This is a genomic window from Paeniglutamicibacter sp. ZC-3, from assembly GCF_025847175.2.
In the GTDB taxonomy this organism is placed as follows: Bacteria; Actinomycetota; Actinomycetes; order Actinomycetales; family Micrococcaceae; genus Paeniglutamicibacter; species Paeniglutamicibacter sulfureus.
Map to the genome: position 1 here is coordinate 115344 of NZ_JAOYTG010000001.1, position 230686 is coordinate 346029.

The window sequence follows — 230686 nt, forward strand, 5'->3', positions numbered from 1 at the left end:
CGGCCTTTTCGGCACCGACACCGGTCAGCGAGCGTACTTCCATTTCCGCAGACTTGACGACATCCTCGGAATTCTTATCCAGCACCGAGCCCAACCAACCCAGGAAGAAGGCCAGCGGGATCGAGACGATGCCGGGGTTGGCCAGCGGGAAGATCGCAAAGTCGGCACCCGGGATCATGGAGGTCGGCAGACCCGACATCACCGGGGAGAAGACGATCAGCAGGATCGCGGAGCCGAGGCCGCCGACCATGGACCAGACCGCGCCCTGGGTGGTGAACTTCTTCCAGAACAGCGAGTACAGGATGGTGGGCAGGTTGGCCGAGGCCGCCACCGCGAAGGCCAGGGCCACCAGGAAGGCGACGTTCTGCCCCTGGGCGCCGATGCCGCCGAGGATCGCGAAGACACCGATGACGATGACGGTGCGGCGTGCCACCTTCATTTCCTTCTCCGGGGTGCTCTTGCCCTTGGCGATGACCGAGGCGTAGACGTCGTGGGCGAAGGATGCCGCCGCGGTGATGGTCAGGCCCGCCACCACCGCAAGGATGGTGGCGAAGGCGACAGCGGAGATCAGGCCCAGCAGCAGCGGGCCGCCGAGTTCGAAGGCCAGCAGCGGGGCCGCGGAGTTCACGCCGCCCGGGGCGGCCTTGATCTTGTCGGCACCGATCATGGCGCCGGCACCGTAGCCCAGCACCAGGGTGAAGAGGTAGAAGCCGCCGATGAGCCAGATGGCCCAGACCACCGACTTGCGGGCCTCCTTGGCGGTGGGAACCGTGTAGAAGCGCATGAGCACGTGCGGCAGGCCGGCGGTGCCGAGCACCAGGGCCAGGGCCAGGGAGATGAAGTCCAGCTTGGAGGTCTCCGACTTGCCGTATTGCAGGCCCGGGTTCAGGATCTCCGGGGTTCCGGCGCTTTCCACCGCTGCCCCCAGCAGGGCTGAGAAGTTGAAGCCATAGTTGGCCAGGACCATGATGGTCATGATAAACGCGCCGGCAATCAGCAGGCAGGCCTTGATGATCTGCACCCAGGTGGTGCCCTTCATGCCGCCGATCAGCACGTACACGATCATCAGCGCGCCGACGACGACGATGACCAGTGACTGGCCCATCTTGTCATCGATGCCCAGCAGCAGGGAGACCAGCGCGCCGGCGCCGGCCATCTGGGCCAGCAGGTAGAACACGCAGACCGCGAGGGTGGAGATGGCCGCGGCGATGCGCACCGGGCGCTGCTTGAGGCGGAAGGAGAGCACGTCCGCCATGGTGAACTTGCCGGTGTTGCGCAGCAGCTCGGCGACCAGCAGCAGGGCCACCAGCCAGGCGACCAGGAATCCGATGGAGTAGAGGAAGCCGTCATAGCCGTTGATGGCGATGGCCCCGACGATGCCCAGGAACGATGCGGCCGAGAGGTAGTCCCCGGCGATCGCGGTGCCGTTCTGCGTCCCGGTGAAGGAACGCCCGCCGGCGTAGTAGTCGGCGGCGGTCTTGTTGTTGCTCGAGGCCTTGAGCACCACGATCAGGGTGATGCCCACGAAGATGCCGAAGATCCCGATGTTGACCCACGGGTTGCCGACCTTGGTCGATTCGGCGGCCGCGGCGAGGACCGATGAAGTAAGGACGTTCATGGCCTACTCCCCTTCCTGTGCTTCGAGGCGCTTGCGGATCGCGGTGGCCTTCGGATCAAGCTTCTTGTTGCTGTAGGAGACGTAGGCGGCGGTGATGCCGAAGGTGGAAACAAATTGCAGCAGGCCCAGCAGGAGGCCTACGTTGAAGTTGCCCCATACCTTGATGGACATGAATTCGTGCGCGTAGTCGGCCAACAGGACGTAGGCGAAGTACCACAGCAGGAAAATGACTGCCATGGGGAAAACAAAGCTGCGGTGCGTCTTGCGCAGCTCGCGGAACTCTTCCGAGTCCTGCTCTTTCTCAAAATCAATGCCGGTTCCAAGGTCCGACTCTTCGGTGGTGCTCATGACTCCTCCTTCACAAGGGGCTCAAGGCGCCAGGAGCGGTACCTTGCCCGAGCCGTCCGATCAGGCCGGCCTTGTGGGGTACGCCACCTGGCAGGGTGACTAAGATCACCCTGCGCCATGGACCCTCCACGCGGGAAGGGGGCCGGGTGCGGCATCCGGCAAACGGTCCCCCGGATGCGCCAAGCGGCACCTGACGACGACGAACGGCATGCCCGTCCGGGCGCCGCGTAGGCTTGGGAACATGCTCTCCACCGCGCTGCAGATGACCCTGATTGTCGCCACCGTCGTGGTCGGCGGCACCCTGGTGGGCTATCTGGCGTTCAAGATCGCGCGCTCCAGCCGGGACCTGGGGACCGACGCCGAGAAGGCGACCTTTGAGACCCTTCACCGGGTCTCGGTGGCGGCCCCGCACCTGGCCCAGGGCCTCACCCCGGAAGGTGCCGCCACGGCAGGGAAGCACCTGCGCGCGCTGCTGGCTGCCCAGGGATTGGTCATCACCGACACCTCGGCGGTGCTCGCGGTGGACGGCACGATCCCGGACACCGGGGACCGGGGCACCGCCGCGGCGCTGGAACTTGCGGCCGCTGCGCTCTCCGCCACCCGCACCCAGGTCAAGCGCTCGGATACCGGGGACATGGTCTGCGCCCCGATCATGGTCGGGGACGTCCCGGTGGGCACCGTCTGCGCGTACATCCCGCGCGCCGGTGCCGGGTTCGTGCGCGCGGTGGCCGAGGTCGCCGCCTGGGTCGCGGCGCAGGTGGGGCTGGCCGAGCTTGATGCCTCCCGTGCATTGCTCATGGAGGCGGAGGTCCGCGCGCTGCGCGCCCAGATCAGCCCGCACTTCATCTACAACTCGCTGAACGCGATCGCCTCGTTCATCATCACCGACCCGGCCCGGGCACGCGAACTGGTGGTGGAGTTCGCCGACTTCACCCGCTATTCCTTCCGCCGCCACGGGGACTTCACCACGCTCGCCGAGGAACTCACCGCCATCGACAGGTACCTGCTGCTGGAAAAGGCGCGCTTCGGCGACCGCATCAAGGTCTCCCTGGCCATAGCCCCCGAGGTGCTGGCCACCGCCATCCCGTTCCTGAGCCTGCAGCCGCTGGTGGAAAACGCCGTGCGCCACGGCCTGGAATCCAAGCCCGGCGGCGGACTGATCACCATCAGCGCCTCGGATTCGGGCGAATACGCGTTGATCACCGTGGAGGACGACGGGGTGGGCATCGACCCGGTGGCCCTGGCGGCGGTGCTGGCGGGGACCACCGAGTCCATCCATGTGGGCCTGCGCAATGTCGATGTGCGACTGCGCCAGGTCTACGGGGACGCCCACGGGCTGGTCATCGACACCGCCCCGGGTGCCGGCACGCTGATCACCATGCGCATCCCCAAGTTCCGCCCCGGGGTCGAGCCCACCGCGCCGGGCATCGCCGCCCGATAGCGCGCCGGGTCCGCCTTCCCCCGCGGGGTGCGGGTAAAATGACGTGCATGATTAACGTGGTCGTTGCCGACGATGAACTGCCTGCCGTTGCGGAACTGGCGTATTTGTTGTCGCTCGATTCACGGGTGGGCACCATCCACCGGGCCAATTCCGGGGCCGAGGCCTTGAAGGCCCTGGAGGAGTTCGAGGTCGACGCCCTCTTCTTGGACATCCACATGCCGGCGCTCTCCGGGCTGGACATCGCCCGGGTCATCTCCCGCTTCACCCGTCCCCCGGCTGTGGTCTTCGTGACCGCCGACGAGGACCAGGCGCTGGAGGCCTTTGAGCTGGCCGCGGTGGACTACGTGCTCAAGCCGGTGCGCCCCGAGCGCCTGGCCGAGTCGGTCCGCCGCATCTGCGAGCTGGCCGAGGAGGACACCGTGAAGCCGGACATGGTCACGGTGGAAAAGGGCGGCATCACCAAGATGATCCGCCGCGACGAGATCCTCTACGTGCAGGCGCAGGGCGACTACGCGCGGCTGCACACCAAGGATGCCAGCTACCTGATCCGGGTCCCGCTCAACGACCTGGAGCAGCAGTGGGGGGCGGCAGGCTACGTCCGCATCCACCGCTCCTACCTGGTGTCCATGGACAAGATCGACACCGTCAAGCTGGCCACCGGCAAGGCCGTGGTTCTCATCGGCGGCACCGAGCTCCCCGTCTCGCGCCGCGCCCTGCCCTACCTGCGCGAGAAGCTGGCCGCGAATCGAGTCCGGCCGCTGTGAGCGAATCCGGCGCCGCCGCCGAGCCGCCGCGCGAATCCCCCGGTCCGCACCCGGTCCAGGCTCCCGATGACGGGCTCCCGGCACCCACCGGAGCCCGCGTGCGGGTCAGCGCACCCGCCGGCACCATGCTGAACATCGTCCGCCGTTCCGCCCCGGATGCCGCCGACACCTTCTACGTCCACTCGCTGATCCGCTCGCAGCTGCGCCTGGCCGCGTCGGTGGCCCTGGGCTTCCTGTTGGTGCTGGTGGGCCTCGCCGTCATGGTGTTCACCTGGCCGCAGATCAACGACATCCGCCTGGCGACCATCCCCTTGCCGTGGTGGTTGCTGGGCGTGGGCGTCTACCCGCTGATCATGCTCTGTGCCTTCCTCTTCAACCGGGCGGCGGCGCGCAACGAGGCCAAGTACCGGAGCATCGCCAAATGATCAATCCGGCCGTTGCCCTGCTCTCGGTGTTGCTGGTTTCCCTGGCGACGGTGCTCATTGCCGTCAACGGGCTGCGGCTCTCGCGCACCACCGGGGACTTCTACGTGGCATCGCGTACCGTCAAGCCCTGGTGGAACGCCAGCGCCATCGGCGGGGAATACCTTTCGGCCGCATCGTTTCTGGGCATTGCCGGGCTCATCGTGGTCTCCGGGCAGGACGGGTTGTGGTTCCCCATCGGGTACACCGCCGGCTACTTGATGCTGCTGCTCTTTGTGGCGGCGCCGCTGCGCCGCTCCCGCGCGTACACCATCCCCGACTTTGCGCAAATCCGGCTGGGCTCGATGAGGCTGCGCAGGCTCACCAGCTTCCTGGTGGTGGTCATCTGTTGGCTGTACATCGTCCCGCAACTGCACGGAGCCTCGCTGACGCTGGGCATCAGCACCGGGCTGCCGGGTTGGATGGGCTCGGTGCTGGTCATGGGGATCGTGTGCCTCACCGTGCTGGCCGGCGGCATGCGCTCGATCACCTTCGTCCAGGCGTTTCAGTACTGGCTCAAGCTCGCGGCCCTGGCGATCCCCGCCGTCTTCCTGCTGCTGCATCTGGGCCTGGCCGGGGAATCGGCGACCCTGGACGGTGCCGTCTTCGATCACGCCAGCGACCCGGCGGCGGACCAGGGCCTGTACTACAACATCTCGCTGCTGGTGGCGCTGCTCTTTGGCACGCTGGGACTGCCCCACGTGCTGGTGCGTTTCTACACCAACCCGGATGGTCCCTCGGCCCGAAAGACCACCGCGATCGTGCTGGGATTGCTGGCGTTGTTCTACCTCTTCCCCACGGTGCTGGGCATCCTGGGCAGGGCCTTCACCCCGGAACTTGCCACCAGCGGGAACGCCGATGCCACGGTGTTGCTGCTGCCAGGGCGCATCGTGGGGGGAACCGCCGGGGATGCGCTGACGGCGATCATCATCGGCGGTGCCTTCGCCGCGTTCCTCTCCACCTCCTCGGGCCTGGTGGTGTCCCTGGCCGGGACCATCTCGCAGGACCTGTTCCGCGGCACGGTGCGCGGATTCAGGATCTCCACGCTCATCGCCACCGCCGTCCCGCTGCTGCTGGCCATGGGAACCTCCAGCCTGGCGCTGGCCGGGGCCATCGGCTCGGTCTTTGCCTTCACCGCGGCAACCATCTGCCCGCTGCTGTTGCTGGGGATCTGGTGGCGCGGGCTCACCGTTGCCGGGGCGATTTCCGGCATGGTCACCGGCGCCGTGTGCTGCGGCGCGTCCCTGGTGCTGGCGGCAGCGGTGCCCAACGAGCCGCAGTCGTTCCATGCCCTGCTGGCCCAGCCGGCCGCCTGGTGCGTGCCGCTGGCATTCCTCGTGATGATCTTCGTGTCCCTGGCAACCAGGCGCCGTCCGCCCGGACGCATCGACGAGGTCATGGCCCGACTGCATGTTCCCGAGGCGCAGGCCGGAACGCTGCCCTGACGCTTGGGACCGTCACGGCCCCTGATTCGGGCATAAAGAATGCGGTTGGCCTGGTGACAGACACCAGACCAACCGCATTGAAAACCTCGACGGAGCCGAAAGGCTAGTCGATCGAGGCCATGAGCTCCACGACGCGATCCAGGAACGCGTCGACCTGCGACTCCTCGTAGCCGTGCTCGCCCTCGGCACGGCGGAACTCGGCCCGTCGCACGGCGTCAACGCTCATCGGGACGTCCTTCTCGAAGTAGTCAATGAGCTGGGAGCAGAGCTTGTCCACGTCCTGGACGTTGTAGCTCGACGCGCTGGAGCGCGAAGGCCTGCGGAAGCGCTCGCCCGGGGACCGGTGCAGGCGTCCACGCAGGATCGCCGAGAGCCGGCCGACCTGCTGCAGCCAGGCGTCCTCGCCATCGGCGTGAATCAGTGCATCGCGTTCCCGCTGGGCAAAGACATCCTCGAGCCTGTCCAGCGCACCGTCGACCTCGCGGGCGCTGTAGCCGCCGCGCTGGGCAGGGAAAACCGTGCGGCGGACCATGTGGCTGGTGACAATCGAATCATCGTCGCCGTCGCCATTGAACGTGGCTCGGGCGCGGGCGAGGAACACATCCACCTGTTTGGTGTTGTAGCCGAATTCCTTTTCCCCCACGCGCTCAAAGGGGCTGGGTGCCGGCTGTGCCTTGTCCTGACTCACAATTCTTTCCTTGGTGTTGGTATTGCGTACCGGAAGACCGGCACCTTGTTGCTGCGGGTGGTGCGATTGCCCGGGTTCAACCGGGGCGCGGCGGCACCAACCCGCATGTCCATCTTAGGGATGCTTTGGCACCCGCGGCCTACAGCGCGCCGGGCATCAGCAAAATGGTGAGGATATACGTCACCGGGATGGCGAAGAGCACCGAATCGAGCCGGTCCATGACCCCGCCGTGGCCCGGCAGGATGTTGCTCATGTCCTTGATGCCCAGTTCCCGCTTGACCATCGACTCGGCCAGATCCCCGGCCGTTGCGGCGACAACCGTCGCAACCGCCAGCGGGATGCCCACCCACCAAGGGGCATCCAGCAGGAACACCGCCGCAGCGATGCCCACCACCGTGGCCCCGGCAACCGACCCGGCAAAGCCCTCCCAGGACTTTTTGGGGCTGATCTTCGGAGCCATCGGGCGCTTTCCGAACAGCACGCCCACCAGATACCCGAACGTATCGTTGGAGACCACCAGCAACAACATCGTTGTCACCAGCAAGTGCCCGTCCGGTTCGTTCAGCAGCAGCACGGCAAAGCTCAGCAGCAGCGGCACCCACGTCAAGACGAAGATGCTTGCAACGATCGAGGGCACGGATTTGGCCGGCCCCTCGATGATGCGCCACAGGAAGACCAGCAGGGCGCTGGCGGTAAACGCCATGCCCAAGGCCTCGAGACCGCCGTAGTAGGCGGAGAACGGCAGAGCCACCCCGGCCACGGCCAGGGGAACCAGCGGGGTGTCGATTCCCCCGCCAATCAGTGCCCGTGAAACTTCCCAGCTGCCCACGACTCCGAAGATCGCCACCGTGGCGACGAACGCCAGCGGCAACCAAAACAGTCCGGTCAGCACCACGGCCAACAGCACCAGCCCCACGACGATTGCCGCGGGGAGGTCGCGTCCTGCCCGCGAGGGCTGGGTGCGCGTCGACTTGCGGCTTCGCCGGGTCATGGCATCAAGCCCTCCGGGATCCGGCGTCGGCTCCGGAGGGGAACCTGCGGCTCCTTCGCTCGGCTCGGTGGGATTGGCCATTAGACTTCCAGCAGCTCGGCTTCCTTGCGCTTGAGCAAGTCGTCGATGCTTTCGGCGTGCGACTTGGTCAGTGCGTCAAGTTCCTTTTCGGCGCGGGCGCCTTCGTCCTCGCCGACTTCGCCGTCCTTGACCAGCTTGTCAATGCCGTCCTTGGCCTTCCGGCGCAGGTTGCGCAGGGCCACCTTGGCGTCTTCGCCCTTGCCGCGAACGACCTTGACGTATTCCTTGCGGCGTTCCTGGGTCAACACCGGCATGATCACGCGGATGGTCTTGCCGTCGTTGGACGGGTTCGCGCCAACCTCGGAGTCGCCGAGCGCTTTTTCGATTTCACGCAGGGCGGTCACGTCGTAGGGGCTGATCAGGATGGTGCGGGCATCCGGGGTGGCAAAGGATGCCAGCTGCTGCAGCGGGGTCGGGGAACCGTAGTAGTCCACCATGACCTTGGCGTACATTCCCGGGTGCGCACGGCCGGTGCGGATCGCGGAGAAGTCTTCCTTCGCGTTCTCGATGGTGCTGTCCATCTTGTCGGATACCTCGAAGAGGATTTCCTCAATCACGGTCTACTCCTTTGAATCGGCTCCCAATCGATGGGTGGCCGGGTAATTTTGGGCTTGTGAACAATCCTATGCCACGGGAGGGCATGGCGCGGGGCACCTAGATGGTGACGCGGGTGCCGATCTTTTCGCCGAGGATGGCGCGGGTGACGTTTCCGTCGCCTTCCATGCCGAAGACCATCATCTCCAGCTTGTTGTCCTTGCACATGGTCATGGCGGTCTGGTCCATGACGCGGATGTCCTTGATGAGGGCCTCTTCGTAGGTGAGGTGCTCAAGCTTGGTGGCGGTCGGGTCCTTCTTCGGGTCCGCGGTGTACACGCCGTCGACACCGCTCTTGGCCATCAAGACCACGTCGGCGTCGACCTCGAGGGCGCGCTGGGCTGCCACGGTGTCGGTGGAGAAGTACGGCAGGCCTGCCCCGGCGCCGAAGATTACGACGCGGTCCTTTTCCATATGGCGGATGGCGCGGCGCGGAATATAGGTCTCGGCGACCTGGGCCATGGAGATCGCGGACTGGACGCGGGTGTCAACGCCGGCCTGTTCCAGGAAATCCTGCAGGGCCAGGCAGTTCATGACGGTGCCGAGCATGCCCATGTAGTCGGCGCGCGAGCGGTCCATGCCCGAGGCCGAAAGTTCGGCGCCGCGGAAGAAGTTGCCGCCGCCAACCACGATGGCGACCTCCACCTTGCCCACGGTTGCGGCGATCTGCTCGGCAATGCCACGCACGGTGACCGGGTCGACGCCCAGCTTGCCGCCGCCGAAGACCTCTCCGGAAAGCTTCAGCAAGACCCTGCGGCGACGCGGGGCCTGGGTGTGTTCATGCGATTCGGGGGTTGCGTCCATGGGTGTCATTCCTCCTGCGTGCGGGTCGGTGCGGGCCCACGTTGTAGCTGTTGGGGGTGTGGCCGGCCCTCGGTCCTCGATGGCCCGGGAGCTGGCAGGAAAAAGGGGCGGCCACGTTGAAGTGGCCACCCCCTCTACCTTGGTGTGAAGCAAATGGTTACCGGTGCCGGGGCGCCGAGAACCAATTTACCTGCTGTTGAAGCTAATTAGGCTCCGACGCGGAAACGTGCGAAGGCGGTGGCGTTGACGCCGGCTTCTTCCAGCACCTTGCCCACGGTCTTCTTGGCGTCCTTGGCGAATGCCTGGTCGACCAGCACCTGCTCCTTGAAGAAGCCGGTCAGGCGGCCTTCAACGATCTTGGTCATGGCGGCTTCCGGCTTGCCCTCGGCGACAGCGGTCTCCTGGGCAATGCGGCGCTCGGACTCGACGATCTCGGCGTCGATGTCATCGCGGGAAAGCACGGTCGGTGCCATTGCAGCGGTGTGCACTGCAACGTCGTGTGCAACGGTGGCTGCGGCTTCGCCGGCGCCGTCCACTGCAACGAGAACGCCAACCTGGGCCGGGAGGTCCTTGGAGGTCTTGTGCAGGTAGGCATCAACCGATGCACCCTCGATACGGGACAGGCGGCGAACGATGACCTTCTCGCCCAAGACTGCGCCCTCTTCGGTGACGACGTCGGCAAGGGTCTTGCCCTCGACGTCGACTGCCAGCAGAGTCTCCAGGTCGGCTGCGCCGGAGGACACGGCAATGTCCAGGACCTTGGCGGCCAGGGCGATGAACTTGTCGTTCTTGGCGACGAAGTCGGTCTCGCAGGAAAGCTCGATCATGACGCCGACGGTGCCCTCGACAACCTTGGCGGCAACGAGGCCTTCCGAGGTCGAGCGGCCTTCGCGCTTGGTCGCGCCCTTCAGGCCCTTGATGCGGATGAGCTCCATGGCCTTCTCGGCGTCGCCGTTGGCCTCGTCGAGCGCCTTCTTGACGTCCATCATGCCAGCGCCGGTGCGCTCGCGCAGTGCCTTAATGTCAGCAGCGGTGTAGTTTGCCACGTGCAACCCCATTCATAAGTGGTTTTGAGCTTTTTCGCCGAAGGACGGGCCGAATGTGGCCCGTCCCGCGGTTTGTCTCCGGTTGCCGGCGCTCCCCCGCAAAAGGGGAGCGCCGACAACAAGCGACCTTGGTTTTGTGACTACTCGGCCGAAGCGGCCGGTGCTTCCTCGGCTGCCGGAGCAGCTTCAGCGGCGGGTGCTTCCTCGGCTGCCGGAGCAGCTTCGGCGGCGGGTGCTTCAGCAGCGGGTGCCTCGGCCTTGCCGGCCTCGAGCAGTTCGCGCTCCCACTCGGCCAACGGCTCGGCCGGAGCTTCGGTGTTGCCTGCAGCCTTGTTGTTGCGGGCGATCAGGCCAGCGGCAACGGCGTCGGCAACGACGCGGGTGAGCAGGTTGACGGAGCGGATGGCGTCGTCGTTGCCCGGGATCGGGTACTGGACTTCGTCCGGGTCGCAGTTGGTGTCGAGGATGGCAACAACCGGGATGCCCAGCTTGCGTGCCTCATCGATGGCCAGGTGCTCCTTCTTGGTGTCGACAACCCAGAGGACCGAAGGGGTCTTCGTCAGGTTGCGGATACCGCCAAGGTTGGTCTGAAGCTTGGTCAGCTCGCGCTTGAGCAGCAGCAGCTCCTTCTTGGTGTGGCCCGAACCGGCAACATCCTCGAAGTTGATCTCTTCCAGTTCCTTCATGCGCGAGATGCGCTTGGAAACGGTCTGGAAGTTGGTGAGCATGCCACCGAGCCAGCGCTGGTTGACGAAGGGCTGGCCAACGCGGGTAGCCTGCTCCGAAATTGCTTCCTGAGCCTGCTTCTTGGTGCCAACGAACAGAACGGTGCCGCCGTGGGCAACGGTCTGCTTGACGAACTCGTAGGCGCGGTCGATGTACGACAGCGACTGCTGCAAGTCAATGATGTAGATGCCGTTGCGCTCCGTGAAGATGAAACGCTTCATCTTCGGGTTCCAACGACGGGTCTGGTGTCCAAAGTGAACGCCGCTGTCGAGCAGCTGGCGCATGGTTACGACTGGCATGTCGCAACTCCTTCCGGCAGTAGCTGGCCGGCCCATCACTGGGCCGCGGTAACTGCCATTGTTATCGGTTGATGGTGCGCATCCGGTATTGGACGCGACCCCTGGCATGAGCAGAACGGCAAACCGTTCCTGGCCTGGCCCCTCCCGAATGTATTCGGACCGCGGGCCTGCCAGTCGCACACGCAACAGATCGCCACGGAAGTGGGATTTTCAGGTGTGGATGACTCATACGCGAAGTCGGTTTCTTGTAGTCCCTCAATCAGCGCATGCTTCAAGAGGGCACAGGGAACCGCATGCTCAAGTGTACTACAGGCAGGTGGCGCCAAAATTGACACATCCGCACAAGGACAAGGGACGTGCATCACACGCCGGAAACCTCCACAAAGCGGTGGAGATCGGGCCGGGGGCCATCCGCACGGACCCATGCTTGGGGTCATGAAAATGGTTTCGTCCCTGGCAGGCTTAATGATTGGCACCGCCGTGCTGTTGGCCCCGGCCAGTGCTTCCCCGCCCGCCCCTCGCCCTGCAAGCCAAGGCCTGGTCCCGGCCGGCGCATGGAGTTGGCCATTGCCCCCGGTGCCGCGACTCGTGCGCGGATTCGACCCTCCGGCCCAACGCTGGCTCAGCGGCCACCGGGGCGCCGACCTTCAGGCAGCCCCCGGTGACACCGTCCGCGCACCTTCCGGAGGCATAGTCTCCTTCGCGGGGCACATCGTGGACCGGCCGGTCATTGTCATCAACCACGGTTCCGGTTTGCTCTCCAGCTTCGAGCCGGTGCGTAGCACCTTGGAGGTCGGCGCCATCGTCTCGGAGGGCGACGAGATCGGCATGGTCGGGGCCGGTGCGCACTGTGACGCGCTCTGCCTGCACTGGGGATTGCGGCTGGACGGTGAATACATCGACCCGCTGCTCACCATCATCGACACCCGCCCCTCGATTCTCTTGCCGCTGGACTAGCCGCTCGGCAGGCTTCGGGACCTGAATTCGCGATCCGCGTCCTCGTAGACCTTGATCATGAGTTGGGTCTGCCGGCTTTGCAGGAATGATGCAGGGTCGAAGGACGATGTCAACGGACCGTGGCCGGCCTTGATCTGGTCGACACAATCTTCCAGGGCCGTGGCGAGCGCGGCAACCGTATCGTCCTCGGTGAGCCAGTAGACGCCCTTGGGCAAGTCCTCGGCAATATTCCGGTCACTGAGCAGCGAAGGTGTGCCCAGGGCGGCCGCCTCGTAGACCGTCATGCCCTGGGTCTCGAATCCCTGGGACGTCTGGACCAGTGCATCGGCCCGCCGGAGCTCCGTGAGCATTTGCCCGTAGGGGACCTTGCCGCGGATAACCACGGTTGGCCTATCCATGGCCTGGGCCTTGGCTTCGGCCTTGGCCCGGTCCGCTCCGTCGCCAAAAACGTGGATCTCCGCGTCGATATTGGAGAGTGCCACGGCGTCGAGGAAGGGAAGCAGTCGCTTCTCCGCACTAAACCTCCCCACCCAGGCCAGCCTCGGCCGCGTGTTGGGTTTGGCGGATGGCTGGGCCAGCAAATCCGACGCGAGGCCATCGTCCATTCCGTTGGGAACGACCTCGACGCGCGCAAAAACGCGTTCGTCCTCCAACAGGCGGGCGAAATGGCTGGAGGGCGCGGTCACGCGTTGGGCGTGATCGGTGAACCGCTGCAGATATGTCCAGGCATCGGCAGCCACCGGCTTGCCCGTGCCCAGGAATGCCTTCTGGGCAAGGCCGAACCCGCGCTGGACCAGACCCGGCAGCGGCATAGTCGCGGCAATCCCCACATCGAGGCGGTTATGCATGGTGTGGACGACGGGAAGGTTGTTGTCCTTGGCGAACCGATAGCCAATGATGGCCTGCCAGAAGTCTGCCTGGACGTGCACCACGTCGACTGGTCCGCGCTCGGTCATTGCCTTGGCCAACAACTTGTCGCTGACCTTGCCGGGGATGGATATGGAGTACTCCCCCGGTCCCAGGGGCAAGGAAGGCAGCTCGATGACGGCCTGGTCGGGGATGTGCTTGCCGCGGTACTTGGGTGAAACGATCGTCACCCGGTGTCCTGCCAGCTCAAGAAACCGCCGCTGCAGCCGGACGGAGGTCTGCATGCCACCCAGGGTGTCGGGGTGCTGGTCGACAAACATAACGCAATGCATTGACCGGGCTCGTCCTTTCTGTAGTCGGGCGTGAAGCTGAAGGTGCGGCAGGCAGAGCATGCCCACGCGAGAGGCGCCAGGTTCCCTGACGATCAGGTAATTCGAGCCTAATAGAGAAGGAACGGCCATCGCCCAAAGACGTGGCGGGGCGTCTCGCGGGAATCTGGTTGTATGCTGACTTCTCCCGCAACTACCACCCCGAATGCGAAAAACGGCCTAGCCAGAATTCCTGCAAGGATTTTCTGACTAGGCCGTTGACGTGTAGGGCGGGTGGGGCTTGAACCCACGACCAAGGGATTATGAGTCCCCTGCTCTGACCAACTGAGCTACCGCCCCAACATGGATGTTCGATCGAATCACCGCCAACTGCGGCAATTGGCCAAACATCCCCAGCTATCCTAATGGATTCCTTCGCAGGTTTTCATCTTCCCTTGCCGGGAAACTCTGACTGGCGTCAGTATCAGGGAAGAAAATCCTCCGCGACGGCACCGCGATAGATCGCCTCGAAGGTGTCCATGGTCTTGCTGTGGCTGTGCAGGGCTGCCTTGGCATGGCCTGCTTTGCCCATCACCGCCTGCTCCGCAGCTGTCATGCCCAGGATCGAATCCAGCTTGCCAGCCAGTCCAGCCAGGTCCCCCGGCTCGAATAGGTAACCGTTGACTCCGTCATCAACAAGGTGCGGCAAGGCCATCGCATTGGCCAACACCACGGGCTTGGACGCCGAGAGCGCCTCCAGGGTCACCAGGGACTGGAGCTCAGCGGTTCCGGGCTGGCAGAACACATCGCAGCGCAGGTACGCTCTGCGCAGTTCTTCGTCGTCGACATGGCCCAGGAAGTGCACGCGGCTCGCAACCCCCTTTTCACGGGCAAGCTTTTCCAACGGCGCGCGCTGCTCGCCACCGCCGATGACCTCAAGGTGGGCATCGGGGACCGTCTTCATCAAAGTCAGCGCCTCAATGAGTTCGTTGACGTTCTTCTCAACCGCCAGCCTGCCCACGAATAGGATCGTGGGATATGGATTCCGGTCGATCGACTCCGCTGCGCCAAGCTCATAGTTGCTGGAGTCGATCCCGTTGGACAGCGGCAAGACCTTGTCCAAGCGCGCATACTGGGTCATCGCACGGGCAGCCAGCGGCGTCGGCGTGGTGACAACATTCGCCTTGCCCATGATCTTGCCCATGTCGCGCCAAGAGTTCCGCGCCACGATCTTCTTGAACCACTGGGGAAAAGGCAGGAACGGGTCCAGGTTTTCCGGCATGAAGTGGTTCGTTGCCACGGTTCGGCTACCGCGTTTATTGGCAAAGGCCAGGGCGCCTTGGCCGATCATGTAGTGGCATTGAGCGTGGACCACGTCCGGCTTGATCTCGTCGAGCAGCTGCTTGATCTCCGGGTTGACTTCCCAGGGGAAGCAAATACGGAAGTAGTCATGCGTCGGCACGGCATGCGACCGCAGCCGGTGAACGGTGGCTTCGGGCAGGACCTCGGTGACAGTGGGCCCCTTGTCCGGCCGGGTGGCCATGACGTGCACCTCGTGCCCGCGCTCTGTCATGGCGGTGGCCAGTCGATAGCAAAAGACTGCTGCGCCGTTGACGTCCGGATGATAGGTATCCGCCGCAATCACGATTTTCAATGGTTTCTCGCCCGTCACGTGGTGCGTTCACTCCTTGACATGACCGCTATCGAGGCCACGGTTGTCGTTTCATTGTCTTGTTGGGCAATTGCAGGACTACGGCAAGCTCTATTTGCCATCGGTGACCTTGGTCCGCCGTCTGGCTTCGGCCTTGCGTTCAAGCACGTCCGGGTGATGTCGCGACAAGGCGATCACCCCTACGATAGCAATGCAACCGGCACCGACCATGCTTAGCGCGATGGCGGGTTGGACATTGGGATCCAGCTCACCCAGGATCGCGATGCCGATGGAGATCCCGACGATGGGGTCGATCACCGTCAGTCCGGCAATGACCAGGTCCGGCGGGCCCTTCGAATATGCGTTTTGCACGAAGTAGGAACCGAGCAGGCCGGCAACCACCACCGCCAGGATCGAGTACCACGAAACGTTGGCCAGGAACCGCCCGTTTGGATCGAGCAGCGACACGGAAATGGTGCGCACCAGCACCGCCACGAACCCGAAGAGGACCCCGGCACCCAGTATGTAGAAGAACGCGCCGAGTCTATGTGGGAAGACCACAACGGCCCCGCCGAAAACGGCAACGGCGATCGCCAGGATCAGGATGGTCAGCAGTTCCTGCCCGCTCGTGATCTTGTGCTCCTCGGCACTGACCTCGATGGCCAGGAAGACGAAGGCCGCACTTCCCACCATGCAGGCAATGATCGCCAGGATCGTGGGCCGATTCATCTTGATGTGGTGCTCGCGGGCATTGACCACCGTGGTGATGACCAGCGCAATTGCACCGATGGGCTGGACCACGGTCAATGGAGCGCTCGCCAAGGCATAGACATTCAGGCTCATCCCCATGGCGAGCAGGACCAAGCCCAGGACCCAGCGGGGAGTCCTAAAAAGACGAAGCATCCCCCATCCGGTCACATCCAGTCCGCCGGCGCTGGCGCGCACCGCACTGGATTGTCGCTGCGTGCCAAAGGCCAGAAAGAATGCCCCGGCAATCGCCGCCGTGACCGCTAGCCAGACCATTCAGTTCCCGACCTCAGTGCCCTGGCCTTGCTCCGCGCCTGTACAAAATACTGCATCGCAGCAATCACGTGAAGTACGCAGGCCAGCGCCAGTGCCCAAGTCGCGATGTCCCCCAGAATGCTTCCCTTGCCCCAATCCGTGTTTCCCAGCAGCAGCAACGGAGTCCCGACCAAAAGCAACGCGGTACGGAACTTTCCGAGGTTGCTCACCGGCAGATTGGGATTGCCCCGAAAGAGCACCCATGCGTTGATGATCAAGACGGCATCGGGAACCACGATGGAAAAAACCAGCCATGCCGGGGCTATTCCTGTCGACACAAAGGTCGTGGCGACAACAATCAGCGCCAGCCTGTCAGCCACGGGATCCAGCCACTTGCCAACGGTTGAGATCTGATCGAGGCGGCGGGCCGCAAATCCATCGATCCAGTCGGAGGAACCCAGGATTGCCAACGTGAGCGTAGCCCAGCCGTAATGCATGGTGAGCGTCTGCCAGACGAACACCGGCACCAGAAGGAACCTGAGAACAGTTATCAGGTTCGGCACCGTCCAGAAGGTGGCGAGCTCGCGGTATTCAAAGTTGTCGCGTGTCCCCGCTCCAAAAATGCGCATGCCCTCCTCTTTCATGGTCTGTTCCGTGCTCATGGACTGGTGGGACTATTCACGTGGCATGTGGTTCGCGCTTCCCCGTCCCCTGATCGGGTTGATCGACGGGAGTCGTGACCGGTGGTGCGGCGGTTCAGGGTTTTCAGCCTGGCCGCACCGGGTTATTGATTACTTGCTCAGTAGCTTGCGCAGGAAGATAAAGAACATCGTCACCGAGCCGGCCATGATCGCCAAGGGTTGCCACCGCTCGCGCAGGGCCTCCTTGGTGTTTTCGCCTTCAAAACCGCTGAGGGATCCCACCTTTTCGGTTGCCCGCTCCATGCCTTCGGAAAACTTCCCCGATGCGGTGTCCGCCAGGTGCCTGGCCTGGCCGGCGGCCTTGGACACCGCGTCGCCGGCGGCTTGTCCCGCGCCGGAGAATTTTTCTCCAAGGTGGAGTGGCACCTCGAGTTTTTGTCCCAGGCCGTCGCGGTGCAAGGCAATCTTTTCGCGACGTTCCCGGGTGCGGATGATCAGTTCGTTGTGCGTAAGCTTCTCGGCTTTTGCCTCGTGATCGTCCTTCTTGGCTTCCTTCTCGTCCTGCTCGTCCTTCTTCTTGGACGGTTTCGGCTCGTCAAGCGTCGAAACATCGAAGGCGCTGCCGTCCTTGACCACGCCAAGGTCGTGCCGGATCCCGCGAATCGCTTCGTCAGGCAGCAGCGGCATGGTCTTCTTGAACTTGAAGAAGGCGAATGCGGCAAGGATCAGTGCCAGAACGAGGAATCCGGCAGCGACAAGCAGTGCTGCCAGCCAAGGTTCAATGACCGTTCCGATTCCCATGATCAGGGCCACGACCAAGGCAATTATCATGAAGGCCAGCAAGGCCAGGGCCACGATACCGGCACCTGCAGCAATGCCAACGCCAATGCCCTTTGACTTCAGGACGATGGCGGCGATGCGTGCTTCGTCAGCCACCTGGTTCGGGATCAGGTGGCTAAGTCCGCTTACCTGTCCCTTGATGGTTAGTGGCGTTGACTGGTATTGGTTTCCAGTCGATTCCGATCCAGACATGGTCTCTCCGTTTCATGCGGCCTAGGCCCGGGCCGCTCAACCCAAAACTATCACCCGGACGTGCCTAAACGGCTCAACCTGCAGGGGTACACCCAGGGTATGAGATCGACTTGAGACAAGAAATCCCCGCCCTCCAATGGAGAACGGGGTTTCCTATGTGCGCTCCTCCGACTGGACTTGAACCAGTAACCCTTCGATTAACAGTCGAATGCTCTGCCAATTGAGCTACGGAGGAATGAAGCAGGTAAAACACTACCAGAGCGCCGATTGGAACCCCAAATCGAAAGCTGGTTGATCAGCCCGCACGCCCGGAGCAGGTCCCCACTACCGCTGGCGCTGTACCCGCTTCTCGTCCCAGACCGGTTCCGCTGACTCGTAGACCTTTCCATCGGAACCGAAGACCAGGAACCGGTCGAATGACCTGGCAAACCAGCGGTCGTGGGTCACCGCCAGCACGGTACCGACGAACGATTCGATGGCCCTCTCCAGCGCCTCCCCCGAATGCAGGTCAAGGTTGTCGGTCGGCTCGTCAAGCAGCAGCAAGGTTGCCCCGGAAAGCTGCAACAGAAGGATCTGGAATCGTGCCTGCTGTCCGCCGGAGAGGGAATCGTATTTCTGCTCCGCTTGGCCGGCCAGGCCGTAACCGTCAAGCGCTCCGGAGGCCGCTTCCCTGGCCATGCCCGAGCGGTGTTCGTCGCCTCGATGCAGGATGTCCAGCAACGTCCTGCCCAGGAGGTCGGGTCGGCTGTGGGTCTGGGCAAAGAACCCGGGACGGATGCGTGCCCCAAGCTTCACCGTTCCGTTGTGCGGGACCTCGGCAATCTCGACCTCCGAGACCGGCAGGTGTTCGCGTTCCGGGTCGGTTCCGCCCGAGGCCAACAGCCGCAGGAAGTGGGACTTGCCCGAACCGTTCGAGCCCAGGATCGCCACGCGGTCCCCGAACCAGATCTCGTTGCTGAAGGGTTTCATCAGCCCGGTGAGCTCAAGCTTCTCAGCGACAATGGCGCGCTTGGCCGTTCGCCCGCCCTTGAGCCGCATGTTGACGTTTTGTTCAAGAGGGATGGCCTGGGGCGGACCGGCCTCGAGAAACTTGGCAAGGCGCGTTTGGGCGGCGTGGTACCGGTTGGCCATGTCCGAGCGGAAGGCGGCCTTGTTCTTGTACATGTTCACCAGCTCCTTGAGCTTGGCGTGCTCCTCGTCCCACCGCTTGCGCAGTTCCTCGAAGCGTTCGTTGCGTTCGCGCCGTGCGTCGACGTAGGAACCGAACGCGCCGCCGTGGATCCAGGCCGTGGCGCCGGAGTGGCCGGGTTCGAGGGTGACGATGCGGTTGGCTGCGTTGTTCAACAGTTCGCGGTCGTGACTGATGAACAGGACGGTCTTCGGCGAGGCGTTGAGCATGGCTTCGAGCCAGCGCTTGCCCGGGACGTCGAGGTAGTTGTCGGGCTCGTCAAGCAGCAACAGCTCGTCGGGGCCTTCGAAGAGGGCCTCAAGGACCAGCCGCTTTTGCTCGCCGCCGGAAAGTGTTGATGCCAGGCGGTGGGCGGCGCGGTCGAAGGGCACGCCGAGCGCCGCCATGCAGACCTTGTCCCACGCGGTTTCCAGTTCGTAGCCGCCGGCATCTCCCCAGTCGATGATGGCCTGGGCATAGCGCATCTGGATTTTCTCGTCGTCGGATTCCATCATGAGCAGCTCGGTTTCATCCACGGCCTTCGCGGCTGCCGCCAGGTCCGCCGAAGCCGTGGAAACCAGCAAGTCGCGCACGGTGGACTCGTCGCGCACCTGGCCAACAAACTGCCGCATGATGCCCATGCCCCCGGATCGACTGACAGCGCCCTCATCCGATTTCAGGTCCCCGGCAATGATCTTGAAGAGCGTCGTCTTTCCCGCGCCGTTGGGGCCGATCAGAGCGGTCTTTGATCCCGAGGTGACCTTGAAGGTCACGCCGCCCAGGAGTTGGGTTCCGTCGGAGAGGAAGTAATGGATGTCGGATACGTCGATATGAGCCACCTTCCCATCCTACTGATGTCCCGGCCTGGAGCCCCACCGGGGTCACCCCGAGACCCCGGCAAAGTCCCCCGGTGTAGTCCAGCGTGTTCCCCGTAGTCGTGCACCGGGCGGATGCCGGCCACTTGTACCCGGTGTCGCGCACCGAACTTTGTCGGATCCGTGGCGCGAGTTGTCAGTGAAGTCGCGAACCGGTTGCGGCCGGTTATTGAAGTTCGAGCGGACCGAACTCCAGCTGCCGCCTATCGCGCACCCAATGGGCTCCGGTGTCCCTGCGCTGGGCATCGGTGGCGAAACGATAGCGATAGGTCAGTATTCGGATGAAGCGCGGCTTCCTGCCGGAAAACGGGTCATGGCCCAACAGTGCCAGTGTCCGGGCATCGGCCTCCAGCAACCTGACCAAGAGCGCATGGAACCAGCGCTGGTTCAAGGATCCCAGCGGCAGGAACCACATCATCCAGTCCAAGCGCAGATGATAGGGCGCGAATTGGCGCGGCCTCTTGGAAACGTCCCCCGGTTTCCCCTTGAACCCGTACTCTAGCCAGGTGGCCTCGACAGGTGATTCGTCCTCGGTGCCCTCGATGACGACTTCGATCCGCTCCCTGGTGACCGAGCCGAAGGCACCGTAGGCGTTGCCCAATTGCCATCGGTTGAAGGCCGCATTCATGCGCTGATCGGATGAGAACAGGTTGCGCAGCGCCGGAACGGAGAGCACGGCCAACAACAGCGTGCCGATCAGCACGGTCACGGTCCACCAGACGGGTGCCTCCGCTCGCGCGCTGCTTTCGGGTGGCAGCCAGGGGATGAGCCGTCGCAGCACCGGGTCGCTGACCCGGCAGAAAGCCAGCACGATGGTGATCCAGTTCAGCCACGCGAAGTTGCCGGTGGCCACCAGCCACAGCTGGGTGGCAATGATGATGCCCGCCGCGATGGAGGCCAGTGGCTGGGGCGCAAACAGCAGGAACGGGATCGCCAGTTGGGCGCCGTGGTTGCCCGCCGCCTCGCAGCGGTGCCACCATTTTGGGGCCAGGTGGGCCCGGCGGCTGAACGGCCCGGGCATCGGCTGTGTTTGGTGGTGGTAGTACATGGCCGTGAGGTTTCTCCAGGCCGGGTCCCCACGCCACTTGATCATGCCCGCTCCAAACTCCAGCCGGAACACCAGCCAGGCGATCAGCAACAGAATGGTCAGCGGTGGCGGGACCTGCCGGGAACCGAGCAGGCCCACCGTGAACCCGGCCTCCAACAGCAGCATTTCCCAGCCAAAACCGTAGAAAATCTGCCCCACGTTTACGATCGACATGTACAAGCCCCAGAGGGCAAGGAAGGCGAAGAGCGGCAGCCACGGAGGTCCAGCCTGGGGAAGCCCGACGACCAGTACCCCGGAAATGGCACACCCTGCGGCGCACACCGCCACCAGTTTCCGGTCCGAGTACCCGATCCTGCTAAATATCGTAGGACGGCGGGCGCCGGGTCCGCCAAGTAGCCGGGGCGCGGGCAGCAGGCCGCGTTCGCCGGCAAGGGCCCGGAACTGGTTCAGGGTGGAAATGAAGGCAATCAGGTAGATCAGCGCAACCCCGCGTTGCAGGATTTCGCGGGCCATGCCGTAGTCGTACGCCGCCAGCCATTCCATGGCATCAGCTTAGATTCATCGGGACACGGCGGCCATGCCCTGCCAACGGGGCCATAGGCGAGAAGCGCCTGCCTGTCTGCTTGCCAGACTGAGCCGGGCCAAATCCGGTGCAACGCACTGGGTCGTTATCCTCGCCAACGCCGCCTTGGAGCGCTCCTCAATGGCACCCTCCCGGCCATGGTGGGTTAACGCAAAAGAATCCGCATTTTCTGTGAAGAAAATGCGGATTCTTTTGTTTTGGCTCCTCCGACTGGACTTGAACCAGTAACCCTTCGATTAACAGTCGAATGCTCTGCCAATTGAGCTACGGAGGAATGCAACGAGAAATACTCTACACAAGGTTTCGGGAAAACAAAAATCGTCGCCCACACCCGGCTGCAACTAGTCCTGGCGCAGTGCCCTGCGGCGCAATTCCAGCTCCAACAGCTCGCGATTGATGCGCTGGAAGCCCTCCGGATCCCCCGCGGGATCCATGCGTTGCAGCTCACCCATCTTCTCCGCCTTCAAGTGTGTGATTTGCAGCTCAAAGAGACGATTGATGATGTCATTGCAATAGCGCAGCAATGCCTCGCTGGTGCTTGCGGGCAACGGAGTCACTGCCAGTTCGGAGACAAAAGATCGCAAGGGTTCCGGGACTTCCTGCCGGATGGCCTCGACCCATTGCGACGGGGTGGCACCTGCCATTCCGGCAGCGCGCACGGCATCGTGCACCGCGGCATGGGCAGGGGCCATGAAGCGGGCGTCATAGAACGCCTGCCATTGCTCCGGTGTCAGCTGCGCCGGCTGCTGCAGCACGACTTCCAGTGCCTCGCGTTCCATCCGGGATACCGGATCGCGCGGATCGGGTCGGGAGTAGACCGGGGCGGCAGGTTGCTCCGGTGCCGCATGGCCGGCGCCTCCGCGGACCGGTTCCTCCGCCTTGGGCATCCGGTTGCGTCGCACCGAGGCCCCCACGGCCCGGTTGACGTCCTCCATGTCCATGCCGAGCCAACCGGCAAGTTCACGTGCGTAGGCCGGGCGAATGGCCGAATCACGGATCTCGGCAACAATCGGGGCACTGACGCGCAGCGCCTGCACCCGGCCCTCGACGGTATTCAGGTTGTAGTTCTTCAATCCCGCCTTGATGGCGAATTCGAAGAGCGGGCGCTTGGAATCGATGAGTTCGCGCACCGCCTCCGGGCCGCGCTTCTGCCGCAGGTCGCACGGGTCCGCTCCGGTCGGCTCGACGGCGACGTAGGTCTGGGCGATGAATTTCTGGTCTTCCTCGAAGGCGCGCAGGGCGGCCTTCTGGCCGGCGGCGTCGCCGTCGAAGGTGAAGACCACTTCGCCGCCGGATCCGTCGTCACGCAAGAGCCGCCGGGCAATCTTGATGTGGTCGGTGCCAAAGGCGGTGCCGCAGGTGGCAACCGCGGTGCCGATGCCCGAAAGATGGCAGGCCATCACGTCGGTGTAGCCCTCGACCACGACCAATTGGCGGGTCTTGGTGATTTCCTTCTTGGCCAAGTCGACACCGTAGAGGACCTGGGACTTCTTGTAGAGCTGGGTTTCGGGGGTGTTGAGGTACTTGGGCCCCTGGTCGTCCTCGTAGAGCTTGCGCGCTCCGAAGCCGATGGTGGCTCCGGTGAGATCGCGGATGGGCCAGATCAGGCGGCCGCGGAACCTGTCGTAGATGCCACGGTTGCCCTCGGAAAAGATGCCGGTGAGCTTGAGTTCCTCGTCCTGGAAGCCACGCCCACGCAGGTGCTTGAGCAGCGCGTCCCAGCCCTGGGGCGCGTAGCCGACGCCAAAGTGCGCTGCGGCCTCCGCGTCGAAGTCGCGTTCGGACAGGAATTTCTGCCCGGCCGCGGCTCCGGGGGTGGTGAGTTGTTCGCGGAAGAACTCCTCGGAGATCTTGTGGGCGTCGAGCAGTCGCTGGCGGCGGCCGGTTTCCTCGCGGCGCGGGCCGGTGCCCCCGTCCTCGTAGTGCAGTTCGATGCCGACGCGGCCGGCCAACTGCTCCACGGTCTCGGAGAAGGTGCCGTGGTTCATCTTCTGCAGGAAGGCGATCACGTCGCCGGACTCGCCGCAGCCAAAGCAGTGGAAGGAACCGACCTGCGGGCGCACGTGGAAAGACGGGGAACGTTCGTCGTGGAAGGGGCACAGGCCCTTCCAGGAGCCGACACCGGCGGACTTCAGCGTCACATATCCGTCGATGACTTCCTTGATGTCCGTGCGGTTGCGGACTTCGTCGATATCTTCACGCTTAATCAGGCCTGCCATACACCCAGTCTAGTGACGATTCGAGGATGGAATGCGCCGTTCCGCTGCGGGCTGTGGATCGGGCCTGCCGGCCTAGAAGAGCCGTTCGTTGAAGCTCTTGCCCAACACCAGGGTGGCGTGCCATTCGATGGCCGAGGCGTCGGTGAGCGAGGCCACCTGGTCGATGACTACGCGCAGCCGGCCCGCGTCGTCGGCGGCGTCGCGCCAGTCGGCCGCGAAGAGCGGCTCGAGGTACTTGTCCCCGGTCTCGGCCAGGAGGGCCACCAGCTCGGTGAGGATTTCGCTTTGCCGCGCATAGATGGGCTTGCGTTCGTCGCTGGTCATCACATAGGCGGTGGCCAGGCCCTTCATCGCGGCGATCTCGTGTTCGGTGGATTCGGGGACGATGAGCGCGGCGTTGAAGCGGGTCAGCTCCCCCGGCCCGAACTGCTCGCGGGTGGCGTCGATGGCCGACTGGCAGAAGCGCCCGATGAACTGGCTGGTCATGTCCTTCAGTGCGGCCATGGAACGGCGCGAGCCATCGGCGTGCGGCACCCATTCGTTGGTGGCCTCGAGCCGGGCGAAGGCGGCATCGATGACGCCGTCCTCAACGTGCGGCAAATACCATTGCCGGGTGAAGGTGATCGCCCGGGCCCGCTGGTCCTTGTCCTTGATCCAGCGCAACTGGAAGCGTCCGGCGTTGATGGCGTCCTCGACGTCGTGCACCGAGTAGGAGATGTCATCGGCCAGGTCCATGACCTGTGCCTCGATGCAGGTTTGCCGAGGTTGGGCGCCGGAGCCGGAGCGCAGCCAGTCGAAGACCGGGGCATCGTCGACGTACGCCCCGAACTTGGAGGTCTTCTTGCCGTTCTTCTCCGGGGCGTCTTCGCGCAGCCACGGGTACTTGCACGCGGCATCCAGCGAGGCGCGGGTCAGGTTCAGCCCGGCGGAGGCACCGGTGTGCCTGAAGGTCTTGGTCTCGATCCGGGTGAGCAGTCGCAGGGTCTGCGCGTTGCCCTCAAAGCCGCCGATGTCGCCGGCCAGCTCGTTCAGCGCCTTTTCCCCGTTGTGGCCAAAGGGCGGGTGGCCCAGGTCGTGGGCCAGACAGGCGGTGTCCACCACGTCCGGGTCGCAGCCGAGGGTGGCGCCGAGCTCGCGGCCCACCTGGGCCACTTCGAGGGAGTGGGTCAGCCGGGTGCGGACAAAGTCGTCGGAGGAAGGCGCCACGACCTGGGTCTTGGCCCCCAGCCGGCGCAGCGCCGAGGAGTGCAGCACCCGGGCGCGGTCGCGCTCAAACGCCGTCCGGTACGCCTTCTTGGGCGGTTCGGGTACCCATCGATCCTCGTCCGCCTCGGTGTAGCCGGGAATCTGCAACATTGGGCTCCTTAGCCGCCGGAAACGTCTAGTTCGGCCGCGGAAATCATGGCCTTGTGCTTCTCGTCCATCTCGCGCGTGGCAAGCCAGCCGTCGGGCAGGTGGGTCTTCTTCGGGGATCCGGCGCGTCCGCGCTGGCCCTCGGCGTCCTTGCCGGGGTACGGCATGGACAGATCCAGCTGGTCCAGCAGTTCGCGCAGCACCTCGAGGGTGGGCACCTGGGCCAGGGCGGAGCGGATGTCCCCGCCGACCGGGTAGCCCTTGAAGTACCAGGCCATGTGCTTGCGGATGTCGCGCAGGCCCTTGAACTCGTCCTCGAAGTACTCGGTGAGCAGTTCCGCGTGGCGGTAGACGGTCTCGGCGACCTTGGCCAGGCCCGGGGTGTAGCGCTTGTCGGTGCCCTCGAAGGCTGCCTGCAGGTCCCCGAAGAGCCAGGGGCGGCCCATGCAGCCGCGGCCCACGACGATGCCGTCGATGCCGGTCTGCTTGACCATGGCCACCGCGTCCTCGGCGCTCCAGATGTCGCCGTTGCCCAGCACCGGCATGTCCGGGAGGGATTCGCGCAGGCGCGCGATGGCGTCCCAGTCGGCCTTGCCGGAGTAGTACTGGCTGGCGGTGCGCCCGTGCAGGGCGACCGCGGCAACGCCGTGGTCTCGGGCGATCTTGCCCGATTCGATGTAGGTGAGGTGGTCCTCGTTGATGCCCTTGCGCATCTTGATGGTCAAGGGCACGTCCCCGCGGGCGGCCTCGGTGGTGGCCGCCTTGATGATGGAGGTGAACAGGTCGCTCTTCCACGGAAGGGCCGCTCCCCCGCCCTTGCGGGTGACCTTGGGAACCGGGCAGCCAAAGTTCAGGTCGATGTGGTCGGCGCGGTCTTCCTCCACGATCAGGCGCACGGCGGCGCCGACGGTCTTGGGATCCACGCCGTAGAGCTGCACCGAGCGCAGTTCCTCGTCCGGGTCGTGGGAGATGATGCGCATGGACTCGGCATTGCGTTCCACCAGCGCGCGGGAGGTGACCATTTCGGTGACGTACACGCCACCACCGTATTCACGGCAAAGCCGGCGGAAGGCCTTGTTGGTGATGCCGGCCATGGGGGCCAGGATCACCGGAGTGTCAATGGTGTGTTTTCCCAGCTGGAGCGGGGGCAGCTCAAGTTTCGCCGTCGGGGGCGCGCCGGTCTGGGTTACGTCGGAAATTGCAGTCACTAACCCATTCTCTCAAATAGATCCAAATCCGTGGGCGCCGGGCGCCAACTTGTGCATCACACCGGGAATAATGGGTGGCCTCGCAAGGCTGTACCCAAAGTACATACGTTTGCATGCAAAGGACGAGGCGTGAAAAAGATTGGTTTCCTGACCTTCGGCCACTCGGGAGGTTCCAGCAACTCCCCGGTGCCCACCGGGGCCGATGCCGTGCGCCAGATGATCGACTTGGCGGTCGCGGCCGAGGAATCCGGGTTCGACGGGGCCTGGATGCGGGTGCACCACTTCGGCAATTCGCTCTCCACCCCGTTCCCGCTGCTGGCGGCCATGGCGGCGAAGACCACCACGCTCGAGGTCGGCACCGGGGTGATCGACATGCGCTACGAGAACCCGCTCTACATGGCCGAAATGGCCGGGGCCACCGACGCAATCAGCAATGGGCGCCTGCAGCTGGGCATCAGCCGTGGTTCGCCCGAATCCGCCCGTGACGGGCAGCACCAGTTCGGCTACGACCTGGAACCGGGGAACAGCTGGGCGAATGAAACGCGCCGACGGGCGGCTCGCTTTCGTGCAGCCATCGCCGGGGAAGGCATGGCCCACCCGATGCCCGAACGCCACCACGACCAGGACCAATTGCTCCCGATCAACCCGGTCTCCCCGGGCCTGGAAAACCGGATCTGGTGGGGTGCCGCGACCATCGAATCGGGGCTATGGACCGGCGAAGTCGGCATGAACCTGCTCTCTTCCACGCTGCTGCTTCAGGACGACGGGCGGCCCTTCCACGTGCTGCAGGCCGACCAGCTGCGCCAATACAAGGACGCCTATGCAGCCAGCGGACACAGCACCGGCGGGCTGACCGCGGTGACCCGCAGCGCGTTCCCCATCACCACCGACACGGACGAGATCTACTTCGGGCGCCGCGAGCGCGGGGATTCCGTGGGCGTGCTGGACGGATCGGTGGCCCGCTCGGGCCCCACCTATGCCGGCTCCCCCGAGGAGGTCGCGCAGCAGTTCTTGGACGACGACGCGATCACCGAGGCCGACTACGTGCTCTTCGCCCTGCCGAACCAGCTCGGCGTTGACTACAACGCGCACGTGATGACCGAGATCGCGAACATCGCGCGCGAGCTGGGCTGGAAGAAGTAGTCGACCTGTCCCATGCCGTTGGCGTCCCGCCCCCCCAATAGCCGGGGACCGGAACGCCAAGCGCACTTGCTGCTCGAAGGCCTATCGGAATTCCGGACCCGAGCCCTGTTTTTCCTCGTCCAGGGCAAGTGCCACGGCCAGTTTTCGCGCAGCGACCAGCTCAACGGCCGCCCCAACAGCCAGCACCAGCATCAGGATGGCCAGGGCAGTGAACAGCAGTCCGGCGACGTAGCTGTAGGCGCCGCTGAGCATGGTGTCGTGGTAAAAGAATTCGACGTTCTCCCCGACCGCGCGCACGTCGCCGGCCACGGTGAGCATGGCACCACCGGTGTGGACTGCCACCGGGGCAAGCGCCGCGAGCATTCCCGCACCTGCCACACCGGCAACGAATTTTGCCTTCAGCTTCCGGGCCAGGTCATCGACCCCGAACAGGCTCGGATCCCTGGGCCGCGGGGCCTGGGCCAACGAACGCAGCAACAGCACGGCAATCACCAGCAGAATTAGCGCCGCGGCAATCACGGGAACCCCGAAAAACCAGCCGTGGATATCGACCGATTGCGGCCCGGGAGTCAGCGGCAGGGCATAACCGACCTCGGGGTCGTCTGTGGCAGTGTTTCGCTGGACGACAAGTCTGGTGAAGCGACCGTAGGCATCCTTGCTCGAGGCCAGCCCCGTGGCCACCAGCCATCCGCAGAGCAACAATGCGGCGGCCGCGGGAATTGCCATGGCCCAGCGCGGCCCGAAGCTCAGGAATCCACGGGGCTGCACGTGCGCCGATGCCGCCGTGGCGCCCGCAGCCTCGGGGTTCTTCCTCCGGGCGGCCAGCAGGGCCAGCAATCCCAGGGTCACCATCACCGCAACCAACGGCACCAGCAACCCCAGCAAGAGCGGCCACGCGTCATTGGCCTGCGGCGGAGCGAGGGGCGCTTCACCCAACGCGTCGTAGCATCTTTCCACGTCCGCCTCGGTGGCCCCCGGACTCGACTCCGGCAAACGTTGACATGCCATGAATCCCTGGAAGTGTTCTTCGGTTTCCTCGAAATACGGCGCATGCGCTGCCGTTGCCACCCCGCGGGCCCACACTTCCATCGCCACGCGGAGCACCAGATAGACGGCAATGCCGGCCGCCAGCGCCCAGCCGGCGGCGGTGCCCCATCCGGCCAGGAGCGTTGCCGCCACTCGCCGGGAAGGAACATCGAGCCGAGAGGTTTCCGCCCGCAGCTTCCCGCGGGTGCGCGGCACCGCGCAGATCAGGACCCAGAGGAGGGCCACCAACAGGATTGTTGCCGCAACCAGAATAAGAACCGTCGTCGTTGAGAGTTCCATCGTTCATCCGACCTTCCGCAGGGACCCTCAGGGGTCCGTCATCCGCAGCCTTCGACGCTGTGTCGATGTCCCGACACCTGGCGTGCGGACGCCGGCAGGTGGTGGCGGAGATGATGCGAAATCCTCAATTGGCCGTGCGATCCCACCCCACGGCCAGCAATCCCTGGGCCTGCTCGAGGCTCAGGCCCGCGGTGCGGGCAGCCCGGGCAAAGACCTGTGCCTCGGCGAGTGCCGGTTCGGCCAGGCCCCGGCCCGGATTGACCCGGGTTCCGGCGGCCCGGCCGGTGCGGACCAACCCCGCTGATTCCAATTCCTTGTAGGCCTTGGCCACCGTGCCGGCGGCCAAACGCAGGTCCCCCGCGAGCTGGCGCACGGTGGGCAGCTTCGCGTTGGCAGGCAGCACACCACTTTGAATCAACGCGGTGAGTTGGCTGCGGACTTGTTCGGCCGGCCCCGTGGGGCTGGCCGGGTCAACGGCAACTGTGCCGATACCCAGTTGACCAGCCGACGGCGAAATCGCGGGTTCGAGGGAACCACGGCCTTCATGTGCAATCGCCATGTCTGTTCCCCACCTTTCACCCCAAGCATCCGGGACGGGCAACCCCCCGTCCACTTGTACCACTGGGACAATACAACAGGGGGGCTGCGTCTTGTGTCAAGGTCCTGACACAAGATGCAACCAAACTTCTCCCGAACGTGACAATGGCGCCGGATGCTCCCCCCCTCAAGGGGACGCATCCGACGCCATCGACGTTGCTGCGGTGGAGCTACGCGGTCGCCACGATGTGCGTGGTTGCGGTGACCGTTGCATGGTCGGCTCGGACCAGCGCGTCAACCAGCGAGGAGAGCACCACCATCGAACCGTCGACCTCCAGCTTCACCGGGTACTGGTGCGCCAGCATGGCGAGCATCCCGCGGATCGGCTCCGCGGACTCGTCCAGGCCCAGCTCCGGGTTCCAGCCCAGCAACACGTCCGCGGGCGCATCGGCGCGCGCCGGGGTGTAGCTGATGGCAAAGGTGAGGATTTTCCCGCCCTTGGCCTTGGGCTTGTCGCGGAACACGATCACGCCCTGGGCGCCGGTCGCGTCGTCCAGCAGCATCTTCTGCGCACTGCCCAGCGTCATGTTTGCCGGGTCCCAGTGATGGGTCGCGTTGTAGAACTTGACGACGAGCTGGGTCAGCTCGACGCTGCCGGTGGCGATGTCGTCCAGGGTCAGCCCGTCGTCCTCGAACAACGGCAACTTCAACCCGCCGGGCTCGACGACCACGTCGCGGGCGACCTGGATTTCCTTCATGCCCAGCGACGCGCAGAACCCGGCCGCAGCCACGGCGTCGGTCCCGGCGGTCCGGGTGTAGCGGGCTTTGAGCTCGGCCGGGTGCCCCGGCGGCAGCAGGGCGCGCAAGCGCGCCACCAGCTCGGTGCCCACCCCGGTGCGCCGGTGTTCGCGCGCCACCTCGACGTAGAGCCACAGGCGCGTCGGGTGCAGCGTCGAGGCGAAGACCACGCCCGCCGCGACCGCGATCCCTTCGTCGGTGGCCACCAGCGCCCGGCTGAAGGGCGCGTCGGAATCGGCCCGGAACATGGTCCGGTCCTGGTGGGCATGCGGGGATGCCGGGTCGCCGAAGATCTCCAGCAGCGCCAGGTCGTCCCCGTCACGCCAAGGCCGGAATTGGAGTGTCGACATGGTCCTAGGCTCCGTTGAGGCGCTCGGACAGGTAGGTGCGCACCTTGTCCAGGGCGACGCGTTCCTGGGTCATGGTGTCGCGGTCGCGGATGGTCACGGCCTGGTCCTCGAGGGTGTCGAAGTCCACCGTGATGCAGAACGGGGTGCCGATCTCATCCTGGCGGCGGTAGCGGCGGCCAATGGCACCCGCGTCGTCGAAGTCGATGTTCCAGGTCTTGCGCAGCTCGGCGGCCAGCGCCTTGGCCTTCGGGGACAGGTCCTCGTTGCGCGAGAGCGGCAGCACGGCGGCCTTGACCGGGGCCAGGCGCGGGTCGAGCTTGAGCACGGTGCGCTTGTCCACCCCGCCCTTGGCGTTCGGGGCCTCGTCCTCGACGTAGGCGTCGACCAGGAAGGCCATCATCGAACGGGTCAGGCCGAAGGACGGCTCGATCACGTACGGGGTGTAGCGTTCGCCGGTGGCCTGGTTGAAGTAGCTCAGCTCGGTGCCCGAGCCCTTGGAATGGCTGGTCAGGTCGTAGTCGGTGCGGTTGGCGACACCCATGAGCTCGCCCCATTCCGAACCCTGGAAGCCGAAGCGGTACTCGAAGTCGATGGTGCCGGCCGAGTAGTGGGCGCGCTCGTCCTCGGGAACGTCGAAGCGGCGCAGGTTCTCCTCGTTGATGCCCAAATCCAGGAACCAGGCCCAGCAGTCCTCGACCCACTTGTCGAAGAAGGCCGGGGCGTCCTCGGGTGCGGTGAAGAACTCGATTTCCATCTGCTCGAACTCGCGGGTGCGGAAGATGAAGTTTCCGGGCGTGATCTCGTTGCGGAAGGCCTTGCCGATCTGGCCGATGCCGAACGGCGGCTTCTTGCGGCTGGCGGTGAGCACGTTGTTGAAGTTCACGAAGATGCCCTGCGCGGTTTCCGGGCGCATAAAGTGCATGCCGGCGGCCGAGTCGACCGGGCCCAGGAACGTCTTGACCAGGCCGGAGAAGAGCTGGGGTTCGGTGAACTGGCCCTTGGTGCCGCAATCGGGGCAGGCGATTTCGCTCATGCCGTCGACCGGCTGGCGCTTCTTCTTGGCCACGAAGGCCTCGATGAGGTGGTCCTCGCGGTGGCGCTTGTGGCAGGAGGTGCACTCGACCAGCGGGTCGGTGAAGGTGGCGACGTGGCCGGAGGCTTCCCACACGGCCTTGGGCAGGATGATGGAGGAATCCAGGCCCACCATGTCCTCGCGCCCGCGCACAAAGGTCTGCCACCATTCGCGCTTGATGTTTTCCTTCAGTTCGGTGCCCAGGGGTCCGTAGTCCCATGCGGAGCGGGATCCGCCGTAGATTTCACCGGCCTGGAAGACGAAGCCGCGCCGTTTGGCGAGGGAGATGACTTGATCGAGCTTGGACTGAGGCGCCATAACAACTCCAATGGTTCACGAGGCCGCTGGTTGCGGTCCGTTGGGCGAAAACATACTCGCCCAGCCTAACGTGTTTGGGTTGCGAAGTTCGAGCGTCCCGGTGGCCGACGGCCCATGATGCGGGCCACCCCCGCACTCCCGCACCGGATGAGGTCCGGGACCCTTTCGGCCGCGGGGTGCACATAGCGAATCACCGCCGCGGCTTCCCCGACATCGAGGTCCCCGTCGGGGGGAAGAATCAGTCGGCAACAGGCAGTCGGGTATCCAGCGGGTCCAGCAGGGCGCCGCGCATTTCCTTGCTGAGTGTCGGCGGCACGTCGACGTCCACGTCCAGGGCCTGCAGGATCCGGCTGAGGTAGTTCCGGGCCGCCGCCGCCAGCGTGATGTCAACGATTTCCCGGTCGGAGAAGCCGAGATCGCGCAGTCGCCGGCTGTCGGCTTCCCCCATGGCGGCCGAATCGGTACTCAGCTTCACGGCGAAGTCCATCATGGCGACCTCGGCGTCCTCCAGGCCGGCGGTGCGGTAGTCCCTGGAGATGCGCAGCAGTTCCTGCTCATCGAAGTACTTCAGTGACTTGTTTCCGTGGGCCAGCCGGCAATGCCGGGATCCGATGCCCAGCGCCGCGGCCAGGGTCACCAGTTCGTAGCGGCGCATGCCCATGGATTTCGCGATCGACCCCTGCAGGGCTTTCCATGCCTCGAAGGCCTCGGGATTAATGGCCAGGACCTTGGTGTGGCTGGGGACGTACCCCAGGGCGGAGCGATCGGCGGCATACGCAGCGGCGACGGCGCCCTGCGCCTCGTCCTCGCCGGCGGTGTGAAGAATACTCATGGCGTGGCGCCTCCCGGTTCCCGTCGACGGGGATTCGGCCGCGCTTCCATGCCCGTTCCGTTTTCCCTGTTGGCGCGATCCTAGAACAGTCCGGCCCGCAGGCACATGGGGCCGATGCCCCAAGTTTCCGGGCATCCCCTGTCGGGTCCCTCGCCGCCAGGGTGACGGCGGGTGCGGTTATTTCCGCGCCCGGAGCATTCTGCCAAAGGGGATCGAGGCCAGCGCGACGGCTGCAAGCGTCAACAGCGTCCCGGCGATCGTCGCGCCGTTGATCACGGCTCCGGGCGCGGGAACGAGAACGTCGATGAGCAGCGATCCCACGAGTTGACCGCAGATCATGCCCAGTCCGGTCAGCAGCACGCCCAGGTGCTTGACCAGGAACGCGGAAAGCCCGATGAACACGCATCCCAGCGGGCCGCCGAGGTAGTACCACCACTGGGTGGGCAGGGACTCCGGGAGCCCGACCAGCGGCAGGCGCACCAGCAGCAGGAGCGCCAGCATGAGCCCGCCGACGAAGAAGTTCACCAGCGTTGCCGCCACCGGTGTGCCGTAGGCCTGCGCCTGGACGCCGTTGGCCGCGGACTGGAACCCCATAAGGAAGCCGACCACCAGCGGTATGGCCATCGGCAGCAGCAGGGCGGCGATGGACGCGGCAGACCCCATCCGGGGGCTCACGGCCCAGATGACTCCGGCAATGGTCAATCCGGCACCGAGCGCGCGGAGCGTGCTGATGCGCCGCCGCCCGCCGGGCCCGAAGCCAATGCCGTCAACCAGCAGGGATCCCAGGGTCTGGCCCGTGACGATGGAGACGGTGAACAGGGCGACGCCCAGCAGCGGCACCGTCAGCGTCTGGGAGATCACCACGAACGCGCCGACACAGCCGGCGGCCAGGTACCAGAGGGGGAAGCGTTTCTCCCGCAGCGCGCGCGGGATCGCCATGGCCCCGGCGCGCGCACCGGGCAACAGCAGCGAGGCGATGGCCAGCACGATGAGTCCGGTGGTGAAGCTGACCAGCGAGGCGGCCACCGGATCCCCCAGCCGGAGTCCCAGGGCGCCGTTGATGCGGCTCTGGATTGGCATCGCCAACCCGGCCACCACGGCGGTCGCCACATAGAGCGGCGCCAGGGAGCGTTCCTTGCGCGGTGCGTGAGCCGGGGATGAAATCATGATGACTTCCGTGCCTTCCAGCGTGGTCGCCCGTTGGGTTGCCACGAGGCCACCAGGACCGCCAGCAGCGTGACCAGGGTTCCGACGATTTCGTTGGCGCCAACCAATTCGGGCGATATGACCAGGTCCATGACGAGGGAACCGACCAATTGCCCCGTCACCAGCCCCATGCCCAAAAGCAGGGCACCGAGCCGGGGAACCAGGGTGACACCCGTGACAACGAAGAGGATGCCCAGCGGCCCGGCAAAGTACATCCACCACAGCGGCGCGTGGGAGAATCCGAAGGATTCAATCCGCAGCACGGCCGCGAGTGCCATGGCCACCAGCAACCCGGCAGCGGCTGCCAAGTAGTTGACTGCCGTCGCGGTGGTGGTGGAGCCATAGGCCTTCCCGGCACGGCCGTTCATGGATTGCTGGAAGCTGACCAAGAGTCCTGCCCCCGCAGCTACGGCCAGGGCAATAAGAGCCTGGGGCGATTCGGCCGCCTGCGCTCCCGTACCCCAGGCGGCAATCACCGCGCCAATGACCAAGAGCCCCGCGCCAAGGAGTCGGATGCGGGTCACCGGCTGCTTCCCGGCCGGGCTGAACCCGATCATGTCGATGACGATGCTCGACAGTGTCCTGGCTCCGACAACCGCGACGGCGAAGAGGGCCAAGCCGATGCTGCCCACGCTCATGGCCTGGGCAACCATGTAATACGAGCCGACCAGTCCGGCCAGCAGGAACCACCTCGGGATGGTGCGGTCGCGCCACACGGAACCGAATTTCCTCCACCCCGCACGGGCCCCGGGAATCGCCACGCTCGCCACCAAGAGGCAGGCCAGGGATGTGAGCGCGCTGAGAAGAGCCGCTGAAAGGTACCCGCCGAGGAACCCTGCGCCCTCGGAAGTGATCAAGGCCTGCAGGGGCATCAGCATCCCGGCCGACGCGGCCAGCGCCAAGGGGACTGCATGTGCTTGCGATTCGGGGCGTGCCACTGATCTCCTTGGGGACGGGTTTCCTACTAGTGCAACCTACTGCGAAGCCCCCAAGACAGCGCCATTATGTCGCCAACACCACAAAACCCGCCTGCCACCCTCTCCTCGTGCATATGCGGTCGAACGATGCGCCATGATGGATACATGGCAAATTCCGAAACATTCCCCATCCAAATCCGCGACGAGTCGATTCGACTGGGTCAACTGCTGAAACTGGCATCGTTGGCCGACGACGGATTACACGCCAAGCAGCTGATCGAGGATGGCTTGGTGAAGGTCAACGGCGAAATCGAGACGCGCCGCGGCGCCCAGATCCGCAATGGCGACACCGTAACCGTCAACGGCGAGTCCGTCCGCGTGGAGTCCGCCTAGCAATAGTCCACCGGAATCATGCGTTCCAGGTAACCGCCACGATTCCCAGCACATCATCCAAACTCATGCCCGCATTGCGCGCGGCTGCCACAAGACGCCGAACTTCCCTCAAGGCCGGTGCATCGAGCAGCTGGCCGGGATTCACGCGAGTACCGTTGGCGCGTCCAGTGCGCACCAGTCCTGCAGCCTCCAGTTCCTTATAGGCCTTGGCCACGGTTCCGGCGGCAACCCGCAGGTCGCCGGCCAACTGGCGCACCGACGGCAACCGTTCGTCCGCATCCAGCTCCCCCGACTGGATCAGCGCCGCTATTTGCGCACGGACCTGTTCGGCGGGTCCGCTGGGATGCGATGCGTCCAGAGTGATCATGCAATGGCCCCGGCCGTCGCGGGGAACCGCAGCGGGCGCACAGTAGCCCCCACCCACCCCAGCAACCGCACCAGCAGGACGGCGCCAACAATCAGCAGCAACAACGCGACCACAGCCATGGCCAGCGCCAGCGCGCTCAGCAATGGATCCGCAGTCATGCCGGGCACGCGGCCTTCGTCGAGGACCTGGCCCACGACGTAGGGCGCGTTCATTCCGGATCCGTGCAGGGCCGAGGCCGCGAACAGCAGCAAGGGCGCGACCTGGAAGCAGAGCATCGCGCTGAAGCCCGTGCTGATGACGTAGCCGACATTGGTCCACACCGCATCGTCGAAGGCACGCAGTCGCAGCCCGCGCATCCGCGGGCGACGGGCATTGGAACTCAGTGCCCACAGGCCCAGCCCGGCTCCCAACAGCAGCAGCGCCAGCACCGGGAGTCCGTAGTACCACCCCGGAAAGGGCCCAATCGATCCGGCTCCCAGCTGGACTTGGGTCTCGACCATGTTTTGGTCAAGTTCCACGCCGCCGGCCGATACATACGGGAGGTTGCGGAAGCGCCCCCGCTCGTCCGGTCCCGACAGGATCCCTGCAAGGATGAGACCCGCGGCCGATGCCCCGAGCAGCACAGCCGGCATCACGATCCCCCATGCCGGGCCGAACATTTCCAGTCGAGCGCGGCGTCAGTTCGGCGCTGGTGTGCAGCGACGATTCCGGGGAGATGTCCGAGAACTCGTGCGGGAGGCGCCAGGCCACGAAGACCAAGGAGGCCAGGATCCACATGCATGCGGGGGCGGCGGCAAGGGGCAGCCCGGCCGCACCAGGGTATTCCGCGTGAAGGACCAACGCCACGGCGCCGCCCAAGGCCATCACCGCCAGTGCCGCGGCGGTGCGTGCCCGCAGGCTCCGCAGCACCCTGCCTGCGTTGGCCCGTTCGACGAAGGTGCCGGAGGCAGCAAGTGACAGCAAGTCGGAGCGTTTCTGGGTGACGATGTTTCGTCTGACCAGCAGGACGATGCCGACCGAGAAGCCAAGGAGCAGCAGTAGGGCGAATCCGTTGACCATGGTGGCTCCCGTTGTTGGACCGGGAGCCAAACAGCCACCCGCTTGTATCAATAAATTAATACAAACAGGTGGCCGCTTCTTGTGTCAATGGGAAGGTACAAAAAACCTAGATTTTTGCACCCTTAAGCACGACATGGCTCAGGAACTCGTGCACATGGGACATTTCCTGCGCGTTCACCGAGTGGAACATGTTGGTATAAAGCACCTTGGTGACGTGGACGTCACTAGTCGCCCAGGCATGGGTGTATTCGATCTTGTCCTGCGTGATGACTGGATCGGCCTGGTCCCTTCCCCAGAACACCGGCTTCCGCATTTCCTTGAGCTTCTCGTCCTGGAAGAAACCCGACCCCTCTTCCGGCACCGCAAAACCGGAAAGGCCGATGACCGTGGAGATCGCATCGGGTTGGTGCCGTAGCAGGGACGTGGCCACGGCCATGCCCATGGAGAATCCCAGTAGGCTCACCGATGAATGCTGCTTGCTGACCGGATCAAGCCAGGACCACAGGTCGGCAATGGAGTTCTTGACGGCATCAAACGAATAATCCAGGTCCTGCATCAGCGGGAACCAGGTGTATCCAGGACCCAAGGACTGCGGGGCCCGAACCGAGACAATGGTGAATTCCTCGGGCAACATGGGGGCCAACCCCATGAGGTCCTCTTCATTGGAGAGGTAGCCGTGCAAAAGCACCAGCAGCGGGGTGCCGGCGCGTTCGGATTCCGGACGGGACCAAATGACAGTGGGGTTCCAACTTGTTTCGCTCACCAGACCAGTCAAGCAGAAGAAAGCAGCATTCGGCGATCCACCAAGAAAGCTACGCTTAGGTAACTTACGTATTCTTTGATAAGAAGATCTTCGTGAACAACGTGATTGAAACACCTTCCGCAGCTTCGACCCCACCGAGCACCGGAAGGCATCCGTGGAGTCGCTATGTCGCCCTGGGGGATTCCTTCACGGAAGGCGTTGGAGATGACGACCCCCGCAGCCCCGGGAACTACCGCGGCTGGGCCGACCGGGTTGCCGAACAGCTCAGCGAGGGTGTCAATGATTTTGCCTATGCCAACCTGGCCATTCGGGGACGACTCATCACCCAGATCTTTGACGAGCAGGCGGGGCCCGCACTGGAGCTGAAGCCGGACCTCATCAGCCTGTGCGCCGGCGGCAACGACGTGATTCGCCCGGGCGGCGACCCTGATGCCATCGCCGACAAGCTCGACGCGCTCATGCGCGTATTGGCCACCTCTAATGCCACGATCCTGCTTTTCACCGGACCCGATATCCGAGACACCCCCGTATTGGGCGGAATCCGGGGCAAGGTCGCCATCTACAACGAAAACGTACGCACGATCGCGGCCCGCTACGATGCGGTGGTGGCGGACATGTGGTCGCTGCGCGAGTTGCACCAACCGCGCATGTGGGCGGATGACCGATTGCATTTCTCGCCTCTGGGCCACCACACCATCGCGGCAATGGCCTTGGATGCACTGAACGTCCCGCACCAACTGAAACAGCTCGAACCGTCCGAGGCCGAGATCAAGAACTGGCGCGATGCCCGCCGCGACGACCTGATTTGGGCGCGCACGCACCTGGCGCCATGGGTACTGCGCCGCCTCCGCCACCAGTCCTCCGGTGACGGCGTCCTGCCGAAACGACCGCTCGCCACTCCCTTTACCGAGCAGCCGCCCAACTCGTCCCTCGGCAACGGTCCCGCGATCTGAGCCCCTCGGCGACAGGGTCCGCGTGTTGCCACGGCCATACCCTGCGAGATGAAAATTCGCAGGCGCGCCTGAAGTCCCTTACCGACCAGGATCCGCGCACAGCCTGACTTGCATCTCCCAACCGGACCATGCCCCTTGAGCTACCCGGCGTCGGCCTGAATGTCGGGTTCCCGGACGAAAACGCGCTCGCCCAGGGCATCGCCAAGTTGCTCGATGTCGGTGAGGAAGCCATCGTGGCCAATCGGCGAGGTGATGTACTGGACCTTGCAGGGATTCGGCAGCAACGCGGCAAGTCGCTCAGACTGCTCGGGCCAATACAGGCGGTCCGAATCCACGGCAGCCACCAGGACATTTACCTCTGCCAGTCGCGCAAGGGCGGCCTCGATGGACTCGTGGCCCCTGGCAATGTCATGGCTCATGAGGGCCTCGGTCAGCACCAAATAGCTGTTGGCGTCGAAGCGGCCCACCAACTTGCTTGCCTGGTGGTCCAGGTAGCTTTCCACCTGGTATCGACCGCGGTCAAGACCGGGACTTGAGACAGGCAGTTCGTCGCCCTGCGGCATCCGCCCGAACCGAACGTCGAGTTCCGTCGCTGTCCGGTAGGTGATGTGGGCAATCCGCCGGGCAATCCCCAACCCGGCCGACGGAATGAGCTCGTTGGCGTAGTAATCGCCGCCGGCGAACTCCGGGTCCAACTTGATGGCGGCGGTCTGCGCCTGTGCGAAGGCGATCTGCTCGGCCGAGGACTCGGCCGAAGCCGCCACCACCACGCAGTTCCTGACGCGTTCGGGGAATTCGACGGCCCACTCCAGGGCACGGGCACCGCCCATGGATCCACCCAGCACCGTGTGCCACGCAGCGATACCCAGCTCGTCGGCCAGGCGTGCCTCCAGCCGCACCGAATCCTTGATGGTCGTGAAGGGGAACCGTGATCCCCAGGGGACCCCGTCCGGGTCAAGGCTGGCCGGGCCGGTGCTGCCGGAGCAACCGCCGACCATGTTGGCTGCAACCACGAAATATTTATCGGTGTCCACCGTCTTGCCCGGTCCCACAAATCCGTCCCACCAGCCGGGTTCCGTCGAGGCTCCACGGGCGACATGGCTATCGCCTGTCAGTGCATGGGCGATGAGGACGGCGTTGGAGGCATCTGCATTCAACGTGCCCCAGGTCTCGTATCCCAGTACGATTTCCGGCAGCGTCGCACCGGTCTCGAACGTATAGGAACCGGTTTTCAGGTGCTGCAGGATGCCGTCGGGGGCGTAGTCCAACGCCGCTGCCGTTTCTGCGTCATAAAGGACCACGTTTGTCTCCACACTCACCGGGTACCCTGAAATTCAACATCGGCAGAGGTGGCCACTGATTCGAAGCCAACCTTCAGGTCGCCGATGATGTCGGCAATATTCTCAATGCCGACGCTCAAGCGGACAAGTCCCGGGGACACGCCTGCGGCAACCTGCTCCTCCTCGGTGAGTTGCGCGTGGGTCGTCGACGCCGGGTGGATAACCAGCGAACGCACGTCGCCCAGGTTGGCGACATGGGAGTGCAGCGTCAGCGCATCGCCAAAGCCCTGGCCCGCTTCGCTCCCGCCGGAAATCTCGAACGAAACAATGGCGCCAATGCCCTTGGGTCCATACTTGCGCCCGCGCTCGAACCACGCGCTGGATTCGATCCCCGCGTAGTGGACGCGCTGCACCTGTGGTTGTGTCTCCAGCCATTGTGCAACTTCCACGGCATTGGAGACGTGGCGCTCCATGCGCAGCGACAGCGTTTCCAGCCCCTGGGCAATCAGGAATGCATTGAACGGGGAAACTGCCGACCCGAGGTCGCGCAACAGTTGCACGCGTGCCTTGAGGACGTAGGCAAGGTTGGCGCCTAGTGCACCGTTGACGCCGAGGTCCCGGGCGAAGACCAGGCCGTTGTACGACTCGTCGGGGGTGTTGAAGCCGGGGAATTTCTGCGGGTCGGCGGCAAAGTCGAAATTGCCCGAGTCAACAATGACACCGGCGATTGCCGTTCCGTGTCCACCGAGGTACTTGGTGGCGGAATGGACCACGATGTCGGCTCCCCACTCGATCGGGCGGATCAGGAACGGCGTGGCCAAGGTGTTGTCAACGATCAGCGGCACACCTGCCTCATGCGCAATGGCGGAAACGGCTTCGATGTCCAGCACGTCCTGGCGCGGGTTGGAAACCACTTCGCCGAAGAACGCCTTGGTGTTGGGTTGGACGGCTGATCGCCAGCCTTCCAGGTCATCCGGGTCCGAAACAAAGGTGACTTCGATGCCCAGCTTGCGCAGCGAGTGCTTGAACAGGTTTTGGGTTCCGCCGTAGAGGCTCGGGCTGGCCACGATGTGGTCTCCGGCCTCGGCAAGGTTCAGGATCGAATAGGTGGTGGCAGCTTGTCCTGAGGCCAACAGCAGTGCGCCAACTCCACCTTCGAGGCTGGCAATCCGCTGCTCAACGGCGTCCTGCGTGGGATTTCCGATACGCGTGTAGATCGGCTCGAGCTCGGCCAGGGCAAAACGTGCAGCGGCGCTTTCGGCGCTCGGAAACACGAATGACGACGTCTGGTAGATGGGCAGTGCTCGTGCACCGGTTGCGGAGTCGGGCTCCTGTCCCACGTGGATCTGGCGGGTTTCAAAGGACCAGTTGTTAGACATATCTTCCCCTTCAAGGATTCTAGGGGGTATGCCCGAAGCCGACTCCGGCGGTGGCCGTGTCTTGGCTGGGGGCATTCCCGCGCTTGTCCCACGTCGTTTTGACGTGGGGCCTGGTCTTCACCCGGGGCACCCCACCGCGGCGGAGGGTTGCCGTTCAGCAAGCCGGGGCTTTCTGCTGAAACTCATGACCTTGTCAATAAGTCTGGCCCAGGGCTTCACATGTTCGCAACCACATCTCAAATTGTGACAAGTTGGCGGCAATCGCACTAGCCGCAGACGTTTAAAACGACCAACTGAAACGCAAGTTAGGTCAACCTAAGTCGAGAGCCAGATCACAAAGTGCCATGATGGGCACATGATGAGGCTCGACCATGTAACTTACGCTTGTGGACCCGACGGTCTAGCGGCAACTGCCGCTAGGATCGGCGCGGTTCTTGGACTCGAATCAGTAAAGGGCGGTGTGCATCCACGTTTTGGTACGCGCAATGTCATCTTCCCGCTGAAGAACAACCAGTACCTGGAAGTTGTCGAAGTACTCAACCACCCGTCGTCTGACAAGGCACCGTTTGGCCAGGCCGTTCGCGCCCGCTCCGAACTCGGAGGTGGCTGGATGGGGTGGTGCGTCGCTGTTGACGACTTGGCTCCTGCCGAGGCACGCCTGGGCCGCGGCTCGGTGCCGGGAAACCGGAAATTCCCCGATGGACGGGAACTGACCTGGCGCCAGATCGGCATCAACGGCCTGATTGCGGACCCGCAGGTTCCCTACATGCTTCGCTGGGATGAGGGCACCGAGGATCTGCACCCCTCGAAGGCACTGGATCCTGTGGGGAAAATTTCCTCAATCTGCATCGCCGGCTCCAGCGAACGGGTCGCCGACTGGCTCGGACAACCCGAGCAGTTGCCCGTTGGCGACGTTGTTGTCGATTGGCAAGCGCCGAACGGGACGCCGGGAATCCTTTCGGTAACGTTTGAAACTCCCACGGGTCCCATCACGCTGTAACAAAGCAGTCATGGGAAGCACTAGCAACGTGGGGGTGTCCGGAGGTGATCCGGACACCCCCACATTGATTAATTCCTTGTCTGCTCCGCCGACGGTTACGGCGCCACGCCAAGCGAGGCGCGAGGGATGCCGGTGGGCCCGATTTCCTCGAGACTATCGATCCGGCCGGAAACCGGCAGTCATCGGCGAAAAGTGATCAAACCGTGCTTTAGGATCCCAACCCGATTGCTGTACCCACCAGCGCATAACCGACGAATCCCGCAACGTCCAGGAACGCGTGGGCGATAACCAGCGGCATGACCCTGCCTTTCCTGGAATACACGTAGCCGAACACCACACCCATGGCGACGTTCCCGATGAACGGGCCAACGCCTTGGTACAGGTGGTAGCTGCCCCGAAGCACGGCACTGACGCAAATGATGTGCCATTTGCCCCAGCCCAGTCGCCCGAGGCGCTCAAAGAGGTACCCGACGACGATCACTTCTTCCAGGATGCCGTGGCGGATCGCGGAGAAGACCAGAATCGGGACAGTCCACCAATAATCGTCCAATGCTGCCGGCACGATGATCGTGGTCAAGCCGAGCGCACGGCCCACCGCATAGACGCCAAGGGTTCCGATGCCCATGACCAGGAACAACCCGATTCCCCACCCCAGGTCGCGTACCGGCCGCACCAGGTCAAAGCCAAGCCTGCCAAACGGATTTCCTCCGGGAATCCGCCAGAGCAGGTAGAACACCAGCATCACCGGCACCAGGGCAAAAAAGATGTCCAGCAGCTGGTAAGTCAGGTCGAAGTACTGGCGTTGGTTCAATGAGTTGTTCAGCGACGTCGTCTGTGAGCCCAGGGGCGCCCGAGTCATCTTGTCGATGAGGTTCACGATGGCGTAGATACCCGATCGGCCGAGGGACAAACCCAGAACAATAAGCAGCTCGATCTTCAGTCCACGGCGCGTAACGGCGTCAGTCATCGATCTCCCCAACACTTCGCCGAACCGGGTGTTTCCCGACGCTTCCAAACCCATGCGTTCGATCCTACGTGTTGATCCTGTGTACCCACACACCTGTTGACCTGCAAGGATGGTTGGTGTGACCCGAGAAGCGCTGCCCCACGAATACGAACTGGCCAACGCCCTTTTCCCGGGCCCGGATTGGAAGGCAGCACGAGTCGATGAGGGCGGACAATTCCACCTCGTGCTGGTGGCCCGCGACCAGGCGGTCATGCGTATGAGTCGCACCGCCGGGGCCGCCGCGGACATGCAACGACGGATGGACCTGGTTCAGGCGCTGTCGGGCACGTTCAGTTTCCAGTTGCCCACCGCCTTAAGCCAGGTGTGGCACGAAAAGGATTTCTCCGCCGTCATCCAGCGCTACGTCCCGGGTGCCGCGTACCCGCCACACACGGGTGATGTCGTGCGCCTGCGCTCGGTTCTCGAGGAACTCGCTGCCGTCGATGTGCGCCCGTTGGCCAACCTGCTGGCACCGCCGTTTTCCTATCGGGGGCCATGGACCGCGCAGAAGATCGACGCTACCTTGAAGGCCTTGCCCCCGGACCTCGTCGATGCCGCGCGGCGGGTGCTGGACACCATCCCTGCCTTTGAAACGGTTCCGGCGTCCCTGGTGCACGGGGACCTCGCCGGGCACAACATGCGCTGGCACGACGGCGAACTTCTCGGCGTCCTGGACTGGGACTTGGCCGCCGCCTGGGACCCTACATTGAACGCCGCATATCTGGCCTCATGGCACGGCGCGGACGTCCTTGATGCCATTGCCCCGAACCAGGAAGAGGCATGGCGGGCCCGCCTGTGGCTCGGAGCCATGGCTCTGGAGAGCGTCTTCGATGCGTCGCTGAATCCGAACCGGGACATCGGTGCGTTGATTGACAAGATCGGGCCGCGCCTCGTCGCAGCGGCAGCGGCAGCCGGCCACGGTTAGACGGCGTTCGGCCTCAGGTCACTGACATAGTCAGGGGCCATTCGCGGGAATGCGGCCCGATCAGGGATGCCGTCCATGTGGGCGTGCGGCCACGGGAAACGGGTCAGGGGTCTACTCGGCGGTGGGCCGTCGCCGCTGCCGTTTCGTTTCCGAGCGCTGGCCCTTCGCCGCCAGACGCCGCTGCTTCGAACCGCGGGTGGGCTTGGTCGCTCGTCGGCGGGCCGGTTCGGGGGCCAGGCCGGAGGCCACCAGTTCTGCGAGTTTGCGCAGGGCGGTATCACGATTGCGAAGCTGGGAGCGCTGCTCCGAGGCCGACACGGTGATCACCCCGTCAATGAGGCGACGCTCCAGGCGGGTGGCCAGCAACATCCGCTGGGTTTCGGTGAGCACCAACGAATCGGTGACGTTCCAGAAGAGTTCGACGCGGCTGTCGGAGGTGTTGACGTGTTGGCCGCCGGGCCCCGAGGAACGTGAGAACCGCCAGCCCAATTCCGCTGCGGGAATCGTGAGCGCGGGCGACACCAACAGATCCATGACTTAAGTGTTGCACGGTGTGACAACGGCCGATGCAACCAGCTCGGTGCCGCCCTCCGGTTCCTGCCACCGTGTCGCGCGTCCGGACACGAAAAAGGAGGCCGGGCTCCGAACCCAGGAATTCCTGGGTTCGCGCCCGGCCTCCCCGGCCTACGCGTTAGTTGGACAGTGCCGCGACGGCTGCGTCGTAGTTCGGCTCGGTGGTGATCTCGGGAACGACCTCGGTGTGCAGGACAGCGCCCTTCTCGTCCAGGACGACGATCGCGCGGGCCAGCAGGCCCTGCATCGGGCCGTCGCCCAGGGTGAGGCCGAATTCGGCGCCGAAATCGGAGCGGAAGGTCGAGGTCGGAACAACGTTTTCGATGCCCTCGGCACCGCAGAAGCGGCCCAGCGCGAACGGCAGGTCGGCCGAGGCGCAAACCACGGCGGTGTTCTCGAGTCCTGCGGCCAGTTCGTTGAACTTGCGGACCGAGGAAGCGCAGACGCCGGTGTCGATGGACGGGAAGATGTTCAGCACGACGCGCTTGCCGCGCAGCTCGGAGCTGGTCACGTTGCCGAGGTCGGCACCGGTGAGCGTGAAGTCAGGAGCGGTTTCGCCAACGGCGGGCAGTTCGCCAACGGTCTGGACAGGGGTACCTTTGAGTGCAGTAATAGCCATGCTCCTTGTTTATCACGAAGGTGCCTCCCATCACGAAGCGTTTCGCTAGAGGCGTCCCGCCGCCAACGTGCCCGCACGGAACACCGGACCGGTGAGGTTCATGCCCGGGCGGTAGGCCAGGTGCGCCACCGAGGGCGCGTTGAGCAACTGGATGTCCGCCCGCTTGCCCACCTCGAGGGAGCCCACCAGATCCTGTACACCCAGGGCCAGTGCTCCCCCGTAGGTTGCCGCGACAATGGCCTCTTCGATACCCAGGTGCATCTGCAATACCGCGGTGGCCACGCAAAACGCCATCGACGAGGTGTAGGAGGTCCCGGGGTTGCAGTTCGACGCCAGGGCGATCTGCACCCCGGCATCGAGCAGTTCGCGGCCCGGTGCCAGGGGCTGGCGGGTCGAGAGGTCGCAGGCCGGCAGGCAGGTCGCCACGGTTCCGGCCGTGCCGCTCCGGGAGCCGGCATCCCAATTTTTCCAGGATCCGGCGAGCGCCGTCACATCCGCTTCATCTAGGTAGTTCACGTGGTCCACGCTGGCGGCTCCGAACTCCACCGCCAGCTGCACCCCGGGGCCGGGGCCCAGCTGGTTGCCGTGGACGCGCAGCCCCAGGCCTGCATCCCGGGACGCTGTGAGGACCTGGCGTGACTGGGCCTCGTTGAAGGCCCCGCGCTCGCAAAAGACATCGGCGAACTGCACGTAGGGCCGCACCCGCTCCAGCATCTCGCCGCAGACCAGGTCCGTGTAGTCCTGCGCGTCCATGTCGGCGGGCACCAGGTGGGCGCCCAGGAACGTCACCTGGTCCACCACGGTGGAGGCGATCCGGGCGTGCCGGGCTTCCTCCTCGACGCCGAGTCCGTAGCCGGTCTTGGTCTCCAGGTAGGTGGTGCCCCCGGCCAGCGCCTCTGCCGCCCGGCCCAGCAGCAGCCGGGTGAGGTCATAGTCGCTGGCGGCCCGGGTGGCGGCGGTGGTCACGGCGATGCCGCCGGCCGCGTAGTCCTGCCCGGCCATGCGGGCGACGAACTCCTGGCTGCGGTCCCCCGCGAAGACCAGGTGCGTGTGCGAGTCGACCCAGCCCGGCAACGCGGCTCGGTGGCCGGCGTCGATGGTTTCGTCGGCCTCGGGTGCTTCGGCGGCTTCCCCGATCCAGGCGATCCTTTCGTCTTCAATGAGGATTGCAGCGTCCTTGATGACGGTCTGGGTGGCGTCCGCGGTGAAGATCTCGGACAGGTTGGTGATCAGCGTGGTGCTCATGAAAACTCCGGGTAGGTCTCGAAGAAGGCGGCGTAGAGTTCGGCGGGGTCGCCGAGTCGGGTGTGGATGCCGTTGCCGGCGACCAGTTCCCCGTTGATGTGTACCTCGGCGACGTCGGCGGCCGTGGCGGTGAGCGGAAGCTGGCCGGTGCGCGATCCGGCGGTGCGGACCGAGTCGGTGGCCACGACCAGGTGGTCGTCGTTCTCCGGAAGGCCCAGCGAACGCAATCCTCCTTCCCGTGCGGCGGCGGCAATCTCCGCGGGAGAGAACCTCCCGCGCTCTCCACTGCGCAGCCGCTCCCCGTGTTCGAGGGCGCGCTGTTCCAGGTAGGGATCGAGCACCGCGTGCTGGTCGCTGCCCAGGGCGATGTGGGCGCCCGCATCGGCGAGCTCGCGGGCAGGGCCGATGCCGTCCCCCAGATCCGCCTCGGTGGTGGGGCACATGACGATGTTTGCCATTCCCCAACCGAGCGCCTCGATGTCCGCCTCGCCCAAGTGGGTTGCGTGCACTGCGGAGAGCCGTGGCTTGATCAGCCCTGTTTTTTCAAGCAACCCGGTGGGGCTGAGCCCGTAGGCGGCCTGGCAGGCTTGGTTCTCCGCGGGCTGTTCGGACAGGTGGATGTGCAGTGGTTCTTCGCGGTCCAGATGGTGGCGAATGTATTCGAGGTCATCCGGTGCCACTGCCCGCACCGAGTGGATCGCCGCACCCAGGGTGAGCAGCCCGGTGCCCGCATCAAGGTCCTTCAATGCGGTGCCCAGGCGCCCGTGGCGTTCGAGCCACCCGGCGGCGGTCCCGTCGCTGAAGCGCTGCTGGGTCTCATCGAGTTCCAGTACGGATCCGTCGGGCCCCAGGCCCCCTTGCAGGTAGCAGGTGTCGAGCAGCACCAGGCGGATGCCCGCGGCCAGGGCTGCCCTCCCCAGTGCGAGTTCCATGGCGTGCGGCTCGGAGTCCGGGCCGGCCGCACCGTAGGGTGTCCCGTCGTTGCGGTGGTGCAGGTAGTGGAATTCCCCCACGGCGCTGTACCCGGCGCATGCCATCTCCGCGAAGACGGCGGTGGCAAGCTGCTGGTAGGCGGCCGGGGTCAGCGAGTGCGCGGAGGCGTACATGTGCTCGCGCCAGGTCCAGAAGGTACCCGCTCCCCCGTGTTCGCCCTCGTGCGTGCGGCCTCGCAGGATCCGGTGGAAGGCGTGGGAGTGCGCGTTCACCGGTGCCGGCACGCGCACGGTGTTCGATGGCAGGCTCACAGCAGGTCCTCCAGCACGTCGGCGAGCGCCGCGACGCCGGCAGCCGCGTCGTCGTGCTCCACGTATTCCTCCGGCGAGTGGCTGATGCCCGAGGGGTTGCGCACGTAGATCATTCCGGAGGGAACCTCGGCGGCGAGAACGCCGGCATCGTGTCCGGCCCCGGTGGGCAGCAGGGGCGCGTTGGGGATGAGCCGGTGCACGGATTTTTCCAGCGCACGGGTCAGCGCCGGGTCGAAGTTCACTGTCCCGGAGAGGGATTCCTCGGTGAGCGCCACCGAGCAGCCCTCGAAGGCGGCGATCTTCTGGGCCTGGCCGTGGATCTTTTCCACCAGCATCGCGGTGACCGCGTCATCGGGGTGGCGCACATCGAGCCAGAGGTCCACCCGCGAGGCAATCACGTTGGTGCCCCCGGGGACAGGTTCGAGCCGGCCCACGGTGGCCCGGGCATCGGCCTGGGCGCGCGCGAACTCGCGGACCTTCACCACCAGCTGCGCGGCGGCGACCATGGGGTCGGCGCGGTCCACCATCAGCGTGGTGCCGGCGTGGTTTCCCTGACCGGAGAAGCTCAACCGCCAGCGCCCGTGCCCCAGGATGGAGCTGCCGATGGCCACCGCCGGTCCGCGTCCGGCGGCGTCGGTGTGTTCCTCGGTGTTCAGCCCGCGCCCCTGCTCCACGTGCAGCTCGATGAAGTCACCGATGCTAGCCAGCGCCGCCTCGTCCCTGCCCATGCGTGCAGGGTCAAGGCCGTTGGAGGAGGCAACGTCGGCGAAGGTGTTCCCGTCGGCGTCGCGCAGGTTCAACGCCTTGGAGGGGTCGATGGCCCCGGTGAGCAGCCTCGAGCCCAGGCAGGCCACGCCGAAGCGCGAGCCCTCCTCTTCCGGGAAGACGGTCAGGGCCAGGGCCCGGTTCCGCTGCAGCGAGCCTTCGGACTCGCGCGCCGCCAGCACGTCGAAGGCGGCCAAGGCGCTGGCCACCCCGAGCGGGCCGTCAAACGCCCCGCCCCCGGGCACCGAGTCCAGGTGGGAGCCGGTGACCAGGGCGCCGCGGCGAGAGGCCTCGTCCTTGGGCGAGCCGGGCGTATCCCACCAGGCCCAGATGATGCCGTTGGCGTCGGTGGAAACCTCCAGGGACCGAGCTTTGGCCTCGGCCATGAACCATTCGCGCAGCGTGGTTTCCGCCGATGAATACACGGGGCGCGAGTAGCCCCCGCGGGTGTTGTCGCGACCGATGTCGTTGATGGCCGCCAGCAGCGAGTTGACGGTGTGGGTTTGCACGTTCATGATTCCTATCTGCCGACCATGAGGAAGGCAACGGGGCTGGCGATGAGCAGGGTCAGGGCGACGCGCTGGGCCCAGATGACGACCAGGTGCCAGACCTTCAGCGGGATCCGGGTGGCGAGGATGCACGGCACCACGGCCGAGAAGAAGATGATGGCAGAGACACACACTACCCCGATGACCAGGCGCAGGTGCTCGGATTCGTGGCCCGCCACCACGGTGGCCGGCAGGAACATCTCGGCGATGCCCACGGCGGAGGCCTTGGCTGCCAGCACCGGATCGGGCAGGCCCACGGCCCAGGTGATCGGCACGAAGATGTAGCCCAGCCAGTCGAAGATCGGGGTGAAGCGGGCCAGCAGCAACCCGATCAGCCCCACCGAGAGGATCGAGGGCAGGATCGCCATGGCCATGAGCAGCCCGTCGCGGAAGTTCACCCAGATGTTGCGCCCCAGCGAGGGAGCGTCAGCGAGCGTGCCCATGGCCTCGTTCCACGCGGTGGCCAGGCGGCGGGTGGTGACCTTCTCCTCCGGGGAGGCGACGGCCTGCGGGTAGTAGTCGTCCTTGATGCGGCTGAGCGGGGGAAGCCGCACGCAGATGGCGGTGACCAGGAAGGTGACGCCGAAGGAGAGGAAGAAGTAGGGCAGCCACAGGTGCATGATGTCCAGCGTCTTGGCCACGATCACCATGAAGGTGACCGAGACGGTGGAGAACCCGGTGGCGATGATGGCCGACTCCCGGGCGGTGTAGCGCCCGGACTGGTACATCCGGTCGGTGATCAGCAGGCCCAGCGAGTAGCTGCCCACGAAGGAGGCGACGGCGTCGACGGCCGAGCGGCCCGGGGTGCGCCAGATCGGGCGCATGACCCGCTGGACCAGCACGCCGACGAATTCCATCAGCCCGTAGCCCACCAGCAGCGCCAGGAAGATGGCCCCCACCGGAACGATCATGCCCACGGGGATCACGAGCTTGTCGAAGAGGAAGGGTCCCAGGTCCGGTTCAAAAAGCAGCGCCGGGCCGGCCTTGAACACCAGCATGGTGCCGACCACCAGGCCGATGATGTTCAGGAACGCGAACACCTTCTTGATGCCCGACTCGCGCCACCGCCCGGAGGCGAAGGGGTAGATCGTCCCGGCAAGGATGAGCGCCAGGGCCACGAAGCGCACCGCGTCGCCGAGGCCCGCGATGATCCAGCCGACCAGATGGTCCAGCGGGATCGTCTCCTTGCCGCCGATGGTGATCGGGATGAAGAACATGAACACGCCGATGAGGCTGTACACGAAGAATCGCCACTTGCCCCGCGGCTGCGCGGAGGTGCGTTGGACATCGAGCTCGGTGTTGTTCGTTCCAGACATGGGAGTTGTCCTTTTCGAGTGGGAGTGGGGGGCTTATTGGGCCATCGGGATGCGTACGCCGCGCTCCTGCGCGACCTCGATGGCGCGTTCGTAGCCGGCATCCACGTGGCGGATCACGCCCATGCCGGGGTCGTTGGTCAGCAGCGCCTCCAGCTTGGCCGCGGCCAGCTCGGAGCCGTCGGCGAGCGAGACCTGTCCGGCGTGGATGGAGCGGCCGATGCCGACCCCGCCGCCGTGGTGGATCGAGACCCAGGTGGCACCGGAGGACGTGGCGGTCAGGGCGTTGAGCAGCGGCCAGTCGGCGATGGCGTCCGAGCCGTCCAACATGCTCTCGGTTTCGCGGTACGGGGATGCCACGGAACCGGAGTCGAGGTGGTCGCGGCCGATCACGATCGGCGCGGAGACCTTGCCCTCGGCGACCAGCCTGTTGAACAGCACCCCGGCCTTCGCGCGGTCGCCGTAGCCCAGCCAGCAGATGCGCGCCGGCAGGCCCTCGAATTCGACATGTTCCTGGGCCGCATTGAGCCAGCGGTGCAGGTGCTCGTTTTCCGGGAAGAGCTCCTTGAGCGCCTCGTCGGTCACGCGGATGTCCTCCGGATCCCCGGAGAGCGCCACCCAGCGGAACGGGCCAAGGCCCTCGCAGAAGAGCGGACGGATATAGGCCGGGACGAAGCCCGGGAACTCGAACGCCCGGTCGTAGCCGCCTTGGCGAGCCTCGTCGCGGATGGAGTTGCCGTAGTCGAAGACCTCGGCTCCGAGGTCCTGGAAGCCGACCATCGCCTCCACGTGGCGGGCCATGGAGGCCTGGGCCTTCTTGGTGAAGCCCTCCGGATCGGCCGTGGCCTCGGCGTCCCACTGTTCAAGCGTGTATTCCACCGGCAGGTAGGACAGCGGGTCGTGCGCGCTGGTCTGGTCGGTGACGATGTCGAAGGAGACCTCGCCGGCCTGCTGGCGGCGCAGCAGCTCCGGGAAGACCTGCGCGGCGTTGCCGACGTAGCCCACCGAGAGGCCCCGGCCCTCGCTCTTCGCGGCGGTGACCTTGGCGATGGCCGCGTCCAGGTCCAGCTCGACGTCGTCAAGGTAGCGCTTGCCCAGACGGCGGCGCAGGCGCTCCTCGGACACGTCGACGATCAGCACTGCTCCGCCGTTCAGCGTGACGGCCAGCGGCTGGGCCCCGCCCATGCCGCCGCAGCCTCCGGTCAGGGTCAGCGTGTTGGCCAGCGTGCCGCCGAAGCGCTTGGCACCGATGGCCGCAAAGGTCTCATAGGTTCCCTGCAGGATGCCCTGGGTGCCGATGTAGATCCAGGACCCGGCGGTCATCTGCCCGTACATCATCAGGCCCTCGGCCTCCAGCTTGCGGAATTCGGGCCAGGTGGCCCAGTCCCCGACCAGGTTGGAGTTGGCGATCAGCACCCGCGGCGCCCACTTGTTGGTGCGGAAGACCCCGACCGGCTTGCCGGACTGGATCAGCAGTGTTTCGTCCTCTTCCAGGTCCGTCAGCGTCTTGATGATCGCGTCGTAGGCTTCCCAGGAACGGGCGGCGCGTCCGGTGCCGCCGTAGACGACCAGGTCCTCGGGGCGCTCGGCGACCTCCGGGTCCAGGTTGTTCATCAGCATGCGCAGCGGGGCCTCGGTGGCCCAGGACTTGGCGGTCAGCATGGTGCCGCGCGGGGCGCGAATCACGCGCGAGGGATCGTGTTGGGTGAAGCTCATGGAATGGTTCTCCTTGTCGGTGGTGCCAAATCTGGTGGTGCCCTGTGGGTTGTCGCGGGGTCGCTCGAAGGGCAGGGTGGGGTTGGTGCTCCGGCTAACTGCCGACTGCGGTGCCCAGCAGCGCATGGGCCTCGGCGGCAACCAGCTGCCCGATGCGTTGAATCTCCTCCGGGTTCATCCGGTAGCTGGGTGCCACCACGGATATCGCGGCAACGGGTCCGCCGTCCACGGCCGCTCCCGGTGCCCCGAGCTGCCGCAGCGGAGCGGCGATGGCCGTGACGTCTGCCTCGACACCCTTGTCGGAAACCACGTACCCGGCATCCGGGGTGTTTCCGGCGAACACGACTCCCAGGCTTGAGCCGGCCAGCGGGACGCTGCGGCCCACCCAGGAAGCATGGCGCACCGAGTGGGTGCCCTCGGCGATGGCCAGGTACACGGCGTGGTCGCTTCCCGTGCCCTGGTGTCCGCGCACCGAAAGGTAGGCGGATTCGCCGGTCGCGTCGACCAGTCGCTGCAGCGCCGGCGCTGCCAGGTGGATCAGCGATTCGTGGCTCAGCGCCTGGGCGCCAAGCTGCACGAGGCGCAGGCCGGGCCGGTATTCGCCGTCCGCGTCCTTGCGCACGAAACCGCTGTTCTCCAGGGTGCGCAGCAGGCGCAGGGCCGTGGAGGCCGAGAGTTCGGTGCCGCGGGAGACCTCGGCCAGCGATACGGCCCCGGCATCGCAAACCGCCCCCAGAAGTTGCAGGGCTCGTTCCACTGTTCGGGTTGCCGGTTCTGCCACGGTTTTCCTCCATGTTGGTGATTCGGTGTGTGGAACCGCTCTCAGGAGGGTGCCGTTGGGCGCTCCCGGGCAAAATTCCCGTCCCCAGGGCTTGCCCCGGGACCACGTGATGCGTTTCACTTATTGAAACGCTAATTTCATCCCTTGGCAAGTGTTTGCGAGAGCCGGATCACACGGCATCTCAAAAGCCCCGCCTGTCAGAAGGAAAAATCCATGAATCCCAACGCCACCATTTCCACGGGCGCCGTCACCGTCTCCACCGGGGCATTGCTCCCGCACGATGTCGTCAAGGTCGCCCGCCATCTGGCCCCGGTCGAGCTTTCCTCCGAGTCGCTCGACGCCATGGCTGAATCCCGCACCGTCATCGACGCGCTGGTCACCGACACGGTCCCGCACTACGGCGTTTCCACCGGGTTCGGCGCACTGGCCACCAAGCAGATCCCGATCGAGCTGCGCGCCCAGCTGCAGCGCTCGCTCATCCGCTCGCACGCCGCCTCCTCCGGCGCGGAGGTGCCCCGCGAGGTCATCCGCGGGCTCATGCTCAACCGCCTCTCCACCATGGCCACCGGCCGCACCGGCGTGCGCCCGGTCGTCGCCCGGACCTACGCGGCGCTGTTGAACGCACAGATCACCCCGGTCATTGGCGAATACGGCTCGCTGGGCTGCTCCGGGGACCTGGCCCCGCTCTCGCACTGCGCCCTGGCCGTCATGGGCGAGGGCAAGGTCCGCAATGCCGCCGGCGAACTCGTCGATGCCTCCGCGGCCCTGGCAGCGGCCGGCATCGAGCCGGTCGTGCTGGCCGAGAAGGAAGGCCTGGCGCTGATCAACGGCACCGACGGCATGCTCGGCATGCTGCTCATGGCCGCCGCCGACCTGCGCGACCTGGTGACCATCGCGGACCTTTCCGCCGCCATGAGCGTCGAGGGCCTGTTGGGCACCGACGATGTCTTCGCCGCCGACCTGCATGCGCTGCGCCCGCACCCGGGACAGATCGACTCCGCCGCCAACATGCGCGCAGTGCTCGCCGGCTCCGCGCTGCTGGCCGAACAGAAGGCCGGGGCGCACAAGTTCACCCGCGTGCAGGACGCCTACTCGCTGCGTTGCGCCCCGCAGGTCCACGGCGCGGTGCGCGCCACCCTGGCCCACGCCGAATCCGTCGCGTCCATCGAGTTGGCCTCGGCCATCGACAACCCGGTGGTCACCATGGACGGCCGCGTCGAGTCCAACGGAAACTTCCACGGCGCACCGATGGGCTACGTGCTGGACTTCCTGGCCATCGCCGTTGCGGACCTGGCCTCGATCTCCGAGCGCCGCACCGACCGCTTCCTGGACACCGCCCGCAGCCACGGCCTGAACGCCTTCTTGGCCGACGACCCGGGGGTCGACTCCGGGCACATGATCGCCCAGTACACCGCGGCCGGCATCGTCTCCGAGCTCAAGCGCCTGGCCGTTCCCGCCTCGGTGGACTCCATCCCGTCCTCCGCCATGCAGGAGGACCATGTCTCCATGGGCTGGCACGCCGGGCTCAAGCTGCGCAAGGGCATCGACGGGCTCGCACGCGTGCTGGCCATCGAATTGCTCACCAGCTCCCGCGCCCTGGACATGCGTGACGGAGGCCTGGCCACCACCAAGTCCTCTCCCGTCATCACCGCGGTGCGCGAGGCGATCCGCACCAAGGTCGAGGGCCCGGGCACGGACCGCTTCATCTCCCCGGAAATCGAGTCCGTATTCCAGCTGATCACCGACGGCTCGTTGCTGGCCGCCGCGAACTCGGCCGCCGGCAGCCCACTGGTCTAGCTAGCTCCCCCGCCGCCGAACAAATGGATCATTTGATGGAAAAGGAACGGAACCGGGCATTGCTCCCCGGCAGCGTCGTGGCCTACTCCAGACTGCGTCCGGCGCCTTGGCGCAACGGCGGCGGGGTGACCCGACTGTCATTTTTCGAAGGCGACTGCGCTGGTGTCCGAAGTTCTCTGCACTGAGCTGGTGCGCCCGCCGAGGGAACCTGTACCGGGACGGTTCCCCCGGCGTGGGTAGTGATTACTTCTCAGAGCTGCCCAACATCGATCTCTCCACGACCAATTGTTGAGGATACCCCCCGTATGGCGGTGTCGGCGATCAACTGTGGTGCGGCGCTATGGTTGAGTCGCGTTGCGTTCAAGATGCAAACGGAGACTTTCGGCTTTTTCTTCGAGACCGTCGCGCCACGTTCCAAGCCAATGACTGACCTGCATGTGAAGTATTGCGTGGCAGCCAGACTCCCCGATATCAAGCAGCTCGGCGAGGCGAGTTAGCGCCGTTGATTCGTCCGGTGCCTCATCAATGATTTGGAAGACCTCCTCTCGACGTTCCAAGGCTTCCCGGATCGCGTTGAGGAGGTCCAGCTGTTCATGGGCTTGCCCGTTGTCATTCATGGGCCGAGTCTTCCAGATTTCATGGCAAGTGATTGCCGCCTGGACTCCGCCTAGGCCGTCCCATCTGAGGAACACTGAGCGGGTCAGTGGATTATGTGCACAGGCAGACTCCTCGGCGGCAGAATCAGCCATCCAGGGCTTGTGCGGCACCGGCCTTCAGGAGTCCCATGTCCGTATCGGTGGCCACCCAGTCGTAGCCGAGTGCTTCGAAGGCGCTGGCCCTGACTGACGAGCCGGCGAAAGCCCCAACTTCAATATGGCGGTCATGGCACGCTTTTGCGATGTATCCAAGGGGGGACTCCTTGGCGGCGAGCAACGAATCGACGTCTGTTTCGAGGCTCATTGCCAAGTCGACGGGGCCCACGAATATGGAGTTGATGCCCGGGGTGCCAAGGATTGCGTCCAGGTTTTCCAGTCCTTCGGCGGATTCAATCATCGCCGACAGGTGAATTCGAGAGTTCGCTTCCTGCGGGTTAAGCACGGGTGCCCCGAACAGCGCACTCATCGGTCCCCAGCTTCTCCCGCCCGGTGGAGCGTACCTTGCCGCGTGGGCCACCCCTTGGGCTTCTTCAGCCGTATTGACCATGGGAACCATGATGTGGGTGGCACCTGCATCGAGGGCGAACCCAATATCTGCGTAGCTTCCGCTTCGCAGCCGCACGGCGATGTTGCCACGTGGCGCGGCAGCAAGAGCGGAAACTATTTGGGGTTCACTCCACAGGCCATGCTGCATGTCCAACCCGTGCCAACCGAAACCCATCTTTGAGGTTGTTGCCAGAATTGCCGGTGAGTCAAGAAAATGCCACAGTCCACGGCCTGCATACCTTGCCAAGTTGTCCTCCTAGAATCCTGCCTGCGAACAGCAGGCAGTCCATGGAAAATTTACAGCTTTTCCGTGCGCAAGACGATTCAGTATGGGTTGTGACCTTCATCCTTTCGGCATTTATGCTGTTCATTTTCAAGCTCGCCGGTTTTGGTTTCCGGTCCACGGCGCCAGCAACCCGGATTCCAATAACCCTCATGGATTCGGCGAATCCGGTTTCACGCCGGGGCAGGCCAAGCCAGATAATGGTGTCCATGCTGTCTTCTTCTCTCCTTGGCTTCGCAGGGGTCGCGCTTGTCGTGGTGTTGGCCCCGGGCCCAGACACCTTCCTGGCCCTGCGCTATGCCCTGAATCGCCCCCGCAATGGAATCGCCGCCGCGCTGGGCATGATGACATCCATCATGGGTTGGGCGGCCCTGGCCGGTCTGGGTGTTGCGGCGCTGCTGCAGACCTACCCGGCCATCCACCAGGGAATCGCCCTCGTCGGCGGCGCATACCTGCTCTACCTCGGGATAGGTTCGCTGATCAAGGCCCAGTTCCTGGCCCGCGCGGCGGCAGCCACCGCCCGCACCACCACCCGGTCGGCCACCGCCTCCGCTACCGAATACACCTTCTTCCAGTCGGTTCGGGCGGGGATGATTTCCGCGGCCTTGAACCCGAAGCTGGGATTGCTTTTCCTTGCGCTGATGCCGCAGTTCATTCCCGTCGGATCCAACATGCTGGGTTCGGCGATGCTCCTCGGCGGGATATTCGCACTCATGGGATTTGCCTACCTGTCGTTGCTGACCGCCATCGCGGCCCGGGCCATGGCCTGGTTCAAGAGCCCCACCGTGGGCATCTGGCTGGAAGGCGTTTCATCTGCGGCGTTGGCCATCATGGGCGCGGTGGTGTTCATCGGGGCATTCCGCTAGTTCCCACTAGACTTCATGTCATGACGACGACGAACCGGTCCTTGGCAACCGGCACAATTCTGCATTTGGCCGACTCCACCAAGCGGAAATGGGCCCAGGGGGAAGTCCGGGAAATCGCCGCCGGAAAACTGGGACCCGACTCGAACCTGTTGCCGGCAGAGGGCAAGGAATGGGATTGGCGCCTGAGTGTGGCTTCCATCGAGGCCGCCGGGGACTTCACCCCCTATGGGGGATTCGACCGGACGCTGACGGTCATTGCCGGTGAACTGCTCGAATTGACCATCGACGGCACAGCGCATGCGATGGAGGCTCTTCGCCCCTTGAAGTTCGCCGGCGGCAGCACCGCGGCCGCGGCACTGCCCACGGGAGACGTTCTGGCACTGAACCTGATCACGCGCACCGGTGCGGTGCGCGGCAACGTGCGCATCGTGGAATTGTCGAAGAAGCGCGAACAGCATCTCTTCGGTGCCCAGTTCGGCGTTCTGTTGCAGGGAAAGGCAACCGTGCTGCGCGGGGAATCGGAGGATCCACTCGAGCTGCGCGACACCGTGATCGGCGGGGAGGAGGGCTCCCCGCGCATCAGCGGTCGGGGCTTCATGGCCGTGGTGTCCCTCGACCTGCCGTGATGACACGGACCGAGGGCCGTTGAAGCCCTCGGCTAGGTGTTCAGGCCGGGCTTGACCGGAACGAATCCGACGGCGTTCTTGCGGTGGATGGCCTTCGGCGAGCGCTTGAAGCCCTTGGCATCCATCTTGTTCTGCAACCGGAATTCGGCCAGGGCCGCGTCATAGATCTCGTTCATCCGGCGCCCGCTGACCTCTTCCTGCGTCCCGTCAGCGAAGGTGACGCAGATCGTGAGGCTCTCCGGATAGTGCCGGCTCATCCGGACGTTTCCGTCCGAATCCTGCTTGAGATTGATCATTTGCTGCCTTCTTTCGTGAATGGATTCCCCCAGTCTCCACCAGGCACACCCACTTTGGGCACTCGCCACCGCCTGCGGCAGCAATTTTCTCGCCAAGTTCCCGCAAATTCCTGCGATTTAGGAGCGTGGCGCTTGGGCAATGAAGAGCGCCCCAAGGACCGGATCCACGTCCAGGAAGCGAATGCCCTCCAGGCCCATGGCCGAGAGTGCCGTGCGAATGCGTTGCTGGTAAACCGGCTGGTGCATCCCCAGTCCACCGCCGATGATCACCGGGCCCCGGATCCCGAGGACGGTCGAGACATCCCCGAGGTTCCCGGCCACGTAGGCGACAGCATCGTCGATGATCCGGGCGGCAGCAGGGTCCCCCGACTCGAGCGCCCTGAAGACCACGTCGGACTGCTGAGCCCAATAGCGCCTGTCGGTATCTCCATGGAACAGCCCAATGAGCTCGTCGGGCGATGCCACACCGTTGGCCTGGAGCACGAGGCGGGCCAACATGCCTGGCTGCTGGTTCCGGTTGAACTCTCGAAGGGTGTGCCGCACCGCTTCGCGGCCCATCCAATAACCACTTGCCTCATCCCCCAGCAGATAGCCCCACCCGCCGGCGCGCGCTTCCCGGGCCTCGGCGTTGATCCCCCAGAATGCCGAGCCCGTGCCCAGGATGACTGCCATGCCAGTGGCCGTCTCGCCGGCTGCAAGAATGAGCCGTGAATCGTGCACCACCTGGATGGCGGCCCCTGGCGCATGCACCTCGATCATCGCCCTCAGCCGCCGTGCATCCTCGGCGGTGTCTACGCCTCCGGCCCCGGCCACGACTCGATCGATGCGCCCCGACCCAAGCTCCTCAAATATCCGCCCAATGTTCCTGGTGGCCACTTCCACGCTGACGTTCTGGACATTGCCGCTGCCTGCCATAGCCTCGGCGACGATGTGTCCATTGAACCAACGCACGCCATGGGTCTTGGTGCCCCCGATGTCCAAGCCCACCAATGCCAGATTCTCGGCGTTCGCGGGTGTCATGTTTTCCTTCCGACTGGCACGGTTCCGCCCGGGTTGCGGTTGCTCGTCCTGCCTTCATTACATCACCGACCAGCAAGCCGCAGTCGAGTTGACCCATGAGTCGGAGCCTTCGGTCGATGGCCAGGCTTTAGCCCACGGCATCAAGGATTGGCTACTCCTTGGCAATCGAGTCGCAGGTCCCCAGACGGCCAAGCCGATAGACTGGCTGCTTCATTGCCAATAGAGGGCGGGCATTTGCCCCATGGACTACAACGACTACGACTACGACCTCATCGGCTTCTGGGTGCTGACGTCCGCTGCAGCACTGGTGTCGATCACAGTTGGCAGCCTCGTGCACATGCGCGGAGGCAGCAGGGCTCCGGGACTGTACCTGGTGCTGGGAGTCGCTGCCTCGATCGTTTACGGGATCTTCGCCGGGATCGTTGTCGGCGCGATCTTCGAGCCGCCGTATGTCCCGGGACTCTCAGAGGGCCGTGGGCTGGATTTGCGTGGGATCGGCTTGATAATCGGTTCCTGGGTTGGCGGCGCGCTCGGAGTGCTGGCGACCGTCCTAATGTGGACAATTTCGACTTTCATTCGCTGGCGTCTGAAGCGGAGAACCACGGAGCCCGTGGTTGGTCCGGATCGGCAGGTCCTTCCGGATTAGTGCCCCGCCCGCATCAAAATCGACGCCCGCCTCGTGCGAGTTCCGCGATCTTGCAGCCGACTGCGCGGCCATGGGATACCGTTTTTACGGTCTCTCCAACCGGGATTCCGACTACCAGCCCGAGGCCGTCGAGCGTTTGCACTTGGCCTACCCGCTACTATCGGATCCCGACTTTTCCGCGGCCACCGAACTGGTGCGCAGCACCCTGATCGTGGTTGCGGGAAATATCGCCCATGCCAATCTTGGCATCACCGACACGGACGCCCACCCGCGTCGTCTTCTCGCGCAACTTCGGGATCCCTAGCCGACTAAAGTTTCATATCACCGCTGACGCCCGATCTTTGCTCTTTGCGCGTGTTTTCAGGATGCCTGCAACATTCGCTCGATCGAGGCCGGATGATGCATGACCCGTTCGACCAATGGCGCTTGGCACCGTCGTTCCAAGCGGTGGATTGAGGGACTCCCGCCGAGCCGCGGTGCCCGAGAACCGGGTGAACTTCTATCGATGCCTGATCGACTGTTGTCGCGCTGGAGGGGGTTGAACCACCCGTCTGAAATATCGATCGATTTGCCTCTGGTTCCCTGCGCATTCGGGCCATCACCGGAAGGCCAAGTGACTTCAAATCATACGTCATAGGTAACATTCGGAAATCTTTCAGCCGCCACTAAAACCTCAATCAACGGCCCCTATTGCATGCCTTGGATTCCATTCAAATATCTCGGTGAAGCCGAAAATGCGCCAAAAAATAAACTCATCGGTAACCTACATCACAGCATGTCGATTCAGGATCCGGAAATCCCAATCCCTTACGCGGGGTTTCATTATTTTCTGTTTCGTTCTGCCCCCCGGGAACGACCCGGAAACCGCTCCTCTACGGCGGATTCATGGCGATGCCCCCGGCCCGGCGTGCCTTTCAACACCTGCCGTTTAGGCAGTGTTCACTTCTCCCAACTACGTTTACTGGACTAGCAGATGGAAATGAAGAATCCCCATGGGTCGGTCTACCGCACCTGCGGTTGTCCGACCATGGGGAGGCGGCGAACACTCATGTTGCAGGGACCCAGTGCACACCGTGTTCACACGAAATGCGCGGCCCCGACGGCCAGAGTCAACTACCTCCCCAGGATTCGGCTATCTCCCCGATGAAAGGAGTTGGACAATGACCGCACACGCGAACAAGACCGGTAAGAAGATCGGCCAGCCGAGTCAGCTCAACAAGGTGGTGGCCAAACCGACGACAGACAAAAAATCGGTTGATGAAAAGGCTGCACCCGTGAAGAACGCTGCACCCGCAAAAACCACAGCGAGCTCAAATTCGTCGACTGCAACCGCTGCGAAAACCGCCTCTCGACAGCCTGCCGCTTCAAAGTCCGTACCGGTAAAGACCACGGCTGCTCCGTCTGCTCGAGAGACCGCCGTGATCCCGGCCAAGATTGCGAGTGAAAAGCCCTCAGCCGCAGCTTCCAAAACCACTCCGACGACTGACGCGTCGCCGGCGGCAAAGCCTGCAACCGCGGTGAAGACCCCCGCAACCAAGTCCGCAGCAGCGGCAAAGGCCTCGGTGTCAAAGCCCGCCACCGCCGCAAAATCCACGTCTGCCACTCCGGCCCAGACCGCCGCCGCAAAATCCACGTCTGCCACTCCGGCCCAGGCCACCGCAGCCAAGTCGGCCGCGAAGAAGCCCGAGACAGCTGCTACCCGGAGCGTTGCGCCCGCGGCAGCCACATCTTCCGCCGCTGCCACCTCGATCGCGGCAAAGCCGGCCACCGCCACCCAGACCACTGCCGCGAAGACGAATGACGCCGCGCCCAAGTCCCTCGGAACGGCGACGACACCGTCCCCGATCGCCAAGTCCTCCGCCGCCACCTCCAAGACCGCCCCTGCAGCAGTCAAGGCCGGCGTCGAGGCGAAGTCCACGGCCACGAAGCCAGCGGCTGCCGTTGCCACGGCAAGCCCTTCTGTTGCCCCGGTTGCGCCCCCGAAGTCCGCCGCACCCAAGACCACCGCCGATCCAAAGCCCGTCAAGTCCTCTGACAAGCCAGCAGCCGTGACCGCTCCGTCCACCCAGCCGGCCGACACGAAGTCATCCGCCAACGCAACGGGCACCACCGAAGCCAAGCTGGCAACCAAGGCTGAGCCCGCCGTTGCAACCTCGATTGCAGCCGCCAAGACCCCCGTCACGGACAAGCCTGACTCCAAGGCCACAGCCTCGACCGTTGCGACTCCGGCAGCCGACCCGATGCCGCGCGCCACCCCGTCCGGCCCCGAGGCACCCGAGGCAACCGTCGGAACCGACGCCGCCTTCGCCTCCACCGTGCCGGCCGAGACGGTCCTGCACACGGTGCGCAACATCTCCGAGGTCCGCCACTTCTTCCGCACCAACGACGTGCCGATCTTCTTCATCGGCGCCACCCCTTTCAACCTGCTGGGCCTTGACCGCTGGGTGCGTAACTTCACCTACATCAGCTACTACGATGCCTGGGACGGCGCCCACCCGCGGATCTTCACCCCCGTGCACAAGCCGTACCGCGAATTCGGCTCCGGCGAGGAGATCAACAACTGGCTGTTGCTCAACGCCGAGGTCCGCGCCCGCATGACCAAGGACCTGCGTCCCGGCACGCGGCCCAAGGTCGCCATGGTCTTCTTCGACGAGGAAACCGAGCAGATCTGCGACGAGTTGGGCTACGACCTGATCCTGCCGTCGGCCGAGCTGCGCTCCCGCTTGGATTCCAAGATCGTGACCACCGAGTTGGGCAACGAGGCAGGGGTCGCTTCGGTCCCGAACGTCCTGACCACGGGTTCGGACTGGAAGGCCCTGCGCAAGGCCGCCGACGAGGCCGGACTCGGGGACGAATTGGTCGTCCAGACTCCATACGGCGACTCGGGCAAGACCACCTTCTTCATCAACAACGAGGCTGACTGGAACAAGCACAGCGCCGAGATCGTCGACGAGGAAATCAAGATCATGCGCCGGATCAACAACCTGCCGGTAGCTGTCGAGGCAGTGCTCACGCGCTCGGGCACCCTGGTCGGGCCGTTCCTCACCGAACTGGCCGGCCACAACGACCTGACCCCGTACAAGGGCGGCTGGTGCGGCAACGAAATGCACCCGGACGTGCTCTCCGACAACCAGCGGGCGCAGGCCACCGACCTGGTCAAGCGCATGGGCGACAGGCTTTCCAAAGAAGGCTACCGCGGCTTCTTCGAGGTCGACGTGCTCGTGGACACCGACACCGACAAGGTCTACCTGGGCGAATTGAACCCGCGTATTTCCGGGGCATCGGCCATCACCAACGTGACCGCCGGCGCTTACGCGGACGTCCCATTGTTCCTATTCCACCTGCTCGAATACATGGACGTGGAATTCGACCTGGACATCGACGAGATCAACGCGCGCTGGGAAGCACTCTCGGGTGCCGACGTGTGGAGCCAGATGATCATCAAGGAGACTTCCGAGACGGTCGAGCTGCTCACCGCCACCCCGGCAACGGGCCAGTACTACCTTGACGCCAACGGCGCGCTGGTCTTCAGCCGCCCCGCCATGGACTGGCACATGCTGCAAAACGAGTCCGAGGCATTCTTCCTGCGCATCTACGGTCCCGGCGACTACCGCTGGAAGGGTGCCGACCTGGGCATCCTGGTCACCAAGGGACGACTTCAGCTTGAGCGCAACGGCTCGCCCAAGCTGACCATCCGGGCCAAGCACTTCATCGACTCCATCAGGGCAGGCTTTGCCGGCATACCGGTGGGTGGGGAATCGGCAGTGGATGCGACGGCCGGCATCGGAGTCAAAACACAGTGGTAGCACGGCAATAGAACCAGGGCGCAAGCCCTGGCCGCTACCAAAAGCTGCACCGATGCAGCAATGACAACGCCGCATTATGCGGCAACGGAACGCTGCAATGGTGCAGCCATGGAAGGAACCAGCGTTGGACGGCACGAACCTTGATCACCACCCATCCAGGGTGGACATGCAAAATTGGCAACTGCCGCAAAACCTGCGCTGGTCCTTCCAGCACATGGCCGAGTTCCTGCCCACCGCGGTGATCTCGCGGGGGCTGGAACCGGCCTCCAAACTGCCGGCCGCCCACCGCGACCTGGACTCGATCATGCTGGCCCCGGCCGGTCCCGAGGAAGCGCCGATGAGCGTGGGCTCGGTCATGGGCATGAGCGACACCGACGGGTGGATGCTTCTGCACCGCGGCTCGGTGCTTACCGAACAGTACTTCGGGGAGATGACCGCCGACACCGAGCACCTGCTGATGTCGGTGAGCAAGTCGCTGGTCGGCGCCGTCGCCGGGGCGCTGTATGACGCGGGGATGCTGGATCCCGAGGCGCTGTTGACCGACTATGTGCCCACCCTGGCCGATTCCGGCTACGCAGGGGCCACGGTCCGCCAACTGCTGGACATGCGCTCGGGCATCGAGTTCTCCGAGGACTACCTGGATGCCGACGCCGAGGTGCGGAAGCTGGAGGAGGCGATCGGCTGGGCTCCCCCGGCGGTTCCCGGTCCCACCGGCATGTACCCGTACCTGTCGACTCTTCGACAGAAGACCGCGCACGGCGGGGTCTTCGAATACCGCTCCTGCGAAACCGACATGCTCGGCTGGATCTGCGAGGCGGTCTCCGGCTCGACCATGCCCACGCTGATGTCCCACCTCTTGTGGGGCAAGATCGGCGCCGAGGCGGACGCCGTGATCGGGATCGACCAGTACGGCACCGGCATGTTCGACGGCGGGATCAACGCCACGCTGCGCGACATGGCACGCTTCGGCTCGCTCTTCCTGAACGACGGGCTCTCGGTGGGCGGAAAGCGCGTGCTGTCGGCCGACTGGATCGCGCAGACACTGGCCGGGGCGCCAGACTCCCGCGAGGCCTTTGCCAACAGCCCCGGCGACAACCGGATGCCCGGAGGCATGTACCGGAACCAGATGTGGTTCCCCTACGAGGGCAACGATGTGTTGCTCTGCCTGGGCATCCACGGGCAAATGGTCTACATCAACCGCCCCGCCCAAGTGGTGGGTGTGAAGCTTTCCAGCTGGCCGCTCCCGCAGGACGCCTCCAAGCTCTTCCCCACGCTGCGCGCCTTTGACGCGATTGCCGCGGAGCTGGGCTCCCAGCCGCCGGTGCCGCTCCAGGAATTCCTTCCCCTGTTCATCCGGCCGGCACGCACCCACCCCGTGGCCGAGGACGCCTAATTTCCCCCCTGATTTGTGACGCCCCGCAAGGGCAGTTGCCCCCTATGAATGGACCAGAAGTGAAAGCGGTACTGTCGAAGGTCGACACCGAACAATACGCGACACCTTCCAACGTGTGGAGACTTCGCACCGACGCCTGGGAATATCTGGGCTATGCGGCCAAGCAGCTTCCGGGCATGGCCGATGCCGCCAACGGCGCACGCACCGTGGAGAAGGGCCTGAAAGAGGAAGTCGGCCGACAGTTGCGCTTCCTCGAGGCCGTGGAGACCTACTGGGCAGTGCCCGGCAAGGCGCACGTGCTCGAGCTTCGCACCCGCCTGCGGGAAGGCGACTACGCTGCGGCGCTGACGATGATCGAGACCGTGACGCGCGGGTTCGCGCGCTTCCGCCACGAGCTCGATGACAAGCTCGTCGAGCCGGACCCCCACGCCGAGGCGCTCGACGCGGCGGGCTTGGCCATCGCCGACCGCCGCCCGCGCTTCGAGGTGCTGGTCGTCGACGACGTCTCGGCGACTGTGCGTGAGGAGTTCATCGCCGAGATGACCGGCCAGCGCAGGGAAACCGACGCCTTCATCTACCAGGTCAACGTCGTGCCTTCGCTGGAGGACGCGCTGATCGCGGTGCTGCTGAACCCCACCATCCAGGCCTGCATCGTGCGCCCGGGCTTCACCGTGCCTGCCCGGCAGCGGCCCAGCGACGACCTGCGCCGCTACCTGGACGGCGTCGTCGATCCCGGCGTAGCCTCCCAGACCCCCAGACAGCGCATCCTGACCATGGCCGACAAGCTCAAGAAGCTGCGCCCGGAACTGGACTTGTACCTGGTGGCCGACGTGTCCATCGAGGACCTGGCCGGTGCGGCGAACCGGCGCTTCGCCCGGCTCTTCCGCCGCGAGGAGTCCATGGAACTGCACCTCTCTCTGCTGGCCGGGGTCGCGGCGCGCTACCAGACCCCGTTCTTTGACGCCGTGCAGCAGCACAGCCGCAAGCCGGCCGCGGTCTTCCACGCGCTGCCGATTTCCCGCGGCGGCTCGGTGGTGAACTCCCGTTGGATCAAGGACATGGGAGAGTTCTACGGGATGAACCTGCTCCACGCCGAGACCTCGGCGACCTCCGGCGGGCTGGACTCGCTGCTTGATCCGCGCAGCACCATCCGCGACGCCCAGGTGCTGGCGGCCCGCGCCTTCGGCGCGCGGCGCTCCTACTTCGTCACCAACGGGACCTCCACGGCCAACAAGATCGTGCACCAGTCGATCCTGGCCCCGGGCGACGTGGTTATTGCCGACCGCAACTGCCACAAGTCCCACCACTATGCGCTGATGCTCGCCGGGGCGCAGGTCGCCTACGTGGACGCCTACCCGCTGAACGAGTACTCGTTCTACGGCGCCGTGCCGCTGAAGGCACTCAAGGGCATGCTGCTTGACTACCGCCGCGCCGGCCGCCTTGACGAGGTCAAGATGATCACGCTGACCAACTGCACCTTCGACGGGATCGTCTATGACGTCGAACGCGTCATGGCCGAATGCCTGGCCATCAAGCCGGACCTGGTCTTCCTCTGGGACGAGGCGTGGTTCGCCTTCGCCGGGTTCCACCCGATCTACCGCCGGCGCACCGCCATGGCTGCGGCGGCCGCGCTTGAGGAAAGCTTCAGGGACCCGGAGTACGCGGCGCGCGCCGAAGCCCAGCGGGCCTCGCTCTTCGACCCGGTGACCGGGGAACCGGCCGACGACGAGGTGTGGCTGGCCACGCGGCTGCTGCCGGATCCGCGCATCGCCAGGTTGCGCGTGTACGCGACGCAGTCAACGCACAAGACGCTGACCGCGCTGCGACAGGGGTCGATGATCCATGTCTACGACCAGGACTTCAGCCACCTGAACGAGGTGACCTTCAAGGCCGCGTACATGACCCACACCTCCACCTCGCCGAACTACCAGATCCTGGCCTCGCTGGACATCGGACGGCGCCAGGCGGTGCTGGAAGGCTACGAGCTGGTCCAGCGCCAGGCCTACCTGGCGCAGTCGGTGGCCCAGGCGGTGGCGCGCCACCCCTTGCTGAAGAAGTACTTCCGCGTGCTGAGCACCTGCGACCTCATCCCGGCCGAGTACCGCCAGACCGACCGGCCGATGCCGCTGCGCGACGGGATCGCGGCGATGGACGAGGCCTGGCGCACCGACGAGTTCGTCATGGACCCCAGCAGGCTGACCCTGCACATCGGGAACACCGGAGTGGACGGGGACACGTTCAAGCACCAGTACCTGATGGACCTGCACGGGATCCAGGTCAACAAGACCTCCCGGAACACGGTGCTCTTCATGACCAACATCGGCACCTCGCGCAGCGCCGTCGCCTACCTCATCGACGTGCTGGTCAAGCTCGCGGAGCACTTCGACGCCGAGCGCGAGGACATGTCGCCCGCCGCGCTGGGGGCCCGCAAGGCCCGCGTCGCCGAGCTGGTTTCCTCCCCGCCGCCGCTGCCGGACTTCAGCCGCTTTGCCCAGCGCTTCCGCAGCGGGGAAGACACCGTCGACGGGGATTTGCGCACCGCGTACTTCACCACCTACAAGACCGAGAAATGCGGTTATTTGATGCCGCGGGAGCTAGCGGACCGGGTGCGCGCCGGGGAGGAGATCGTCTCCGCCGGTTTCGTTACCCCCTACCCGCCGGGGTTTCCGATCCTGGTGCCCGGACAGGTCGTCACCGAGGAGATCCTCTCCTTCATGGAGGCCCTGGACACTCGCGAGATCCACGGATTCGACGCGGCCCTGGGCTACCGGATCATCAACGAGGAACCGGACCCCGCCCTCGGGGTCTAGCGCAGATTGCCGGTCACCGGCCGGATGGCCGGTGACCTTTCGCGCGCCGCATCAGTCGCGCGGTCGCACCACCAGGACCGGGCAGGCGGCGTGACGCACGCACTGCTCGCTCACCGAGCCCAGCAGCATGCCCTTCAAGCCGCCGCGCCCGCGGGTTCCCACCACCATCATCAGGGCGTCGTGCGAGATCGCGATGAGGCTTTTGGCCGGCGGCGCGTGCACCGGTTCATAGGTGATCTGGACCCCGGGAAACTTTTCGGCAACAGGGTGGGCATCGCGTTCCAGTTCCTCGCGCACGGCTGCGGTGAACTCGTCCATGGCCGGGACGTAGCCGAATTCCCACCCGGCCGGCCGCGGTGCGGTGGCGATGGACCACGCCCGTGAAACGACGACCGGTGCCGACAGCTTCCGGGCCAGCTCCAGGGCCATGGCCAACGCGTCTTCCGCTCCCTTGGACCCGTCGTGTCCCACCACGATGCTGCCGGCCGGGGCGGGTTCCGGTGTATGGATCGGTATGTTGAATGTTCCTTCGGTGCTCATTGCCGTTTCTCCTTGGGTCGTGCGGAATGGTTCGAGGGGGGCTCAGGGCCGCGGCCGAGGCTAGGTGTATTCGTCGTGGAGCCGATGCGCCTCGGCCACCTGCGCACGGATCTTGTCGACGTCCTTGGCCTTGTTGCGGTACTTCGGTTCCATGGCCATGATCTGGGCTTCTTCCATCGTCAGCAGCCGGTAGACACGTTCGCGTTCGGCGGGGTCTGCAGTGTAGCCGAGGTCGATGTAGTCCACCGCGTGCCGCCGGGCACTGTTGATCGCTGTCTGTGCCTTTCCCGCCTTGCTCAGCAGCGAGACGACAATGGTGATGACAAGCACCCCGATGATGAAGCCCAGGGACAGTCCGGTGGAAATTTCGATGACGGGGACGGGTTCGCCGTCGTTGATGAATGGAAGGTTGTTTTCGTGCAGCGCATGGAGCACCAGCTTGACGCCGATGAAGGCCAGGATGGCTGCCAGTCCATAGGAGAGGTAGATGAGCCGGTCAAGCAGTCCGTCCAACAGGAAGTAGAGCTGGCGCAGTCCCATCAGCGAAAACGCGGTGGCGGTGAAAACAATGTACACATTCTGCGTCAAGCCGAAGATCGCGGGAATGGAGTCCAGCGCGAACAAGATGTCGGTGCCGCCGATCGACACCATGACCAGCAGCATAGGCGTCAGCGCGCGCTTGCCGTTGTGCATGGTAAAGAGCTTGTCTCCATCGAAGTGGTCGGTCGTGTGGAGGAACCTCTTGGCCAGGCGCATCATGAAGTTGTCTGATTGCCCCGTCGCGTGGTCCCCGGGCTTGAGCAGGTTGCCGGCCGTGATCAGCAGGATCAGGCCGAAGAGGTAGAACACCCAGGCGAACGAGTTGATCAGCGCCGCACCCAGGAAAATGAACCCGGTCCGCGCCAGCAGCGAGAACACGATGCCGAAAAGCAGCACCTTCTGCTGGTCCTCGCGGGGAACCCTGAAACTGGCAATGATGATCAGGAAGACGAACAGGTTGTCGACCGAAAGGGCCTTCTCCGTGATGTAGCCGGCGAAGTATTCCGACCCCATGGTCGCACCGCCGAAAACGAACACCAGGATCCCGAAGATGATGGCAATCCCCACATAGATCGATGACCAGATGGCGGCTTCCTTGAGCGCGGGGACGTGCGCCTTGCGGATGTGGAAGAAATAGTCGAAGGCGAGCAAGGCCAGGATAACGACGATGGTGATGCCCCAAATCAAGGGGGAAACTGTCATGTGTTCCTTCTTTCGGACGGCGGTGGCGGCGGTCCCGGGACCTTGCCTGGTTTTGGCATACCGCTGCCGGAGGCGCCCTCAGAGGGGCCGTCTACGGCGTCGTCGAATGCCAGCAACCAAGCAAAGCCTGTGTGTCGAAACTAGCACCTCGCTAGGCTGTTTGATACCCCTCCCTGCACGGACGATGGGAACCGTCGTTGGCAGACCGACGTTTTGGTCCGGACCGCCGTCCGCGCCACTTTTTAGAGCGTTCCCCCGGCGGCCTCGGGCGCGCCGGCTCCCCCGTCCGCACCGGGCTGCCCGGCATCTCCCACCGATTCGCGGGCCAGGAATGTCTCGATCTCGAAGAGACTGCTGGCCCTGCGCGCGATATTCAACAACGTGGACATCGACGCCACCTCCTCGACCTGCTCCTTGAGGAACCACAGCATGAACTGCTCTCCCAGCGGATCGTTTTCGGCCCGGGCTGCGGCGAACAACTCCTTGATCTGCTCGGTGACCTCGATCTCCTGGGCAAGCGCAAGCACCAGCGGATCTTCCGCCGTCGCAAAGTCGTTTCGGACCTCGCCAATGCCGGGGATGACGAACTTGATGCCTCGGTCCAGCATGTACTGCACCATCATCATGGCGTGGTTCCGCTCCTCCAAGGCCTGGCGGTAGAAGTGCTTCGCCAGCCGGGGCAGGTCCTGTCCATCGAACCAGGCCGCGATGGCAATGTACTGCTGGGACGCCGCGAACTCGTTGCCCAGTTGGCGGGTCAGTAACTCATTGAACTGATGGCTCATGATGCTCTCCTGAAGTGGGTGTGCACGCGTGCGGACCCGGCGTGCCGCGAACTGGTCGGGCCGTGGTGGCGAAGGACCTGTATCGAGCGTCCCCCGTCCTTGATACCAACGTCAAGGGCGGGCGAGGTACCGGTCGGCGAACCGGTTGCAGTTCTTCGTTTTCCCTGACCGCGGAGTGCTCCTGGCCTGCGCGGATCCGCCGGCGAGGGAAGGGACGCAAGCCAAATACAGGACGGGATTGGCCGCCCCCGGGCTACCTCCGCGCGTTCCCCACGAAGGCGAGCAGTGCCGCGTTGACCTCAGCGGCGTGTGTCCACAGCAGGCCGTGGGGTGCCCCGTCGATTTCCACGTAGTCGGCTTCCGGCAGCAATTTCCGGAACCGCCGCGCCGTGGCATCGATGGGCAGGATATTGTCGGCCGTGCCGTGCAGGATGAGCGCCGGCTTGCCGCTGGCAGCCACCGCTGCGACGTCCGCGCGAAAATCCTCGATCCAGGAGGAAACGACCGCGTAGGCGGCCACCGGCGCGCTCGAAACAGCGGTGTTCCAGTTCGCTGTGACGACTTCCTGGCTGATCCGCGACCCCAAGGTGTCATCGAGGTTGTAGAAATCGGAGAAGAAGCTCGTGAACCAGGCGAAGCGGTCACCCTGGGCCGTCTCGACGATACCGTCGAAGACTTCTTGCGGCACGCCCTCGGGATTGTCATCCCTCTGCACGAGGAATGGCTCCAGCGAAGCCAGGAAGGCGAGCTTCGCGACGCGCTTGTGCCCGAACGTGGACACATAGCGTGCCAGTTCGCCGGTGCCCATGGAGAAGCCAACCAGGATCACGTCGTTCAGGTCGAGGGTTTCGAGCACCGTGTTGAGGTCGGAGGCGAAGGTGTCGTAGTCGTACCCCGTGCCGACTTTGCTCGATTGGCCGAACCCGCGGCGGTCGTAGGTGATGACGCGGAAGCCCGCGTCGAGCAGGACACGGGTCTGGCGCTCCCAGCTATGTCCGTTGAGTGGGTACCCGTGGATGAGGACCACCGGCTGTCCCTGGCCCTGGTCCTCGTAGTAGAGGTCGATTGACGTGCTGTTCTCGTTGCCAACGCTGATGAAGCCCATGGAGGTTTGCCTTCCGTTCGGTGGTGCGTGCGATCGCTATCCCGGTCTCCCACTCACGCTAAGGAACCGCACCCCGCATTTCAAGCATCCGTGGCGACATGACCCGGTGCGAAGCCCACGGGCGCAAACGCAAGACGACGGACCCTGCCGGTGGCGTGCGGGTATGCTGCATCGAACTGGACGCGCCCACATCGGTTGCCCTACGCCCATTGAGCGCTTCCGCATCCCCGGCCGGATGGCTCGCTTAGTGGGTTTCGGGACGGTGCTCCGATGCCGCCGCGTGTTGCTCGGCGATCAGGTATTCCTTCACTGCCTGGGCAGGCACGCGGTAGGAGCGGCCGAATCGCACGGCGGGCAATTCCCCTGAATGCACCAGCCGGTAAACGGTCATGTTGGATACCCGCATGGCCTCGGCGACCTCTGCCACGGTCATGTAGTGGGCATCCTCGAACCCCTTGAGATCCACCATGGTGTTTCTTCCCCCAATCATGTTGTATTTCATCCCCAAATGAAACTCCCAATGCCGTGCACCACTCCAACCACTTGTGCAACGTGGTTACCATGCTAGTCACAAGGCACCGACGGCACCATGGAAACGACATTGCATTTGGGCCACGGTTCCCACCTCAGGGAAGCAGCGTCTGCGCAACGACCGCGCGGGGACTCCGTTGCCGGATTAACCGGCCTCACTGCCGCTATGGATACACCCTGCACTGCGGTGCTTCAATGGGTCCATGACGCACAAGGTGCAAGCCGACTACCTAGTGGTCGGGGCCGGCGCGATGGGCATGGCATTCGCGGATGCGTTGATCGACCATGCCGACGCGCGCGTGGCCATTGTCGACAGACGCCACGGTTCCGGCGGGCATTGGCTCGACGCCTATCCCTTCGCGCGCCTGCACCAGGCCTCCGCATTTTATGGTGTCGCCTCCACGCTGCTCGGCGATTCCCGGGTGCAACAGCACGGTCCGGAAGCCGGCCTCCATGAACGGGCCGATGTCTCGGAGATCTGCGCCTACTACGCCCACATCCTGGCCGACCGGATGCTGGGCACCGACAAGGTCGAGTTCTTCAACAACTGCGAGTACGTTGCCGACCGGCAGATCGTCTCGCATATCTCCGGCCGGCGGACCGAGGTGCCATCGCAGTGCCGGATCGTCGACGCACGGTACCTTGCACCGGACATTCCGTTGATCACCCCGCCGCGCTTCGACGTCGCGGACGATGTCCGCGTGATTCCGGTCAACAGCCTCGCCCGCACCATGGAGGCGCCGAGCCAGTATGTGATCGTGGGATCGGGCAAGACCGCAACCGATGCCTGCATCTGGCTCCTGTCCCACGGCGTGGACCCCAACGCGATCTGCTGGGTGAGGCCGCGCGATCCCTGGATGCTCAACCGCGCTGTCGTCCAGCCGGAACCGGCGGTGTTCCTCGGCATGGCCGCCGACACCATGGAGGCATCCGCCGCCGCGATGTCGCTCGAGGACCTGTTTTTCCGGCTGGAAGACGCCGGCATCATGCTCCGCATCGACCGGTCGGTCACCCCGACGATGGCCAAGACTCCGACGCTGGCGACCTGGGAACTGGAGAAACTGCGCACCATTGAGCACGTCGTGCGGCTCGGACATGTCCGGGCGGTGGAACGGGGGCGCATTTCGCTCGAGGACGGCACGGTCTCGATGGCCAAGGACGCGCTCGTGGTGCACTGTGCCGCCTCTGGCCTGCGCTACCCGCCGACCATCCCGATCTGGGGACGGTCGGCGATCACGCTGCAGCCGATCCGGGCCGGATTCCCGTGCTTCGGTGCAGCGCTGGCAGGCTACGTGGAAGCGACCCGCGACGACGACGCGGAAAAGAACCGGCTCTGCCCATCGACCCCGTATCCCAACACACTTGCCAGTTGGGCAACCATGCAGATCATGGGCACCCGTGCGGCGAAATCCTTTGGGTCGCAACCGGACATCAAGGCCTGGGCCGACGCCGTGGCGCTGAATCCGGCACGGGTTCCACCCGAGGAGGGCAGGTTGGCCGAGGTGGATGATGCGCTCTCCCGCCTGAAGACCCAGGTTCCCTTGGGCGTTGCCCGGCTGGCGGAACTGGTCTGAACCCCGGCGCTCATCCCCCCGCTCGCCGAAGACCCTGAGCGAAGGGACCTGTCCGGCGTGAGGGGCGACTCCCTCACCCCGGACTAGTCCCGTTGTAGCTGGCGTCGGCTATTGCCTGAACACCATACGGCGCACTACTTCGACGGTTCCGGTTCCGAAGGCGTCGGCGCCGAGGCGGTCTCGACTTCCACCAACAGTGCCGCTGCGATGGCGTCGAAGGCGCGCAAGGTGGGGAACAGCCTGGCGGGATCCTGCGGGACCGGCCAGGTCGACAGCTTCACTGCCACCACTTGGGCGGGGCGGTTGATGTAGACCATTTGCCCGTGGATGCCAAGGCAAAGCACGACGTCGCTGCCCTCGTAGGGGAACCACATCTGGTTCCGGTACATCCCGCCGGGCATGAGGTTGTCGACAGGGCTGTCAGCGAAAGCGTCTCGGGAGTCCGGTGCCCCGGCCAGTGTCTGCTCAATCCACTCGGACGAGAGCACGCGCTCACCGGTCAGGGAGAGCCCATCGTTGAGGAAAAGCGAACCAAAGCGGGCCATGTCGCGCAGCGTGGCGTTGATCCCGCCGTCAAAGACAGCGGTGCCGAACTGGTCGATGCCGACGGACGCATCGGATTCGGCACCGAGCTTGCCCCACACCAGATCCGACAGCAAGATGTCCATCGATGAGCCGGATGCGGCCTCGCAGATCCAGCCGAGCATGTCCGTTTCGCAGGAACGGTATTCGAAAACGCCGCCGTGGGCGGTCTTTCGTTCCAAGGTCCGCAGGAACGGGTACATTCCCGTGGGCCCGGGCGCCTTGGCGGGCGCCCAGCCGATGGCTTCCTCCAGCTTCCGGATTCCGGCGGCAGGGTCCAGGTAGTTCTCGGAAAAGTCGATTCCGGAACGCATGTCCAACAGCTCGCGCACCGTGGCCCCGGCATATCCGGTTTCGGTGAGTTCGGGGAGGTAGTCGGTCAGCTGCCCTTCAGGATCCAGGATCCCGGAGTCACACAGCGCCCCGGCCACCGCTCCGACCAGTGACTTGCTCATCGACATCAGCAGGTGCTGGGTCCCGGCGCCCATCCCACCGAAGTACTGCTCGGTGAGCACCTGGCCGCGGTGCAACAGCATCCATCCATCGGTCTCCGTGGTGGCCATGACCGAGCCCACGCTCATGGGCACTTCTCCGGCAAAGGCCGGCGGCAGAATGACGGAATCCAGGTCGCGGTGCCCTTCCGGAAGCTGCGCCACCTGACCATTCCCCCGGGAAATTGTCGCCGTAGGCAGGATCTCGGCCATGTGCTGGAAGGCCCACCGCTGGTTCTCGGGCAGCCGCCAGCTGTTCATGTCCACGGGCTGCGCCTGGAATTCCAAATTCATGTTGTTCATGGGGAAATACCCTTCAGTTGCTACACCGTTTGTTCATTTGGACATTACCACCGGGGGTTCTCACCGTCCCGATTTGTGCATCCCTTGGTCGCGTTGACAGTCAATGTGACGCGGGGGTCCGGAGGCAGCGTTGCCCCATCGACCCCGGTCAGACGCAGGCAATTGGCTGTTCACCGTCGTGCCGACGGAATTACCGCCGTCACGGGCGGTCCCGGCCAGGAGGCCTGCCGCCCCCTAAAAGGGACACTGGATCGGCCTACAGGAAAAAACGAAGGGTTCCGTGCAGATTGGGTGCACGCCAAAGCGGCATGCCATAGGCTCATAAACAACGTCGCTGCCAGCTAGCGGCAAGTCAACCAAGAGATAAGGCCAGAAAAATGATCGGATTCATCGTCGCGGGACTAGTCATCGGTGCCCTCGCGAGACTCATCAAGCCCGGCAAGCAAAATCTGAGCCTGATTGTGACTCTCTTGCTCGGACTCGCCGGTTCGGTCATCGGCGGGGTCATCGCGAACCTGCTCGGCACAGGCGACATCTTTGAGCTCAATGTGGTCGGATTCATCGTCGCCGTCGTCGCATCCGTGCTTCTCGTCGGCGTTGCCGAAGGCCTGTCGGGGCGCCGCAGCTCAGTTCGCTGAGCGGAAACAGCGTTGGAAAGAGGCATCTGCCCCCCTGAGCAAGGCGGTGCAGGTGTCTTTTTCATATCGCAACCGATTTCCCGGTCGATAGGATGTCGGCGTCAGTCACGGGGAACACACTGTCATCATTCACCGCCTATCTGGGGGAGCACTCCATGGAATCCGCGCGCATTTTCGAGTCAATCGTGATCATTTTCAACCCGAACAGCACGGGGAATGCCCCCAAATTGGCCGAAGAGTTGAGGGACCGGTTGGCAGACCGGCTCCCTTACCGAGCGGACATCAGCCTGCAGCCCACCGAACATGCAGGCCATGCCGTCGAGCTGGCCCGGGAAGCCGCCGCCAACCACGCCAACGTGCTGGTCGTCTCCGTCAGCGGGGACGGGGGCTACAACGAAGTCGTCAACGGGGTCATGCAGAGCGGCAACCGGGAGGCCGTTTGTGCTGTCATGGCCGCCGGCAACGCCAACGACCACCGCTCCAGCATCGGCACCAAGCCCCTCGATGAGGCCATTGCCGAAGGCCATGTGCGGAGGATCGACCTGCTGAACATCGCCACGGGAGAGGGAGGTGACCTTACCGGGGAGTACGCGCACTCCTACATCGGCTTCGGACTCACTCCGGTGGTGGCCATCGACCTGGAAAAGGGCAGCAAGGGAGCGCTGAAGGAAATGGTCTCCGTGGTGCGCACGTTCTCGAAGTTCACGCCCTTTGAAATGCAGCATTCGAACGGCCAGCACCTGAAGCTGGACAGCTTGGTCTTCGCGAACATCCCCGAGATGGCCAAGTACGCCACGCTCAGCGAGGCCGATGACCAGCCCCGCGACGGGAAATTCGAGGTCATCATCCTGCAACACCAATCCAAGTGGCGTGTCCTGCTGACCGCCGCACGCGCCGCAACGAAAGGGCTGGGAGACCAGCCGAGCACCGACCATTACGAGTTCACCACGCTCAAGCCGATACCGTACCAAATCGACGGCGAAGTCAGGAGTGCCGCAGCCAATACCGTGGTCCGCGTGACCAGCGTGCCGCGCGCCCTGCCGATCGTCGGCTAGCGGCCCTGCCGGTGCCGGGCATCCTGGCTTATGGCGCCGGACAGTTTGACCTACGAAGTCGACATCACCACGCCGGGCCTCTACGCCGTTTCAGGACGCGTTTCCTCCGACGTCGAACCTGCCGGCACTGTCACGCTGGACTGGGGATCCACCCGGGAGGAACCGGTCGCCATCAAGAACACGACGCATAACCGGAACTTCGAACGCCAGGAATGGGACCAGCGCTACCTTGAGCGCGGAACCCACCGCTTCACCGTGCACTTCACGGCCCAGGATTACGTCTCCTTGGACTACATCCAGTTTGACCGCGTCATCGGTTAACGTCACCCGAAACCACAAGGACGCGAGACGATGCTCGTGGGCGTGCTGCTCGCAGGCGTCGGGATCCGTGCGCAGGTCCATCACGGGCTAAGGCGGCGGCCACCGGGTTGATCCCGGTTGCCGCCGCCTTAGCCCGATTGTCCGGCGAGGAGCCTGTCCGGCTCTCGTCCGTACTATGGATTATTCCGGTCTCGGAGCGCCTAGCTGGTGACCAACACGTCGGCCGCCGTATCCATGTGCTCCTTGATGACCTTGGCAGCAAGGGCCGCGTCGGCGGAAGCGATGGCGTCGACGATCTCTGCATGCCGCTCGACGTTCATGTTCCTGATGCCGCGTTCCTTGCCGCCCCACATGATGGACATGCGGATGCTGCCCTCGAGCTGCTCCCAGGAGAGCAACAGGGGCTCGTTGCCGGTGAGCCGGCACAGGACACGGTGGAATTCCAGGTCGGCCTCGATCCCGCGCTCGATCCCGTGTCCGGCTTCGACCCCCATGTGCTTCAAGGCGGCCTGCAGCTGGGCGACTGCGTCACTGCGGTCCTCGAGGGTGCACAGCCGCTGCGCGGCGAGGGTCTCCAGTGCGGCCCTGACGGCAAAGATGTCCCGGATCTCCTTGGCGTCGAGGTTCCGAACAGAGAGCCGGCCCCGCGCTCCGGCGGAGACCAGACCCTCCTGCTGAAGCTGACGCAGCGCCTCGCGCAGGGTGCCGCGGCTGATGTTGAGCATGTCGGACAGCTCGGTTTCGACCAAGTGCTTCCCCGGCGGGATCTCACCGGTGGTGATCGCCCGGCGCAGGGCCGTGAGCGCTTGCTGCCGAAGGCTGGTCTTTTCGAGCCCCAGCAAGGACATTGCTTCCACGGCCATGGTTTTCCGCTTTCTTTTCGTTGTCGACGGTCAACATTTACACGTTCTCCACCGATCCTAGCCCCTCATGAGGCATCAGCGGCATGCCCCGCCGCCTGAACCGAGTCTAAAGTTCGCCCAAGACCTTCTCCACGATGCGCGCAACCGACAGTCCGTATCGGTCGTGAAGAGTGGGCAGTGCTCCGGCCTGCAGGAATTCATCCGGCAGGGCGATGGGCACCACGCGCTTGCTGACGCCCGACTGCACCACGGCGGAGGCCACGGTCTCGAACAATCCGCCGACGACCGAATGGTTTTCCAAGGTCACGGCCAGTCTGTCGGTGTTCAGTTCGCGCAATACGGTTTCGGTGTCGAACGGCTTGATCGTGGGGGCGTGGACGACCGCGACATCCACGTGGTGTTTGGCCAGTTCCTTCGCGGCAGCAAGTGCCCTCATGGTCATCAGTCCGCTGGAGACGAAGACAACGTCGGCGCCGCCGCGCAGCACCTTCGCCTTGCCCAGTTCGAAGGTGTAGTCGTATTCGTCAAGGACGGTGGGCACGTTGCCGCGCAACAGCCGCAGGTAGGTGGGCCCTTCACTGGCTGCCAGCTGCGGCACCGCCTGTTCGATGTCCAAGGAGTCGCAGGGGTCCACGATGGTCAGGTTGGGCATGCCGCGGAAGATCGCCATGTCCTCGGTGGCCTGGTGGCTGGGGCCGTAGCCGGTGGTGAGTCCGGGAAGGCCGCCGACCACATTGACGTTGAGGTTCGGCTCGGCGGCGTCCAGGGCGAGGAAGTCGTAGGCGCGTCGGGCCGCAAAGACTGAATACGTGGAAGCGAATGGCACCAGCCCGGTCTGGGCCATGCCTGCGGCGGCACCCAGGAGGAGCTGTTCGGCCATGCCCATCTGGAAGAACCTCTCGGGGAAGGCATTGGCGAAGATGTGCATGTCGGTGTATTTGCCGAGGTCGGCTGTGAGTCCGACGATCGCGGGGTTTTCCTCGGCCGCCTTGACCAGGGCGTGCCCGAACGGGGCGGGTGCCGTCTTTTGGCCGGGGTCGGCGAAGGAGGCGATCATGGCCGAGGTTTTCAGGCGGGCCTTCACTGGGGTGGTGGTCATTTGGTTGCTCCTTTGTGGCCCGCGGTGAGTTGCTCGCGGCAGGTTTTCCATTCGTGTTCGTCAATGCGCATGAAGTGCGCCTTTTCGCGCTCTTCCAGCAGTGGGACGCCTCGACCGACGCGGGTGTCACAGAGGATGACCGATGGCCGGGCGCCGGAATCAGCTTCCTGCGCGACGGCGTCGAAGGCAGCCAGGAGCTGGCCGACATCGTTGCCGTCCACCCGCTGGACATGCCAGCCGCTGGCCGCCCACTTGTCGGCGACCGGCTCGGTTCGCATGACGGTGTCCGTCTTGCCGTCCGCCTGGAGCGCGTTGATGTCCACCAGCACGGTGAGGTTGCCCAGTCCGTGGTGGTGGGCGCCCATGGCGGCCTCCCAGGTCGACCCCTCGTCGAGTTCGCCGTCGGACATGAAGTTGATGACGCGGGACGTGGAACCTTGGTGCCGCAGGCCCAGGGCGGTGCCGATGGCGATCGGCAGCCCGTGCCCGAGTGATCCGCCGGAGATCTCCATGCCCGGGGTGTAGGTGGACATTCCCGACATGGGTAGCCTCGAGTCGTCGGATCCGTAGGTCTCCAGCTCCTCGATCGGGACGATGCCGGCCTGGGCCAGCGCCGCGTAGTGCCCGATGGCGTAGTGCCCGGTGGACAGCAGGAACCTGTCGCGCCCGTCCCAGTCGGGATCTTCGGCCCGGTACGTCAGCTGGTCGGCATAGACCGCGGCGAACATGTCTGCGGCGCCCAGGGCCTGGCCAACATAGCCCTGGCCCTGTACCTCACCCATGTTCAGGGCATGGTGCCGCATCGCATAGGCGAAGTCCTCGACGCGGTGTCGGCGCTCCGCCGGGTTTGCCCCCGCGGAGGTAGGGGGCGTGATGGTGGTGGTCTTCATGGTTGGTCCTTTGCTGGTGGTGATGTCCGGGTTCACGCGTTGACGTGGTTGGCCGGGGTCGAACGTTCGGCTTCGGTGGCGTACTTCCGCTCGGCCGGGCCCCAGGTCTCGCGAGTGGCGAGCGCCGCCCACAGTCCTATGGCTCCGTAGAAGCTGAAGAGCAGCGCCGGGCCCAACCAGCCGAAGCTGATGAACAGCAGGATGGTGACGAAGGGGGTGAACCCTGACACCATTGCCGAGATCTGGTAAGCCAGCGAGGCCCCGGACGAGCGCGTGTTCGCTTGGAAGAGCTCGGGGAACCAGGAGCCTTGGGCACCTGCCAGCGAGTTCTGGCAAACAGCGTAGGAAATCACGATGGTCGCAATAACCAAGACGAACAAGCCGGTGTTCACGAGCAGGAACATGGGAATTCCAAAGAGCACGGCGAAGGCAGTCGAAGCAATGTAGGCCGGCCGACGACCGATCTTGTCCGTCAGCGAACCCCACGCCATGGTGGCGAAGATGCCGATGGCGGAGGCGACGCACAGTGCGATGAGGGTCTGGGTCTTGTCAGCCAGCTCGCTGGTGTGGAGGTAGGAAATCATGTAGGTGATCGAGACGGCGTAACCGGCGGTCTCGGCGATGCGCAGGCCGATGCCGCGCACGATGTTGCGCCAGTCCTCGCGGATGACCTTGGCGATCGGATTGCGGACGATCTGGCCCGAGCTCTTGACCTCGTCGAACACCGGGGACTCTGGGACCTTCGACCGAATGATCAACCCGACGGCCACCAGCACGATGCTGGCCAGGAACGGGACGCGCCAGGCCCAGTCGCCACCGAGGTTGACGCTGTACAGGAACACCACGTTGGCCAGCAGCAGTCCGACCGGGAAACCGGCCTGGACGATGCCGGTGTACTTGCCCTTCTTCTTCCACGGGGCGTGTTCATAGCTCATCAGGATCGCCCCGCCCCACTCGGCACCGAAGGCCAGTCCCTGGATGATTCGCACCAACACCAGCAGGACGGGGGCCACGATGCCGACTTGCTCGTAGGTCGGCAGCAACCCGATGACGAACGTCGCCAGGCCCATGAGGATCAGCGAGGCGACGAGCACGGGCTTGCGGCCCAACTTGTCGCCGAGGTGTCCGCCGAGAATTCCTCCCAGTGGGCGGGCGGCGAAGCCCACTCCCAAGGTGGCAAAGGCGGCCAGCGTTCCGGTCACCGAATCGGCTCCGGGGAAAAACGCCGTTCCGAAATAGAGCGCGGCCGCGGTGCCGAAGCCGATGAAGTCATAGGTCTCGATCACTGCCCCAACGCTTGAGCCAACGGCGACGCGCTTGGCGTCCTTGGTGCCGTGGACATGCCCACGCATCGCAAGGTTTTGGTTCGTCATGTCTTTACCTTTCGGACAAGCCGGCGAGTCCAACTTTGGAAGCGCCAGTGTCAACAGTCAACAGGTTACGCCATCCACTGTGATGCACGCCACCGGGCATTGTCAACAGTCAACCGTCGGCTCTGTTTCATGGTTGACTGTTGACAGTCAACGGGAATATGGTGTTGGCAGTCACATCGAACCATCTCTGGCCAGAGGCGGCCCCGCCGCGGCCCACTAAGGAGCGCACCATGAACAACACCCCCCGCACCGCTGTCATCACCGGAGCCGCATCGCCCAAGGGCATCGGCATGGCCGTCGCCGAACGGTACGCCCGCCAGGGCTGGGCCGTTGTCGTGTTGGACCTTGATGGCGAAAAAGCCGCAAAGGTCGCCGCGGAAATCGGTTCCACGCACAATGCGGCCGCGTTCGGACATGCCGTGGACGTGGCGGACGAGGCATCCGTGGAAGCTGCGTACGGCGCGGTGCGCCAGGAGGTGGCCGCAGGCAACCTCCCCCCGGTGGGGGCACTTGCCAACATCGCCGGCATCACGTCCCCCGTCCCCTTCCTGGAAACCACGCGCGAACTCTGGGACAAGGTCATGGCCGTCAATGCCACGGGCACCTACCTCGTCACCAAGGCCTTTCTTCCCGACATGATCGAGAACGGGTGGGGACGCATCGTGAACATGTCCTCCGTGTCCGCGCAGCGCGGCGGCGGCGTTTTCGGCAAGGTCCCCTACTCGGCGGCCAAGGCCGCAATTCTTGGTTTCACCAAGGCTTTGGCCCGTGAGCTCGAGGACAGCGGGGTGACCGTCAACGCCGTCACCCCGGGCGCCGTCGACACCAATATCCGCGTCGGATCGACCGCCGAGACCGAGGCCGCCATCACCCGCGACATCCCGCTGGGGCGCACCGCAACCACCGAGGAAGTCGCCGCCGTCATTACGTTTCTTTCCAGCGAGGATGCCTCGTACCTCACCGGCGGAACCTTGGACATCAATGGCGGCAGCCACCTGCACTAAACCGGTGTTAGGTTCCTCCACGGCTTTCGGACACGAAACCGGAGGACGCATCCGAGCACTGTAGCTTCTCGCAAAAAAGGATCGCCTGCACTCCCCCCATCTGGGGAAGTGCAGGCGATCTTTCGTTGACGTTTAGCGGCTGGCGACGAAGGCCTGCACGCAGGCCTCGATGTCCTCGGCCGAGTGCGCGGCCGAGAGTTGCACGCGGATGCGCGCCGCCCCCTTGGGCACCACCGGGAAGCTGAAGGCAGTCACGAAGACACCGTGCTCCAGCATCTTCCCGGCAACCTCTGCTGCCTTCACGGCATCGCCAAACATCACCGGGATGATGGCGTGCTCGCCCTCGAGCAGCTCGAAGCCCTCCTCGGTCATCCGTCGGCGGAAGAGTGCGGCGTTGGCGAAGAGCTTCTCGCGCAGCTCGCCCGAGCCCTCGACGAGCTCGAGCGCCTTGAGCGTCGCGGCGACGATGGCCGGGGCCAGCGAATTGGAGAACAGGTAGGGACGCGCCTTCTGCCGCAGCATCGCCACGATCTCCCCGCGGCCCGAGACGTATCCGCCCGAGGCGCCGCCCAGGGCCTTGCCAAAGGTGCCGGTGTAGATGTCCACGCGGTCCGAGACACCCGCGTGCTCGGGGGTGCCGGCGCCGGTGGCACCCATGAAGCCCACCGCGTGGGAGTCATCGACCATGACCAGCGCGCCGTACTTGTCGGCCAGGTCGCAGATCGCTGCCAGCGGTGCCAGGTATCCGTCCATGGAGAAGACGCCGTCGGTGACGATGATGGTGCGCCGGGCGCCCTTTCCGTCGTTCAGCGCCGCGGCTGCCTGCAGCTGGGTTTCCAGGTCCGCCATGTCCTGGTTCGCGTAGCGGAAGCGCGCGGCCTTGGACAGCCGGATGCCGTCGATGATCGAGGCGTGGTTCAGCGCATCGGAGATGATGGCGTCTTCCTTGCCGAACAGCGATTCGAAGACGCCCCCGTTGGCGTCGAAGCAGCTGCCGAACAAGATGGTGTCCTCGGTGCCCAGGAACTTGGAGACCTCGGCCTCCAGTTCCAGGTGCAGGTCCTGGGTGCCGCAGATGAAGCGGACCGAGGCCATGCCGAAGCCGCGGGTATCCATGGCGTCCTTGGCAGCTTGGATGATGCGCTCGTCGTCGGCCAGGCCCAGGTAGTTGTTGGCGCAGAAATTCACGACCTTCCTGGCCTCGGCGCCGAGTTCGCCGGCCGAGATACGGGCGGACTGGGCGGAGTCGATGTGGCGTTCGGACTTGAACAGGCCGTCGGTGCGCAGCTGCGCCAGTTCGGCGGCCAGCTCGTCTTTCATGGTGGTGTACATGTGCTTCTCCTGGAGTCGCGGGAAGGGGGAAGAGGCTTGGGGAAGTTTAGAAGACGGTCCAGTCCAGGACGACCTTGCCGCCGTGGCCCGAGCGGGCTGCGTCGAAGCCGGCTTCCCATTCGGTGGCCGGCAGGTAGTCGGTGACCACCGAGGAGATGCGCTCGCGCAAAACCGGGTTGGAGGTGAGCATGGCGCTCATGGCGTACCAGGTCTCGAACATCTCGCGCCCGTAGATGCCCTTGAGCGTGAGCATGTGGGTGACGACCTTGCCCCAGTCGATGTCGATCGAGCTGGAGGGCAGGCCCAGCATGGAGATGTGCCCGCCGTGGTTCATGTTCTCGATCATCTCGGGCAGGGCCGTGGGGTGTCCGGACATTTCCATGCCGAAGTCGAAGCCCTCGAGCATCCCCAGCTCGCGCTGGGCGTCCTTGATGCGGGTCTTGGACACGTCGATCGCCAGGTCCACGCCCATGCCGCGGGCCAGTTCCAGGCGCTCGGGCGACACGTCGGTGATGGCGATCTTGCGGGCCCCTGCGTGGCGGGCGACGGCGACGGCCATCAGCCCGATGGGGCCGGCGCCGGTGATCAGCACGTCCTCTCCGACCAGGGGGAAGGACAGTGCGGTGTGCACGGCGTTGCCGAACGGGTCGAAGATCGCCCCGAGTTCGGGGGTGATCGAGGGATCCCGGTGCACCCAGACGTTGGCTTCGGGAATGACGACGTATTCGGCGAAGGCGCCGTCTCGCTGCACGCCCACCGAGACGGTGTTGATGCACATCTGGCGGCGGCCGGCACGGCAGTTTCGGCACATCCCGCAGACCACGTGCCCCTCGCCGGAGACCCGGTCCCCGACCTGGACGTTGTGGACGTCGGACCCGACCTCCACGACCTCGCCGTAGAACTCGTGTCCCGGGATCATCGGCGCCTTGATCATGGCTTTGGCGGCGTCGTCGTAGGCCTGGATGTGCAGGTCGGTGCCGCAGATGCCGGCTGTCATCACGCGGATCTTCACGTCGTGGAAGCCGGCGACGGGTTCGGGGCGGTCAACGAGCTTGAATCCGGCGTGGGGTCCGGACTTGTACAGTGCCTTCATCGATGTTTCCTCACTTGCGCCGATCCAAGCGCGTCCTGGACGATTCGACTCCAGTCTGGCACCTTGCGCCAGCGGTGGATACCTTAGAAGATACGCAGGTTTCTCAATCAACGATTTAGGATTGTCTACATGGAAGTCCACCAGTTGCAGATCCTGCGCGAACTCGGCGACCTTGGCTCGGTCAAGGCCGTGGCCAGCGCCCTCTATGTCACCCCCTCTGCCGTCTCCCAGCAGCTGGCCCTGCTGCAGCGCAACATCCATGTGCCGCTGACCCGCAAGGAAGGCCGGAACCTGGTGCTCACCGAGGCCGGCGAGGTGCTGGCCGCCGCCGGGGCCTCGGTGGTCTCCTCGTTGGCGGCCGCGCGGGCCGCCATCGGCGAATTCCAGGAAAGCCCTGCCGCGCCGGTGACGGTCGCCGGGTTCCACTCCGTGGGACAGGCGCTCTTCGGCCCGCTGCTGGCCAAGCTCGAGGCCCCCGGCGCCCCGGTGCCGCAGTTCTTCGACGAGGATGTCGCCCAGCAGGACTTCCCAGCGCTGACCGCCCGCTACGACCTGGTGCTGGCCCACCGGATGGACTACACCCCGCCCTGGCCCGCGGACCGGGTGGTCGTCTCCGCACTCGCACACGAACCGCTGGACATCGCCCTTCCCTCCCACCACCGGCTCGCGGCCCGTGCGACCCTGCGCCCTGCGGATCTCGTCGGCGAGCGCTGGGTCGTCAGCCGCGAAGGCTACTCCCCCGCCGACGTGCTCAAGGCCATCAGCGCTGTCTCCGGGGACGCACCGCGGGTCATCCACCGCATCAACGACTACGCCACCGTCGCGGCGCTGGTGGCCTGCGGGGACGTGCTGGGCATCATCCCGCGATATACCGCCGGATCCGCGCTGGGCACCTCCGTGGTGCTCCGTCCCCTGGAGGGCATCGCCAACCGGCGGCGCATCGACCTGCTGGCGCGGCCCGAATCCATGCACCGGCGCAGCGTGCAACTGGTGGCCGCCGCCATGGGCCAGGCCATGGCCGAGCTCAGCCTCGACTGACCATCCGGGCTCCAGTGCACCACCAAGCCACGCCACGGGGACCACACATCCCCTGGATATCGGGCAGGCAGGGGTTCACGGGCCCAGCAAGTGTTCTAGGCCGTGGATGCCAACGGCATGCAATGGGTCACCGGACGGCAGCCCGGCCATCAACACCGCGTAGTTCACTGCCCAGGCCCGGGCGCGAGCCCATGTGCCGGGAGAATACAGTCCGTGGCCGGCCAGCCGCTCCCGGAATTCCTCCAGTCCCGAGGGTGTGAAGTGCAACCACGCAACAGCCAGGTCGCAGGCCGGGTCACCCGCCGTCAGGTCGCCGAAGTCGATCACCGCGCTGAGCCTGGCCGGCTCGTGCCCGGTGCCGGCAGCCGATTCCCCGGCACCCGCCGTGTCGTGGACGAGCATGTTGTGCGGGTGCGGATCCCCGTGCAGCCACAGGCGCGGGCCGACGTGTTCCAGTTCGGCAAGACCCTGCTCCCACATGGCCAGCAGGGCCCCGCGCATGGGTTTGCCCACGGCCTCTAGGCGCGACCGCACCGCGTCGTCCCGATCCCGCAGCGGCACCCCGCGCACCGGGTTCCGCGGGGCATCGGCCGGGGCAGGCACATGCAATGCCCTGAAGAACGCAGCCAGCGCCCCGGCATAGCCGTCGCGCGCCGCCGCCGGCACCGATGCCGCACTGCGTCCGGAAAACCAGGGCACGATCACCCAGTGGTACGGGTAGCCCTCCCCCGGCTTCCCGCGATGCACCGGCACCGGAACGGGCAGCGGCAGACGGGGTGCCAGGAACGGCAGCCAGCGCATCTCGTTCAGCAGCAACCCATGGGCAGCCGCCCGGCGAGGCAGACGCACGGCAAGGTCAGGCCCCAGCCGGTAGATGGCATTGTCCCAGCCGTCATCGGCGAAACCCGGCTCCAGATGGGCCAGCTCCGGGAATTGCGCGCGCACCAAGGTACCGACCATCTCCGGATCGACGCCTACGTCCGCTGCAGGCCGAGGCGTGGAGCCGGTGGGGCTCATGCGTCCTCGTTCATCGCCGCAATCTGGATCAGGTTCCCGCAGGTGTCATCGAACACCGCCGTGGTGACGGGCCCCATGGCGGTCGGTGGCTGGGTGAATTCCACACCCAGGCCCACCAGTCGTTCGTACTCCGCCTGCACGTCGGCGACCGCGAAGGAGGTGAACGGGATCCCGTCGGCCACCAGCGCGTCCCGGAACGGTTTCACGGCCGGGTGGTTTGCCGGCTCAAGCACCAGCTCCACCCCTTCGGGTTCCTCGGGCGAGACGATCGTCAGCCACGAGAACTCCCCCATCGGCACGTCGTTCTTTTTCACGAATCCCAGCTTCTTCGTGTAGAACTCCAGCGCCTTGGCCTGGTCGCTGACCAGCACGCTGGCAAGGTTGATTCTCATGATGCATTTCCTTTCGACGACGAAGTGCCGGCGCGCGGTGCGCCCGTACCCGTGGTTGGTGTGGTGGTGAGGGTGCCGAATTCCGTGCCGGGGGCCGGCGCGGCAGGTTTCCGCTCGGGCTGCGCATTCTCCGGGCGGGCCGCCTCTGGCCCGGCGGGTGGCCAGCGCTCGGCGATCCGGCGCAACGGCGAGGTGTCAACGTAATGGAATTTATACCGGCCCGACCGTTCACTGTGGACCAGCCCCGCTGCCTCGAGCACCTGCAGGTGTTGCGAAATCGCCTGTCTGCTGGGATTGATGCGGTGACGGGAGGCCAAACGGTTGCAGATTTCAAAGAGCGTCTGGCCGGTGCGATCCACCAGCTCGTCCAGGATCGCTGCCCTGGTCGGGTCCGCCAGCGCCTTCAGCAGCTCTTCCACATTCACCATTAAGGCAAGTCACTGCTTGCATGTCAAGGGGCGGCTGCTCAGGGCACTGGCCGGCGTCGAGGCCTCGGGACTCCCGGAGTCATCGACAGCGGGGCGTGAAATCCCGCGTTCCCGAACCCCTTGTCCCGGTGGCAGCGGGGGGAGGAGAATATCCCGTTAGGGGATCGGTTGGGGCCGGTCGATATTGGGGGAAGCGTCATGGCTAAGCTGACGGGCATGTTCAGGACAATTTGCGGTGCGGCTTGTGGGATCCTTGCTGCAGCAATCGTGGCTTCCGGAGCCGGCGCCGCTCCGCCGACGGCCCACCAGGCATCCGCGGTGACGATCGCGCAGCCAGCAGCCGCGCTGCCCGCCGTCCCGGGCCCCGGGAAGGTGGCGACGGCGAAGCTGCCCGCGCTGCTGACTACCCAGGCCAACCTGAATCTTCGCGCGGGCAGCAGCACCCGGACGCGGATCATCATCACCATCCCGAAGGGGACGAGCGTCAAGGTCCAGGCCCGTGCCTCCAACGGCTGGTACAAGGTCACCTACAAGTCGCGCACCGGCTGGGCCAGCGGCCAATATCTTGCCGCCGGGAAACCCGTCAAATCCGGACCCAAGCTGCCTTCCATTCCGCTCGCGCACCAGAACCGCGGGCCCAACAAGACCTCGCGCGTGGTCTTGACCTACGACGACTGCCCACGCACCTTGTCCTCGTTCAAGTCCGTGATCAACTACGCGGGCAAGTCGAACATCGGCCTGGTGCTGGCACCCACGGGCGATTGCCTCGTCTCCTTCAAGCGCCGCTACGGCGTGGATCTTGCTGCCCTGGCCCGTTCCAAGGGGCAATGGGTCATCAACCACTCGGCAAACCACGTCGACCTGCGCAGGCTCAGCTGCACGCAGGGTGCCCGCGAGCTACGCGGCACCGGCGTCCGCACCAACTACGGCCGGCCTCCCTACGGTGCGATCAATTCGAACGTGCGATGTGCCTATGCCCGGGCGGACATGAAGATCTGGACGTGGACCCACTACACCCTGGACTGGATGGTGCGCTCAAAGCAGACGACCGTTGCCCGGGCCGGGGCGGCACGGCGCGGCGACACCGTGCTGATGCATATGCAATGGGAAGGATTCACCCCGGATTCAATTCGGCAGATCCGCAACCGCCTTTCCGACCGCGGCATCGGCCTTTGCCGTGCCTATCACGGCAAGGACGGCCGGGGCGCCGTGGCCAAGACTCCTGTGTATCTCCCGTCCTCGTTGCCCTGTTGAATATTCGGGGTTCCTGGATTGGCCGCATATCCCCGATTCTGGTGCTTCTGGCCCTCCTGCAACAGTTATCCACATGCCCGCGTATCGACCCCCGCAGCGGCATTCAGCGGCGCATGCTTGAACCATGACCACCGCAGCGGCCATCGCCCTGCTCGCGGGAGACCGCGAGGATCCGAGGTACCCAGCGACCCCGGACGATGAGCTGCGCGCCTACACCGCCCTGGCTCTGGCCCTCGAGGAACTGGCCCCGCGCATCGCCAAGCACACCAGCTCGCCCGCGGACGCTGCCTACTTCGTACAGGTGGTCGAACGAACCCACCGCAACACCGGCTTCGCCCAGCTCTCTGCCACCGATCTGGCCCAGCGCACCCTGGTCCGCGAGCTGCCCGAAGACACTCTGCTGGGGATCAACCGGTGCCTCGCGGACCCGCCCGCCTACATCGACGGAACCATTGACCTGCCCGAAGCGCCCGCCACCCCGCCGAAGGGACGGCCCACCTTCAAGGACACCACCGAGTTCCTGCAGTCCACGTTCCGCATCGGCTTCGTCGAGGCCCGCGATCGCGTACGCGCCGCCGCCCGTCTCTTCCCGCGCACGGATGTCCACGGCATCGAGCAGCCGCCGCAATTCCCGTTGCTGGCCGAAGCACTCGCGGACGGCAAGGCCTCGCCCCACCAGCTTGCCGATGCTGCCAAGAAGCTTGAGCGGATGCAGCCGGAGATCAGGCAATACCCGAACTCCGACGAGCTGGCCGCCCGGTTGGAGGCCCAGGTCGCCGAATCCGTGCGGGAACAAGATCCCCGCACCACCAACAAGCTGTTCAACGCCATCCAGGTCGCGCTCGATCACGGCGTCAAGGAGCCCTCCGAGGAAGTGCTGCGCACCAAGCTCGGCGCTTTCTATCGCGGCACCAACGCAGGGATCGCCGAGTTTCTGTTGCGCGTCCGGGCGGCAGACGCCGAGCTTCTGCTCGCGCTGTTCGCCCAGTTGGACAACCCGCGGACCAAGGCCGGGGATCGCGACGCACTTGCCCAGCAGGCCGCCGGCTCTTCCAACGTCACCGGTGGCTCTAACGGCACCAAGGTTTCCGGGGTTTCCGGTGCTTCCGCCAGCTCCGCCGAAACACCAGAAGCCGTCGTCATGGACGCCGGGAACGGCACGCAAAGCGGCACCGCCCCCTCGCTGCCGGACTTCCCCGACTTTCTGGTCGATCCCGCGACCGGCCTCCCGCTGACCGACCCCGCCGAAGCCAAAAAACTCACCCTGGATCCATTGCCGACGGAGGCCGACATCCTCGAATCCATGAACAACACCGCCTATGGCGCCGACGGCTTCACCCCGCCGCAACGACATCTCCAGGGACTGATGAACCTGATCAAGACCAAGGGCAGACCAACCAAGGGCACCAAGACCGCGGGGCTTCCCTCACCGGAACTCGTCATCATCACCACGCTGGCCGAACTTGAGGAAAAGGCGGAACAATCGGGACTCACGGCACACGGTCAACGGTTCACGCCGGCGGAGTTGCGGCAGCAGCTGTGCAACGCCGGAGCCATCCCCATCACCATGGGCGGGAAATCCCAGATCCTGGACCTCGGCCGCGAGCAAAGACTCTTCCCCGACTACATGCGCGTGGCGATCCTCGGCATCTACGGCGGCTGCATCTTCCCCGGTTGCACTGTGCCCCCGGAGCATTGCGAGATCGACCATGACGACGAATGGGCCAAGGGCGGAACAACCAAGATCAATGACGGGCGGCCATTCTGTTCCGGGCACCACCATGCCAAACACACCGGGCTGATCGACGTCGTTCGGGACACCGACGGGCTCTTTTCCGTCATCCTGCCCAAATTTATGGATCCCGGGCAAAAGCCCCGACGCAACACCTTCTGGCGGCAATTCAACAGCAACCCGACGTTGTTCTAGTTTCCCGGCTTGCCAAACACAGAAGCGCCCGGGCGGGCACTCCCCGCCTCGTGGTCGACAGGTGTGCGAAGCATGAACCAGTCCGTCCCCCCCAACGAAGTCGAGCCCCGGTCCCCCACACGAAGCGGGGATCCGGGGCTCGATGCCGTATAGCGGGGAACTAACCCTCGATGCCCAGCTTTTCAAGCACGATCTCGCGCACACGGCCGGCGTCGGCCTGTCCGCGGGTGGCCTTCATGACCGGACCCATGAGGGCGCCGATGGCCTGGAGCTTGCCGCCCTTGACCTTGGCAACGACATCCGGCATGGCTTCCATGGCGGCATCAACTGCAGCACCCAGCGCCGAATCGTCGTTCACCACGGCCAGCGAGCGCTTCTCGACGACCTCGGTCGGGGTACCCTCCCCGGCGACCACGAACTCGAGCACCTGGCGGGCGATCTTGTCGTTGATCTTCTTTCCCTCGATCAGAGAGTTCAGTTCGACGATGGTGGCCGGTTCGACGCCCAGATCCAGGATCTCGACATCGGCGTTCTTGGCCAGGCGGGCGATCTCGCCCATCCACCACTTGCGTGCCACCGCGGCGCTCGTGCCCGCGGCAATGGTTTCCTCGATCGCCTCGGTGACACCTGCGTTAACGACGTCGCGGAACTCGGCATCCGAGTAGCCCCAGTCGGCCTGCAGGCGCTTGCGGCGCTCGGCTGGCGGCTCGGGCAGGCGGGCGCGCAGCTCCTCGATCCACTCGGGAGTGGTGACGACCGGAACCAAGTCCGGCTCCGGGAAGTAGCGGTAGTCATCCGCGTCGGACTTCGGGCGGCCCGAGGTCGTCGTGCGGGTGTCCTCGTGCCAGTGGCGGGTTTCCTGCACGATGGCTGCACCGGAGTTCAGCACCGCTGCGTGGCGCTCGATCTCGAAGCGCACCGCGTGCTCCACGGCGCGCAACGAGTTCACGTTCTTGGTCTCGGTGCGGGTCCCGAACTTCTCGGCGCCCTTGGGCATCAGCGAGACGTTGGCGTCGCAACGCACGTTGCCGCGCTCCATCTTTGCGTCCGAGACATCCAGTGCCTTGACGATTTCGCGGATGGCAGCAACGTAGGCCTTGGCCAACTCGGGGGCGCGCTTGCCGGCGCCCTCGATGGTCTTGGTGACGATTTCGACCAGCGGCACGCCGGAGCGGTTGTAGTCGACCAGCGAGTAGTCGGCGCCCTGGATGCGGCCGGTGGCCCCGCCCATGTGAGTCAGCTTGCCGGCGTCCTCTTCCATGTGGGCGCGTTCGATTTCGACGCGGAAGACCTCACCGTCCTCAAGCTCGATGTCGATCCAGCCGTCGTAGGCGATCGGATCGTCGTACTGCGAGGTCTGGAAGTTCTTCGGGGTGTCCGGGTAAAAGTAGTTCTTCCGGGCGAATCCGCAGGTCTCGGCAATCTTGCAGTTCAGCGCCAGGCCGATCATGATCGCGTATTCCACCGCGGTCTTGTTGACCACCGGCAACACGCCGGGCAGGCCCAGGCAGACCGGGGTCACGTTGGTGTTGGGCGTATCGCCAAACACGTTCGGTGCCGAGGAGAACATCTTGGTCTTGGTGTTCAGCTCGACGTGGACCTCGAAGCCCAATACCGGGTCGTATTTTTCCAGTGCGACGTCGAAGTCGACCAGTTCATCGGTGTACGAAGCCATAGTTAGGCAACCCCTCCAGTGGTGGCGGCGGACAGCTCGGGGGCCTGGTCGATCAACCGGCCACCCCACTTGTCTTCCAGCAGTTTTTCAAGTGCCGCACCGGCACGGTAAAGGCGGGCGTCCTCGCGGGCCGGGGCCAGGAACTGGATCCCGACCGGCAGGCCCTCGGACAGGCCACCGGGAACGGTGATGCCCGGGATCCCGGCCATGTTCGCGGGGATGGTGGCAACGTCGTTGAGGTACATCGCCAGCGGGTCATCGGTCTTGGATCCCAGCTCGAAGGCGACGGTCGGGGACGTCGGGGAGATCAGCACGTCGGCCTGCGCGAACGCGGCGTCGAAGTCTCGCTGGATCAGCGTGCGGACCTTCTGCGCCGAACCGTAGTAGGCGTCGTAGTACCCGGCGCTCAGCGCGTAGGTGCCCAGGATGATGCGGCGCTTGACCTCGTCGCCGAAGCCGGCTGCGCGCGTGGCACCCATGACGCGTTCGATGGTCAGCGGACCCTCCGTGGGAAGCACGCGGGTGCCAAAGCGCACGCCGTCGAACTTCGCCAGGTTGGAAGAAACCTCCGAGGGCATGATCAGGTAGTAGGCACCCAGCGCGTACTTGAAGTTGGGGCAGGAGACCTCGACGATTTCCGCACCGGCGGCACGCAGGGCCTCGAGCGATTCGTCGAAGCGTGCCTGGACGCCGGCTTCGTAGCCTTCGCCCTGCAGTTCCTTGATGACGCCGACGCGCACGCCGGCCATGTCGCCGGAGGCGCCGAGCTCGGCGGCCTTAACGAGGGCCGGAACCGGCTCGTTCAGCGAAGTGGAGTCGGCCGGGTCGTGCCCGCCGATCAACTCGTGCAGGTACGCGGAGTCAAGCACGGTCCGGGTGACCGGGCCGATCTGGTCCAACGAGGAGGCCATGGCGATGGCGCCGTAGCGCGAGACCCCTCCGTAGGTCGGCTTCACGCCGACGGTGCCGGTGACGGCGCCCGGCTGGCGGATCGAGCCGCCGGTGTCGGTGCCCAGTGCCAGCGGTGCCTCGAAGGCGGCAACCGCCGCGGCCGAGCCGCCACCGGAACCGCCCGGGATGCGGTCCAGGTCCCACGGGTTGCGGGTCGGGCCATAGGCGGAGTGCTCGGTGGAGGAACCCATCGCGAACTCGTCCAGGTTGGTCTTGCCCAGCATCGGCAGCTTCGCGGCACGGACCTTCTGGATCACCGTGGCGTCGTAGGGGCTCATCCAGCCCTCGAGCATCTTCGAGGCGGCAGTGGTGGGCTGCCCCTTGGTGACAATGAGGTCCTTGATGGCGATCGGCACGCCGGCGAACGGGTGTAGCGCCTGCGCGTCTGCTCCGCCGGCGGCGCGGATGGCGTCCACCTCGGCGGCAACGGCCAGTGCTTCTTCCGTGTTCACGTGCAGGAACGCGTTGATTCCGCGGTCCCCGCCGTCAACTTCGGCAATGCGGTCCAGGTGCGCCTGCACGGCCTGTACGGAGGTGACTTCGCCGGCGCGCAGCTTGGCCGCCAGCTCGGTGGCGGAAAGATGGATGATCTCGTTCATGAATTACTCTCCATCCAAAATGGCCGGCACCTTGAAGCGGGTGTCGACGGAGTCCGGGGCGTTCATCAGCGCTTCCTCGGCGGTGAGCGTCGTTCCCACGACGTCCTCGCGGAACACGTTCGACAAGGCAATGGGGTGCGTGGTGGCCGGGATATCGGCAGAGGCGGCCTCCGAGACCGACGCGATTGAATCGACAATGACACCGAGTTCGCCGGTCATTTTGTCCAGCTCGGCATCGCTCATCTCGATGTGGGCCAGCTGCGCCAAATGCGCAACGTCCTCACGGCTGATGGCAGACATGTATCTCCCTAGGTGGGCGGATGGGTTTCCCCCCTAGTCTAGTACGCCCGACCCGCACCGAGGGCCCGCCGATTGCGGCCCGGGGCCGCCGGCAATATCCGCCGCCACGCCCGCCGCACTGCCGGTCCCGGCCCGGGCGCAGCCCCGGCCGCCGTGGGGGCCGGGGCTCCTTCAAGCTAGGGGAATTCGATGACCGCGCCGCGCACCACGGCGCCGGATTCGGTCCACGGCGAGCTGATCGACCCCGCGGCTCCGTCCGCGCCCGCGGCGCCGGCCACGGGTCGGCGGATCACCGTCGGGGCCGGATCCGCGGTGCGGCTCGCCGCGGCACGCTCCACCCCGACCAACGGCTCCAAGGTGTGGGAAATGTTCTGGTGCTGGGCCGCCACCTCACCGGCCAGCAGGGCGCGGATCTGCGCCTGCCACACCGGGTCACCCTCTGCATCGTAGATCCAGCGCTTGCCCAGCACCCCGTGGTCGCTGGTGCGCAGCAACGAGTCCTCGGCGCCCGGCAGCGCCGATCCGCGGTACGCCAGCGGCACATGGTAGGTCACCGGGGTTTCGGGCGCGCTGTCCACGACGATGATGAACTCCATTCCAACCTCGCCGGCCGGGTCGTCCAGGCGGAAGCCGCCGACGGTTTCCAACACCGGCTCGCGGGCGCCCTCGAACCACGGCTGCTTCGGCAGCCACGATCCGATGAGCTCGTGCTTGGTGGGGTCCATGGTAGTGGCAAATATCTCGCTCACGGTGCTCTCCTGCAGGATGTCGACGACGGGAAACGGCTTGCGCCCCTGGTCCGCGGAAGCGGCCCGGGCACTCCTCCCACAGCCTAGCCAACTGTCCGGCTTCGGGGACGGACCGGCCGTTCCACCGACGCGTCGGCGTCCCACCGGTTGGCCGGCAGCCCGCCTGCCCAAGCGCAAAGGGCACCGGCGGGGATTCCCAAGGGGCAGGAGTCCGTGGCCGCGTGCCCGGAGGCCGGGCCGGGGTCAGACAGCAGGGCCGGGGTCAGACAGCAGCGCCGGCGGCCAGCCGAGCACCGGCACTCCTCTAGGCGACAAGGGCTACAGTACGTAGGTGTAGACGACCAGCACGATCTCGGTGTTCGGGACGTACCAGTCGCGTTCGGAGGCATGCACGAAGCCGTCGGCCTCGTAGAGCGCGCGGGCCACAGCCCAGTGGCCGCCGGTGGTCAGCGAGACGGTGTGCACGTCCTCGATCTCGCGGGCACGGGCGATGACGGCGCCCAGCAGGACGCGCCCGGCACCCGAACGCTGCACGGCAGGATCCACCACCAGCATGCGGAATTCCAGCTCGCCGTCGAGGGCGATGTCCGCGTACTCGGTGCCCTCGCGCACCAGAGTGACTGACCCGATGACGACGCCGTCGCGTTCGGCGACGAGGATCTCGGAGACGGCATGGCGCGCGGCAACCTGCTGCACGAACTGCAGGTACTCGTGGTCAGGGGTCTCAAAGTGCCCGGCGTGCAGGTAGGAGTCCACGGTGATCCGCGCAATGTGCGGGTAGTCGGATTCGGTGGCCGGCCGTATCAACAGGGTGCTGGAAGGTGCGAGCGTTGCTGTAGTCATTGCCTCCAAGTGTGGCATCCCCGGGGCTCGGGGCTTCAGGGCGCAGAACACATGTAGCCAACCTCACTCCCCCGCCGGCCCACACGGCCACGTCGGCGGTCCCGCACTTGGACCCTGGCCGCTCGCTGTTGCCGGCACCATGCCGCCGGGCAAATGCAACCGCAATCGGTTTAGGGGTCGGACAAGGGATCGGACTACGCTGTCCCTTATGCCGTGGCACCGCCGCGGCAGCAACCGTTGGCCACCTTGGGGCCTTCCAACGGTCCGCGCCCGGGACCCGCCGTGGTTTCACCGGCCGCCCCCGGGCGTTGCCCCGCGACACCAGCAGGGCCTTCCTGCACCAGCGCAAAGGAACACACATGGAAGTACTGATCGCCACCACCGCCGAGGAAGCCGCCACGTTCGCCGCCGAGGCGGTGCTCGACGGACTTCGAAGCCGCAGAAGCGGGGACAACGTCCTGGGCGTTGCCACCGGTTCCACCCCGCTGGGTCTCTACGCGGAGCTGGCCAAGGCCGTCGAGCGCGGCGAGGCCGACTTCAGCACGACCACCGCCTTCGCGCTGGATGAATACGTCGGTCTGGAGGGCACCCACGAGCAGTCCTACCGCCAGACCCTGGTCACCGAGCTGTGCAACGTGGTCGGCCTGCCGGAATCCAGACTCAACACCCCCGACGGGTACGGCGATTCCGAGGCGCAGATCCGCGCACAGGCAGCAGCCTATGATGCTGCCATCATCGAGGCGGGCGTCGACGTGCAGATCCTGGGCATCGGCACCAACGGCCACATCGGCTTCAACGAACCGGGCTCTTCGCTGCGCAGCCGCACGCGCATCAAGCGCCTGTCAGCGCAGACCCGCGTGGACAACGCCCGCTTCTTCGACAGCCCGGACGCGGTCCCCACCCACTCCGTGACCCAGGGCCTGGGCACCATCCTCGAGGCCCGCCGCATGGTGCTGGTCGCCACCGGCAGCAAGAAGGCGGCCGCGATTGCCGCCGCCCTCGAGGGTCCGCTATCCGCCGCCTGCCCCGGCTCGGTCCTGCAGTTGCATCCGGACGCGGTGGTGGTGCTCGACGAGGCAGCCGCCGCCGGGCTGAAGAACCGCAGCTACTACGACGATTCGGCCGCCGGGCTGCAGTTCGGCATCTAGCCCGAAGCGGTTTCGTCCATTCTTTCCTCGCCCGGGGCCGACGACAAAGCCCGCGCCGCCGTGGTCCCTCCACGGCCGCGGCGGGCTTTTGCATCACTGCCGCTACTTCGCCGCGGGCGCTCCGGATGCCGGTTGATCGGCCGCAGGCACCTCACCCAAGGATGATTCGGCGGGCAACGCGTCGAAGTCCAGGTATCCGGCTGCCTGCCACCCCGGATTGGTCCGTGGGCGCAGCACCGGCAGCCCGGCCTCGGCGGCAATCAGGGCGCCTGCCGCCCAGTCGAATTCCTGGGTGCCGTACTCCGCGTAGGCATCGAGCGTGCCGTCGGCCACCAGGCACAAATCCAGCGCGGCCGATCCGATGCGGCGGACATTGGCGAAGCCCGGCATCAGCCCCAGCAGCGCTCCGACCTGGAACTGCCGACGGTCAGCGTCGTAGCCGAAGCCCGTGGCCAGCAGCCGGCCTGCCTCCTCCTTGTCGCCGCCCTGCAAGCGCTGCGCCCGGGTGGCGCTGCCCCCGCGTCGGGCATCGGACCCTGTCGCCAGCACCGAGTCGATGAGCCATGCCCCGTCCCCGGCGGCTGCGTAATACTCGACGCCCAGCGCCGGTGCGTTGATGGAGGCTGCAAGCCAGCCGTGGGTTCCCCCATCCATGGCGGCGCCATCGGCGGCCAGCGTGTTGCCCTCGGGCGTCGCGGTGGACGAGGGTGCGGAGGCGGCGGAGGCGGCGGCCTCGTCGAGCGGCCCGAACACCGCCACCGAGGTGCAGTAGTAGACGATGCCGCGCACGAAGTTGGCGGTGCCGTCCAGCGGGTCGATCGACCAGCGATAGCCGGAGGGCTCCGCCGGGACGGTGCGCCCGTACTCCTCGCCGGTGATCGCGTCGTTGGGGCGCGCCGCGGCAATCACGTCGCGCACCGCTATTTCGGCACGGCGGTCAAAGTCGGTGACCCAGTCCCCCGCGGCGCTCTTGGTGTCTGCAGCCACCTTGCCGCGGCCCCGTTCGGCCAACACCGCGGCGCCGGCCGCCGCAGCCTCGCGCGCCACGGCCAACAGCTCGCGGCCCAACGCCGCGGCCCTGTCCACGGGCGATTCGGCGGCACCCTGTGCCGATTGCAGGTGCTTCGGGTTCATGCTCATGTGCTGCTCCTTGGTGGCTTGGGGGGACCGTGCTTGATGGCCGTGGAACCGGTTGTTGCCGTCCGGGCGGCAAGGTTCCTTGCCGTGGTGAATGTCGGGACGCGCAGGGGAGCCGGGCGCCGGCTCCCCTGCGCGCCTAGGCCTCGGGGTTGGGGCGCCCCTGAACCGCGTCGGGCCCGCCGTCGAGCAGCAACTTGAAGCCCTCCTCGTCGAGCACCTGGATACCCAGCGCGAGCGCCTTGTCCAGCTTGGACCCGGCGGCCTCCCCGGCCACCACGTAGGCGGTGTTCTTGGAGACCGACCCGGCTGCCTTGCCGCCGCGGATGATGATCGCTTCCTTGGCCGCGTCGCGGCTGTAGGTCGGCAGCGAGCCGGTGACCACGATGCTCATCCCCTCCAGGTGCTTCACGATGGATGCGTCCTGCTCGTCCTCCATCAAGACCCCCGCCGCCTTCCAGGCCGCAATAATGTCCCGGTGCCAGTCCACGGAGAACCACTCGATCAGCGCGTCGGCGATGATCGTGCCGACTCCGTCGACCTCGGCCAGTGCCTCGCGGGCGCCCTCGGCCTCAAGCGCCTCGATGATCTTGTCCATCGACCCGTACCGGGTGGCCAGCGAGCGCGAGGCGGTGGGGCCCACGTGCCGGATGGACAGTCCAACCAGCACCCGCCACAGCGGCCTGGTCTTGGCCTTTTCCAGCTCGTCGAACAGCTTTTCGGTGGTCCGGGTTGGGCCCGAGGGCTTCTTGGCGGTGGCCTTGGAGTAGAAGTACGGAACCAACTGGAATTTCCCGGTGCCCGCGCCCTTGGAGCGGACCTCCCGCCACACCTGCACGTCGGCCAGGGTCTCGCGCAGCGCTGGATCCGGGTTGCCGGACGCCAGATCGAAGATCGCCGCCTCGTTGCGCAGCGGTCCCGGGCCGGCCGGGACGATGACCCCGCCGTTCTGTTCCGGGTCCTCGCCGGGTCCGATGGTCAGCGCCTGCGCGGCCTCGTAGCCCAGCGCCTCGATGTCAAAGGCGCCGCGCCCGCCCAGGTGGGCGACGCGCTCGGTGAGCTGCACCGGGCAGGACTCGGCGTTGGGGCAGCGGATGTCCACGTCCCCCTCCTTGGCCGGGGCCAGCGCCGTCCCGCAGGACGGGCAGTGCGTGGGCATCGTGAACTCGCGCAGCTCGTCCTCGCGGCCCTCGCGCAGGGCCAGCACCGGACCGACGACCTCCGGGATCACGTCACCGGCCTTGCGCAGGATCACGGTGTCCCCGATCAGCACGCCCTTGGCCTTGACCACGTCCTGGTTGTGCAGGGTGGCGAAACTGACCGTGGAACCGGCGACGAGCACCGGTTCCATCACCGCGTACGGGGTCACCCGGCCGGTGCGGCCCACCTGCACCCGGATGTCCAAAAGCCTGGTGTTGACCTCCTCCGGCGGGTATTTGTACGCCACCGCCCAGCGCGGGACCCGGGAGGTGAAACCGAGGTTGCGCTGGATCTCGAAGGCGTCGGTCTTCACCACGATCCCGTCGATCTCGTGGAGCAGGTCGTGGCGGTGTTCGCCGTTCTGGGCGATGAACCCCAGAACCTCCTCAAGGGTGTCGACCACGCGCGAGTACGGGGAAACCGGCAGGCCCCAGGAAGCCATGAGCGCGTAGGTCTCGGACTGGGTGGCGGCGGCCAGCCCGGTCCGCACTCCCAGGCCGTGCACGAACATCTGCAGCGGACGCTTCGCGGTCTCCGCCGGGTCCTTCTGCCGGATGGATCCGGCCGCGGCATTGCGCGGGTTGGCCAGCGGTGCCTTGCCGGCTTCAATGAGCGCCGCGTTGTAGGCGGCGAAGTCGGCCGAGGGGATGAAGATCTCCCCGCGCACCTCGACCTCCTCCGGCCAGTTCTCCCCTTCCAGCTGCGTGGGGATCGACTTGATGGTCAGCACGTTGTGCGTGACGTCCTCCCCGGTGGTGCCGTCGCCGCGGGTGGCGGCGCGCACCAGCTTGCCGTCGCGGTAGAGCAGGTTCACCGCCAGGCCGTCGATCTTGACCTCGCAGAGCCACTTGAGCTCGTGCGCGGAGGCGCGCAGTGCCGCATTCGCCTGGGTCTTTTCGCCCCAGGCGATGACTTCCTCCAGGGAGAAGACGTCCTCGAGGGAGTACATTCGCGAGAGGTGGACGACGGGGGCAAAGGCCGCGGAGACCTCGCCGCCGACCTCCTGGGTGGGCGAGTCGTTGGCGACGATCTCCGGGTGCTCCGCCTCCAGGCGCTGCAGCCGGGAGTAGAGCGCGTCGAACTCGGCGTCGGAGATCAGCGGGGCGTCCTCGTTGTAGTACGCAGCCCGGTGCTTGCGCACCTCGTCAACGAGCTGCTCGTATTCGGTGCGCAGCGACTCGCCGGGGACGACAGCCTCGGCCTCAAGGGCCTGCGCCATGGCCTCGGAGTCCTCGGGTGCGCGGGCGGCAACGGGCTGGCTGGTTTCTGGCTGCGGGGTCGGCTCTTGGGGCATCACCCCTCCATTTTGCCCCAGAACAGCCCCGAGTTGGTGTCCGGGCACGGTGCGCGTGTGGCGCGTCGGTCCGGCGGTGCGCCCGCCTACGCGCCGGGGCCCTCGATATCGATGATGACCACCGAGATGTTGTCCCGCCCGCCGCTGGCCAGGGCCGCGTCGATGAGCCTGCCCACTGCCTCGGTGCGGTCGGGGGTCCGGGCGAGGATCTCCTCCATGGCCGCGTGCTCGACCTCGCCGGTGAGCCCGTCGGTGCACAGCAGGTAGCGGTCCCCGGGGCGCGGCAGGTGGAACTGGGTGTCCGGCACGGAGTTTCCGCCGGCCCCCAGCGCCCGGGTGATCAGGTTGCGCTGCGGGTGGATGCGCGCCTCGGCCTCGGAGATGATGCCGCCGTCGATGAGTTCCTGGACCGCCGAGTGGTCGCGGGTCAGCTGGGTCAGCACGCCGTCGCGCAATCGATAGCCGCGCGAGTCGCCCACGTTCAGCAGCATCAGCCGCACGTGGTCCCCGGTCATCCCGCCGGGCACGCCGCCGTCGGCGCCGGGGATCGGGGTGACCTTGGCCGAGGTCCCGGCGATCGTCATCGCCGCGGAACCCTTAGGTGCCGCGGGCACCGCGCCGGCCTTCGCGCGCGGTAGCACATCGGTGGTGGGTTCGGGATCGGCCCGGTGGCCGGCCCCCGGGTCGGCGTCGCCGGATTCCAGGGTGCTGCCCAGGTAGCGCGCTTCCCCCACCGCGGGCAGCGGCAGGCGCGGTGCATGGGCCGAGGGTGGCACGGCGGGCAATTGCGCGGTGACCGGCGGGCCCGCTGGCTCCCCCGGCCATGCCCCGCCATCCTCCTCGACGCGGACCAGGGCCAGCGCGCACAGGGTGGTGCCGCCGCGGGCGCCGGTGGCCTTGCGGATGCGGGCATCGGCGGCGGTGACCACGGCCAGGACGTCCCGGGCGCGGGGCAAATCGTGCGGGATTTCCCCGGTGCCGCCGGATCCGGCGGCGATTTCGTTCAGCGTCTCGATGCCCAGGCGGGAGGCCAGGTCGCCGGCCTCGTGCCCGCCCATGCCGTCGGCCACGGCAAATACGGTTCCGGCTTCCAGCACGCTGTCCTCGTTGACGGCGCGGCGCAGCCCGATGTCTGTTGCCGCAGCGGCACGCACCTGCCCGAATCCGAAGTCCATCTAGTCCAGCACCAGTCCCGATCCGGTGCCCGGGGCCAGCCGCACCGGGGTCAGGTCCCCGAAGCCGCGGATGGCGGTGACTTCCTGGGGCTCAAGCACGAACCTGTCGTCCCCGGCCAGGGTGGAGGCGGTGAGCTCGTCGGTGAGGACGGTGCCGGGCTCGGCCAGCGAGGTCAGCCGGGCGGCCAGATTGACCGTCGGCCCGTAGATGTCGCCCAGCCGGGAGAGGACGCGGCCCCAGACCACGGCAACGCGCGTGTTGGGCAGCAGCTCGTCGGCGGCGAACTCCTTGGACATTGCCAGGGAGATCTGCGCGCCGGCCTGCGGCGTCTCGGCCACGAAGAGCACCTCGTCGCCGATGGTCTTGACCAGCCGGCCGCCGCCGATGGAGATGATCTCCGCGCACTTGGATTCGAAGCGCTGCACCAGCTGGGCCAGCGTGCGCTCGTTCATCCGGCGCGAGAGCGAGGTGTAGGAGACCAGGTCGGCGAAGCCGACGGCGCGTGCCAGCGGCAGCGGGGCGTCGTCCTCGGAGCCGTCGCGGCCCTCGGCGGAGGCCGCCAGTCCTGTCTCGGCACGCAGCACCAGCCGGTGCACGGCCGCGTTCAGCTGCCGGCGCCAGGAGTAGACCAGCAGGTCCTCAAGCGGCTCGATGATTTCCGGCAGCAGGCTCACCAGGTTGCGGCGGGCCTCTGGATCGCTCATCTTCTGGTTCTGCACCATGTCCTCGACCAGCGCCTCGACCTGCCAGACCACCATGCGGTCTGTCATCTGGCCGACGGACCTGGTCAGCGAGATCGCCGTTTCCTCGGTCAGGACTCCCTCCCGGACCATCTCAAGAATGGATTTGAGCGCGTCCTGGTCGACGGTGGTGAAGAAGACTTCTTCGTCGCCCAGGTTCGGGAAGCCCAGGGCGCGCCAGATCTTGCGGGCGGAAAGCAGCGAGACGCCTGCCCCTGCGGCCATTTCGCGCCGGCGCATGGTGCGATCGGCACCGAGCAGCCTGCGCTCAAGGTCGCGGACCGCTTCGCGGGCGGGCCCGGGTGTGATCCGACCGACCTGCTCGGGTCGTTTCATGGCCTCGACCAGGTCCCCGAGGGGGTCGGCGAGCGCCGGTGCCAGCTCCACTGCCGGCGCGGGCTCCGGATGCAGCGCGCCGTTGGCCTCGGGTGCCGGTGCGTCCGTGACATCGGAGGGGTGGCGTTGGGCCTGTGCACGTGCCGCGTCGCGGGCAGCGGTGGGCGCGACGGGTTGGGTTCCCGTCGCCGGCGACCGCTCACTCATGCTCAGTCCATTCTCTTTGTTGCTGCTCTGGGTGGTGCGATTCGTTCATTGCCCTCGTTGGCGGATCCCCGGCAACGCGTTCTTCCATGTTTACACCATCAACCCGTGGGAAGTTCGGCAGGGCAGTGATGGCCCCGATGCAGTAGTTGCGCATGCGGGCCACGGCCGGGACGTGCGGGATGTTGAAGCGTTGCTCGGCCAATACGACGGACAGCGTCCCGGGGGCGTTCTCCGGCGCGTTGGGCCTTACCACCGCAACAATATCGTGGATTGCGTACAACCCGATGGAATGTTGCCCGGCGGCCCGGCGTCCGCGCTTGGTGACGATGCGTTCGCTGGTCAGGTAGGTGTAGGTATTGGCCCAGCGGATCCAGGGCCGCAGGCACCAGATGACCAACAGGGCGCCGGACACCACGGCCAGCAACGCCGCCAGCAACGGCCGTCCCTCTTGGACCCATGGGGGCAGGTCGTTGCGAAGCAGCAGGCCCAGCAGGTAGCAGGCACCCGCCAGCAGGAGCAGGAAGCGGAGGAACGGGCCACGCAGCACGCGCCGGTGCGCGCGGGTCTTGACGATGACCCGCTCGCGTTTCTCCAATGTCAACTTCACGTCCCGGCTCCTTCAACCCACACACCGGTTGTGCGCGCCGGTCTTGCTCCTTCAATGGTAGAGCCAGTGCACCCACGCTTTGGGTGGGCAGCCGCAAATCGTTGCGTGATCTGCCCTGCACGGTCCCCGGTTCCCCGGTTCCCCGGCCCGGCGGCTAGGCGTAGGAGCCGTCGCTGCGACGCAGGTGGTAGACGTCCCCGGCCAGTACGCTGTGCACCTTGCCACCGGCTTCGCGCACGCTCAGGGAGCCTTCGGCATCCAGGTCGATGGCCGTGCCGCGCAACACCGTGCCGTTGGGCAGGTGCGCGTCGACTTCGTGCCCGATCGTCACCATCACCGAGCGCACCAGCTCGCGCAGCGTCATGGGTTCCGGGGAGTTGGCGGCGGCCGGGGCCTCAGGTGCCGCCTGCGCATACGCCGCGCGCGTCGCGGCATTGCCGCCGGCCCCTTCGAAGGTCCGGAACAGGTGCACCACCCGGCGCAGGTAGCCGCCCAGCAACTCGGTCCGGTCAAGGGTGCCGGCCCCCAGCGTCGCCAGGCTGGCGGCGGTGTCCACCGGAAGCTCGTCGGCGGTGAGGGACACATTGAGGCCAGCGCCGACAACAACCACCGGGCCTTGGGCCGTCATGACCAATTGCGCCAGCACGCCACAGACCTTCCGGCCGCCGGCGACCACGTCGTTGGGCCATTTCAGGCCCGCTGCCATCCCGGCATCCTCCCGCAACGTCTGCACCATGGCGGTGGAGCACAGCATGGACAGCCAGGCCAGCCCCGACTGCTGGAATCCGGGTGCGGGGCGGAAGTAGATGCTGGTGGCCAGCGCACTGCGCGCCGGTGTTTGCCAGCCGCGTCCCAGCCTCCCGTGGCCGGCCTTTTGGTGTTCGGTGGTTTCCACGCTCAGGTTCGCCAGCGGGGCGTTGTGGGCGCGCGCCGCGAGGTCGTCGTTGGTCGACCCCGTATGTTCACTGATCCACAGCTCCCCTGCGCCCAGCTCCCCCATGATCCGGCGCAGCGTTGCCGCGTCCAGCGCCGCACGCCCAACTTCGGACGCGCCCGCGGAGGCGTCGGGTTCGGAGGTATGGCCGGGGTTCGGTTCAATGCTCATCCCCCAAGACTATCGACTCCCGCCGCCCCCGCCCGATGCCCCGAACCACTCGGGGGCCGGCGGCTGCCTCTACCGGCAGCCAAGGCCGGATGCGGTCTTACAGGAAGATGTCGGGGACCAGATCGGCTTCGGCGGCGCCCATGGAATAGCCGGAGAAGTCGCGCACGCCCGCGGCGGCCAGCACTTCCTCGTCGGTGAAGAAGTTGCCGCTGCAGGCGCGGGCGTCACTGGTGAGGATTGCATGGGCTGCGTCGGCGACGATGCGCGCCGAGCGCGCGGCGCTGACCATTTGGGCGCCGTGGGGCATGTTGCGGATCGCGGCGGTGTCGATCAGCGTGGCGGGCCACAACGAATTCACCCCGATGCCGGTGTCGCGAAGTTCCTCGGCCAGGCCCAAGGTCGTCATGCTCATCCCGTACTTGGCCATGGTGTAGGCCAGGTGTCGCCCCGCCCACTGCGGCGCCAGGTTCAAAGGTGGGGAGAGCGTGAGGATGTGCCCGTTTTCGCTTGCCCGCAAGTGTGGAAGAGCCATCTTGGAGAGCAGGAAGGTGCCGCGTACATTGATGTCCATCATCAGGTCGTACTTCTTCATCGACACCTCCTCGGTCTTCGACAGGTCGATGGCCGAAGCGTTGTTGACCACCACGTCGATCCCTCCGAACCGCTCCTGTGTCTGGGTGACGGCCGTCATCACGTCCTCGTCGTTGCGCACGTCCCCCACGATGGCCAGGGATTGACCGCCGGCGGCGGTGATTTCCTGCGCCGCGGTGAATACCGTGCCTTCGAGGTTCGCCTGCGCGGTGGCGGTCTTGGCCATGATGGCCACATTCGCCCCGTCGGCCGCAGCACGCAGTGCGATGGCCAGCCCAATGCCTCGGCTGCCGCCGCTCATGAGAATGGTCTTGCCCTTCAGGGGCTTGGCGTTGGCGGCGATGGCGGCGCGGGTCGATTCACTCATGTGAGCCACATTACGTGAACTGCCGCCACGAAAGCTACTAACGAGTAACTTGATTTATGGACGACTTGGCCCCCAACACGTCGCGACTTTGTAGCTTTCCTACACACAATTCGGTCCAGAGCCTCACTAGACTGGCCAAGGTGGCATTGTTGTTGTGCCTTTCCTACTATTTTTCTACTTCAAGGGAGCCATGGGATGACCCAGAGCCGCATCGCCGACGCAACGGATTCGATCGACCTGTCGACCACGGCAGGCAAGATCGCCGAATTCCGTCGCCGCGAAGCCCTCGCCCAGGCCCCCTCGGGTGCCGCGGCCATCGAAAAGCAGCACGCGCGGGGCAAGCACACGGCACGCGAGCGCATCGAAATGCTGATGGACGAGGGTTCATTCGTCGAATTCGACGCCCTCGCGGTGCACCGCACCTCGGCCTTCGGCATGGACAAGAAGCGCCCCCTCGGTGATGGCCTGGTCTCCGGCTACGGCACCGTCGACGGCCGCCAGGTCGCCGTCTACTCCCAGGACTTCACCGTCTACGGCGGCTCGCTGAGCCAGGTCAATGGCGAGAAGATCGTCAAGGTCCAGGAGTTCGCGCTGCGCAACGGCTGCCCGATCGTCGGCATCCTTGATGGCGGCGGAGCCCGCATCCAGGAGGGCGTGGCCTCCCTGGCCATGTTCGCCGACATTTTCCGCAACAACGTCCACGCCTCGGGCGTGGTCCCGCAGATCTCGCTGATCATGGGCCCGAGCGCCGGCGGCGCCGCTTACTCCCCCGCGCTGACCGACTACGTGATCATGGTCGACAAGACCAGCCACATGTTCATCACCGGCCCCGACGTGATCAAGACCGTCACCGGCGAGGAAGTCGACATGGAGACCCTGGGCGGGGCGCGCCAGCACAACGCCAACACCGGCACCGCCACCTACCTGGCCACCGACGAGTCCGACGCCATCGAGTTCTGCAAGGAACTGCTCGAGTTCCTGCCCTCGAACAACATCTCCGAGGCCCCGGCCGTGGAGTTCGACGAGGAGCTGGAGCTCACCGCCGCGGACCTCGAGCTGGACACGCTCATCCCCGATTCGGCGAACCAGCCCTACGACATGCGCAAGGTCATCGAGCACATCGTGGACGACGGCATCTTCCTGGAGATGCAGTCGCTGTACGCGCCCAACGTGATGATCGGCTATGCCCGCGTCGAGGGCGCGACCATCGGCATCGTCGCCAACCAGCCAATGCAGTTCGCCGGCACCCTGGACATTGCCGCTTCCGAGAAGGCAGCCCGCTTTGTGCGCAACTGCGACGCCTTCAACATCCCGATCCTCACGCTCGTGGACGTCCCTGGCTTCCTTCCGGGCAAGGACCAGGAATTCCAGGGCATCATCCGCCGCGGCGCCAAGCTGCTCTATGCCTACGCCGAGGCCACCGTGCCGAAGCTGACGGTCATCACCCGCAAGGCCTACGGCGGAGCGTACATCGTGATGGGCTCCAAGAAGCTCGGCGCGGACATCAACGTGGCCTGGCCGACGGCACAGATCGGCGTCATGGGCGCCCAGGGCGCGGTCAACATCCTCTACCGCCGCGACCTGGCCGCGGTCGAGGCCGAGGGCGGGGACGTGGAGGCACGCCGCACCGAGATCATCGAGGGCTACGAGGCCGAACTGCTCAACCCCTACCAGGCCGCGGAGCTTGGCTACGTCGATGCGGTCATCGCCCCCTCCGACACCCGCCTGCAGATCGTGCGCGGGCTGCGTGCCACGCGCGACAAGCACGCAGCACTGCCGGCCAAGAAGCACGGGAACATCCCGCTGTGACCGGCAACCAGAACACCCTGGCCGTCGCGCAGGCCACGGCGCCGCAGCTATCGGTCACCCGCGGCAATCCCACGGCGGAGGAAGTCGCTGCATTGGCCGCCGTCGTTTCCGCGCTGGCAATCCAGGACTCCGCCGCACCGGCACCGACGGGCACCGAGCTGCGTCGCGGCCGTCTCCGCCGCCGCCGGGCACTGAGCGCCTCCCCGCTGCCCTGGAAGGTCGGCCGGCACTAACGCAAGGCCGCCCCTCACCGCAACGCTGCGTGGCCGGCGGCTTCGGCCGGGATGCCGACAGGATGGCATTTTCCTGTCGGCACCCCGGCCTTTCGCGTTCCCGCGAAAAGATTTCCCGCAAAAATCTTCAACAACGCTTTCAGAAGCGCCTAGGCTGTTGCCATGACCAACACCACACCGGCGCGCACGCCCAGCGCGATCGACGCCGTCGCCAACGAATACTTCGCCCGCCTGCTTGAACTCATCCCCGAATTCGCCACCGAGCTCGGCCTGCCCGGCAACGAGGCCGCGTATACCGACTATTCCCCCGCCGGTGTCGCAGCCCTGACCGCGGCCGCACGCGATGCACTGGCGAAACTGGCGCCCCTGACGCCCCAGGACAAGGTCGATGAGACCACTCTCGACGCCATGAACGAACGCCTGGGACTGGAAATCGAGATCGCGAAAACCCGGCGGACCGAGCTGAACAACATCGCCTCCCCCGCCCAGGAATTGCGCGCCATCTTCGACCTCATGCCGCAGGAAACCGCGGCCGACTACGCATTTGTTGCCGACCGAATGCACAACCTGCCCGCCGCCATGGACGGATATATCGCCTCGCTACGCGAATCGGCGGCCCTGGGCCTGGTGGCGGCGGCCCGACAGGTGAAGATCGTCATCACGCAGGCGCGCGACTATGCCAAGGACGGAGGTTTCTTCGACGGCCTCGCTGCTGCGGGCACCGAGGTCGACCCCGGGCTCGCCGAACGGCTGGACTCCGGCGCCGTCGCGGCCAACGCCGCCTATCTTCGCCTGGCTGAGGTGCTCGAGGACGAGCTGCTGCCCTTGGCACCGGAGAAAGATGCGGTGGGCAGGGAGTACTACGCGCTGATGTCCCGCCGCTTCCTGGGTGCCACGGTGGACCTGGAGGAAACCTACGCCTGGGGCGTGAACGAGCTGGCGAACCTCATCGCCGAACAGGAGCGGGTCTCCGAGCAGATTTCCGCCGGGGCCGGCATCGCGGAGGCCAAGGAGATCCTGAACCGGGATGCGGCCCGGCAACTTTCCGGAACCGACGAGCTGCAGCGCTGGATGCAGGAAAAGTCCGACGCAGCCCTTGTCGCATTGGCCGGGACCCACTTTGAGATCCCTTCCCCGATGGACCGGATCCAGTGCATGATTGCGCCGACCCAGGAAGGCGGCATCTACTACACCGGCCCGTCCGAGGACTTCAGCCGCCCGGGACGCATGTGGTGGTCGGTGCCCGAGGGCGAGGACAGTTTCACCACGTGGTCCGAGCTGACCACCGTCTACCACGAGGGCGTCCCAGGCCACCACTTGCAGGTAGCCACCGCGGTGCTGGCCCGCGATACGCTCAACGACTGGCGCCGCCATGCCTGCTGGGTCTCGGGGCACGGCGAGGGCTGGGCGCTGTACGCCGAACGCCTGATGCTCGACCTGGGCTTCCTGGCCGATCCAGGCGACTATCTGGGCATGCTCGATGCCCAGCGGATGCGCGCTGCCCGCGTCGTCTTCGACATCGGCGTGCACCTGGAACTGGAAATCCCCGAGGCCTGGGGCTCCGGGACCTGGGACAGCGAGAGCGGCTTCGAGTTCCTGAAAAAGAACCTGGATATCTCGTCCGGCCAACTGGAATTCGAATTCACGCGCTACCTCGGCTGGCCAGGCCAAGCACCGGCATACAAGGTGGGACAGCGTTTGTGGGAGCAGATCCGCGCCGAACGCGAAGCCCGCGGCGGAGCCGACTTTGACCTGAAGGCTTTCCATACCCAGGCCCTCGGCGTCGGGTCGGTGGGCCTCGATACCCTGCGTCGGGCACTATTGGGCTAATCCCGAGCGAATCCGGAGACGTTGCCGGGGTGCCAAAATCCCTGTTCATCCGGGGATGGGCACCCCGGCAACGAACGCGCACACGAACCACAGCCGACGAAGGTCACATGGATTGTGAATGGGCTTTTCGCCGCCAAGCTCGAGACGGAAGCGCCTGCATTATGCCCTTGCGTTGGATTAGAGGGTGAACGCTAGGGTGAATCGGAGCAAAATGGCTGATGTGGCAACGAATTTGCTGCCATAGTTAGGTCTTGGTACAGCGAATTACGTCGAAGCGACCACAACTCGGGATTCCGGGAAACTCCACTTCACGTACAAAAGCGTTTATCGCCGGGGAATTCGCGGTACGGCATGGATGCAATGCTTGGGGGCTGCATCAGTGCCAACGGGATTATTTCCGAGTCTGGTTTGGTGGAAGCCCGATCCCCCGTAGTGCGGCGCATGCGAGCGCGCAGTACCTCCGGTGGATCATGCGAATGACAGAAACCTCCTAGTCAATCGTCTCGGCGTCTCTGCTGAGAACCAGCCCTTGCACGCGCGCGACATCGAGCGCGGACGCCCGATCGGACACTCCAAGCTTGCGGTAGATGCTCCGCAGTTGGCTCTTGACCGTGTTGACCGAGACAAACTGTCGCTCGGCAATTTCCGCGGCACTCCCCGTGGACACCAATTCACCCAGCACCGCCAGCTCGCGGGAGCTAAGCACTGCGCGGCCCAAGCCCCCGGGAATGTTCGACACGGCATTTGGGTCGATCTTGAGCTCGATACGCATTTCCCTGGCCACGGTCAGGACGCGTTCCAGGTCCGGGGCGGGCAAGAGGTTCAAGGCAAGGCCCAAACCGTATTCCTCACTCAGCGCGGCCACCATGCGCAGTGCGCCTCCAACTGCCTTCAAGTTGTTTTGTTGCAAGGTTGCGGCGAGCACCAGGACCGCTTGTTCAAAACGCCCGCGCGGCTGCACGGGCACCCCCATGGCCGTACACAAGCGCAGCACTTCAGCTGCGTCGCCTTGGGCAAGTCGCACCCTTGCTTGGAACGACAAGCGGGAGGTCTCATCCGACAACTTCGTCGCGGCCTTGAATGCCTGGGAGGCGTCCCCCACTGCCAGGTTCAACAGGCACGATGCAGTGATCAGCATTTGCCTGCCGAACCGCTGCACCACCGGTTGTTCCCGTTCACGCAACAGGTAACCCTGCATCCGGACGAGGGAGGCCGTCGGTTCCCCGCGGATCACCGCGAGGAGCGCCTCGGCCAACCGGATGGAGGGCCAGAACTCGTTGTTGTGCTGCTCAATGCGCAAGAGCTCCATCCACCGCGCGGCATCGTCGAAACGATGTTCTTCCATGGCACACAGGAAGGCTGCCGCCCTGTGGGGCGTGGCGAAATAGTGGTTGGCTGCAGGGTTGGACCAGTGCTCCGGCAAGCATTCGGCCAGTATTACGGAGGCTCGGCGAATATCCCCGTTGAGCGCGTAAAAGTAGGCCTGAACCGTTTCGGCATAGTGGTCGCTCCCGCCACGATGGTGGCGCTGGTCGGCTGCCACACCCATCTCGGCCACGATCAGGGCTTCTTCGTCCACCCCGCCGGCATGCAGGCACAGTGCAAGCTGAATGAGCAGGGGTCCTTCAAAGGGACCGATCCCGTCGCGCTGCCCGGGCGACATCTCCCGGTACAACGCGATGCCACTCCGGGCCGAACGCACCGAAGCCTCACCGATGCCGCTCAATCTCAGCGCCACGGATTCTACGGTGATCATGATCAGCCGGTCCGACGGCGGGGCCTTGCGACCCACGGTGCGTGCACCGGCGGCGGCCAGGGCCAGCAATTCCAGGGTCTTGAGCTTGAATTTTCCGGTGGAGCTGTAGGCGACCGCCAGGCAAATGGCCAACAGGGGGTACCGGGCCAGGACCGTCAGGGGCAGGTCATCGAGCAGCACCGAACCGCGCGTGCCCAGTTCGCCTTCGAGGTATTCGTCGGCATGCATGCGCAGCACGTCGGAAGCCAATTGAAAATCGGGTGCCTCCAACGCGTGGCGCAGCGCGCGGAACGAAGAACCCTGGGTCATTTCATACCCCGCGCTCAATCGGTGCAGGGCCGCCAACCGTTCCGGTTCCGGTTCCAGATAGACACGCTTGAGCACTCGGCGCAGCACGGGGTGCAGGCAGTATTCGTCGTCCGGATTGCGCGACGACCGATACACCAGGCCACGGCCCTCGAGATCCGCGAGCCACCGTTCAACGTGACCCGTGGCCAGAAGCGCCAGCAACGGCGCCGGCAATGTCGTGGGTACCGAGATCACGGCCAGGAAATCCAGCTGCCCGGGCTCCAGGCCCTCGCCTTCCAGCATCAATTTCATGTCACGTTCGACCGCACGGTGGACGGAGGCCAGAAAATCCTTGGCCTCCGCATCGAGCTCCAGCGGCGTGGACGCCGAGGTGCCCAGGGGCGAGACCGGCCAACTGCGCCGGGCCGCCACGTCCGAAGTGCGAGGCCCCTGCATGGTCTCGGCGCGAAGCTTGGCCATCCGCACCAATTGGGGCGTGCCGCACAGACCATTGGCCAGTTGTTCGGCAAAGTCCGCAAGCGCCGTCCCCTCCAGGTACTGTGCGGTTTCATCGGCGGTGAAGCGAAATTCATGGGGAGGAATCACCGAGACGCCAACGGAAAGCAGCGTTCGATGGCGCTCCACTTCCAGATAGTCACGCGTCACTATGACTATGCGACGACCGGGATGCTGTAGTGCAGTTCGCTGCACGGCCTGCAGGAGTTCCTCGTCGTACCGCCGGGAGAACCCCACAAGTACAACAAGGTGCGATTCGGGGTTCTCGGCCTTCGCATAGGTCAGGGCCAGCAACTCGTCCAGCGAGTCGGTATTCCCGCGGCACTCGATCCATGACCATTTGCCGGCCGAGGGGTCACGCCGGGACAACCAGCCGCGAACCGCGGTGCGCTTGCCGGAGCCGCGCGGCGCCCTGGCGATGACAACGGGGGAGGCCGCAGCGCGGTCAAGCAACTGGTCAAGGCGCGGGCGGGGCAGAATGTCATCGACCTGTCTCCACTTCACGCACTCCACCCCCATCCCCAGATAGTGCCGACATCGGTGCACGGATTTCCGCACTCCGGGAGCACCATATAACAGAAAAATACATTAGTTGAAAGCTCATCTTAACACCGGGATGAGCTGCATATGCAACGCGTCACAAATAAACCGCAATAGGCGACTCAGCCCGTTTCTTTCGTAATATTTCTCAATGCTGGCTGTCCTTTGCTACGCTCCACCGCCTAGCTTCGTACCGTGACTACTTCAACCACGACGCCGCGACGGCGCATCCCCGCCTGGGCCACCGCCTTTGGCCCGCAAATCATCATCGCACTGGCCGTGGGCCTGGGCCTTGGCCTGCTGGCCAAGTACACCGGCCACACCGCGGACACCCCAACCGGACTGGGCACCACGCTGGCCACGCTTGGCTCCAGCTACATCTCGCTGCTCAAGGCGGCGGTCATCCCGCTGATCTTCTTCGCGGTTGTGGCTTCCATCGCCAACCTGGCCAAGGTGACCAATGCGGCACGCCTGGCCTGGCAGACCATCCTGTGGTTTGCCATCACCTCGGCCATCTCCGTGGTCATCGGCATGGTGCTGGGCACCGTGCTGCGCCCGGGATCCGGCACCGGCCAAAGCGCCCCTGCCGAATACGACGGGCGCACCGGCGACTGGTGGGCGTTCCTGATCGGGCTCATCCCCTCAAACTTCCTGGGCCTTGGCGCAACGACCAAGATCGCCGAGGGCGGGGACGCGACCACCGCACTCAGCTTCAACGTGCTGCAGGTGCTGGTCATTGCCATCACCGTGGGCATCGCGGCACTCAAGGTGGGCGACGCCGCCCGCCCGTTCCTGGACTTCTCCGCAGCCACCCTGGCCGTGATACAAAAGGTCCTATGGTGGATCATCCGCCTGGCCCCGCTGGGCACCGTGGGCCTGATCGGCAACGCCGTGGCCACCTACGGCTGGGACACCATCGGCGCGCTGGGCAAGTTCACCCTGGCCATCTACATCGGCCTGGCGCTGGTGATCTTCGGCCTCTACCCGGTGCTGGTCCGCGCCCACGGCCTGAGCATCAAGCAGTACTTCTCCGGCGTCTGGCCGGCCGTGCAGCTGGCCTTCGTCTCGCGTTCTTCCATCGGCACCCTGCCGCTGACCCAGCGCGTGACCGAGCGCAACCTGGGCGTGCCCTCGGGCTACGCCTCCTTCGCCGTGCCGCTGGGCGCCACCACCAAGATGGACGGCTGCGCCGCGATCTACCCGGCGATCTCCGCGATCTTCGTCGCCCAGTTCTTCGGCATCGACCTGGGCCTGACCGACTACCTGCTGATCGCCATGGTCTCGGTGCTGGGCTCGGCCGCCACGGCCGGAACCACCGGCGCGGTGGTCATGTTGACCCTGACGCTGTCCACGGTCGGCCTTCCGCTTGCAGGCGTCGGACTGATCCTGGCCGTCGACCCGATCCTTGACATGGGCCGCACCGCGGTCAACGTCGCCGGGCAGGCCCTGGTGCCGGCCATCGTCGCCAAGCGCGAGGGCATCCTGGACGAGGAGCTGTACAACGCACCGCGCCACGGCGACCCGTTCAACGACGAGTTCAAATCTGCAGCGGATTCCTCCGCCGCCGAGGCGCGGGAGTCGACGCCGACGCCCGTCGGCTAGCCAGGCCGCCTTGCGGTAGTCACACCAACACGGGGCGGGTCGTTTTCTCCCGGGGAATGCAGTGCATCCCCCCGGGCGGAAGCGGCCCGCCCCGTGGCGTTGGTTCCCTCCCCCAAAAAATTGCACGTCATGCAAGTTTGCACGTAGTGTATAAAAAGTGATCGACTCCCCCGTGCAGCCGCCCTCGCGGCGCGAAAAAAACAAGGCCGCCACCCGGACCGCCATCGTGCATGCCGCCCTCGGCCAGCTGGAAACTGCAGGCTACGCCGCACTGACCGCAGAATCCGTGGCCGATGCCGCCGGAATCTCCCGCCGCACCTTCTTCAACTACTTCCCCTCGATCGAGGCAGCCCTCAACGAGCCGACGAGGTTGCTGCTGGAGAATTCGGTGGCGGTGCTCGACGAGCTGGATCCGGAGATCGATCTGCTCTCCGCCGCGGTGACAGCGGTGGAATCCCTCGTCGACCCGGCACTGCTGGAACCCATCGCGAATCTGTACCTGCATGCCTCGGCCCATCCGCAGATGGCCCGCATGCAACTTGAGGCCTGGAACGACTGCGCCGAGGCGCTCACCGAGATCATCGCCGCCCGCGCCCCACAGGGCACCGCGCTGGCCGCCTCCGTCTTTGCGCACAGCGTCATCGGCGCCGGCAAGGCGGCCTTCGCCGCCTGGGCCCGCGAGCTGGGCGAGCACCCGGACCCCGCCGACCCGCGGCGGACCCACATGCTGCGCACCACCCTGGCCGAGGCCGTCGCCCAATTGCGCGACGGCTTCCCCTCCCTCCAACAGCGTGCGCCGCACACCCGAAAGGGCTAGGAGACCATGGCTTCCTTCCTGTACCGCCTCGGTGCCCTGGCCTACGCCCGGCGCTGGGCCGTCGTCGGCATCTGGACGATCCTGCTGCTCCTCATCGGGCTGTGCGCCGGCGCTTTCATGGGCAAGCTGTCGAACACCTTCGCCATCCCCGGCACCGAAACCCAGCGCACGCTGGATCGGATGAAGGTCGAGATGCCCGAACTGGCCGGCGGAACCGGCTCCATCGTCTTCCGCACCCCCGACGGCGCGGAGCTGTCGGCCGCGCAGCACCGGGCCATCGCATCCTCGCTGGACGACCTCGCCGCCCAGTCCCCGATCACCGAGGTGGCCCGGCCCTTCGAACTCCAGGCACAGCTCGATGAAGCCAAGCCGCAGCTCGCCGAAGGCAAGACGAAGCTCGATGATGCCGCCACGGCCCTTGCCGACGGCAAGAAACAGCTCGAGGACGGCAAGGTGGCGTTGGAAGACGCACAGGCGGAGCTCGACTCCGGGCGCGTTCAGCTGGGCAATGCCAAGCAGGAGCTTGCCGAGGGACGCCGGCAGCTGGCCGCCGGCCAGGCGAAACTCGATGCCGCTGCCAGTGAATTGGAAGACGGAACCGCCACCCTGACGGACGGCCGGGAACAACTCGCAGCAGGCCAGAAAAAATGGGATGCGGGCAACCGCGAATACCGGGCCGGTGCCGCGAAGATCGCCGATGGCCGCAAGGCCCTGGCCGCCGGGCAGGCAAGACTCGATGCCGGCGCCCGGGAACTGGAGGCCGGGCGGGCGCAATACGACGCCGGCATGAAGAAAATCCTGGACGGCCGGTCCCGGAACTCCGTTGAGAAGCAGCTGGCCGCCGGGAAGCAGCAAGCCACCACGGGCCTGGCCCGGGTGGACTCCGGCCTCAAGGACCTTGACGCCGGCATTGCCCACGTCAGGAAGCTTGCCGCTGCGGCGGAAAAGGAACTCGCGGGTGCCACCACCGAAGCAGGGAAGCAAGCCGCCCAACAAGAGCTGGACTCACTCACCGCGAAGCTCACGGGTCTCGAGGCCGAAAGGAAATCCGTGGCCGGGACCAAGACGGGCCTGGAAAAAAACCTGCGCGACATTGCCGATGCCACCTCCGGACTCTCGACGCTGGATGCGGCCAAGGCGAAGCTCGATGCCGGAGCGAAGGAACTGGCCGCCGGGCAACAGACACTGAAGACCAAGAAGGCCGAACTGGAGGCCGGGGCAGCCAAGCTGCCGGCCGCCAAGCAGCAGCTCGACGCCGGAGCCGGGGAGCTTGCCGCCAACCGCGCCAAGCTCCGGGACGCCGAGGCAAAGATCGCCGAGGGCAGGGCCCAATTGCGTGCCGGGCAAGCGGAGATCGACGCCAACGCCGCCAAGCTGGCGGCGGGCCAGCAGGAGATCGAGACCAGCCAGGCCAAGCTCGTCGCCGGGCAAAAGACAGTGGACGAGAAGACGGCAGCGCTGCCCGAGGCCGAGGAGAAGCTCGAGCGGGGCGCCAGGGACCTGGCCGCCGGGCGGGCCGAGCTGGCCTTTGCCGAGCGCCAGGCCGGTGCCTCCGAGGGGATGCGTTTCGTCTCCGCCGATGGCTCCACCGCCGTGGCACACGTGACCTTCGTCGGTGCGACCGACTCGCTGACCACCGACCAGCGCGCCGCCATCCAGGGCACTGCCGCCGGGCCGGAGTCCGCGGGCGTCGAGGTGCTCTTCTCCAAGGAGATCATCCAGGACCTCTCCTCCATCTTCGGGGCTGCGGAAATCATCGGCCTGGCCGTGGCCGCGGCGGTGCTGCTGGCCATGCTCGGCACGCTGGTGGCCGCCGGCCTGCCGCTGGTCATGGCGGTGCTTGGCGTGGGTGCAGGGGTGGGCGGGACGCTCGCACTCTCGTCGGTCATCGAGATGGCCTCCATCACCCCGGCCCTGGCGCTGATGCTGGGCCTTGCGGTGGGCATCGACTACTCGCTGTTCATCGTGCACCGGCACCGCCGGCAACTGCTGGAAGGCGTCCCGCTGGGCGACTCCATCGCCCGGGCCACGGGCACCAGCGGAAACGCCGTGGTCTTCGCCGGGCTGACAGTGGTCATCGCCCTGTCCGCGCTGGCCGTCCCGGGGCTGCCGTTCCTGACCGTGCTGGGCGCCTCGGCCGCGTTCACGGTGCTGATGGCGGTGCTCATCGCCATCACGCTGACCCCCGCGCTGCTGGGGATCATCGGGACGAGGCTGGTCTCCAAGCGGGCGTGGGCACGTGCCCGGGAGGCCGATGCCGATGCCGCGGCGCCGACCAACGCTGCGGGAAACCGCGGCTGGGGCGCGCTGGTGACCCGCCGCCCGTGGATCGCCGCGATCGCTTCCATCGCCGTCCTGGCGATCGTGGCGTTGCCCGCGCTGGAATTGCGCACTGCGCTGCCCGACGGCAGCGCCGAACCGGTGGACTCGGGCGCCTACAAGGCGTACGAGCAGATGAGCGACGCCTTCGGCGCCGGGTACAACGGCCCGCTGCTGGTGCTCGCGGACCTGCCGGCCGGGCTCGATGAACGCGGTGCCGACACTGCCAACCTGGACGTGGCCGACGCCGTGCGCCAGATTCCCGGCGTCGTCGCGGCGATCCCGGTTGCGGTCAACGAGTCGCGGAACCTGGGTGCGATCCAGGTGATCCCGGCCGAGGGGCCGGCCAGCGCGCAAACCGAGGCGCTGGTGCATGCGCTGCGGGACGCCGCACCCGGGATCGAGGAGGCCACGGGTGCACACATCGCCGTCACCGGGCAGGTCGCTGCGCAGGTGGACGTCTCCGAGAAACTTGCCGAGGCGCTGCCGCCGTACATCTTTATCGTCGTGGGCCTCTCGCTGATCCTGTTGCTGTTGGTCTTCCGCTCGGTCGTCGTGCCGTTGCTGGCCACCGCCGGCTTCCTGCTTTCGCTGGCCGCGGCGTTCGGCGCCACCGTGGCGGTGTACCAGTTCGGCTGGCTGGGCGAGGTGTTCGACGTGAACGTGCCGGGCCCGATCATGAGCTTCCTGCCGATCCTGCTCACCGGCATCCTCTTCGGGCTGGCCATGGACTACCAGGTGTTCCTGGTCGCCGGAATGCGCGAGTCCTTCGCGCACGGGCAGCCGGCCCGCGCCGCGGTGCGCTCCGGGTTCGCCCACGCGGCCCCGGTGGTCACCGCCGCGGCGCTGATCATGATGGCGGTGTTCGCCGGCTTCGTGTTCTCGCATTTGACGATGATCCGGGCGATCGGGTTCTCGCTGGCCATCGGCGTGCTCTTCGACGCGTTCATCGTACGGATGACGCTGACCCCGGCGATCATGCACCTGCTGGGCCACCGCGCCTGGTACATCCCGCGCTGGCTGGATAGGATCCTGCCGGACGTGGACGTGGAGGGTGCGAAGATCGCCGCGCGCACCGCGGCGAAGCAGGACGGCACCGCGACGGATTCCGGAACCCAGGCGCCTCCGGCTCGGGATACGGTGGATGCATGAGCCAGAATGTGAATGCCAACGACAATTCCACCACCACCGGCGCGACGGCCTCCGACCCGCGCGGGGAGGTCCAGGGCCTCGATGAGCTGCCGTTGCTGGTGCTGGCCTCGGCCTCGCCGGGACGGGCCAAGGTGCTCACCGACGCCGGCATCGACTTCGCCGTGCAGGTCTCCACGGTGGATGAGGACGCGGTCCTGGCCCGGGCCGTGGAGCGCTTCGGCAAGCTGGGCGCCGCCGACACCGCCTTGCTGCTGGCCAAGTCCAAGGCCGAGGACGTGTCGGGCATGGAGGAGGCCGACGGGGCGGTGGTGCTGGGTTGCGACTCGGTCTTCGAGTTCGAGGGCGTCGCCTACGGCAAGCCGTACACCGCGGAGGTCGCCACGGAGCGCTGGGAGGCGATGAGCGGAAAGTCGGGGATCCTGCACACCGGGCACTGGCTCATCGACAACCGCTCCGAGGAGGACGGGGACGGCGGCACCGGCGCGACCATCGGCGCCGTCTCCTCCACCACCGTGAACTTCGAGAAGGTCAACGCCGAGGAGATCGCCGCCTACGTCGCCACCGGGGAACCACTGCCGTGCGCCGGGGCGTTCACCATCGACGGCCGCGGGGCCGCCTTCATCCGCGGCATCGAGGGCAACCCGCACACCGTCATCGGGCTGAATGTCTCCACGCTGCGCGAGCTGCTGGCGGGGACCGGACTGTCGATTTCCGACCTGTGGGTCTAGCCGGTCCCGGATTGTAGGAACCCCACAAAGAAATCGCGACTTACTCCCGACACCGGGGGTTTTGGGGGTGTATATCCCACAAACGCGGGTAGGCTCCACAAGAGCATATTTAAAGGAGATAGCCCCTGCCATGAGTCAGTTGACGAAGGTTCTCATCGCCAATCGCGGAGAAATCGCCGTACGCATCATCCGCGCCGCCCGTGATGAGGGCATTGGATCGGTTGCCGTCTACGCCGAGCCCGACCGCGATGCACTGCATTCGAGGCTGGCCGACGAGGCCTACTCGCTGGGTGGTTCCACGGCCGCGGAGTCCTACCTGGACATCGCCAAGATCATTGAGGTCGCCAAGCGCTCCGGCGCCGACGCGGTGCACCCCGGCTACGGCTTCCTGGCCGAGAACGCCGGGTTCGCCCAGGCAGTGATCGATGCCGGGCTGACCTGGATCGGTCCCCCGCCGTCCGCCATCGAGCAGCTGGGCGACAAGGTCCAGGCCCGCCACCTGGCCGAAAAGGTCGGTGCCCCGCTGGTGCCCGGCACCAAGAACCCGGTCGAATCCACCGACGAGGTGCTGGCCTTTGCCGATGCGCACGGACTGCCGCTGGCCATCAAGGCCGCCTATGGCGGCGGCGGACGCGGCATCAAGGTGGTGCGCAACCGCGAGGAAATCCCGGAGCTCTATGAATCCGCCGTCCGCGAGGCGGTCGCCGCCTTCGGCCGCGGCGAGTGCTTCGTCGAACGCTTCCTCGATGCCCCGCGCCACGTCGAGACCCAGTGCCTGGCCGATGCGCACGGCAACGTCGTGGTCATTTCCACCCGCGACTGCTCGCTGCAGCGCCGCAACCAGAAGCTCGTCGAGGAGGCACCGGCGCCGTTCCTGAGCGATGAGCAGAACCAGCGCCTCTACGCCGCCTCCAAGGCCATCCTGCGCGAGGCCGGCTACGTGGGTGCCGGCACCTGCGAGTTCCTCGTGGGCCAGGACGGGGTCATCTCCTTCCTGGAGGTCAACACCCGCCTGCAGGTCGAGCACACGGTCTCCGAGGAGGTCACCGGCATCGACCTGGTGGCCGAGCAGTTCCGGCTGGCCCGCGGCGAGGAGCTGGGCTACACCGACCCCGAGGTCCGCGGCCACTCCTTCGAGTTCCGCATCAACGGCGAGGACGCAGGACGCGGCTTCATGCCGGCGCCCGGCACCATCACCACCATGAACCTGCCCACCGGTCCGGGCGTGCGCATCGATTCGGGCGTGGAGGCAGGGGAAACCGTCTCGGGGAACTTCGACTCGATGATCGCCAAGCTCATCGTCACCGGTTCCACCCGCGCGCAGGCAGCTGCCCGCTCCCGCCGCGCGCTGGCGGAATTCCACATCGAGGGCATGCCCACGGTGCTTCCCTTCCACCGCGCCGTCATGGCCGATGCAGCGTTCATCCCGGAATCCGGTCCGTTCTCCGTCCACACGCGCTGGATCGAGACCGAATTCGCCAACGAGATCCCCGCCTGGGACCCGGCCACCGCCGGCACCCCGGGCGAGGACGAGGGCCGCAATGCCATCACCGTCGAGGTCGGCGGCAAGCGCCTGGAGGTCGTGCTGCCCGCGTCCCTGGGCGCCATGTCCCCATCCAACGGCAAGACGCGGAAGAAGAAGCGGGCCGCGGGATCCCGCGGAGCCGCGAGCGCCGGCAACTCGGGCGCCGACCTGGTCTCCCCCATGCAGGGAACCATCGTCAAGGTTGCCGTTGCCGAGGGCGACACCGTGGCCGAGGGCGACCTGATCCTGGTCCTGGAGGCCATGAAGATGGAACAGCCGCTGACCGCGCACTGCGACGGCGTGGTTTCCGGGCTCACCGCAGTGCCGGGCGACACCGTCTCGGCCGGAGCCGTGCTGGCCTCGATCGGCGAGTAGCACCGCACCACCACCGCACCGAACGGGGCGGCCTGGTCTTCCATGCGAAGACCGGGCCGCCCCGTTGCGTTGCCGGGCCACCCTTTCTTGGGCCGACGCGGTGGCTCCGGGTTCCCGCCGGTCATCCGGGCGGGCATCCGAACGGGCATCCGGGCGGTCATCCGGGCGGGCATCCGAGCTGTCCTTCGCCTAGGAACGGGTGACGGGTCGTAGGCTGGTGGCCATGACGGCAGAAATTAAGACGGCGCCCGCACCGGACCCGCGCGCCGACCCGCCACCGTGCGCCAGCGAGCGCGAGACGCTGCTGGCGTTCCTGGACTACCAGCGCCGCACCCTGGAGCTCAAGTGCGCGGGGCTCACCGCGGCGGCGCTGGGAACCCGCGCGGTGCCGCCCTCCGGGCTGTCCCTGCTGGGCCTGGTGCGGCACCTGGGCGACGTGGAACGATTCTGGGTCCGCACGTGTCTGGCCGGCGACCCGGCGCCGCCGCTGTACTGGCGCCCGGACGGAAACGACACCGACTTCGACTTCCCGCATCCCGATGACCGGATGGTGGAGCTGTCCTTCGCCGCATGGAAGGCCGAGGCGGCCTTCGCCGATGCCGCACTGGGTTCGGAGCCGCTGGAGCGTGCGGTGGGGGCCGGGCACCACGGGATGGTGTCTGTGCGCTGGATCCTGGTGCACCTCATCGAGGAGTACTCCCGGCACAACGGACACGCGGACCTGCTGCGCGAATGCCTCGACGGGACCGTGGGCGAGTAACCCCGGCGTTAACGCACGCTGCCCGCCGTCCGTGGGGAAGGCGGGCAGTGTGACAGGGTGGAAACTAGGAGACGTTGTTCTCGAAATCGACGTCCTTGGTGTCCTTGGTCAGGAACAGGGCGATCAGCGTCAGCACCGCGCCGAGGGCCAGGTAGACGCCAACCCAGACGGTGTTGCCTCCGCCGAACTGCCACAGGGCGATGGCGACGAACGAGGCCGGGGCCGCGCCGATCACCGAGGACATGTTGTAGGCGACTGCCGAACCGGTGTACCGCACGTTGGAGGGGAAGAGCTCCGGCAGGTAGGCGGCCATCGGGCCGAAGGTCGCACCCATCAACGTGAAGCCGAGGACCAGGCCGACCATGGCTGCCGCCTTGCCGGGGCCAAACATCAGGGTCCAGGCCAGACCGAAGATGAAGATGCCGCTGGTGACGTAGATCAGGAACTTGCGGCGGCCCAGCTTTTCGGCCAGCGGGCCGGAGACCAGCGTGAAGATGCCGAAGAAGACCACGCCGATGATGAGCATCGTGAGGAATTCCGGACGGGCAATGCCCAGGCCCGGGACAAATGCTGCCTCGGCGGCGGCGTCAAAGACCTTGCCCTTGGCCTCGGCCGCGGCGCGGGCCGCCTCAACGGTGGCCGGGGCGGTGCCGTAGGTCAGCGTGAAGGCGGTCATCAGGTAGAAGAGCACGTAGGTGGCCAGCATGATGAACGTGCCGGCGAGCACCGGACGCCAGTGGTACTTCATGGTGGTCTTGAACGGGGACTTCGCGACCTTCTTCTGGTCCACGACCTTGGTGAAGGCCACGGACTCGACCAGCTTCAGGCGGACCCAGAGTCCCACGGCCACCATGACGGCCGAGAGGATGAACGGCACGCGCCAGCCCCAGGACATGAACTGTTCGGTGGACAGGCCCAGTTGCAGGCCCACGAACATCAGGTTGGCGATGATGAATCCGATGGGGGCGCCGAGCTGCGGGAACGTTCCGTAGATGGCGCGCTTGTTCGCCGGCGCGTTTTCGGTGGCCAGCAGCGCGGCACCCGACCACTCGCCGCCCAGGGCCAGACCCTGGGCGAAGCGCAGCAGCACCAGCATCAGCGGTGCCAGCACCACGAAGTTGCCCTGGGCCGGCGGCAGGAAACCGATCAGGAAGGTGGCAATGCCCATCAGGAGCAGCGAGGCCACCAGGGTGCCCTTGCGACCGATCTTGTCGCCGAAGTGCCCGAAGAGCACCGAGCCCACCGGGCGGGCCACGAAGGCCACGCCGAAGATCGCGAACGAAGACAGGATCGCGTTGACGTTCGACGCGTTCGGGAAGAAAAGCGCCGGGAAAACCAACACCGATGCCGTGGCATAGGCGTAGAAATCAAAGAATTCGATGGTGGTGCCGATGAGGCTGGCAAACAGCACGCGTCCGCGTGTGTTTTCTTTCGGTGCAACGACCGTGGTCTTGTTGGACATGACTCGTTATTCTCTTGGTGGGGTGCCATAAGTTACTAAGTGACAAGCTTATGAGGGACGTCCACCTTTTGGACAGTCCTTCCACTATTTGGACAACTGTAATACACGCCACAGCAATCCCAGGTGATCCCCGCTTTCGAAGCGTTCAATTCCCTCGAATTTGCGCCAGGGTCCGGTAGCCGGCCCTTCTCGCGGATCGCACGGCGCCCGGGCCTCACCACGGCGAACGGCCGCCACCCCCGGGGGGCGGCGGCCGTTCGAAGGGCACCTTGTTGGGCGCCGCGTTCGTGCGCCTTTGACCTAGAGGTGGACGTGCAGGCGGCGCGCCGCCTCGGAAATCGAGCCCGAAAGCGAGGGGTAGACCGAGAAGGTCTCCGCCATGTCATCGACGTGCAGCTTGTTGTGCACTGCCAGGGCGATGGGGAAGATCAGTTCGGAGGCACGCGGGGCAACCACGACACCGCCGATGATCGTGCCGGAGCCGCGGCGCGAAATGATCTTCACAAAGCCCTGGTTCACGTTCATCATCTTGGCCCGCGCGTTGGTCGCGAGGTCCAGCTTGATGATGTCCGCCTGGTACTTGCCCTCGGCGACCATGCGCTCGGTGACCCCGACGGTGGCGATCTCCGGCGAGGTGAAGATGTTCGAGGAAACCTCGGTGAGCTTCAGCGGCTTCACCGAGTCGCCCAACAGGTGCGCCATGGCAATGCGTCCCTGCATGGCCGAGACCGAGGCCAGCGCGAAGACGCCGGTGCAGTCGCCGGCGGCGTACACGTTGGTGGCGGTGGTGCGCGAGACGCCATCAACCTGGATGTGGCCGGATTCGGTGAGCTTGATGCCCGCCTCCTCCAGACCGATTCCGGCGGTGTTGGGGATCGATCCGACTGCCACCAGGCAGTGGCTGCCCTCGATGACCTGGCCATCGCCCAGGGTCACCTTCACGGTGTCGCCCACGCGTTCCACGGCCTCGGCGCGGGACTTGGCCACCACGTTGACGCCGTTCTTCTTGAAGGCCTCCTCGAGGACCTCCGCGGCGTCGGCATCCTCGCCCGGCAGCACGCGGTCGCGCGAGGACACCAGGGTGACCTTGGTGCCCAACAGGTTGTAGGCGGAGGCGAACTCGGCACCGGTGACACCGGAACCGATGACGATCAGGTGCTCGGGGATTTCCTTCAGGTTGTAGACCTGGGTCCAGTTGAAGATGCGTTCGCCGTCGGGAATCGCGGTGGGCAGTTCGCGCGGGTGGGCACCGACGGAAATCAGCAGGGCGTCGGCGGGGATGTTTTCGGTGCTGCCGTCGGCGCGGACGACCTCCACGGTGGAGGCGTCAAGCAGCCGGCCCTCGCCAATGACCACGCGCACGCCGGCGCGCTCGAGGCCCACATGGATGTCGGAAGACTGTTCCCGGGCAAGTTCCAGCAGGCGCGCATTCATGATGGAGAGGTCTGCCACCGCCTCGGTGCCGGCCTCCCCGACCTCGACGCCGAATTCGCGCGCGCCGATGACCCGGCGCATCGCATCGGCCGTGGCCACCAGGGTTTTGGAAGGGACCACGTCGGTCAGCACGGCGGAACCGCCCATGCCCGCGCGTTCGACGATGGTCACCTGCGCGCCGAGATGGGCGCCGACCATCGCGGCCTCGTAGCCACCGGGGCCTCCGCCGAGAATTACCAACCTGGGGGAACTGAAATCGCGTTGTGCACTCACGATCACCCATTCTTCCCTACCCGGGTGACAAGTGCACACCGCACACGCGGGCGAAGGCCCCGGCAAAAGCGTCCGATGTCGGCATCCACGGCCCGAACCGCCGGCATCCGGCGGCGCCGCCTGCTGCATTCCGCGCTCCACCTGACAATGCAGGGATCCGCCGGTAGGTTTAACCCCGTGATCGACAACGAATCCTCCCCCTTTGACCTGGCCAATGCCGCCGCCGCCAAGATCGCCGAACTGACCGGCGTCCCGAACCACGACATCGCCCTGGTGCTTGGCTCCGGCTGGGGCGAGGCTGCGGACCTGATCGGCGAGCGCACCCACCGCATTGACGCCACCGAACTGCCTGGCTTCCACGCCGCCGCGGTCCCGGGGCACGTCGGCACCATTTCCTCGGTGCTCACCGCCACCGGCAAGCGCGTGCTGGTGCTCGGCGCCCGCACCCACTTCTACGAAGGCAAGGGCGTGCGCGCCGTGGTCCACGGGGTGCGCACCGCCGCCGCCGCCGGCGCCAAGACGCTGGTGCTGACCAACGGCTGCGGCGGGCTGAACCCGGATTGGGTGCCGGGTACCCCGGTGCTGATCAAGGACCACATCAACCTCACTGCCACGTCCCCGCTGGAGGGGGCGACGTTCGTCGACCTCACCGACCTGTACTCATCGCGCATCCGGGCTCTGGCCCGCGAGGTGGACGCGTCGCTGGACGAGGGCGTGTACGCACAGTTCACCGGCCCGCACTACGAGACCCCCTCCGAGGTGCAGTACGCCAAGGTGATCGGCGCGGACCTGGTGGGCATGTCCACCGCACTGGAGGCCATTGCCGCGCGCCACGCCGGCATGGAGGTCTTCGGCATCTCGCTGGTCACCAACCTGGCCGCCGGCATCTCGGCGACAGCGCTCAGCCACGAAGAGGTCATCGAGGCCGGCCAGGCCGCCGGCCCGCGGATTTCGGCGCTGCTGGCGGACATCGTCGCCAAGCTCTAGTTCCCCCGCCCACGCACTCCCCCCGCCCCGGCACAGCAGAAGGATCCCCACAGCAGATGAGCACCCACCAGATCGACGCCGATTTGCTCGAGCGCGCCGCGGCCTGGGCCACCCAGGACCCGGATCCCGTGACGGCCGCCGCGCTGCGCGAGCTGTGCGCCGCCGCCCCCGGGGATGCGGGCGCAGCAGCCGACCTGGCCGACAGGTTTGCCGCCTTCCTGGCCTTCGGGACGGCGGGGCTGCGTGCCGAGCTGGGACCTGGCCCGAACCGCATGAACTCGATGGTCGTGCGCCGCACCGCCGCCGGCATCGGACGTTTCCTGCTCGATGCCGCCGCCGGAGCCTACACGCCGCTGGCGGTCATCGGCTTTGACGCCAGGCACAACTCTGATGTCTTTGCCCGCGAATCCGCCGCGGTGCTCACCGCCGCGGGCATCGAGGTGCAGCTGCTGCCCTCAGCCCTGCCCACCCCGGTGCTGGCCTACGCCGTGCGCGCGCTCGGTGCGGAGGCAGGAATCATGGTGACCGCCAGCCACAACCCGCCGGCGGACAACGGCTACAAGGTCTACCTGGGCGGCCGCGCCGAAAGCGGGTGGGGCCAGGGCGCGCAGATCGTCAGCCCCGTGGATGCACGGATCGCCGCTCGGATCGACAACGACGAGCCCATCGCCTCGATCGCGCTTGCCGAGGGCGGCTGGGGCGTGCTGCCAGGCGCCGGGGAACCCGGGGACATCGAGGGCAGGTACCTTCAGGCCATCGCCGGCGTCGTCCCGGCCACGGACGGGAACGGCGGCGACGCAATCACCGCCGCGCGGGAAAACCTGCGCATCGTGCTGACCCCGATGCACGGGGTCGGCGGGCACACCATGGCCCAGGCGCTGGGTCGCGCCGGCTTTTCCCGGGTGCGCCTGGTGGCCGAGCAGGCAGCACCGGATCCGGACTTCCCCACGGTGGCCTTCCCGAACCCGGAGGAGCCAGGTGCCCTTGACCTGGCCCTGGCGCTGGCCACTGACACCGGCGCCGACCTGGTCATCGCCAACGACCCGGACGCAGACAGGTGCGCAGCCGCGGTGAAGTTCCCCGACACCGGCTGGCGGATGCTGCGCGGGGACGAGGTCGGGTGGCTGCTGGGCGACCGCTGCGCCGCCACGGCCGCCGACACCGCGGTGCTGGCCAATTCCATCGTCTCCTCGCGCATGCTCGCCTCCATCGCCGCCGCGCATTCGCTGGCGCATGAATACACGCTGACCGGATTCAAGTGGATTTCCCGTGTCCCGGACCTGGCCTTCGGCTATGAGGAGGCGCTGGGCTATTGCGTTGCCCCGTCGCTGGTGCGCGACAAGGACGGGATGTCCGCCGCGCTGATGCTCGCCGACTACGCCGCCGAGCTCAAGGCCGCCGGGTCCTCGCTGCCGGAGGTGCTCGATGCGCTGGCGTTGGCCCACGGGCTGCACCAGACCGACCAGCTCTCGGTGCGCGTGGCCGATCTGGGCTTGCTGGACACCATGATGCACTCGCTGCGTTCGGCCCCGCCTGCGAGCCTGGGTTCGGAGGCCGTCACCGGGTTCGAGGACCTTTCCCTCGGTGCCAACCTGCCGCCCACCGATGGACTGCTCTTCGCCACCGGGGCCGGCACCCGGGTCATCGTGCGCCCCTCAGGCACCGAGCCCAAGCTCAAGTGCTACCTTGAGGTCATCGCCTCGGTGGCCTCGCCGGCCGACCTGCCGGCAGCACGCGCCGCGGGCAACGCGCGTCTCGAGGCCATCAAGCTCGAACTCGCCGGCCTGCTGAACCCGTAGCCGCGACCGGCGGCCACCTCGCCGGTAGCGTCCCTCCGACACACCCGTCTTTTCATCCGCACCACGACCAGGAGCCACAGAACATCGCCATGAGCACCCAGAACATCGCCTCGTACATCGACCACACCATCCTGAACCCCGACGCCGCGGCCACCGACATCGCCCGCATTTGCGCCGAGGCAGTGAAGCACTCGTTCAAGTCCGTCTGCGTGAACCCCATCTGGGTGGCCACGGTGAGCGAGGCACTGGCGGGTTCCGGAGTGCTGACGTGCTCGGTCATCGGTTTCCCCTTCGGCGCCACCCCGACGGCGTCCAAGGTCTTTGAGGCGAAGACGGTGGTGGCCGACGGTGCGAACGAGGTCGACATGGTCATTGACATCGCCGCAGCCAAGGCAGGGGACGAGGAGGCGCTGGTGGCCGACATCTCCGCCGTCGCGCAGGCGGTGCACGACGGCGGGGCGATCCTGAAGGTCATCATCGAGACGGCGCTGCTCAGCGACGACGAGAAGGTCCTGGCCTGCCGCGCCTCGGTGCGCGCGGGGGCCGACTTCGTGAAGACCTCGACCGGTTTTGCCGGCGGCGGGGCGACTGTCGCGGACGTCGCGCTGATGCGCGCCACCGTGGGTCCGGACCTGGGCGTAAAGGCCTCCGGCGGGGTGCGTTCGCTGGAAACCGCGCACGCAATGATCGCCGCCGGCGCCACACGTCTTGGTTCCAGCTCCGGAGTTGCTATTGTGGAGGGTGAACAAGGCGCCGAGGGCTACTGATCTCGTATCCCGCACGCGCATTGAAACCCCAGATCATTTTAGGAGATTCGCTGTGTACTCGAACGGCAAGAATGTAGCCCACTCGGGCCAGGGCCACATGGCCGGGAACGTCATCGCCTTGGTGGTGTTCTTCGTCCTGTTCGTCGGGGCCATCTACTCGCTCTCGTTCTGGTCGCTGGACAACGCCTGGCTCCCGGGCATTGCCTGCCTGGTGCTGGCCATGTTGGCCTTCGGCATCCCGCAGCACATCCTGGGCATGTCCGACCGCGACCCGGCGAAGACGTCCTCGCAGCAGGACTAACCGCCTTCGGCGTTTCCCGCTTCAGGGGGAGGCAGCCACCGCGCAGCACCGCTCGTCCGCACACCGCGGACCCGTGTTGCACGCGGTGCTTGCCTCCCCTTTTGCATGCCGGTTCCGCGCCGGTTCCGCCAAGGACCCTACGCGAGGGCAGGGGGCGCGGAGCGCAACGCTGAATTTTCTACAGAGTGTAGAAAATTAGGATTTGCCGCATGTAGGATGAGGTCAGCGGATCCCGCAAGGGATTCGTTCCCCTGACTGAGAATCGAGCGCTTCACCATGGACAACTCTCCACACGGCACCATCATCGTCGGCGTTGACGGGTCACCGCAATCGATCAGCGCCCTGCGCTACGCCGCCACCTTGGCAGCACCCTTGGGCCACGGCCTGGTGGCATTCTCCTCCTGGCTTCCGCGCATTGCACTGGAGGACTACACTCCCGCTTGGGCACCCGAGCAGGACGCCCGCGACTCGCTGGAGAAGTCCATCGAAGAGGCCTTCGGCCAGGACGTACCGGCAGACCTGGAGCGCAAGGTGGTCATGGGACCGGCGACTCCCAACCTCATCGAGGCTTCCCGGGACGCGGCGATGCTCGTACTGGGCACGCGCGGACGCGGCGGCTTCAAGGGCATGGTCATGGGTTCGGTGTCCAGCTCACTGGCTGCGCACGCCAAGTGCCCGGTGCTGATCCACCATGGGGAATCCGCCTCCGCCTAACGGCGGGCGAACACACGCAGGCCGGGTTCCCTACCCCCCATCGGCGGGCAGGAACCCGGCCTCCCGTTGTTTCGCGCCGGCTACGCCTTGGCGCGCAGCGCCTCAACCTCGAAGATATTGGACAGCACCCCGGAGACCCATTCCAGGATCTGCTCGTCCACCAGGTCCCGTCCCCCAATGGCGGAGGTCTGCGGCTTGGGGATCACGATGGCGCCCAGCGCCGGCTTGTCGGCCGCGCCCTTGTACATCCGGGCCAGGCGCAGCTGGCGCGAATCCGGCAGGTCGGCGATGGCGGCCGGGGCGAACTTGATCATGTTGCCCATCATCGCCACGTCCGTTAGTCCCAGCGCGCGGGCGCGGATGCGGATCCGGGCGACCTCCAACAGGTTCACCACCGGCGCCGGCGGCTGCCCGTACCTGTCGACCAGCTCGGCCAGCACGTCCTCGAGCGCCGCGAAGTCGGTCGCCGCTGCGATCTTCCGATAGGCCTCCAGGCGCAATCGCTCCCCCGGCACGTAGTCGTGCGGCAGGTGCGCGTTGACCGGCAGCTCGATCTTCATCTCTGCGGTCTTCTCGTCGGCCTCGCCCTTGAAGTCGGCCACCGCCTCGCCGACCAGGCGCAGGTACAAATCGAAGCCGACCCCGGCGATGTGCCCGGACTGTTCCCCGCCGAGCAGGTTGCCTGCCCCGCGGATCTCCAGGTCCTTCATGGCCAGCTGGTAGCCCGAGCCCAGTTCGTTGTGCGCGGCCACGGCCTTGAGCCGCTCCAGCGCAACCTCGCCCAGCGGCTTCTCCGCATTCCACAGGAAGTAGGCATACGCCCGCTCCCGGCCGCGGCCCACGCGCCCGCGCAGCTGGTGCAGCTGCGACAGGCCGTAGTTGTCCGCCCGGTCCACGATCAGCGTGTTGGCGTTGGAGATGTCCAGGCCGGTCTCGATGATGGTCGTGGAGACCAGCACGTCGAACTTCTTCTCCCAGAAGTCCTGGATGATCTTCTCCAGCCGGGACTCGCTCATCTTGCCGTGGGCCACCTCGACGCGGGCCTCGGGGACCAGTTCGCGCAGTTCGGCGGCGATCTTGTCGATGGAGGAGACGCGGTTGTGGACGAAGAACACCTGCCCGTCGCGCATCAGCTCGCGGCGGATGGCGGCGGAGATCTGCTTGTCGGTGCGCGGGCCCACGTAGGTGAGCACCGGGTGGCGCTCCTCCGGCGGGGTGGCCAGCGTGGAGGTCTCGCGGATCCCGGTCAGGCTCATCTCCAGGGTGCGCGGGATCGGGGTGGCGGACATGGAGAGCACGTCCACGTTGGTGCGCATCTTCTTGAGCTGCTCCTTGTGCTCGACGCCGAAGCGCTGCTCCTCGTCGACGATCACCAGGCCCAGGTCCCTGAACTGGACCGTGTCGGAGAGCAGCCGGTGGGTGCCGATGACCACGTCGACGGTGCCGTTCTTCAGCCCCTCGATGATGTCCTTGGACTCCTTCGCGGTCTGGAAGCGCGAGAGCGTCTTCACCCGCACCGGGAAGCCGGAGTAGCGCTCGGTGAAGGTTTGCTGGTGCTGGGAGGCCAGCAGCGTGGTGGGAACCAGCACCGCGACCTGCTTGGAGTCCTGCACGGCCTTGAACGCGGCGCGCACCGCGATCTCGGTCTTGCCGAAGCCCACGTCCCCGGAGACCAGCCGGTCCATCGGGATCTCGCGCTCCATGTCGGCCTTGACCTCGTTGATGGTGGTCAGCTGATCCGGGGTCTCCACGTAGGCGAAGGCCTCCTCCAGCTCCGCCTGCCAGGGGGTGTCGGTTCCGAAGGCGTGGCCGCGGGAGGCCATGCGGGCGGAGTAGAGCCGAATCAGGTCCCCGGCGATCTCCTTGACGGCCTTGCGCGCCCGGGACTTGGTGCCGGCCCAGTCCGAGCCGCCCATCTTGGACAGCGTCGGGGCCTCGCCGCCGACGTACCGGGTGACCTGGTCCAGCTGGTCGGTGGGCACGAAGAGCTTGTCACCCGGCGCGCCGCGCTTGGCCGGAGCGTACTCCAGGACCAGGTACTCGCGCTTGGCGTCGGCCCCGCCGGCGACCTTGCGGGCGATCAGTTCAACGAATCTGGCGATGCCGTGTTGCTCGTGCACGACGAAGTCGCCCTCGGCGAGGGTCATCGGGTCCACCGCGTTGCGCCGCTTGGCGGCCAGCCGCTTGGCCCCGCTCGGGGCGTAGGCGCTGGAGCGGCCCAGGAGGTCCGCCTCGGTGAGGAAGCCGAGCTTCAGGGAATCGAGCGCAAAGCCGCGCCCGGCCTGCGCGGTGGTGATCTCGATGAGCCCGGGGGTGGGCGCCTCGTCGAGCGAAGCGATGCGGTGGGTGGGGATGTCGGCGTCGTGGAAGAGCTCGGCCAGCCGCTGGGCGGGGCCGGGGCCGTCGGTGGCCACCACGATCGACCAGTCATCCTTGATGCGCCCCGAGATGAACTCGAGCATCTCGGCGACGTCTCCCTGGTAGCCGCGCGGCTCGCGGGCATTGATGCGGATCGAGTCGGCCTCGGGCAGCAGTTCGGCGTCGGTGCCCAGCGAGGTCACCGACCACCAGGAGACCTTGGCGGCCTGCGCGTCGCTGCGGGTGGCGGCCAGCGAGGTGAAGTTCCCGGCCTCCAGCTCGGCCGCGGCGGCCTGCGCCTGCGCCTGGGACAGGTCAAGGGGTGCGGCCCCGCCGTCGGAGGCGGTGGCCCAGGCGGCGGCCAGGAACTCGGCGTTGGTCGCCTCCAGGTCGTGGGCCCGGGCGCGGACCCTTTCCGGTTCCATGACCAGGGCGATGGACTCGGCCGGCAGCGCCGAGAGCAGCGGCACCATGGCATCGACCAGCAGCGGGGCCAGGGATTCCATGCCCTCCACCGCCAGGCCGCCGGCGATCTTGGCGAGCATGTCCCGCGCCGCGGGCATCTGGGACTGCAGCTTGGCCGCCCGCGACATCACCGATGGGGTGATCAGCAGTTCGCGGCAGGGCGGGGCCTGGATCCGGGTGGGTGCCTCGTGCTCCAGCGACCGCTGGTCGGCGATGGAGAAGAAGCGCATGGCCTCGATCTCGTCGCCGAAGAAGTCGATGCGCACCGGGTGGTTCAGCGTGGGCGGGAAGACGTCAAGGATGCCGCCGCGCACCGCGAACTCGCCACGGTGGGTGACCATGTCAACGCGCGCATAGGCGGCATCGGCCAGCGCCCTGACCACGGCGGAGAACTCGTATTCGTCGCCCACCTGCAGGTGGACCGGCTCCAGCTTGCCCAGGCCGGCGACCAGGGGCTGGATGACGGCGCGGATCGGGGCCACGACCACCTGAAGCGTCGGGTCCTTGGTCTCCAGCCGGCGCAGCACATCCAGGCGCCTGCCCACGGTGTCCGAGCGCGGGGAGAGCCGCTCGTGGGGCAGCGTTTCCCAGGAGGGGAATTCCGCCACGGCAGCCTCGGGGAGGTAGCTGTGCAGGGCGGCAACCAGCTCCTCGGTCTCGCGGCCGGTGGCTGTCACCGCCAGCACCAGCCCGTCGGCGACCTTCGAGCGCAGCGCCTCGACGGTTTCCGCCGTGATGACCGCTCGCATCCCGGAAGGGGCCGCGATTTCCAGCTCGTTGGCGCGGGCGGCGTACCCGGTGGCGGCATTGGATCTGACGCGGGAAAAGGAGGTGTCGGTTCGCAATGCGGTGCGCAGGCCGTGAAGCGCCATCGGCTGGGGTCCTTTCCGAAGACTGATGCGCGCACAACACAAGTACCCGAGATCCATGCCGGGTCCCGGGGTGCGCCATTCAAGCGTACCGCCGCGGGCAGGCAAGCCCGGTACGCTGGTGGGGTTGTATCAATATTGGTTCGGCCAATCTATTTTACGGAGTTTTGCCCCATGGCCCTTAACGCCACCACAGACCTGACACACGCCCCCGACGCCGTCATCGCCACACTGGCCGACCGCGACTTCGCCGAGCACCTGACCGGACTGGTCGGCGGATCGCTCAAGAGCTTCGATATTTCCGGCGACACCGCCGCGGCCTTCACCCTGACCACCGTCCGCACCCTGCCGACCGACCGCGCCCCGGAAATGGCCCGGAAATTCGTGGGCCAGACGGTCGAGGTCACCCAGGTCGAGTCCTGGTCGGCACCGGCCGCCGACGGATCGCGGGAAGCAACACTGAAGCTCACCGTCGGTTCCCTGCCGGTATCGGTGGCCGGCACCGAATCCCTGCGGGCCACCGAAGCGGGATCGGCCCTGGGCGTGGAGGCCACTGTGTCCTCCTCCATTCCGTTCGTGGGCGGAAAGATCGCCTCGGCCGCCGAGCCGTTTATCTCCAAGGCACTCTCGCTGCAGGGCGCCAAGGTGTCCGCCTGGATCGAACGCGGCTAAATACCGAGGCTTCGCCCGCCGCGGCGGGTGCCGGACCTTGGCACAATGACCGGCGCGTTGCTGACCACCTTGGGCAGCCACGCGCCGGTCTTTGTCTTTCGGGCAGGCTGCCGCCGCAGGGCACCTCCACGCGCCCCAAGATGAAGCGTCCATTGGTCTCCTGAGGCTGCCGGATGTGCACTGGGACACCCTTAGGCGATAGTGTTGTCTCTGGTGTGCCGGGAAGTCTGGTCGGCGATAACTTCAGCGTCCCCGAAAGAATTGAAGAAGAACCATGAGCCAATCCCCCACACCATCGCCGAAACCAAAGACGGTTTTCGGTCCGGGAAGCTATACCGAACACCTGCGCATCGGGGAAATCCTGCGCAGGGAAACCGTCGGCGGACTCGTCCTGATCATTGGCGCCGTCGTTGCGCTCATCTGGGCCAACTCACCGGCATCGGACAGCTACTTCGCCCTTCGTGACTTCCACTTCGGTTTCGAGATCTTCGGCATCGACCTGAACCTGTCCCTCGGCCACTGGGCCGCCGACGGACTGCTTGCGGTGTTCTTTTTCCTCGTGGGCCTTGAGCTGAAGAAGGAGTTTGTCGCTGGCGATTTGCGCGACATGAAGCGCGCCATCGTCCCGGTGACCGCGGCCTTTGGCGGCGTGCTGGTTCCGGCGCTGATCTTTGTCGCCCTGAATGCGTCCACCGGCGGGGAAACCCTGCGCGGCTGGGCCATTCCCACCGCCACCGACATCGCCTTCGCCGTTGCGGTGCTGGCCGTCATCGGTTCGAACCTGCCCTCCCCGCTGCGCATCTTCCTGCTGACCCTCGCGGTCGTCGATGACCTGATTGCCATCGTGATCATCGCCTTCGTCTTCACCGAGGATCTGAACCCGCCCTACCTGCTGATGGCGCTGGCCCCCATCGCCCTCTATACCTTCGTGACGCACCAGTGGCCGAAATTCTTTGCCGCGAACCTGTGGGCCCCCTGGGTCATTCTGCTGCCGCTGGGCATCGCAACGTGGGCCCTGGTCTTCGGCTCGGGAATCCACTCGACCATTGCCGGCGTCGTGTTGGGCTTCTGCGTCCCGGTATTGCGCAAGAACAAGGACGAACTCGACAGGCCCGGCCTGGCCGAGCAGCTCGAGCACCGCTTCCGCCCGCTCTCGAGCGGCTTCTGCGTGCCGGTATTCGCATTCTTCTCCGCCGGCGTGGCAGTGGGCGGCGCTGAGGGATTCGCCTCGGCACTGGGCGACCCGGTGCTCTGGGGCATCGTCTTCGGCTTGGTCTTCGGCAAGCCCATCGGCATCATGGGCGCCACCTGGCTGGTTACCAGATCGTCCAAGGCGAACCTTGATCCGGACACCAAGTGGGGCGACCTGCTGGGCGTGACGTTCCTGGCCGGCATCGGGTTCACCGTGTCGCTGCTGGTCTCCGAGCTGTCCTTCGGCCTGGCGTCGCCGCACTATGACCACGCCAAGGTCGCGATCCTGACCGCTTCGCTGTTGGCCGCCATCCTGGGCACGATTTGGCTGCGGCCGCGCGATCGCCGCTACCGCCTGGTCAACGAGCGAGCCGCCAGGGACGAAGACAAGGACGGCATACCGGACATCTTCCAGAAGCCGGAAAACCTCGGCTAGAAGAATCACAGCATACAGATAGAGCCGGATTGCTGCCCGCGGAAATTTCCAGGGGCAGCCAATCCGGCTCTTTCGGCTTAAGTGAAGTGCGAGCTACTGGTTGGCCGCCAGCAAGGCGGCCTCGGCGGCAACCCACGACAGCATGGCGCACTTGACCCGGGCGGGGAACTTGGAGACGCCGGCAAACGCTGCGCCGTCACCCAGGATTTCCTCGTCCCCGGCCCGACTGCCCCGCGAGCGCATGAGTTCGCGGAATTCCTCAAGGATGGACATGAATTCGTCGCGCTCGATCCCGGTGGCCAATTCACTGAGCACCGAAGCCGAGGCCATGGAGATCGAGCAGCCGTCGCCTTCCCAGGAAACATTTTTCACGATGCTTCCCTCAAGCTGGACACGCAGCTGGATGTGGTCGCCACACACGGGATTGTGTTGCATCGATTCGCCGTGGGCCACCCCTTCCGGAGCCTCGAGCAACCCGGCGCCGTGCCTGGCCTTGGCATGGTCCAGGATGATTTGTTGGTACAGCTGGTCCAGATCGTTCACTTGCCGACTCCGAAATATCCGCGCACGTCCGACACCGCATTGAGCAGGGCGTCGACGTCGCTGGTGGTGTTGTAGAGGTAGGTGCTTGCCCGGGTGCTGGAGACAACGCCCAGTGCCCGGTGCAGTGGTTGGGCGCAGTGGTGGCCCACGCGCACGGCGATGCCGCGCGAATCCAGGAACTGGCCCACGTCGTGAGGGTGCACGCCTTCGATGACGAAGGGGGCGGTGCCGATGCGTGCCGCGCCCTGGGCAGGGCCCAACACGCGCACCCCCGGGATACCGTCCAGGCCGGTGAGCATGCGCTCACCCAGGTTCTCTTCCCATGCAGCGATGCGGTCCATGCCCACTTCGCGCAGGTATGCGACGGCGGTGGCCAGGGCGTGGACCTGCGAAATCCTCTGGGTGCCGGCTTCGAAGCGCATGGGGGCCGGGAGGTACTCGGCCTTCTCCATCGTCACCGAGGTGATCATGGATCCGCCGGTGAGGAAGGGCGGCATGGCATCAAGCAGTCCGGCCCGTCCATAGAGTCCACCGATGCCGGTGGGGCCGAGCATCTTGTGTCCGGAGAACGCCATGAAGTCCACGTCGAGGGCCTTGACGTCCACGGGCAGGTGCGGGACCGACTGGCAGCCATCGAGGACCGTCAGTGCGCCGACATTGCGGGCCAGCGCCACCAGTGCCGCAACATCGGTCACGGTGCCCAGGACGTTGGAGACGTGCGTGAAGGCCACCACCTTGGTGGCGGGGGTAATGATCGAGCCGGCGAGGTCCATGCGCAGGGCGCCTGATTCATCGACGGGAATGTACTTAAGGGTGGCGCCGGTACGCAGCGCCAGCTCCTGCCAGGGAATCAGGTTGGCATGGTGTTCGAGCTCGGTGACGACGATTTCGTCCCCTGCTCCGAGCGCGAAGGCACGGGCTGTATCTCCCCCGAGGCCCGCACTGGCATTGCCAAAGGAGTAGGTGATGAGGTTCAGCGCCTCGGTGGCGTTCGAAGTCCACACCACTTCGTTGTCCTTGGCCCCGATGAAGCGCGCCACGTCGGTGCGGGCCTGCTCAAAGATGTCCGTGGCCTCGACGGCCAGGGAGTGGGCACCGCGGTGGACTGCAGCATTGAAGTTCTCGTAGTAGTGCTGTTCGGCCTCGTAGACGCAGCTGGGCTTTTGCGAGGTGGCCCCGGAATCCAAATACGTCAGCGGCACTCCATTGACGTTGCGACCCAAGATGGGGAAGTCTGCCCGCAGCCGCGAGACTTCAATGTCATCCAAGGCCTTGGGAAGGGTATCTTGCGTCGTGGGCAATGCACTGGACACGTTGGGATCCTCCGAAGTTCGTTTCATGCCGCCTTCGCCGCAACGGCTGTGCGCCGCGCTGTGCGGCTGGTTCCGTGGGACGATCGTGATTACGGCATCATTTGCTTCGCTAATTCTCCCACGTTCGGGCCTTCATGGCACATAAGTCGACCCTTACCAATGTGTCCCCGGCCCGGAATTTGGCCCAAAAAAAGTCGCCGGCAGCCGATTGGGGGTGGTCCCCGGCCTCAGGGGGCCACGCCCACTCGGCCCCTCTTGTTCCTGGGACCAATAATGGCACGTCAATCGGCGACCGAACGGCTTCGCTGTGAAGCGCCACGGATCCCGGTACTAGTCGTGGAATTTGCGCAGCGCCGATTCCAGTCCGTGATTCACCAGTTCCTCCACGGCGTCGGCCGCCGCATCGGTCAGGAACGGCAGGGACTTCTTTTCATCCTTCGAGAAGTCCTTGAGCACGTAATCCGCTGTCTCCATGCGACCGGGAGGCCTCCCCACGCCCACTCGCACCCGCAAATAGTCCTTGGTGCCCAGGGCCTTGGAAATGTCTCGCAGCCCGTTGTGGCCGCCTTCGCCACCCCCGAGCTTGAGCTTCACGGTGTCGAAGGGAATATCGATCTCGTCGTGCACGGCAATGACGTGTGCGGGATCGATGCCAAAGAACTTTGCCAGATTGGCCACGGGTCCGCCCGAGAGGTTCATATAGGTCATCGGCTTCGCCAGAACGAGTCTGGGCCCGCCAATGCCCATGCGTCCCTCGAGGATTTGCGCCCGGGAGCTGTGGGTCTTGAACTTTCCGCCGATGCGCGCGGCAAGTTCGTCGACGGCCATCTGGCCAACATTGTGCCTGTTATGCGCGTAGCCGGGCCCGGGGTTTCCGAGCCCGGCTACGAGCCAGGTTTCGCTAGTCATGCGACAACCAATATCGAGATAATTACTCGGCGGAAGCTGCCGATTCCTCGTCTGCTTCCGAAACTGCGGCATCGATCGTAGCAACGACGACGCTGCCTTCGATGGCCAGGGCGGTGCCCTCCGGCAGGATCAGGTCCGATGCGAGGATCTGGGTTCCCGCGGTCAGGCCGGAGACGTTGGCAACAACGTGCTCCGGAAGGGCGACTGCCTCGGCTTCGACGGCGATGACCGCGTGGTCCAGGGACAGGGTCGAACCGGCGGTGAGTTCACCCTGGATCTGGACGGAAACCTCGACGATGACCTTTTCGCCCTTCTTGACGATCAGGAGGTCAAGGTGGTCAACGGTCTGGCGAAGGGCGTGGCGCTGGATGTCCTTCACCAGGGTGACGGTGTCTTCGCCCTCAACCGAGATGTTCAGCAGGGCGTTGGAGCCACGGACTGCAAGGGTGGTGGCGGCGGCCGGCAGCAGGACGCGGACCGGATCGGTGCCGTGGCCGTAGATCACTGCAGGGATCTTGCCGGCGCGGCGGGCCTGGCGTGCGGCGCCCTTGCCGAAGTCGGTGCGCAGTTCGCCGTCGAGGGTGATGATGTTGCTCATGGTGTTCTCCTTGTGGAAGATGATTAATTGGTTCCTGCCCCGCTCGGGCCTAGAAGCATCATCATCCGATTCCTGCAAAGGAGAAGGACGCGTAGTGCGTTTCTAGCCTCGTCGATAACGGACCCCCATTTGCATGGGGTTCCCTCGCCTGGGCACAAGTAGATATTTTAGCAGGGCGCGGGCATCCGGGGGAAATCGTGCAAGATTCAGGACTGGACCCTTAACGGAAGCGGACCCCGACGCGGCTCCCAAGTGGGAGCCGCATCGGGGTCCGGCATCAAGCCGATGTCCCGCGGGACGGGTTCCTAGGCGTCGCCGTCAAAAAGGCTGGTGACCGAGCCGTCTTCGAAGACTTCCTTGATGGCCCGTGCCAACAAGGGGGCGATCGAAAGCACCGTCAAGGTTTCGAAGCGCTTGGATTCCGGAATCGGCAGGGTGTTGGTCACCACGACCTCGCGTGCACCGGACTCGGCCAGGCGCTGCGCGGCCGGGTCGGAGAACACGGCATGCGTGGCGGCGATGATGACGTCCTTGGCACCGGCGTCCTTCAGCACCTTCACGGCGCCGGCAATGGTTCCCCCGGTGTCGATCATGTCGTCGATCAAGACACAGGTGCGGCCCGCGACCTGGCCGACGACGGTCTTGGAAACGGCCTGGTTCGGGACCGTCAGGTCGCGGGACTTGTGCACGAAGGCCAGCGGAGCCCCGCCGAGGCGTTCTGCCCACTGTTCGGCCACGCGGACGCGACCGGTGTCGGGGGAAACCACGGTGACCGGGTCGTCCCCGACAACATTGCGGATGTGGTCGGCCAGCAACGGGATGGCGAAGAGGTGGTCGACCGGGCCGTCAAAGAAGCCCTGGATCTGCGCAGTGTGCAGGTCAACGCTCATGATGCGGTCGGCACCTGCCACTTTGAACATGTCGGCAACCAGTCGGGCCGAGATCGGCTCGCGGCCGCGGCCCTTCTTGTCCTGTCGGGCGTATGGGTAGAACGGGGCCACGACGGTGACCCGCCGGGCCGAGGCGCGCTTCATGGAGTCAACCATGATCAGCTGTTCCATGAGCCAGTTGTTCAGCGGTGCCGGGTGGGCCTGGATGACAAAGACATCCTTGCCTCGCACCGATTCGCCGGAGCGTACATAGATCTCGCCGTTGGCGAAGTCGTAGGCACTCATCGGAAGCAGTTCGGTCCCAAGGGCCGCTGCCACCTCTTCGGCAAGCTCGGGGTGGGCACGCCCGGAAGCCAGCACCAGCTTCTTATCGACGTTATGGCTCAGTTCGCTCATGGGATCGCTTTCTCGCTCAGACGGGGATCGGAAATGATGTGGAGGGTTACTTGGCCTGGTCCGCGGATTCCGCGGTCACGCCGGAATCCAGTGCGGACTTGAATGCGGCTTCCGCGGCGGGGGAACCGGGACGCTTGGACATCGTCCAGCCCTCGGTATTTCGTTGCGGTGCCACGGTCAGGGCAAGGGCCCCCGCCGGAACGTTTTTGCGAACGATGGCGCCCGCACCTGTGTATGCGCCGTCACCGATGCTCACGGGTGCGACAAACACGGTGTTGGAGGCGGTGCGCACGTGCGAGCCGATGACGGTGCGGTGCTTGTTGACGCCATCGTAGTTGGCGGTGATGTTGCCACAGCCGATGTTGGTGTATTCACCGATTTCGGCGTCCCCGGCGTAGCCCAGGTGCGAGAGCTTTGAGCCACGGCCGACGACAATGTTCTTGGTCTCGTAGAAGGCTCCGATCTTGGCGTCGGGGCCGAGATTGGTCTTGGGGCGCAGGTAGGCGAAGGGGCCGACCGATGAGCCTTCGGCAATGATGGACTCGGTGACGTCCGAGCGGACGATCTTGGCGCCGCGCCCAACCTGGGTGTTGGTCAGGGTGGTGTCAGGGCCGATGACCGCATCGGTTCCCACGGCGGTGCTTCCATGCAGCTGGGTGCCCGGCTTGATGGTCACGTCGTTGGAAAGTGCCACCTCGACATCGATCCAGGTGGTTTCCGGGTCGATGATGCTGACGCCTGCGCGCATCCACTTTTCGAGGATGCGGCGGTTCATTTCCTTGCCCAATGCGGCCAGTTGGACCCGGTCGTTGGCGCCCTCGACCTGCCAGGCGTCTTCCGTGACGACGGCCGCGACGCGTCCCCCCGTGGACCGGGCAATGCCCAGCACATCGGTGAGATACATCTCGCCCTGCGCGTTGTCGGTCGTGACCTCGGCCAGTGCCGAACGCAGGACCTCGGCGTCAAATGCGTAGATTCCGGAGTTGACCTCTCGGATTGCGCGTTCTTCGTCGCTTGCATCCTTGTGTTCGCGGATGCCGGTCACCGTTCCGTCCTCTGCACGCAGGATGCGGCCGTATCCGGTGGCATCTTCCAGCAGTGCGGTAAGCACCGTGACGGCATTGCCTTCGCGGTCGTGGGTGGCAACCAGCTCGGACAACAGCTCGGTGGTCAGCAACGGGACGTCGCCGTACGTGACCACGATCGTGCCTTCCAATGCCGGGTCCAGCTTTTCGAGGCCCAGTTGCACGGCTCGTCCGGTGCCCGGGATTTCATCCTGGTCGGCGATGACGACGTTCGGCTTGACCTGCAGGAGGTGCTCGACAACGCGTTCGCGTTCAAATCGGACCACCGCCACCAGCGTTTCGGGGTCGAGCCCCTCAGCTGCGGCAAGGGCGTGCCCCACCATGGAGCGACCGCCGATTTCATGCAGGATCTTGGGTTTTGCCGATTTCATCCGGGTTCCTGCGCCTGCGGCGAGAACGATGACAGCGGCTGGTGCGTTGGCGTGAACGCTCAAGATTGGTACTCCCCTGCTACATTGGCTAGCCGGACCGGCCGGGCCAGGCCTCATCATTCTATCCCGGCGAAACACCGGGATTTTCAATGATTGATGAGTTCCGCCCATAGGATTCGAACCTATACTCCACAGCTCCAAAGGCTGGGGTGCTGCCATTACACCAGGGCGGAATGTGCGTTGAGCTTGCCTCACCGGCACAGTGAACTATTCTGCCACGACTGTAGGCATCGATGCGACTTGAACGACGTCGGCACGTTCATCCTTTGTTCACACCACCGTGACTAGGCATGGTTTATGTCATTCCTGTGCTTACCATGTTGCTTATGAGCCCCACCGCACGCCCGCGCACGCGAATGACCGGAGTCCAACGCCGGCTTCAGCTGATCGATATCTCACGCCAGCTATTCTCCTTGCGGGGCGTAGACGGAACCACGATCGAAGAAATCGCCCGCGCTGCGGGTGTGTCCAAGCCCATCGTCTATGAGCACTTTGGTTCCAAGGAAGCTCTCTATATGGAAGTGGTCACGAACGAATACCGGGAGTTGCTGTCGCGGATCACGGAATCACTCTCCGGTGACGACTCCTCACGGGTGTTGCTGGAGAAAGCAGCGCTCGCGATCTTGACCTACATAGAGGACTGCACCGAAGGATTCCGCATCCTGGTTCGCGATGCCCCGCCGTCCCAGCCCGAGGGCACGTATTCCACCCTGCTGACCAAGGTGACCGAGCAGGTCGAGCACATCCTGGCCGACGAGTTTTCACGCCGCGGGTTCAGCGCCGAGGACGGATCCATCTACGCGCAGATGCTCGTGGGTATGGTCGCCATGACCGCGCAGTGGTGGCTGGATGCCCGGCACCCCGACAAGCGCACGGTTGCCGCCCATGTGGTGAACCTGGCTTGGTACGGGTTGACCGGCCTGCGCAAGGATCCTGCGCTCCAAGACCAGCAGGCCCGGCAGTCCCCGACAGCCGAGGTTCCGCCGGCGGAGTAGTCGGACCGGATTCTCCAGGTGACATTCCTGCCAGCGGTGGTGGTCGGGCAGGCCTGCATCGTTGGCCCTGACTGCACTTCTGGATGGTTCAGGACTTGTTGCTCCCCGCCTGGCACTCCACTGGATCTGTTGCCCGTTCGGGCGCGCAGTTTCGCTCCGTAAGGAATCAGTACCGCTTAATCGCTGTCCCCGAGGCGGTGGATTCCATGTGCCCGGGGTTCGGCAACCCCCAGCGACACGTGGAACGCCCGAATCCCGCGGCCCCCCGCGTCACGGCGGAGACGGACAAAGCCCGCGGCAGCCATGAGAAGAAGGCTGATAAATCCGGCAACGGGTGACCACCAACCTGCAACGGCCATTGCCGTCGCCACAAAGGTTGTGGCGCACAAGCTCAAGACCAGGGCCATGGCCAAGGTGTCACCCCCGTCCCCCGGACGCATCCGCAGAGCCCACCCGTAGCCCGGCACGAAGAGAGAGAAAACCACGGCACTGATCAAACGGACTGCTTCCACTTCAAGCAAGAGCACAATGTAGATAATCGTCACCACGATGACGACGGGCCCGGTGCCAATGATGCGCAGGGCACTCATTGGTTCCTGCCCACGTCCGAAAGCCTGAAAACGGTGGCGTCGGTCGTCTCATAGGCAATCTCAAATCTGTCGGATTGCCGCAATTCCTCCTCGATCCGTTCCAGGCTCCCTTCCGGCATGGACTGCTCGGCGTTGACGGCAATTTTTTGGCCCCGGGTAATCAACACGTATCCTTCGGTGTATTTGCTGTCGACGAGCCATGCGGAAAGCCTGACGGCAGGGTCCGACAGCAACCCGCGAATCGATTCTTCCGGTTCACGGTCCAACGGCACATATGTGAACTTCTCATAGTCGATGAAACGCGCCGGATAGTTTGGGCTCCCTTCAACGAGCAAGGAGCCGGGCGCCGCATGCGTGTATACCCAGCTCGAGGCTTCAACCTCTTCAGGGGGAAAGTAGTTCTGCTGTTCCTTGCCGTAATAGCCGAGCAGAAACCCCGGAGTGACCAGTGCGATGACAACACCGGCAGACACGAGGCTTCGCAAGGGAAAGCCCTGGCCGTCGCGCGGGAGACACGTTTCGGCGGCGAGTATGGCAATGAACGGCGAAGCGAACAGGAACGCCCGGAACAGCACCTCTCCACCGAAGCCAGTGGTCAACACCAAGATTCCGGGCAGCAGCATGAGGATCGCGGCGATGCCGCGCGCCCCCATGCCGTCCCAGCGGTGCCAAGTGCCTTGCTTGTTCCGGTTCGACCAAATGCCGAAGACCGACAACAGGCCGGCGATGGCAACGGTGGACCGGCCGCCCCAAACCACAAGCAGTGCCGTGCCCGTGATGGCATTCGCCTTTTCGAGGGTCTGGTCTGCGTTGTCCACGACATTGCCGAATTCCGAGACTAGCTCCCGCAAGTTGGGAAGTGTGTAGTCCAAGGCCCCGGTAAAGGCCCACCCGGCTATGACCGTCAGCGCAACGATCGGCAGTTGCCACGCATTGGTGCGTCGTAGTGCAGTCAACGCAACAACCGCCATCAGCATCATCAGGGGCGTGATCTGATGGGTGAGGGCAACCGCGGCGACGATCACGGCAAACGGACCAATCATGGCCACATGTGACATCGGCCTGAGCATCAGCCCGACCATGGCCAAATAGAGGATCAAGCCGACGGCCTGCGGGGAGAAGTAATCCTGCCCCACCCAGTTGATGAGCAGGAAGAACATCAGGCCCAGCCAGATCAACGTGCGGTTCCGTGTAAGGCCCCTGAAGACGTAGCGCAATACGATCACGGTGGACAGGTTGAAGACCACGGGGGCCCAGGAGGCAATTTGGAGCACGTCGGATTGCCCGGAGAGGTCAGTGAGAAGGGCGCCGCCGGCAAAGAACCCCGGCCAGTTTTGGTAGATTTGCCCCGCGTCAAGGGTGGTGTCTACCGATCCGTGCCGCTGGATGTACTCGACGATGCCAACGTGTTTATAGGCCCACGAATAGCGAAGGGTGCCGTATAAAACCGCCGGTGTGCCGTGGATCAACACGATGTAGGTGACCAGGAAGATACCGAGCACCCAGCTTGGCAGACCCTTGTACAGGCTGGCCAGGAAGCCTCCAAGGAGAAGCGCCAAGGCAAACGCCGTCACGGGAGTGAACAGGCTCAGCAACCCCAGGACGCCCATGTCACGGGGCTCCGCACCGCTGAAGCTCCAGGCCCAGAGTGCCACGGCCACGAGGGGAATCGCCAAGCTCAACGCAATGCTTCTCATGTGCGTGGCACTCCCGGTGCCAGGGGCTGCCGGCGGTGTTGCCGGGACCTCGCCGTGGATATTCGACCCATGACGGCCACTCGATGTGGTTTGCGTTTTCATTGCCGCTCCCCGGCAGTCGCAATGGTGTTGGGCCAGGGTTTTGGCCAGTTAGTGCCCCGTGCCTTCGGCACTCCGCAGGCATTGTGTGCAGTGGGAGAGGAATGTCCGGTCCGCTCCAGTTTGCGTTTGGTCCTCCGTGAATGGTGCAGTCGTCCGGCCCCATCGACGAATGAACGCCATCCACGCTCGTTGTCCCACAGGCCCGTGCGCCCCGTCATCAGCAGGAACACCGCTGTGATGCTGTGGATCATCAGGATCGCCAGTCCGATGCCGGCAAGCCCCCACGTGTGCAGGGCATACCATCCGCCCACCCAGGTGCTGATCGAAATAAACGCATACACCCCTACGACCGCGCGCATGTTTCCGCGCACCCTGGCCGTGCTGACGCTTATGCCTACGATCAGGTGCGGGATTGCCGACGCCAAGATAAGTTGCAGGGTCGACGTCGCGTTTTCCGCGTAGTGCGGTCCCATCAAACGCAGAACAAACGGGGCAAAAACAATGCCTAGGATCGCGGCCGGAACCACCAGTTGGGCGCCATGAAACAACGCCCTGCGTGCGTATGCAGTTGCATGGGCCGGGTCGTGTACCGATTCGGCAATCAAGACGCTTCCCACGTTGCTGACGATCAGGTACAACGATTCCCCGATGGCGTTGGCAATGTACCAGTACGCGCTGGCTTCGGCTCCGGCGACCTGGAGCACGATCAATGTCAGGACATCGTTGGTCGCAAACCAAAGCATGGTTGCCAGATGGTCGGACGCGGCAAAACGCACAATGCTTGATATCGGAACCCGCGTTTCCTTCGCCGGCCGGGAATCCCGGGCCGCAGCTTGGCGCGCGTACCGCAGAGCCAGTGCCGTGATAAGAAGCACCGCCAGCAAGGCAGGGATCATGGTTGCCGCAAAAATTGCCCATGTGGCGGCACCGGCGAACAACGGAAGCAGGGCGATCTTGAACACGGATGCGAGGCCGTTCTGAATCGGGACCCAGCCGGTACGGCGCAGACCGATGAGCACTTGATCCTGCAACACGTAGAGCACCCATGTCGCCGTGCCAACGACAAAGACAAGCATCGCCACCGGGTTGTCGCGAAGGAAGCCAAGTTTTTCGGCCCACAGGGGTTGTCCCAGAAGGAAGATCCCTGCCGCAAACATGGCGGCCCCGGCGCAGAACGCGTAGCAGCTCATGATGATCCGTGCTGTGCCGGATCCGGCCGCAGGCAGGAATCGAATCAGGCCGTTGTTCATCCCCAAGGTTGCAAAGTTGGCAAGCAAGGCGACGGTCGACATCAGTGCCACACCAATGCCGACTGCCGAGGTGGGGAGCCATCGGGCGGCGAGCGCCCAGAAGGCAAGCCCCAGCACGGAGGTGAGTCCGGTGCCGATAATGAGGGCATCGGCACTGCGTCGTAACGGATCGTTGAACCGTGCCCTGAGCGAGCTGGCAATGCCGATCTTCTCGCTAGTCATTTTTCAGGATCCGGACGTGGTCAATGCTCATCGTCGCGGGAAAAACCGTTGACTCGTCGGGGTTTCCGGGAAAATCTCCCCCGACGGCAAGGTTCATCACCAGATACATGGGTTCATCCGGAACCCGTTCGTCGTCCAGCTGCCACACCTGCTTTCCGTCCAGGAAGAACTTCAGCCGACCGGGCGTCCAGTCCAGCCCGACGGTGTGCCAGCCGTCGGTGAGCGTGTATCCGCCGGGGACCGCGTATTTATGGCCGAGCGAGCGTTCCGCGTCATTTTTTGGATGCATGCGCATCCGAAGTATCCCCGGTTTATGGCCCAGCAATTCCAGCAAGTCGACCTCGGGGACCGGTTCCGTGCTTGCCGGAAGCATCCAGATCGCCGGCCATAGTCCACGGCCCGCCGGCATTTTGAGCCGGACCTCGACCTTTCCATAGGTGAACGCGAATTTCGCCGGCTTATCGTATGCCGGGGGTCCGGTCGTGACCATGCCCGAGGCATAGTCGAACGGTTTGCCCTCCGAGTCGTAAACCCGGCGATCCTCCGCCGTCAGGTTCAGGATCCCGTTGGCGATTTTCGCTTGCTCCGGCATGTACCATTCGAGCTCGTTATTCGTGGCAATGGTGCAACCACCCTTGTCCCACCAATGGCACCGATTCCAGATCGACTCATCCAGGGTGTTTTCATCAAAACGTTCATCCAGCAAGATCCTATCGTCGGCCGGTTCGACGGGCGCCACGGATGCCCCCGGATCGGCTTCTCCCGCCGGATCTGCAGGTTTCCCCTGCCTCGGGGAATCATTGGTTCCCGTCGTTCCGACCGCCGAGGCAAGCGGCGAAAAATCCGTGTCAAGGATTTGAGGGCGGGTGCTGGTGGCCAATGAGAAAACCAGGGACAGTGCAATTGCAGCACCAATCGCTGCTCCCCAGATCCTGTTAAACATCGCGGAATCCCAACAGGCGTTTTACGAGTCCGCGTATGGCGGCATCTGCGCGGGTCCACGGCAGGCGGTCCAATCGCAACTCGGCATAGTCGTAGGCAATTGCTCCCAGCTTCTCCTTGAACTGTGCCAGGGCCTCCGATTCGCCGGACTCCCCCATATGGTAGGTGGTGCACCCCAATTCACAGGCACGTTCCATGTTTTTCCACTGCACCAAATATCCCGCGCCGCTCTTGCCGACCCGTTCGCGGTCCATGGCACCGAGCGTGTAATGGGCGGTACCGGCCAACATGACAATCGAGCCGGCCGCGGGTTTGCCGTCTACGTATGCGATCGTCACCTGGTACCCACTGCCCAGGTGTCGGGCCAGCAATTGCAATTTGCCCAAGGGGTCACGCCGTTTGGCGCGGACATGAGCCAACGCCCGCGGCTCATGCTGTTGCCCCGCCCACCGGTCAATTGACAGAAGGTACAGGGCATAGAAATCGCGCAGGAGTGCATCGGTGTGGCCCATTTCGATGCGCACGCCTTCACGCTCGGCTATGCGGACGTGGCGGCGCGAGGACTGGGACATGCCCTTCCAGACGCTTTCGGCACCGCCACTGAGGTCTACTGCGTGGGCACGACGCGGGATGGCGAGCACCCCCTCGTCGACGGCATCGGCCCACGCCTGCCATTTCTTCGGGTCCGGCCAGATGCCTATGCGCTGTAGTCGAAGTTTACGCAGGTCATGCAGGATCGCCCGAGTCGTTTCTGCATCCGCTTCCGCCCCCACCAAGCCGCCGACTCCCCAGCCCGGTGGGTAGGACTGGAGCCATCCGCCCAGTCCGGCAAGTCCTCGACGTTGGACCAGCGGAAGCAGGAATTCGCGGCCGTCGGCAAAGCTGTAGAGCCTGCTGGCGTCCCGATAGCGGCCGCCGGAAGTCAGCGCATCGACCCACTCGGGGGCGTGGTCGGGTAGCGCCTCCTGGTCGGCGTCCAGCATGCTGCGCCATTTTTTCCGGGGAACCGGTGATACCACCACTGGTTCAAGCATTGGATCCCCACCTCGCCTTTGACGCACGGAACCGGCGCGCCTGCCGCCAGACGTGGGTACGCCAGCGTTCCTGTGGGCGGGCCCGTTTCACGGCCGTGCCTGCCAACACCGCTTCAAGGTGTTCCACGCTGCAATCGGCCATCACCGTATACCGGGCCAGGGCGAAAGGGTCGTCCTGCGGATGACTCAGTGCGTTGCGCACGGCCGCTGCCGAGGAGTACCCGGCCTCGATGACCATTTGCCTGACTGCCTTGTCGTGATAGCCGTGCGGGTAGGCGAAGGTGTCCACCGGCCGCTCGATCAGTTCTTCCAGGGCCTTTTTGCTACCGGCGATTTCCCGGGATGCGGCTTCCCGTCCTATGCAGTCAAGTTGCGGGTGGGTCACGCTGTGCGCACCCATCTCGACGCCGTCACCGGCAAGTTCCCGGATGGCCGAGCCGTCAAGCATGGGCAGTTCCCCGGCGCCCACCGACCCGAGCCATTCGCTGCGACCGCCGACCGCTCCCGTTGTCACATACAAGGTGGCGGGCAATCCGCGATGCTTCAACACCGGCCAGGCATTCGAGGCGAAATCGGCGAATCCATCATCGAAGGTCACCGCAACGCTCCGAGGCGGCACTTCGGCACCCGATCGGATCAGGTTGACCACTTCCCCGACGGACAGCCCCGTGTACCCGAGCCTGAGCAGCGCATCCATGTGGTCGGCGAACAGCTTGCATGTCACTGCCCAAGGGCCGAAGCCCACGGGTGCATCGTCCTGGACGGAATGGTAGAGCAGGATCGGGATCACCGTGTTCATGGTGTTCCCCCCGCAGCGATCTGGCGCTTCAGGTGGCGTCGGCTTCGCAGGTACCTCCAGGGCCCGGACAGGAGGCCGCGCCGGTGTTCGCGCAGCAGATCCCTTGGATAGGGCGGAAGCCCGGCGACGACAGGCGGGTTCATGATGTTGGTTGCGCGCGACCGCAGGATTGAGACATTCCCGGCAAATGCGAGCACCATGCGCGGATCGTGCATGAGACAGCGCATCAGGTGCGCCCCCAGTCCGGCACCGTATCCGTAGACCTGGCGGCGCAGCGCAGCATAGTCTCGGTGGTGCGGATGCAAAACGATCGCGGCCGGTTCATACACGAGCCGGTTCCCCGAAGCCAGGACGTCATGGAATGCCGCCAAGTCGTCGCCTCCCATCGCCACGGTTCCGGTGCCCAGGGCGGCTTCGAATCCCCCGGCATTTTGCAGGTACCTTGTCTGGAACGCCATGTTGGCCCCGGATCCGCAGGCTCCGGAGGTGTACGGCATCAGGGGAAACTCTGCATTGCCCCGGGTTCCGTCGAAGACGCGCCGGTGCAGGCCCTTGTCATAGGTCATGTTGCCTTCCACCCATTGTTGCGGAAGGGTGTCAAGCTCACGCGGAGCGATCATGCCGGTAACACAGACCGCGGACGGATCTTCGGCAAAGACCTTCACCAGACGTTCGAGCCAGCGGCGGTCGGCCAGGACATCATCGTCGGTGAAGGCGACGACGTCCGTGGCGATGTGCGGCATTGCGGCATTGTGCGCGTGGGCGAGTCCCGGTCTGTCTTCGCGCACATAGACCAACCGCGGGTCTTGCCGGGTGCGCAGGGCCATGAGTTCGGCGGTACGCTCGTCCGACGGCGCGTTGTCCACAACGACGATGCGCTCGGCCCTCAGGGTCCCGGACTCAATCGAAGCCAGGCACTCCACCAGCTGTTCGGGGCGATTGCGCGTCGCGAGGACAACGGTGACCGACGGGTAAACGTTCGGGTTGGACGAGGTGGATCGATCCGCGCCGGCAGCTTCGGGCCATGCTCTCGCGGCCAAATGCTGACGGACCACCGCCGGGGTGACGGTTTCATGCTCGGCCAGTTGGAAGCTCAGTTTGGACACTGGGTCGCCGTCCCTGGTGAGCAGGCACAGCACCTTCCGATACCTGGCTCCGGATTCAAGCGCATCCAGCGTTGCCGATGGGTTCTTCAGGTCGATGATCAACGGCAGCACCGGCAGGACCATCCCGATCCCTGCGGACCTCCCGCCAGACTTCCGTATCTTGAAATGGCTGGTGGTCGCCAACGCCATTCCGGCCAACACGCTCGCGAACAACGCACTGGCTGCCGCTCTACCGATTTCAGCCGTACCGACCTGTGCGCCGCCCTGTGTTCCGCCTTGAGGCCATTTCAACCCTTGACGGCTGCCTCGAACCGGCATCACGCGCGCACTGTCAGTGATACGCCCAAGACCCCGCGACAGACGTTCAGATTGTCCCTGGTAGCCCGGTAAAATTTTCGGGCTCGTTTTCGACTTCATGCTTTATTCCCCCAAGTTCGACCGCCTGGATCCAGCTCCCAAAGCTGTTTCGTGGCGGGGTGCTCATTTAAGAATTGCTTATCCGCTTGGCGTAATCGCGGAAAGACCTCCCTCTGCGCGGCAAGAAGCATCCCAAAGAACAGTCATGTGTCCCGTCAGTGCCGGCGCGGCTGTTCCGCCATGAAATGGGCTCGGGATCGAAGCCGTTGTCTCCGGGCATCGAGTCGCCCGCCATTGAATCAAGATAACCACAGCCGCCCCCAGTGGTGGTTTTAAGTGGCGAAGACTAGTTCGCCATTGAAACAGCACCCTACGCCTTGACAGGCAAATTTTGAAGAGCGGTTGGACTATTTGGCAAACGCGAGACTCTCGGGCACCACTCGGTTGCACATCAGCATCATCGTCGTTGTCGCACACGGCCTGACGATGCGCCGACCACACATTGTCGAACTGCCGCAGCCAAGGGTGCCGCTGGCGGAGAAACCCGCGAACGTCCCCTCGACCGGCCTTGGAGCGCAGACGGTCCCCGCAGGCGGGACATCGCGGACCCTTGGTCATCATGGCAGAGCAACTATGCGACATTCCTGACAGGTTCCGGGACAAGCGAGCCACGCGCATAACCTACACATGTCGCCAGGAGTCCACCTACGATCGCCAGGGACATTCCCAACGGCCTAAGCGAACGGTTCCTCAACGCCGCTCCAATGCCCTGACTGACCCCGGCAGGCAGAACGGTCAATACGTAGGATTTCTCCGTGTGCAGACTTTCCGCGTGCTCGTTGATCCGGGCGGACTGACGCCTGACTATGACTGACTTGCTCACTCCCTCCCAATAGCAGCGCCTCATGAAGTAAGCCAACCGGTGACGTTCCAGGGTGACCCGGTGATTCACCACAGCTTTGCGGCAAAGCACCACTCGATGGTTTGCCGAATGTTGCCTCATGCGCATGGATAGCTCGGTTTCTTCGCCGCCGACAGGTTTGGCACCGATCCTTCCAAGTCCGGACGAAAAGCCACCGCTGTCGACTATGCTCGCGCGTCTAAATCCCATGGATGATCCAATAGGGTTCCTGATGTAATCGCCATCCGCGGGAAGCCCGACATAGCTGCAACCGACAACCCACAGGAACTCTTCGGGAAACCAGGATGGCGGTTGTCCTGCATCCCATTTAGGCAGCGCCATTCCGCCGACTCCAACCACGTCGGAGTGAATAAACGGTTCGGTCATGTACCGGACCCATTGCGTGTCCGCAACGGCATCGTCATCAAGAAATAGGACGATTTCTCCCGATGCCCTGGCGACTCCCGAGTTCCTTGCCCCTGAGAGCCCTTTGGCTTCAGTGTTCGCGACCACCACGGCATCCGAGAATTGCTCTCGGGCCCGCTCCAACAATCGTGGATTGTAGTCAATCACGATGATCACTTCTGCTGGTTCCATCGACTGGCAGGCCAGTGAAGCCCTGGCCCTGACCAAGTCGTTCCAGCGTGATTCGGTAAATGCACAAATGACAACAGAAACTAAACGTTTCATGCCTGGCCTAGGCCTCTCCGGTGCAGGGTGTTCCCAGCTGTTCGGGCATTCCAAAACGAATCGGGAGCGCCCGCTGACCGCGCAACAGACATTCTTTCGACAATCAAGGTGCGCAGACAGCGGCCACCGTCCCGGAACGTGTTCAGGTTACTTTCACCGTTGAGCCGATCCGCCTCGAAGCTTGGAACTTCTGCGATCTTCAGTCCCGCCTTGACTGCACGAATGCTCATCATCGTTTCGATCTCAAAACCGTCACCCCAAACGTGGCCAAGAGACGAATTGAAAGGATCCGGGAAGTCGAATGCCTCCACGCTTTCCTTTGTCATGGCGTTGAACCCGTAGCAGAGGTCTGTGTAGGCGGTTCTGAAGAAAGCGTTGGCGATGCCATTCAGGAAATGATTCCCCAATGTCCGAAGTCTCGTGATATCGGTGCTTCCGCCCCCTGGCAGGAACCGGCTGCCCCTGACATATTCCGCACCGTCGTCCATGGCCGAAAGAAAAGCCGCAATTTCGGCTGGGTCCATGGAACCATCCGCATCGATGGCCACGATCCGTTCACAACTCGCCGAAGCGAAACCAGCGACGAGGGCGTTGCCTTTGCCCCTTCGAGCTTGTTGAATCACCACGATGTCAGGAATGACGTCCCGAGCAACCCCCACTGTTCCGTCGGTTGATCCCCCATCGACGAGAATGAATTCATCTATTCCAGGCGGCAATGCCTCGAGCACATGGCCCACGTTTAGTTCTTCGTTGAACGTGGGCACGACAAGCGAAACGCTTGCACCACCTTGTAATCCGCGCATCTAAATTACCCCCAAGTAGTTTAGGAAAGTTGCATCCCAAAAATGTGGATGCGGTGTCGCATTGTCCGATCAATAGCGACGCAAGCGCGCAGTATCCCCATCGCGGCGACGAGGCATTCTGTGAGCGCTGTAAGCCCAAGGCTAGGCACCAAAGCGGGGTTGGCCACGCGTAAAAAGCACTCTAGTGAGGGCGTTTTCCCCGGCGTTTCACCTAGCCCACTACTCCCTTTCGAGGTAAGTTGACTGCTCCCTGGATCTGCACAGGACGCAGGTAGGGCTTATTCGGAGCGGGCCGCATGTCAACCCGAAAAAGTTGCTCCGCGATCTTGGACCTCATGCCTTGTAGTGAGGGAGTACATGAATCGACGTCAGCCTTCGCCGACCGCACAAGGCAAATTGGCGAAGACTGACGGGCGACGAGCTCTTGCCTTGAACTGCTCAACGGTTGGTAGCAACAGGTATTGTCCGGGACCGGATAAAGGTGCCGCTTCAGTAGGACAAGGAGCCGACGGCTGCTGGGGGGTCGATCGCCCAAGATGGACAATCGCCAACCGCCGACTCCAGTCCTGAATACGCAGGCGGTTTACGCTAACGCCTGCCTATACCCGGCGTATTATTCGAATGGAAATCGCGAATCCAGTGCACGTAATTCGATCAACCAACCAATATTCTTCCCCGGGCTAATTCAAAGAATAGTCAGGCCATGGGACGATAACCACGCGTATTGGATACCTTATTGTTGACCGGTAACTACGCGAAATTGTCGATCGTCCACTCGAATTTCCACCAACGCCTTCGATTGCTCAGCCTAACCAAGGTTTCCTAGTTCCGCGCGTCCACTGATCCCTAGCTTGGCGAAGATCCGGTAGAGGTGTCCCTCGACTGTGCGTTGCGAAACTGTCAGGCTTTGTGCAATTTCCCTGTTGCTTTTCCCCTGGCCGACCAACTCGATGATCTCCTTTTCACGGTTTGTCACCCCACGTTCATTCATGGCCTCGCTCAACGCTCCCCAACTCTGGCCACCAAGTTCCGTGACCCACGAAGCCAATTGACGCAGCAGGACCCCACGCTTCCTCTCGTCGATGCCATCGCTGTGGCCACGCAGACACGAAGCAAGAAGTTCGGCTCCAAGACAGGTCTCCCCGCAAGAAAACATCAGCTCAGCTGCACCGACGATGTCTACCAATTGCCCTGAGCGCACCATGCCCATGGCAGCCGCAAGTGTGCCGCATCGTCGACCCACACCTTCGGAGCTCAGCGTCTCGAGGCGGTCCAGCGCCCGCGGTCGGTCACGGAGACCATTCGACATTTTCCACAACAAGATCAGCAGGTGGTGTTCTGTCTGGCTGCGTTTCTCTGCACGGGCACGTTCGATGAGTGCGACCATGGCTTCCGGTTCCTTCGGCGACCTCGATAGTTGCCGGTATCCGGTGGCCAACATCAAAACGTCGGTGTTTTCGACGCGACCATTTCCGTGTTCGATGAGGTTTTCGCGACGGTCTTGGCCTCCGCCGAACGTGGCACCCTCCGTTTGCGATTCTTGGAAGCCGTACAGCGCCTCGGCCAAGGGGTACAGGCCGTCGGGGTCGTAGCAGGCCAATTCCGCCCGGGCTTCGTCCAGGAAATTTCTGGCAAGCGGCCACCGCCCTTGCTGGATCGTTGCAAATGCCGACCAGAAATTAAGCATGCCGCTTCTATCCAGCTGCACTTCCAGTGAGCCGGAGCGTCCCGATTCATTGAGAGCGCCGATCGTTGCATAGTCGCCGACGGCAAACAACGATCGCAAGCCAGCTGCCAGTAGGGGGTGAAATTCAATGTTTTCGGAGGGGGAACATGCACTCATCGATTGCAGAGATTCAAGGGCAAGATCGGCAGCTTCAACAAAGCTGCCCATGTCCATCAGGATTTCGCATATGAGTTCGCGGCAAATGAGCAATTCGGTGCCGTTGTCGTCGCATAATTTTTCACACCGCCTGGCCCTGTCCAGAATTGATCCTAGGTCCGTGCGGTCAACAAGCTCGATGCGCATTTCAAGAATCTCGATGGCCCGCTGATTCCGGGCAATTTCTCGCGCTTCCCCCGGCTCGTCCAATGATTCCAGTCTTGCTGTGCAGCTTTTCCATTCCTGTAGGAGGTGCTGTGTCTCTTCTCGGCTGCCGGCGTTGCGGCGCAAGGCGACGCTTTGCATTAGCTTCATTTCGCGTAGGTGCGCCACATCGGGACATTGCCAACAGAACTTTCCTACCGTATCCATGACCTCCTGGTACCTGCGCATACCCATCAAGGCACGCACCTCTTCCCGGGCGAATGCTGGCCTGCCCCCAAGTACATTCGAGTGTTGACACAAGCGCCAAGCCGTCGGGAAATCCAGCTGGTTATTGGCCAGCGTGGTTGCTTCAAGGACAAGCCGGGTTTCAAGGTGTCTGCCGTTTTCACATGCCCACAACACGGACTCGGGCAGACTTCCATGGTCGACTGAGCGCTGGATGACCCGCTCCATCAGTTGCAAGTTGCGCCCGGGCGGGATGAGGTCCCGAAGGATCTGGGCATGGATAGGCGCCGCAATTTCAACCCGAGACTCGGCAACTTGCCTCACCAGTCCGGCGTCGACTAGCCTGCCGACGTCCGCACCAGTGTACTTCGCCAACAACGTGACCTCTTCTGCTCCGCCCAGGGCCAGTATTTCCAGCGCCGTCGCAGCAGCGGTGTCGAGACGTTGTTGAATTCGGATGACTGCATCGGCCAGGTGCACATCCAGATTGATCCGCGATTGCTCGAGGACATACCTGCCCCGTGATTCAACAAGGATCTCCTGTTGTTTGGCAGAACGCAGGAAAGCTCCTACGAGCATTCCGTTGCCGCCGCAGACTGCGGCGATAACCCGCGCAGAGGCTGTGGTCGGCAACCGTCCGAGTTCCTCCTGGCAGTAGTCTGCGACGTCACGGTCGGAGAATCTCCCCAGTATGATCCTGGCCAGTCGCGCTCCGAGCTCACTCCCCGCCACCACACGCTCGCTGTGTCCCTGCCCCACTGTCATCAAAATCAACTTGATACAACCAGCCGATGCCAGCTGTGTCAGGACAAAGGCACTCGCTTCATCCAGGTGTTCGGCCTCTTCCACCACCACGATTGTCTTTCCGCCCGGTTTCGGTGAACGCAAGAGGCTCCATACGTGTTTCAGGACTCCTGCTTCATTCAGGGGTTCTGTGAAATCGACCAATAGTGGTGACAAGGTCCCGAAATTGCTTTCGCCGAGCACGGCAGAACAAAGCAAGCGAACCGCCTCCAGCTTTTCTCCTCTCAGCACCCTGTCCACCAGCGATGATTTTTCGCATCCAATCGGGCCCGAAAGCACGACTCCCGTTGATGCAGGATCTGTCACTATTTTTGCCAGCTCCCGGCGTGCCGCCAGCCTGGCACGACCGGGAACTTCCCGCTCCCCCGCGCTCATGACGCGACACGGTTATTGAGACCCAGGGTCCCGACCAAGGAGCTAAGTTCACGCCGTCCACCCAAGGACAGTTTCGAATAGATTTGATAGAGATGCCCCTCAACCGTGCGGATAGAGACACCGGCGTCATCGGCAATTTGCTGGTTGTTCATACCTTGCGCCGCAGCCGAAGCCACCATTTTTTCGCGGTTCGTTAGCATTTGAAGCACCTCGGATTCTTGACCCGGGAAATGTTCATTGCCTGAGGTCGGAGGTGCCCCGTTTCCCCTGCGCTTGCGATTGACGAAACCTGTAACTGCCGTCTTTCCTGCCGCCGAGATTGAATCAAGGAAATGGTTTGACTCCGGCAAGGCGTAAACCACAAAACCCGCGTCCACCAACTTTTCGAGACCGGCCAGCGTTGACGATTCGTGTCCGTTTTGCCAGCCTGCATATATGAGTGCGAATGCCAGCCCGATCGTCGTCGTCGTTTGCGTAGAAGGCCGCCAAGGTTGGACGCTTGGCTGAAGCCCGTTCCGCAAAGCAGCTAGCCTGCAAAGGATTTTTCCGTTGCCAGTCCCCTGGAGCTGGCTCTCCTCCATGTTCCGCCCTATAGCGGAGCTGGTTCCAACCGAAGACAGCAACTCTGTAAACCACCAGCGTGCTGTTTCCCAGCTTCTGTCGAAAGGCATCCTGGCGTGTTCGGCAACGCGGCCAGATTCGCTTGCGTAGACAAGCATGGCCCGGACTATCCAAAGATCGTAGTCATGCCCTGATACCTGAAGTTGGGCCAGTGACGATTCCAGTACGGGAAGTGCAAGACTCAGGCGACCTGCGGTAACATCCAAAATGGTTTCGGCGATGACAACGGCTTCGAACAGTTCTGCAGGCAGTTCATCGAGGTAGCGAGTGATGATGTTGGCTATGGATTGCTCCGCGGTTTCGAGTTCACCATCCAAGAGACTGTTCCGCAGCTCGTCGAGGAGCCGACACAGGTTCCTTGACGGTGGGGTTTTTATGTGGGTCTGTTCGCACCATGGCCTTCCCTGCCCTGAAATGAAAGCAAAGAAGTTGCCCTTGTCGTTGATTGAATGACCGACCGCGGCCGCGCGGCTTTCTCTCCCAAGGGATTCCTGGAGAAACGTGGAGCTGTGCGTGACTTCCTCGAGTGACTGGCCGATTCTTCTAACAAATCCAGAGCTGATGAGGTGGTCGACGTCTTTTAGTCGATCCCGATTCAACCCCACGAGCCGTATCGTTCCATGTCTCGCCAGTCTCTGGAGAAAGCGCCTCTCGGAGTGACTTAACATTGACATTTGGGCCCAGGCCAACGCTTCGACGCGGCCGCCCCGCGGCCATGCCCCGGGGAGCAAAACGAGGTGCTCCCCCTGGAGGCACAGCTTGCCATTGGTTATCGCCTCACGAGCAAGGGCCACCAACAAGCCCATGTTTCCATGCGCGCGATGCCATAGTGCGCCCGTTGTCAGAGGTGTTGGAACGGCATTGAACTCTTTGATGAGAACCCGATGCACTTCGTCAAGTCCCAGCGGCTCAAAGCATATTTCGGTACAGCCTGCTCTGCCGGTGATAGGTAGGAATTCAGGGGGCATGATTTCACCGTGCACCATCAGCAATATGACCAACGCGCTCCGGCTGAATGCCATTTGAGCCAGCGCATCCTTGGATTGACGGTCCAACAGCTGAGGATACTGAACGACAACCACTGGCCGATGAGGATTTCGCTTGGCAATGGCCCGCATGATTCCCGTCAGGCCGAGCTGTTCGATTTCTGCGACATCGGCCAGTAGGAATGCCAACGCACCGAAGCCCATTTTTTGTGCATATACCGTTCCGCTGACATGAATCGGCTCGCACGAGGCATCCACTGCCCTGATCGCCTGGGCCACCAAATCCACACGGTCGTCAGCATGGCTTCCAGTCAACACCACGGACATTGAGCTGCTGTCTGTGATGGCGTCCTTGATCAGATCCAAATAGTGCTCACGCGTTCGTCCTCCCCAGGACTTCCCGCTGTTTTTTTCCCCTGTACCGTTGGTGGTGCCCAATAAATCAGGACGCCAAGCAAGATCCAACATCGTTATTCACCTGTTCCCCAACTACCGGCAAAATATGCGTGTGCCCGTCCCCAAGACAGTCTCATGCAACTTGCAAGCCATCCTACGGCGACTTGGCCAAGTAATCACCTGTTTCGAACATTTTCGTTCCCTTTAGTGCAGACTTTCCACGAAGGTCCCCCGTGTGTCTCATGTCAATGGGGATTAACCGCTTGGTAACGGAACCAGCGAAACGTCTTCCGTTCGGCGTGCGACTTTACATCCAGGCGCTGATGGATCTGGTGTCGGTGGCCCTGAATATTGCGAACCTTCTGCGCAACCGTTGGGAGATTTGGCGACTGGTAGCGCCGGTGGCGCCCTCACTGAATGTGGCCCCGTCAAGAAGGCCCCCGCCATCGAATAGTTCGGTTTCAGGCTCGCCTAGGCAAGCCGGTTAAGCCCGGCCAGATCCGCCGGTGGCCGTAGTTCCCTTGGTGACGTATGTGATTCGGAGTGTGAATCGAACCAATCCACGACTTCCGCCCTTCCCCGTTTGGCATTTTTGCCAAACGGGGAAGGGCGGATTTGTTAGGTCACGTGAGGTTTTCTACGAGTGGGCGGTAGCGAAGTCGTGGGTCGAACAGTTACTCACCCAAGGTTTCAGCGGCTTCCAACCAAGCCATTTCGAGTTCTTCCTTTTCCATCTCCACTCCACGCAGGGTGGCATTGAGCGTTGAGACCTCGTCGAATTTCATGGCCTCGGACGCCACCGCCATCTGACCGTGGAGCTTCTCAATCAAGGACTCGAGCTTGTTCATCTGGCGCTCGACGCGGTTCAGCTCCTTGCGGGCCTCGCGCTTCTCGGCCTCGCTCGGGCCGGTGGATTCGGCCACCGCGGCGGGTCCGGACTTGTCCGTGGGCGCTCCGGTATTGCCGCCGCCCTGCGCACCGGAACGCAGCTCCAGGTACTGGTCGACGCCGCCGGGCAGCCCGCGCAGCTTGCCGTCGCCCAGCAGCGCGACCTGGTGGTCGGTCACCCGTTCGAGCAGGTAGCGGTCGTGGGAGACGACCACAAGGGTGCCAGGCCAGCCGTCGAGCATGTCCTCAATGGCGGCCAGGGTGTCGGTGTCCAGGTCGTTGGTGGGTTCGTCGAGCATCAGCACGTTCGGCTCGCCGATGAGCAGGCGCAGCAACTGCAGCCGGCGGCGCTCACCGCCGGAGAGCTCCTTGACCGGGGTCCACTGCTTGTCGGTGCCGAAGCCCAGCTGCTCGGCCAGTTGCCCTGCGGAGACTTCCTTGCCGCCGACCTCGAAGGACATCCGCTCGGCCTTGATGACCTCGATCAGGCGCATGTCCTTGACCTCGTCGAGCTCCTTGACCTCCTGGGTCAGGATGGCGGTCTTTACGGTCTTGCCGCGCTTGATGAGCCCGGAGGTGGGCTCGATCTGGCCGTTGAGCAGTTGCAGCAGCGTGGACTTGCCGGCGCCGTTGACGCCCACAATGCCCACGCGTTCGCCCGGGGCCAGGCGGAAGGTGATGTTGTTGAACAGCGGCTTGCCCGTGCCGAAGTCCAGGGAGACGTGTTCGAGGTCCAGCACGTCCTTGCCCAGGCGCGCGGTGGCCATCTTGTTCAGTTCCACGGTGTCGCGGGCTGCGGGGACGTCGGCGATCAGCGTGTTGGCCGCCTCGATGCGGAACTTGGGCTTGGCGGTGCGGGCCGGGGCGCCGCGGCGCAGCCAGGCCAGTTCCTTCTTGACCAGTTGCTGGCGCTTGCTCTCCACCACCGCGGCGGTGCGGTCGCGCTCGGCGCGGGCCAGCACGTAGGCGGCGTAGCCTCCGTCAAACGGGTCCACGGTGCCATCGTGCACTTCCCAGGTCCGCGTGCAGATCTCGTCCAGGAACCAGCGGTCGTGGGTGACCACCAGCAGCCCGTTGGCGTTGGCGCGCCAGCGGTCCTTCAGGTGCTTGGCCAGCCAGGCGACGCCCTCGACGTCGAGGTGGTTGGTGGGCTCGTCGAGCATGATCACTTCGTGCTCGCCGATGAGCAGCTTGGCCAGGGCGACGCGGCGCTTCTGCCCGCCGGAAAGCGAGTTGACCTCCGCGTGCCAGTCGACCTCGCCGACCAGACCGCCCATGACCTCGCGCACCAGCGGGTTGGAGGCCCATTCGTGGTCGGCTGCCTCCCCGACGATGGCTTCCCCGACCGAGAGCGCCCCGTCGAGCACGTCGGACTGGTCCAGATAGGCCACGCGGACGTCCCCGCGCTTGGTCACCCGGCCCTCGTCCGGGGTCATGCGGCCGGCCAGCAGGCGCATGAGCGTGGATTTGCCGTCGCCGTTGCGTCCGACCATGCCAATGCGATCCCCGTCCTCCAAGCCCAGGGAGAGCGAGTCAAGGACGGTACGGGTGCCGAAGGACATGGAAACGTTTTCGGCGCCGAGCAGGTGGGCCACGGTGTGGTGCTCCTTTTGTTACGGGGATTCGATGACGGTGGGCAGGATGCCGGCGCCGGGGACCGGGCCGTGGACCTGCAGGGTTGCCACGCCCGCTTCGTCGGAAAGCTGGGCGATGATTTCCGCGCCGTGTGGCTGGTCGCGGGCGAGCAGGGCCAGCGTCGGACCGGATCCGGAGACCAGCGCGTGCAGTGCACCGGCGGCCTCGCCGACGTCGCGCACCACGCCCAGTTCCGGGGCCAGGGCCAGGGCCGCACGGGTCATGTCGTTCACGAGCAGGGGCGCCAACGCGTCCAGGTCCCCGTCCAACAGTGCCCCGACCATACGCGGGTCGACCTCGGTGGGGGTTTCGACGACCTCGTTGGCCCGCAACCGGTCGAGCATGCCGTACACGCGCGGAGTGGACAGCCCGTAAGAGGCAGGGACCAGCACCCAGTCGGTGCGCGTGCGCAACAACAGCGGGGCCAGCTCGTCGCCCACACCCAGGCCGACGGCGGCGCCGCCCTGCAGGGCGAAAGGCACGTCAGCGCCCAGGCGGGCGCCCAAGCGGGAAAGTTCCTCGCGGGTCAGCCCGGTGCCCCACAGGGCGTTGCACGCCACGAGCGTGGCGGCGGCGTCGGCTGATCCCCCGCCCATGCCCCCGGCGATGGGCACGCGCTTGGTGATGCACAAATCGACCCCGGCGTAGTGTCCGGTGTGTTCGCGCAGCAGCATTGCCGCCTTGACCACGAGGTTTTCCGGACCCAGCGGGAATGACTCAGGGTCGGAGACCGCGGTGGAGTCCGGGTGCAGGAAGACCTGGATTTCCTCGTCGTGCCGGGCGGTGGCGGCAACGTCCTCATAGAGGGAGACGGCCAGGTACAGACTGGCCACCGAGTGGTAGCCGTCCTCGCGGGGCGGGCCGACCCTGAAGTAGCAGTTGATTTTTCCCGGGGCACGGGCAACGACCGATTGGGTCATGGGGCTGCCGGTTCGTTGGCGACCTTCGCCTCGGCAATGGCGGCGAATTCGGCGATGCCGAGCTTTTCCCCGCGGGCCTGCGGATCGACTCCCGCCGCCAGCAGTGCGGCCTCGGCCAGGGCAGGGGAGCCCGCCCAGCCGGCCAGGGCCGCGCGCAGCGTCTTGCGGCGCTGGGCAAAGGCGGCGTCGATGACGGCGAAGACCTCGCGCCGGGTGGCTGTGGTCTCAGGAGGGGTGCCGCGTTCGAAGCTGACCAGCCCGGAGTTGATCTTGGGTGCGGGCCAGAAGACGTTCATGCCGATGACGCCGGCCTTGCGCATGGTGCCGTACCAGGCGCCCTTGACCGAGGGCACCCCGTAGGTCTTGTTGCCCGGGCCGGCTGCCATGCGGTCGGCGACCTCGTCCTGAACCATGACCAAGCCGTGCTGCAGCGAGGGGAAATGCTCGAGCAAGTGGAGCACCACCGGCACAGCGACGTTGTAGGGCAGGTTCGCCACCAGGGCCGTGGGCGGGTGCTCAAGCTCGGTGACCTTCAGCGCGTCGGAGAGGATGACGGTGAGGTTCGCTGCCTTCTCCGGGCGGAATTCGGCCGCGGTCCGCGGCAGCCGGGCGGCAAGCTTCGGGTCGATTTCCACCGCAACGACGCGGGCGGCGGCATCGAGCAGGCCCAGGGTCAGCGAGCCGAGGCCCGGCCCGACCTCGAGCACGGTCTCGGCAGGATCGAGCTTGGCGGTCGCCACGATGCGCCGGATGGTGTTTCCGTCGATGACGAAGTTCTGCCCCAGGGTCTTGGTGGGGCGCACGTCGAGCTCACCGGCGAGGCGGCGGATCTCGGTGGCACCGAGCAGTGGTGGCGGGGTCGATTCTACGGAAGTCACGTATCAATCCTAGTTCAGGGCCCGTGCGCCGCCGACCGGGGCGTCCGCTGCGGGTGGCTCACGGGGGTGTTGCTGCCATGAACAATGGGTCCCGCCCTATCCAAGGCGGAACCCATTGTTCATTGTGAAATCTTGTGCACCTGTGCGGTGGTGCATCGGGCCGTTGGGCCCGGTATGTCTGTTAGCGCAGGCCCAGCTTGCTGGAGCATGCGGGCCAGTGGCCCCAGCCGCCGCTGCCGCGCAGCACCTCGGCCGTGGCAACCTGCTCGGAAGGCGATGCCTGGTGCGGCAGCGGCGCGTACTTGCCGCCGCCGGCGCCGAGCCAGCTGCTGGCGGAGAACTGCAGGCCGCCGTAGTAGCCGTTGCCGGTGTTGATCGACCAGTTGCCGCCGGACTCGCACTTGGCCAAAGCGGCCCAGGTGCTCGACACGCTGCCGGAAGTCGTGGGTGCCTTGGCCTTGACCTCGGGCTTGGGCTTCGGCTTTGGCTTGGTGCCTACGGAAACCTCGGCGTCAACGGCCTTGGTGGTGACCTTGTCGCTGGTCAGCTCGCGCTTGGATTCCTTGCCGTCGCGCAACGTAACGGTGTAGGTGAGCGTGCGTTCGCCGTCCTTGCCCTCTTCGAGGGTCTTCTTGGTGCCAACCAGTGCGTCGGAGTCCTTGACGGTGTCGGTGCCGCGTTCTATCGACTCGGTCTCGGTGACGGTCTTGGTCTTGACGCGGACGACCTTCAGTTCCATGTCCTGCACGACGGCGTCCGCGACCTTGGCGTTGATCTCGTCATCCTTGTCAAGGGAGATCTTGGCTGCCTTGAGTGCATCGCCGACGGTCTCGGCGGTGGTGTTCAGCTTCTTGTTCTTGCCATCGGCTGTGATCGAAACGTCCTTGGGAGTGGAAATCTCGATGGTGCTGGCCAGCGAGGCCAGGGCCATTGCGCGGGCCTGCTCGATCTGTGCCTTTTCGGAAACGTTGAGTTGGTCCACAACATCTGCCACGGTCAGGCCAGTGGTGTGCACGACGCGGTCGACGCCGTCGATGCTCACATTGACTTCCTTGTGGCGCTTGATGTCGATGAGGGTACCCGCGGCGACTGGTGCATCCAGGGCCGGGGAGATTTCGTCGAGTTCACCAAGGGTGATCGACGAGTCCTCCAGGACATCTGACACGGTGGCGGCGCGAGTGGTGATGCTCTGGCTCTCGCCGTCGACGGCGACGGCAAGGGTCTTGTTGCCTCCGACGAACATGACCAGACCGAGTATCAACGCGGTCAAAACGGCTGCTTGCGCGCCGATCTTCACCCAACGATTCTTGAGGGCATTCTGCACAGGATTCCAAACTTAGGTCTAACCCGGGCACGGGGGCAGATCGATGCGTACACGGCGGGTGAACGGTTGCTCCCGGCAAAACCGGGCGCAGCCCACCGTGTGCCCATTGATTGGTGCGAGCACAATCCAATTCTTTTCATCTGTCGATGTCGCGTTGCGGTACGAGGTTCCCCTCCGCAGGCAGAATCAAATGCACCCGGGAACCTTCCCCGATCCCGGCTACTAAAAACCAACCGTAACCGAATCGTAATAAGGTCGCAAGCACTTCGTGCTTGCCTTGTGCCCAAAACGGGCTAGAACTCCCCGTAGACACGGTTCGTGTTTGCCGCCAGTGTCCCGCAATATTCCTCCAGCTCCGCCCCCACGGCTTCGGCCATGAAACGCACCGTTTGCGGGATCAGGTAACTAGCGTTTGGGCGACCCCTGTAGGGATGCGGGGTGAGGAACGGAGCATCGGTCTCCACCAGCACCAATTCAGGGTTGGCTACCAATAATGCATCGCGCAGATCGTGCGAATTCTTGAATGTCACGGTCCCGGAGAAGGACAGGTACCAGCCGTTGGCGTTGCAGATCTTGGCCAGTTCGGCATCGCCCGAAAAACAGTGGAATACCACGCGCTCGGGAAGTTCCTCGCTTTCCAGGACGCGCACCACATCGTGATGTGCATCACGATCGTGGATTTGCAGGGCCTTGGAGTGCTCGCGGGCGATGCGGATGTGCTCACGGAAGGAGTGTTCCTGGGCCGGCCGGCCGGCCTCGCCGGTGCGGAAATAATCCAGCCCGGTTTCCCCCACGGCACGCACGCGGCCATGGGCCGCCAACTCCTCGATCCGGGCAATCGCGTAATCCAGCTCACCCGTGGCGGCCAGGCGCGCGGCATCGTTGGGGTGGATCGCCACGGCGGCCAGCACCCGGGGATCCTCAGTTGCCGCGCGGACAGCGAATTCGGAGGATTCCACGTCGCAACCGACTTGGATGACACCGGGTACGCCCACGGCATTTGCCGCATCCAGCGCCTGGGCGACGGTGACGTGGACCGAGCCATCGCGGAAGTCCAGATGCGTATGGTTGTCTGGCACGCCAAAGGGCAACGGGGCCGGCGCGGGCGGGTAGGAGAGGTCGCGCTTCTTGCCCTGTTCGTCCTTGGCATTCCGGATCGGGGCGCCCGACTCCCCCGCTACCGGGGCAGGCAGGTAGGCCTCCGGCACCCCTTGCGTCCTCGAGGTTTGCGCCGCTTGTTCCGCCGTAGACATGGTTGCCACGTCCCCTTCACTAGATGCCCCTGCTTCCCGGGGGCAATGACCACTCGCCCATCCAGCCTACGCGGAAGAAAGAGACGATTGATTTAGTGTGATGCGGGGCACAACTTTGGCAGTATCGTTGGGATGGAGGGCCTCGACCGCCCACCCAACGGATGCGCTCCAGGAGGACATTGCATGTCGCTTTCCACCGAGTCCCAGGTTCTGCCCGCCGACGAGTTCGGCCGGGTCTGCGAAGAAGTGCTGGCCGGGATTGCCACGGTGATCGATGGCAAGGCCGAGGTGGCCCGCACCGCGCTGACCGTGTTGCTGGCCCAGGGGCACCTGCTTCTGGAGGACGTGCCGGGGGTCGGGAAGACCATGCTGGCCAAGACCTTGGCCAAGTCGGTTGACTGCACGGTGCACCGAATCCAGTTCACCCCGGACTTGCTTCCCTCGGACGTGACGGGGGTGTCCATCTTCAACCAGGACACCCACGAGTTCCAGTTTCGGCCCGGCCCTGTCTTCGCGCACATCGTGATCGGCGACGAGATCAACCGGGCCAATGCCAAGACCCAGTCCGCGCTGCTTGAATGCATGGAGGAGGGTCAAGTCACCGTCGACGGGATCACCCGCCGGCTGGAGACGCCCTTCATGGTGATCGCCACGCAGAACCCCATCGAGCTCGAGGGCACCTTTCCATTGCCCGAGGCCCAGCGCGACAGGTTCATGGCCAAGATCTCCATGGGGTACCCGGACGCCGCCGCCGAGATGGCGATGCTCGAAACCCACCAATCGACCTCGCCGCTCGATGACCTGGCCCCGGTGCTGGACCTGCCCGCCCTGCACATGTTGATCAACACCGTTGCCGCGGTCTATGTCTCCGAACCCGTGAAGGAATACGTCGTGGCCCTGGGACGGGCGACACGCGAGCATTCCGACATCCGCCTGGGCGCTTCCCCGCGATCCCTGTTGCAGTTGCTGCGCGCGGCGAAGGCCGAGGCCGCGCTCAATGCCCGCGACTACGTGCTGCCCGAGGACGTGCGCAATATCGCCGCCAAGGTGCTCGGGCACCGGCTGATCCTGCACCGCCGGGCCGAGGCCGCCGGTTCCAATCCCGAATCCGTCCTCGTGGCAATCCTCAACGCGATACCGGTGCGCGCCGGGGCACGCGGCTAGCGCCGAACGCGAAGAGGCAAGGTGAGGGCAGACATGGGCACCGACACCGGGGAACCCAACGAATTCCGCGATTCCCCTTCCCGCGGCCGCTGGGCGATCGCCGAGCCTCCGGCAACGCTGCGCGAAAAGGTCCACCTGGGATTCCTCACCGCGCGCGGCTGGGGCCTTTTTGCCGCCGGGGCGATTGCCTTGCTTGGCGCCTTCCTGCTGGGACGGCGCGAGCTGATGGCGGTGTCCCTTTTCCTCTTGGTGACCCCGCTGTTGGCTGCCTTCCTGTTGCGCTTCGGCAACCCCGCGCTCACGGTGACCCGGACCTTCAACCCGCCGCAGGCAACCACGGATTCATCGGTGCGGGTGCGCCTGCACATCACCCATCGGGGACGTTCCGGTGCATCGATCCCGCTCAGCGACACGCTGCCCGAGGATTTCGGCAAGGGCCCGGAGTTCAACTACCCCTCTCGCACCGCGGCGCAGGGGGCCGGCGGCTCCGGCAGCTGGTACGAATACCGCCTGCGGCCGGCCACACGCGGCATCTACGCGATCGGGCCGGTGCGCGCGCAGGTTGCCGACGTCTTCGGGCTTGCCGCCCGCCCCGCGGCCCTCGATGCGCCCAGCGCCCTGATTGCCCTGCCGGTGTGCGAGGCGCTGGAGCCCACCGGCATTCCGGGCGAACACGGATCCCACGGCCAGGCCGCTTCAAACCGCCGGCTGACCCCCGATTCCTTTGAGGTGATGACCCGCGAGTACCGTCCAGGGGACACCGTGCGGCGCATCCACTGGCCGGCCACGGCCAGGCGCGGCTCGCTGATGGTGCGCCAGGAGGACTACCGGGCCACCCCCAGGGCCGTCATCATGTTGGACCGTTCCCGCGCTGCCTTCCTGTCGCAGGGCGCCGGTTCCGAGCCGTCGCTGCAGATCCCGCAATTCACCTCCGCGCCCAAGGACTCCAGCCGGCGCTTCGAATGGGCTCTGCACGCGGCACTTGGCGTCGGCGCCTACCTGGCGCAGACGGGGTTCGGCATCGACTTGATCGACCACCGCGGCGAGGGCGTCAACGACGTCTCCGCCTCCGGCACCGAGGAAGCCGGCGAGCTGTTTGCAGGTCCCCACGCCACGGCCCGGATGCAGCAGGCACTCGCCGCACTGGCACTTGAGGACTCCGCGGTCCAGCGCCACGAGACGGCCAGGTCCACGCTCGCCGCGGCGCTGAAGGAACGCATGCGCGAGCGAGGCGACAGGCTCGTGCTGATCCTGGGCGAACCCACCCCCGAACAGGCAGATGACTGGCTGGAGGTCGTCGGTGCGCGGAGCAAGGTGACGGTGCTGTGCGTGGCCAACCGCGAGGCGCACCTGTTCCCGATCATCTCCCGCTTCCGCCAGGCCGGCTGGTCGGCCGTCGCGGTGAACCCGAAGACCACGCTCACCGAGGCCTGGGCCGGATTGTGGCACCAGTCATGAGCACCGCGACCTTGCCCCGGACCGATACACCGCCCCCGGGTTCACCCCGGCAGGCACCCGACGCAGCTGTTTCCGGGATCCCCGCGGCCGCCTTCGCGGCCCTGGCCACGCTCACGGCAATGCTCGGGGCCACCGCCTCGCTGCATGGGGTGATCAGCGGCTGGGGGTGGATGCTCCAGGTGTTCGTGGTGGTCACCTGCATCGTGGTGGCCGCCAACCTCGTGCGCTGCCTCTCCCCGCGCCGCTACCTGGGGACCCTGGCCGGGGCAGTGGTGGCGGTGCTGGCGCTGACCTTCCTGTTCTTCTCCAACACCGCCTGGCTGGGCGTCGTGCCGACCGGGGCGACCTACCGCGCCCTGCTGAAGGTCTGGGCCATGGCGAATGAGCAAATGGGCTCCCAGGTGCCGCCGGTGGAAACCACCGGGGTCATCGTCTTCTCCATCTGTGTCTGGGCCGCCGCGGTCGCTCTGGCCGTCGACGCCCTGGCCTTCGAGCTCCGCGCCGCGGCCCTGGCCGGCATCCCGCTGGCACTGCTGCTGTCCATCGCCTCGCTCTTCGAGCCGCACGGTGCAGGCATCATGACCGTTGCCCTCACGGCCGTGGGCTATTTGCTGGTGCTGGCTGCATCGCGGTGGCAGTCCGACACCGGTTCGGGCAGGCGCCGCGCCATGGAACTCGCCGGCCCGCAGGAGGCAGCCGGCGGGCACACCTCGCCCGGGCCGCAGGCCCGCGGGGCGCTGTTGCAGGGGGCAGCCCTCCTGGCCGGCGCCCTCGTCGCGCTGCTGGTGCTGCCCGCTGCCATTCCAGGGTTCTCCAAGGGCATGCTCACCGAGGGCAGCCGTCCGTCCTGGGGCAGGATCGCCACCAACATCGACCCGATGATCGCCCTGGGCAACGACCTGCGCAACCGCTCTTCCGGCACGGTGCTGCGCTACTTCACCGATGCGGACTCCCCCACCTACCTGCGGACCTCCGTGATCGGCCAACTCACCGCCGACCGCTGGCTGCCTGACCCCGAGGCCAGCCGGGTCCCTGCCACCGAGAACCTGGTGACCCGAGCCTTCCCGCGGGCCTTCGAATCGGCCCGGCCCGCCTATACCCGGGTCATCACCGACAGGTACCGCGGCGCGTGGATGCCGCTGCCCGGAAACGCGATCACGCTCAACGGCCTGGGCGGGAACTGGGGATGGAGCCCGGACACCGGCACCCTGCTGGCCGCCGAGGGCCAGCCGCCGGCGGCCGCCGACTACTCGGTGATGAGTGTGAACCCGCAGATCAGCGCGCAGATGCTCGCCGAGCTCTCCTCCTCGATCCCGCGTGGCTTCTTTGCCGAGGTCGACCCCCAATACCTGCAGCTGCCCGAGGACGTTCCCGGATCCCTGGCAGAGGCCACCGAGGCCGCGGTGGGCGATGTCGCCAACGACCCCTACGAACAGGCCGTCGCCATCCAGGACTACCTTCGTTCAGCGGCGTTCAGGTACTCGGAACAAACCCCGGTCGAAGACGGCTACGACGGCAGCGGGTTGGACGTCATCGACGCCTTCCTGCAGGAAAAGGCCGGGTACTGCGTGCATTTCGCCTCCACCATGGCCCTGATGGCCCGCGAGCTGGGCATCCCCAGCCGGTTGGTCACCGGCTACGCCCCCGGCACCCCCACCGGGGAGTCGATCGCCGGACAGAACGGCTCTGAACTGGATGAGTTCACCGTCAGTTCGCGCAACGCCCACGCCTGGCCGGAGCTCTATTTCCCTGGTGCCGGATGGGTCGCGTTCGAGCCGACCCCGGGGCGCGGGATCCCCCCGGACTACGCACCTGCGCTGCCTGCCCCGGACGTCGACCCGACCCTGAACCCGACCGCGCCCAACGCCTCAAATTCCGCATCCGCCAGCTCCTCCGAGGCCTCGTCCGAGGCTGCGGAGGCGGCGCGGGGCTCCGGCCCCGGGGCCGGGTCCCCGACGTCGGGCCTGGCGGGCAGCCTGCTCGTCGTGCTGCTGGCAGGGGCGGCGCCGTGGATGGTGCGCAGGATCCAGCGCAGTCGACGCATCGCGCGCATGGCCCTGCACGGACGTGCGGACATCCGCCCCGGGAAGGAAACCGGACCGGCGGCTGCCTGGTCCGAACTCGTGGCCCTTGGCCTTGACTTCTCCTGGCCCATGAGGCTGGACGAATCGGCCGGGGACTATTCCCGGCGTCTGGCCCGTAGCTTCCCCGCTGCCGCCCAATCCCTCAACGCGCTGGCCGGAGCCTATGAACGCCAGCGCTACGCACGCCCCGGCGATGAGGAAGACCCCGCCTCACTGGAAGCGGCCCTCGGCGAGGCGCGGCAGGCCCTGGCGGCCTCGATGGGGGTCGGTGAGCGTCTGGGGCGCAGCCTCTGGCCGCGGTCGCTCTTTGCTCCCCGCCCGTTGGGAGCCTCCGGCTACGCCTCGGCCAGGTAGTTTGCCCTGCCCTGTGGCTGGGCTACGGCGATCCCGCCGGCGGTCCCGAGAGCGGCATCGCCGCAACGGGGCCCCGCCAACGAAAACGGCGGCGCCCCCGTTGCTCCGTGTGGAGCAGAGGGGGGCGCCGCCGTCGGTGCCGCTGGCGGTTAGCGGGCCGCGTACGGGTCGGCGATGCCGATGTACTGGGTGGTGGTGTACTCGGCCAGGCCCTCGGCGCCGCCCTCGCGGCCCAGGCCCGACTGCTTCACGCCGCCGAACGGGGCGGCGGCGTTGGAGATGACGCCGGCGTTGAAGCCGACCAGGCCGAATTCGATCTGCTCCGCGACGCGGAAGAGGCGGTTGTGGTCGCGGGTGTAGATGTACGAGGCCAGGCCGTACTCGGAGGCGTTGGCCAATTCGATGGCGTGGGCCTCGTCGCGGAAGGTGGTCACCGGGGCGACGGGGCCGAAGATTTCCTGGCGCAGGATCTCGGCGTCGTTGGCGACGTTCGAGAGCACGGTGGGTGCGTAGAAGTAGCCCGGGCCATCGATCGGGGCCCCGCCGGTCTCCGCTACGGCGCCTGCCTCGACGGCCTTGGAAACCAGCGCGTGGATGTCGTCGCGGGCGCCGGAATCGATGATCGGGCCGACATTGGTGGTGGACTCGGTGCCGCGGCCGGTCTTCAGCGCGCCCATGGCGGCGGAGAACTTGGCGATGAATTCCTTGGCCACCGACTCGTGCACCAGGAAGCGGTTGGCCGCGGTGCAAGCCTCGCCCATGTTGCGCATCTTGGCTGCCATGGCGCCCTCGACGGCGGCGTCCAGGTCGGCATCCTCGAAGACCAGGAACGGTGCGTTGCCGCCCAGTTCCATGGAGGTGCGCAGCACCTTGTCGGCGGCGTCCTTCATGAGCATCTTGCCCACGGCGGTGGAACCGGTGAAGGAGACCTTGCGCAGGCGGTCATCCTGCATCAGCGGGCCGGAGATCTTCGAGGCGCTCTTGGAGGAGACGACGTTGAGCACGCCTGCCGGCAGGCCGGCTTCCATCATGACCGCGGCGAAGAGCTGGGAGGTCAACGGGGTGAGCTTGGCGGGCTTGAGCACCATGGTGCAGCCGGCGGCGATGGCCGGGGAGACCTTGCGGGTGGCCATGGCCAGCGGGAAGTTCCACGGGGTGATCAGCAGGCACGGGCCGACCGGCTTGGTCTGCACGATCATCTTGTTCTTGCCCTCGGGAGTGGTCAGGTAGCGGCCGTAGTCGCGCACCGTCTCCTCGGAGAACCAGCGCAGGAACTCGGCGCCGTAGGTGACCTCGCCGCGGGCCTCGGCCAACGGCTTGCCCATTTCCAGGCTCATCAGCAGGGCGAAGTCCTCGGCGCGCGCGGTGACCATGTCGAAGGCGCGGCGCAAGATCTCGGCACGCTCACGCGGTGCGGTCAGCGCCCAGGTCTTCTGGACGGCGTCGGCTGCGTCGAGGGCTGCCATCGCATCTTCCGAGGTGGCGCTCGCCAGGGTGGCAAGCACCTTGCCGGTGGCCGGGTCAACGACGTCAAAGGTACCGCCATCGGAGGCGTCGCGCCATTCGCCGTTGATCAGCAAACCGGTCGGGACGGAGGCGAGCAGCTCGGCTTCGCGCTCGGGGGTAATGGTCATAGCGGCGTTCTCCCTTGAACTGTGGGGTGTTGCGAAAATTGCAGGATCGTGTTGGTCTCCACGCTAGCGCCGCGGCAAGTGACTGTAAATTTCTATCTGCACTATGACGAAGCCGCCATTTTGTGCAGTCATCCCATGCGCGTCCCGGTGGTTTTTTGGCGCAATGGTCAGGCGCGGGCTTCGAGCACCGCTGCGTAGAGCTCGCGCTTGGACACGCGTTCGGTCTCGGCGACCGCAGCCACAGCTTCCTTCAGACGCAGGCCCTCCGAGACAAGTTGCTGCACCTGGGCCACGTGGTCGGTGGCGCGTGCGGGCTCCCCGGCCGGAGCGCCGGCAATGACCACGGCGATTTCGCCGCGGACATCCCCCTCGGCCCACACCAGCAGCTCGTCGAGGTTTCCGCGGATCACTTCCTCATACATCTTGGTCAGTTCGCGGGCAATGGCACCCTTGCGCTCGGGTCCGAAGGCATCGCGCAGCGCACGGATCATCGCGTCCAGCCGGTGCGGAGCCTCGAAGAAGACCATGGTCCGCTGCTCGGTGGCCAGGTCCTGAAGGCGCTTGGTCCGTTCACCGGCCTTGCGGGGCAGGAAGCCCTCGAAGGTGAACCTGTCGGTGGGAAGCCCTGACAGGGCCAGCGCGGTGAGCACGGCGGAGGGCCCGGGCACGGCGGTGACGGTGACGCCGGCGGCCACGGCTGCCTCGACCAGCTTGAACCCGGGGTCGGAGACAGCGGGCATGCCGGCATCGGAGACCACCAGGATGGTCGCCCCGCCGGCCACCAGCTCGAGCAGCTCGGTCAGCCGGTGGGTTTCGTTGTGCTCGTGGTAGCTGATCAAGCGCCCGGGGACGCGGACTCCCAGGCCGGTGGCCAGGTGCAGGAAACGCCGGGTGTCCTCGGCGGCCACGATGTCTGCGCTCTTCATGAGCTCGATCAGGCGGGGGGACGCGTCGGAAAGGTTGCCAATGGGGGTTGCCGCCAAGACGATCTGGCCCGGGGTTTCTTGAGTTTCCACGCCCCAAGCCTACTGCCCGCGCGTGCCGCCGGATCCCGCCGACGGGCGCCGGTAGAGTATTGACAGTGACTACAGCTTCCACGCAGAGACTTCGGCGCTGGGTCCTCCCACCGGCCGGCGCCTTCGGGCGCGAAGCCCTGAGGGACCGTTTGGCGGGCCCGTTGCACCGTCCCGGGATCTGGGGCTGGATCGTTCCGCTGGCGGTCACCGCTCTCGCGGCGGTGCTGCGCTTCACCAACCTCGCCCATCCGCACCTGCTGATCTTTGACGAGACGTATTACGTCAAGGACGCCTTCACCATGATGCAGGCGGGCTACGAGCTGGAGTGGGGCGAGGAGCCGAACGATGCCTTCATTGCAGGGCACCCGGAGCCCAAGGACTCCGCCTCCTTCGTGGTCCATCCCCCGCTGGGCAAGTGGCTGATCGCCGCGGGGATGTGGCTTTTCGGCAGTGACAACGGGCTGGGCTGGCGCTTTTCCGCCGCGCTCTTTGGCACCCTCGCGGTGCTGCTGTGCGCGCTGGTTGCCCAGAAGATGTTCTCCTCGGTGTTCCTGGGCGGCGTGGCCGGCCTGTTGGCAGCCATCGACGGGCACCAGTTGGTCATGTCCCGCACCGGACTGCTCGATATCTTCCTGATGTTCTTCCTTCTGGCAGGGTTCTTCGCCCTGCTCCTTGACCGCTTCGACGGACGCGAGCGACTGGCCCGCGCCCTGGCCACCGCCGATGGCGCCCGCCCCGCCGAGGGGTTGCTGGCCTACGGCCCGTGGCTGTGGTGGCGGCCGTGGCGCTTGGTGGCCGGGGTGATGTTCGGCTGTGCAGCCGGGGTCAAGTGGTCGGCGTTGTCCTTCATTGCCGTCTTCGGACTGATGACGGTGCTCTGGGATCTTTCGGCCCGGCGCCGCGCCGGGATCCGCCACTGGATCGCCGCCGGGTTGATCCGCGACGGGGTCCCGGCGTTCCTGCTCATCATCCCCACGGCCATCGTGGTGTACCTGGCCACCTGGACCGGTTGGCTGCTCTCCTCGGGCGGACGCTACCGCCAATGGGCTGCGGAGAATCCCTCGGAGACCTGGGGCTGGGTGCCGGGGGCGCTGCGTTCACTGGGCGAATACCACCGGGCCGCCTATTCCTTCCACGAGGGCCTGGGCTCGCCTCACGGCTGGGAGTCCTCGCCCTGGAGCTGGCTCTTTGCCGGACGCCCCGTGCTCTTCTTCTACGAATCGCGCGGCAATGGCGAGTTCGGGTGCACCTCTTCGGATTGCGTGCAGGCGATCACCGACCTGCCCAACCCGATCATGTGGTGGGCGGCGACGCTGAGCCTGTTGCTGGTGCTTTTCCACTGGATCGGTGCCCGCGACTGGCGTGCCGGGGCCATCCTGGCGGGAGTGGGCGCCGGGTTCCTGCCGTGGTTCGCCTATCCGGAGAGGACAATGTTCTTCTTCTATACCCTGCCTTTCGCCCCGTTCCTGATTCTCTCCCTGTGCTACGTGCTGGGCAGGAGCCTGCCCGTCGGGGGCCAGGTGCCGTGGCACCGGCGGCGCCTCTTGTGGGGCGTGGGGATCTTCCTGGCCTTGGTCGTTGTCGTGTCCGCCTACTTCCTCCCGGTGTGGACCGGGGAGATGGTCACCTACGAGAACTGGCGCAACCACATTTGGATGCCCAGCTGGGGATAGACCCCAAATTACCAATGGGTAACATAGGTGATGACCCAGACCACACGCCGACCATCTCCCGGGAAGCACCACACCATGCGCGAAGCCAGCACACCACTTCTCCAGGACCTGCCGCAGGACTTCAACACCACCCAATTGCTGGTGGACCGTCTGGCCCGCGGCACCGGCGCACCGCTTTTTAGCGTCAAGCGCGCAGGCTCGTGGACCGACGTGTCCACCGCCGACTTCGTCGCCGACGTCCGCTCGCTGGCCAAGATGCTGCTGGCCGCCGGGATCGCCCCCGGGGAAACGATCGGGATCATGTCCCGCACGCGCTATGAATGGGCGCTGGCCGAGCAGGCGATCTGGTTTGCCGGTGCTGTGTCCGTTCCCATCTACGAGACCAGTTCCCCGTACCAGGTGGCGTGGATCCCGCAGGACTCCGGCGCCCGGCACGTGTTTGCCGAGGACCCAGCCTGCGCACGAGTGCTCGCGGAGGCCGCCGGATCCGTGGACGAGGAGGTCACCGTGTGGACCTTTGAGGGGCCCGAGGCCCCCGGGCCGACCGACATCCCTGCAGCAGGACTCCGGGAACTGCTGGCGGAGGGGTCCGCCAGCGGGATCGGCAATGAACTGGTCGAGGCCGCCCGGACCTCCGCCGGCCTGAAGGACATCGCCACCCTGGTCTACACTTCCGGCACCACCGGACGGCCCAAGGGCTGCATGATGACCCACGCGAATTTCTCCCTGGTTGCCGTGAACCTGGCCCGGCACATGGCCCCGGTGCTGGGCCGGAACGATCGCACCCTGATGTTCCTGCCGCTGGCCCACGTCCTGGCCCGCGCCGTCCAGCAGGTCTGCGTGCACGCAGGATCGACCATCGCACACGCGTCCTCGGCCTCCACCCTGGAGCCGGATCTGGCGGCCGTGAAACCGGGCTTCCTGCTGGCTGTGCCCAGGGTCTTCGAAAAGATCCGCACCACCGCGGCCGGCACGGCATTGGCCGCGGGCAAGGGCCAGCTTTTCGCCCAGGCGGAGTCGACAGCCATCGAATTTTCCCGGAGCGCCGACGCCCGGGCCCGCGGCCTGGCCTCGCGCCGTTCCCCGCTCCTGCTGGCCCGGCACGCCCTGTTCAACAAGGTGCTCTACCCGCGGCTGCGGGCGGTGCTGGGCGGCAGGGTGCGTTACGCCATTTTCGGCGCCAGCGCCTTGAACGCCGACCTGGCCCATTTCTTCCGCGGCGCCGGCGTGGGATTGCTGGAAGGCTATGGGCTCACCGAGACCACGGCCCCGGCAACAGTGAACATGGCGCGGAACCTCAGGGTGGGGTCCGTAGGCCTGCCCATCCCCGGCACCACCGTCCGCATCGCGCCTGACGGCGAGGTATTGGTCAAGGGAATCGGGGTCTTTGCCGGCTACCACCACAATGCGCAGGCCACGGCCGACGCCTTTGACGCCGAGGGATTCTTCAGGACCGGCGACACCGGGGCCCTGGACGAGTCGGGGTTCCTGGGCATCACCGGGCGCAAGAAGGACATCCTGGTGACGGCAGGCGGCAAGAACGTGGCTCCGGGGCCGCTGGAGGAAGCCATCCGAACCTCGCCCCTGGTCTCCCAGGTGGTGTTGGTGGGTGATAATCGTCCGTTCATCGCCGCCCTGCTGACCCTGGATCCCGAAGAACTGGGCCCGTGGTGCCGGGCCAACGCCCTTCCGGTTCTCTCCCCGGCCGAGGCGGCGATGCACCCCAAGGTGCTCGCCGAGCTCCAGGACGCCGTGGATGCGGCGAACGCCGCGGTCTCCAAGGCCGAGGGCATCCGGAAGTTCGTGGTCCTGGACCGGGAGTTCACCGAGGAGTCGGGGCACCTGACACCCTCGCTGAAGGTGAAGCGGGGAAGCATCATCAGTGACTTCCAGGATCTGATCGACCAGTTGTACAGGCGCTGAAGGGTCGGCACAAACAGCGATTCCCGGGTGCTTGGCCCGGCTTCCGAATCGAAGCCGGGAAACACCCGGGAATCTGCAGTGGTCGGCAGTGCTACAGCCCGAAGACCCGCTTTTCCTGGCGCAGGCGCGAGCCCTCGCGGCGCTTGGCCGTAGGCCAAGTGGCGATCAGGGTCACCAGCGCCGTGATGACCACCAGGCCGGCGATGCCGATGGCTGCGTCGATCCAGAATTGCGGCGGGTAGAGCCTGATCAACGTGTCTGAGAAGTTGAAGGTCCAGGTGCCGTCCGCAAAGAAGATCCGGTGGAACGTGCTGAAGAAGCTTTCCCAGCCAAGGATCGCCACGACGGTGAGACCTGCAAGCAGCACCAGGGTGGCGACCGATCCGGCAAAGAGCCCGCGGCGGATCCCGCCGGCGTAGCGCTTGCCCAGGTAGATCAGTGCAATGAGCGCGATGACGCCCAGAATGGTCCCGCCCAGATAGGTGAAGGACATGACGTTCTTGACGTCGGCCATGTGCTGGACCTCGGTGCCGAGGAAGAGCGGGTTGCCGTTGGGATCCCGCAGTTCGGCCAGGTACCGGTTGTCGGCGACGTTGTTCAGGAAGTCCACGCCGAAGGAGCCGTAGGTCAGCCTGTCGGCGGTGGTGAACCCGAAGCTGTCGACGGGGAATCCGGGGCGCTGGTAGGCAATCCACAGGAAGATGGGGCTGGCCACCAGGCGGATGGCCAGGATCAGCAGCACCAGGGGGTAGGCGATGGCCAGCAACACCTGGAGGGTGCGGGCCAGTGGCGGCTTGGATTCCAGGGCGGCCTCGCGGGCGGCACGGCGTTCGCGGGCCGCAGGGGTCGGCTCGGGCACCGGGGTGTAGGCGCCGAAGACCCTGCTGCGTGCCTCGGCAATGGCCGAAGCGGTTTGCGGTGTGGCCGGGGCCACCGGGCGCGGCATGGCGCGGGTCTGGTCGTTGTCCGTCGATGCTGCGGATCCGGCAGTTGCCGGTGACGACGACTTGTCGACCTTGGCGGTTTCGGGGAGCGGTTCCACCGGGATCTTGGCGATGATGTCCTCGACTTCCTCGGGCTCTTCGGCCTTGCCCGGGGCCTGCTTCTGGGCGCCTGCCCCGGCAGGGGTCGCCTTTGCCGGGTCGGCCGGTTTCAGGGGTGTGGCAGCCGGCTGGGTCGCGGCCGCCGGTGCGGCGGCAGGGGCCTGCGCAGGCTTGGCCGGCGCAGCGCCGGTCGTTGCTGCGGACTTCGCTGCCTGTGCTGCCGGCGCCTTGGCTTCGGCGGCCTTCTGCGCGGCGGCAGTCCGCGAGGCGACAATCGAGGCCTCGATCCGGGCGGCGGCCGACGCGGCGGCGGCGCTCAACGAGCCGGATCCGGCCTCGGTCTTGGCGCCGGCACCGGGCACTGCCTGTGCGGTCGCCGGCTTTCCCGGCTTGCCGGTCTGCGGTTCGTCCTGCTCAGCCATGCTTCTCCCTCAAAACTCTGACATGCGGTGCGCTTGCGGTGCGGGGCGTTGCGGGCCACCAACGCCCACTGCCAAACACACAGCTAAGCCTATCGAGCCGAGGGTTCACCCGCGGCCCACCAGCGTGTTTTCGGTCCGCGTGTCGGACGGGCAACGCACCGGCGCCCGCCTTGCCGCCACGAGGCGCGGAGGCAAGGCGGGCGTCCGTACCTGCGGCCGGGAGTGCTTCGGCGGCCGGGCCGCGATCTTCCTAGTAGCGGTAGCTCTCCGGCTTGTACGGACCGGCGGCATCAAGTCCGAGGTACCGGGCCTGCGCGTCCGAAAGCTCCGTCAGTTCGACACCCAGGGCGGCGAGGTGAAGGCGCGCGACCTTCTCGTCCAGGATCTTGGGCAGCACGTAGACGGACTTGGCGTACTCCCCCGTGCCGGCCTTGGAGTACAGCTCGATCTGCGCGATCACCTGGTTGGCGAAGGAATTGGACATCACGAACGAGGGGTGGCCGGTGGCATTGCCCAGGTTCAGCAGCCGGCCCTCGGAGAGCACGATGACGGAGCGTTCGGCCGAGGAACCGGCCTCGAAGGTCCACTCGTGCACCTGGGCCTTGATCTCGACCTTTTGGACGCCCGGGATCGCGGCCAGTCCCGCCATGTCGATCTCGTTGTCGAAGTGCCCGACGTTGCCCACGATGGCCTTGTTCTTCATCAGCTGCATGTGCCCGGCGGTGATGATGTCCTTGCCGCCGGTGGTGGTGACGAAGATGTCGCCCTGTTCCAGCACGGTTTCCAGCCGGGCCACCTGGTAGCCGTCCATGGCCGCCTGCAGGGCGCAGATCGGGTCGATCTCGGTGACGATCACCCGGGCGCCCTGGCCGCGCATGGCTTCGGCGGCACCCTTGCCCACGTCCCCGTAGCCGCAAACGATGACCACCTTGCCGCCGATCAGCACATCGGTGGCGCGCATGAGCCCATCGGGCAGGGAGTGGCGGATGCCGTATTTGTTGTCGAACTTCGACTTGGTCACCGAATCGTTGACGTTGATCGCCGGGAAGAGAAGCGTTTGGGCAGCTGCCATCTGGTTCAGCCGCATCACCCCGGTGGTGGTTTCCTCGGTGACGCCCTTGATCCTCGCGGCAATGCGGGTGAACTTGGCCGGGTCATTGGACAGGGAGACGCGCAGGGTGTCCAGCACGATGGAGTGTTCGTGGCTTGTCGCGGCCTCGGGGCCGGGCACGGCTCCGGCGGCCTCGTACTGCGCGCCCAGGTGCACCAGCATGGTGGCGTCGCCGCCGTCGTCCAGGATCATGTTCGGTCCGAGCTCCGGCTCGGTCTCGGCCCCCGGCCAGGTAAGGACCTGCTCGGCGGTCCACCAGTAGTCCTCGAGGGACTCGTTCTTCCAGGCGAACACCGGGACGCCGGCGGGGTTCTCCGGGGTGCCGGTGCCCACGACCACGGCGGCCGCGGCCTCGTCCTGGGTGGAGAAGATGTTGCAGGAGGCCCAGCGGACCTGCGCGCCCAGGGCCACGAGGGTCTCGATGAGAACGGCTGTCTGCACCGTCATGTGCAGGGACCCGGCGATGCGGGCGCCGGCCAGCGGCTGCTCCGTCGCGTATTCGGCGCGCAGGGACATCAATCCGGGCATCTCGTGCTCGGCCAGGCGGATCTGGTGGCGTCCGGCCTCGTGCAGGGACAGGTTCGCGACCCGGAAATCGATGCCCATGTCCCCGGCCCCTAGCCTTGGGTCTTCGCGGGGATGACGGTGGCCTCGGGGGCCAGCATGACCGGGATCCCCTCGACGATGTCGTAGCTGTAGGTTTCCCCGTTGTCCCCGGTTCCGGTGGACACCAGCGTGTCACCGTGCTGGATGAGGGTGGAGCCGGTGCGAGGGCAACGGAGCTGGGCAGAGAGTTGGGCTGAGAGATTCGACATGGAACCCAGTTTAGGGCTCCAGGTTCCCTTCGCGCAGCACCCGCAGGTGCCGCCGCGTCATGCCCTGGGCGTTGCCGGGCTCGATGGCCGGCGGCGAGGTGCGTGGAGCCGGGACCTCCGGGGCCGGGGCGAGTGCCACATCGGCCTCGTTTTCCCGCACCGCATTGGCCAGCGCGTACAGGTCGTCGTTGCCGAGCCGTCCCTGCTCGGGCAGGGCCAGGCGCATGACTTCCCAACCCAGCGGCACGGTCAGGCGCTGGGCATGGAGCGAGCACAAGTCGTAGCAATGCGGTTCCGCAAAGGTCGCCAAGGGACCGAGCACCGCCGTCGAGTCGGCGTACACATAGGTCAGGGTGGCGATGGCCGGTTGGCGGCACGCCGAACGTGAACAAAGTCTGGATGATCCCACGGTTACACAGACTACCGCAGCGCGGCGGCACGGCGTCGGCGCATCGCCGTGCGGCAGGCGGTTCCCGCGGGGCCGAGGTGGCATAGGCTAGGTGTCATGTCCGGAAAACTGTCGATCGATTTGGACGGGCGCGATCCGTCCTCGCTGCACAGCGGGAGTACCCGGAGATACGCCGACCGCAAGCGCAACCGGCACGGACGCGGCCGGCGCGGACCACTGCTCCTGGCACCGCTGCCCGGGTCGCGCACCCGGGCCGAGCGCTTCGAGGACCTGCTGGTTGAATCGGCCGAGCGTCTGGCCGACCGCTGGGGCGAGCGGGTGACGGCCATCGACTTCCGCATCATGATGGTCCCCGCCGCCAAGGTGCTGGAGCGTGCGCGGGCTGCCGGGACCCGGGTGCCGTGGGCCACGAGCCGTTCGGCGCGGCCCGGCCGCCCCGAACGCGTCACGCTCTACCGCCGCCCCATCGAGGAGGCGTGCGGCCACGGCCCCGAGCTGCTTCCGGAGATGGTGCACATGGCGATCGTGGAACAACTGGCCGACCTGTGGGCCATGGACCCGCAAGCCATTGACCCCGGGTACGGGTCCTGGGATGCCGGCCCGGACGATTAGTCGCGCAGCAGGACCTGGACGCCCTTGCTTCCCAGTGCTGCGTCGCTGACCGGCACCGCGGCAATCCCGAAGGCACCGTCCTGGACCACCGCGGAGGCGTAGCCGGGGGCTCCGGTGGCCGAGAGCACCAGGGCCGTGGTGCCGGCCCCGAAGTCGCTGGCGGCCAGCGCGACGGTCTTGCCACCGGACAGCTCGATGTTCCGCGTTGCCGAGAGCTTGCCGTCGGCACCCAGCGCGCGCACCGAGACGGTGGCGGTGTCCTCGGGGGCGTTGAGCACCAGCGTGGACCTGCCCACTGGCGGAAGCACCATCAGGTTTTCGCTGCCCAGCCGGTTGGCGGCACCGGCCCAGGCCAGGTCGATGGGTTCGTTTGCCTTGGTGCCGCGCACCATTTTCACGCTCGCGCTCACCGCAGAGTCGCCCTCGACCACGATGGTGTACTGCCCGGCGGGAAGCCCGCCCAGCGGCATGCGTGCGGTGGCGTTGGAGGCCACCACCACTTCCCCGCCGCCGGGAATCGGGACCTCGCCGTTGCGGCCAAGGGCCCGCACCTTGACGGTGGCGCCCTCGGCGGAGGTCGCTGCAAGCACCAGTTCGGCGGCGGCGTCGGAGTTGGCCGCAGGCTTGGCCAGCTCGCCGGAAAGCTTCGGGTCCAGGATCGCCACCCCGGGGATCACCTGGGTGTTGTTGGCCGTTGCCGAGCCACCCAGATAGTCGACGCCGCCCGGGACCAGCCCGCGCAACGTGCTTTGCTGGATGGTGGCGTTGATGCGCCCGCCCGAGGAAGTGACCTTGGCCGAGAGGGCCTTCTCGTTCGGCGCGTACCCGGCGAGGATGATCGACTTGGACTCGCCCGGTGCCACCGCCAGCGCGCCGAGGCTGGGTGCGGAGACCATGCCGTCGGCACCGCGCAGGTCAACGCGCACCTGGGCGACGGAGGCCGAGGGGTTGACCAGGTTCAGCACCGCAGTGGATCCGGGGGTGGTCACCGCGCCGGTGAGCCAGGATTCGGCCGACGGGGCCGTGCAGCCCGCGGCGGCGAGCCCTGCAAGGTCCCCGTCGGCGGCGGAGTAGGAACGCACGGCGGAGACCAGGGACTGCACCCCGCCCAGCGGCTGGGCGTGCACCGTGAGGGACTCGGCGTAGTTGCTCACCGCGCCCGGTGCACCCTTGCGCTCGGAGGTGCCGTCGGCGCCGGCGCCGGTGGCCTTCGCTGCCTCGGCTGCCGACAGCCGCGGGGCGATGGTTGCCTCGACGCCCGCATCGTTCCTGAGCATTTCGGTGCCCGGAATGCGGCCAGCGGAATCCGAGAGCACCGCGGCGCGCACACCCGTCCTGGCGTCCTTGGATGCGGGGGCGAATTCCGGGTCGACACCGGAACCGGCGCCCGTGAACAGCTTCATCGTCGCCGGGCAGCTGGCCAGCGCGTCTCCCGCCGGCAGCGAGGTCAGGGCGACCGGGGTGCCGGTGGCGGCGGTGGCGGGAGGAAACACCGATCCGGCGGCAATGGCCGCGGCGCCCAGGCAGAGCACCCCCAGCGAGCCCACCAGGCCCAAGGCCCTGCCGCGGGTCTTGGCACGGTGGACGCGCTCCGGGGCGGGCGCCGGGGAGGCAGCCTCGGTCTTCGGGTCCGTCTCCGCGTCCTTGGCGGGCTCCGCGACGGCCGCGGGTGCTGTCGCCGATTCGGGCGTTGCCGTGTCGGCGGATTCCGGGGCCGGTGGCGCTGCGGCCACGGGGGCGGGCACCTGGTCCCGTTCCGCGGGCAGTGCGGCACCCGGAGCCAGTCCCGCGGCTTCGCGGGCGGCCTGGGCTACGCGATCGGCTTCGCGTCGTGCCTTGCGGGAATCGTTTTTCACTTCGTCTCCTTGGCGTGGGCCCCATGGTGCCCGCGGTCGAGCTCGTCAATGCTTTCCGCGTTGCCGCGGGTGCGGTATTCATCCAGGCGGCGCGCGGCAAAACGGCGGCTGCGCGGGATGGGGATGACCAACAGCAGGGTCAGCAGCAGCACCACCAGCTGGGCAATGGCCACCGGGAGCTTGTACGGGCTCAGGTAGTGCACTTCCAGGGTGCCGCCGGCGGCACCGAGCTCAAAGCCCTGCGCCCATTGCGCGTTTTCCACGCCCGTCCCGGTGGCGTCCGTTGCGCCGCCGGCCTCGGCGCCCACGGCGAGGCGCTTGAGCTCTACCCCGTCCAGGGTTGCGCTCCAGCCCGCGTCGGCGCGTTCGGCCATCGCCAGCACCCGGCCGGCCTCGCCGGGTTCGACAGTTGCCGCGGTGACTTCCCCGCGGTGCGAAGGCAGCAGTGCCACGGTCTTGTCCCCCGCCACGATGCGCACGCGGGCGGTGGAGTCGGTGGCGTTGTCCACGCCGGGGATCCGCTCAAGCGGTTCCACGCGCCACAGCCATCCGGCTTCGGTCTGTCCCACCGGGACCAGGCCGGGCACCGCGTCGAGGCGTGCCACCAGCGCCGAGGCCGTGGCCCGGGAATCCTGCAGCACGACGAACCCGGCGCCGAGGGACGCCAGTTCCGCGCGCGGGTCCAGGGCGGAGTCGGAGACGAGCGTGGCAACCGTTTGTTCGATGAGCCGGTCGGCGTCGTCCGATTCACGCAGGGCGGGGGCCGGCACGTTGCCGATGAGGCGGTTTGCGGCTGCGGGCTGGGACAGGGCATCGGCGGTGGTGCCTGCCCCGTTCATCAGTGCTGCGCTGACCGCCCCGCCGCCGTTCTGCGCGAGGACCAGCGTGCGGTCCTCGTAGGGTCCCAGTCCGCGGTCGGCGGCGGTGGCGGGAAGGGTGCGGGCGGATACCGCCTGCAGGGCGCTGGTGGTGCCCAGGTCGGTTCCCGCGGCAACACCTGCAGGAGCCGGGAGCTGTGCCACGATCCAGTTCCCGCCGGCGACCAACACGGAGATTCCCAGCAGGGCCGAGGCCCAGGCGAGGGTTCCGGTGGCAGCGGTGCGCGCACCGGTGGCCGGCGGTGCGCCCTGGCGGCGCTCGTCCCGGATCTCGGAGATCCCCAGTCCAGCGGCAAAGACCAGCGCCAGGGCGAAGAAGGAGACAAAGGGCCCGTTGAAGGCGGCGACGAAGGTGTTCCCGGCCACGGCGGCGGGCACCAGCGAGGCACCGTACCCGGCGGCAAGCATCAGCACGCCGCCGAGCCACAGGCTACGGGCCAGCGAGGCGGAGTTGTTGCGGCCCCCGGCGAAGAGCCCGGTGAGCGCGAAGGCCAGCAGCGGGGCGCCGACCAGCAGCGCCAGCACCAGTGCCCAGGGCCCGGCGGGCAGGAAGCCGAATCCGGCAGGGGTTCCCAGCGGGTCAAAGGCCGTGGGGAAACCCAGACCCTGGGCCCACAGCGGTGCCGGGGCGAAGGGCAGGGGCAGTCCGGGATCGGTGAGCAGCACGCGCGGGTTGCCCAGCGCGGCGATGACCAGCGGCAGGTGGAAGACCAGTGCCGGAAGCGGCACCCACCACAGGGTCCGGGCACGGGAGCGGAGCACGATGGCCGCGAGGACGATGAGCACGACCAGGGCAAGGCCAACGGCGGGGGAACCCGCAGTGATGGCCACCAGCAGCAGGGCGGCCGCCGCGGCGGCGGTCCAGGAGGGAACCATTCCGGTGCCCGGGCGCGAGGCGGGCAGCGGACGGTTTCCGCGGCCAGTGCGGAAGTCAATGGCGGCTCCGACCGAGCGCAGCAGCGCCAGCAGGAACAGCGGTGCCAGGACGTGGACCAGCACGCTGCCGGCGCGGCCGGAAGCCAGCGAAACCTGCAGTGCCGGGGCCAGGCCCCAGAGCAGGGCCCCGACCATGCGCGCGGCCCGGGAACGGGTGACCGCGGCCAGGCCCAGCCAGGCGGCCAGCGCCGCCAGCGGCATGGCGAGCAGGGTCAGCACCACGGCCGCGGCGTTGGCGTTTCCGCCGCCGGCCAGGGCGGCCAGCCAGTACACGTAGTCGATGGGGTCCCCGCCGGCGGGGCTGCCGGCCCCGAGGTCGGCCCACCAGGAGGTGGCGTTGGCGAAGATCTCGGAGGCCTTGGTGGAGAGCGGGAGCATTGCCCCGCCGGCCACTGCTTCGGCGCCGATCAGGGCGCGCAAACCCACCAGCGACGCGGCCAGGGTGGCAATCACGGCGATGATGGCACTGACGAAGGAAGAGGTGCGGTTGGGTGCGGCCAGCGCCGCAAAATCGTTGCGGGCGTCCCCGCTGGGGACCTGGGCGGCGGTGGCGCCGGTCCCGTCCCCGTAGACGCTTTCGCCATCGAGGGAGTCGAGCATGTGCTTGCGGTGTTCGCGCACCAGGTCCTGATCGGTGAGCAGCCGGGCGATGGACTTGCGTGGGACACGCCGGGTGGCGGCGGCCGCGGAGCGGGACCTGGAGAGCTTGACCGGGGTTCCGACGGCCCTGAAGGTGGCACCCAACTGGCCGAAGGCGTACCCCGGGTCCTTGGCCAGCAGCGAGAGCAGGAAGCGGTAGATCCCGCCCAGCACCGCTCCGATGACCAGGAACGGGATGGCCCAGGCCGGGGCGTGCTTGAGGCGCATGAACACCTCGGCGCGGCGGGTTTCGGCCGGTCCTGCCAGGGCGCGGACCACGGCTGCCTTGTGGTGGATCTTGGCTGCGGGCACGATGACCACGCGGTTGCCCATGAGGCGGTTGCGCCAGCACAGGTCCATGTCGTCGCCCAGTCCCGGCAGCGCCGGGTCGAAACCGCCCAGGGCCTCGAAGACGTCACGGCGGATCAGCATTCCGGCACTGGTCACGGCAAAGGAGTCGGTTCGGGCGTCGTACTGGCCCTGGTCAACCTCGTCGATCTCGATGAGCGTCAGCCGCTCGGCATGCTTGTTCATGCCCAGGCCCACATCCAACAGGCGGCGAGGGGAGTCAAGATCAAGCTGCTTGCACCCGGCGATGGTGACCGACTCGGTGGCCTCGACCACGGTGAGGAGCTTTTCCAGGGCATTGAGTTCGGGCACCGAGTCGTCGTGGATCAGCCAGAGCCATTCGGTGCGCCCCTTGCGCGGCTCACCGAGGGATTGCACGGCTTCCATCACCGAGTGCCCGAAGCTGTGCTCCGGGACCTGAAGCAAGGTCGCGTCGGAGGGCAGTTGCCGGCGCAGGAGGTCGGCGGAACCGTCGGTGGACGACGCGTCGACGCCGACGAAGCGGTCAATCAGTCGTGTTTGATCGCGCAGGGCGGCCAGGGTCCGGGGGAGAAAAGCTGCGCCATTGTGGGCAGCCACAATGGCGGTGACGTGGATCGTAGGGAGAATTAGACTGCTCGTTTCCGCAAGCGACGACGTTCACGCTCGGACAGTCCGCCCCAAATTCCGAACCGTTCGTCGTTGGTCAGTGCATATTCAAGGCATTCGGAGCGCACATTGCAGGCGCCGCAGACGCGCTTGGCGTCCCTGGTCGATCCTCCCTTTTCGGGGAAGAATGCTTCGGGGTCGGTCTGTGCACACAGCGCCTCGGACTGCCAGCCCAGTTCGCCTTCTTCGTCCTCGGCACCCAGGCCGATCCAGATGGCCTGGGCCGGGCTCTTGCCGTCGGGCATGGCATCGAAGCTCGGTGCCCACGAGGGAGTCGGGTCAGCGACCAGATCGCTGGCTGCATCGTGCGCCAACAGGAATGCGGCTGTCTCCTCTGCGGGAGTCAAGCCCTGCGAACCGTCGGCTTCCTGTTCCCGGCTTGTCTCGGCCGGATCGACAAACCAGTCCGCCGGAACGCTTCGGCCCCCGCTATAAGGTGGCGTAGGCGCCGTCGCTGCGGCCTCGTTGAAGCTTCGATCCACGTTTCCCATGGTTTACTAACCTTCCGCCGTTACGAACTTGATACCTAATATGACCCATAAGAGCGACGTCGACGGCCTTCCAAGAAAAAGCCGTCACGAGACAATTTCTCTCTCCCTGACGGTGCACTATCTAATTACACTGGTGTAACTCCCGTTGCGTCAAGTGCGGCCGTCGATTTTAGCCACACATGTCGTAGATTTGGAGTCACGCCACGCCCGAGATTTCGCCGTGATCACACACGATTTTGCCCAACCCCGGATTCCCGGGGAATTCACAGGCTTGACAAGGAGCTTCCCATGACCATTGATACCAACTCGTTATCTCCCGTCGAATCACTGCTCGCTCCAATGCGCCATTCCACCCACCCGTACCTGACCTGGTACTCCCAGGGCGGGGAACGCGTGGAACTCAGTGGACGCGTTTTTGACAACTGGGTCGCCAAGAGCGCGAACCTATTGCACGAAGAATTCGATTTAGCCCCGGGGAGCATTGTTGCCACCGACATGCCCGGCCATTGGAAGTCCGCGGCGCTGGCCTTGGCGTGCTGGCACCTGGGCGCCGAAGTGCGCTGCGTGGCCCCCGGAACGGATCCCGGAGATGTCGACATATTTATTACCGCCGACACGGAAACCCTAGCAGTCAACGGCAGCGTCGAGGTCATCGCCGTTCCCCTGCCGGCCCTGGCCATGGCCTTCGACGGCCCGCTGCCGGTTGGTGCCACCGATTACGCCTCAGAGGTCCGCGCCTACGCGGATTCGTTCAACCCCTCCCCCATCGATACGTCCGCCACGGCATTGCAGGGGGCCGCCGGCTCGATGGCCTACACCCAGCTGTTCGCCGAGCTGCCCGAAACCGGGGCAAGCGGCACCACCTTGCTGAGCACCGCGTGGCCGCTGGAACGGCTCCTTCCGGTCCTGGTGTCGCTGTGGAGCGCGGGGAACCCTGTGGTTCTGGTGGAAGACGGCGTAAAGATCAGCGACTCGCTGCTCGGCGGCGAACGCGTGGTGACGCGCCTGGATCGGGAATCATAGGTCCGCAAGCCAAGGGCCCGGCCTCCGGCGGGCATGAAAAACCCCGGGATGCTCCCTGGCTTTTCCCTCCGCCGGTGGTGGAGAAGCAAGAGGGGGAACATCCCGGGGCTGTAGGTATCAACGTGCCGGGCCCACCGGCACTAGACGACGCCGTCAGGCGTTCCCGGGGCCCGGGGCGGCGCGGAAGCTCCACGCTCCGCATCAGCCGGCTCGAGGCCGACGTGCAGCAGCTCGCGGTCGTGGGCAAATTCCTCTTCGGCATCCATTTCCTCGCCAAAGACCCAGAAACGGTAGGCGAAGAACCGGAAGATCGTGCCCAGCACCAGGCCGACCACGGAACCCGCAATAAACAGGCTGGTGGTGTCGGTCAGGCCGATCCAGTACTTGGTGATGAACACACATGCTGCGGCGATTCCCAGCCCGATGGCGTTCATGATGAGGAACATTACGAGCTCGCGCACCACGTTGGCCTGCCGGCGATGGCGGAAGGTCCAGAAGCGGTTGGCCACCCACGAAAACATCGTGGCCACGACGCCGGCAATGATTTTTGCCTTGACCTCGGAGTCATCCATGGGCCCCTCGAGCATCCACAGGTAGATGCCCGAGTCGATGATGAACGCGACACCCCCGACCACGCCGAATTTGGCGACTTCGCGCCACATCATGGACGCCAGGCCCAAGAGTTTGCGCCAGATCTCTTTCAGCATGATCCTCCATGGATTCGTCTCAATGCACCGTATGCCGCGTGGCTCGCTGCTGCGCGTCCGGTGCGGTTGGGCCGTCATTTCCCTGGACGGCCAACCAAACTATTCTAATGCGGTTCACTGAATGTTCACCGCCAATGGTGTCCAAACTCGCCATGGACAACATAGGTTGGGCCCCGCGTTCGGTAGGCTAAGCGGGTGATGTTTCCAGTGATTGGCGTTGTTGGCGGAGGCCAACTTGCCCGAATGATGGCTCCCGAGGCCCTGAATCTCGGCTTCGAACTACGCATCCTGGCCGAGGGCCCGGATGTCTCTGCCGCGCGCAGTGTTGCTTCCGCCCCGGTAGGTGACTATACGGATTTGGCGACGCTACGTGAATTCGCCCGCGGAGTCGATGTCCTGACGTTCGACCACGAGCACGTGCCCAATGAGCACCTGCAGGCGCTGATCGCCGAAGGCGTCAACGTCCAGCCGCGCCCGGCCGCGCTGATCCATGCCCAGGACAAGCTCGTGATGCGCGAGGCCATCGCCGCGCTGGGCCTGCCCAACCCCGAGTGGGCAGCGGTGGAAACCGTTGATGAGCTGGTTGCCTTCGGCCAGAAGATCGGCTGGCCGATCGTGCTGAAGACCCCTCGCGGCGGCTATGACGGCAAGGGCGTGCGCATGATCGAGACGGAAGAAGATGCCCGCGCGGCGGCGGATTGGTTCGTCAACGGCGCACTGCTGGCCGAGGACAAGGTCGCCTTCACGCGCGAACTCTCCGCCCTTGTCGCCCGCAACCCCGGCGGCGAGGCCAAGGCCTGGCCAGTGGTGCACACCATCCAGGTCGACGGCGTCTGCGACGAAGTCATTGCCCCCGCACCGGGCCTGGACCCGGCCGTCGAGGCGGCAGCCGAGCAGGCGGCACTGCGCATCGCCGAGGCCTTCGGCGTCACCGGCGTGATGGCCGCCGAACTCTTCGAGACCCCCGGCTCCGGTGCCGGGTTCGTCATCAACGAACTTGCCATGCGCCCGCACAACACCGGACACTGGACCATGAACGGCTCGATCACCAGCCAGTTCGAACAGCACCTGCGCGCGGTCCTTGACCTGCCGCTGGGAGCCACCGACGCACTGGCCGAGACCACCGTGATGAAGAATTACCTCGGCGGGGCCAACCAGGACCTGTTCACCGCGTTCCAGGCCGCCTTGGCCGCCGAACCGCGCGTGAAGGTCCATGCCTACGGCAAGTCCGTGCGTCCGGGACGCAAGATCGGTCACGTCAACGTGGTCTCCGAACCCGGGGAATCCGTTGACTCGCTGCGCGCCCGCGCCAACACCGTGGCCTCATTGATCCGTGACGGCGTGCCTTCCCCGGCCCCCGCATCCACCACCGAAGGACAAACTTCTTGAGCACCCCCGCACCCCTGGTTTCCCTGGTCATGGGCTCCGACTCGGACTGGCCCGTCATGAAGCTGGCCGCCGAGGCGCTGCGCGAATTCGGCATCCCCTTCGAAGCCGACGTCGTCTCCGCCCACCGCATGCCCGAGGACATGATCACCTACGGCAAGGAAGCCCACACCCGCGGCATCCGCGTGATCATTGCCGGAGCCGGCGGCGCCGCCCACCTGCCGGGCATGCTCGCCTCGGTCACCCCGCTGCCGGTCATCGGCGTTCCGGTGCCGCTAAAGACGCTCGACGGCATGGACTCGTTGCTCTCCATCGTCCAGATGCCCGCCGGCGTGCCGGTCGCCACCGTCTCCATCGGCGGGGCGCGCAACGCCGGCCTGCTGGCAGTGCGGATGCTCGCCACCGGCACTGACGAGCTCGCCGCCGCACTGCAGGAAAAACTCATCGACTTCGCCGCCGAGCTGCGCCAGGTCGCAGCCGACAAGGGCGCCGCCCTGCGGGCCGCCGTCGCCTCCGAAGCCACCGGCGCGTAAGGACCCCTATGACATCGACCCGCCGCTCGTCCCACGACCCCGATCTGCTACCGGACCCCGTCTCGGCGCCGGCACCGGTGCGCTCCAAGCGCGCACTGTTCCTGCTGCTGCTGACAACGTTCTTCCCCGGCAGCGCCCAATGGGTTTCCGGGAATCGCGCCCTTGGCGGGTTCGTCATGCGCGTCACCATCACCTGCTGGGCTTTGCTCATGGTGGTGCTGGCGCTCGCACTGCTCAAGCGCGACTGGCTGCTTGGATTCTTTGCCCAGGCCTGGGTGCAGCTGGGATCCTCGTTGCTGCTGGTGGTGCTGGCAGCCGGCTGGCTTTTGATGTTCCTGAACACGCTGGCGATCATCCGTCCCCGGTATCTGGCCCCCGGGGCCAGGATCGGGCTGACCGCCACGTTGCTGGTGGTGGCCCTGGCCATCACCGGGTCCCTGGGCTACGGCGCATTCGTCATGAACAAGGGCCGCGAGACCATCTCCAGCGTCTTTACCGCCGGACCTGCCTTCAAGCCGGTTGACGGACGCTACAACATCGCCGTGTTCGGCGCCGACTCGGCGGGCAACCGCGAGGGGGTGCGCACCGATTCCATGTCGCTGCTGTCCGTCGATGCCAAGACCGGCAAGTCGTTGCTGATCTCCATCCCGCGCAATATGCAGAACGCCCAGTTCTCCAAGGACTCCCCCATGCGCAAGATCTACCCCGAGGGGTACAACTGCGGGGACGAGTGCCTGTTCAACGCGATCTATCGCGACGCCACCGACAACCACGCCGACCTGTACCCGGATGCGGCCAACCCCGGTGCGGAAGCCACCATGGACGCCATCGAGGGCAGCACGGGTCTGAAGGTCCAGTCGTACGTGATGATCGACATGGCCGGGTTCGCCGGGTTCATCAACGCCATGGGCGGGGTCAAGGTCGACTCCGGCGGCTGGGTCCCCTACAACGGCAAGAGCTGGCCCAACTCCTCGGTCAACACCCACTGGTTCGCCCCCGGCGAGCAGACGCTCACCGGGAAGCAGGCCCTCTGGTTTGCCCGCTCGCGCGACTTCACCTCCGATTACCACCGCATCGCGCGCCAGCAGTGCCTGCAACAGGCCATGATTTCCCAGTTCAGCCCCAAAACCATGCTCACGCGCTTCACCTCGATCATGGATGCCGGCGAGCAACTGGTGGAAACCGACATTCCGCAGCAGCAGCTCGGATCGTTCCTGAACCTGGCCGACAAGGCCCGCCAGACCCCGTTCAAGCGCCTGACCCTGGGTGCCCCCGACTTCGGGTCCGCGGGCGACAAATTCTCCACCTACCCGAAGTTCGACGAGATCCACTCGCGCATCGACGAACTCATCGCCGCGCAAAACGAATCCCCGGCCAAGAAGTCCGCGGAGGCAACCAAGGAATCGGCCAAGGAGAAGGAATCCTCCGCGCCGGCAAAGTCGACCAAGGATTCCGGGACCGAGCGGAATTCCGAGCCCGGCAAGATCAACACGGCACCCTCCGACGCACCCACGGCGCAGCCCGACGGGTCGGAGCTGACCGAGCGCTACCTGGTCACCCTCGAGCAAATCGGCCGCACCGACCTGCTGGCAAAAATCGCAGCCAACAACAACGAATGCTCGGTGCCCTGACCCGTCCGGGCACATAATTCCCCCATAGCCTGAAGGACAACGATGTATCGCCTGACAAACACCATCCGTGACTATGCCTGGGGATCCACCGGCGCCATCAGCGGGCTTCTGGGCACCGACCCCAGCGGCAAGCCGGAGGCAGAAATGTGGCTCGGAGCCCACCCTTCCGCTCCTTCGCTGGCCTCCGATGGACAGCCCGGTGGCGTGGACACCGGCCTGGACCGGCTGATAGCCGCCGACCCCCAGGGGTTGCTGGGTCCCGAGGTGGCCGGTGCATACGGCCGGCTGCCGTTCCTGATGAAGCTGCTGGCAGCGGGCAAGCCGCTGTCCATCCAGGTGCACCCCTCCGCCGAGCAGGCAGCCGCCGGGTACGCGGCGGAGAATGCCGCGGGCCTGGCCTCCGATGCTCCCCGGCGCAACTACCGCGACGGCTCGCACAAGCCGGAAATGATCTACGCGCTGACCGATTTCGCCGCCCTGAGCGGCTTCCGCTCCCCCACCGAGACCGCCGGTCTCTTTGGCACCCTGGGCGCGGCGTTGGAAGCCGAGCCGGCGGAAACCTGCGCCAAGATCGTCTCGCTGCTCTCGAACCCCGATGAGTCCGAGGCGCTGCGCTCGAGCTGCGAATACCTGCTCGGCGGATCCCCGGAGCTCGGGCGGCTTGGTGCCGCCGCGCTGCGCGCCGTGGAAGCGAACCCTGCACTGGCCGAACACCCCTCGCTGGCGGAGCTGCCACGGATCAACGAACACTACCCGGAAGACATTGGCGTGCTGGTCTCGCTGCTGCTGAACCTGGTGGTGCTGGAACCCGGGCAGGCCATCTACCTGGGTGCCGGAAACGTGCACGCCTACCTGCGCGGGCTCGGCGTGGAGGTCATGGCCAACTCGGACAACGTGCTGCGCGGCGGATTGACCCCCAAGCACATCGACGTGCCCGAGCTGCTGCGCGTCAGCAGCTTCGAGGCCCTGGGCGTCCCGCATTTGGAAGCCACCGAGACCATGTACGGCCAGCAGGTCTTCACCCCGCCCTTCGCCGAGTTCCAGCTCCAGCACATCGAGCTGGACGCCGTGGCCGATGCCGCCGACATGGGCGGCGGGGACGTGCCGGTGGCCGCCAACGGCCCGGTCATCGTGCTCTGCATTGAAGGAGAGGTGCTCATCGACACACCGCGCGGGGACGAGCTGCTGCGCCGCGGCGATTCGCTGTTCATCGGCGCCAACGAGGCCCCGGCCATGGCTCGGCGCAGCGCCAATGCGGCGGGGCGTGCCTTCGCCGTGACGCCGCAGCCGCTCCCCTAGGTCCCGCGGCAGCCACGACGCAGCGAGGCCCGGCAGGAATCACTTCCTGCCGGGCCTCGCCATGTCCGGGCGGCACTGCCGCCGGTGTGGTCTAGCGCGTGTAGGCTTCCCACTTGTCGGACTGGTGCTCGCCGTCGACGATGCGGATGGTGCCCGACTTGGAGCGCATCACGATCGACTGGGTGTGGATGCGGTTGTTCTTGTACCGCACCCCGCGCAGCAGGTCGCCGTCGGTGATGCCGGTCGCGGCAAAGTAGCAGTTGTCGGAGGTGACCAGGTCGTTGGTGGTCAGCACCCGGTCCAGGTCGTGGCCGGCGTCGATGGCCCGCTGCTTCTCGTCGTCGTCCGTGGGCCACAGGCGGCCCTGGATGATGCCGCCGAGCGACTTGATGGCGCAGGCGGTGACGATGCCTTCGGGAGTTCCGCCGATGCCCATCAGCACATCCACACCGGTGTTCTCGCGGGTGGCTGCAATGGCGCCGGCAACATCGCCGTCCATGATGAACTTGGTGCGTGCGCCGGCGGCGCGGATCTCGTCGACCAGGCCCGCGTGGCGCGGGCGGTCAAGGATGCACACGGTGATCTGGTTGATCTTCTTGCCCTTGGCCTTGGCAATCAGGTGCAGGTTCTGCTTGACCGGCAGACGCAGGTCAACCAGCTCGGCAGCCTCGGGCCCGGTGACAAGCTTTTCCATGTAGAAGACCGCGGAGGGATCGAACATGGAGCCGCGGTCGGCAACGGCCAGCACCGAGAGTGCGTTGTTGATGCCCAAGGCGGTCAGGCGGGTGCCGTCGATCGGGTCAACTGCGACGTCGCATTCGGCGCCGGTTCCGTCGCCCACGCGTTCGCCATTGAACAGCATCGGGGCTTCGTCTTTTTCGCCTTCGCCGATGACGACAACGCCATTGAAGGACACGGTGGAGAGCAGCGAGCGCATGGCGTCGACGGCAGCGCCGTCGGCGGCGTTCTTGTCGCCGAAACCAACCCAGGGGCTGGAGGCGATGGCGGCGGCCTCGGTGGCACGCACCAGCTCAAGGGCAAGGTTGCGGTCCGGTTCAGCGTCGCCGACTGAAAGTCGTGGGGACAGGTGGGCAAAATTCGTGGCTTCAGTCACGGTCTTCCTCGTCGTTGAGATCTGTTAGTTTGCCGAGGGGCCAACAGCTCCCATCATATCTCCCGTCGCCGCTTACTCCCCGTTGGCTACGACTTGTGCGACGCATCCGGCAGCCTGCGGAGCCCGGGGCCGCCCGTTTAGATTCTGCGCGGCGGATGCGCGAGAATGGAGGGGTGAGTGAACACCCCGAAGGCCCAGCCGTACCCGCCAACACCCCAGCATCCGCCAACACCCCGGCGTCCGCGGACACGGCCGTGCCGTCGCACGGGCTTGGTTCGGCACCTGCCGATGCGCAGCAGCCCGTCAAGCCGGTGCTGACTCCCAAGCAGGCCAAGCGCGCCAACCAAACACTCAAGGGCATGATCATTTCGGTGTTGCTCACCGTGGCGGTGGCGGTCCCGGTCATCCTCATCAACCCGGCGGACAAGGCCGAGACCTTCCGCGCGCCGGTGGATGTCGCCGATGTTGCCTCGCAGGCCGCGGCGGATGCGGATTTCACGCCCTGGGCACCGAACCTTCCCGAGGGCGACTACGTGAACTTCGCGCGTTGGATCACCGGGAATGTCGACGGAATCAAGTACTGGGAATTCGGGGTCGTCACCAAGGACGACGAGTTCGTGTGGGTCAAGCAGACAGCCGGGGCCAACCCGTCATGGCTGGCAGCGGCCACCGAAAACGCCACCCCCGCCGGCACCCACACCGTAGACGGGACCGACTGGGAACTGCGCACCAAGGACAACGACCAAATACTGGTCTCGACGCGCGGGGCCTCCACCATCGTGCTGACCAGTGACAGCGGCTTGGACACCCTCGACAAGCTGGCCCGCCTGGCCCAGCAAGAGATCCCCGCCAACTAGCTCCCGCCCCCACAGCATCCGGCCACGGCGCCCGGATGAGATATTCGACACAATGCATTCACCGGCGTGCCCTGCCTCGGGCGTCTAAGATAAAAAACATGAATGATTCCGACGTCTCCGTCGACCACCTTGAGCTGACTCCCGCAGAAGCCTGGCGCAAACTGCGCGAGGGCAACTCCCGCTTCGTGGCCGGCCAAACCGACCATCCCAACCAGGACGCGCTGCGCCGCCAGTTCCTGGTGGACAAGCAGCACCCCTTTGCCGTCATCTTCGGCTGCTCGGATTCGCGTCTCGCTGCAGAAATCATTTTCGACCTGGGCCTGGGCGACGTCTTCGTGGTGCGCACCGCAGGCCACGTGATCGACTCGGCGGCCCTGGGCTCCCTGGAGTACTCGGTCGCCATGCTGAACGTCCCGTTGATCGTGGTGTTGGGCCACGACTCCTGCGGCGCCGTGACGGCAACGATCGACTCGGTGGAAAGCGGAACCATGCCCCCTGGCTTCATCCGCGACCTCGTCGAGCACATCACCCCGTCGGTGATCACCGCCCGGCGCAACGGCATCCGCGACGTCAACACCACCGTCGTCGAGCACGTCCAGCAGACCAGCCACCGCCTGGTGGAACAGTCGCGCATCGTTTCCTCCGCCGTGGAGGAGGGCCGCACCGCGGTGATCGGGGTGACCTACCGCCTGGCCGAGGGCAAGGCGGAAATGGTCTCCGGCTTCGGCATCCTCTAGCCGGCACCTCCGCGCCCGCGGCCGGACCGGTTTCCCGGGACCTGCCGCGGGCGCTTTTTATTCCCGCGTTCGCCATTGGGGTGAACTGTGCGCCCGGCCACTGCCGAACCGGGTGCATGCGGCGTAGCGTGTCTGGCATGGACACTTCTGCAGACTTCCGCATTGAACACGACACCATGGGCGAGGTCCGCGTACCGGCCGCAGCCCTCTACCGGGCCCAGACCCAGCGGGCCGTGGAGAACTTCCCGATCTCCGGCAAGAAGCTCGAGGCCACGCACATCCGCGCGCTGGCCCAGGTGAAGAAGGCCGCGGCAGGCGCCAACCTGGAATTGGGCGTGCTGGATGCCGAGCGGGCGAACGCGATCATGGCGGCCGCCGACGAGGTCGCCGCCAACAAGTACGACGAACACTTTCCCATCGACGTGTTCCAGACCGGTTCGGGCACCTCGAGCAACATGAACATGAACGAGGTGCTGGCCGAGCTGGCCACCCGCGCACTGGCCGCGGCCGGCTCGGACACCGTGGTGCACCCCAACGACCACGTCAATGCCTCGCAGTCCTCCAACGACGTATTCCCCACCTCGGTTCACGTCGCTGCGACCGCCGGGCTGTTGGGCGATGTCGTCCCGGGCCTCGAGGTGCTGGCAGCATCCCTGGAGGCCAAGGCAGTCGAGTTCAAGGACGTGGTGAAGTCCGGGCGCACCCACCTGATGGACGCGACCCCGGTGACCCTGGGCCAGGAATTCGGCGGCTACGCCGCCCAGATGCGCTACGGCGTCGAGCGCATCCTGGCCTCGCTTCCGCGGGTGGCCGAGGTGCCCTTGGGCGGCACCGCGGTGGGCACCGGCATCAACACCCCCGAGGGTTTCCCCGAACGCGTCATCGAGCTGCTCGCCGCGGACACCGGCCTGCCGCTGACCGAGGCCCGCAACCACTTCGAGGCCCAAGCCAACCGCGACGGACTCATCGAGGCCTCGGCCCAGCTGCGCAACATCGCAATCTCGCTGATGAAGATCAACAACGACCTGCGCTGGATGGGCTCCGGACCGAACACCGGCCTGGGCGAGATCGCGATCCCCGACCTCCAGCCGGGCTCATCGATCATGCCGGGCAAGGTCAACCCGGTGATCTCCGAGGCAGCGATCATGGTCGCCGCCCAGGTGATCGGCAACGACACCGCGATCGCATGGTCAGGGACCAACGGGGCGTTCGAATTGAACGTCGGCATGCCGGTGATGGCCTCGAACCTGCTCGAGTCAATCCGCCTGCTGGGCAACACCACCCGGGTCATGGCGACGAAGATGGTCGACGGTATCACCGCGAACGTGGACCGCGCCCGCTTCCTGGCCGAGGCCTCCCCCTCCATCGTCACCCCGCTAAACAAGCTCATCGGCTACGAGAGCGCCGCGAAGATCGCCAAGAAGGCGGTGGCCGATTCGCTCACGGTCCGCGAGGCCACGGTGGCGCTGGGCTTCGTGGAGCGCGGCGAGGTGACCGAGGCGCAGCTCGATGAACTGCTCGATGTCACCACCATGACCGGCAAGCACTGACACCAACCCAACACCCCCGCAAGCAGCGGCGGCCCGTCGAGGAATGTCTATCCATTCCTCGGCGGGCCGCCGTTTGCGTGTCCCGGCGGGCAGCCGAGGGACGCTGGGGCGTTCCGTGAGGGGGCCCACTTAAGTTGCACCCAACAGCCAATAGTGCAAAACTGCACTCTATGAAGAATAGTGCAATTGGGGTTGTCGGCGAGCCGGGCACCCCGCCGGGCCTCAGCGCCCGCATGCTGAAAACCCGGCTGTCCATCTCGCGGAACGCACGCGAGCTGACGGCGGAAAACGGCTTTGCGGGGTTCACCGTCGAGGAACTCTGCGCCCGCGTCGGGATCTCGCGGCGCACCTTCTTCAACTACTTCGCCACCAAGCTCGACGCCGTCTTCGGGCACGCCGAGGACGGGCTGCCAGCCGAGGCGCTCGAGCGGTTCATGAACGCCCGGCCCGTCGGCACCGTGGGCATCTCCCCCACCCTGCTGGCCGACCTGGTGGCCTTGGTGCGGGAACAGCTGCGCATCGACGACGCCGAGATCCGCGGTGTCCACGGCTTCTTCACGATCCTGCACCGCGAGCCGGAACTGCTGGCCCGCATGATGAAGGTCGGCCCGGAACGCCAAGCGGAATTCACCGCCATGGTGGCCAGGCGCGAAGGAGTCGAAGCCGACCACAGCGGCATCGGCATGCTGGCGCACGCCCTGCAGTTCGCCACCCACCGGGCCATCGAACGCTACCTGGCCTCACCCGACGGGCCATCGCTGGAGGAGGAATTCCTCTCCGTCATGCGCCAGACCCGGGAATTGTTCGGCCAGCCCCTGCTGCACGGGGAACATCCCCCCGCCCCCTGACCCGACGGTCCGACGCGCCACTCATCTTTCCCAACACACGCAAGGAACACCACCGCATGTCCACCACCACCGCGCCCCGCACACCCCCGGGCCCGGCGCCGTTGCTGCTGACGCAACGGCGCATCTGGATCATCTTCTCCGCGCTGATCGCCGGCATGATGCTCTCCTCCCTCGACCAGACCATCGTCTCCACCGCCATGCCCACCATCGTGGGCCAGCTCGGCGGAGTCGAACACCAGGCCTGGATCACCACCGCCTACCTCCTGGCCACCACCATCGTGATGCCGATCTACGGAAAGTTCGGCGACGTGCTGGGCAGGCGCAACCTGTTCCTGATCGCCATCGCGCTGTTCACCCTGGCCTCCGTGGGAGCCGCGTTCGCCGGCACCTTCTGGATGTTCGTGTTCTTCCGCGCCATGCAGGGCCTGGGCGGCGGCGGGCTGATGATCCTCTCGCAGGCCATCATCGCCGACATCGTCCCGGCCTCCGAGCGCGGGAAGTACATGGGCCCGCTGGGCGCCATCTTCGGTCTCTCGGCCGTCGCCGGACCATTGTTGGGCGGCTTCTTCGTCGACCACATGACCTGGCAGTGGGCGTTCTACATCAACATCCCCATCGGCATCGGCGCCTTCCTGATCGCCTGGTTCGCGCTGAAGCTGCCGAGCAAGAAGGCCACCAAGAAAATCGACATCCTCGGCGTGCTGCTGCTCTCGATCGCCACCACCTGCCTGATCTTCTTCACCGACTTCGGCGGCTCGAAAAACCACGGCTGGGGCGCCATGGAAACCTGGGGTTGGGGCGTGGGCATGCTCGCCGCCATCGTGCTCTTCGTCATCGTCGAGGCACATGCCGAGGACCCGATCATCCCGCTGTCGCTGTTCAGGAACCCGGTCTTCGTCAACGCCACGGCCATCGGCTTCACCCTGGGCCTGGGCATGTTCGCTGCCATAGCGTTCGTCCCCACCTTCCTGCAGATGTCCTCGGGAACCTCCGCCGCGGTCTCCGGGCTGCTGATGGTCCCGATGATGGTCGGCCTGATGGGCACCAGCATCTTCTCGGGCATCGCGATCACCAAGACCGGCAAGTACAAGGGCTACCCGATCGCCGGCGCCCTGGTCACCGCGCTGGCGATGCTCGCCTTCACCTCGCTCTCGGCAGCCACCCCGCTGTGGCTGATCTGCGTGTACCTCTTCGTGTTCGGTGCCGGCCTGGGACTGATCATGCAGGTCGTCGTGCTGGTGGTGCAGAACGCCGTGGATCCGGCCATGGTGGGCACCGCGACCTCCACGAACAACTACTTCCGCGAGGTCGGTGCGTCGCTGGGCGTGGCGATCTTCGGGGCCATGTTCACCAACCGGCTCTCCGAGAAGCTGACCGAGGTCTTCACCGGCGCCGGCGCCAGCGCCACGGATGCCGGCAACGCCACCGCGACCCTGGATCCGCAGACCATGGCGCAGCTGCCCGAGGTCGTCCGGGACGGCATCGTCACCGCCTACGCAGATTCGCTGGCACCGGTGTTCTGGTACCTGATCCCGTTCATCCTCATCGCCTTCGTACTGGCGCTCTTCCTCAAGCAGGTCAAGCTCTCGGACACTGCCGGGATGGTGGCACGAGGCGAGGCCATCGGCGGCGAGGAGGCCCAGGCGTTGGAAGATGCGGAACGCCATGGCACCAAGGTGTCCGCGGCAGATTCCGGCGCTCGTCCTGACAACGACCGGTCGCCGGAGACCGACCGCTAGGTCCGAACCTCCCTCCCCCCGGCGCCGGTGCCCCGCACGACCCCCCAACCGCTCCCCTGACCGGGAATGGATGCAGGTCTGGCGGGGCACTTTCGCCTGCGACCAGGAACCTCGCCGGGTCCGGCTAGCCGGTGATGAAGTGGCCGGCTTCCCTGGGCTCGAGAGTCCAGTCGATGGCGCGTTGGTGCTTGGGCGGCAGTGCCGGCAGCTGGCCCAGCACGAACCATCCGACCTCGAGGTTCTCGTCGTCGTTGACCTTCGCCTCCCCGCCCAGGTACTCGCCGGCCAGGATGATGTCCAGGTATCGGGCGCGGTCCCCGTTGGGATACACCGCCTCGTCGGTGGTTGCCACCCCGACCAGCCGGGTGACGGCGCAGTGCACCGCGGTCTCCTCAAACACCTCGCGCACCGCCGCGACGGCGGGCTCCTCGCCCGGCTCCAGGATGCCGGCCGGAAGCGTCCAGCGCCCGTTGTCCGCCCGGCGGACCAACAGCACGCGGCCCTCGTGGATCACCACGGCCTTGACGCCGGGCAGCCATAGCGGATCGTTTCCGATCTTCCGGCGCATTTGGACGATGAATTCTGGTGTGGGCATGGCGGTGTTCCGGTGTCTTTCGTGTCTCGTGGATTCCGGGCGCGGGCTTGGCTAGCCCGCCACGGCCAGGGCAAGGGCCGCGCCCGCCAGCATGAAGGGGCCGAAGGCAACGGAGGACCGCAGCGTGACCTTGCGCGCCAAAAGCAACACCACCGACCAGAGGGCCCCGATGATGAAGGCAAAGGCGGTGGCCCACAACAGGTGGGTGTAGGAGAGGAAACCGAGGTAAAGTCCCAGCACGGCGGCGAGCTTCACGTCCCCCAGCCCCATGCCCGCGGGCGCAATCAGGTGCAGCACCAGGTAACCGGCGAACAGGATCACCGCTCCCAGCACCATGCGCAGCAGGATCATGGGTTCCCCGGCCAACAATGCGGCAGCGCCCAGCAGCGCCAGGGCGGCGATGAACCACGGGCCCAGGATGCGGTTGGGCAGCAGGTGCGACTTGAAGTCGATGATGGTCAGGCGCACGGCGTTGACCAGGTACAGCGCCAAGGCCAGCGTTGCCAGGATTCCCGCCACCGTGGCCAGGACCGGGTCGGCGGCAAACCACTGCAGGATGAGTTGCGGCATGGGCCAAACCTTACGCGGTGCCCGCCGCCGCCGACCGCGGCGGCACGCCACCGGCGGGACAATCCCCCGCAATGTGACTCCTCGCTACACTGAAGGCATGGACCAGCACCATGGCGCTGACGTATTCCCCGACCCCGACAGGGCCCCGGGCAAGGAGCTCATGGGCCATTTTCGTCGGCTCGCCCGGTCCTCCCCCTGGCTGTGGAACACCCTCCAGATCCGGATCGGCGTCACCGACAAGGAACGGCAGGCGCTGGCCTTTGCCGCCCCGAGCCTGCCCACGCACCTCACGGTGCTGATCAGGCGCCCCGACGCCATCCGTGTCGAGGACGGGGACGGTGCGGTGCTCTTCCGCACCGAGCACATCTACGATTCGCGCGATGCCGGCTTCGTGGCGGCCACCCGCAAAAGCTGGTTGTTGCCGCCCCAACTATTGGCCCCGGTGTACGGGGACGACGGCCTGGTCTCCCGGCGGCCGGAGGCCGCCTATGGCAACGCATTGATGCCCGTGGGCCTGTGGAGTGCGTTCCTGGATCCGGTCGAGATCGCCGGCTTCGCACCGGGTCCTGCCGACATGGCCTTCCCCCATCCCAGCACCATCCACTCGCTGCGGGTGTTCAGGGACGAATCGGGCCGCGAATGCCTTGAGGCAGAACTCTCCCGCGGCCATTCCTACGCCCCGGTCATCGACGATGCGCCGCTGCTGGGCACCGGCCTCACGCTGATCCGCCTCGACCGGGCCACCGGCGTCTGCGTGCTGCGCCGGGTGCTCGACGGTCCTGACGCCGGGCTCGAACACCGGGCGGTCATCACCGCCGTGGACGAATACATGATCGACGGGCTTTTCACCCAGCCACTGGCCTCGCTCAGCGACGTGCGGCATGCACCGGTGTGGCCGATCCCGGGGCTGGCCGACACCCCCGGGCCGCAGACTCCGGGCAGCGCACGGCACCGGGGCGGGCCGGCGGCCTAGGACCGCGGGCGCGCCCCGGAGTTGCACCCGGCTAGTGGATGCGGTCCTCAAGCAGCTCGGTGACCAGCGCGGCGATCTCGGAGCGCTCGGAGCGGGTCAGGGTCACGTGCCCGAAGAGGTGGTGGCCCTTGAGCTGCTCGACCACCGCCGCGACGCCGTCGTGCCGCCCCACCCGCAGGTTGTCGCGTTGGGCCACGTCGTGGGTGAGGATCACCTTGGAGTTCTGCCCGATGCGCGAGAGCACCGTGAGCAGCACGTTGCGCTCCAGCGATTGCGCCTCGTCGACGATCACGAACGCGTCGTGCAGCGAGCGCCCGCGGATGTGGGTCAGCGGCAGCACCTCGAGCATGCCCCGGCTCATGACCTCGTCGATGGCGTTCTTGGAGACCACCGAGCCCAGGGTGTCGAACACGGCCTGCGCCCAGGGGTTCATCTTCTCCGCCTCGGCGCCGGGGAGGTAGCCCAGCTCCTGGCCGCCGACCGCGTAGAGCGGGCGGAAGACCATGATCTTGCGGTGCTCACGGCGTTCCATGACCGCTTCGAGCCCTGCACACAGTGCGAGCGCCGATTTGCCGGTGCCGGCGCGGCCGCCGAGCGAGACGATGCCGACTTCCTTGTCGAGCAGCAGGTCCAGGGCCAGGCGCTGTTCGGCGGAGCGGCCGCGCAGCCCGAAGGCCTCGCGGTCTCCGCGCACCAGGCGCACCAGGTGGTTGCGGTCCACCCTGCCCAGGGCCGAGCCGCGCGGGGAGTGCAGGATCAGCCCGGTGTTCACCGGCTGATCGGCTGCTTCCTCAAGCTCAAGGGATTCATCTGAGTAGAGCGCGGACATGTCCTCCTGGCTCACGTCCATCTCGTGCACGCCGGTCCAGCCGGAGTCGGCAATGAGCTCGTTGCGGTATTCCTCCGCCGTCAGGCCCATGGCCGAGGCCTTGATGCGCATGGGAGTGTCCTTGGACACCAGCGTGACATCCAGGCCCCCGTCGAGCATGGCCTTGGCGACGGAGAGGATGCGGGTGTCGTTGTCCGCGTTGCGGAACCCCACCGGCAAGACGTTGGACGCAATGTGGTTCAGTTCCACGCGCAGGGTGCCACCCTGCTTGCCGACCTCCATGTCATTGGCCAGCCCGCCGTTCTTGCGGCCCAGCTCCTCAAGGGTCCGCAGTGCCTCGCGGGCAAAATAGCCCAGCGTGGGGTCGTTGCGCTTGTGCTCGAGTTCGGTGATCACTGTCAACGGCAGGACCACATGGTGTTCGGCAAAGCGCAACATGGCGTGGGGGTCTGCGATCAACACCGAGGTGTCCAGGACGAATGTCCGGGTACCTGCCGCCGATGCCGCCTGGGTGGCAGTCTCTGCCGAGACGGCGGGGGCGGTTGATGGGATTTCCTGTTTCGCTACCACTGTGGCTCCTCGCGGGGAGTGCTGCCCCGTTCAGCGGGCAATGACGGCTTCATCACCCGTTACGCTCAACATACGCCGAATGCTTCGGCCATACCTACGGTTTGGACAGTGCCGCGGTGAAGAGAAGATGAAGATTTGGCATCGCCCGGATGTCAGCGTGGGACGCGCCCCGGAAACCACGGGTCAGGAGCCGAAGCGGCGTTGCCTGTCGGCGAAGTCGCGCAGGGCGCGCAGGAAGTCCACGCGCCTGAAATCGGGCCACAGCGCCTCGCAGAAGTAGAACTCGCTGTAGGCACTCTGCCACGTCAGGAACCCTGAAAGGCGCTGTTCGCCCGAGGTGCGAATGACCAGGTCGGGGTCCGGCTGGCCCTTGGTGTAGAGGTGGGTGGCCAGTTGGTCGGGATCCAGGTCCGCGGCGATCTGCGCGGCGTCCAGCCCGTTGGCGTGTCCCTGGAGCAGCAGCGCCTTGACGGCATCGACGATCTCCTGCCGGCCGCCGTAGCCGACGGCGACGTTGACGTGGATCCCGGTGACACCGGCGGTCGAGGCTTCCAGCTCGCGCAGTTTGTTGGCCAGGTAGTCCGGCAACAGGTCCAGCGCGCCCACCGGCTTTACGCGAACGGTCTTGGTCTCGCCCAACCGGTCCAGGGTGTTGGCAATGATCCCCATCAGGGCATCGAGTTCATCGCTGGAGCGGCTCATGTTGTCCGTGGAAAGCATGTAGAGCGTGACCAGGTTGATGTCCAGCTCCTGGCACCAGCCCAGGAATTCCAGGATCTTGTCCGCGCCGGCCTGGTGCCCGCTGGCCGTGGTTTGCCCTGACAGCTTGGCCCAGCGCCGGTTCCCGTCCACGAGCACGCCAATATGTGCCGGCAGTTTTTCCGGGGTCAACATACCCCGCAACTGCCGCTCATAGAGCCGGTAGACGAATCCCGGAAGTTCCACGGCGATACTCCTGCATAAAAATAGGGGGCCAACATGCGACCGCCCTCGGGTCGCGTGCATGGCTTAACGCTACCGGGTTCCGTCCCCGGTGGTGCGCCAAGACGCGGGCATGGCACGGTGCAATACCCCATACAACGGCCCCCGTCCCCGGTGATCCCTGCGTTTTCCTCGGCACTCCGGCCACCGCTGCCACCTTGGCCTCGATCCATCGATGGTGATCACGGCAGGCGCCGGGGGGATTGAACCGGGAATGCCCGTCTTGTCAGCACGATGCGGCTTGCCACAGGGGCTATTCGCCTCTGCCACGAAGGGCACGACGCCCCGGCGAGCGCTGCCTCCGCAGGGGCGTCTGGTGAGGATGCTGGATAGTTCTCCTGCAGTTTTACCGTAGTCGCGGTTCCCAATGCGTTGACCTGGAAGCCGATGGTGTTACCTGCATGCGTGAACCCTTTATTGTCGTCAGCTGATGCCAGAATCGCGGAGCCAGCCGCCGCAGCATCCCGCAGTGAAGTACACGTGTACGACTTATTCGCTTCGGTCGGAGCCTCGAAGGTCCCCGCCCAATAGATAGACGCCGTATCGCCGCCGCCAAAGCTACCGCGCGGTAGTTTAGGCTGGGGTCATGAGCCAAGCATCCGGGCCCCCGTCACATCCAATGGTTCCAGCGCACCCGGCCAAGCCGTTGCTGCGCGGCTGGATACATGCAGTCACCGCACCACTGGCCCTGGTCGCCGGTATCGTGCTGATCGTTCTGGCCCCTGCGGGCGCCGGCAAGATCGCCAGTGCCGTGTTCGCGTTCACCGGGGTTCTGCTCTTCACGGTTTCGGCTTTCTACCATCGCGGAAAGTGGTCGCCGACCACCACTCGCGTGCTCAAGCGGATCGACCACACCAACATCATGCTGCTGATCGCCGGCTCCTACACGCCGCTGGCCTGGGCCCTGCTTCCGGCCAGGTCGGCCACCATTCTGTTGGTCTCGATCTGGATCGGGGCCCTTGCAGGGGTCGGCTTCCGGGTGTTCTACACCGACGCACCGCGTTGGCTTTACACCCCTGTCTACGTATTGCTCGGCCTGGCGTCCCTGCTGTTCATCGGGGAATTCTTCACCGCCAGCCCGGCCGCGACAATCCTCATATGCGCCGGCGGTGCCTTTTACATTGCCGGCGCGGTGTTCTACGCGTTGAAGGCCCCGAACCCCATTCCGGAAATCCTGGGATTCCACGAGCTGTTCCATGCCTTCACGCTGATCGGTTTCTCCTGCCACTTCGCAGCCATTGCCATCGCGGTGCTCGGCGCCACCTAGTTCACCGGTCCGCTCAGCGAAAGTCCCGGTGCGATGAGCGCGGCCAGCGCCGGCAGGTCGCCGACCGGTGCGTGGCAAACCCCTCCGCGGCACACATAGAGCCGCAATTGCCCCTCGGGTCCCGCCGGGTAGACAGTGTCCCTGGTGCCCGCTTCGCCGGTATGGCCCAGTTGGGCCACTGCCGCCAATACGCCGAGGCGCACCGCTTCCCGGCGCTCGGCCTCGGTTCCTCCCGCCACGACCAGCTCCGTCGTGGAACCGTGGACGAATCGGGCAACCACTCCCAAGGCACTCCCGGTGCCATGGGGTGCGCGCTCGGCAAGGGCCGGCACGAATCCCAGCAACATGCGCACCAACCCGAGGTCTTCTTCGCTGCGTTCGAACGCCGTCTCAGGGGCGCCCGCTCCCATGTCCAGTTGCCTGCGTCCGGCCCGGTTCAGCAGCGCGGCGGCCAGCAGCGAGGTCGCCGAGGGCACCGCGTCATCCAGTGCCTCGGCGCTGCCCATTCCCCCACGCATGGCCTGGACTCGGGGGTCGTTCGCTGCGCTGTCCAGTGGCAATCCGCCGTCAAGGAAAAGTTCCAGGGCCGCGCTGAGCACTTCGTCGGCTCTGGCGAACCAGACCTGCTCCCCCGAGGCGGTACCCAGCTGCTGGAATCCCAGTGCCACGCCCGCATAGTCCTCAAGCACCGCGGAAATGGATGTGCTGGCCCGGCCCTGGTGGCTGATGCGGTGGAGCATTGCCCCGGCGCCACCGCTCGCCGTCGCCCAATGCACCCGGTACAGGTACTCGGCCGTCTTCGTGGCGAGGTCAAGCATGCGCGGTTCGCGCACAAGCACCGCTGCCTCGGCCAGCGAGGCAATGGCTAGGCCGTTCCACCCGGCGACGACCTTCTCGTCGCGGCCCGGCTGCACCCGCGTCGCACGCTCGGCGGCCAGTTTCCCCAGGGCATCTGCGAGCCCCGGCCATTCGGCGAGCGTCGGGGTACGGGACAGCGCAACGGTCATCGGCACGTCCCGCGGAAGGAGATCACCTTGCCCGGCGCCCTCGCCCGGCAGCGATGCGCCTGCCCACAAGTGCAGGAAAACATTGCCGGAGGCCGGAAGCCCTTCCGTTCCCTGTTCCCCCAGGATCCTAGCGACCTCGCCCCGGCTAAAGGTGTAGGTGGCACCCTCGTGGTGGGATCCGTCCGGCATGACGGTGTCGGCGTCAAGGGATGAGGCGAATCCCCCGCCGGGAAGCTGCATGTCTTCCTCCAGCCACTTGTGGATGCCGCGGGCGGATACGCGACAGAGTTCGGAGATGTCCGCATCGGGCAACTGCACCGCCGCGCGGGCGTACAGTCCCAGCAGCTGTGCGTTGTCGTAGAGCATCTTTTCAAAGTGCGGGATCTTCCATTCAGGATCCACGCAATAACGCGCAAAGCCGCCGCCCACGTGGTCTGCCAGTGCACTGCAGGCCATGATCCGCAGCGTCTCCGATGCCAGCGCCGCAGCCTGCGACGCCTCGGACCCCGAGCCCAGTGAAGCCCGCAGAAGGAAGTCCAACACGGAACTCGGCGGGAACTTGGGTGCCGGTGAAAAGCCTCCGGTGGGATCCTCCATGGCCGCCAACTTTCGCACGGCGGTGCCGATCACCTCGGCCAGCTCCGGTTCATTGCCGGCAGTGGGCAACGGCAGGGACCGGGAGAACATCTTGGCCTGTCCGCCGGCGACCGAACCCAGGTGGTCGGCGAGCGTCGCTGCCTGCAGTTCCAAGGCGTCTCGGCGGTTGTCCCAGGCGTCGGTGACGGCTTCAAGCACTTGCATGAAGGCGGGCATGCCCGGCCGGGGCACCGGGGGGAAATAGGTCCCGGCATGGATGGCGCGGCCGTCGGGGAGCGTGAATACGCTCATGGGCCAGCCACCGGCACCGGTGAGTGTTTGGGTTGCGGCCATGTAGGCACTGTCGACGGCAGGATGTTCCTCGCGGTCGACCTTGATCGGCACGAAGTGTCCGTTGAGGTAGGCGGCGATCCCGGGGTCGTCGAAGGATTCGCGGGCCATCACATGGCACCAGTGGCAGGCGGCGTATCCGATGGACAGGAAGACCGGGACGTCGCGGGACGCGGCCTCGGCGAATGCCTCGTCCCCGTAGGGCCACCAGTCAACCTGCTGGTGGGCATGCTGCCTGAGGTAGGCGGAGGCGCTCGAGGCGATTCGTTGTCCCATGTTTCCAGTCTCCCCCACGAGCGTCCTTCATGGCAGAGCCCGGGACATCGAGCGCAGGCCAATCCCGACGACCGTCGTGTCTGGAGGTTCCAAGCCGGAAACATGTGGAACGTAGACATCGAGCTGATTGCCTAGTGGTTCGCTTCGTGGGACTCCTGCAGCAGCCGGCTTCAGCTGTCCCGGCCCCGCAATGCCGCATACCCGGCACCGAGGAACACCGTCGTCCAGGCTGCCAGAACGGCAACCGCGGTGACCGGGCCGTAGGGTTGTTCCGCTGCGGTGCCCAACACCGCCGCTGCATTGGTCGGCAGATAGGAGGCGGCTTCCTGCACCGCCTCCGCGGCGAACAGCGGCAGGATCTGCGGCAGCCCGAAGAGCAGCACGAACGCCGCGGTCACGGCCCCGGCGCTGCTACGCAGCACCGATCCGAGGCCCACCATCATCATGGCCAGCAGCCCCAGGTAGGTGCCGGCGCCGAGCATGGCCGTGGCCAGCTGGCCGGGCGTGAATTCTCCGTAGGATCCCGCGGCCGGTGCCGCCACCAGAGTGCCGACCCCCACCAGGACGGCCCCGGAAACGAATCCGCCCGCACCCAGCACCGCGGCCTTGGACCCCAGGAACCTCAAGCGCACCGGGACCGCCTGCAGGGAGGTGGTGATGGTGCCGGAACCGTACTCGGAGGTGACGGACAGCGCCGCAAGAACGGCGACGAACAACTGGGACAGCTGCAATGACACGAAGGCGACGAAGGGGGCCGGCATCGTCGTGTCATAGCCGTTCTCCCCGCTGGCCTGCGCCGAGGCGCCCAGCAGCCAGGCCAGGCCGACCTGCCCGAGCAGCGCAAGTGACAGGATGATCCAGGTGGAGCGCAGGGAGGCCAGCTTGGTGGCGTCAAAGGCCGCGGCCCGGCGGCCGCGGCCGCCGCGGATGGCGGCGGGCGGGGTTCCCTGGATGGCGCTCATGATGCTGTCCTTTCATTTTCGGTTGGCACGTATTCGAGGCTGGAGGAAGTCAACTCGGCGTAGGCCTGTTCCAGCGAGGCCTTGCGCAGGCTCAGTTCGTTGATCCTCAGCCCCAGCCCGTGGGCAATTCCCCCGACATCCTCCAGCGAGGCGCCGGTGACCCGCAGCGTCCCGGAATCCGTCAAGGTGACAGGGTACCCGGCGCGGGACAGCGCCTCGGCGAGCAGCGCGGCATCGGGGGTGGCGACGGTGATGGAGTTCAGCGCGCTTTCGGCGATGACGTTGTCGATGGAATCATCCGCGATCAGCCTGCCCCGCCCGATGACCACCACGTGGTCGGCCGTGGACTGCATCTCGCTCATCAGGTGGCTGGAGACGAACACCGTCGCCCCGGCGGCCGCCTTGGCACGCATGAGCTCTCGGATCCACACCACCCCGTCGGCGTCCAGGCCGTTGACCGGCTCGTCGAAGATGAGCACCTGCGGATCGCCCAGCAGCGCACCGGCAATGCCCAGACGTTGGCGCATGCCCAGCGAAAAGGTGCCGATGCGTTGGTGCCCCGCCTCGGCGAGCCCGACCTCCTCCAGCACCGTCCCCACCCGGCGGGCGGGGATGGAGTTGCTGCGGGCCAGGCCCAGCAGGTGGGATGCGGCACGCTGCCCCGGATGCCCGATGCGCGAGTCGACCACGGCCCCCACGGTGCGCAGCGGGGTGTGCAGGGCCGCATAGGGTTTCCCGTAGATCAGCGCTGCCCCGGAGTCGGGGGTGTCGAGCCCCAGCAGCAGGCGCATGGTGGTGGTCTTCCCTGCCCCGTTGGGACCCAGAAAGCCGGTGACTTTCCCCGCTTCGATGGCCACCGACAGCCCGTCCACCGCCCGCTTGCGCCCAAAGTCCTTGGTGAGATCCTCAAGCACGATCATGGTCCTGCTCCTTGCCCGGTTGGTGTTGCTTCCTTGCCTTCAACGCTAGGTTCGGTCCCGGGCCCGCCGATACCGGCGTTCGTCGGGTCTTGGGCAGCGAACACCCCTGACTTTCGTCGGTGTTCCGGCGGGCGGCGGCTCGGTAGCATGGGGTGAATGAGGATCCGTTCCGGAGCCCGTTTCCGTCCGCAGCAGGCCGGCTGGGCCGTCGTGCTGTTGCTGGCCGCCCTCGTGATGCCGGCACTGGGCCCGGGCAATGCCCTGGCCGCGGCCCTGGCGGTGGTTGCCGCCTATCTGGCCGGGCGCAGGCTGGATTCCCTCGCCGCTTCTGTGTCCATGTTGGGGGCGGGGATCCTGGTCGCAGGTGCGCTGCGGCTGGCCGCCGATCCTTCCGGGGCCGCCTCGAGGTGGCTGTTGGACGTGCTGCTGGTCTTTGCCGCGGTGGTGCTGCCCTGGTGGTGGGGCCGCTACCGTATGCTGCGCACCGCCCAACGCCGACGCGAACACGAGGTCGTTGCCGCCAACGCCAGGCTGCTCGAACGCACCCGCATTGCCCAGGACATGCACGATGAGCTCGGGCACGAGCTGGCGCTCATTGCCCTGGGCGCCGGCGCGCTGGAGGTCGACGCAAACTCCACGGAGCAGGGACGCCGCGCGGCGGCCGACATCCGCGAGCGAGCTGCCCAGGCCATCGATTCGCTGCACGCGATCGTGGCGATGTTGCGTCAGGACACGTCCAACGGCGCTGCCCCGCTGGTACCTGCCGGCGAATCGATCCAGGCACTGGTTGCCCGGGTGCGAACCTCCGGGCTTCAGGCGGACCTCGAACAGGTGCCGGCCCCGCCCGGAACACCGGATCCTCCACGGGAGGTGCAGGCCGCCATGCACCGGGTGGTCCAGGAGGGGCTGACCAATGCGGCCAGGCATGCCCCCGGCGCCGAGGTGCACATCGGGATCGACGAAGGCAAGGACCCGGTGACCATCACGATCGAAAACCGACGCACCTCACCGGCCCCGGCCGTGGGCACCGGAGGTTCCGGGCTCGCCGGGGTCGCCGAACGGCTGCGCATGCTCGGCGGCGCCCTGGAGGCCGGAGTTCACGGGCAGGATTTTCGCCTGGTCGCACGCATCCCCCGGTCATCCCGGCTTCCCGAACCCGGACCCGGACCCGGCACGCTGGCGCTCGGTCCTGCGCCGGTGGACGGGTCGGTGGCCGCGGAGCTTGCCGATGTTCGTCGCACCACGCGCTCGCGGCAATGGGCCAGCGCGTTGCTGCCGCTGGGGCTGGCGACGCTGTTGGCCGGCATCCTGGTGACCGTGCAGGTGCTCACGGTGGTGGACAACGCCCTGGCGCCGTCCGCCTACGCGCAGCTGCGGGTGGGGCAGGCCCGCGCGGAGGTCGTGGCGTTGCTGCCCGCCGGCGGCCTGGACGGCCCCACCCCGATGATTGCCGAGACCCCGGCACCAGGGAACACGACATGCATCTACTACCAGGCACGCAACGGCTTCCTGGATTTCAGCACCGACATGTACAGGCTGTGTTTCGGCCACGGGGTGCTCGTGTCCAAGGACCATCTGTTGCCGCGAAACGAAGGATGACCCCTGTGCCCCTGCCCGAAGTTCCACGACCCGCCTCCGGCCCCGGGGACGGGCCCATCACGGTGTTGTTGGCCGATGACGAGGCGCTGGTCCGCGCCGGGGTCCGGGCGATCCTGTCCTCGGATCCGGGCATCGAAGTAGTGGCCGAGGCGGCCGACGGGCGCGAGGCCCTGGAACTTGCCGCCAGGTTCCGGCCTTCGGTGGCGCTACTGGATATCCGCATGCCGGTGCTCGACGGGCTCGCCGCGGCCCGCGAACTGGCCGTGCGTCTGCCCGGCACTGCCGTCGCCATGCTCACGGTCTTCGGCGAAGACGAGTACATCGACGCGGCGCTGAAGGTGGGAGTCAGCGGCTTTTTACTCAAGGCCTCGGCGCCGCAGGAGCTGATTGCCGGGGTCAAGGCGGTTGCCTCGGGCGCCGCCTATCTTTCACCGCGCGTGGCACGGCGGGTGGTGGACCGGCTGCGCGCCGTCGACGTCGGTGCCCCTCAGGTGGCCCGCGCGGCCGTGGCGCAGCTAAGCGCCAGGGAAACGGATGTGCTCATCCTGCTGGGGGCCGGTTATTCAAATGCACAGATCGGTGCTCGGCTGCACCTGACCGAGGGAACCGTCAAGGGGCATGTCTCGGCAATCCTGCTCAAGCTGGGGGCAGTGAACCGGGTGCAGGCCGCGGTGTTGGCCCACCATGCCGGGTTGGTTCCGCCCGGTTCCTGAACCCAGGGCCGCGGTCACTGCAAAGGCCCCGTGAAGAAATTCTCAATTTCACGGGGGCCTTTGCAGGATGATGGTGAGGCTAACGCGCGGGCTTGTCGCCCGGCTCGTCGGGCTGGATGTCTTTGCCCTTTTCCACCAGCTCCTGCTGGCGGGCTTGGGCCTCGCCCTGGTAACGGACCCGGCGGATGCGGCGGGTCATGTCACGGATCAGGAAGATGGTCACAATGACGAGCGCCGCGGTGGCCACAAAACCCACGAATCCCGGGCCAATGGATTGTGCCGCGTCACCGACGGGCGCGCCGGGAACCGGCGAAGGACTAACTGATGCTGCGTACAGCAGGAACGAATACACGCGCGGGGCTCTTTCTGAAAAAGTTGGCGGCCGGTTTCACCGGCACGTTACCTATCTTAGACCGGCAAACAGGTCGGTCTCTGGGAGTGTGGTGGGAACCGAGGATTCGATCAGGGTGAAGTCCTCCCACGGCCATGACTTGGCGTAGATCGCCTCGGGCACCGCAAAGAAGAAACCGGCCGGATCGATCTGGGTCCGGTGGGCCAGCAGCGCCCGGTCGCGGTGCTTGAAGAAGACGGCGCAGTGGATCTGCGTGGTGGTCTCGTGCGGGGAGACCCAACCGAAGAGCTGCTCGTCAGGGTGTTGCTCCCAGGCGGCAATTCGTTCGGCATACGGCGACTCGATGCCGGCTTCCACCATCGCGTAGTGCAGTGTCTTGAAACGCTCGGGCGCGAAGGCGCGGTCGTAGTACAGCTTGGAGGTTTCCCAGGGCTCGCCGAGTTCCGGGGAGCTGTCGGCCTTGGCCGCTTCCGTAAAGGCGTGCACCGCGACCTTGTGAGCCTGGATGTGGTCCGGGTGCGGGTAGCCGCCGTTTTCGTCGTACGCGATGATCACGTGGGGCTTGAACTCGCGGATCAACTTGATCAACGGTGCAGCTGCCCGGTCCAGCGGCTGCAGGGCGAAGGCGCCGAAGGGAAGTTCCGGCAGCGGGTCGCCCTCGGGCAGGCCGGAATCCACGAAACCCAGCCAGCGGTGCTCGATGCCCAGCACGGCAGCGGCCTCGGCCATTTCCGTGCGCCGCACCCCGGCCAGGTCCCGGTGCGCGTGGGCAAGTTCGCCAACGGCCGCGTTGAGGATGTCTCCGCGTTCCCCCCCGGTGCAGGTTGCCACCATCACCGAAGCGCCGGCCGCAATGTACGCGGCCATCGTGGCCGAGCCCTTCGAGGATTCGTCGTCGGGATGTGCATGGACCGCCAGCAAACGCAGGCCCGTTGAATCAGCGATGTGCTCCACGTTTCGTTCTTCCACCTAGGTAGCTCCAACTTCTCATGCTCGGTGAAGGGTTCCCCTTGCCAAGGCTTAGACTGGTAGGGATGATTTCCCGGCCGCGACGCCCACGAATCGAAAGAGGCGCCAATGTCCAGCTTAACTAATAGGTACGGTTCGCCCAAGCGGGCCCTTCCCAAAAAGACCCGCAAGACGTTGATCATCGGGTCCCTGGGCGTTGGCATGCTGGCCGCACTCTACTTGGCCACGGCAACTCATTCGAACGTGCAGTTCAAGGACAATTCGTTCATCGTCCACTCACCCACGATGGCCACCGCGATTGTGGACATTTCCAAGGAGGCCAGCGCGACCGTGCAGTGCGAGGTGCGCGCCATGAGCGATTCCTACGCTATTGTCGGATGGAAGACGCTGACCGTGGGACCCACCGAGGGCCAGGGCATGACCACCACGCGCTTTGATGTCGATCTGCGCACCGAATCGTTGGCGACCACCGCCGGCATCGAGGAATGCAGAGTCCTCAAGACCGCCTAGATTCCACACGCCTCGAGTGTCTCGGCCATTGTGAAGTCTCCGAGACGCGCCGATACGCCAAAAGCTCAAACCTTGGGCAATTAGCCAAATGACGGCTAATATCTTTCTAATACGTTAATGCCCCGCTACAGAACGTGACGGACAAAGTTCTTCACCCACTGTGCGGGGTCTTTGCTTGCAAGATGTTCGTCGCATCATCGGGCGGGACCATCTCGGCCTGTTGTTCCCCTGGGGAGCTGCGGCCCTGATTACACAAGGAGTACCACGTGACCACGACCAATCATGAACCAGTAATCTGGCTGACCCAAGAGGCGTTCGACCGCCTGACCGTCGAGCTTGAGCACCTCGCTGGGCCGGGCCGCGCGGAAATCGTGGACCGCATTGAACAGGCACGTTCCGAGGGCGACCTCAAGGAAAATGGCGGCTACCACGCAGCCAAGGAAGAACAGGGCAAGGCCGAGGCACGCATCGCGTACCTCAAGGACCTTTTGCGCCGAGCCCACGTGGGCGAGGCACCTGCCGATGACGGAGTCGTCGAGCCGGGCATGCTGGTTCAGGCCATCATCGCAGGCGACAAGACCACCTTCCTGTTTGGCAGCCGCGAGGTTGCCGGGGACACCGACCTGGAGGTCTACTCCGAGCGGTCCCCGATTGGTGCCGCCGTGCACGGCGCAAAGTCCGGTGACACGATTAGCTACACCGCACCCAACGGCAAGGAAATCACCGTCGAAATCGTTTCCTGCAAGCCGTACAGCGCATAGTTACCTTCACCCGCGCCTTGGCGTGATCGGTGGCCCGGTGGCCGCCAATGCTTCACCCGTTTGGATGCCCATCTCCCCCCTCGGGGGCGATGGCCCGGCGGGTTGCAGCATTGGCGGCCATCGGCTTTTGGCCAGTGTTTCCCGTTCGCCCGGGCAAAGGCAAGGCCCCCTTGCTCCATCCACCGCGCCGGTGGATGGAGCAAGGGGGCCTTGATGCGGGGGTGTGGAGTTAGCCGATGATCATCGGCTGGAAGCCCTCGGCCCGCAAGTTGTTCAGCACGTATTCCGAATGCGCGTGCCCCTTGGTTTCCATGTCGATGGTGATAGCCACGTCGCCCATGGACAGTGAACCGCCGACGCGGGTGTGGTCCAGTCGGGTGACGTTGGCATCGGATTCGGCGATGACACGGGAGATCGTAGCGAGCTCGCCGGGACGGTCGTCCAGCATCATCCGCACGGTGAGGTAGCGTCCCGCCGCGGAAAGGCCGCGTTGGATGACCTTGAGCATCAGCAACGGGTCGATGTTGCCGCCGGAGAGGATCACCGCGGTCTTCGTCGGCTTCAGCCCCAGCTCCTCCAGCTTCCCTTCCAGCAGCGCCGCCACGCCCACCGCACCGGCAGGCTCGACGACCAGCTTTGAGCGTTCCATGAGGAACACCAGGGCGCGCGCCAGCGCGTCCTCGGAGACTGTCACGACCTCGTCGACGAGTTCACGAATGATCTGGAAGGGAAGTTGGCCGGGCCGTCCCACGGCAATTCCGTCGGCGATGGTGCGCACGGTGTCCAACGGGACCAGCGCGTCGGCGGCCAGCGAGGGCGGATAGGCGGCGGCGTTCTCGGCCTGCACGCCGATGATCTTGATGTCGCGTCCCAGCTCCTTGGCGCGTGACTTGATGGCCACCGCGACCCCGGCCAACAGTCCCCCGCCGCCTACGCCCATCAACACGGTGTCGACGTCTGGCAGCTGATCGAGGATTTCCAGGCCGATGGTTCCCTGGCCGGCAATGATGTCGGGGTTGTCGAAGGGATGTACGAAGACGGCACCGGTGGCGGTGGCGTAGCGTTCGGCCTCGGCAAGCGCCTCGTCGACGTTGTGACCGTGCAGGATGACCTCGGCGCCGTGATCGCGAGTGGCGGTGAGCTTGGGCAGCGCCACTCCCAGCGGCATATAGATGCGGGCCTTGATGCCGAGCCGGCGGGCTGCCTGGGCGACGCCCTGGGCGTGGTTTCCGGCAGAGGCCGCGACGACGCCGCGGGCACGTTCCTCCGCGGTCAACTTCGCCATCCGGACGTAGGCGCCGCGGACCTTGAAGGACCCGGCACGTTGCAGGTTCTCACACTTGAGGTAGACCTCGGAGCCGATGTCCAGCGACAGTGCGCGCGAGTGCTCCATTGGGGTTTGGACGCTGACGCCCTCAAGCAGGGTCCGGGCCTCTTCGATGTCGGACAGGCTCACCGGGAGTGTGGTCTTCTGGATCATGGGAGCGGCTTTCTTCTGGGCGTGTATGGACACGCAAATGCAATCGGGTCGGGAAGTCTTTCGGGCCAGGACCTTGTGCCGGGCAACGTGGGCGGCGTGCGGGATCAGGAACCTGGGTCTGGTTCTTCTCCGTCAAGGTCTGCGGGAGCCGGTTCCGTGGTGCGGACCGGCTTGGTAATTCGGGATTCTCCCACCGCGGCCATGGCCGCTGTGTGGGCACCGAACGGGTTCTCGTGTTCCCAGCCCCGGTTGGCGATGTACTTGACCACGGTGTTGGCCACTGCCAGCACGGGAACCGCGAAGAGCGCCCCGGCGATGCCGGCGACGATGGAACCGCCGGCCACGGCCATGACGACGGCCAGCGGGTGGAGGCTCACCGCCTTGCCCATGATCAGCGGCTGCAGGATGTGGGATTCGGCCTGCTGCACGAACAGCACCACCAGGAGCATGATCAGGGCATTGACCGGACCGTTGGCCACCAGTGCCAGCAGCACGGCAACCGCGCCGGTGACCAAGGCGCCCACGACCGGGATGAAGGACCCGATGAAGACGAGCACGCCCAGCGGCAGTGCCAGCGGCACTCCGAGGATCAGCGCGCCGACACCGATGCCCACTGCGTCGATGAAGGCGACGAAGAGCTGGACGCGCACGTACACGACCATCGAGGCCCAGCCCCGGCGGCCGGCTCCGTGGGCGGCCGCGCGGGCGCGGCGCGGCAGGATGTTCACGAAGAAGCGCCCGATCCGCTGCCCGTCGAGCAGCAGGAAAATCAGCGAGAAGAGCACCAACAGCACACCGGTAATCAGGTGTCCCACCGTGGTGCCCCAGGACAGCGCGCCGGAAAGGATCGAGGAGGAATTGCTCCTGAGCTCGTTCAGGGCGTCCTGGACCAGCTGGTCGACATCCTGGTTGCTCAGGGCCAGCGGGCCGGTGGAGAGCCAATGCTGGATCTGGCCGATGCCCGTGAGGGCCTGGGACCACAGCGAGGCGAATCCAGTGGCCAGGCGCCGCCCGACGATCGACAGTCCGCCGACGACCAGGCCCAGGAACGCGATCATGGTCACCCCGACGGAAAGCCCCTTGGGGAAGCGCAGGGTGCGGTTCAGGAAGTTCACCACGGGACTCAGCAGCCCGGCCAGCAGGGCCGCGATCATCAGCGGGATCAGCAGCAGGGACACGTGGGACAGCAGCCAGACGGCGATGCCCACGGCGATCACGATGACGATCAGCCGCCAGGACCACGACGCCGCAATCCGCACGCCGTAGGGCAGGTCGTCGGCGTGGGCATGTTCGGCGTAGGAGAGTGCGCTGGCCTCATCGATCACGGGATCGGCGGCCAGGCGATGGCGCGTGGCCTGGGCACTCTGTTGAACAGCTTCGGTGGCGTCAGCCAGGCGCTTGAGGGCACGCGACAGCTTCATGCCGCTCCCCCGCGGGAACCGGGCCGGGGCTTCGCGTCCAAGCGCGCATGCCTTCCGGTCAAATTCATGCTGCCTGAAAATGCCATGAACATACGTTATCCCTTGAGAGTTGCCTGTGCGGAATAGATGACGCACATATTGCAGAAAAACCGCGGGGCAGTACCCAAATCATAGGTACTGCCCCGCGGTTACACAGCAGATTGACTAGTCGTCGCCACGCAGGATGGCCAGAATGCGCAGAATCTCCACGTAGAGCCAGATGAGCGTCACTGTCAGGCCGAATGCAGCTGCCCACGCCATCTTGGCCGGTGCGCCCTGGCGCACGCCCTCGCTGATGTTGGTGAAGTCCAATACCAGCGCGTAGGTGGCCAGCAGCACGGCAAGCACGCCAATGCCCAGGCCGAGCAGGCCGCTGCGCATGCCGAACATGCCGTCGATGACGCCGAACATCATCAGGCCGAAGTTAAGCAGCGAGAACAGGCCGTAGCCGATCATCGCAATCATGAACATGCGGGTCATCTTCGGGGTGGCACGGTACTTGCCGGAGCGGTACAGCATCAGGGTCACGCCGAAGACCGAGAAGGTCGCAAGCACGGCCTGGACGGCGATGCCCGGGTACATGTTCTCAAAGACGCCCGACAGGCCGCCGAGGAAGATGCCCTCGAAGCCCGCGTAGAGCATGATCAGGATCGGCGAAGGCTGGCGCTTGAAGGCATTGACCAACCCCAGGACCAGGCCGACAAGTGCGCCGACAAGCATGAGCCCCGGGAACTGCCAGCCAATTGCGGCACCGATGATGACAAGGCCCAGCGTCAGCATGGTCTTGTTGATGACATCGGCATAGGTCATGCGGCCGGTGTCCTGCGGCGATGCGGACGGCTGCGTGTACAGGTCCTGCAGGGCTTGAGCGCTCATCGGCTGAGCATAGGTTGCGGACGCGGCACCCGTTGCGCCGGCCGCACGGGTCTGCTCGCGGTAGTTCTTGGACTTGAAGACCGGGTTTCCGCCCAGGGCCATGGTGTTTCTCCTCCGTAGGGTTGTTAGTAAATAGCCTACGTTGGTAGAACGCTCGATGCGGACCAATAAATCCCCAAATCACCACCTTTTTGCCGCAAAACGAGTGGTTTCAGATTTTTGGCCCGGAAAGCGGCAGCTCAGTTCATGTGCGCCGGCGCAATCCGTTAACCAGACCGTTATCAAATCCGGCAATCGGGGGAAGCCCAGTCATAGGACTTCAACCTGTCATGGCACTACGATGAGCACACGTGAGTGACATGTATCACACGCGGGCCCGGCGCTGGTGGTCGCGGGGCGGATAGCGACGAGAGGGCTCGTAACGTGCTTCGTCAAGGCAACGCAGCGTTGACCCACTTGGTGGGGGTCGCCGGATTCATCGTCTTTTTTGCGTGGCTGGCCATCGGCTCCGCAGCGCCCGCGCTGGCACAGTACGCGGCCCAGCCCGCCGGTCACATCCAGGTGCCGCTGCAGCAACAGGAACTGACCATCCGCGGCACCCTCCGTGCCGCGTCGGAGCCGATCGCCGGCGTGCGCATCGTGGCCACCACCTCCGACGGATTCAGCGCCGAGGCGACCAGCGACGAGAATGGCCGCTGGGTCATCGTGGTTCCGGAAAAGGGAACCTACGAGGTCCTGCTGGATGTCGCCACGCTGCCGGCGGACAAGCCATTGGGCGAGGGAGAAGAGAATCCGCGCATCGTGGAGTTCGGCACCTCCTCGAATATGGGAGTCATTTTCAAGGTCGGTGAGAGCGCCGCGGTTGAAACCGCTAGCTTTGGTTCGATCCTGGCCGAGCGTGCCGTGGCCGGCCTGAGCTTCGGCCTGCTTCTGGCCCTGACCGCGGTCGGCTTGTCCCTGGTCTTCGGCACCACCGGACTGACGAACTTTGCCCACGGCGAAATGGTCACCTTTGGTGCCGTCGCCACGTTCGCGCTCGCTGCGTGGGGGTTTCCGCTCTGGGCCGCGCTGGCGGTTGCCGTCCTGTTGGGCGGCGCGCTTGGATGGGTACAGGATTGGGGCCTCTGGAAACCGCTGCGGCACCGCGGCTCGGCGCTGGTGCCCATGATGATCGTCTCCATCGGGCTTGCCCTGGCCATGCGGTACATCATCCTGTTCTTCTTTGGCGGAACCACCGAGCAGCTGCCCTCGGCGCAAAGCCCGATCGTTGAGGTGCTGGGCGTCTCCACCTCCCGCAATACCCTGGTGTCCCTGGTGGTCTCGCTGGCGGTCATCATCGTGGTCGCGTTGCTGTTGCTCAAGACCCGGTTCGGCAAGGCGACCCGTGCCGTGGCGGACAATCCGGCGCTGGCCTCCGCCTCCGGCATCGACGTCGACCACGTCATTCGCATGGTGTGGGTGGTCGGCAGCATGCTTGCGGCGCTGGGCGGGATCCTGTGGGCCTACTACCGCCCCGGCGTCGCCTTCAACATGGGCCAGCAGATCCTGCTGATGATCTTCGCGGGGGTCACCCTGGGCGGCCTCGGCACGGTGTTCGGGGCGCTGCTTGGCTCGGTGCTGGTCGGGCTCATGGTGGAGATCTCGACGATCTGGCTGGAGGCTGACCTGAAGTACGTCGGAGCCCTGGCCGTCATGATCCTGGTGCTGCTGTTCAAGCCCCAGGGACTGCTGGGACGCCGCGAGCGTGTGGGCTAGGGGAAGGAACGAATCATGGACTTCGCCGCGATCTTCACCAATGCGCTGACGGAAATCGTCAGCCCAATCACCGCGTCCTACGCGCTGGCCGCGCTGGGGCTCGCCGTCCATTTTGGCTATTCGGGGCTGCTGAACTTCGGCCAGGCCGGCTTCATGGCGGTCGGCGCCTACGGCTTCTCGATCTCGACCCTGAGCTTTGGGGCCCCCTTGCCGGTTGCCGTGCTGACGGCGCTCGTGGCCTCGGTGCTGTTCGCCCTGCTGCTGGGCATACCCACGCTGCGCCTGCGCGCCGACTACCTGGCCATCGTGACGATCGCGGCAGCCGAGATTGTGCGCTACATCGTCACCACGAACTCGCTAACCAGCGTCACCGGTTCGGCCAACGGCCTGGCCACGTTCGAGCGCGGATTCTACGAGCTGAACCCCTTCCCGCCGGGCGACTACCCGATCGGCCCGCTGAACTTCAACGACCGCAGCCTTTGGGTGACGATCGTTGCCTGGTGCCTCGTGGTGCTCTGCGCCCTGATCGTGTGGGCGCTCATGCGAAGCCCGTGGGGCCGGGTGCTCAAGGGCATCCGCGAGGACGAGAACGCGGTCCTCTCGCTGGGCAAAAATGTCTTCGTGTACAAGATGCAGGCACTGATCATCGGCGGCCTGTTCGGTTCGCTCGCCGGCATCCTGTTCACCCTGCCCACGGGAGCGGTCCAGCCGGCCAACTACGGTTCCGAATTGACCTTCTTCTTGTGGACGGTGCTGCTGCTGGGCGGCATGGCCACGGTCTTCGGCTCGGTGCTCGGAGCCATGATCTTCTGGGTCGTGCTCTCGCTGACGCAGGGCATCCTGCTCGGACTCATCGAGTCCGGATACATCACCATCCTCTCAAGCGCCCAGGCCGGGCAATTGCGCTACATCCTGGTGGGGGTGGCCCTCATGCTGCTCATGATCTTCCGCCCGCAGGGAATCCTGGGCAACAAGAAGGAGCTGGCGTTCTCATGAATGATCCGCAGCAAATTCCGCCGGTGCAGGTCACCGGCCAGGGACCCGGATCCGTCCCGGCCACCGTTGAAGGGCCCATCTCCGTGGGTGCGGCCACACCCGGTTGCAAGAAGGTCGACCCCATCGTCGTCGCCGACGGCGTGCGCCGCACCTATGGAGCGCTCAAGGCGGTGGATGTGGACCATGTCGAGATCCCGCGACACCGGATCACCGCCCTCATCGGCCCCAACGGCGCGGGAAAAACCACGTTCTTCAACCTTCTTACGGGCTTCGACACCCCCGACTCGGGATCCTGGACCTTTGACGGGCATGCCCTCGCCGGCGTCAGGTCCCACCGGGTGGCCAGGATGGGCATGGTGCGCACCTTCCAGCTCACCAAGGTCATGGGCAAGCTCACCGTCCTGGAAAACATGCGCCTCGGCGGTGCCGAACAGCCCGGCGAGGCGCTGTGGCGGGCCATGTTCCCGTGGCTGTGGCGGACGCGCGAGGCCGAACTCACCCGCACCGCCGATTCCCTGTTGGCCATGTTCAAGCTGGGCGAGAAGCGTGAAGACTACGCGGCATCGCTCTCCGGCGGCCAGCGCAAGCTCCTGGAAATGGCCAGGGCGCTGATGGCGGACCCGAAACTCATCATGCTCGACGAACCCATGGCGGGGGTCAACCCCGCGCTGACCCAGTCGCTGCTCGACCACATCAAGAACCTCAAGTCCACGGGCATGAGCGTCCTGTTCGTGGAACACGACATGCACATGGTCAGGCACATCGCCGACTGGGTCATCGTGATGGCGGAGGGCCGCGTCGTGGCAGAGGGGCCGCCGCACGAGGTCATGCAGGACCAGGCCGTCATCGATGCCTACTTGGGGGCGCACCACGATGTCGACCTGGGATCGCCCGAGGGAGCCGCACGGCTGGAGGACGTCCTGAGCGAGGACGCCGAGTCCGTGGTGGGCACCGCGGACGCCGGGGAGCTTCTGACGGTGCACGAGGAACCGGACACCCCGGAACCGGGCGGGAGGGAATCATGAGTGTCGAGGCGGAGGCCGCGGTAGTCAGCGTCACCGATCTGGTCGCGGGCTATTTGCCCGGGGTCAACATCCTCAATGGCTGCAACCTGGAGGCGCGCCCGGGCGAACTCATCGGCATTATCGGCCCCAACGGGGCGGGTAAGTCGACGCTGCTCAAGGCAATGTTCGGCCTGGTGAAGGTCCATTCCGGACGCGTGGTCGTCCACGGGGCGGACTTGACCGGGCTGAAGGCCAACAAGCTGGTCTCCCGTGGGTTGGGTTTCGTGCCGCAGAACGACAACGTCTTCCCGACGCTGAGCGTGCAGGAAAACCTCGAGATGGGCATCTTCCAGCGACCCAAGGACTTCGCGTCGCGGTTCGAGTTTGTCACCTCTCTCTTTCCGGAACTGGGCAAGCGTCGGGGCCAACGTGCGGGTTCCCTTTCCGGCGGCGAGCGGCAAATGGTGGCCATGGGACGGGCGCTGATGATGGAGCCGGCAGTGCTGCTGCTCGACGAGCCGTCCGCCGGCCTATCCCCCGTGCGCCAGGATGAGACGTTCCTGCGCGTGCACGAGATCAACCGCGCCGGCGTGTGCGTGATCATGGTTGAGCAGAACGCCCGGCGCTGCCTGCAGATCTGCGACCGCGCCTACGTCCTGGACCAGGGCAGGAACGCGCACACGGGAACCGGACGCGAATTGCTGCACGACCCGAAGGTCATCCAGCTCTATCTGGGGAACCTGGCCGAAACCGTGGAACGCGAGGAAGCGGACCGCGAGACGCCGCCGCCGGCGGTATAGCGCGCTCCCTGCAAGGTTCCGGCATGGAAGAGGACCGGAGCGGGCGTCTTGCCGGCTTCGGTCCTCTTCACGATCCCTGCCGGGGCGGGTCGCTAGACGGCCCCGGACTCCTCGCGCAGCGGCTTGGGAACGTTGTTGCCGTCGTACTGGTAGACGCCCATGATCCCCTCGGTGATGTCACCCTTCTCGTCGTAGGTCACCGGACCGGCAATGCCGTCGTAGTCGATGTCCTTGCCTTCGTCGAGCAGCTTCTTGCACGCGGCAAAGTCGGCGCACTTCTCGCCGTCGCGGGAGACCGCCTGCAATTGCGCGGCGATTGCCGCGCCGTCATTCGACTTCGCTACCGTGGAGGCCAGCGCGATCAAGGTGGCGGCGTCGTAGGATTCCGCCGCGTAGTTCCAGTCCTTGAGCGAGTCGTTCACGGATTCAAGGCGACCCTTGAAGTCGTCCTTCGCGAAGGAGCCCGGTTGGGTTCCCATGGCGCCCTCGAGGGTTCCCTTGTCGAAGTCCTTCGAGTAATCAAGGATGTTGCCGTCCACGAAGTACACCGTGGAGGGATCCACGCCCTTTTGGATCAACAACGGAATGATGGAACGCGCCTGGTCGAAACTGAGGACGGCGATGGCATCGGGATTGGCGCCCACCACCTCGTCGACCTGGGATGAGAACTGAGAGTCCCCTTCGTTGAACATCGATTCCGCGACGATTTCCCCGTTTGCCCCTTCGACGGCCGTCCGGATGTTCTTGGCCAGGCCGGTGCCGTAGGCATCGTTGAGTACGATCATCCCCACCGTTGCGGCGCCCTGGCCCACCATGACGTTGCCGAGGATCCTGCCCTGCATGACATCCGAGGGAGCGGTGCGCCAGTACAGGCCCTTGTCGTCCCAGGTGCTGAAGTCCGGGGAGGTGTTGGCCGGAGACATCATGAGTGTTCCGGATCCGGTGACCTGGTTGATGACCGTCTTGGTGACGCCGGAGGAAGCCGCGCCAATGATCGCGGCGACGTCCTGGCCGAGCATTTCATTGACCGATTGAGTGGCGATGTTGGTCGTGGTGTCGCCGGAGTCGCGGTGAATGACGGTGACGTCCTCGCCGTTCACTCCGCCGGCCTCGTTGATTTCCTTGACGGCAAGGTCAACGCCAGCGGTCATGGGCGGACCAAAGAAGGAGAGGTTGCCGGTGTTGGGCAGCAGCGTTCCCAGCTTGAGCGGCCCCTCCGCGGCGGGCGCCGCTCCGGTGGCCGTGGGCGAAGCGCTGGGCGCGTCGCCGCCCCCGCCGGCGCATGCGGTGGCGGTCAGTGCCAGCGCAGCTCCGACGGCCAGATATCGGCTTCCTCGAGTAAAACGCGACCGTGCAAGTGCGATCATGTTAATTCTCCTCAAAAGTGTGCCCGCAAGGCAGCGGCCCGATGGGCGGCCAAGGTACCTCGGCTATTAAGGAACGTAGCCCAAAAAACCCGAGAATATAAGGAGAAAACCATTACATCAAGATAACGGAGGCACCGGGAAGGCCACCCGATTAACGACCGAGGGGTGTGCCCGGACCTTCCGGTCCGGGCACACCCCTCGGTGTCATTTGTTGTACCCCCAGTGGGACTCGAACCCACAAGCCTTTCGGCAGCTGATTTTAAGTCAGCCGTGTATGCCAATTCCACCATGGGGGCCTACTGGACCAAGCGTACAAGATCGTTCCCTCGGTTGAGAAACGACTGGGTACGCGCCCCGGCATGAGGAAGGGCGGCGACATCGACATTCTCGGTTCCCGGGCCGTGGGCCTATCACTTCTGCGGCCCGGATCCGCGACGCGTTGTCACCGCCCCCCCACTCGCTGTTGCTAGGCGCGCGGCTTTGGCGTGGCTGCCTCGACGAAGGTGGCGCGCGGGGTTTCGAGGTTGCTCAGCTGCAGGGTGTCGCGCTGGAAGAACAGTGCCACCATCCAATCACCCAGGACGCGGAACTTGCGCTCGAAGGTCGGCATGGCCATGCCGTGGTAGCCACGGTGTGCCATCCATGCCGGCCAGCCCTTGAGCTTGATGCCCATGACCTTGGCGACGCCCTTGTTGGCACCGAACCCGGCAACCGCGCCGAGGTTCTTGTGCTTGTAGTTCTTGACCTGGCCCACGCCGTAGCGGGTGGAGTACAGGTTGTGTGCCAGCAACTTGGCTTGGCGAACGGCGTGCTGGGCGTTGGGCACGCAGGTGCCGTCTGGCAGTCCACCGGTTACGTCGGGCACGGCCGAGACGTCACCCGCGGCCCAGGCGCCCTCGATGGCGATTCCGTCTTCACCGGTGATGCGCAGGTCGGTGCCGGTCATGACACGGCCGCGGGGCTCGATCGGGAAGTCGGTGGAGCGCACCATCGGGTTGGCCATGACGCCTGCGGTCCAGATCAGCGTGTCGGTCTCGAAGGTCCCGGCGTCGGACTTGTCCGGCATGTTGATCAGCGCCATGACACCTTCTTCGGCGTTGGCCAGCGAGGTGTTCAGCAGGACCTCAATGCCGCGGCTGCGCAGGTGGTCGACAACCCACAGCGCCTGGTCCTCGGTGACCTCGGGCATGATGCGGCCCATCGCCTCGACCAGCACGAAGCGCAGCTCGTCCTTGCCGATGCGGCCGTTCAGGTCCGCGGCGTGGCGGGCCATGTCCTCGATCTCGGCGATGGTCTCAATGCCGGCGAAGCCGCCACCGACCACAACAAAGGTCAAGGCGCGCTTGCGCTGAGTGGCGTTGGTCATCAGCGATGCGGATTCGATGCGCTCGAGGATCTTGTTGCGCAGGGCGACGGCTTCCTCGATGGACTTCAGGCCGATGCCGGAATCGGCAAGGCCCGGGATCGGGAAGGTGCGGGTGACGGCACCGGCGGCCAAGACGACGTCGCGGTACTCGAGCTCGAACGGCTCACCAACAGCCGGCACGACGACGGCCTTGTTGTTCTTGTGGTCAATGGCCGAGACACGGCCGGTGATCAGTTCGGCGTGCTTGAGGTGCTGGCGGTGCGAGACCACGGCATGGCGCGGTTCGATCTGGCCGCCGGCAACCTCGGGAAGGAAGGGCTGGTAGGTCATGTAGGGAAGCGGGTCCACCACGGTGACGATGCCGCCATGGTCCTTGACCTTCTTCTGCAGCTTCATTGCGACGTAAAGTCCAACGTAGCCGCCACCCACGACAAGGATGCGCGGGCGATCGGAAAATTGTTCAGTGATAGGCATGTAACCCATCCTATCCCCAGAAACGCTGTTTGTGAAAGTCTTCACTAGCTCGAAACGGGTGGCAATTGCCACTTTTCCCGGGAGTTGCTAGACGTCCCTGCCCGACTCCGGGAGCTCATCGAAAATATCCTTGGCCCCCGAGCGGTCATTGAGTTTCAGCGCCGCAACGGGTGCGCTCTTGGCCGATTCCGCCATTGCCGCGCGGTTCCGGATGCGGGTGACGTGCATGATCCCGCCCAGTATCGTGAGCACCAGCAAACCGCCGAAGCCAAGCACCAACAACGGGGGCAAGAAGCCGGCCTCGTCACCCGGAGCCACCGGAGCAGGTGCGGCAATGGGCTTGATGCTGGATTTCTCCGTGGAGATGCCGGGGTCCGCGGTGGGCCCGGTGAGGACCTCGGGGCCGCGGCGGTGCACCCGGATCCATTCGGTGATGGTGTTCATGGGGTTGGCCTTGACCTCGGAAACCGGTGCCGTGAGCGCCGCGTAAGCATCGAGGATGCCATGTCCGTACAGGTTGTCGACGCCAGGCGGCCCAGCGGGGCGCGCGGTGGACAGGATCCGGTTGATGACCTGTGGCGCCTTCATCTCCGGGTACTTGGAGCGGATCATTGCCGCGACGCCGGCAACCAGCGGCGCTGCGCCGGAAGTGCCCGACCAGTCGGCATATCCGCCGCCGGGCAGTCCACCCACCAGCGGGTCCGCGGGTGCGGCAACACCGATGCTGATGCCCTCTGTCGAGGAATCGACGCTTGCCTTGCCGTTGCGGTCGATTCCTGCCACCGTGAGCACGCCGGGGATTGTTGCCGGTGCCCCGACCTGCTTCATGCCGCCGGCACGGTTGCCGGCCGCCGCGACCACGACCACGTCGTTGTCCTCCGCGTACTTGAACGCGGTGTCCCAGCTGACCGGCCAGTCCGGCTGGGTGGAGCCCAGGGAGATGTTGATGACCGAGGCGCCGCTGTCCACCGCCCACTTCACGGCCGCGGGAACCTGGTCCTCCACGGAGATCCCCGCGGGGTTTTCGGTGCCCATCCACAACGACACCGAGAGCACCTCGGCCTCCGGTGCGACTCCCAGCACGCCGTCGGGCCCGGGACCCGGCTTCGGGATCTCGATCGCCTCCGGTGCCTTGGGCGGATCCTCCTTGGCCTCCTTCGCCGACTTGACTGCCCTGTCATAGGCGATCTTCTGGGCCGCCGCATCGGCCTTGGCCGCGGCGATCGCCGCCTTGTTGTTTCCGCGGCCGGCCAGCAGCGTTGCCACGAGGGTGCCGTGCTCGGGCAGGGTTCCCAGCGGCTTCGAACCGTCCGGATTTCCGGAACCGGAAACGTCCTTGCCGCCGGTCACCACGCCGCGCAAATCCGGGTGGCTGGTGTCAATGCCGGTGTCAATGACGGCGACCTTGACCCCCGCGCCCTTGGAAACCTCCCAGGCATTGGAAATGCCGGAGGCCTTGAGCCACCATTCCCCGTCGCGGGCCGCATCGGCCTGTGCGGCCCCGGCGGTGCCCAACACCGCGGAGAAGCAGAGTGCCAGGCTCAGGAGCATGGCGGCGGCGCGGCGCGGTCTGTGGCTCAAGTGTTCTCCTAGCGTGGTGCGTTCAGGGGGGTCCGGCGGTGGTTCTCAGTGGCCGGTGCCAAGCCCCAGGGCAATTCCGTCAAGAATATCGTGTTCAGAGGCCGTGGCGGTGGTGATCCGTCCCGAGCTCGCCTGCGCGACGCGTTCCAGGATGCATCCGTAGATGAGTGCCCCCGCGGCAATGACGTCCACCCGACCCGGGTGCATGAACCCAAGTGAAGCGCGGGTTTCCCGTTCAGCCTCGAGCATGAACGCGACGGTGGATTCGAGTTTGTCGATGTCGACCTCGGCACCGTGGATGAGTGTCGAGTCATATTTGTCCAGGCCCAGCGCGGCGGCGGTGAGCGTGGTGATGGTTCCGGCGACGCCCACGATCCGGTCCACCAGCGAAAAGTCGACGTCTAGTTGGACCTCGTCGAGCACCGCGTTGACCTGGGCGCGGGCAGCTGCGATTGATTCGGCTGTCGGCTTTTCCAGGCGCCAGAACCGCTCGGTCAGCCTGACGCAACCCATGTCCATGCTGCGCGAGGCCACCGGGCCAAGCCCGTTGCCCAGGACGAACTCGGTGGATCCCCCACCCAGGTCAACGACCAGGATGTGGGTTCCGGGGGCTGCCGGTGCCACGGAGGAGGCACCGGCATAGGACAGCGCAGCCTCGACCTCGCCGGGCACGACCTCCGGGTCGACGCCCAGTCGCTGACGCACGCCGTCGGCAAATTCGTTCCTGTTCTTCGCATCCCGCGTCGCGGAGGTGGCAACGAAGCGGATCGAGGTGGCCCCGTGTTCGCGGATCAGCTGCGCGTATTCGTCGATGGCGGCGAAGGTGCGCGTCAGTGCCTCTGGCGCAAATTCGCCGGTGGCGTCGACGTCTTGGCCCAGGCGCACCACGCGCATCTGGCGCAGCACGTCGGTGAGCGACGGGCCATTGGGGGTTTCCACCAGGTCGGCAATGAGCAGGCGGATGGAGTTGGTTCCGCAGTCGATGGCGGCGACGCGTGTCATGCTCCCGGGGCTTCCTTCGTGTCGGCGGAACCATCGTTTGCGGCGGCCTCGCGGGCGGCACGGGCGGCTGCGCGTTCGGCCTTCTTGATGGCCGGGTCCACGGCCTGGGTCTTCACGTGCCGCGAGCGGTCCTGGCTCGGCGCCGGGGCCTGCGTGTCCCAGGCTCCGGCGCAACGGCAGGTGTCCTTGGTCCACCATTCGGCGATGGCTTCCAGTGCCCTGTCCCCCAGCGGGTTCACGCCCGGGCCGGCGGCCAGCGAGTGGCCGACCAGCACGTGCAGGCACTTGACGCGGGTGGGCATGCCGCCGGCGGAGACGCCGGCGATTTCCGGCACCGCGCCGGTCCCGGAGCGCTCGCCAATGGCGTCGCGCACGGCAAGGTAGTGTTCGTGGGCCTGGACGTAGGCGGCGGCCAGCGCCGGGTCCTGCTCCAGTTCGGCGTTCATCTCATTCATCACGCCGCCGGCCTCGAGGCGCGACACCGCGGCGGTGATCACCGGGTGGGTCAGGTAGTACGTAGTCGGGAACGGGATGCCCGAGGACAGCCGCGGCGCGGTGGTGGCCACCAGCGGGTTCCCGCAGACGCAGCGCGCGCCGATTTCCACGACATCGCGCACCGGGCGGTTCAGTTGGCGGGAAAGCGTCTCCAGGTCTGCGGCGCTGGGCACCCGGGCGGCAGCATCGAGTGCTTCGTGGTTTTGGTTCGCGGCGTCCACGGTTGGGAGCATCTCCTCGCGTCGGTGGGTCAGGTGGTGTGTGTGGAGCAGGCTCAGTCGGTGGCGGCGCGCTGCACCGAGTCAAAGAGTGCATCGACCCAGGGAAGGTCCGTGCGGACTTCCTCGGGGCTTTGGTTGGCCTCGCCGGGAGCTTCTTCGTCGGGCCGTTCGCCGACGACCATGTAGTTGCGTTCGCCGGGCATGACCAAGTTTATCCGGTCCCGGGCCTGCTGCTTGATGTACAGCGGATCGTCCCAGCGGGCGATCTGGTCCTTGAGCGCTTCCTGTTCCGCTTCCATGGCCGCGATCGAGGTGCGCAGGTCCGAAATTTCGTCGCGCTGGCGCGCATAGGTGCCAATGCTGGGGATCAGCAGGACGGCGAACACCGAAAGCGCAATGCTCAGGGCCAACAGGCGGCCCGAAAAGCTGCGCGCCGGAATCGGCACCTTGGGCCCGTCATCGCCCTTGCGCGGGGTTTTGCGTGCTGCCGTTTCACCCTTGCGCACCGCTCCGGAAAGGAGATTCCGGTCTTCGATGCGCCGCTGCGAGGCGGTGGCCTTGGACGTGGGCTTGGGCTTCGCGCTGCCGCTGGCGTTCGCCTTGGACTTGGGTGAGGCCTTGGAAGGCGAAGCCTTTGCTGTGCTTGCCTTGGAGGCGGCAGGCTTTGGCTTGGCGGTGCCGGGCACGGGCTTGCCCGAGGCGTTCACCTCACCCAGCGGCACGACCTTGGGGCGCGGTGCCGCGGGGCGCACAGGTCCGCGCGGGGCCGCGGTGCGGTGTGCCGCGGGAGCGGCTTCGGGCGGGGATTCGCGGT

At 65.7% G+C, this 230686-nt stretch carries 198 protein-coding genes, 5 tRNA genes and 1 riboswitch (2 of these 204 only partly in view); of the genes, 70 read left to right on the forward strand and 133 right to left on the reverse strand.

Annotated features, from left to right (window positions below; translation table 11 throughout):
• Both OIU93_RS00510 and OIU93_RS00515 read right to left on the reverse strand, forming a co-directional pair.
• A protein-coding gene (locus tag OIU93_RS00510; protein WP_264268103.1) for a cation acetate symporter crosses the window boundary here: on the reverse strand, positions 1 to 1618 show its 5' portion. 11 nt of this gene lie to the left of the window's left edge; only the first 1618 of its 1629 coding nucleotides appear in the window; its start codon is at positions 1616 to 1618; its stop codon lies off the left edge, out of view.
• A gap of 3 nt (positions 1619 to 1621) precedes the next feature.
• On the reverse strand, positions 1622 to 1966 hold the full coding sequence (locus tag OIU93_RS00515) for a DUF485 domain-containing protein (protein ID WP_264268104.1): 345 nt from the start codon (positions 1964 to 1966) through the stop codon (positions 1622 to 1624).
• A 241-nt stretch (positions 1967 to 2207) separates the two neighbouring features.
• On the opposite strand from OIU93_RS00515, the gene OIU93_RS00520 reads away from it, so the two are divergent.
• From OIU93_RS00520 to OIU93_RS00535, 4 genes are read left to right on the forward strand one after another with little or no spacing between them, the layout of a single operon-like run.
• Complete coding sequence (locus OIU93_RS00520) at positions 2208 to 3407, forward strand: sensor histidine kinase (protein ID WP_264268105.1); 1200 nt, start codon at positions 2208 to 2210, stop codon at positions 3405 to 3407.
• Between the two features lie 47 nt (positions 3408 to 3454).
• On the forward strand, positions 3455 to 4171 hold the full coding sequence (locus OIU93_RS00525) for a LytTR family DNA-binding domain-containing protein (protein WP_264268106.1): 717 nt from the start codon (positions 3455 to 3457) through the stop codon (positions 4169 to 4171).
• Positions 4168 to 4596, forward strand: coding sequence for a hypothetical protein (locus OIU93_RS00530; RefSeq protein ID WP_264268107.1), 429 nt, complete (start codon positions 4168 to 4170; stop codon positions 4594 to 4596). Before OIU93_RS00525 ends, OIU93_RS00530 begins: the two co-directional genes overlap by 4 nt.
• Positions 4596 to 6077, forward strand: coding sequence for a cation acetate symporter (locus OIU93_RS00535; protein WP_264268594.1), 1482 nt, complete (start codon positions 4596 to 4598; stop codon positions 6075 to 6077). The genes OIU93_RS00530 and OIU93_RS00535 overlap by 1 nt, the downstream gene beginning before the upstream one ends.
• Before the next feature lie 103 nt (positions 6078 to 6180).
• Here OIU93_RS00535 and OIU93_RS00540 read toward each other — a convergent pair whose 3' ends face one another.
• The 6 genes from OIU93_RS00540 to rpsB form a co-directional block, all read right to left on the reverse strand.
• Positions 6181 to 6765 (reverse strand): DivIVA domain-containing protein, encoded by a 585-nt coding sequence (locus tag OIU93_RS00540; protein WP_264268108.1) that lies wholly within the window; start codon positions 6763 to 6765, stop codon positions 6181 to 6183.
• Positions 6766 to 6904: 139 nt separating this feature from the next.
• Positions 6905 to 7837, reverse strand: coding sequence for a phosphatidate cytidylyltransferase (locus OIU93_RS00545; RefSeq protein ID WP_372342838.1), 933 nt, complete (start codon positions 7835 to 7837; stop codon positions 6905 to 6907).
• The gene (gene frr, locus OIU93_RS00550) at positions 7837 to 8394 is read right to left on the reverse strand and encodes a ribosome recycling factor (RefSeq protein ID WP_264268109.1); all 558 of its coding nucleotides are present in this window, start codon (positions 8392 to 8394) and stop codon (positions 7837 to 7839) included. Before frr ends, OIU93_RS00545 begins: the two co-directional genes overlap by 1 nt.
• A 97-nt stretch (positions 8395 to 8491) precedes the next feature.
• Entirely contained in the window at positions 8492 to 9235 is a 744-nt protein-coding gene (gene pyrH, locus OIU93_RS00555) for a UMP kinase (RefSeq protein ID WP_264268110.1), read from the reverse strand.
• Between the two features lie 206 nt (positions 9236 to 9441).
• Positions 9442 to 10281: a translation elongation factor Ts gene (tsf, locus tag OIU93_RS00560; RefSeq protein ID WP_264268111.1), complete on the reverse strand. Its 840-nt coding sequence runs from the start codon at positions 10279 to 10281 to the stop codon at positions 9442 to 9444.
• A 140-nt stretch (positions 10282 to 10421) separates the two neighbouring features.
• Positions 10422 to 11306, reverse strand: a complete 885-nt coding sequence (gene rpsB / locus OIU93_RS00565; RefSeq protein WP_264268112.1) for a 30S ribosomal protein S2 — start codon at positions 11304 to 11306, stop codon at positions 10422 to 10424.
• Between the two features lie 435 nt (positions 11307 to 11741).
• Between rpsB and OIU93_RS00570 the strand changes: the two genes are divergently transcribed.
• Positions 11742 to 12263, forward strand: a complete 522-nt coding sequence (locus OIU93_RS00570; protein ID WP_264268113.1) for a M23 family metallopeptidase — start codon at positions 11742 to 11744, stop codon at positions 12261 to 12263.
• Here OIU93_RS00570 and OIU93_RS00575 read toward each other — a convergent pair.
• From OIU93_RS00575 to dusB, 13 genes are all read right to left on the reverse strand, one after another.
• Entirely contained in the window at positions 12260 to 13450 is a 1191-nt protein-coding gene (locus tag OIU93_RS00575) for a glycosyltransferase (RefSeq protein WP_264268114.1), read from the reverse strand. The two genes, OIU93_RS00570 and OIU93_RS00575, sit on opposite strands and share 4 nt — an antisense overlap.
• Before the next feature lie 274 nt (positions 13451 to 13724).
• Positions 13725 to 13798, reverse strand: a tRNA-Ile gene (locus OIU93_RS00580).
• Positions 13799 to 13922: 124 nt separating this feature from the next.
• Positions 13923 to 15110 carry a glycosyltransferase gene (locus OIU93_RS00585; RefSeq protein WP_264268115.1) on the reverse strand — a complete coding sequence of 396 codons (1188 nt, stop codon included), beginning with the start codon at positions 15108 to 15110 and terminating at the stop codon, positions 13923 to 13925.
• A gap of 90 nt (positions 15111 to 15200) precedes the next feature.
• The gene (locus tag OIU93_RS00590) at positions 15201 to 16112 is read right to left on the reverse strand and encodes a DMT family transporter (RefSeq protein ID WP_264268116.1); all 912 of its coding nucleotides are present in this window, start codon (positions 16110 to 16112) and stop codon (positions 15201 to 15203) included.
• Entirely contained in the window at positions 16100 to 16753 is a 654-nt protein-coding gene (locus OIU93_RS00595; protein ID WP_310288794.1) for a CDP-alcohol phosphatidyltransferase family protein, read from the reverse strand. The genes OIU93_RS00590 and OIU93_RS00595 overlap by 13 nt, the downstream gene beginning before the upstream one ends.
• Before the next feature lie 129 nt (positions 16754 to 16882).
• Complete coding sequence (locus OIU93_RS00600; RefSeq protein ID WP_264268117.1) at positions 16883 to 17764, reverse strand: phage holin family protein; 882 nt, start codon at positions 17762 to 17764, stop codon at positions 16883 to 16885.
• Between the two features lie 162 nt (positions 17765 to 17926).
• Positions 17927 to 17999 (reverse strand) — tRNA-Asn (locus OIU93_RS00605).
• Between the two features lie 89 nt (positions 18000 to 18088).
• Positions 18089 to 19771, reverse strand: a complete 1683-nt coding sequence (locus tag OIU93_RS00610; protein WP_264268118.1) for an ABC-F family ATP-binding cassette domain-containing protein — start codon at positions 19769 to 19771, stop codon at positions 18089 to 18091.
• 202 nt (positions 19772 to 19973) lie between these two features.
• A complete protein-coding gene (locus OIU93_RS00615; RefSeq protein WP_264268119.1) occupies positions 19974 to 21398 on the reverse strand; it encodes a lipase maturation factor family protein in 1425 nt (474 codons plus the stop codon).
• A 238-nt stretch (positions 21399 to 21636) separates the two neighbouring features.
• Positions 21637 to 21712 (reverse strand) — tRNA-Asn (locus OIU93_RS00620).
• Between the two features lie 67 nt (positions 21713 to 21779).
• Positions 21780 to 23657: a DNA primase gene (dnaG, locus tag OIU93_RS00625; protein ID WP_264268120.1), complete on the reverse strand. Its 1878-nt coding sequence runs from the start codon at positions 23655 to 23657 to the stop codon at positions 21780 to 21782.
• Positions 23658 to 23729: 72 nt separating this feature from the next.
• On the reverse strand, positions 23730 to 25013 hold the full coding sequence (locus OIU93_RS00630; protein WP_264268121.1) for a deoxyguanosinetriphosphate triphosphohydrolase: 1284 nt from the start codon (positions 25011 to 25013) through the stop codon (positions 23730 to 23732).
• 8 nt (positions 25014 to 25021) lie between these two features.
• Positions 25022 to 26218, reverse strand: a complete 1197-nt coding sequence (gene dusB, locus OIU93_RS00635; RefSeq protein WP_264268122.1) for a tRNA dihydrouridine synthase DusB — start codon at positions 26216 to 26218, stop codon at positions 25022 to 25024.
• A 129-nt stretch (positions 26219 to 26347) separates the two neighbouring features.
• On the opposite strand from dusB, the gene OIU93_RS00640 reads away from it, so the two are divergent.
• Entirely contained in the window at positions 26348 to 27361 is a 1014-nt protein-coding gene (locus OIU93_RS00640) for an LLM class flavin-dependent oxidoreductase (RefSeq protein WP_264268123.1), read from the forward strand.
• Between the two features lie 81 nt (positions 27362 to 27442).
• Here OIU93_RS00640 and OIU93_RS00645 read toward each other — a convergent pair whose 3' ends face one another.
• From OIU93_RS00645 to OIU93_RS00675, 7 genes are all read right to left on the reverse strand, one after another.
• Complete coding sequence (locus tag OIU93_RS00645) at positions 27443 to 28687, reverse strand: hypothetical protein (protein ID WP_264268124.1); 1245 nt, start codon at positions 28685 to 28687, stop codon at positions 27443 to 27445.
• A 124-nt stretch (positions 28688 to 28811) separates the two neighbouring features.
• The gene (locus OIU93_RS00650; RefSeq protein WP_264268125.1) at positions 28812 to 29246 is read right to left on the reverse strand and encodes a GntR family transcriptional regulator; all 435 of its coding nucleotides are present in this window, start codon (positions 29244 to 29246) and stop codon (positions 28812 to 28814) included.
• Between the two features lie 208 nt (positions 29247 to 29454).
• Positions 29455 to 30372: a GNAT family N-acetyltransferase gene (locus OIU93_RS00655; RefSeq protein ID WP_264268126.1), complete on the reverse strand. Its 918-nt coding sequence runs from the start codon at positions 30370 to 30372 to the stop codon at positions 29455 to 29457.
• A 4-nt stretch (positions 30373 to 30376) separates the two neighbouring features.
• Positions 30377 to 31762, reverse strand: coding sequence for a glycine--tRNA ligase (locus tag OIU93_RS00660; protein WP_264268127.1), 1386 nt, complete (start codon positions 31760 to 31762; stop codon positions 30377 to 30379).
• Between the two features lie 238 nt (positions 31763 to 32000).
• A complete protein-coding gene (locus OIU93_RS00665) occupies positions 32001 to 32594 on the reverse strand; it encodes a carboxymuconolactone decarboxylase family protein (RefSeq protein ID WP_264268128.1) in 594 nt (197 codons plus the stop codon).
• Between the two features lie 177 nt (positions 32595 to 32771).
• Positions 32772 to 33761 carry a DMT family transporter gene (locus OIU93_RS00670; protein ID WP_264268597.1) on the reverse strand — a complete coding sequence of 330 codons (990 nt, stop codon included), beginning with the start codon at positions 33759 to 33761 and terminating at the stop codon, positions 32772 to 32774.
• Complete coding sequence (locus OIU93_RS00675; RefSeq protein WP_264268129.1) at positions 33758 to 34738, reverse strand: DMT family transporter; 981 nt, start codon at positions 34736 to 34738, stop codon at positions 33758 to 33760. The genes OIU93_RS00670 and OIU93_RS00675 overlap by 4 nt, the downstream gene beginning before the upstream one ends.
• A gap of 144 nt (positions 34739 to 34882) precedes the next feature.
• Between OIU93_RS00675 and OIU93_RS00680 the strand changes: the two genes are divergently transcribed.
• The gene (locus OIU93_RS00680; RefSeq protein ID WP_264268130.1) at positions 34883 to 35110 is read left to right on the forward strand and encodes an RNA-binding S4 domain-containing protein; all 228 of its coding nucleotides are present in this window, start codon (positions 34883 to 34885) and stop codon (positions 35108 to 35110) included.
• Between the two features lie 16 nt (positions 35111 to 35126).
• Here OIU93_RS00680 and OIU93_RS00685 read toward each other — a convergent pair whose 3' ends face one another.
• From OIU93_RS00685 to OIU93_RS00700, 4 genes are all read right to left on the reverse strand, one after another.
• Positions 35127 to 35477 (reverse strand): GntR family transcriptional regulator, encoded by a 351-nt coding sequence (locus OIU93_RS00685; RefSeq protein WP_264268131.1) that lies wholly within the window; start codon positions 35475 to 35477, stop codon positions 35127 to 35129.
• Complete coding sequence (locus OIU93_RS00690; RefSeq protein WP_264268132.1) at positions 35474 to 35995, reverse strand: hypothetical protein; 522 nt, start codon at positions 35993 to 35995, stop codon at positions 35474 to 35476. Before OIU93_RS00690 ends, OIU93_RS00685 begins: the two co-directional genes overlap by 4 nt.
• Positions 35985 to 36536, reverse strand: a complete 552-nt coding sequence (locus tag OIU93_RS00695; RefSeq protein ID WP_264268133.1) for a hypothetical protein — start codon at positions 36534 to 36536, stop codon at positions 35985 to 35987. Before OIU93_RS00695 ends, OIU93_RS00690 begins: the two co-directional genes overlap by 11 nt.
• Before the next feature lie 106 nt (positions 36537 to 36642).
• Positions 36643 to 37299, reverse strand: a complete 657-nt coding sequence (locus tag OIU93_RS00700) for an alpha/beta hydrolase (protein WP_264268134.1) — start codon at positions 37297 to 37299, stop codon at positions 36643 to 36645.
• A 92-nt stretch (positions 37300 to 37391) separates the two neighbouring features.
• Here OIU93_RS00700 and OIU93_RS00705 point away from each other — a divergent pair, with 92 nt between their 5' ends.
• Positions 37392 to 38252 (forward strand): SGNH/GDSL hydrolase family protein, encoded by an 861-nt coding sequence (locus OIU93_RS00705; protein ID WP_264268135.1) that lies wholly within the window; start codon positions 37392 to 37394, stop codon positions 38250 to 38252.
• Positions 38253 to 38392: 140 nt separating this feature from the next.
• On the opposite strand, the gene OIU93_RS00710 is transcribed toward OIU93_RS00705, so the two are convergent.
• Together OIU93_RS00710 and OIU93_RS00715 are read right to left on the reverse strand one after the other, a co-directional pair.
• Entirely contained in the window at positions 38393 to 39565 is a 1173-nt protein-coding gene (locus OIU93_RS00710; protein WP_264268598.1) for a homoserine O-acetyltransferase, read from the reverse strand.
• 2 nt (positions 39566 to 39567) lie between these two features.
• Positions 39568 to 40911 (reverse strand): bifunctional o-acetylhomoserine/o-acetylserine sulfhydrylase, encoded by a 1344-nt coding sequence (locus OIU93_RS00715; RefSeq protein WP_264268136.1) that lies wholly within the window; start codon positions 40909 to 40911, stop codon positions 39568 to 39570.
• A gap of 74 nt (positions 40912 to 40985) precedes the next feature.
• A riboswitch (SAM riboswitch) is annotated at positions 40986 to 41101 on the reverse strand.
• A gap of 165 nt (positions 41102 to 41266) precedes the next feature.
• On the opposite strand from OIU93_RS00715, the gene OIU93_RS00720 reads away from it, so the two are divergent.
• Positions 41267 to 41911 (forward strand): VOC family protein, encoded by a 645-nt coding sequence (locus OIU93_RS00720; protein ID WP_264268137.1) that lies wholly within the window; start codon positions 41267 to 41269, stop codon positions 41909 to 41911.
• Positions 41912 to 42119: 208 nt separating this feature from the next.
• Here the strand turns inward: OIU93_RS00720 and OIU93_RS00725 are convergent, their stop codons facing one another.
• Positions 42120 to 42878 (reverse strand): CPBP family intramembrane glutamic endopeptidase, encoded by a 759-nt coding sequence (locus tag OIU93_RS00725; protein WP_264268138.1) that lies wholly within the window; start codon positions 42876 to 42878, stop codon positions 42120 to 42122.
• Positions 42879 to 42996: 118 nt separating this feature from the next.
• Here OIU93_RS00725 and OIU93_RS00730 point away from each other — a divergent pair, with 118 nt between their 5' ends.
• Positions 42997 to 43842, forward strand: coding sequence for a phosphotransferase family protein (locus tag OIU93_RS00730; RefSeq protein ID WP_264268139.1), 846 nt, complete (start codon positions 42997 to 42999; stop codon positions 43840 to 43842).
• A gap of 111 nt (positions 43843 to 43953) precedes the next feature.
• Here the strand turns inward: OIU93_RS00730 and arfB are convergent, their stop codons facing one another.
• The 8 genes from arfB to OIU93_RS00770 form a co-directional block, all read right to left on the reverse strand.
• On the reverse strand, positions 43954 to 44376 hold the full coding sequence (gene arfB / locus OIU93_RS00735; protein ID WP_264268140.1) for an alternative ribosome rescue aminoacyl-tRNA hydrolase ArfB: 423 nt from the start codon (positions 44374 to 44376) through the stop codon (positions 43954 to 43956).
• 157 nt (positions 44377 to 44533) lie between these two features.
• Positions 44534 to 45034 (reverse strand): thiol peroxidase, encoded by a 501-nt coding sequence (gene tpx / locus OIU93_RS00740; RefSeq protein ID WP_264268141.1) that lies wholly within the window; start codon positions 45032 to 45034, stop codon positions 44534 to 44536.
• A 45-nt stretch (positions 45035 to 45079) separates the two neighbouring features.
• Positions 45080 to 46279, reverse strand: a complete 1200-nt coding sequence (gene hutI / locus OIU93_RS00745; protein WP_264268142.1) for an imidazolonepropionase — start codon at positions 46277 to 46279, stop codon at positions 45080 to 45082.
• On the reverse strand, positions 46276 to 47523 hold the full coding sequence (locus OIU93_RS00750; RefSeq protein ID WP_264268143.1) for a formimidoylglutamate deiminase: 1248 nt from the start codon (positions 47521 to 47523) through the stop codon (positions 46276 to 46278). Before OIU93_RS00750 ends, hutI begins: the two co-directional genes overlap by 4 nt.
• Positions 47520 to 48803, reverse strand: coding sequence for an allantoate amidohydrolase (locus OIU93_RS00755; RefSeq protein WP_264268144.1), 1284 nt, complete (start codon positions 48801 to 48803; stop codon positions 47520 to 47522). Before OIU93_RS00755 ends, OIU93_RS00750 begins: the two co-directional genes overlap by 4 nt.
• Positions 48804 to 48808: 5 nt before the next feature.
• Positions 48809 to 50152: a YjiH family protein gene (locus tag OIU93_RS00760; protein ID WP_264268145.1), complete on the reverse strand. Its 1344-nt coding sequence runs from the start codon at positions 50150 to 50152 to the stop codon at positions 48809 to 48811.
• A 33-nt stretch (positions 50153 to 50185) separates the two neighbouring features.
• The gene (gene hutU / locus OIU93_RS00765) at positions 50186 to 51865 is read right to left on the reverse strand and encodes a urocanate hydratase (RefSeq protein WP_264268146.1); all 1680 of its coding nucleotides are present in this window, start codon (positions 51863 to 51865) and stop codon (positions 50186 to 50188) included.
• 94 nt (positions 51866 to 51959) lie between these two features.
• Positions 51960 to 52646 carry an IclR family transcriptional regulator gene (locus tag OIU93_RS00770; protein WP_264268147.1) on the reverse strand — a complete coding sequence of 229 codons (687 nt, stop codon included), beginning with the start codon at positions 52644 to 52646 and terminating at the stop codon, positions 51960 to 51962.
• 213 nt (positions 52647 to 52859) lie between these two features.
• Between OIU93_RS00770 and hutH the strand changes: the two genes are divergently transcribed.
• Positions 52860 to 54443, forward strand: a complete 1584-nt coding sequence (gene hutH, locus OIU93_RS00775; protein ID WP_264268148.1) for a histidine ammonia-lyase — start codon at positions 52860 to 52862, stop codon at positions 54441 to 54443.
• A gap of 338 nt (positions 54444 to 54781) precedes the next feature.
• Here the strand turns inward: hutH and OIU93_RS00780 are convergent, their stop codons facing one another.
• The 3 genes from OIU93_RS00780 to OIU93_RS00790 form a co-directional block, all read right to left on the reverse strand.
• Positions 54782 to 55060 (reverse strand): hypothetical protein, encoded by a 279-nt coding sequence (locus OIU93_RS00780; protein ID WP_264268149.1) that lies wholly within the window; start codon positions 55058 to 55060, stop codon positions 54782 to 54784.
• A 124-nt stretch (positions 55061 to 55184) separates the two neighbouring features.
• A complete protein-coding gene (locus OIU93_RS00785; protein WP_264268150.1) occupies positions 55185 to 55820 on the reverse strand; it encodes an HpcH/HpaI aldolase/citrate lyase family protein in 636 nt (211 codons plus the stop codon).
• A 31-nt stretch (positions 55821 to 55851) separates the two neighbouring features.
• Complete coding sequence (locus OIU93_RS00790; protein WP_264268151.1) at positions 55852 to 56139, reverse strand: hypothetical protein; 288 nt, start codon at positions 56137 to 56139, stop codon at positions 55852 to 55854.
• On the opposite strand from OIU93_RS00790, the gene OIU93_RS00795 reads away from it, so the two are divergent.
• Together OIU93_RS00795 and OIU93_RS00800 are read left to right on the forward strand one after the other, a co-directional pair.
• Positions 56138 to 56794 carry a LysE family translocator gene (locus OIU93_RS00795; protein ID WP_264268152.1) on the forward strand — a complete coding sequence of 219 codons (657 nt, stop codon included), beginning with the start codon at positions 56138 to 56140 and terminating at the stop codon, positions 56792 to 56794. The genes OIU93_RS00790 and OIU93_RS00795 overlap by 2 nt on opposite strands.
• 20 nt (positions 56795 to 56814) lie before the next feature.
• Entirely contained in the window at positions 56815 to 57420 is a 606-nt protein-coding gene (locus tag OIU93_RS00800) for a HutD family protein (protein WP_264268153.1), read from the forward strand.
• A 32-nt stretch (positions 57421 to 57452) separates the two neighbouring features.
• Here the strand turns inward: OIU93_RS00800 and OIU93_RS00805 are convergent, their stop codons facing one another.
• Positions 57453 to 57716: a hypothetical protein gene (locus OIU93_RS00805; protein ID WP_264268154.1), complete on the reverse strand. Its 264-nt coding sequence runs from the start codon at positions 57714 to 57716 to the stop codon at positions 57453 to 57455.
• Between the two features lie 117 nt (positions 57717 to 57833).
• Positions 57834 to 58736 (reverse strand): N-acetylglucosamine kinase, encoded by a 903-nt coding sequence (locus OIU93_RS00810; protein WP_264268155.1) that lies wholly within the window; start codon positions 58734 to 58736, stop codon positions 57834 to 57836.
• Positions 58737 to 58977: 241 nt separating this feature from the next.
• Here OIU93_RS00810 and OIU93_RS00815 point away from each other — a divergent pair, with 241 nt between their 5' ends.
• Together OIU93_RS00815 and OIU93_RS00820 are read left to right on the forward strand one after the other, a co-directional pair.
• Entirely contained in the window at positions 58978 to 59382 is a 405-nt protein-coding gene (locus tag OIU93_RS00815; RefSeq protein ID WP_264268156.1) for a hypothetical protein, read from the forward strand.
• 70 nt (positions 59383 to 59452) lie between these two features.
• Positions 59453 to 59686, forward strand: coding sequence for a peroxiredoxin (locus OIU93_RS00820; RefSeq protein ID WP_264268157.1), 234 nt, complete (start codon positions 59453 to 59455; stop codon positions 59684 to 59686).
• A gap of 903 nt (positions 59687 to 60589) precedes the next feature.
• Here OIU93_RS00820 and OIU93_RS00825 read toward each other — a convergent pair.
• A complete protein-coding gene (locus OIU93_RS00825; protein WP_264268158.1) occupies positions 60590 to 60976 on the reverse strand; it encodes a hypothetical protein in 387 nt (128 codons plus the stop codon).
• On the opposite strand from OIU93_RS00825, the gene OIU93_RS00830 reads away from it, so the two are divergent.
• The 3 genes from OIU93_RS00830 (at position 60945) to OIU93_RS00840 (ending at position 67391) form a co-directional block, all read left to right on the forward strand.
• Entirely contained in the window at positions 60945 to 63188 is a 2244-nt protein-coding gene (locus tag OIU93_RS00830; protein ID WP_264268159.1) for a biotin carboxylase, read from the forward strand. The two genes, OIU93_RS00825 and OIU93_RS00830, sit on opposite strands and share 32 nt — an antisense overlap.
• Positions 63189 to 63354: 166 nt before the next feature.
• On the forward strand, positions 63355 to 64581 hold the full coding sequence (locus OIU93_RS00835) for a serine hydrolase (RefSeq protein WP_264268160.1): 1227 nt from the start codon (positions 63355 to 63357) through the stop codon (positions 64579 to 64581).
• Between the two features lie 44 nt (positions 64582 to 64625).
• Positions 64626 to 67391, forward strand: coding sequence for an aminotransferase class I/II-fold pyridoxal phosphate-dependent enzyme (locus tag OIU93_RS00840; protein WP_372342839.1), 2766 nt, complete (start codon positions 64626 to 64628; stop codon positions 67389 to 67391).
• 51 nt (positions 67392 to 67442) lie between these two features.
• Here OIU93_RS00840 and OIU93_RS00845 read toward each other — a convergent pair whose 3' ends face one another.
• The 5 genes from OIU93_RS00845 to OIU93_RS00865 all read right to left on the reverse strand — a co-directional run bounded on the left by OIU93_RS00845 (position 67443) and on the right by OIU93_RS00865 (position 71532).
• Positions 67443 to 67931, reverse strand: coding sequence for a universal stress protein (locus OIU93_RS00845; RefSeq protein WP_264268162.1), 489 nt, complete (start codon positions 67929 to 67931; stop codon positions 67443 to 67445).
• A 60-nt stretch (positions 67932 to 67991) separates the two neighbouring features.
• A complete protein-coding gene (locus OIU93_RS00850; protein WP_264268163.1) occupies positions 67992 to 69173 on the reverse strand; it encodes a TerC family protein in 1182 nt (393 codons plus the stop codon).
• A 242-nt stretch (positions 69174 to 69415) separates the two neighbouring features.
• Positions 69416 to 69958, reverse strand: coding sequence for a ferritin (locus OIU93_RS00855; RefSeq protein ID WP_264268164.1), 543 nt, complete (start codon positions 69956 to 69958; stop codon positions 69416 to 69418).
• Between the two features lie 253 nt (positions 69959 to 70211).
• Complete coding sequence (locus tag OIU93_RS00860) at positions 70212 to 71063, reverse strand: alpha/beta fold hydrolase (protein ID WP_264268165.1); 852 nt, start codon at positions 71061 to 71063, stop codon at positions 70212 to 70214.
• Positions 71064 to 71307: 244 nt separating this feature from the next.
• The gene (locus tag OIU93_RS00865; protein ID WP_264268599.1) at positions 71308 to 71532 is read right to left on the reverse strand and encodes a helix-turn-helix domain-containing protein; all 225 of its coding nucleotides are present in this window, start codon (positions 71530 to 71532) and stop codon (positions 71308 to 71310) included.
• Positions 71533 to 71797: 265 nt separating this feature from the next.
• Between OIU93_RS00865 and OIU93_RS00870 the strand changes: the two genes are divergently transcribed.
• On the forward strand, positions 71798 to 73168 hold the full coding sequence (locus OIU93_RS00870) for an NAD(P)-binding protein (RefSeq protein ID WP_264268166.1): 1371 nt from the start codon (positions 71798 to 71800) through the stop codon (positions 73166 to 73168).
• A 134-nt stretch (positions 73169 to 73302) separates the two neighbouring features.
• Here the strand turns inward: OIU93_RS00870 and OIU93_RS00875 are convergent, their stop codons facing one another.
• On the reverse strand, positions 73303 to 74544 hold the full coding sequence (locus OIU93_RS00875; RefSeq protein WP_264268167.1) for a serine hydrolase: 1242 nt from the start codon (positions 74542 to 74544) through the stop codon (positions 73303 to 73305).
• Positions 74545 to 74921: 377 nt separating this feature from the next.
• Between OIU93_RS00875 and OIU93_RS00880 the strand changes: the two genes are divergently transcribed.
• The 3 genes from OIU93_RS00880 (at position 74922) to OIU93_RS00890 (ending at position 76558) form a co-directional block, all read left to right on the forward strand.
• On the forward strand, positions 74922 to 75182 hold the full coding sequence (locus OIU93_RS00880; protein WP_264268168.1) for a GlsB/YeaQ/YmgE family stress response membrane protein: 261 nt from the start codon (positions 74922 to 74924) through the stop codon (positions 75180 to 75182).
• A 155-nt stretch (positions 75183 to 75337) separates the two neighbouring features.
• Complete coding sequence (locus tag OIU93_RS00885; RefSeq protein WP_264268169.1) at positions 75338 to 76237, forward strand: diacylglycerol kinase family protein; 900 nt, start codon at positions 75338 to 75340, stop codon at positions 76235 to 76237.
• 45 nt (positions 76238 to 76282) lie between these two features.
• Positions 76283 to 76558, forward strand: a complete 276-nt coding sequence (locus OIU93_RS00890) for a hypothetical protein (protein ID WP_264268170.1) — start codon at positions 76283 to 76285, stop codon at positions 76556 to 76558.
• 200 nt (positions 76559 to 76758) lie between these two features.
• On the opposite strand, the gene OIU93_RS00895 is transcribed toward OIU93_RS00890, so the two are convergent.
• From OIU93_RS00895 to OIU93_RS00910, 4 genes are all read right to left on the reverse strand, one after another.
• A complete protein-coding gene (locus OIU93_RS00895; RefSeq protein ID WP_264268172.1) occupies positions 76759 to 77421 on the reverse strand; it encodes a GntR family transcriptional regulator in 663 nt (220 codons plus the stop codon).
• A gap of 106 nt (positions 77422 to 77527) precedes the next feature.
• The gene (locus tag OIU93_RS00900; protein WP_264268173.1) at positions 77528 to 78520 is read right to left on the reverse strand and encodes a transketolase family protein; all 993 of its coding nucleotides are present in this window, start codon (positions 78518 to 78520) and stop codon (positions 77528 to 77530) included.
• Complete coding sequence (locus OIU93_RS00905; protein ID WP_264268600.1) at positions 78517 to 79323, reverse strand: transketolase; 807 nt, start codon at positions 79321 to 79323, stop codon at positions 78517 to 78519. The genes OIU93_RS00900 and OIU93_RS00905 overlap by 4 nt, the downstream gene beginning before the upstream one ends.
• Positions 79324 to 79442: 119 nt before the next feature.
• Positions 79443 to 80783: an MFS transporter gene (locus OIU93_RS00910; protein ID WP_264268174.1), complete on the reverse strand. Its 1341-nt coding sequence runs from the start codon at positions 80781 to 80783 to the stop codon at positions 79443 to 79445.
• Positions 80784 to 81013: 230 nt separating this feature from the next.
• On the opposite strand from OIU93_RS00910, the gene OIU93_RS00915 reads away from it, so the two are divergent.
• Entirely contained in the window at positions 81014 to 81787 is a 774-nt protein-coding gene (locus OIU93_RS00915; RefSeq protein WP_264268175.1) for an SDR family NAD(P)-dependent oxidoreductase, read from the forward strand.
• A 132-nt stretch (positions 81788 to 81919) separates the two neighbouring features.
• Here OIU93_RS00915 and OIU93_RS00920 read toward each other — a convergent pair whose 3' ends face one another.
• Both OIU93_RS00920 and tdh read right to left on the reverse strand, forming a co-directional pair.
• Positions 81920 to 83119 carry a glycine C-acetyltransferase gene (locus OIU93_RS00920; RefSeq protein ID WP_264268176.1) on the reverse strand — a complete coding sequence of 400 codons (1200 nt, stop codon included), beginning with the start codon at positions 83117 to 83119 and terminating at the stop codon, positions 81920 to 81922.
• A 46-nt stretch (positions 83120 to 83165) separates the two neighbouring features.
• A complete protein-coding gene (tdh, locus tag OIU93_RS00925; RefSeq protein WP_264268177.1) occupies positions 83166 to 84212 on the reverse strand; it encodes an L-threonine 3-dehydrogenase in 1047 nt (348 codons plus the stop codon).
• 129 nt (positions 84213 to 84341) lie between these two features.
• Here tdh and OIU93_RS00930 point away from each other — a divergent pair, with 129 nt between their 5' ends.
• The gene (locus tag OIU93_RS00930) at positions 84342 to 85250 is read left to right on the forward strand and encodes a LysR family transcriptional regulator (protein ID WP_264268178.1); all 909 of its coding nucleotides are present in this window, start codon (positions 84342 to 84344) and stop codon (positions 85248 to 85250) included.
• Positions 85251 to 85325: 75 nt separating this feature from the next.
• Here the strand turns inward: OIU93_RS00930 and OIU93_RS00935 are convergent, their stop codons facing one another.
• The 3 genes from OIU93_RS00935 to OIU93_RS00945 are packed head-to-tail and all read right to left on the reverse strand — an operon-like array spanning position 85326 to position 87087.
• The gene (locus tag OIU93_RS00935) at positions 85326 to 86267 is read right to left on the reverse strand and encodes an aminoglycoside phosphotransferase family protein (RefSeq protein ID WP_264268179.1); all 942 of its coding nucleotides are present in this window, start codon (positions 86265 to 86267) and stop codon (positions 85326 to 85328) included.
• Positions 86264 to 86659: a VOC family protein gene (locus tag OIU93_RS00940; RefSeq protein ID WP_264268180.1), complete on the reverse strand. Its 396-nt coding sequence runs from the start codon at positions 86657 to 86659 to the stop codon at positions 86264 to 86266. The genes OIU93_RS00935 and OIU93_RS00940 overlap by 4 nt, the downstream gene beginning before the upstream one ends.
• Positions 86656 to 87087 carry a helix-turn-helix transcriptional regulator gene (locus tag OIU93_RS00945; protein ID WP_264268181.1) on the reverse strand — a complete coding sequence of 144 codons (432 nt, stop codon included), beginning with the start codon at positions 87085 to 87087 and terminating at the stop codon, positions 86656 to 86658. Before OIU93_RS00945 ends, OIU93_RS00940 begins: the two co-directional genes overlap by 4 nt.
• A 198-nt stretch (positions 87088 to 87285) precedes the next feature.
• On the opposite strand from OIU93_RS00945, the gene OIU93_RS00950 reads away from it, so the two are divergent.
• On the forward strand, positions 87286 to 88341 hold the full coding sequence (locus OIU93_RS00950) for an SH3 domain-containing protein (RefSeq protein ID WP_264268182.1): 1056 nt from the start codon (positions 87286 to 87288) through the stop codon (positions 88339 to 88341).
• Positions 88342 to 88465: 124 nt separating this feature from the next.
• Positions 88466 to 90268: an HNH endonuclease signature motif containing protein gene (locus OIU93_RS00955; protein ID WP_264268183.1), complete on the forward strand. Its 1803-nt coding sequence runs from the start codon at positions 88466 to 88468 to the stop codon at positions 90266 to 90268.
• A 160-nt stretch (positions 90269 to 90428) separates the two neighbouring features.
• On the opposite strand, the gene gatB is transcribed toward OIU93_RS00955, so the two are convergent.
• From gatB to OIU93_RS00980, 5 genes are all read right to left on the reverse strand, one after another.
• Positions 90429 to 91943, reverse strand: a complete 1515-nt coding sequence (gatB, locus tag OIU93_RS00960) for an Asp-tRNA(Asn)/Glu-tRNA(Gln) amidotransferase subunit GatB (RefSeq protein WP_264268184.1) — start codon at positions 91941 to 91943, stop codon at positions 90429 to 90431.
• Between the two features lie 2 nt (positions 91944 to 91945).
• The gene (gene gatA / locus OIU93_RS00965) at positions 91946 to 93493 is read right to left on the reverse strand and encodes an Asp-tRNA(Asn)/Glu-tRNA(Gln) amidotransferase subunit GatA (RefSeq protein WP_264268185.1); all 1548 of its coding nucleotides are present in this window, start codon (positions 93491 to 93493) and stop codon (positions 91946 to 91948) included.
• 3 nt (positions 93494 to 93496) lie between these two features.
• Positions 93497 to 93793 carry an Asp-tRNA(Asn)/Glu-tRNA(Gln) amidotransferase subunit GatC gene (gene gatC, locus OIU93_RS00970; protein WP_217389748.1) on the reverse strand — a complete coding sequence of 99 codons (297 nt, stop codon included), beginning with the start codon at positions 93791 to 93793 and terminating at the stop codon, positions 93497 to 93499.
• A 176-nt stretch (positions 93794 to 93969) separates the two neighbouring features.
• A complete protein-coding gene (locus OIU93_RS00975; RefSeq protein WP_264268186.1) occupies positions 93970 to 94542 on the reverse strand; it encodes a hypothetical protein in 573 nt (190 codons plus the stop codon).
• A gap of 318 nt (positions 94543 to 94860) precedes the next feature.
• Positions 94861 to 95385, reverse strand: coding sequence for a GNAT family N-acetyltransferase (locus OIU93_RS00980; protein WP_264268187.1), 525 nt, complete (start codon positions 95383 to 95385; stop codon positions 94861 to 94863).
• A gap of 359 nt (positions 95386 to 95744) precedes the next feature.
• On the opposite strand from OIU93_RS00980, the gene OIU93_RS00985 reads away from it, so the two are divergent.
• A complete protein-coding gene (locus OIU93_RS00985; protein WP_264268188.1) occupies positions 95745 to 96533 on the forward strand; it encodes a glucosamine-6-phosphate deaminase in 789 nt (262 codons plus the stop codon).
• A gap of 102 nt (positions 96534 to 96635) precedes the next feature.
• Here OIU93_RS00985 and OIU93_RS00990 read toward each other — a convergent pair whose 3' ends face one another.
• The 7 genes from OIU93_RS00990 to OIU93_RS01020 form a co-directional block, all read right to left on the reverse strand.
• Positions 96636 to 97673: an inositol monophosphatase family protein gene (locus OIU93_RS00990; RefSeq protein WP_264268189.1), complete on the reverse strand. Its 1038-nt coding sequence runs from the start codon at positions 97671 to 97673 to the stop codon at positions 96636 to 96638.
• Between the two features lie 136 nt (positions 97674 to 97809).
• Positions 97810 to 100164 (reverse strand): NAD-dependent DNA ligase LigA, encoded by a 2355-nt coding sequence (gene ligA, locus OIU93_RS00995; RefSeq protein ID WP_372342840.1) that lies wholly within the window; start codon positions 100162 to 100164, stop codon positions 97810 to 97812.
• A gap of 86 nt (positions 100165 to 100250) precedes the next feature.
• A complete protein-coding gene (locus tag OIU93_RS01000; protein WP_264268190.1) occupies positions 100251 to 101339 on the reverse strand; it encodes a PP2C family serine/threonine-protein phosphatase in 1089 nt (362 codons plus the stop codon).
• Entirely contained in the window at positions 101340 to 102623 is a 1284-nt protein-coding gene (locus tag OIU93_RS01005) for an adenylate/guanylate cyclase domain-containing protein (protein WP_372342841.1), read from the reverse strand. It lies immediately after the preceding gene.
• Entirely contained in the window at positions 102616 to 103230 is a 615-nt protein-coding gene (locus OIU93_RS01010; protein ID WP_264268191.1) for a hypothetical protein, read from the reverse strand. Before OIU93_RS01010 ends, OIU93_RS01005 begins: the two co-directional genes overlap by 8 nt.
• A gap of 154 nt (positions 103231 to 103384) precedes the next feature.
• The gene (locus OIU93_RS01015; RefSeq protein WP_264268192.1) at positions 103385 to 104335 is read right to left on the reverse strand and encodes a biotin--[acetyl-CoA-carboxylase] ligase; all 951 of its coding nucleotides are present in this window, start codon (positions 104333 to 104335) and stop codon (positions 103385 to 103387) included.
• A gap of 97 nt (positions 104336 to 104432) precedes the next feature.
• Positions 104433 to 105293 carry an NAD(P)-dependent oxidoreductase gene (locus OIU93_RS01020; protein WP_264268193.1) on the reverse strand — a complete coding sequence of 287 codons (861 nt, stop codon included), beginning with the start codon at positions 105291 to 105293 and terminating at the stop codon, positions 104433 to 104435.
• A gap of 195 nt (positions 105294 to 105488) precedes the next feature.
• Here OIU93_RS01020 and OIU93_RS01025 point away from each other — a divergent pair, with 195 nt between their 5' ends.
• The 3 genes from OIU93_RS01025 (at position 105489) to OIU93_RS01035 (ending at position 109165) form a co-directional block, all read left to right on the forward strand.
• The gene (locus OIU93_RS01025; protein ID WP_264268194.1) at positions 105489 to 107102 is read left to right on the forward strand and encodes an acyl-CoA carboxylase subunit beta; all 1614 of its coding nucleotides are present in this window, start codon (positions 105489 to 105491) and stop codon (positions 107100 to 107102) included.
• Complete coding sequence (locus OIU93_RS01030; RefSeq protein ID WP_264268195.1) at positions 107099 to 107335, forward strand: acyl-CoA carboxylase epsilon subunit; 237 nt, start codon at positions 107099 to 107101, stop codon at positions 107333 to 107335. Before OIU93_RS01025 ends, OIU93_RS01030 begins: the two co-directional genes overlap by 4 nt.
• 162 nt (positions 107336 to 107497) lie before the next feature.
• On the forward strand, positions 107498 to 109165 hold the full coding sequence (locus tag OIU93_RS01035) for a DUF885 domain-containing protein (RefSeq protein ID WP_264268196.1): 1668 nt from the start codon (positions 107498 to 107500) through the stop codon (positions 109163 to 109165).
• Positions 109166 to 109655: 490 nt separating this feature from the next.
• On the opposite strand, the gene OIU93_RS01040 is transcribed toward OIU93_RS01035, so the two are convergent.
• On the reverse strand, positions 109656 to 112229 hold the full coding sequence (locus OIU93_RS01040; protein WP_264268198.1) for a LuxR C-terminal-related transcriptional regulator: 2574 nt from the start codon (positions 112227 to 112229) through the stop codon (positions 109656 to 109658).
• 231 nt (positions 112230 to 112460) lie between these two features.
• Here OIU93_RS01040 and OIU93_RS01045 point away from each other — a divergent pair, with 231 nt between their 5' ends.
• From OIU93_RS01045 to OIU93_RS01070, 6 genes are all read left to right on the forward strand, one after another.
• Entirely contained in the window at positions 112461 to 113867 is a 1407-nt protein-coding gene (locus OIU93_RS01045; RefSeq protein WP_264268199.1) for a dicarboxylate/amino acid:cation symporter, read from the forward strand.
• Positions 113868 to 114024: 157 nt separating this feature from the next.
• Entirely contained in the window at positions 114025 to 114684 is a 660-nt protein-coding gene (locus OIU93_RS01050) for a TetR/AcrR family transcriptional regulator (protein WP_264268200.1), read from the forward strand.
• 6 nt (positions 114685 to 114690) lie between these two features.
• The gene (locus tag OIU93_RS01055; RefSeq protein ID WP_264268201.1) at positions 114691 to 118155 is read left to right on the forward strand and encodes an MMPL family transporter; all 3465 of its coding nucleotides are present in this window, start codon (positions 114691 to 114693) and stop codon (positions 118153 to 118155) included.
• Entirely contained in the window at positions 118152 to 118883 is a 732-nt protein-coding gene (locus tag OIU93_RS01060) for a nucleoside triphosphate pyrophosphatase (protein WP_372342842.1), read from the forward strand. The genes OIU93_RS01055 and OIU93_RS01060 overlap by 4 nt, the downstream gene beginning before the upstream one ends.
• A gap of 130 nt (positions 118884 to 119013) precedes the next feature.
• Entirely contained in the window at positions 119014 to 120783 is a 1770-nt protein-coding gene (locus tag OIU93_RS01065) for a biotin carboxylase N-terminal domain-containing protein (RefSeq protein WP_264268202.1), read from the forward strand.
• Positions 120784 to 121006: 223 nt separating this feature from the next.
• Positions 121007 to 121543 carry a DinB family protein gene (locus OIU93_RS01070; protein ID WP_264268203.1) on the forward strand — a complete coding sequence of 179 codons (537 nt, stop codon included), beginning with the start codon at positions 121007 to 121009 and terminating at the stop codon, positions 121541 to 121543.
• Between the two features lie 64 nt (positions 121544 to 121607).
• Here the strand turns inward: OIU93_RS01070 and OIU93_RS01075 are convergent, their stop codons facing one another.
• Both OIU93_RS01075 and OIU93_RS01080 read right to left on the reverse strand, forming a co-directional pair.
• Positions 121608 to 123005 (reverse strand): MFS transporter, encoded by a 1398-nt coding sequence (locus tag OIU93_RS01075; RefSeq protein WP_264268204.1) that lies wholly within the window; start codon positions 123003 to 123005, stop codon positions 121608 to 121610.
• A gap of 300 nt (positions 123006 to 123305) precedes the next feature.
• Complete coding sequence (locus OIU93_RS01080) at positions 123306 to 124712, reverse strand: NAD(P)H-quinone dehydrogenase (protein ID WP_264268205.1); 1407 nt, start codon at positions 124710 to 124712, stop codon at positions 123306 to 123308.
• Positions 124713 to 124859: 147 nt separating this feature from the next.
• Here OIU93_RS01080 and OIU93_RS01085 point away from each other — a divergent pair, with 147 nt between their 5' ends.
• The 5 genes from OIU93_RS01085 (at position 124860) to OIU93_RS01105 (ending at position 129280) form a co-directional block, all read left to right on the forward strand.
• The gene (locus OIU93_RS01085; protein ID WP_264268604.1) at positions 124860 to 125699 is read left to right on the forward strand and encodes a purine-nucleoside phosphorylase; all 840 of its coding nucleotides are present in this window, start codon (positions 124860 to 124862) and stop codon (positions 125697 to 125699) included.
• Between the two features lie 56 nt (positions 125700 to 125755).
• Positions 125756 to 127498 carry a phospho-sugar mutase gene (locus tag OIU93_RS01090; RefSeq protein WP_264268206.1) on the forward strand — a complete coding sequence of 581 codons (1743 nt, stop codon included), beginning with the start codon at positions 125756 to 125758 and terminating at the stop codon, positions 127496 to 127498.
• 89 nt (positions 127499 to 127587) lie between these two features.
• Positions 127588 to 128265, forward strand: coding sequence for a deoxyribose-phosphate aldolase (gene deoC / locus OIU93_RS01095; protein ID WP_264268207.1), 678 nt, complete (start codon positions 127588 to 127590; stop codon positions 128263 to 128265).
• Positions 128266 to 128317: 52 nt separating this feature from the next.
• On the forward strand, positions 128318 to 128566 hold the full coding sequence (locus OIU93_RS01100; protein WP_372342843.1) for a hypothetical protein: 249 nt from the start codon (positions 128318 to 128320) through the stop codon (positions 128564 to 128566).
• Between the two features lie 276 nt (positions 128567 to 128842).
• Entirely contained in the window at positions 128843 to 129280 is a 438-nt protein-coding gene (locus OIU93_RS01105; RefSeq protein WP_264268208.1) for a universal stress protein, read from the forward strand.
• A gap of 80 nt (positions 129281 to 129360) precedes the next feature.
• Here the strand turns inward: OIU93_RS01105 and mfd are convergent, their stop codons facing one another.
• Positions 129361 to 132975 (reverse strand): transcription-repair coupling factor, encoded by a 3615-nt coding sequence (gene mfd, locus OIU93_RS01110; RefSeq protein WP_264268209.1) that lies wholly within the window; start codon positions 132973 to 132975, stop codon positions 129361 to 129363.
• Positions 132976 to 133146: 171 nt separating this feature from the next.
• On the opposite strand from mfd, the gene OIU93_RS01115 reads away from it, so the two are divergent.
• Both OIU93_RS01115 and nhaA read left to right on the forward strand, forming a co-directional pair.
• Positions 133147 to 133644, forward strand: a complete 498-nt coding sequence (locus OIU93_RS01115) for a DUF2505 domain-containing protein (protein WP_264268210.1) — start codon at positions 133147 to 133149, stop codon at positions 133642 to 133644.
• A gap of 274 nt (positions 133645 to 133918) precedes the next feature.
• On the forward strand, positions 133919 to 135271 hold the full coding sequence (gene nhaA, locus OIU93_RS01120; protein ID WP_264268211.1) for a Na+/H+ antiporter NhaA: 1353 nt from the start codon (positions 133919 to 133921) through the stop codon (positions 135269 to 135271).
• 93 nt (positions 135272 to 135364) lie between these two features.
• Here the strand turns inward: nhaA and sufU are convergent, their stop codons facing one another.
• From sufU to OIU93_RS01155, 7 genes are all read right to left on the reverse strand, one after another.
• Positions 135365 to 135814, reverse strand: coding sequence for a Fe-S cluster assembly sulfur transfer protein SufU (sufU, locus tag OIU93_RS01125; RefSeq protein WP_264268212.1), 450 nt, complete (start codon positions 135812 to 135814; stop codon positions 135365 to 135367).
• Positions 135811 to 137154, reverse strand: coding sequence for a cysteine desulfurase (locus tag OIU93_RS01130; protein WP_264268213.1), 1344 nt, complete (start codon positions 137152 to 137154; stop codon positions 135811 to 135813). The genes sufU and OIU93_RS01130 overlap by 4 nt, the downstream gene beginning before the upstream one ends.
• Positions 137155 to 137457: 303 nt before the next feature.
• Complete coding sequence (pth, locus tag OIU93_RS01135) at positions 137458 to 138036, reverse strand: aminoacyl-tRNA hydrolase (RefSeq protein WP_264268214.1); 579 nt, start codon at positions 138034 to 138036, stop codon at positions 137458 to 137460.
• Between the two features lie 22 nt (positions 138037 to 138058).
• A complete protein-coding gene (locus OIU93_RS01140; RefSeq protein ID WP_264268215.1) occupies positions 138059 to 138634 on the reverse strand; it encodes a 50S ribosomal protein L25/general stress protein Ctc in 576 nt (191 codons plus the stop codon).
• 305 nt (positions 138635 to 138939) lie between these two features.
• Positions 138940 to 139920 carry a ribose-phosphate diphosphokinase gene (locus OIU93_RS01145; RefSeq protein ID WP_264268216.1) on the reverse strand — a complete coding sequence of 327 codons (981 nt, stop codon included), beginning with the start codon at positions 139918 to 139920 and terminating at the stop codon, positions 138940 to 138942.
• Positions 139921 to 139966: 46 nt separating this feature from the next.
• A complete protein-coding gene (gene glmU, locus OIU93_RS01150) occupies positions 139967 to 141439 on the reverse strand; it encodes a bifunctional UDP-N-acetylglucosamine diphosphorylase/glucosamine-1-phosphate N-acetyltransferase GlmU (protein ID WP_264268217.1) in 1473 nt (490 codons plus the stop codon).
• Positions 141440 to 141537: 98 nt separating this feature from the next.
• A tRNA-Gln gene (locus OIU93_RS01155) sits at positions 141538 to 141609 on the reverse strand.
• 153 nt (positions 141610 to 141762) lie between these two features.
• On the opposite strand from OIU93_RS01155, the gene OIU93_RS01160 reads away from it, so the two are divergent.
• Entirely contained in the window at positions 141763 to 142431 is a 669-nt protein-coding gene (locus OIU93_RS01160; protein ID WP_264268218.1) for a TetR/AcrR family transcriptional regulator, read from the forward strand.
• A gap of 176 nt (positions 142432 to 142607) precedes the next feature.
• On the opposite strand, the gene OIU93_RS01165 is transcribed toward OIU93_RS01160, so the two are convergent.
• The 16 genes from OIU93_RS01165 to OIU93_RS01240 form a co-directional block, all read right to left on the reverse strand.
• Positions 142608 to 143021 (reverse strand): hypothetical protein, encoded by a 414-nt coding sequence (locus OIU93_RS01165; RefSeq protein ID WP_264268219.1) that lies wholly within the window; start codon positions 143019 to 143021, stop codon positions 142608 to 142610.
• Positions 143018 to 144631 (reverse strand): hypothetical protein, encoded by a 1614-nt coding sequence (locus tag OIU93_RS01170; protein WP_264268220.1) that lies wholly within the window; start codon positions 144629 to 144631, stop codon positions 143018 to 143020. Before OIU93_RS01170 ends, OIU93_RS01165 begins: the two co-directional genes overlap by 4 nt.
• A gap of 185 nt (positions 144632 to 144816) precedes the next feature.
• Positions 144817 to 146292 (reverse strand): lipopolysaccharide biosynthesis protein, encoded by a 1476-nt coding sequence (locus tag OIU93_RS01175; RefSeq protein ID WP_264268221.1) that lies wholly within the window; start codon positions 146290 to 146292, stop codon positions 144817 to 144819.
• Entirely contained in the window at positions 146285 to 146998 is a 714-nt protein-coding gene (locus tag OIU93_RS01180; RefSeq protein WP_264268222.1) for a glycoside hydrolase family 16 protein, read from the reverse strand. The genes OIU93_RS01175 and OIU93_RS01180 overlap by 8 nt, the downstream gene beginning before the upstream one ends.
• 229 nt (positions 146999 to 147227) lie before the next feature.
• The gene (locus OIU93_RS01185; protein WP_264268223.1) at positions 147228 to 148268 is read right to left on the reverse strand and encodes a GNAT family N-acetyltransferase; all 1041 of its coding nucleotides are present in this window, start codon (positions 148266 to 148268) and stop codon (positions 147228 to 147230) included.
• Positions 148261 to 149067 (reverse strand): polysaccharide deacetylase family protein, encoded by an 807-nt coding sequence (locus tag OIU93_RS01190; protein ID WP_264268224.1) that lies wholly within the window; start codon positions 149065 to 149067, stop codon positions 148261 to 148263. Before OIU93_RS01190 ends, OIU93_RS01185 begins: the two co-directional genes overlap by 8 nt.
• Positions 149064 to 150590, reverse strand: a complete 1527-nt coding sequence (locus tag OIU93_RS01195) for a glycosyltransferase family 2 protein (RefSeq protein WP_264268225.1) — start codon at positions 150588 to 150590, stop codon at positions 149064 to 149066. The genes OIU93_RS01190 and OIU93_RS01195 overlap by 4 nt, the downstream gene beginning before the upstream one ends.
• A gap of 571 nt (positions 150591 to 151161) precedes the next feature.
• Complete coding sequence (locus OIU93_RS01200; protein WP_264268226.1) at positions 151162 to 152121, reverse strand: glycosyltransferase family 2 protein; 960 nt, start codon at positions 152119 to 152121, stop codon at positions 151162 to 151164.
• Entirely contained in the window at positions 152118 to 152885 is a 768-nt protein-coding gene (locus tag OIU93_RS01205; protein WP_264268227.1) for a glycosyltransferase family 2 protein, read from the reverse strand. The genes OIU93_RS01200 and OIU93_RS01205 overlap by 4 nt, the downstream gene beginning before the upstream one ends.
• 847 nt (positions 152886 to 153732) lie before the next feature.
• Positions 153733 to 156375 (reverse strand): helix-turn-helix transcriptional regulator, encoded by a 2643-nt coding sequence (locus OIU93_RS01210; RefSeq protein WP_264268228.1) that lies wholly within the window; start codon positions 156373 to 156375, stop codon positions 153733 to 153735.
• Positions 156372 to 158450 carry a LuxR C-terminal-related transcriptional regulator gene (locus tag OIU93_RS01215; protein ID WP_264268229.1) on the reverse strand — a complete coding sequence of 693 codons (2079 nt, stop codon included), beginning with the start codon at positions 158448 to 158450 and terminating at the stop codon, positions 156372 to 156374. Before OIU93_RS01215 ends, OIU93_RS01210 begins: the two co-directional genes overlap by 4 nt.
• A 602-nt stretch (positions 158451 to 159052) precedes the next feature.
• Positions 159053 to 160861, reverse strand: a complete 1809-nt coding sequence (locus OIU93_RS01220; RefSeq protein ID WP_264268230.1) for an ABC-F family ATP-binding cassette domain-containing protein — start codon at positions 160859 to 160861, stop codon at positions 159053 to 159055.
• Between the two features lie 18 nt (positions 160862 to 160879).
• Positions 160880 to 161821, reverse strand: a complete 942-nt coding sequence (locus tag OIU93_RS01225) for a 4-(cytidine 5'-diphospho)-2-C-methyl-D-erythritol kinase (RefSeq protein WP_264268231.1) — start codon at positions 161819 to 161821, stop codon at positions 160880 to 160882.
• Entirely contained in the window at positions 161818 to 162699 is an 882-nt protein-coding gene (rsmA, locus tag OIU93_RS01230; protein ID WP_264268232.1) for a 16S rRNA (adenine(1518)-N(6)/adenine(1519)-N(6))-dimethyltransferase RsmA, read from the reverse strand. Before rsmA ends, OIU93_RS01225 begins: the two co-directional genes overlap by 4 nt.
• A 181-nt stretch (positions 162700 to 162880) precedes the next feature.
• Positions 162881 to 163996, reverse strand: a complete 1116-nt coding sequence (locus OIU93_RS01235; protein ID WP_372342844.1) for a transglycosylase family protein — start codon at positions 163994 to 163996, stop codon at positions 162881 to 162883.
• A 320-nt stretch (positions 163997 to 164316) separates the two neighbouring features.
• A complete protein-coding gene (locus tag OIU93_RS01240) occupies positions 164317 to 165276 on the reverse strand; it encodes a TatD family hydrolase (protein ID WP_264268233.1) in 960 nt (319 codons plus the stop codon).
• 183 nt (positions 165277 to 165459) lie between these two features.
• On the opposite strand from OIU93_RS01240, the gene OIU93_RS01245 reads away from it, so the two are divergent.
• The 3 genes from OIU93_RS01245 to OIU93_RS01255 are packed head-to-tail and all read left to right on the forward strand — an operon-like array spanning position 165460 to position 170336.
• Positions 165460 to 166440, forward strand: a complete 981-nt coding sequence (locus OIU93_RS01245) for a MoxR family ATPase (RefSeq protein WP_264268234.1) — start codon at positions 165460 to 165462, stop codon at positions 166438 to 166440.
• A gap of 33 nt (positions 166441 to 166473) precedes the next feature.
• Positions 166474 to 167898 (forward strand): DUF58 domain-containing protein, encoded by a 1425-nt coding sequence (locus OIU93_RS01250; protein ID WP_264268235.1) that lies wholly within the window; start codon positions 166474 to 166476, stop codon positions 167896 to 167898.
• The gene (locus OIU93_RS01255) at positions 167895 to 170336 is read left to right on the forward strand and encodes a DUF3488 and transglutaminase-like domain-containing protein (protein WP_264268236.1); all 2442 of its coding nucleotides are present in this window, start codon (positions 167895 to 167897) and stop codon (positions 170334 to 170336) included. Before OIU93_RS01250 ends, OIU93_RS01255 begins: the two co-directional genes overlap by 4 nt.
• A 149-nt stretch (positions 170337 to 170485) precedes the next feature.
• Here OIU93_RS01255 and OIU93_RS01260 read toward each other — a convergent pair whose 3' ends face one another.
• On the reverse strand, positions 170486 to 171970 hold the full coding sequence (locus OIU93_RS01260; RefSeq protein WP_264268237.1) for an NAD-dependent succinate-semialdehyde dehydrogenase: 1485 nt from the start codon (positions 171968 to 171970) through the stop codon (positions 170486 to 170488).
• A gap of 167 nt (positions 171971 to 172137) precedes the next feature.
• Positions 172138 to 172986 carry a 16S rRNA (cytidine(1402)-2'-O)-methyltransferase gene (rsmI, locus tag OIU93_RS01265; RefSeq protein WP_264268238.1) on the reverse strand — a complete coding sequence of 283 codons (849 nt, stop codon included), beginning with the start codon at positions 172984 to 172986 and terminating at the stop codon, positions 172138 to 172140.
• 65 nt (positions 172987 to 173051) lie between these two features.
• Between rsmI and OIU93_RS01270 the strand changes: the two genes are divergently transcribed.
• Positions 173052 to 174659: a dolichyl-phosphate-mannose--protein mannosyltransferase gene (locus tag OIU93_RS01270; protein WP_264268239.1), complete on the forward strand. Its 1608-nt coding sequence runs from the start codon at positions 173052 to 173054 to the stop codon at positions 174657 to 174659.
• Between the two features lie 75 nt (positions 174660 to 174734).
• Complete coding sequence (locus OIU93_RS01275) at positions 174735 to 176582, forward strand: long-chain fatty acid--CoA ligase (protein WP_264268240.1); 1848 nt, start codon at positions 174735 to 174737, stop codon at positions 176580 to 176582.
• 91 nt (positions 176583 to 176673) lie between these two features.
• Here OIU93_RS01275 and OIU93_RS01280 read toward each other — a convergent pair whose 3' ends face one another.
• The 4 genes from OIU93_RS01280 to OIU93_RS01295 form a co-directional block, all read right to left on the reverse strand.
• On the reverse strand, positions 176674 to 178047 hold the full coding sequence (locus OIU93_RS01280) for a TIGR01906 family membrane protein (protein ID WP_264268241.1): 1374 nt from the start codon (positions 178045 to 178047) through the stop codon (positions 176674 to 176676).
• A 250-nt stretch (positions 178048 to 178297) separates the two neighbouring features.
• Complete coding sequence (gene ahcY, locus OIU93_RS01285; protein ID WP_264268242.1) at positions 178298 to 179764, reverse strand: adenosylhomocysteinase; 1467 nt, start codon at positions 179762 to 179764, stop codon at positions 178298 to 178300.
• Between the two features lie 11 nt (positions 179765 to 179775).
• The gene (locus tag OIU93_RS01290; RefSeq protein ID WP_264268243.1) at positions 179776 to 179973 is read right to left on the reverse strand and encodes a Trm112 family protein; all 198 of its coding nucleotides are present in this window, start codon (positions 179971 to 179973) and stop codon (positions 179776 to 179778) included.
• A gap of 10 nt (positions 179974 to 179983) precedes the next feature.
• Positions 179984 to 180382, reverse strand: a complete 399-nt coding sequence (locus OIU93_RS01295) for a DUF3499 domain-containing protein (protein ID WP_264268244.1) — start codon at positions 180380 to 180382, stop codon at positions 179984 to 179986.
• A gap of 96 nt (positions 180383 to 180478) precedes the next feature.
• Between OIU93_RS01295 and OIU93_RS01300 the strand changes: the two genes are divergently transcribed.
• Complete coding sequence (locus OIU93_RS01300; protein WP_264268245.1) at positions 180479 to 180994, forward strand: metallopeptidase family protein; 516 nt, start codon at positions 180479 to 180481, stop codon at positions 180992 to 180994.
• On the opposite strand, the gene OIU93_RS01305 is transcribed toward OIU93_RS01300, so the two are convergent.
• The 3 genes from OIU93_RS01305 to OIU93_RS01315 are packed head-to-tail and all read right to left on the reverse strand — an operon-like array spanning position 180991 to position 186790.
• Entirely contained in the window at positions 180991 to 182850 is a 1860-nt protein-coding gene (locus OIU93_RS01305) for a DUF5719 family protein (protein ID WP_264268246.1), read from the reverse strand. The two genes, OIU93_RS01300 and OIU93_RS01305, sit on opposite strands and share 4 nt — an antisense overlap.
• Positions 182847 to 186230 carry a glycosyltransferase gene (locus OIU93_RS01310; protein ID WP_372342845.1) on the reverse strand — a complete coding sequence of 1128 codons (3384 nt, stop codon included), beginning with the start codon at positions 186228 to 186230 and terminating at the stop codon, positions 182847 to 182849. The genes OIU93_RS01305 and OIU93_RS01310 overlap by 4 nt, the downstream gene beginning before the upstream one ends.
• Before the next feature lie 29 nt (positions 186231 to 186259).
• Entirely contained in the window at positions 186260 to 186790 is a 531-nt protein-coding gene (locus OIU93_RS01315) for a WhiB family transcriptional regulator (protein WP_264268247.1), read from the reverse strand.
• 288 nt (positions 186791 to 187078) lie between these two features.
• On the opposite strand from OIU93_RS01315, the gene OIU93_RS01320 reads away from it, so the two are divergent.
• Positions 187079 to 187813 carry a TIGR03089 family protein gene (locus OIU93_RS01320; protein WP_264268248.1) on the forward strand — a complete coding sequence of 245 codons (735 nt, stop codon included), beginning with the start codon at positions 187079 to 187081 and terminating at the stop codon, positions 187811 to 187813.
• 140 nt (positions 187814 to 187953) lie between these two features.
• On the opposite strand, the gene OIU93_RS01325 is transcribed toward OIU93_RS01320, so the two are convergent.
• A complete protein-coding gene (locus tag OIU93_RS01325) occupies positions 187954 to 188520 on the reverse strand; it encodes a GtrA family protein (protein ID WP_264268249.1) in 567 nt (188 codons plus the stop codon).
• A gap of 243 nt (positions 188521 to 188763) precedes the next feature.
• Between OIU93_RS01325 and OIU93_RS01330 the strand changes: the two genes are divergently transcribed.
• Genes OIU93_RS01330 through manA form a run of 4 tightly spaced genes read left to right on the forward strand, consistent with a single transcriptional unit; the run spans position 188764 to position 193369 of the window.
• Positions 188764 to 189909: a 5-(carboxyamino)imidazole ribonucleotide synthase gene (locus OIU93_RS01330; protein ID WP_372342858.1), complete on the forward strand. Its 1146-nt coding sequence runs from the start codon at positions 188764 to 188766 to the stop codon at positions 189907 to 189909.
• A gap of 29 nt (positions 189910 to 189938) precedes the next feature.
• Positions 189939 to 190439 (forward strand): 5-(carboxyamino)imidazole ribonucleotide mutase, encoded by a 501-nt coding sequence (gene purE, locus OIU93_RS01335; protein ID WP_264268608.1) that lies wholly within the window; start codon positions 189939 to 189941, stop codon positions 190437 to 190439.
• Between the two features lie 8 nt (positions 190440 to 190447).
• On the forward strand, positions 190448 to 192070 hold the full coding sequence (locus tag OIU93_RS01340) for an LCP family protein (RefSeq protein WP_264268251.1): 1623 nt from the start codon (positions 190448 to 190450) through the stop codon (positions 192068 to 192070).
• A gap of 42 nt (positions 192071 to 192112) precedes the next feature.
• A complete protein-coding gene (gene manA / locus OIU93_RS01345) occupies positions 192113 to 193369 on the forward strand; it encodes a mannose-6-phosphate isomerase, class I (protein WP_264268252.1) in 1257 nt (418 codons plus the stop codon).
• Between the two features lie 91 nt (positions 193370 to 193460).
• On the opposite strand, the gene glpX is transcribed toward manA, so the two are convergent.
• Positions 193461 to 194483, reverse strand: coding sequence for a class II fructose-bisphosphatase (gene glpX, locus OIU93_RS01350; protein ID WP_264268253.1), 1023 nt, complete (start codon positions 194481 to 194483; stop codon positions 193461 to 193463).
• Positions 194484 to 194656: 173 nt separating this feature from the next.
• Between glpX and OIU93_RS01355 the strand changes: the two genes are divergently transcribed.
• The 5 genes from OIU93_RS01355 to OIU93_RS01375 all read left to right on the forward strand — a co-directional run bounded on the left by OIU93_RS01355 (position 194657) and on the right by OIU93_RS01375 (position 200214).
• Complete coding sequence (locus OIU93_RS01355) at positions 194657 to 195340, forward strand: DUF4245 domain-containing protein (protein WP_264268254.1); 684 nt, start codon at positions 194657 to 194659, stop codon at positions 195338 to 195340.
• Between the two features lie 98 nt (positions 195341 to 195438).
• Positions 195439 to 196077 (forward strand): carbonic anhydrase, encoded by a 639-nt coding sequence (locus tag OIU93_RS01360; RefSeq protein ID WP_264268255.1) that lies wholly within the window; start codon positions 195439 to 195441, stop codon positions 196075 to 196077.
• Positions 196078 to 196214: 137 nt separating this feature from the next.
• Positions 196215 to 197627 carry a class II fumarate hydratase gene (locus OIU93_RS01365; RefSeq protein WP_264268256.1) on the forward strand — a complete coding sequence of 471 codons (1413 nt, stop codon included), beginning with the start codon at positions 196215 to 196217 and terminating at the stop codon, positions 197625 to 197627.
• 170 nt (positions 197628 to 197797) lie between these two features.
• On the forward strand, positions 197798 to 198475 hold the full coding sequence (locus OIU93_RS01370; protein ID WP_264268257.1) for a TetR/AcrR family transcriptional regulator: 678 nt from the start codon (positions 197798 to 197800) through the stop codon (positions 198473 to 198475).
• A gap of 56 nt (positions 198476 to 198531) precedes the next feature.
• Positions 198532 to 200214: an MDR family MFS transporter gene (locus OIU93_RS01375; RefSeq protein WP_264268258.1), complete on the forward strand. Its 1683-nt coding sequence runs from the start codon at positions 198532 to 198534 to the stop codon at positions 200212 to 200214.
• A 124-nt stretch (positions 200215 to 200338) separates the two neighbouring features.
• On the opposite strand, the gene OIU93_RS01380 is transcribed toward OIU93_RS01375, so the two are convergent.
• Both OIU93_RS01380 and OIU93_RS01385 read right to left on the reverse strand, forming a co-directional pair.
• A complete protein-coding gene (locus tag OIU93_RS01380; protein ID WP_264268259.1) occupies positions 200339 to 200809 on the reverse strand; it encodes an NUDIX domain-containing protein in 471 nt (156 codons plus the stop codon).
• Between the two features lie 51 nt (positions 200810 to 200860).
• Positions 200861 to 201379, reverse strand: coding sequence for an A24 family peptidase (locus tag OIU93_RS01385; protein WP_264268260.1), 519 nt, complete (start codon positions 201377 to 201379; stop codon positions 200861 to 200863).
• 97 nt (positions 201380 to 201476) lie between these two features.
• Between OIU93_RS01385 and OIU93_RS01390 the strand changes: the two genes are divergently transcribed.
• Positions 201477 to 202352, forward strand: coding sequence for a hypothetical protein (locus OIU93_RS01390; RefSeq protein WP_264268261.1), 876 nt, complete (start codon positions 201477 to 201479; stop codon positions 202350 to 202352).
• 31 nt (positions 202353 to 202383) lie between these two features.
• On the opposite strand, the gene OIU93_RS01395 is transcribed toward OIU93_RS01390, so the two are convergent.
• Together OIU93_RS01395 and OIU93_RS01400 are read right to left on the reverse strand one after the other, a co-directional pair.
• Positions 202384 to 203751, reverse strand: coding sequence for a PhoH family protein (locus OIU93_RS01395; protein WP_372342846.1), 1368 nt, complete (start codon positions 203749 to 203751; stop codon positions 202384 to 202386).
• 183 nt (positions 203752 to 203934) lie between these two features.
• Positions 203935 to 204696: an isoprenyl transferase gene (locus OIU93_RS01400; protein WP_264268262.1), complete on the reverse strand. Its 762-nt coding sequence runs from the start codon at positions 204694 to 204696 to the stop codon at positions 203935 to 203937.
• A gap of 622 nt (positions 204697 to 205318) precedes the next feature.
• Between OIU93_RS01400 and OIU93_RS01405 the strand changes: the two genes are divergently transcribed.
• Entirely contained in the window at positions 205319 to 205999 is a 681-nt protein-coding gene (locus OIU93_RS01405; RefSeq protein WP_264268263.1) for a hemolysin III family protein, read from the forward strand.
• Here OIU93_RS01405 and OIU93_RS01410 read toward each other — a convergent pair.
• From OIU93_RS01410 to OIU93_RS01420, 3 genes are all read right to left on the reverse strand, one after another.
• Positions 205996 to 208209, reverse strand: coding sequence for a thioredoxin domain-containing protein (locus tag OIU93_RS01410; RefSeq protein WP_264268264.1), 2214 nt, complete (start codon positions 208207 to 208209; stop codon positions 205996 to 205998). The two genes, OIU93_RS01405 and OIU93_RS01410, sit on opposite strands and share 4 nt — an antisense overlap.
• A 170-nt stretch (positions 208210 to 208379) precedes the next feature.
• On the reverse strand, positions 208380 to 209171 hold the full coding sequence (locus OIU93_RS01415; protein ID WP_264268265.1) for an ABC transporter permease subunit: 792 nt from the start codon (positions 209169 to 209171) through the stop codon (positions 208380 to 208382).
• The gene (locus OIU93_RS01420; RefSeq protein ID WP_264268266.1) at positions 209168 to 210091 is read right to left on the reverse strand and encodes an ATP-binding cassette domain-containing protein; all 924 of its coding nucleotides are present in this window, start codon (positions 210089 to 210091) and stop codon (positions 209168 to 209170) included. Before OIU93_RS01420 ends, OIU93_RS01415 begins: the two co-directional genes overlap by 4 nt.
• A 156-nt stretch (positions 210092 to 210247) precedes the next feature.
• Between OIU93_RS01420 and OIU93_RS01425 the strand changes: the two genes are divergently transcribed.
• Together OIU93_RS01425 and OIU93_RS01430 are read left to right on the forward strand one after the other, a co-directional pair.
• Positions 210248 to 211690 (forward strand): sensor histidine kinase, encoded by a 1443-nt coding sequence (locus tag OIU93_RS01425; RefSeq protein ID WP_264268267.1) that lies wholly within the window; start codon positions 210248 to 210250, stop codon positions 211688 to 211690.
• 5 nt (positions 211691 to 211695) lie between these two features.
• Positions 211696 to 212403: a response regulator gene (locus tag OIU93_RS01430; RefSeq protein ID WP_372342847.1), complete on the forward strand. Its 708-nt coding sequence runs from the start codon at positions 211696 to 211698 to the stop codon at positions 212401 to 212403.
• A gap of 79 nt (positions 212404 to 212482) precedes the next feature.
• Here the strand turns inward: OIU93_RS01430 and OIU93_RS01435 are convergent, their stop codons facing one another.
• On the reverse strand, positions 212483 to 212755 hold the full coding sequence (locus OIU93_RS01435; protein WP_264268268.1) for a hypothetical protein: 273 nt from the start codon (positions 212753 to 212755) through the stop codon (positions 212483 to 212485).
• A gap of 51 nt (positions 212756 to 212806) precedes the next feature.
• Positions 212807 to 213724 (reverse strand): mycothiol conjugate amidase Mca, encoded by a 918-nt coding sequence (gene mca, locus OIU93_RS01440; RefSeq protein WP_264268269.1) that lies wholly within the window; start codon positions 213722 to 213724, stop codon positions 212807 to 212809.
• Between the two features lie 108 nt (positions 213725 to 213832).
• On the opposite strand from mca, the gene OIU93_RS01445 reads away from it, so the two are divergent.
• Together OIU93_RS01445 and greA are read left to right on the forward strand one after the other, a co-directional pair.
• Complete coding sequence (locus OIU93_RS01445; protein WP_264268270.1) at positions 213833 to 214234, forward strand: DUF4307 domain-containing protein; 402 nt, start codon at positions 213833 to 213835, stop codon at positions 214232 to 214234.
• A 266-nt stretch (positions 214235 to 214500) separates the two neighbouring features.
• Positions 214501 to 214995: a transcription elongation factor GreA gene (gene greA, locus OIU93_RS01450; RefSeq protein WP_264268271.1), complete on the forward strand. Its 495-nt coding sequence runs from the start codon at positions 214501 to 214503 to the stop codon at positions 214993 to 214995.
• A gap of 229 nt (positions 214996 to 215224) precedes the next feature.
• On the opposite strand, the gene ilvA is transcribed toward greA, so the two are convergent.
• The 3 genes from ilvA to OIU93_RS01465 form a co-directional block, all read right to left on the reverse strand.
• On the reverse strand, positions 215225 to 216475 hold the full coding sequence (ilvA, locus tag OIU93_RS01455; RefSeq protein ID WP_264268272.1) for a threonine ammonia-lyase: 1251 nt from the start codon (positions 216473 to 216475) through the stop codon (positions 215225 to 215227).
• 104 nt (positions 216476 to 216579) lie between these two features.
• Positions 216580 to 217896 carry an AI-2E family transporter gene (locus OIU93_RS01460; RefSeq protein ID WP_264268273.1) on the reverse strand — a complete coding sequence of 439 codons (1317 nt, stop codon included), beginning with the start codon at positions 217894 to 217896 and terminating at the stop codon, positions 216580 to 216582.
• A gap of 204 nt (positions 217897 to 218100) precedes the next feature.
• Positions 218101 to 218913 (reverse strand): Bax inhibitor-1/YccA family protein, encoded by an 813-nt coding sequence (locus OIU93_RS01465; protein ID WP_264268274.1) that lies wholly within the window; start codon positions 218911 to 218913, stop codon positions 218101 to 218103.
• A gap of 354 nt (positions 218914 to 219267) precedes the next feature.
• Between OIU93_RS01465 and OIU93_RS01470 the strand changes: the two genes are divergently transcribed.
• Genes OIU93_RS01470 through OIU93_RS01485 form a run of 4 tightly spaced genes read left to right on the forward strand, consistent with a single transcriptional unit; the run spans position 219268 to position 223366 of the window.
• Positions 219268 to 220566 (forward strand): branched-chain amino acid ABC transporter permease, encoded by a 1299-nt coding sequence (locus OIU93_RS01470; protein WP_372342859.1) that lies wholly within the window; start codon positions 219268 to 219270, stop codon positions 220564 to 220566.
• 15 nt (positions 220567 to 220581) lie between these two features.
• Positions 220582 to 221562, forward strand: coding sequence for a branched-chain amino acid ABC transporter permease (locus OIU93_RS01475; RefSeq protein ID WP_264268275.1), 981 nt, complete (start codon positions 220582 to 220584; stop codon positions 221560 to 221562).
• Positions 221559 to 222587: an ABC transporter ATP-binding protein gene (locus OIU93_RS01480; RefSeq protein ID WP_264268276.1), complete on the forward strand. Its 1029-nt coding sequence runs from the start codon at positions 221559 to 221561 to the stop codon at positions 222585 to 222587. The genes OIU93_RS01475 and OIU93_RS01480 overlap by 4 nt, the downstream gene beginning before the upstream one ends.
• Positions 222584 to 223366 carry an ABC transporter ATP-binding protein gene (locus tag OIU93_RS01485; protein WP_264268277.1) on the forward strand — a complete coding sequence of 261 codons (783 nt, stop codon included), beginning with the start codon at positions 222584 to 222586 and terminating at the stop codon, positions 223364 to 223366. Before OIU93_RS01480 ends, OIU93_RS01485 begins: the two co-directional genes overlap by 4 nt.
• A 92-nt stretch (positions 223367 to 223458) precedes the next feature.
• Here OIU93_RS01485 and OIU93_RS01490 read toward each other — a convergent pair whose 3' ends face one another.
• From OIU93_RS01490 to OIU93_RS01520, 7 genes are all read right to left on the reverse strand, one after another.
• Positions 223459 to 224733, reverse strand: coding sequence for an ABC transporter substrate-binding protein (locus OIU93_RS01490; RefSeq protein ID WP_264268278.1), 1275 nt, complete (start codon positions 224731 to 224733; stop codon positions 223459 to 223461).
• Between the two features lie 214 nt (positions 224734 to 224947).
• Positions 224948 to 225029, reverse strand: a tRNA-Leu gene (locus OIU93_RS01495).
• A gap of 170 nt (positions 225030 to 225199) precedes the next feature.
• Positions 225200 to 226573: an NAD(P)/FAD-dependent oxidoreductase gene (locus OIU93_RS01500; protein WP_264268279.1), complete on the reverse strand. Its 1374-nt coding sequence runs from the start codon at positions 226571 to 226573 to the stop codon at positions 225200 to 225202.
• A gap of 87 nt (positions 226574 to 226660) precedes the next feature.
• Positions 226661 to 228124 carry a S8 family serine peptidase gene (locus OIU93_RS01505; RefSeq protein WP_264268612.1) on the reverse strand — a complete coding sequence of 488 codons (1464 nt, stop codon included), beginning with the start codon at positions 228122 to 228124 and terminating at the stop codon, positions 226661 to 226663.
• A gap of 75 nt (positions 228125 to 228199) precedes the next feature.
• Positions 228200 to 229156, reverse strand: a complete 957-nt coding sequence (locus OIU93_RS01510; protein WP_264268280.1) for a Ppx/GppA phosphatase family protein — start codon at positions 229154 to 229156, stop codon at positions 228200 to 228202.
• Positions 229153 to 229872, reverse strand: a complete 720-nt coding sequence (locus OIU93_RS01515) for a DUF501 domain-containing protein (RefSeq protein WP_264268281.1) — start codon at positions 229870 to 229872, stop codon at positions 229153 to 229155. Before OIU93_RS01515 ends, OIU93_RS01510 begins: the two co-directional genes overlap by 4 nt.
• A 53-nt stretch (positions 229873 to 229925) precedes the next feature.
• Positions 229926 to 230686 carry the 3' portion of a septum formation initiator family protein gene (locus OIU93_RS01520; RefSeq protein WP_264268282.1) on the reverse strand. The gene runs 133 nt beyond the window's last position, so the window shows 761 of its 894 coding nt (coding positions 134–894); its start codon lies beyond the right edge, outside the window; its stop codon occupies positions 229926 to 229928.

Coding starts and splice junctions, on each gene's coding strand:
- OIU93_RS00515 (WP_264268104.1), bottom strand. CDS start 1,966: ATGAGCACCACCGAAGAGTCGGACCTTGGAACCGGCATTGATTTTGAG.
- OIU93_RS00520 (WP_264268105.1), top strand. CDS start 2,208: ATGCTCTCCACCGCGCTGCAGATGACCCTGATTGTCGCCACCGTCGTG.
- OIU93_RS00525 (WP_264268106.1), top strand. CDS start 3,455: ATGATTAACGTGGTCGTTGCCGACGATGAACTGCCTGCCGTTGCGGAA.
- OIU93_RS00545 (WP_372342838.1), bottom strand. CDS start 7,837: ATGGCCAATCCCACCGAGCCGAGCGAAGGAGCCGCAGGTTCCCCTCCG.
- pyrH (WP_264268110.1), bottom strand. CDS start 9,235: ATGGACGCAACCCCCGAATCGCATGAACACACCCAGGCCCCGCGTCGC.
- rpsB (WP_264268112.1), bottom strand. CDS start 11,306: ATGCCAGTCGTAACCATGCGCCAGCTGCTCGACAGCGGCGTTCACTTT.
- OIU93_RS00570 (WP_264268113.1), top strand. CDS start 11,742: ATGAAAATGGTTTCGTCCCTGGCAGGCTTAATGATTGGCACCGCCGTG.
- OIU93_RS00575 (WP_264268114.1), bottom strand. CDS start 13,450: ATGTTTGTCGACCAGCACCCCGACACCCTGGGTGGCATGCAGACCTCC.
- OIU93_RS00590 (WP_264268116.1), bottom strand. CDS start 16,112: ATGGTCTGGCTAGCGGTCACGGCGGCGATTGCCGGGGCATTCTTTCTG.
- OIU93_RS00595 (WP_310288794.1), bottom strand. CDS start 16,753: ATGAGCACGGAACAGACCATGAAAGAGGAGGGCATGCGCATTTTTGGA.
- OIU93_RS00600 (WP_264268117.1), bottom strand. CDS start 17,764: ATGTCTGGATCGGAATCGACTGGAAACCAATACCAGTCAACGCCACTA.
- OIU93_RS00615 (WP_264268119.1), bottom strand. CDS start 21,398: ATGGAATGGCTGGCGGCGTACGACTACGGCATGGCCCGCGAAATCCTG.
- dnaG (WP_264268120.1), bottom strand. CDS start 23,657: ATGGCAGGCCTGATTAAGCGTGAAGATATCGACGAAGTCCGCAACCGC.
- OIU93_RS00630 (WP_264268121.1), bottom strand. CDS start 25,013: ATGTTGCAGATTCCCGGCTACACCGAGGCGGACGAGGATCGATGGGTA.
- OIU93_RS00645 (WP_264268124.1), bottom strand. CDS start 28,687: ATGGAACTCTCAACGACGACGGTTCTTATTCTGGTTGCGGCAACAATC.
- OIU93_RS00650 (WP_264268125.1), bottom strand. CDS start 29,246: ATGGCGATTGCACATGAAGGCCGTGGTTCCCTCGAACCCGCGATTTCG.
- OIU93_RS00655 (WP_264268126.1), bottom strand. CDS start 30,372: ATGTCGACACTCCAATTCCGGCCTTGGCGTGACGGGGACGACCTGGCG.
- OIU93_RS00660 (WP_264268127.1), bottom strand. CDS start 31,762: ATGGCGCCTCAGTCCAAGCTCGATCAAGTCATCTCCCTCGCCAAACGG.
- OIU93_RS00665 (WP_264268128.1), bottom strand. CDS start 32,594: ATGAGTATTCTTCACACCGCCGGCGAGGACGAGGCGCAGGGCGCCGTC.
- OIU93_RS00670 (WP_264268597.1), bottom strand. CDS start 33,761: ATGATTTCATCCCCGGCTCACGCACCGCGCAAGGAACGCTCCCTGGCG.
- OIU93_RS00680 (WP_264268130.1), top strand. CDS start 34,883: ATGGCAAATTCCGAAACATTCCCCATCCAAATCCGCGACGAGTCGATT.
- OIU93_RS00685 (WP_264268131.1), bottom strand. CDS start 35,477: ATGATCACTCTGGACGCATCGCATCCCAGCGGACCCGCCGAACAGGTC.
- OIU93_RS00695 (WP_264268133.1), bottom strand. CDS start 36,536: ATGGTCAACGGATTCGCCCTACTGCTGCTCCTTGGCTTCTCGGTCGGC.
- OIU93_RS00715 (WP_264268136.1), bottom strand. CDS start 40,911: ATGTCTAACAACTGGTCCTTTGAAACCCGCCAGATCCACGTGGGACAG.
- OIU93_RS00720 (WP_264268137.1), top strand. CDS start 41,267: ATGATGAGGCTCGACCATGTAACTTACGCTTGTGGACCCGACGGTCTA.
- OIU93_RS00725 (WP_264268138.1), bottom strand. CDS start 42,878: ATGACTGACGCCGTTACGCGCCGTGGACTGAAGATCGAGCTGCTTATT.
- arfB (WP_264268140.1), bottom strand. CDS start 44,376: ATGGATCTGTTGGTGTCGCCCGCGCTCACGATTCCCGCAGCGGAATTG.
- tpx (WP_264268141.1), bottom strand. CDS start 45,034: ATGGCTATTACTGCACTCAAAGGTACCCCTGTCCAGACCGTTGGCGAA.
- hutI (WP_264268142.1), bottom strand. CDS start 46,279: ATGAGCACCACGCTGATCACCAACCTGTCCGAGATCTTCACCGCGGAC.
- OIU93_RS00755 (WP_264268144.1), bottom strand. CDS start 48,803: ATGAACGTGCAAACCCACACCGTCAACTCGCTGCTGGCGGCCATCAAC.
- OIU93_RS00760 (WP_264268145.1), bottom strand. CDS start 50,152: ATGTCTGGAACGAACAACACCGAGCTCGATGTCCAACGCACCTCCGCG.
- hutU (WP_264268146.1), bottom strand. CDS start 51,865: ATGAGCTTCACCCAACACGATCCCTCGCGCGTGATTCGCGCCCCGCGC.
- hutH (WP_264268148.1), top strand. CDS start 52,860: ATGAATCCCAACGCCACCATTTCCACGGGCGCCGTCACCGTCTCCACC.
- OIU93_RS00780 (WP_264268149.1), bottom strand. CDS start 55,060: ATGAATGACAACGGGCAAGCCCATGAACAGCTGGACCTCCTCAACGCG.
- OIU93_RS00785 (WP_264268150.1), bottom strand. CDS start 55,820: ATGGGTTTCGGTTGGCACGGGTTGGACATGCAGCATGGCCTGTGGAGT.
- OIU93_RS00795 (WP_264268152.1), top strand. CDS start 56,138: ATGCTGTCTTCTTCTCTCCTTGGCTTCGCAGGGGTCGCGCTTGTCGTG.
- OIU93_RS00790 (WP_264268151.1), bottom strand. CDS start 56,139: ATGGACACCATTATCTGGCTTGGCCTGCCCCGGCGTGAAACCGGATTC.
- OIU93_RS00800 (WP_264268153.1), top strand. CDS start 56,815: ATGACGACGACGAACCGGTCCTTGGCAACCGGCACAATTCTGCATTTG.
- OIU93_RS00805 (WP_264268154.1), bottom strand. CDS start 57,716: ATGATCAATCTCAAGCAGGATTCGGACGGAAACGTCCGGATGAGCCGG.
- OIU93_RS00810 (WP_264268155.1), bottom strand. CDS start 58,736: ATGACACCCGCGAACGCCGAGAATCTGGCATTGGTGGGCTTGGACATC.
- OIU93_RS00815 (WP_264268156.1), top strand. CDS start 58,978: ATGGACTACAACGACTACGACTACGACCTCATCGGCTTCTGGGTGCTG.
- OIU93_RS00820 (WP_264268157.1), top strand. CDS start 59,453: ATGGGATACCGTTTTTACGGTCTCTCCAACCGGGATTCCGACTACCAG.
- OIU93_RS00835 (WP_264268160.1), top strand. CDS start 63,355: ATGCAAAATTGGCAACTGCCGCAAAACCTGCGCTGGTCCTTCCAGCAC.
- OIU93_RS00840 (WP_372342839.1), top strand. CDS start 64,626: ATGAATGGACCAGAAGTGAAAGCGGTACTGTCGAAGGTCGACACCGAA.
- OIU93_RS00845 (WP_264268162.1), bottom strand. CDS start 67,931: ATGAGCACCGAAGGAACATTCAACATACCGATCCATACACCGGAACCC.
- OIU93_RS00850 (WP_264268163.1), bottom strand. CDS start 69,173: ATGACAGTTTCCCCCTTGATTTGGGGCATCACCATCGTCGTTATCCTG.
- OIU93_RS00855 (WP_264268164.1), bottom strand. CDS start 69,958: ATGAGCCATCAGTTCAATGAGTTACTGACCCGCCAACTGGGCAACGAG.
- OIU93_RS00860 (WP_264268165.1), bottom strand. CDS start 71,063: ATGGGCTTCATCAGCGTTGGCAACGAGAACAGCACGTCAATCGACCTC.
- OIU93_RS00865 (WP_264268599.1), bottom strand. CDS start 71,532: ATGGTGGATCTCAAGGGGTTCGAGGATGCCCACTACATGACCGTGGCA.
- OIU93_RS00870 (WP_264268166.1), top strand. CDS start 71,798: ATGACGCACAAGGTGCAAGCCGACTACCTAGTGGTCGGGGCCGGCGCG.
- OIU93_RS00875 (WP_264268167.1), bottom strand. CDS start 74,544: ATGAACAACATGAATTTGGAATTCCAGGCGCAGCCCGTGGACATGAAC.
- OIU93_RS00880 (WP_264268168.1), top strand. CDS start 74,922: ATGATCGGATTCATCGTCGCGGGACTAGTCATCGGTGCCCTCGCGAGA.
- OIU93_RS00885 (WP_264268169.1), top strand. CDS start 75,338: ATGGAATCCGCGCGCATTTTCGAGTCAATCGTGATCATTTTCAACCCG.
- OIU93_RS00895 (WP_264268172.1), bottom strand. CDS start 77,421: ATGGCCGTGGAAGCAATGTCCTTGCTGGGGCTCGAAAAGACCAGCCTT.
- OIU93_RS00900 (WP_264268173.1), bottom strand. CDS start 78,520: ATGACCACCACCCCAGTGAAGGCCCGCCTGAAAACCTCGGCCATGATC.
- OIU93_RS00905 (WP_264268600.1), bottom strand. CDS start 79,323: ATGCGGCACCATGCCCTGAACATGGGTGAGGTACAGGGCCAGGGCTAT.
- OIU93_RS00910 (WP_264268174.1), bottom strand. CDS start 80,783: ATGACGAACCAAAACCTTGCGATGCGTGGGCATGTCCACGGCACCAAG.
- OIU93_RS00915 (WP_264268175.1), top strand. CDS start 81,014: ATGAACAACACCCCCCGCACCGCTGTCATCACCGGAGCCGCATCGCCC.
- OIU93_RS00920 (WP_264268176.1), bottom strand. CDS start 83,119: ATGTACACCACCATGAAAGACGAGCTGGCCGCCGAACTGGCGCAGCTG.
- tdh (WP_264268177.1), bottom strand. CDS start 84,212: ATGAAGGCACTGTACAAGTCCGGACCCCACGCCGGATTCAAGCTCGTT.
- OIU93_RS00930 (WP_264268178.1), top strand. CDS start 84,342: ATGGAAGTCCACCAGTTGCAGATCCTGCGCGAACTCGGCGACCTTGGC.
- OIU93_RS00935 (WP_264268179.1), bottom strand. CDS start 86,267: ATGAGCCCCACCGGCTCCACGCCTCGGCCTGCAGCGGACGTAGGCGTC.
- OIU93_RS00940 (WP_264268180.1), bottom strand. CDS start 86,659: ATGAGAATCAACCTTGCCAGCGTGCTGGTCAGCGACCAGGCCAAGGCG.
- OIU93_RS00945 (WP_264268181.1), bottom strand. CDS start 87,087: ATGGTGAATGTGGAAGAGCTGCTGAAGGCGCTGGCGGACCCGACCAGG.
- OIU93_RS00950 (WP_264268182.1), top strand. CDS start 87,286: ATGGCTAAGCTGACGGGCATGTTCAGGACAATTTGCGGTGCGGCTTGT.
- OIU93_RS00955 (WP_264268183.1), top strand. CDS start 88,466: ATGACCACCGCAGCGGCCATCGCCCTGCTCGCGGGAGACCGCGAGGAT.
- gatB (WP_264268184.1), bottom strand. CDS start 91,943: ATGGCTTCGTACACCGATGAACTGGTCGACTTCGACGTCGCACTGGAA.
- gatA (WP_264268185.1), bottom strand. CDS start 93,493: ATGAACGAGATCATCCATCTTTCCGCCACCGAGCTGGCGGCCAAGCTG.
- gatC (WP_217389748.1), bottom strand. CDS start 93,793: ATGTCTGCCATCAGCCGTGAGGACGTTGCGCATTTGGCGCAGCTGGCC.
- OIU93_RS00980 (WP_264268187.1), bottom strand. CDS start 95,385: ATGACTACAGCAACGCTCGCACCTTCCAGCACCCTGTTGATACGGCCG.
- OIU93_RS00985 (WP_264268188.1), top strand. CDS start 95,745: ATGGAAGTACTGATCGCCACCACCGCCGAGGAAGCCGCCACGTTCGCC.
- OIU93_RS00990 (WP_264268189.1), bottom strand. CDS start 97,673: ATGAGCATGAACCCGAAGCACCTGCAATCGGCACAGGGTGCCGCCGAA.
- ligA (WP_372342840.1), bottom strand. CDS start 100,164: ATGCCCCAAGAGCCGACCCCGCAGCCAGAAACCAGCCAGCCCGTTGCC.
- OIU93_RS01000 (WP_264268190.1), bottom strand. CDS start 101,339: ATGGACTTCGGATTCGGGCAGGTGCGTGCCGCTGCGGCAACAGACATC.
- OIU93_RS01005 (WP_372342841.1), bottom strand. CDS start 102,623: ATGAGTGAGCGGTCGCCGGCGACGGGAACCCAACCCGTCGCGCCCACC.
- OIU93_RS01015 (WP_264268192.1), bottom strand. CDS start 104,335: ATGAGCATTGAACCGAACCCCGGCCATACCTCCGAACCCGACGCCTCC.
- OIU93_RS01020 (WP_264268193.1), bottom strand. CDS start 105,293: ATGAGTGAATCGACCCGCGCCGCCATCGCCGCCAACGCCAAGCCCCTG.
- OIU93_RS01025 (WP_264268194.1), top strand. CDS start 105,489: ATGACCCAGAGCCGCATCGCCGACGCAACGGATTCGATCGACCTGTCG.
- OIU93_RS01035 (WP_264268196.1), top strand. CDS start 107,498: ATGACCAACACCACACCGGCGCGCACGCCCAGCGCGATCGACGCCGTC.
- OIU93_RS01055 (WP_264268201.1), top strand. CDS start 114,691: ATGGCTTCCTTCCTGTACCGCCTCGGTGCCCTGGCCTACGCCCGGCGC.
- OIU93_RS01060 (WP_372342842.1), top strand. CDS start 118,152: ATGAGCCAGAATGTGAATGCCAACGACAATTCCACCACCACCGGCGCG.
- OIU93_RS01065 (WP_264268202.1), top strand. CDS start 119,014: ATGAGTCAGTTGACGAAGGTTCTCATCGCCAATCGCGGAGAAATCGCC.
- OIU93_RS01070 (WP_264268203.1), top strand. CDS start 121,007: ATGACGGCAGAAATTAAGACGGCGCCCGCACCGGACCCGCGCGCCGAC.
- OIU93_RS01075 (WP_264268204.1), bottom strand. CDS start 123,005: ATGTCCAACAAGACCACGGTCGTTGCACCGAAAGAAAACACACGCGGA.
- OIU93_RS01085 (WP_264268604.1), top strand. CDS start 124,860: ATGCAGGGATCCGCCGGTAGGTTTAACCCCGTGATCGACAACGAATCC.
- OIU93_RS01090 (WP_264268206.1), top strand. CDS start 125,756: ATGAGCACCCACCAGATCGACGCCGATTTGCTCGAGCGCGCCGCGGCC.
- deoC (WP_264268207.1), top strand. CDS start 127,588: ATGAGCACCCAGAACATCGCCTCGTACATCGACCACACCATCCTGAAC.
- OIU93_RS01105 (WP_264268208.1), top strand. CDS start 128,843: ATGGACAACTCTCCACACGGCACCATCATCGTCGGCGTTGACGGGTCA.
- mfd (WP_264268209.1), bottom strand. CDS start 132,975: ATGGCGCTTCACGGCCTGCGCACCGCATTGCGAACCGACACCTCCTTT.
- OIU93_RS01115 (WP_264268210.1), top strand. CDS start 133,147: ATGGCCCTTAACGCCACCACAGACCTGACACACGCCCCCGACGCCGTC.
- nhaA (WP_264268211.1), top strand. CDS start 133,919: ATGAGCCAATCCCCCACACCATCGCCGAAACCAAAGACGGTTTTCGGT.
- OIU93_RS01130 (WP_264268213.1), bottom strand. CDS start 137,154: ATGAAACGAACTTCGGAGGATCCCAACGTGTCCAGTGCATTGCCCACG.
- pth (WP_264268214.1), bottom strand. CDS start 138,036: ATGACTAGCGAAACCTGGCTCGTAGCCGGGCTCGGAAACCCCGGGCCC.
- OIU93_RS01140 (WP_264268215.1), bottom strand. CDS start 138,634: ATGAGCAACATCATCACCCTCGACGGCGAACTGCGCACCGACTTCGGC.
- OIU93_RS01145 (WP_264268216.1), bottom strand. CDS start 139,920: ATGAGCGAACTGAGCCATAACGTCGATAAGAAGCTGGTGCTGGCTTCC.
- OIU93_RS01160 (WP_264268218.1), top strand. CDS start 141,763: ATGAGCCCCACCGCACGCCCGCGCACGCGAATGACCGGAGTCCAACGC.
- OIU93_RS01165 (WP_264268219.1), bottom strand. CDS start 143,021: ATGAGTGCCCTGCGCATCATTGGCACCGGGCCCGTCGTCATCGTGGTG.
- OIU93_RS01170 (WP_264268220.1), bottom strand. CDS start 144,631: ATGGGCGTCCTGGGGTTGCTGAGCCTGTTCACTCCCGTGACGGCGTTT.
- OIU93_RS01175 (WP_264268221.1), bottom strand. CDS start 146,292: ATGACTAGCGAGAAGATCGGCATTGCCAGCTCGCTCAGGGCACGGTTC.
- OIU93_RS01185 (WP_264268223.1), bottom strand. CDS start 148,268: ATGCTTGAACCAGTGGTGGTATCACCGGTTCCCCGGAAAAAATGGCGC.
- OIU93_RS01190 (WP_264268224.1), bottom strand. CDS start 149,067: ATGAACACGGTGATCCCGATCCTGCTCTACCATTCCGTCCAGGACGAT.
- OIU93_RS01195 (WP_264268225.1), bottom strand. CDS start 150,590: ATGAAGTCGAAAACGAGCCCGAAAATTTTACCGGGCTACCAGGGACAA.
- OIU93_RS01200 (WP_264268226.1), bottom strand. CDS start 152,121: ATGAAACGTTTAGTTTCTGTTGTCATTTGTGCATTTACCGAATCACGC.
- OIU93_RS01210 (WP_264268228.1), bottom strand. CDS start 156,375: ATGAGCGCGGGGGAGCGGGAAGTTCCCGGTCGTGCCAGGCTGGCGGCA.
- OIU93_RS01215 (WP_264268229.1), bottom strand. CDS start 158,450: ATGTTGGATCTTGCTTGGCGTCCTGATTTATTGGGCACCACCAACGGT.
- OIU93_RS01225 (WP_264268231.1), bottom strand. CDS start 161,821: ATGACCCAATCGGTCGTTGCCCGTGCCCCGGGAAAAATCAACTGCTAC.
- OIU93_RS01240 (WP_264268233.1), bottom strand. CDS start 165,276: ATGTCTACGGCGGAACAAGCGGCGCAAACCTCGAGGACGCAAGGGGTG.
- OIU93_RS01245 (WP_264268234.1), top strand. CDS start 165,460: ATGTCGCTTTCCACCGAGTCCCAGGTTCTGCCCGCCGACGAGTTCGGC.
- OIU93_RS01250 (WP_264268235.1), top strand. CDS start 166,474: ATGGGCACCGACACCGGGGAACCCAACGAATTCCGCGATTCCCCTTCC.
- OIU93_RS01255 (WP_264268236.1), top strand. CDS start 167,895: ATGAGCACCGCGACCTTGCCCCGGACCGATACACCGCCCCCGGGTTCA.
- OIU93_RS01260 (WP_264268237.1), bottom strand. CDS start 171,970: ATGACCATTACCCCCGAGCGCGAAGCCGAGCTGCTCGCCTCCGTCCCG.
- OIU93_RS01275 (WP_264268240.1), top strand. CDS start 174,735: ATGCGCGAAGCCAGCACACCACTTCTCCAGGACCTGCCGCAGGACTTC.
- OIU93_RS01280 (WP_264268241.1), bottom strand. CDS start 178,047: ATGGCTGAGCAGGACGAACCGCAGACCGGCAAGCCGGGAAAGCCGGCG.
- ahcY (WP_264268242.1), bottom strand. CDS start 179,764: ATGGGCATCGATTTCCGGGTCGCGAACCTGTCCCTGCACGAGGCCGGA.
- OIU93_RS01290 (WP_264268243.1), bottom strand. CDS start 179,973: ATGTCGAATCTCTCAGCCCAACTCTCTGCCCAGCTCCGTTGCCCTCGC.
- OIU93_RS01300 (WP_264268245.1), top strand. CDS start 180,479: ATGTCCGGAAAACTGTCGATCGATTTGGACGGGCGCGATCCGTCCTCG.
- OIU93_RS01315 (WP_264268247.1), bottom strand. CDS start 186,790: ATGGGAAACGTGGATCGAAGCTTCAACGAGGCCGCAGCGACGGCGCCT.
- OIU93_RS01320 (WP_264268248.1), top strand. CDS start 187,079: ATGACCATTGATACCAACTCGTTATCTCCCGTCGAATCACTGCTCGCT.
- OIU93_RS01325 (WP_264268249.1), bottom strand. CDS start 188,520: ATGCTGAAAGAGATCTGGCGCAAACTCTTGGGCCTGGCGTCCATGATG.
- OIU93_RS01330 (WP_372342858.1), top strand. CDS start 188,764: ATGATGGCTCCCGAGGCCCTGAATCTCGGCTTCGAACTACGCATCCTG.
- purE (WP_264268608.1), top strand. CDS start 189,939: ATGGGCTCCGACTCGGACTGGCCCGTCATGAAGCTGGCCGCCGAGGCG.
- OIU93_RS01340 (WP_264268251.1), top strand. CDS start 190,448: ATGACATCGACCCGCCGCTCGTCCCACGACCCCGATCTGCTACCGGAC.
- manA (WP_264268252.1), top strand. CDS start 192,113: ATGTATCGCCTGACAAACACCATCCGTGACTATGCCTGGGGATCCACC.
- OIU93_RS01360 (WP_264268255.1), top strand. CDS start 195,439: ATGAATGATTCCGACGTCTCCGTCGACCACCTTGAGCTGACTCCCGCA.
- OIU93_RS01365 (WP_264268256.1), top strand. CDS start 196,215: ATGGACACTTCTGCAGACTTCCGCATTGAACACGACACCATGGGCGAG.
- OIU93_RS01370 (WP_264268257.1), top strand. CDS start 197,798: ATGAAGAATAGTGCAATTGGGGTTGTCGGCGAGCCGGGCACCCCGCCG.
- OIU93_RS01375 (WP_264268258.1), top strand. CDS start 198,532: ATGTCCACCACCACCGCGCCCCGCACACCCCCGGGCCCGGCGCCGTTG.
- OIU93_RS01380 (WP_264268259.1), bottom strand. CDS start 200,809: ATGCCCACACCAGAATTCATCGTCCAAATGCGCCGGAAGATCGGAAAC.
- OIU93_RS01385 (WP_264268260.1), bottom strand. CDS start 201,379: ATGCCGCAACTCATCCTGCAGTGGTTTGCCGCCGACCCGGTCCTGGCC.
- OIU93_RS01390 (WP_264268261.1), top strand. CDS start 201,477: ATGGACCAGCACCATGGCGCTGACGTATTCCCCGACCCCGACAGGGCC.
- OIU93_RS01405 (WP_264268263.1), top strand. CDS start 205,319: ATGAGCCAAGCATCCGGGCCCCCGTCACATCCAATGGTTCCAGCGCAC.
- OIU93_RS01410 (WP_264268264.1), bottom strand. CDS start 208,209: ATGGGACAACGAATCGCCTCGAGCGCCTCCGCCTACCTCAGGCAGCAT.
- OIU93_RS01415 (WP_264268265.1), bottom strand. CDS start 209,171: ATGAGCGCCATCCAGGGAACCCCGCCCGCCGCCATCCGCGGCGGCCGC.
- OIU93_RS01420 (WP_264268266.1), bottom strand. CDS start 210,091: ATGATCGTGCTTGAGGATCTCACCAAGGACTTTGGGCGCAAGCGGGCG.
- OIU93_RS01425 (WP_264268267.1), top strand. CDS start 210,248: ATGAGGATCCGTTCCGGAGCCCGTTTCCGTCCGCAGCAGGCCGGCTGG.
- OIU93_RS01445 (WP_264268270.1), top strand. CDS start 213,833: ATGTCCAGCTTAACTAATAGGTACGGTTCGCCCAAGCGGGCCCTTCCC.
- ilvA (WP_264268272.1), bottom strand. CDS start 216,475: ATGATCCAGAAGACCACACTCCCGGTGAGCCTGTCCGACATCGAAGAG.
- OIU93_RS01460 (WP_264268273.1), bottom strand. CDS start 217,896: ATGAAGCTGTCGCGTGCCCTCAAGCGCCTGGCTGACGCCACCGAAGCT.
- OIU93_RS01465 (WP_264268274.1), bottom strand. CDS start 218,913: ATGGCCCTGGGCGGAAACCCGGTCTTCAAGTCCAAGAACTACCGCGAG.
- OIU93_RS01475 (WP_264268275.1), top strand. CDS start 220,582: ATGGACTTCGCCGCGATCTTCACCAATGCGCTGACGGAAATCGTCAGC.
- OIU93_RS01480 (WP_264268276.1), top strand. CDS start 221,559: ATGAATGATCCGCAGCAAATTCCGCCGGTGCAGGTCACCGGCCAGGGA.
- OIU93_RS01485 (WP_264268277.1), top strand. CDS start 222,584: ATGAGTGTCGAGGCGGAGGCCGCGGTAGTCAGCGTCACCGATCTGGTC.
- OIU93_RS01490 (WP_264268278.1), bottom strand. CDS start 224,733: ATGATCGCACTTGCACGGTCGCGTTTTACTCGAGGAAGCCGATATCTG.
- OIU93_RS01500 (WP_264268279.1), bottom strand. CDS start 226,573: ATGCCTATCACTGAACAATTTTCCGATCGCCCGCGCATCCTTGTCGTG.
- OIU93_RS01505 (WP_264268612.1), bottom strand. CDS start 228,124: ATGCTCCTGAGCCTGGCACTCTGCTTCTCCGCGGTGTTGGGCACCGCC.
- OIU93_RS01510 (WP_264268280.1), bottom strand. CDS start 229,156: ATGACACGCGTCGCCGCCATCGACTGCGGAACCAACTCCATCCGCCTG.